This window comes from Symbiobacterium turbinis (assembly GCF_055383075.1).
On record NZ_AP042433.1, the window covers coordinates 3486619 to 3717304 of the forward strand.

The following is a 230686-nucleotide window of genomic DNA, read 5'->3' on the forward strand; positions in this document are numbered from 1 at the left end:
GCTGCCGAGGCGATCAGCGAACTGGAGCTGGAGGAGCAGGCCGATCTGGTCACCGCGCTGCCGCCGGCGCAGGCCAAGGCCATCCTGGACGAGATGTCCGCGGACGACGTTGCGGACCTGTTCGCCGAGCTGAAGCCCGAGCAGGCGGGGGCCCTGCTCGACCTCATGGCCCATGAGGAAGCCACCGACGTCCGGGAGCTGATGGGCTTCGAGGAGGACTCGGCGGGCGGCATCATGACGACCGAGTTCGTGGCCATTCACGCGCACCGCACCGCGGCCGAGGCCATCGAGCAGCTGCGCCGGGAGGCACCCTCGGCGGAGACGGCGTACTACGTATACGTGGTGGATGCGCGGGAGCGGCTGGTCGGCGTGCTCTCGCTCCGCGAGCTCATCGTCGCGCCGCCGGAGACCGAGGTCCGGTCGATTATGCGCACCAATCCCGTCGCGGTGCACGTGAGCGAGGACCAGGAAGAGGTCGCCCGCGTGGTGCAGAAGTACAACCTGCTGGCCGTGCCCGTCGTCGATGACCAGCAGATCCTGCGGGGAATCGTGACGGTCGACGACGTCATCGACGTCATCGAAGAGGAGGCCACCGAGGACCTGTACCGGGCCGGCGGCGTTTCCGAGGCGGAACAGGAGATCGACATTGAAGGGGCGATCTGGCCGTCGATCAAGGCCCGTCTGCCGTGGCTCCTGGGCCTGCTTTTCCTGAGCCTGCTCTCGGGCAAGGTGATCGAGACGTTCACCCCGCTCATGGATCGCGTCTCCGCGCTGGCGGTCTTCATCACCACGATGGCCGGCGGGGCCGGAAATGCGGCCACGCAGGCCCTGACCGTGATGGTGCGCGGGCTGGCCACGGGCGAGGTGGAGCGTGACCGGCTGGTCAGGGTGGTCTGGCGGGAGGCCCGGATCGGCCTGGCGATCGGGCTGTTCTGCGGCGTGGTGCTGGGCATCGCCGCCACGCTCTGGCACGGCTCGCCGTGGATCGGCGTGATCATCGGTCTCTCCATCACCGTCAACCTGATGCTCGCCAAGGCGGCCGGCTCGCTGGTGCCCGTGCTCATCCAGCGGATCGGGCTGGATCCGGCGGTGGCGTCCGGCCCCTTCATCGCCACGATTACGGATACGACCTCGATGCTGGTGTACTTCTCCATCGCCGCGCTGGTGCTCCGTGCGGTGCTCTGAGCCATTCGGTCAGAATACGCTGCGAGGAGGTTCGCACAGATGGCCCACCTGTTTGAGCCCATCACGCAGAAGTCGGTTACCCTGCGCAACCGCATCGTCATGTCCCCGATGTGCATGTACGTCGCCGGCACCGACGGCATTGCCACCGACTGGCACCTCGTCCACTACGGCACCCGGGCGACGGGCGGCATCGGCCTCATCATCGCCGAGGCCACGGCCGTGGAGCCCAGGGGCCGCATCTCCGAGCACGACCTCGGCCTTTGGAACGACGCGCAGGCGGAGGCCCTGGCGCGCGTCGCCCGCTTCGTGCGGGAGCAGGGCGCAGCCTTCGGCATCCAGCTGGCCCATGCCGGCCGCAAGGCCTGGTCCCCGCGCAAGGGCCAGGGGCCGGAGCCGGCCGTGGCCCCCAGCGCGCTCCCCTGGGGCGACGACTGGGTGACGCCTCAGGAGCTGGACGGTGAGGGGATCGATCGCATCGTGGCAGCCTTCGGGGCGGCGGCCCGGCGGGCGGGCGAGCTGGGCTGCGACATGGTCGAGATCCACGCCGCCCACGGCTACCTGCTGCATGAGTTCCTCTCGCCGCTTTCCAACAAGCGCACCGACGAGTACGGCGGCCCGCTGGAGAACCGGGCGCGCCTCCTGAAGCGGGTGTACGAGGAGGTGCGGGCGGCCTTCCCGGCCGACCGGCCGGTGTGGGTGCGCATCTCCGCGACTGACTGGGTGGAGGGCGCATGGGACGTCGACGAGGCGGTGGAGCTGGCCCGCTGGATGAAGGCGTGGGGCGTGGACCTGGTGGACGTCTCCAGCGGCGGCAACTCGCCCCTGCAGCAGATCACGAACCTTGGCCCGGGCTACCAGGTGGCCTTCGCCGAGCGGATCCGGCGTGAGGCCGGCGTCCCCACCGGCGCTGTGGGGCTGATCACCAGTCCCGACCAGGCGGACTCCATCGTGCGCAGCGGACAGGCGGATGTGGTGCTGCTGGGCCGGGAGCTGCTGCGCAACCCGTACTTCCCGCTGGCGGCGGCCCATCGGCTGGGGCACGAGGTGGACTGGCCCGCACCCTACGTGCGGGGCAAGTTCCGGCGGTGAGACGGGAGGTTCGAAGGTGAGCTGGGTACTGATTGGTGTGGCGGGCGCCGCAGGTGCGGTGGCCCGCCTCCTCGTCGGCGCGTGGATCGATGGCCGGCCGGGTGGCCGGGCGTTTCCCTGGGGCACCTTCGCCGTCAACATCGCCGGTTCGCTGCTGCTGGGGCTTCTCACAGGCCTCGTCGTGGGACGCGGCTGGCTCGCGCCTGAGGTGAAGGTCGTGCTCGGAGCGGGATTTCTCGGTGCGTTTACCACGTTCTCGACCTGGCTGCTTGACCTGCACGAGGCCTTGAGGCGGGGTGACCACCGGGCCGCATTCGTGAACGCTGCGCTGAGCACCGGGTTGGGCCTCCTGGCTGCGTGGTTGGGCCTGGCCCTGGGGTGGGGGCGATGAACCGCCTTGCCGTGGCCGGTGTTGCTGCAGGGGGCGCCCTGGGGGCCTGGGCCCGCCACGGGCTGGGTAGCTGGCTGACGGCGCTTTTGCCCTCGACTTTCCCCTTGCCAACGCTCATGATCAACGTACTCGGCGCCCTGTTGCTGGGCTTCGTGGCCGGATACGGCATCGAGCGGGGGCGTCTGCCAGAGGCGTGGCGCCTGCCCGTGACTGTCGGCTTCATCGGCTCGTTCACCACGTTCTCCACCTGGTCTGTCGACACGGTGCTCCTTCTTGATGCCGGCCGCTGGCCGCTGGCCTTGGCCAATGTGGGCATTAGCCTGGCCGTGGGGCTGGCGGCGGTCTGGGTCGGGCGCAGGCTGGCTTTCCGATGGCGCGTATGAGGTTGGGACCTGCGGGTCCCAACCTTTTTCACGCCTGGTGCGTCTTACATAGAGAGCCCGGGTGCAGAGCCCGGGCAGCGCCATGGAGGAGGGGTGCCATGCGCACGACCTATACTGAGCGGCTGATTCGCTTCGGACTTGGCCTGGCCGCCGCCGCCCTGCTGCTCTGGCTCCTGCGTGAGAGCTTGCCCGGGGGGATGCCAGGCGATGGCCTGTCTCTTCGAACTGGTCAGCCCGTGGGCGAGTTGATCGCGCCCGCCCTGGGAACCACCCTGGGGAATGCAGCCGCGGCACTGCTGTTCGCACTGCCCGCAGCGCTGCTTCTGGGCGTCCCGGCCGGCTTCAGGCCACATAGTGTGATCGACCGGGTGCTTCAGGCGCCGGCGGTGGCCGTCATGGGCGTGCCGGCCTTCACGGCGGCCATCCTGGGGGTCTGGCTGATCATGTCGGGCCCTCTCGATCACCTTCGGCTCGCGGGCGCGGCTCACGGGGCCCTGACCGTGCTGCTGGCCGGTTGGCTGGCCAGGGCCATCCGCGACGGGCTGGCCGGCACCCGCGGGGAGGGCGTTCCCCTGGCTCCCGGCCGTGCTGTGGCGGCCGTGCTGGGCCGCATCCTGCAGCAGACGGGCAACATCCTGCTGTTCACGATGGTGGTGGAAGTCGTGGCACGGGGCTCCGGGGCGGGTGTCTGGGGCCAGGTGACAACGGCCGTCCTCAACCGGGATTTCCCGGTGTTCCACGCGGGGCTGTGGGTGTTGATTGCCCTCGTCCTGGTGGGGCATCTGCTGGGCGACCTGCTGGTGACGGCAGCCGGCGGGACGCGGCCGGCGGGCCGGCTTTCCAGGGGCTGGCTGGTCATCGGCTGTCTGCTGTTCGTGCTGCTCCTGGCGGCACCACTGCTGGGCGATGCGTCGGCTGCTCTTTCCGCAGATCTGAGCCTCCGGTTACTTCCGCCGGGCAGTGAAGGTCACGCCCTGGGGACGGACCATATGGGCCGTGACGTGCTCTCTCGCATCGGGGCGGGTGCACGCACCTCGCTCGCCATCGCCGGTGGTGCCATGCTGGTCGCGGCCCTCGGCGGCGCCGTGCTGGCCGGAATCGGCCTGGCGACGGGCCGCGTGGGCTCCGCAGTGCTCACGCCGCGGGTGGCCGTTCCCGGGCTCGTGGGGCCCGTGGTCGCGGGCCTCGCAGGCGCGCTAATCTGGCGGCCCGGCATCATCACCCTCATCGTCACCCTGGGGGTGGCCTCGATCCCGGCGATGGGCTGGGCATTCCGCCGGTTCGGGATGTCGAAGGGGCAACAGGGGGCAGCCCTGCTGGGCCTCGTGCTCCTCGCCTTCGCCCAGATCCTGCTGGCCGAGTTCATCCTGGGCTTGTTCGGGTTTGGGGTTATGCCGCCCTCAGCGTCGCTGGGCAGCCTGGTCAGAGATGCCATGCCTCACCTGCGGCAAGCACCGCATCTGCTCTGGAGCGCGTTGCCCGGGGCTGCCGGGGTGATGGGCCTCTTCCTCGCGGGCCACGCCCTGTTGGATGCAGCGCCGGGGGAGGAGTAGATCTTTGGTAGCGTTCCCTGCCATCTGGCAGGAGGGTGGTCGGCTCACGTGGAAATGGTAGGGCGACCTGGGGAATCAACCCGGTCAGACCAAGGAGGCGATCACCGTGAACAAGGCAATGGAGGCAGCCCTGAACGAGCAGATCAAGCTCGAACTCCACTCGGCGTATACCTACCTCGGCATGGCGGCCTACTGCGAGTCCACCAACCTTCCGGGCATGGCGCACTGGCTGGAACTCCAGGCGAAGGAAGAGCTGGAGCACGCGATGAAGATCTACGGCCACGTCAACGACCGCGGGGGCCGGGTGGCCCTGAAGGCAATCCCCGAGCCTGTTCTGGACTACGCCTCGCCGCTGGCCGTGTTTGAGGCGGTGCTGGCCCATGAGCAGAAGGTCACGGCCTCCATCCACAAGCTGTATGCCCTGGCGGTGGAGGAGAAGGACTACGCCTCACTGCCCCTGCTCCAGTGGTTCATCGAGGAGCAGGTGGAAGAGGAGTCGAGCGCAGACGAGGTGCTGCAGAAGATCCGCCTCGCCGGCGACAGCAAGAGCGCCTTGCTCTTCCTCGACAGCCAGCTGGGTTCCCGGGAGTAGCGATTTACCTCATCAACGACAGCCGGGCTGTTCCGCAGTCACCGTGAGTGACTACGGGACAGCCCGACGCATTTCCGCAGAAACGGGGCTGCCCCAGCAGAGATGCTTTGGGGAGAGCCCCGTTCCGTATTTGCGGCGGCGGCAGCGTCAGAGCCAGGGGCCGGCCACCGCCAGCAGGTGCTCCACGTAGTGGCGGATGTCAAACCAGCGGCGCTCCACCGCGACCGGCACGCGCTTCTCCACCATCTCGATGGCCTGGCGGGGGTTCAGGGCGTCGTAGCGGGGGTGGTAGACCTCCGTCCAGGGCGGCAGGTCGGGGCGGCCCGCCGGGGCGATGGGGGTGGCTCCCAGCAGGTGCGCCTCGTAGAGGGCCAGCGTGAGGCTGCCGCCGGTGGTGGTGGAGATGGCGGCCTGGGCCCGGGCCAGGAGCCGGTAGTACTCCTCGTGGGGCAGGCGGCCCACCTCGATGCCCATCTGCCGCCACAGCTGGACGGGGTAGTACGAGAGCGGGTCGATGGGCGAGGCGATGAAGACCCGGTAGCCCCGGTCCATCAGCTCGAATGCCATCCGCACCGACAGGTAGGGCTGGTAGAACTCGTTGAGCCGGCCGGGGAAGACCACCAGCCGTTCCCGGTCGGGGCCGGGCTTCACCTCGGCGATGACCCGGTTGATCAGCGTGTGGTCGTAGGGGAAGCCGGCGGCCACGACCTGCGCACGGGAGCCCGCGGGCAGGTAGCGCTCGCCCCAGGGCACCATGGAGGGGTTGGTGACGAGGATTGCCGCCAGCGAGGGGTGGCTGTAGATCCAGAGGTCAGCCGGATCGTAAGCGTTGGTGAAGGGGTTCCAGATGTCGTGTTCGTGGATGATGACGTGCTCCGGCGGCTCCGCCGCCTCCAGGAGCTGCTTCTGCACGGTGTAGCGGGTGAAGAATACCGGGCCCCGGGGCCGCTCGGGCATGCGGGTCAGGTACTCGTAGGGCACCCCCGCTTCATCCAGCCCCCGGCGGAGCCCGGCGAGGAAGTTGGGGTACCAGGCCGTGGGGTCGTGGGGATCGTAGACGACGTGCAGCACAGGTCATCATCCTTTCTAAGAAGCATCCTCACCCGCTGGTGGCCTGCTGCCGCAGAATCCGCGCGCCGACCGCCAGCAGCAGCGCCGTGTAGGCCAGCATGACCGCGGTGTACTGCGCCAGAGGCACCGGCGCGCCCGTCCACCCACCCCAGATCAGCTCCTGCACCGGCCGGGTGGGGAGCCAGCGCATGACCTCGGCGATGGCCCAGCCGGACTCCTGCCAGGGGATGACGGTTCCGCCGACCAGCAGGGCCAGGACCGGCGTGCGGTAGAGCGAGGAGGTCCTCAGGTCGCGGGCCACGATCCCGATCAGGGCGCCGGACGCCGTGGCGAAGCCGATCGCGAGCCCCACCCCGAGCAGGAGCACCAGCGGCGCCTCTGGTGGCTGCCGGAAGACGAGCAGAAGCAACGCACACAGGAGGACGGCGAACGCGATGCCCGTGAAGGCCTTCGCACCGATGATCTCCAGCGGCCGGGCCGGGGTGACCAGCAGGGCCTCCAGCGTCCGGCGCTCCTTCTCCTCTACCAGGGAATTGACCGTCATCTGCCAGACACCGGCGTAGATGGAGACGATCAGGACCACGGGCAGGAAGGTGGCCGAGTCCTGGGCGTCCAGGGCGTAAATGGCCGCCATGCCCAGCATCATGACCACGAACATCAGGATCCGCCGGTTGCGCTTCAGCGCCCACAGCTCCCCGCGCACCAGGCTGAAAAACCGCATCACTGAGCCCTCCCCGTCAGCTGGATAAAGGCGTCGGTTAGAGAAGGACCGTGCTCCGCCTTCAGGGCGGCCGGCGCTCCGCAGGCGACCATGCGGCCCCGCTGCAGGATGCAGACCCGGTCGCAGAGGGCCTCGACCTCGGCCATGTCGTGGCTGCTCAGAAGAATGGTGACCCCCTGGCTGCGCAGGTTGCGGATCAGCCGGTGCAGCTCGTCGGTCGCCAGCGGGTCAAGGCCCGAGGTGGGCTCGTCCAGGTAGAGGAGCCGGGGACCGTGCAGGATGGCCCGGGCCAGGGCCACCCGCTGCCGCTGGCCCTTGGAGAGCTTGCCGGCCAGGCGGTTTTTCAGATCGGAAGCGCCCATCTGCACCAGGGCGTCGTGGGCAGCCCGCTCGGAGACGCCGAAGAGCCCGGCGAAGAGCAGCAGATTCTCCCACACCGTGAGGTCGTTGTAGAGGAGGCCGCCGTCCAGGACGACGCCCATCTGCCGGCGGACCGCATCGCCGCGCTCCCATGGGTCGAGCCCGGCCACACGCACCTGCCCCTCAGTGGGCCGGGCCAGCCCGGCCACCAGCCGGAGGGTCGTCGTCTTTCCGGCGCCGTTGGGGCCGAGCAGCCCGAAGGTCTCGCCTTCGTGAATCTTCAGATTCAGATCGGTCAGGGCCGTCACCGTGCCGTAACGTTTCGTCACGTTGATCAACTGAATCACGCATCTCACCTCTGGCCCCATTCTCGCAGGGAGCCGGAGGCGCAGCAGCATTTGGGCGACGACGGGTGCAGACTCAGGACGACTGGTGCTGTGGAGGCGACGAGTGGTGCCCATGCGCGGATGACGGGTGCCGTCACCAGCCCAGCAGCTCTTTCAGTTCCGCCACGCGATGCTTGCTGAGCGGGACCTCGCTGCCGTCCTTCATGCGCAGGGAGAAACTGCTGCGGGTCCACGGGACGATCTCCTTCACGTGGGCCAGGTTCACGAGGTAGCCGCGGTGCGCGCGGAAGAACCCGTGGCCACTGAGGCGCGCCTCCAGCTGGGCCAGGGTGAAGGAGGCGGTCCAGTCCCCCTCGCTGGTGTGCAGGTAGACGCTCTTGTCCTGGGCAAAGGCGTACAGAATCTCCGCCGGCGAAAACAGCATCACGCGCTCATCGCGGCGGGCGGCGATCTGATCCACCCGGGGCCGGACCGGCCCGGCGACCGGGGTATTGCCGCCCAGGCCGACGGAGCGCGTGCCTGTGTGCGCCTCACTGCCGCCGGCCGAACCCGCGGGGACCGCACCTGGTGGGGCCGCGCCGCCGCTTGTGTGACCGTCGTCCGCCTCCACCAGTCGCCCGCGCTCCAGATAGCAGGTGCGCGTCGCCAGGCGCAGGGCGCGGGGGTAGCCGAACGTGGTGAGGAGGATGCCCTTGCCCGCATCCGCCAGGGCGCTGAGGGCCGCCTCGATGATGTCGGCGCTTTCCAGGTCGCTGTCGGCCAGGGGTTCGTCGAGGACCAGAAGAAGGGGATCGTGCAGGAGGGCGCGGGCGATGCGCAGGCGCGCCTTCTCGCCCGGCGAAAGGTCCGCGGCCAGCCGGTCGGAGAGCGCCGTCAGTTCCAGCAGCGCGGCCGCCTCGGCTGCGCGCCCGCGGGGCAGCGACCAGAGGCCGGCGAAGAGCGACAATGTCTCGCCCACCGTGTGTGCCGGAGCGATGCCCCAGGCTGGCCCCGCAAAGCCGACGTGCGCCCGGGCCTCTGGGGTGCCGGGCCGGCCTCCGCAGATGCGGATCTGCCCGCGCGATGGCGAGCCCCACCCTGCGAGGAGCTTCAGCAGCGGGTCCTTGCCGTTGCCGTGACTGCCCACCAGGGCCAGCACCTCTCCGGCAGATACGGTCAGGCTGAGGCCGTGCAGGCCCTCCGGGTGGTGCAGATCGGATATCTCCAGCAGCGTCGTCAACATCATCACCAGTCCATTTCCTTCGCCTCACCCCATCCGTTTCCTGCACTGGCCTGGCCATACCGGAACGGGGTATGCGGGCGTCTTTAGAGCAGGAGACTAGTCCACCAGCCGGCCGCACGGCCGGCGGGGGGAGGAGGAGGGCATGCATATGCGGCGACTGACCGCGGAATCGTTTGACGCGGCCGTGCGCGAGCACCCGCACCTGATCGTGAACTTCACCGCCGACTGGTGTCCCGACTGCCGGCGGATCAAGGATGCCTACGCCGCCTTCCCGGAGCGGTTCCCGGAGATGGCGTTTGCGGTGGTCGACACCGAGGAGAGCCCGGATCTGGCCGAGCGGTTCGACGTGCGGGGCATCCCGTCGCTGCTGGTCTTCCGGGGCGGCGAGCTGACCGACCGGCTGTACAGCCGCGACGCCAAGACCGTGCAGCAGGTGGAGGATTTCGTGACGAAGCACCTGCCGGTTTCTTCCTGAGACCGGAGCGCGACGGCAGCCGGGGTGTTCAGGGCAGCGGGCACATACGCTGAAGCGCAGAGAAGCAGACAGGGGATGAGGGCTTGGAACTGGGAATTTACACGTTTGTAGAGGCCACACCGGATCCGGCAACCGGCGCCCGCATCAGCCCGGAAGAGCGGATGCGCAACCTGCTGGAGGAGATCGAGCTGGCCGACCAGGTCGGGCTGGACGTCTTCGGCATCGGCGAGCACCACCGGCCCGAGTACGTCGCCTCGGCCCCCGCGGTGATCCTGGCGGCCGCGGCGGCCCGCACGAAGCGCATCCGGCTGACCAGCGCGGTCACCGTGCTCAGCTCCGACGACCCAGTGCGGGTCTTTCAGCAGTATGCGACGCTGGACCTGATTTCGGGCGGGCGGGCCGAGATGATGGTGGGGCGGGGCTCGTTCATCGAGTCGTTCCCGCTTTTCGGCTGCGACCTCAGCGACTACGACGCGCTCTTCGCCGAGAAGCTGGACCTGCTGCTCAGGCTGCAGGAGTCGGAGCACATCACCTGGGAGGGGCGGTTCCGGCCGGCGCTCACCGGCCAGGGAGTCTACCCCCGTCCGGTGCAGGAGAGGATCCCCATCTGGGTGGCCGTGGGGGGCACCCAGTATTCCGCCGCCCGGGCCGGGGCGCTGGGCCTGCCCATGGCCCTGGCGATCATCGGCGGGCTGCCGGAGCGCTTCAAGCCCCTGGCGGAGCTGCACCGCAAGTCGGCGGTGATGAACGGCCACGAGCCGCCCGCGCTCAGCATCAACTCGCACGGCTTCATCGCCGACCGGTCGCAGGACGCGGCCGACCTTGCCTTCCCCGCCTTCAAGGCCGTAATGGACCAACTGGGGCGGGAGCGGGGCTGGCCGCCGATGACGCGGTCGCAGTTCGAGGCGGCGCGCAGCCTCCGGGGGGCCGATTTCGTCGGCAGCCCGCAGGAGGTGGCGGAGAAGATCCTGTACCAGTACGAGATTTTCGGCCATCAGCGTTTCTTGCTCCAGCTCACCGTCGGCAGCCTGCCGCACGACAGGGTCATGCGGGCGATCGAGCTGTTCGGCACGAAGGTGGCGCCCGTGGTGCGGAAGGAAATCGCACGGAAACAGACAGGAGCGTAGGTTCTCAAGACAGATGTGAGCCCTGCGGCGCGTCCCGCAGGGCTGCTTCTCATTCCGGGCCGATTCGGTACCAGATGTTCTTCAGGAAGCCCCGTGCATCGGGTTCGGCGACCTGCCGCCGCACCGTCGGCATCGTGCCGCTGCAGTACCACTCGTAGACCGTCTCCCGGCCGGTCACGTACGCCGGAATGATCACCGCGTCGGGGTTCTGTGCGCAGAAGTCCCACATGGCCGGCGTCGGGATCCGGCGGGTGTCGGCCTTCGACTGGCAGGGCAGGTTGGCGCCGACGAAGCACGCGTAGACCTTCCCGTCCATGCAGCGCCAGAAGGTGGAGCGGCGGAGCTGCCTGCGGGACGCATTTTCCGGCAGACCCGCGGCCCGGATGAGCCCTTCGATCACCGCGGCGGGCACAGGCGGCCCCGCCCAGCGCCCGTCGGGTGCGTCGACCGTGCCCACGGCCGCGCAGTAGGCGAAGGGGTCGGTGTGGTGTGCACCGGCGGAGCGGCTGAACGGGAGGATCAGTAAAGGTACAAGGAACGAGAGCAGGATGACGGCGCGCCGCCGTTCAGGTTGATCCATAGGCAGCCTCCTCGGCGTTCAGTCTTCCCTGTCCGCCGCAGTGGCACACGCGGCCCCGACCCCTGCGCACGGCTTCCGCATACGGCGGCGCCGCCAATTCCTGCGCACGGCATCTGCACACGACGCCGCCCCGTCAGTCCCGGGACTGGCGGGGCGGCGCTCTTCGTGCAGGCGACTCAGTTCTCCATCAGAAGGGGGAGGAAACTGGCGCCGAACTCCGGCGCGGGCGCCCCCAGGTGTTCGCACACGGTGGCGGCCACGTCGGCCATGGTCGCCCTGACCCCCAGGGGGACGGGGCGCACGCCGGGGCCCGCGGCCAGCAGAGGCACCTGCTCCCGGGTGTGGAGGGAGTGGCCGATCAGCGGGTCGTTGCCGTGGTCGGCGAGGATGATCAGCAGGTCGCCGGGACGCAGCTGGTCCAGCAGGCGGGCGATGCCGCGGTCGGCCCGGGCCAGCACGTCGGCGTACCGGGCGGGATCCTGCTCGTGACCCATGAGGTCGGTCTCCTGCACCGTCGCGGCGATGAAGCCGCCGTCGGGCATCTCCGCCAGCTGGGCAAGCACCTGCTCCATCACGGCGTCGGTGTCGACCACCGGGTCCCGCCAGCGGGCGCCGGGGCACTCGACCACGTCGGCCATCTTGCCGATCATCGCCACCGGCAGCCCGGTGGACGCCACTAGGGAGGGGGCCTGGACGGCGGGGTCGATGCCGTAGCCCAGGTGCCTCACCCGGTAGTGCTCGTTGTAGATGTGCAGGGCCGGCGTGACGACGCCGGTCTGGCCTGCCGGGGTGGTGCGCGTGTGGGCCAGGATGTCCTCCACGCCAATCCCGACCCCGCCCAGCGCGATGACCCGGCTCACCTGAACCACCTGGCGGACCAGGCGGCCCACCTGCAGGATCTGCTCGAAGGGGATGGCGTCCAGGGCGCCGGTCACGTTGTAGATGCGGCCCGGATCGGTCTCCAGGTTGTCCCCGACCAGGATCTGCCCGTCGACCAGGAGGGCCGAGCCGCCCGGAATGGCTTCCTCCACCCGGTGGCCGGCGCCCTCCAAGTGGGAGCGGACCTGCCCGGCCACCTCCGAGAACAGGGAGATCACCGGCCGGCGGGGTCGGTTGCCCTGAATCTCGTTGTGGCCGGCGAATGTGTCGGCGCCCCAGTGGGCCAGGTTGCAGCGGCCCCACGCGGCCAGGGGCGGGCCCGCCGGCTCCAGTCCCGCCTCCGGCGCGATGTGGCCCAACCCCAGCCGCATCAGGCTGGGGATCTCCAGGGCGCCCTGAGACCGGACAAGACTGGCCAGGGTATGCGCACCCGCGTCGCGGGGCTGCACGTCTGCGACGTCGTCCATGGCCCCCACCCCGAAGCCGTCCAGCACCAGTACAATGGCTCGCTTTGTCATACTCATACCCCGTTTCGGCTAGATAGAGAGGTCCAGCGGCCGGTTCGCCCGGTCGTAAAGTCCGGCGAGCCGCGGGGCCCCGTCCTGAACGCCTTCCACCAGCGCAAGGTTGGCCCGGGCGGTGAAGCCCTGTGTGCGAAAGGCGGCGATGACCGGCTCTCCCTCCCGGGCCCGGGAATCGTCGAGAGCCAGGTAGTAATCAATGTTTTCAGCGGCGGGACGGCGCAGGGGAGCGCGGCGCAGGGCGGTGCCCACCAGCGCGTTCCGCATGTGCCCCCGCGGATAGCTGCCCCCGCCGTAGGTGTAGGCGCGCCCCCCGTAGGTGTGCGAGACCTCGGTGAGGTAGAGCATGGCCGGCAGCTCCGGCTGATCCGAGACGGCGTGGAGCGGCGTGGTGCCGGTGATCGCGTGGCCCGGCTCGCCGTGGGTCGCGCCCGCCTGGCGCAGGATGGGCAGCGTGGCGGCGCAGGTGAGGGAGGGGGCGTTCACCTGTGCGACCTCCAGCCCCAGCTCTTCCCGGAGAAGCCGGGCGGCCTGCGTCACCGCCGCGAGGTTCGGGGTGGGCGCGGGCTTCCCGTTTTCGGCCGCCAGGCAGGGGAACGCGGTGACCCCTGCCACCCAGACCCCCGGCAGCGCGCAGATCGCCCGCGCCACAGCGGGCAGCTCCTCCAGGCCGATGCCTCCCTCCTGGCCAGGGTGGAAGGAGCCGGCGGCCACGCGCAGGAGCAGCCCCTGCCTGACCCCGAGCTTCAGGGCGGCTTCGCTGACCGCTCTGGCCTGGCCGAGGCTGAAGACGGTCATCACCTCAGGCTGCCAGGAGAGCACCTGCGGCAGGTAAGCCCGGGGAATCTGGACAAGGTGGCCCACGTGGCCCAGCGCCACGCCGGCCTCGCGGAAAGCCCGGGCATCGTCGACGTCCACCGCCACACCGCGTGGAATCCCGGCCTCGGCGACGGCCGCGATCACCTGCGGGTTCCGGTTGAGCTGCTTTGACATGAAGTAGAGCTGTATTCCCTCCCGCCGGGCCGAATCGGCCAGCGTGCGGGCGTTCTTCCGAATGGCATCCATATCCAGTACGTAGGTGTTGGGCGGCAGGCGCCCCTCGGCATGAAGACGCAGGGCTGCGTCGATCAGTCGGGGGTTCCGGCGCAGCGTCACCTCAAGGAACATCCACTTCTCTCCTCTCGGGCTGAACCTCAGGCGATGGTCAGAATGCGCCTTGGGTTCAGCACCAGCATCTGCTCCAGCTCGGCCTCGCTCACCCCGGCTGCACGCAGCTGGGGCACCAGCCGGTCGAAGAGGTAGCTGTACCCGTACCCCCCGTTGGCTTTCAGGTGTGAGCGCCGGGTCACATCCATGGAGAGGACCACCCGGTCGCCCAGGCCGCGCTCCAGCATGCCCGTGATCAGCCTGACGCGGACGGCGTCGGGCATGTAGGCCTCCTTGCCGGCCGTGTCGTAGGCCACGGTGGCCCCGCGCCGCGCCAGGGCGGCGTGGGTCTCCAGGTCGTCGATCAGGTCCTGGTGGCCGATTACCACCCGGGCCGGGTCGACCCCGAGGGACTCCAGCAGGTCCAGCTGCTCCCGCCCCATGGTCCCCAGGGTGCAGTGGGTGGAGATGGGCAGGCCGGTCCACTTGTGGACCAGGGCCACGGCTTGGAAGACCTTTGCCTCGTCCGGCCGGATCTCACCCTTCGAGGTGCCGATTTCGGCCAGGATGCCCGGCTTCACGGAGGTGCCGTCCATGCCCTCCTCGACGTCCCGCATCAGCTGTTCGGCCAGCTCCTCCGCGGAGCGTTCGGCCACGTAGGGCGGGTGGTAGGCCTGCTGGTAGAAGCCGGTGGCGGCGATGATCTGCAGCCCGGTCCGGCGGGCGACCTCCTGAAGCAGATCGACGCGACGGCCCATGCCGTGGCAGGTGACCTCGACGAGCGCACGCCCGCCGGCCCGCTGCAGGTGTTCGACTTCCTGGCAGGCGAGATCCAGGTCGTCCAGCACGGTGTCGGGATCCTTCTTTCGTCCGGAAAGATCGATGAAGAGGTGCTCGTGCATCAGCGTGGGGCCGAGTTCACTGGGGTCCAGGGGGCCCAGAACGGTCATGATGTGGGCCATGACACAGTCCTCCCGGGTTGCGGTTTCGGGGTCAGGGAAGCTGAAAAAAGTAACGCTCAAAGAGCGGTGGCATTCGCAGGGATGGTGCCAGCAGATCCGCCGCGGCCAGGGCGCGGGCGGCGCCCTGAGGGCCGGGCGGGCCGGCCAGAATCAGGCCCGTGGAGAGGCGGGGGATCGGAAGGGCGATGCCCGTGCAGCCCACCAGGTTGAGCGCCCGGAGCAGGTACTTGCCTCCCCGTGCCTGAAGCTCGGCGCCGGGCGGGCCCAGTGAGCCCACCACCGAGTCGCCGAGTCCGTAGAAATCGACGGGCCCCTCCAGGGTGATGGCCAGTTCGGCCGAGGCCCAGAGCTCCTGAAGCAGCTGCATGGACCGTTCGCGGCCGGCGATGCCCGTCATGTCCACGGCAACCGGCTGCGCCCCGGCCGCCCAGAGGGGTTTGAGGTAGGGCTCCATTGCAGCCGCCATGTCGGCCCCGTCGGGCAGCGTCACGGTGCCCGGCCGGGGCAGCGCGACGCGCAGCCCCGCCAGAGGCGCGGCAGGCGGCAATGCGGCGCCTGCGGCCCGCAGCAGGGCCTCGAAACCCTTGCGGGCGGTGGACCAGTCCCGGCCGATGATCCCCAGGCCGGGCCGGAACGTGAAGCCGTCGGTGGAGACGCGCTCCACCGGGCAGGTGAGACCAAGGCCTGAGCCGATCACGCCGGCCAGGCCGGTGGCGGCGGCAGGGCCCAGTACCGAACCGCCGCCGTCGGTGCCCACGCAGAGATCGGTGATGCCGAGCAGGATGTTCACCGGGCCGCCGCTGGTGGAACCGGTCATGGGTCTCCCGGTGAGCGGGTTGAGCAGGCCGGTGTCAACGGCCCTCCCGCCGGGCGCTGCCCGGTCCACGGTCAGCCACGCCAGGCCGGGCTCGGCAGCCAGCTTCCGGCGGAGCGCTTCCGTGATGGCGGCGGTGTCCTTGACGCCGAGGCGGAGGACGTCATCGCCCGGCTCTGCGGCGTCGGCCCCGGGCGCCAGGGCGACGACCGAGCGGCCCAGCTGCGCCCGGGCGGCCTCCAGAGACCGCCGCCAGCGGGTGGTCACAGGCTGTCCGGGCGGACCAGGGTGATCAGGTGCGCGGTGAGGTAGCCAATCTCGCCCTCCGGCACCTCGACGCCCAGCCGCCGCCCGGCCTCACCGGCCACGACCTCGGTGACGAACTGCCACTCCTCCGGGTAGGCCTTCACCTCTTCCAGCCCCTCCGCCACCATGGCGTCAATGGCCTCGCCCGAGCGCAGCCGCTCCAGGGCCACCGCCAGGTGGGTGGTGAACATGGCGCCGTTCTCCTCGGTCAGCGTGATGCCGTAGCGCTCCTCCACCCGCTTCAGAATGAACCGGGTCAGCTCGGACACCTCCGGGCCGATCTGTCCGCTCTCCTCCAGCAGCCGAAGCCGTAGTTCCAGAGACACAGGTTTCACTCCCCTGAATGATCTCTCCTAGTACGAGGGGATCCGCCGCCCCTCGAGCACCTCGTTCTGAATGCGGCGCACGACGGCGGGATCGATGATCTCGGGCAGCAGCCGCTCCAGATCGGGGCGGTGGGCGTCGATGACGAGAACGGCCTCCGAGGACCTTTCCGCGACCTGGATGGCCGCCGGACTTTGCAGCGGCGCGGAGTGAACCTCCATCATGCCTGCGGAGAACTCGTCCAGGTTCCAGATGGCCGCGTCGATCTCGTGTTCACGGAGCCGCTCCAGCAGGTGCGAGTACGGAACCTCCACCAGCTCCACCTGCTTCCCCCGGCACTCTTCTTCCGTCAGCCAGGCCTGGTCGAGAGTCTGCGGGTCGACGCCCACCCGCATCCCGTCTGTGATGCCGGCAAACTGTGGACCGGCCAGTAGGATGCCGTGCCGCGAGACAAAGGTGTACGGGCCCAGCCCCATGACGGCGACGACGCCGCCTTCTGCCACCGCCAGGTCGGCCGCGAGGCGGGAGAGCACGGCGAAGTCGGCCTGCCCGCGGCGCAGGGCCGCGATGCGGCTGCGCGCGCCCCGCATGTAGCCGATGCTGAAGGGGATGTCGCCCTGCCGCACCGCCTCGTAGAGACCCGAGGCGAGCCCCTCGTACCGCCGGGTATAGGGGAGGGGCATCAGCCCCAACAGCGACGAGAGCCCCGCGATCTCCCTGAGCTTGCGGTAGTCGGCCTCTACCAGGAAAGTGCCCATGTGGCCCCGTGCCTCCACCTTCACGGCCCCCGCGTCAATGAGCGACCGCAGGGCGTTCTGCACCGTTCCGTGGCCGGTTTCGCAGCGCTGGGCGTAGTCCTGCACGCGCGGCATGCGTTCGCCGGGCCTGAGCGCGAGCAGGTCCCTGGCGATCTCCACGGCGACGCGCCCGTACTTGCGGTAGAGGTCCGACTGCCACTGGTTCATCCACCGTTCCTCCTTAATAGGGGGGCGGGGGAAGTGCCCCGCCCCGTCGCTCTCTTCTACTATGCATCAGGGGGTGTGAAGAGGGTAAGTACCTTCAGCACATTGATCAGTACACCGGTAAGGATGGCGGCTACGGGCCCGATGGCCAGGCGGTTCACCGGAAGCCCGGCGGCCTCGTTCAGCACGATAATGGCGGCGACGACGAAGTAGCCCAGTCCCGGAGCCATGGCGTTGCCTGCGATCATGCCGCCCACGAGCAGGGCGATCTCCAGCACCTTGGTCATGGCGGTGCGGATGTGCTCACCGGCCTGCCGCACGCCCGGGAACCGGTCGAGGAAGCGGGCGATCCAGTCGAGCAGCATCACTTCGATGAAGATCATGACGGCGCCGAGGAGCGCGGCCACGATCCAGTGCGGGGAGAAGAAGCCCACCGCGAAGACGAAGGTCATGCCGACCGGGCCGTAAACGCCCGTTGCAATGGCGGTCGTGGCAACCAGCGGCACGAAGCCGATGCCGCGCGCCAGGGCGGCGATGGCGGCGTCGGTGATATTCCCCTGTGCCGCCAGGTTGAGGCTGATCGGGTCGCCGGCGACGGCGCCCAGGTTGGCGGCGGCGGCGACCAGCGCGCCCATGATGGAGAGGACGATGACGTTCTGCTTGATGCGCTTGACGCGGTCGGAGAAGACGGCGGCCAGGCCGGTGTCCGCGCTGACCTCGGCCTTCTCACGGGCCGCATAGATGAGCAGCAGGATCATGCCGACGACCAGGGCCGAACCCTCGGGGTTCAGGTTGATGCTGGCGGAACCGACCGCGATGGGGCTGATGCGCACCACCAGCTGGCGGACCAGCATCTGCAGGACGAAGGTGATGGCGCCCGGCTTCCAGCCGTGGTGGAGGGCGATGGCCAGGGCCGGGAAGACGGCAAAGGCCGTGACGATGGGGGCGCTGACCTGGCCGAGGGCGTCCAGGAAGTTGACGGGCAGCAGGGCGAAGGCATCGACCAGCGCCTGCAGGCCGACGATCAGCAGGGCGCCCCAGGCGGCGCCGAGCCCGGCGGCCAGCCACTTGTTGGGCGAGGATGTACCGATGATGTCGGTGGCCAGGAAGACACTGTGGATGAGGATCAGCTGGCTGGTGAGGGAGAAGGGGATGCCGAATCCGATGACGAGGCCGAAGCTGAGGGCGAAGGAGGTGAGCGCCAGTTCCCGGCGCTTCATGCGCCCTTCCAGGAACTCAGGCATCAGGGGGCGGAGACCGTCGTTGAAGACGGCAATGCCCTGCTGGGACAGGTAGGCGGCCAGGCCGCCCATCAGGGCCGCGACCACTAGCTGAAGCAGATCCACGCGTCATCTCTCCTTTACTGCTTCCTTGCGGCTTCCACCGAAAGCCGGAGCACGCGGAGGACCGTCTCGGCGCCGGCCCGCATGGGGTTGACCCTCAGCAGGAACGGAGCCAGATCCGGTCGGTCGGCGAGAAATGTGCCTGATGCGCGGTAGAACATGGCAGAGACCTCATAACGGGATTCGGCGCCCACCGGGTAGGGGGCGGCCCCGTACTGTGGGGCTGCGGCCAGGACCTTGTCGGCGATCGGCTCGGCCAGCTGAATCAGGGCCACACGGGACTGGGCGCTGGCCACCGCTGCCGCAGCCACTCCCGGAACTTCGCCTGCGTTCAGTCGATCAACCACCTCCTGCACCACCTGCGCCTGCAGGGCCAGGGCCACGGGGGCATAGACCAGCGCCCGCAGGGCATCCATGGCCTCGGGCCCCTGAACCTGGAGTCCGCCGGAATAGGCCGCGCGGTGGATGCGCTCCACCACGTCGGCCGCGCCGACGACGCATCCCACGCCCTCAGGCCCCAGGAGTTTGAAGAGGGAGAAGGTCGAGGCCGTGGCCCCCAGCTGAACGCCGATCCGCGGCACCTTGCAGACGGCGTAGTTGTCGTCGGTGATGATGGGCAACCCGGGCGCCGCCTTCCGCAGGGTGCGAATGACCTCGCCGAGGTCATAACGGTCATCCATGCGCTGCCGGGTGTGCTGAACGAGCGCCAGGTCGGCCTCAGGGGCCTTCCGGGCCAGCTCGTCCGGATCGTGGAAGTCGGCCTGGAGCACCTCCAGCTGCATGGCTTCGAGCGTGCCGCGGGTGGTCGAGTAGACCGGCGCCCGGTGAACGAGGATCCGCCTTCCGCCGGGCACGGCCTGCAGGGCTGCCCGCAGCGCCCCCGTGCCTGCCCCCCGCACCAGGGCGGCGTCCTCCGCGCCGAAAAAGTCGGCGAGGACCCGCTCCACACGAGCCGTCGTCCGGGGGCGTCCCAGGCCGGGTACCACGCCCAGGTCGCCGGCCTGCAGGACCGCGTGGCCGTCGAAGTGGGTGTGGATCAGGTCGACCAGCCGCCACTGCAGGGCGGTGGCCTCGGCCAGGGAGAGGGCGGGAAGGGGGTGTGTCACCAAGGGCATCAGGCCTGGCTCCTTTCGATGATCGCGCGCACGATCAGCGGCACCGCCTGCTCGGCGTGGTCGGCCGTGAAGGCGAACGCCTTCACGCCGTTGGCCACGGCGTTGCGGATCTCATCTTCCTTCGGGGGACGGCCCGGCATCGAGACCGTTAGACACTGTGCCTTGCCGAGCATGGCGATGGCCATGGCCAGCCCGCCGCCGCCGGTATGGCAGGCGCCCAGGTAGTAGTCCGCCTTGCCGGTCTTCACCTGCATCGCGGCCTCAAGGTCGCTGTGCTCCGTGACCTGGACGGCGTCGCCGCCGACCTTGCGGACCAGCTCGGCCACCTTCTTCTTGTCGACCTGGCCGCCTATGGCGAAGCGAATCAACTCAATCCACCCCTTCCATTCTACAGTTTACTGTATATTATACGGAGGACAAGTGGGTATGGTCAATGGATTTTGATGAAACGACTCCTGCACTTTAGTGCTCAGGCCACTCTGTGAGCCCTGGCTGTCGGCCGATGAACAGGCCGCCCTTGAGCACAAGAATGTGTAAGGATAAGCTGTAATATGCGTGACAGAAGTGAGAGGAGCCTGGCGAGGATGATCTATCTGGAGACGGGCAGCACAGATCCCTACTTCAACCTGGCCTTTGAGGAATACGTCTTCGAGAAACTGGACCCGACCCGGTCGTACTTCATCCTGTGGCAGAACGAGAACACCATCGTCGTCGGCAAACACCAGAACACGTACGAGGAGATCAACCAGCGGTACGTGGAGGAGCACGGCATCCGGGTGGTCCGGCGGCTTTCCGGAGGCGGGGCGGTCTACCACGACTCCGGCAACCTGAACTACACCTTCATCGTGGATGACGACGCCGCGCCCGACTTCAATTTCGCCGTCTTCACCGTGCCGGTGATCAAGGCGCTGGAGCGGCTCGGGGTGAAGGCGGAGTTCACGGGCCGCAACGACCTCACGATCGACGGGAAGAAGTTCTGCGGGACGGCGCAGTACGTCAAGCGGGGGCGCATCATGCACCACGGCTGCATCATGCTGGACTCCAACCTGGAGGTGGTGTCCAACGCCCTGAAGGTGCGGCAGGCCAAGTTCCAGTCCAAAGGCGTGAAGTCGGTGCGCAGCCGGGTGACCACCATCAACGCCCATGCGCCCCGGCCCATCACCATGGAGGAGTTCAAGGGGCTGCTGACGAGCTACATCCTGGAGGCCGAGGGCCTGCAGCCCATGGAGCTCACCCCCGGGCAGCTCGCCGATGTCCGGCGGCTGCGGGACGAGAAGTACGCCACCTGGGAGTGGAACTACGGCGCATCGCCCGCGTACGACGTGCGGCTGGAGCAGCGCTTTGACGCCGGGCTGGTGACCGTATACCTGCAGGCGGAGAAGGGGCGCATCCAGGCAGTGAAGATCTACGGCGACTTCTTCAGCGCCGGGGAGCTTTCCGAGCTGGAGGACGCGCTGGTTGGGCTGCCTCTGGACCAGAACCTGGCGGCGGCGCTGGAGCCGCTGGACGTAGGAAGGTACATCCAGGGAATCACCGCGCAGGACCTGGCCCGGCTGCTCATGGGATGACCGCGCAGGGCGAAAAAAGCCCGACGGGCGACTTGCCCGTCGGGCTTCCCTGTGGAAGGCGGCAGCCCAGTCGGCGCTGCTACCCGATCTTGTAGGCGACCCCGAAGCCGCCCAGCGGATACCGCCACTCGATGTTCCGGTGGACGCAGGCGATGCGGCAGGTGCCGCACTCGACGCAGTTCTCGTAGGCCACGTGGACCTCGCCGTCGCGGAGGGTGTAGACCTCGGCGGGGCAGAACGTCAGGCACGGCTTGCTGCAGTCCCTGCACACGGCCTGGTCCGTGATGACCAGGTGCGATTCAGTGTCGCAGCGGTAGCGGATGGTAAACAGCAGATCCTCAATCGACGTGCTCATTCGTTGATCGCCCTCCATCCCCGGCTGGCCAGGCGCAGCAGGCCCCAGGCGCCGCCCGCCATGCCCTTGATGTTTTGCGCGATCTGGCGCTGGTGCTCGGTCTTCGGCCGCTCATCGACGTTGAACCACTCGTAGAGGCAGTCGTTCAGGGCCTCGGGCATCCTGCCCATGAGCAGTTCCTTGTGTTCGTGCAGGAAGGCCGGCAGCCGCTGGTACTTGGCCAGGTCCCGCTGGATGAACGAGGCCTGCACGGCCCGGGCGTATGCCTGGAAGCCCTCGGGCGTGAAGTCGCCTGACCGGGCCATGGTTACCACCGCCTCGCCGGCCATCCGGCCGGACGCGGCGGCCAGGTTGGTGCCCTCGCGGTGCACCGCGTTGACCATGCCGGCCGCGTCGCCGCAGATCATCCAGCCCGGACCGGCCAGCTTCGGCATCGCGCGCAGCCCCCCTTCGGGAATCAGGTGGGCGGCGTACTCCTTCAGCTCTGCGCCCTGCAGCAGCTTCCGCAGCGCGGGATGCTGTTTCATCGCCTCCAGCAGCTCGTACGGCCGGGCGCCGGTCGCCATCAGGTCATCGACCATGATGCCGAGGCCCAGCGACAGGGAGTCCTTGTTGGTGTACAGGAAGCCGAGCCCCACCATCCCCTGGCTGGGGGCGCCCAGGATCTCGATGGTGGCGCCTTCGTCCTTCTCGAGCCCGAATCGGTCTTCGATCTTCTCCCTGGGCAGGGCGAGGGTCTGCTTGACCACGAGGGAAAGTTCGCCGGGGGAGAGCTCCGGGCGGGCGCGAAGCTGCTGGGTCAGCAGCGAGTTCGCGCCGTCGGCGATGATGACGGCCTCGGCGTACACGTCGCCCTCGTCGCGGTCGGTGCGCACCCCGATGACGCGGTCGCCCTCCATCAGGAGCTCGGTGGCGGTGGTCTCGCAGATGATCAGGGCGCCGGCCTCCTCGGCCTGCTGCGCAAACCAGCGGTCGAACTTCGCCCGCATGGCCGTGAAGTTGTTGGGCTTGCCGTCGAGGTACCGCCGGCTGCGGTGGCCGATCTTGACGGCGCCGTCTCCGTTCAGCAGCCAGTAGTTCTGCTCGACGATGGGCCGCTCCAGCGGCGCCCGGGTCCACCACTCGGGTATGAGCTCCTCAAAGTGGTGGCGGTACAGCACGCCGCCGAAGACGTTCTTGGCCCCGGGAAACTCGCCCCGCTCGATCACGATGACATTCAGGCCCCCGCGCGCCATGGTCAGCGCCGCGGCGGTGCCGGCAGGCCCCGCGCCGACGACGATGGCGTCAAACCGTTCGCTCACCTGGATGCACCTCCCGTCGCGGCCGCGGCCGGCTTGCCGGCCGACACCGCCTTAATCAGTTCCGGCACGACCTCCTGCCAGTCGCCGACGATGCCGTAGTGGGCCACGTCGAAGATGGGCGCGTTGGGATCCTTGTTGATCGCCACGATCACGTCGGAGCCCGTCATGCCGATGGTGTGCTGCACCGCACCGGAGATGCCGACGGCGATGTAGAGCTTCGGCCGCACGGTCTTGCCGGTCTGCCCCACCTGGTGGGCGTGGGAGATCCACTCCTCGTCGACACACGGCCGGCTGGCCCCCACCACGCCCCCGAGCAGGTCGGCCAGCTGCTTCAGCGCGGCAAAGCCCTCCGGTCCGCCCATTCCCCGGCCGCCGGCCACAATGACCTCGGCGTCCTCCAGGTTCACCCGGTCTTCGTCCTGGTAGAACTTCAGGACCTTGGTGGCGATGTCGTCTTCCTTCATATCGAAGGGCACGCGGATGATCTGGCCGGTGCGGCTGTCATCGCGGGGCAGGGCCTCGAAGATGCCGGGCCGGGCAGTGGCCATCTGGGGCTTGTACTTCTTGCACAGGATCGTGGCCATCAGCTTCTCGCTGAAGGCGGGACGGGAGGCCAGGAGCAGGCGGGACGGGTTCGGCTCCACGTCGAGCATGGTCGTGTCTGCGGTGAGGCCCGTGGGCAGGTGCGTGGCGATGGCGCCGGCCAGGTCGCGCCCCTGGTACGTGGCGCCGATGAGCACGATCTCGGGCTTCACCTGGCGGATGACGTCCAGCGTCGACACGCTGTAGGGTTCGGTCCGGTACTCCCTGAGCACGGGGTGCTCGATCAGGTAGGCGCGGTCGGCCCCGTAACAGATGGCCTCCCGGGCCAGGTGCTCGACCTGTTCGCCCTGAACCAGGGCGTACACCTCGGCGCCGATCTTCTCGGCCATGCGCCGGGCCTGCCCGATCAACTGCCAGCTGACCGGCTTGGCGACGCCGTCGCGCTGCTCCACCCAAACCATGATGCCCTGGTACTCAAGCTCCATCTGTCATGCCCCCTCCTCTGCCGACCATCCGAGGCGCTCCGGCAGGTCCGTGGCCCACAGCGCCTCCCAGAGTTCCGCGGCCCCGTCCACGTAGGTGGTGTCGACCTTCCTGACCTCGGGCACCCACGACCGGGAAACGACGGTGGGCGAGCCCTTGAGGCCGATCTTCGTGACGTCGATGTCGGGGAAGTCGGCCACGGTCCAGACGATGGGCTTGTACCGGGCGGCGGCGATCATGCCCGGGAGCGACGCCCGGCGCACCGTGTTGATCTCCTTCAGAACGGTGAGCAGCGCGGGCAGGCTGGTCTCCACGACCTCCAGCCCGTCTTCCAGGCGGCGCTCCACCCGGATCCGGCGGCCTTCGACGGCCACGATCTTCTCCACGTAGGTGAGCTGCTGCAGGCCCAGCCGGCAGGCGATGCCCGGTCCCACCTGGCCGGTGTCGCCGTCGAGGGTCTGCTTTCCGGCAATCACCAGGTCCACCGGTCCCCAGGTGTCGGCGGCCTTCCGGATGGCCTCGGCCAGCACGTACGACGTCGCCAGGGTGTCTGCCCCGCCGAACTTCCGGTCCGTGACCAGCACGGCGTCGTCAGCTCCCAGGCTGATCGTCTCCTTCAGGGCCTTCTCCGCCATCGGCGGCCCCATGGTGATCACGGTTACGCGTCCGCCGTGCTGCTCCCTGAGCTGGAGGGCGGCTTCGAGACCGTGCAGATCGTAGGGGTTCACGATGGAGGGAACGCCTTCGCGGATCAGCGTGCCGGTCTTGGTGTCGATGCGGATCTCCCGGCTGTCCGGCACCTGCTTGACGCATACAACGATGTGCACCCGGATCCCCCTTTCGACAGAAATGAGCGTTCTTGTACTACCGTAACGCTTGTGGAACAGAAGCGGCAGTCTCCTTTCGGATAGTATGTGAGCCATTTCACAAGCATGGCGGTACTAGTGCGTGGGGTCTGAAGCGGTCCTGACGAGAGCAAAATGAAAGACCCCTGCCGCGCCGGCGCAGCAGGGGTGGAAGGTTGGCGGTAAGTGACCAAACCCCGCCAGTCATGTGACTGACGGGGCCTTGGGCGTCTTCGCGGTTTACCGTCCCACGAACATCTGGGTGAACATCATCCCGTACGGGCCACCCTCGACGATGCCGATACCGACGTGGGTGTAGTTGGCGTTCAGGATGTTCGCCCGGTGGCCGGACGAGTTCATCAGAGCGGTGTGGGCCCGCTCGACCGTCTGGTTGCCGGCGATGTTCTCGCCCGCGGTGCGGTACGAGACGCCGTGGGCCTTCATCATGTCGAACGGCGAGCCGTAGGTGGGCGAGTTGTGGTCGAAGTAGCCCCGGTTGATCATGTCCTGGCCCTTCATCCGCGCCAGCTTCGTCAGCTCCAGGTCAGCCTGCAGGGGCTGGAGACCGGCCTTGGCCCGCTCCTGGTTGACCAGGTTCAGCATCTGCTGTTCGGCGGCGGTCAGGCCGTCGGCCTGGAGCTGGGCCTGGGGCTCCGCCGGCTGCACGGGCTGCTGGACCTCGGGCTGCCGGGGCTGCTGCGCCTCAGGCTGCTGCATCTTCGGCTGCGGCTGCTGGGCGGTGGTCTGCGGAGCAGACCACCGCAGGTTGAGCCACGTGAAGTAGCGGTTCAGCCGGTTCGAGGCGTTGTGGCGCACAGGCGCCTGGCAGGTGGTGATGTATGTGGTGGCGGCTGAGGCCGGAGCAGACATGGTGAGTGCAGCGGCGGTCACGGCGAGGGCCATGGCGAGCCCCGTAAGCCTGGTGAACTTCATGTTTCGCTCCTCCTTTTTCTGTCGTGACTTGGCGATGCCACAGAAGGGAGGAGGTGGCCTCCTCCTGCAACGCTTACGGGGTTAGCTGTCGGACGCGGGCGGCAGGAGTGTCGCCCGGGCAGCGGTTGCACTGCGCTTTGCCCCTGATGAACCTGGGTCCCCCGCTTCCGAATGAGGAATTCAGCGTGTGTGGGCGTCCGAAGTCGTTTTCTAGCGTAACGCATGTCAGCAAAATACGTCCATGTATAATGTATGGCTAAAATGCTACATACCTTCCAGAACCGCGTGGCCGTTTCCAGCGATGGCACACTCTTGCAGGTGATCATTGCGCCGCCGGCGAATCTCCCCATCGATCAGCAAAAACTACGGACCAGAGGTTGCCGCCCGGCAATAGAGGAGGTTGTCGCCCATGGACGCCAGGCGCATGACGCGCAGAGAATTGGCTCGGATGATCGACCACACGCTGCTGAAGCCCGATGCGACCGAAGCGCAGATTCGCCGGCTCTGCGACGAGGGGCGGGAGCACCAGTTCATGGCGGTCTGCGTCAACCCGTACTGGGTGCCGCTGTGCGCGGAACTGCTCGCAGGGACCGATGTGCGGGTCGGCACGACCATCGGCTTCCCGCTGGGAGCCAGCCGCACCGAGATCAAGGCCGTCGAGGCGGAGGATGCCGTGGCCCGCGGGGCCCGGGAAGTCGACATGGTGATCAACGTGGGCGCGCTGAAGTCCGGCCGGCGGGATGTGGTGCTGAACGATATCCGGGCGGTGGTTTCGGCCGTTTCCGGTGAGGCCCTGGTCAAGGTGATCATCGAGACAGGGCTGCTGACCGACGAGGAGAAGGTGATCGCCTGCCAGCTCGCCCAGGAGGCCGGCGCCGACTTCGTCAAGACCTCCACCGGGTTCGGCACCGGCGGCGCCACCGTGGAGGATGTCGCGCTCATGCGCCGCACCGTGGGTCCCGACATGGGGGTGAAGGCCTCCGGCGGCGTGCGGGACCTCGCCACCGCACTGGCGATGATCGAGGCCGGGGCCACCCGCATCGGCGCGAGCGCCGGCGTTGCCATCCTGGCCGGGCTCTCCGAGGAGCCCGGGTCCTGACGCGTGGACAGCGTCCGCGAAATGATGAAGCCCCCGTGACAGGCGTCACGGGGGCCGCGCATGTCAGGAGGCTCGCGTTAAGAGCCCACCACCACCCGGTTGCGGCCGGACTCCTTGGCCCGGTAAAGCGCAGCGTCCGCCCGGTTGACCCACGCTTCCACCGTATCTCCGGGATGGTACGGCGCAACACCGAGACTGATGGTCACCCGCAGAAAGCGTTCGCCGAGCTTCTGGTGAACGGCCTCAGCGATTCGCTGGGCGAGCTGGTAAGCCTGCGCGGTCTCGTTCACACGGGCGAGGATGATGAACTCGTCGCCGCCCCACCGCCCCACCGTGTCGGTGGCGCGCAGGGCCTGGCGCACCTCGGTGGTGACCGCGCGCAGCGCCGCATCGCCCGTCTCGTGGCCGTAGGTGTCGTTCACCTGCTTGAAGCGGTCCACGTCGAACATGATCATCGTGGCGGGCTGTCCGCCCTCTTCCGCACAGCGGATCTCCTGTTCGATGAGCGCGTACATCTGCCGCCGGTTGGGAATGCCCAGCAGGGGATCCGTGTGGGCCAGGTTGGCCAGGGACTGGGCGATCTTGCGGGTCTGGTGGTACTGCTGCTGGATCTCCGACCAGGCGAACAGGAGCCAGAGCAGCACGGCGTTGGCCAGGTAGAACTGCGCCAGCGGCCCGAACAGGATCGGATGCGCGCCTTCCAGGCCGCTCCTGTACAGGTGGACGAGGCCCAGGGCGAGCAGGCCGAGGTAGATGGCCGTTCCGATCCAGGCCGCCCGCCGGGTCCCGACGATCAGCATCAGGCCGACCAGCGAGACGGAGACCCACGGGCTCAGGCTGGCAAAGCGCCGGAGGGCCACGGAGTCGGCGGAGAACAGGCCCAGGTAGAGCAGCGTGAACAGCCCGACGGCGATGCCCGCCGTCAGGACGGCCTCCACGAAGCGCAGGCTCCGCCTGCGGCGCCACAGCAGCAGGGCCAGCAGGAGGGTGAGGGCGGCCCCGGCGAGGAGCAGGCCCGACGCTTCCTGGCCGCTGCTTCTGAGGAGCAGCCATTCAATCAGCGCCGCTGCTGAGGCAACAGGAAGCGCGAGGAGCAGAAGCGATCGCTTCTTCTGCTCGAGTGGGCTGTTCCGTGCCACCCTCTCACTCCCTTCACCTCAGGGCGTGAATATGTGGACAGAGGTGGGAAGCACCCCCACCTCCGCGATACTTCTTCATCTTTCGTTATAGCATGACAGTCACGCATATGCAACAGAGTATATCTAGCTATGTAGCCGACTGGGGATGGCCCGGCTTCCGGCGCACAGAGCGCACGGTGTTGGCCAGGAACAGGAGCAGGGCGACAACGTTCAGGACGACCGCCCACTGGCGTCCGGGCAGCCACTCCAGCAGCCCCGCGCCGACCCGCAGCAGCAGGGAGAGGTGCAGCAGGATCAGGTGGCTGTAGAACCAGGGGGTGAACACCATGCGCACCCCCAGCACCGCCGGGAAGATCACCGGCGCGTGGCCGAAGATCATGCTGAAGACAAAGCCGAGGAAGAGCGCGTGCAGCGCCGCGTCGTAGACGCCGCCGTAGATGAAGCCGTGCCAGAGCGCGATGAGGCCGCCCGCCAGCAGCCAGAAGTAGCCCAGCAGCATGCAGTGCGCGATGAAGCGGGTCAGCCCCTGCGCGCGCACGGTGCGCCGGGCGATGTCGTACTGCAGGAGCCAGAGAGAGACGGCGGCCAGGCCGAGACCGGTGACCCGCCAGCCCAGGCTGTAGTTCCCCGGTGCGATAAACGCGCCCGCGACGACCACAGCCAGGACGATCAGGAGCGCAGCGGTACCGGCCCGGCTGATGCGGAGCAGCCGCGTGAGCTCCAGCCGCTCGCCGGCGATGGTCAGGACGAGGAAGCCCGCCCATGCCGGGACGACGTGGGTGATGGGCGTGCCGAAGAGCCAGAACAGGTTGCCGCCCAGCCACACCGCCGCCGCGAGGGTCAGCACGTAGTTGAACAGGGCAGGCTGCAGCCGGACAATTTGGATGAAGAGAAGGATAAGCACCACGCTGCTCAGTGTGATGCTGAGGGCGCCGGCCACAGGGGGCGCGCCGAAGATGATCAGGAGTCCGCCCAGGGCCGCCAGGGCGGGCGCGGCGAACATCCAGGCCCGGCCCATCGCCATGGCCCGTTCGAGGCCGATGACGGTGCCCAGGAAGCCGGCGATCATCAGCGGGCCGTGGCCTCCCGAGAGCGTGGGGGTGAGGGGGGGCAGGGTCAGCCCGATGCGGAGCATGCCCGCCCACAGCGCCGCGAGCAGGGTGAAGATGCCGAGAAGCAGCAGGGGGAAGCGGACCGGATTCGGCCGCGGCGGTGAAGACATGGTGAGCCCCTCCAATTGCTTTGAGACTTATTCTCAGTATCCCCGCTGAGCCCCGGGCGTAAAGTGACCGCTATCACATCGACGTGTTATGATGAGTGCATGACGGCGGAGGTGGCCACGTGGCACTGTATAACGTAGATGGCATCGTCATTCGGGTGCGCAACTTTCAGGAAGCCGATAAGATCGTGGTGCTCCTGACCCGGGAGGAGGGCAAGGTGGAGGCGGTGGCCCGGGGCGCCAGGCGCCCCCGCAATCGCTTCGCTGCCGCCACGCAGCTCTTTTCGCACGTGCGGGCCCAGCTGTTCTCCGGCCGCAGCCTCGACACCCTGAGTCAGGTGGAGATCGTCGAATCGTTCCGGCAGCTCAGGGAGGATCTGGTGCGCATGGCCTACGCCACGTACGCGTGCGAGCTCATCGACGCCCTGCTGCCCGAGCGGCAGCGGCAGGAAGCGCCGTATCTTCTGCTCCTGACCAGCCTGCACCTGTTCAACGAGCCCGACCGGGCCCCCGAGCCGCTGCTGCGGGCCTTCGAACTGAAGCTCCTCTCGATGCTCGGTTTCCGCCCGAGCCTGACCGAGTGCGTCGGCTGCGGCGCCGAGGAGGTGCAGCAGGGCGGCGCCGTGCGCTTTGCGCCGGTGCTCGGCGGGGTGCTCTGCCCGCAGTGCTCGGCGGAGGGTGAGGGGGCGATGCGGCTCTCGCTGGGGGCCCTCGAAAGCATGAAGCGGCTCCTGGACGGCGACATCCGCCGCGCACATGTGATCCGCCTCTCGGGCGAGGTCGCGGCCGAAATCGACCGCGCGCTCACCGCCTACATCCTCGCCCGCACCGAGCGGCGGCTCAAATCGAAGGAATTCCTGGACACGCTGCGGTCTAACCCGTGAAGCGGCTGAACCGCGGCGGAGGGCGGGTCCCGGCTGTGGGTGCAGCCGGGGCCCGCCCTTTCTGTCCGGGTACTATGACAAGGCATGGGAATTCGATGTATCGAACGGTTCGAAACTGATGTCCGTCCTATGAGGAAATCGACGATCCGAGGCTGAGAGGTGATCCACATGCAGAATCTCATTCGCCTCTGGTTCAGCCGCCTCGGCATGATGCTGGCCGCCGGGATGCTGGTGATCGCCCTGGCCTGGCTCCCCGCCGGCGTCGTCTGGGTGGAAGGCGACGGCCTGCCGCTGGGTGTGGTCTGGAGCGAGCGGACTGAGCCCATGCAGCACTTCATCATCCAGCCTGCACCCGGTGAGGCCGCACGGGCGCGCGCCCACTGGTCGTTTTCCCAGTACGGGAGCGCGGTGATGACGTATCTGCGCGAGCTGATCACGGGCCAGGTGATCGATCACGCCTATCAGTGGCGGGACACGGGTCCGGTGTACATCCCGCAGCCCGTGCTGCCCCAGGTGCGGGAGCGCGCGCTGGTCTCGCTGCGCCTGCTCTCCCGGGCCCTGGGGCTGGGAATGGGCGCGGGGGTGCTTCTCGGCCTCCTGAGCCTGCGCCGGGGGGCCTTGCGGGGGGCATCCCTGGGCCTTTCCGTGGCAGGCATGGCGGTGCCCGACTTCCTGGCGGTCCTTCTGCTTCAGATGCTGACCATCTTCACGCACCGGGAGTTCGGGGTGCGGCTGTACTCCGTGCTGGGCCCCGACGGAGGCGAACGGGGGTGGCTCCTGCCCTTGCTGGCTCTGAGCCTGGGGCCCATGGCCTATACGGCGCGGCTGGTGGCCAGCGGCCTCGACGAGGTGATGCGGGCGGAGTACATCCGCACCGCCCGGGCCAAGGGCCTGCCGGAGATCACGGTGGTGGTGAAGCACGGCCTGCGCAACGTGCTGGTGCGGGTGCTGGGAGGCCTGCCGGCCATGATCAGCATCGCGCTCTCCAGCCTGGTCGTGATCGAGGTGCTCACCAACGTCAGCGGCCTCGGGGCCGCCCTGATGTCGGGCTGGTCCTCGCGGCTGGTGGCCACCACGGGGCTCGTCTTCTGCATCTGGTTCGGCCTCGTCGACGGCCTGGCCAACACCCTGCGCATCCTGGCCAATCCGCGCCTGAGGGAGGGGTCGTGATGCGGCGCATTCCCCCTTCCCTCGTCATCGGACTCGTCATGCTCGCCGGCCTCGGGTTGCTCCTGGTGCTGCCCGTCTTCTATGATCTACCCCATCCCCAGCAGGGCGTGCTGCTGCAGTTCGAGGGGACGCGGCTGGCGGCTCCGCCGTACCGGCCGGGACAGCTCGGCTACCCGCTGGGCTCCGACCTGGTGGGCCGCGACTACCTGTCCCGCCTCGTCCACGGCGCCCGCACGACGCTGGGTCTCGCCCTGGCCATCAGCCTCATCCGCTTTGCCGCAGCGCTGCCGGCGGGCCTGTGGGCCGGATGGCGGCGGGGCTGGCTCGCCGGGGCGGTGCAGGCCGCTGCCACCGGGTTCGGCTCCCTTCCGACGCTGGTCCTGGTGTTCATCGCGATGCGGGGCGTGTGGCCGCTCCTCGCCGGCAGCGGCGGATGGATGATGGCCTACGTGGCGATGCTGGGTCTGGCCGGCGCACCCCGCATCGCCGAGCAGGTGCGGCGGCGGACCGAGGAGATCATCCTGATGCCGCACGTGGAGGCTGCGCAGGCGATCGGCGCCCGCCCGGCGCGGATCGTCTGGCGCCACGTGCTGCCCGTCATGCGGGGCGACCTGCTGGTCATGGCGCCGTCCGAGATGGCCTGGGTCCTCATGATCATGGCGCAGCTCGCCCTGTTCGGCATCCACCCGGGCGGTGAGGTGCAGATCGAGACCATTACTGGCAATGTGTATACTGTTGAGTACATGGCAGAATGGGGACAGATGCTGGGGACGAACCGCGCCTTCCTGCTGCAGTACCCCTGGCTGCCGATCTACCCGGGGCTGGCCCTGGGCCTCTCCGCGGCCACCTTCCACCTTCTCGCGGAGGGGCTGCGGGAACGGGATTTGCAGCTCAGATAGGTTGACCGCGGGCGCCTGACAGGCCGTTTTCTACGGAACACGAAGCGCAGGTGAAGTCGAACTCATGGGGCTGTGGTCTTCGGTGGTGAAAGACTGGGGCGTGCGCATCGGGCTTCTGGGCCTTTCCGCCGTGATCGTGGTGCTGGTGGCCATGCTGCCGGAGGGCGTGGTGGTCACCGGCGAGTACACCCCGCCCGGGAGCCTGGGAGAGGTCCGGACCGACGCGACACAGAAATTCCGGATCGAGCCGGTGCCCGACGCGGGCGCCCAGTTCACTTACAGCTGGTCGCCGGCGCAGTACCGGGAGGGGATTGTGACCTACCTGCAAGGGCTGCTGGCCGGCGACCTGACGGTGCAGCGCTGGTACGGCACGGCGCAGAGCGTCCTGCCGCTGCTGCCCCTGCTCCGGGAGACCTGGTGGCTCTCCTTCCAGCTCTTCGCCGCGGCCCTGCTGACGGGCATCGTCCTGGGCCTGCTCCTGGGCGGGCTGGTGCTGGGCAGCCGCGGCGCCCGCGCCTTCTCGCTGGGGCTCTCGGTCCTGGGCGTTTCGGTGCCGGACTTCCTGCTGATTCTGCTGGGGCAGATGCTGACCATCTGGTCCTACCGGAACTTTGGCGTCCGCCTCTGGTCGGTGCTGGGGGTGCAGGGCGGCGAGCGGGGGTGGATCCTGCCGCTGGTGGCTCTGTCGATCATCCCCATGGCCTACACGGCCCGGCTGATTTCGACCGCGCTGGATGAGGCGATGCGCGAGGACTACATCCGCACCGCCCGGGCCAAGGGGGTGCCCGAGGTGCTGGTGGTGCTCAAGCACGCGATGCGGGGCGCGCTGCCCCGGGCCCTGAACGGCATGCCGGCGATGCTCAACGTCACCCTCTCCAGCCAGCTGGTGGTGGAGGTGCTGACCAACCACTACGGCATCGGGTCGGGGCTGATGCGCGGGCTCAGCTACGGCCAGCCCCATGTGGTCGCGACCATCGGGCTGATCTTCTGCGCGTGGTTCGTGGTGATGGACGGGCTGGCCGTCACGCTGCGCGCCATGGCCAACCCCCTGCTGAAGGGAGGGGGCGCCGGATGAGGCGGCTGAACTTGCCGCTGCTGCTGGGGCTGCTGCTGGCCATGGGTCTTGCCGTGCTGCTGGTGCTCCCGGAGGTCGTCTCGCTGCCGGATCCGCACCTGGGGGCCTACATGCAGATGGAAGGGAAGCGGCTTCGTCTGGCGCCCTTCGCCCCGGGGGAGTTCGGCTACGTGCTGGGCTCGGACATGGTGGGAAGGGATCTGCTCTCCCGCGTGGTTTACGGGGCCCGGTACACCCTGGGGCTGGCGGCGGCGGTGATCTTCCTGCGGGCCGCGGTGGCCCTGCCGGCGGGCCTGCGGGCCGGATGGCTCGGGGGGCGCGCAGGCCGGCTCGTCCAGACCCTGGCGGTGGGCTTCGGCTCCATCCCTGCCCTGGCCCTGGTCGCCATGACCCTGGGGGGACTGCGCTGGCTCCTTCCGGGCGAGACGGGCTGGCTGGCGGTCTACGTGGCCATGCTGGTCCTCTCCGGCGCCCCGCGCATGGCCGAGCAGGTGCGCCGGCGGACCGAGGAGATCCTGGTCATGCCGCACGTGGAAGCCGCCCGGGCCCTGGGGGCCACCCCGCGGCGCATTCTGCTGCGCCACGTGCTGCCGCTGATGCGCGCCGACGTCGCGGTGATGCTCTCCTCGGAGATGGCGTGGGTGCTGCTGCTGATGGGGCAGCTGGCGGTGTTCGGCATCTACGTGGGAGGCACCGTGGCGGTGCGCGGCGACGGGTGGGTGCGCCACATCGAGTACCTGCCCGAGTGGGGGCAGATGCTGGGGGCGAACCGCCACGCCATCCTGGGCTCGCCCTGGATTCCCTTCTACCCGGGCCTGGCCCTGGGGCTCTCGGCGGCCGCCTTCCACCTGCTGGCCGAGGGCTTCCGCCTGCGGGGGCTGCGGAGAGGATGAGGCCGGGGAGACGGAGGCGGCCGGACCCCTGGATGGGGGCTCCGGCCGCTTTGGCGTCGGATGTCTAGTGGGCGTCCTGCGCGTCCGCAGCGCCGGATTGCCCGGCGGGCCGGTCCCCGTCGGAGGGCCCGTGTTCATCGGCAGGCTCGATCGAGTCGATGAGCACGGTCCGGGTCTGGCCGTCCCAGCCGACCTTCATGCCGAAGGCCTCGGCGATGGCACGGGCAGGAACCATGGTGTGGCCGTCCACGTTGCGGGCCGGCGCCTGCAGGGGATCCAGCCGCTTGCCGTTGAGGACGGGCACGGGGTCGTCGATCGTGAGCCGCAGCTCCGTGCCGTCCTTCCGGGCAATGGCCGTGCGGGTCTTCGCATCCCAGTCCACCTGGGCGCCCAGTGCCTCGGTGATGGCCCGGAAGGGGACCAGGACCGTGTCGTGTTCATTCACCGGCTGCTTGACGAAGTCCAGGACCCGGCCGTCCAGCTTCACCTTGACGGTGGAGGCGTCGAACCGGAACTCCCGCTCGGCGGCCAGGTTACCGGCCTTGTCGAACGCCTTCACCGTGAGCGTGTGCTCCCCGGTGAGGCCGGTCAGGTCGATGTCGGCGGTGTAGGGAACCTGGTAGCTGGTCGCCACCCGGTCGCCGTCCAGCCAGTACTCCACCCGGCCGAGGCCGCGGTCGCCCAGCCACACGTAGCTGGCCACGCGGGTCTTGCCGTGCAGGGTGGCTTCTTCGATGGGGTGCCAGTAGGTCTCCGGGACCTGGTCGAGGCCGGAGAGGTACCAGTCGTCGGCGATGGCCTCGCGGACGGCGTTCAGGAGGGGCTCGCTCTGCGACATGGTGTAGGCCGCCTTGTCGCCGGTCCGCGGATTGTTGAAGTGGCCCACCATCTTGATGCGCGGATAGACCATGGGGAGGTACGCATAGACGTAGCGGGCCGTCTGGGCCGCCCACTCGGAGGAGTCGTAGATGGGGAGACCTTCCTCCCTGGCGGCGGGAGTGTTGTTGGAGTGGTTGTAGCCCGTCTCCGCGATCATGATGGGCTTCCGGTCCGCAAAGCGCTCGTAGATCTCCTTGAACTTATCCAGCGGATTCGCCTTCTGGCCCTGGTAGTACAGGCCGTTCATCATGTCGCTCTGGTTCATATCGGCCAGGAAATAGGCGTCGTGGTACGCGCTGACGCCGACCCAGTCGACCCACTCGTCGCCCGGGTAGTAGGGCATGTAATCGGCGCCCACGTAGTTGGGGGCCCAGACCATCGCCACGTTGGGCGCTTCCTCCCGCATGATGCGGGCCACCAGCCGGAACTTCTGCTTGTACAGCTCGGGGTCGCCGTACCACTTGACCCAGCTGCCGTTCATCTCATTGCCGAAACGGAGGTAGACCGGCTGGCCGTACTCGGCTAGCTCCCTGGCGTAGGCGCGCACCACGGACTCGGTTACGGAGTTCAGCCCGTATTCGGGCTGCCAGGCGATCTGCAGCGGGACGCCGGTCTCGAGGACCTTGGTGGACACGTTGAGGTAGTCGTACGCGGCCACCGTGTTGTAGACCATGACCATGCCGTACGGCTTGCCGTACGTGGCCGCAGCTCTGTCCAGGTCGTCGTAGACGGCGGGATCCCGGTCAACGGTCCCTCCGATCAGCGCGCCGAACGGGGGCTCGTGCTTGGCCAGGTTCGTGGGCTCCAGGCCGGCCGTGGGACGGGCCACGAACACCTCCAGCCGCGGGATGATCTGCTCCATACGCATCCGGTCCCAGCGCATCCAGTCTTCCCGTTCGTTGGTGCCTGCCAGTTCGTCGGCCTTCTCCCAGCAGTAAATCTCTTTCTGGTAGTAGGCGATGGCCCCGTCGTACTCGCCCCACTGATCGAGGGCCCGGGCGATCTTCTGGGCATAGACCCCGCACATGTTGAATTCGCCGCTGTCCTCGATGAGCGGAAGCGCCTGTTTCCACTCGGCGACGGCGGTTTGCAGGTCGCCGGCCTGTTCGGCGGCGTTTCCGCGATCCACGTATGGCCAGTAGCTGCTGGCTTCCGCGCGCGGCACGCCGGCCAGGGCGATAAATGCAGCAAGTATGATGGCGATGAAGCGACGCAACGATAACCCTCCGATCTTCCATTTGTTTTCGAACAGCATAATAGGTTCATCACCGGGCGGAGAGTTCCCTCCATCGACGGCCGGCACGCCGGCGGCAGAGAAAGGCCAGGAGCCTGCCCTGGCTCCTGGCCTGCGGTGCGCACTGCTGCATCAATAGGACCCGGCATCGGCGGGCGGCCGGGCGCAGACGACCGCCCGGTCTTCGCCGGTCACCATCGCCTGAAAGGCGCACATGGAAGTCCACGGGAAGACGGTCAGGCGCGGCAGGGTGTACCGGTCGCTGCCCCGCTCAACCATCCCCTCTGCTACGGTGAAGCCAAGGTCAAAGCCGTCGCCCGCCACCGCCGCCACGACCTCCTCATCGTAGGCGCCGTAGGGATAGGCATAGGCACGGGCGGGTGCGATTCCGTGATCCTGGAACGCACGTGCAAGCCTTGACGAGTCCGCCTGAATCTGCTCCCGATCCCACACGGTGAGGACGGCCTGACCGTCTGCCAGGTAGTGCGCATCGTAGGTGTGGGACTGCAGATCCAGGCGGCCGGCCTCCTGCATCTCGCGGATGTCGTCCCAGGTAATGTAGTCGTAGATGCCGGGGCGCGTCCCGACCTTGCCGGCCGTCAGGAAGAGCGTCATCTTCAGGCCGTACTCCCGCAGGATCGGGTAGGCATGCTCATAGACGGAGCGGTAGCCGTCATCAAACGAGATCAGAACCGGCTTGGGCGGCAGGGCGCCATCCGCCAGCAGCCAGGCCGCCAGCTGACCTGTGTCGATGGCGGTGTAGCCGTTTTCCGCCAGCCAGGCCATCTGGGCCGCGAAGGCCGCGGGGCTGATCACGGCCCCGTTGATCCCGTCTGCCTCAGGGTCCAGGTGGTGATAGAGGAGAACGGGGACCCGTTCCGGGGCTGCGTCCTCAGGGGGAGGCTCGGGGAGTTCCGGCGCCTGAGAGGGTGACGACACTGCAGGGACCGTACTGGGCTGAACCGGTGCGTCCGCTGGGGCTGGCTGCATACCGAGGAGCGCGATCATCAAAATACTCGTCTTAAGCACAAAAAGACCTCCAGCAGGTGGGAATGGCTCGCTGTCGGGAGCAGGGCGGGCGCCGTGCAACAGTCCACAGCGAGAGGAGCCACCCCCGCGACCGCTGAGGGCCTGTGCAGGTGTTCGCTGCTGAACCGTGCCTGTGAGTTTCGTTTACCGTTGAGTTTCTTTACATGAGTTTCTTTACCGTAGGCGAACATCCTGCATGTGTTCTGATCATGTTTTGATGTTCCAGGGCAGGTGGCATTCGCCGGCCGCCGTGGTTCAGATCCCCTTGACACGCCAGGCCTGAGTTGCTAGCATCTATTGCTAGCGAGGAACGGGAGGAGTACCCGCCAGCCGGCTCCGGCAGAGAGCCCTGTACTTGGTGCGAGCAGGGCGGGCAGGCACGGGGAAGGGCGCCCGGGAGCGAAAACCGCATCACGGCAGAGGTGGGCGCCCGCCCGGGCGCCAATCAGGGTGGAACCGCGGGAGCACGCAGAGGCTCTCGTCCCTGGCCACATGCATGGGGTGGCCCGGGGCGAGAGCCTTTTCGCATCGGCCCCCCGGTTGCGAAGGAGGACCGCACATGTACTTTCAGGATCTCGTCCTGACCCTGGACAAGTTCTGGGCCGAGCAGGGGTGCATCATCCAGCACCCGTACGACATCGAGAAGGGCGCCGGCACTTTCAACCCCAGCACCTTCTTCCGGGCCCTGGGGCCCGAGCCGTGGAACGTGGCCTACATCGAGCCCTGCCGCCGCCCGGCCGATGGCCGCTACGCCCAGAACCCGAACCGCATGCAGCACTACTTCCAGTACCAGGTGATCATGAAGCCGTCTCCGGAGAACATCCAGGAAATCTATCTGGAGATGCTGGAGCGCATCGGCATCGACCCCCGGAAGCACGACATCCGCTTCGTGGAGGACAACTGGGAGGCGCCGAGCCAAGGCGCGTGGGGCCTGGGCTGGGAGGTCTGGTGTGACGGCATGGAGATCACCCAGTTCACCTACTTCCAGCAGGTGGGCGGCTTTGAGTGCAAGCCCGTCTCCGTTGAGATCACGCTGGGACTGGAGCGGCTGGCCTCGTACATTCAGGGCGTGGACAACGTCTGGGACATCATGTACAACGAGCACCTGCGCTACGGCGACGTGTTCGAGCGCTCCGAGTGGGAGCACTCGGTCTACAACTTCGAGCAGGCCGACACCCAGATGCTGTTCCAGCTCTACGGCATGTACGAGGCTGAGGCCAAGCGGCTGCTGGCCCTGGACCCGCCGCTGGTCCACCCGGCTTACGACTACATCCTCAAGTGCTCGCACACCTTCAACCTGTTGGACGCCCGCGGCGCCATCGCCGTCAGCGAGCGGCAGGGGTACATCCTCCGTGTGCGCAACCTGGCCCGGGCGGCGGCGAAGGCCTACATCGAGATGCGGGAGTCCCTGGGCTTCCCGCTCCTGAAGCCGCTGGCGGAGCGGCCCACCTGGGCGTCGCGCTTCGGCGCCGGCGGGCGGGGCCCCGGCCCCGATCCGAAGGGCCAGCCCCAGACTGCGGAGGGAGGGAAGTAGCCATGGCTGAGACCCGCAACCTCATTCTCGAGATCGGCACCGAGGAGATTCCCGCCCGGTTCTGCGCGCCGGCCCTGGAGCAGCTGAAGGCGAACGCGGCCCGGGTCCTGGAGGAGGCCCGGCTCGATTACGAGCTGGTCGACGTCTTCGGCACCCCGCGCCGCCTGGTGCTGTACGTGCGCAACCTCGCCGTGCAGCAGCGCGACGTGGTGATGGAGGTGAAGGGGCCGCCGAAAAAGATCGCCTTCGACGCCGAAGGCAACCCCACCGTGCCCGCCCGGAAGTTCGCCGAGGGGCAGGGGGTGGCGGTGGAGGACCTGGAGGTCCGCCCCGATGAGAAGGGCGGCGAGTACCTGTACGCCCGCAAGCTGATCACGGGAGAGCCGGTGGAGACCGTGCTGCCGCCGCTGCTGAGCGGCCTGGTCACGTCGATCCACTGGCCGAAGGCCATGCGCTGGGCAGACCGTGAGATCCGCTACGCCCGGCCGATCAAGTGGATTCTGGCCATGCTGGGCGACTGGAGGGTGCCGTTTGACGTGGACGGCATCGAAACGGTGAACACCACCCGGGGCCACCGCGTGCTGGGCCCGGCTGAGCCGATCCAGGTGAAGGACGCCGACGAATACTTTGTGAAGGTCAATGGCGCCTACGTCATGGTGGATCAGGGCGCGCGCAAGCAGGACATCTGGCACCAGGTGACCGCCGCGGCGGCCCGGCTGGGCGGTCACGTGCGGCGCGACGAGGACCTGCTGGAGGAGCTGACCTGGCTGGTGGAGCAGCCCACCGCCTTCGCGGGCTCCTTCGACCCGGCGTACCTGGAGGTTCCCGCCGAGGTGCTGGTGACCACCATGAAGGAGCACCAGCGCTACTTCCCCGTATACAAGGCGGAGGACTCCGACGAGCTGCTGCCCTACTTCATCGGGGTGCGCAACGGCGGCGAGGAGCACCTGGACATCGTGCGGGCAGGCAACGAGAAGGTGCTGGCCGCCCGGCTGGCCGACGCGCGCTTCTTCTGGGACGAGGACCGCAAACAGCCCCTGGAGGCGTTCAACGCCCGGCTGAAGGAGGCCGTGTTCCAGGAGAAGCTGGGCACGCAGTTCGAGCGGGTCGAGCGGCTGGTCGCCCTGGCGCGGCCGATCAGCCAGGCGCTGGGCCTGCCGCCCGCCGAGCAGGAGCAGGCCGCGCAGGCCGCCTGGCTCTGCAAGGCCGACCTCATGACGCGGATGGTCTTCGAGTTCCCGGAGGTCCAGGGCTACATGGGCAAGCAGTACCTGCTGCAGCAGGGTGGCGATCCCGCCGTGGCCGAGGCGATCTACGAGCACTACCTGCCCCGCGGCGCGGGCGACGACCTGCCGCGCACCGGCCCGGGCATCGCCGTCGCCCTGGCGGACAAGCTCGACACCCTGGCGGGCTACTTCTCCATCGGCATGATTCCCACCGGCTCACAGGACCCCTTCGCCCTGCGCCGCGCCGCCCAGGGCGTGGTGCAGACCCTGGTGGAGAACGGGCTGCGGGTTGACCTGACCAAGCTGGCCTCGCTGGCGATCGAGCAGTACAAGCTGCCTGGCGAGGACGCCGTCAAGACCCAGAACGAGCTGATGGAGTTCTTCCGGGCGCGGCTGAAGGTGCTGCTGGAGCAGCGGGAGATCCGGTACGACGTCATCGACGCCGTGCTGGCCGCGGGCTACCGCGACGTCACCGACGTCGTCCACCGGGCGGAGGCCCTTTCCGCCGTGATGGAGGAGCCGGAGTTCGCCGCTGTGACGGGCGCGTTCAAGCGCGTCGCCAACCTCGCAGGCAAGGCGAACGAGGCGGGGGCGGTGAGCGCGGACATCGACCCCGAGCTGTTCACCGAGCCGGCCGAGCGGGAGCTCTACGGCGCCTTCGTGGACCTGCGGCCCGAGATGAAGCGGGCCTACGACGCCGGCGACTACCGGGGCTTCTACCGGATGGCCACCCGCCTGAAGGCGCCCGTGGACGCCTTCCTGGACACGGTGCGGGTGAACGTGGACGACGACAAGGTGCGGGCGAACCGCTACGCCCTGCTCCAGGCCCTGGGCGGCCTGCTGTCGGCTCCGGCCGACCTGGGCAAGTTGGCGGGGTAGCCACGAAATGACCAGGCCCGAGGCCCGTTGGTTTATGCCAACGGGCCTCGGGCTGTCTTGATCGGTGATGGTTGGCGAGCTCGCGGGCAGGGTTGGCCCGGTGGCTTTCGGGCTGGCGAGCGGGCAGAATGTGCACTTTTCTTCGTGTGGCGAAGGTATTTTCTGCCCGGAACGAGCCGGGAAAGCGGTTGGCCCCGGGGTGGTGAGCCGGCTGGTGAGCCTTTGGGCGTGGCGCCGGGCTGGCGAGCGGGCGGAATGTGCACTTTTCTTCGGATGGCGAAGGTATATTCTGCCCGCAACGAGCCGGGAAAGCGGTTGGTCCCGGGGTGGTGAGCCGGCTGGTGAGCCTTTGGGCGTGGCTTTCGGGCCGGCGAGCGGGCAAAATGTGCATTTTTCTTCGGATGGCGAAGGTATATTCTGCCCGGAACGAGCCAGGAGACCGGCTGGGTTAGGTTACAATCAGAGGTGAGGACCTGCCCAGCCGCCGACCGGCTCGAGCAGTATGCCGATCTGGTGCTTCAGCTCAGAATACGCCTGAACGCTGTGCTCCCTCAGCGCGCGGTCGATGGCACCGTACAGACCGGGGTTGGTCCGGGAGAGGAGTTCCATCGCTTCTTTGTGGCGAGGCTGCCACTGACCCTGGAAGGAGGAGGCGCTGGGCACGGTGAGAATGACCAGGAGGGAGCAGATGTAGGGCTGGCTTTCCAGCGGCGACTGAAGCAGGTCAACCACCAGTTCTGTGATGTGCCGGCGGCGAGTTTCCATCCATGCTGTGTTCAACTGCGGCCCTTGGTCATGGAGAGTGCGCACTTCGGACATGAGCCGCAAGCTGATACCGTCCGGGTCGGCCAGGGGCATGCTGCCCGCGAGCAGCGATATGTTGGCGCCCAGCGGCGTGGAGACCTCCCTCTCCAGGACGGCCCGCCATGCCGACTCTGACCCGGTCGTCCAGTGGACCTCCACGCCCCGGCGCGTCTCCCTGCGAATCGTCCAGGGACCGTCGTCGATCACCAGCACATCCAGATCGGTCGTCGGGGGCTTCAGCTTTCCGCTGACCGCGGATCCGCCCAGCAAGACCGCCTTCACGGGCCTCTACCAAAGCTCGTCCAGGATGTCTCTGAGGACCAGGTCATAGGGGGCGGGCAATTTCGGCCACACGATTGTCCCTCCATGAATATGTTTTGCGAACGTATATTCGCCTCTCGCTTCGCCGGCTCCTCCTGCCCCGCGACACCAACCTGCGAGAGATGGCAACCCGCCACTGGATGCCCGGCCCGGTGCCCCCTGCAGTACATCCCGAAGGAGGCCTCCGCCATGACCCAGCCCGTCACGTTCCCGCCAGTGCTTTTCAAGGCCCAGAAGCAGCCCGAGATCGTCGAAGTGCCCGACACCTGGTGCCTCACCCTGAGCGGCGTCGGCGCGCCCGAGAGCCCGGAGTTCAAGCAGGCCATCGAGGCGCTCTACGGCCTGGCCTACACCCTGAAGTTCCAGCAGAAGGCCGCCGGCCAGGACTTCAAGGTGCCGCCCCTGGAGGGGCTGTGGTGGACAGATCCGCCCGAGGCGTTTGCCCGGACCCCGCGCGACCAGTGGCAGTGGCAGCTGCTGATCCGCATGCCTGAGGGGCTTACCGCAGCGCAGGTGGCCGCCGCCCGTACCCAGGCGGCGGCCAAGAAGCAGAATCCCCGGATTCTCGACGTGCGGTTCGAGCGCTTTGCGGAAGGCACGGCTGCGCAGGTGCTCCACGTGGGCCCCTTCTCCGAGGAGGGACCGGTGATCGAGCGGCTGCACGCCTTCATTGCCGAGCAGGGGTACAGGCCCCGGGGGCACCACCACGAAGTCTACCTCTCCGACTTCCGGCGCACTGCGCCGGAGCGGCTGAAGACCATCCTGCGGCAGCCGGTGGAGCCCGCCACCTAGATCGTCGCCCGGCCGCCGTACGCCATGGATGCGGCCGCCCAGTTCATCACCCGGCTGCCGTGCGCCATGGATGCGGCCGCCCAGTTCATCACCCGGCTGCCGTGCGCCATGGATTCGGCCGCCCAGTTCATCACCCGGCCGCCGTGCGCCACGGATGCGGCTGCTCAGTTCATCACCCGTCCGCCGTCCACCACCAGCGTCTGGCCCGTGATGAAGGCTGCGGCCGGAGAGAGCAGCCACAGCACCGCGTCGGCCACCTCGGCGAAGGTGCCCATGCGGCGGAGCGGGGTCTGGGCCTTCATCGCCTCCAGGGCCGGCGCAGGCAGGGCCCGGGCCAGCGGCGACTCGATGGGCCCCGGCGCCATGCAGTTCACCCGGATGCCCAGCGGCCCCCACTCCCGGGCGGCAGACCGGGTGAGCCCCACCAGCCCCGCCTTCGCGGCCGCGTAGGCGGGGCCGAACGCGCCGCCGTTGAAGCTGACCACCGAGCCGACGTTGACGACCGCCGGATCCCGGCCCTGCCGCAGCAGCGGCAGGGCCGCCCGCATTACGTAAAAGGGGCCGCTCAGGTTCGCCGCCAGCACCGCGGCCCACTGGTCCGGGCCGATCTGCTCCCACGGGAGCACCGGGGCAACGCCGGCGTTGTTGACCAGCAGGTCCAGCCCGCCCCAGGCGTCGCGCACGTGTGCGACCAGGGACTCGGCCTCTTCGGGCTGCGCGAGGTCGGCGGAGAGCACCAGCGACTGCCGCCCCGAGGCCTGCACGGCGGCTGCGGTCTGCACGGCGCCGGCCCGGTCCCTGTGGTAGTGAATCGCCACGTCCGCCCCCGCCTCCGCCAGCCGGCGGGCCACCTCCGCGCCCAGCCCCTTCGAGGCGCCGGTCACCAGGGCTCTCTTCCCGTCCAGCCCAACGGAACCGCCGGTCACGGATGGCTTGCCGCTCAGGTCCACGGGATCACCGCCTCCCGAAAGGCCTTGGCCGTGAAGAGGAAGTCCGCCAGGCGGCCCTTGTGGGGGGCCCCGGGCTCGGTGTGCCACGGCGGGATCGGGCCGACAAACAGCTTCTGAATCGCCGTCTCCCTGAGGCAGCGCCGGACAAGCGCTGCGTCTTTCGTGAGCAGCGTTACCGCCAGGGAGCCCCGGAGCAGCGGCAGGGGGTCGGCGTCCTCCGGGAGACGCGCCGCGGTCGCCCACGGAGCCGGAAGCTCCATGCCGAAGCGGGGGTCCGCGGGATCGACGTCCAGGACCAGCCCGGGGCGCACGAAGGTGAGGCCGTCCGCCTCCACGGCGCCGGCGGGGGTCTGCCGGGCCGCCGCGAAGTCCTTCCATGCGGGCACCCGCGCCTCCGGATCCAGCGGGTCCAGCAGGGGAAGCCGGTTCAGCCGTTCTGCCACCGCCTCCAGCAGGCCAGGGGCCTCGCCGCGCAGCAGCAGGGCGCTGGCACAGGTGCACTTGCGCCCGCCGTCGTGGAGGATGCACTCCACCAGGAACCCGACCGGGTCCTCCGGCCCCGCCGCTCCGCCCGCCGAAGTCGCCCCGGCCTCCTGGGACCGGGCCGGGGGGCCGGCGGAGTTGACGGCGTTGGCATCAACCAGCACCTTCGACCGGCCCGGCCCGTTGAAGAGCACCCGGGGATCGCGCCCCAGAAGGGACGCCAGGGCAGGCCCCCCGTAGGCAACCGTCCGGTCGCAGTGCTCCACCAGGGCGGGCACCAGGTCGTGGCCGCCGGGCAGGAGGGCGATGCGTTCTACGGGGAAGCCTGCCTCCCTGAGGGCCAGCAGCACCCGCCAGGGGGTGAAGGGGTCGTCGGCGCCGGGCCGGATGGCCACCGCCCAGCCCATCGCCAGGGCCAGCACCCAGGTCAGGTGGACCGCCGGGTGGTTGGACGGCGCGACAAACCCCAGCACCCTTCCCACCGGCACCCAGCCGCAGCACTTGCCTGGTGCGGGCTCGATCCGGTTGGTCATGAAAGGCTCCAGGGAGCCGCCGGGCGCCTGCCACCGGAGCGCGCCCCGCACCTCCGCCATCCCGGCAGCCAGCTCGGCCAGCGCCTGGCGGCTGTCAGCGATGGGTGCGCCCGTGGCCAGGGTGACCAGGCGGGCGTGCTCATCCGGCGAGCAACCCCCGAGCTCGGCCGTGTCCAGCAGCCGGCCGGCCGCGGCGATCGCGTCCCACAGGGCGGGGAGGTCGCTATGCTCTTCCGCCGCCTCCCGCAGCTCCCGGACCGCACGGTGGACGAGCAGCGACGGGGCCGCAGCCACCCTGGCCAGGGGCGCCCCCCGGTAGTCGCGCAGCACGCGCACATCCAGGCTGGTGCGCTCGCGCCCGCCCCGCCAGATGGGAATCTCCCGCACCTCAGTACACCCCCTCGACCCGTGCGCCGCCGCCGTCCAGCGGCGCGACCTCCGCCAGCTCATCCCACGCGGCCGACCCCGGCCACGCCACCCGCACGGCCCGGTCCCGCTCCAGGTGCCAGGGCAGGAAGAGCTCCCGGTTCAGCAGGCTGATGCGCACCTGGCCCGCCTCGCCCGGCGCGACCCGGCGGGCGGGATTCTGCGGATCGACCACGCGCACCACCGCCGCCGGCCCTGGCGGGGAGAAGACGCAGTTGTGGGCGTCGCCCTCCCGGCGCGGGCGCTGGCAGGCGATGCCCATCAGGGTGTTGCCGTACCAGCCCACGAAGCGCGCCTCCGGCAGCAGCTCTTCCTCCAGCAGGCGCAGCCCCTCGGGCGAGAGCGAGGTGCCGAACCAGATGATGCCCTTCACCCGCGCCGCCAGTAAATCATACGCCTCCGGGTGTTCGCACAGAGCCTGAAGCAGGGGCGGGGTGGCCGAGAGCGCCTCTACCTGCTGGGTCCTGAGCACCGCCAGGGCCTGCTCCACCAGGTGGGCGGTGTAGCGCCGGGCCTCGTCGGCGCGGCCCTCCCGGTAGAGCCGCTTCACCCAGCGGGGGTCCAGGTCGACCGTGTGGTAGAGCATCCCCCGCAGCCGGGCGAGCCGGGCCACGTTGGTGCCGACCAGGTGGGGGCCGGTGGGCCCCAGGTGAAGCCACGCGGGCCGGGATGTGCCGGCCCGGTGGATCGGGCCGGGCCCCAAAGCGGGATCTCGCGGGCCAGGGGAGTCGACCGGCAGGGTGGCGGCGTCGGAGCGCGGGAAGCCGTGTTCGTCCAGCATCCGGTCGACCCGCAGGATTCCCCGGGTGCGCTCTTCGGCGTCGACGATGCGTGTGGGCGGCCCGGTCGTCCCGCCGGTCTCCCACACGTCGAACGCCGCGTTGCAGCCCCGCGGGATGAGGTCGCCGGCGGGAATGTAGCGCCACTCCTCGGCCACGGCGGGGAAGCGGGCCAGGTCGTCGAACCCCCGCACTTCCGAGAGGGGGTCGAAGGACAGGTCCGCCGCCTTGCGCAGCCAGTACGGGGAGCCGGTGTCCGGGCTGAAGTGCCAGCGCACGATCTCCCGCACGTGCGCGTCAAGCTCCGCCGGCGTCATCACCGGCCATCACCTCCTCGGGGGGCGGGAGCGCGGCGCCGGCCGCGGCCAGGGCCCGCTGCGCCTTGGACATGCACTCGCGCCATTCTGCCGCGGGGTCGCTGCCCGGCACCAGCCCGGCGCCCGCGCGCACCAGCGCGGTGCCGCGCGCCAGGGCCAGGCTGCGGATGGTGAGCCAGAGCTGCAGGTCGCCGCCGGGCAGCACGGCGCCGACGGCGCCGGCGTACCAGCCCCGCGGGAACGGCTCGAGCCTGTCGATCAGCGCCCGCGCCTCCTCCCGGGGGATGCCGCCCACCGTCCCGGCAGGGAAGCAGGCGGCCACGAGCTGGGCCGGCGTCGCATCGGGCCTGAGGGTGCCCGAGAGTCGGGAGGCCAGATGGACCAGGCCCGGGTGCCGCTCCAGCCCCATGAACGCTTCAACGGCGACGGTCTCGGGCACGCAGACCGCCGCCAGGTCGCGGCGCGCCTGCTCCACGGCCACGGCGTGCTCCTCCCGGTCCTTGGCGCTGCCGGTGAGCTCCGCCGCGCGGTCCGTCGGACGGGTGCCGGCCAGCAGGTGCATGCGGGCCTGGCGCCCTTCCAGGAACACCAGCGGCTCGGGCGAGAGGCCGATCAGGGTTTCCCCGCCCGGACCGCCGTGCAGCAGAAAGCCCAGCCCCGGGGGATTGCCGGCCGTCAGCCGCCGGTAGACCGTGAGCGGCGGCAGGGAGCAGGGGGCGGCCCAGGGTACCGAGAGGATCACCTTGGTCACCTGGCCGCTCTCCATTGCAGCGAGGGCCTGGCGCACCGCGGCGGCGTAGGCCGGGTACGGCCACAGGGGGGTGGCGGCGGTGAGGTCGTCAGCGCCAGGGGCTGTGGGCGGGCGGCCGCGCACGATGACCGCGGGCAGATCCCCGCGCACCCAGAGATCGCCGGCCTCCGGGTCGAAGAGCGCCGCGGCGCCGGGGGTCCAGAAGCGGCCGCGGCCGTCCCAGTCCAGCCGGCCCACCGCCGCGCCCAGAAGCGGCGGGGCCTCCGGGGGCAGGGGGATCCGGCCGGCCGCCCTGCACGCCTCGGCGATGCTCTCGGCGTGCGCCGCCGGTGCCCACGCCACCAGGGTCACTCTGCGGCCCGACCATGTCAGCCCGTCCAGCAGGGCCACGGGGCCGGGGCCCAGGGCGGCGGCCAGGTCGGCGGCGCCCCAGGCGGGCAGGGGCAGGCGGCGGACGGGTTCAGGCTTCGCCATTCGGGCCACCTCCCGCGAATGCCGGCCGGCCCTCCACCGCCAGGGCCCGGACCGGCGCCGCCTCGGCGCCCTCGACCAGCATCGGCGCCGCCATGAGCCAGACGTAGGGGCCGGCGAGGGCTTTCAGATTGCAGAGGTACTCCAATATGGGTATGTCGGCTTCCAGGAGCCGGCGGTGCACCGGGAACGCCCTATCGCCGGGCTCCTCGGTGAGGAAGTCCAGCCCCACCAGCGCCGCGCCCTGCTCCACGCACCAGTCGGCGGCGCTGGGGGCCAGGTAGGGGGGCTTCTGCCAGAAGTCCGGGTCGCCCCAGTGGCGGTCGACGTAGTCGGTGCGCAGCAGCAGCCTGAGGCCGGGGCGCATCCGGCCCTGGGCGGCGGCCTCCAGGTGGTCGGCGGTGACGGGCTCGTAAAGGCCGCGGTGCGTCAGGTCGAGCACCAGCGCAGGCCCGATGAAGCGCTCGGGCTCCAGTTCGTCCACGTTCCTGCCGCCGGGCACGAAGTGGCTGGGGGCGTCCACGTGAGTGGCGTTGTGGGGGTTGAGCACGAACTGGCTGAAACGCCGCCCGTGGCCGGTGGGGTCGGTCTCGGGCGTCATGAGCGGGCGGATCTCCACCGTCTTGTACCAGGAGGTTCCGTACGCCGGCATGCCGTGGCTGTAGCCCAGTGTCAGGTCGATGACGCGCAAGGGGGCACCTCCTCCGCGGATGGCTGTGGTCCGGGACGGCCCGGGCGGGCCGCTCGCCATACTATGCAGGTGCGACGGCGCCGGTCCCGCGCATATCCATGTCGGAGGAGAGGGGGATAAGGTGGCGGTGCAGGTGGGGTTCATGACGCCCGCAGAGTGGCCCTGGGTGGCATCCCGCGCGGCGGCCACGGCCTGGGCCCACGTGGATCCTGCGCTGAAGGCGTGGGTCAGCCCGCAGGCGGTGGCCGCGCGGGCTCAGCAGAGCCTGCGCGCTCTGCTCTCCCGGCCCGGCAGCGCTGCGCTGGTGGCGCGCGAAGGCGGCGCCGCCGCCGGCTACCTGGTGGTGGCGCTGGTGCCCGACGAGCTGACGGGCCTCCCGACCGGGCTTTTCTACGACATCTTCGTGGAACCGGCCCACCGGGGCTCCGGCGTCAGCCATCTGCTGACCGCCGCCGGCGAGGCCCACTGCCGGGCGCACGGGGCGCGGCTCGTCCGGCGGTACGTCGACCCCGGGAACGTGCCGTCCCTCCGGCATGCCTTGCGGGACGGCTGCCGGGTCGACCGGCTCTCGCTGGTGAAGCCGCTGTGACCCGGGGAAGGAGTTGTGGAAAGAAGGGCGTGATGACGTGCTGAACCATCGCGCGGCGGGGCTTACGGACGCGCAGGCGGTGGCGCTCTACCGCTGGATGCTCCTCACCCGGCGGCTGGATGAGCGGCTGTCGGTCCTGCAGCGCGCCGGCGCCATTCCGCTGGCGGTCTCCAGCCGGGGGCACGAGGCGGCCCAGGTGGGCGCCGCCCTGGCCTTCGAGCGGGGGGTGGACTGGTGGTTCCCCTACTACCGGGATCTGGGGGCCGTGCTGGTGGCCGGCACCACGCCGCTGGACGTGATGCTGTCCGCGTTCGGACGCGCGGCCGATCCGGCCTCGGGCGGCCGCCAGACGCCGTACAACTGGGGCGACCGGCGGCTGAACATCGTCGCGCGCTCGGCGCCGGTGGGGGTGCAGATCCCGCAGGCGGTGGGTGCGGCGCAGGCGGCGGTCCGCCGGGGCGACCGGACGGTGGTCTACTGCAGTTTCGGCGAGGGCGCCGCCTCCCAGGGCGACTTCCACGAGGGGCTGAACTGGGCGGCGCTCTACCGCCTGCCGGTGATCTTCCTCTGCCAGAACAACGGCTGGGCGATCTCGGTGCCGGCCGAGCGCCAGGTGGCGGGCGGCAGCATCGCCGCGCGGGCGGTGGGTTACGGCATGGAAGGGATCCGTGTCGACGGGACGGATCCGTTTGCGGTCTACGCCGCGGTGCGCCGGGCCGTCCTGCGGGCGCGGGCCGGCGGCGGGCCTGCGCTGATCGAGGCCCGCGTCCACCGGCTCGATCCCCACACCTGCGACGACAACCACGCCACCTACCGGACTGCGTCGGAGCTGGCCGCGGCGCGGCAGCAAGATCCGCTGCCGGCGGTGGCAGACTACCTGCGCAGGGCCGGCCTCCTGCCCGAGGAACGCGCGGCGGACCTGGAGCGGGCCGTCGCCGCCGAGATCGACGCGGCGGAGGCGCAGTCCAGGGCGGCGCCCCTGCCCCGGGGCGAAGACACCCTGGGCGGGGTCACAGCGCCACCCGCTCCAGGGCATCCTTGACCTTGCCGAGAAAGCCGATCATCTCTGCCCCGTCCACCGCCCGGTGGTCGGCCGTGAGCGCGAGATACATCATCGGCCGGATCGCCAGCTGGTCGTCCTCGGTGACGACGGGCCGCTTCTTGATGGCCTCGAAAGCGAGAATCCCCACGTTGGGCGGCTGGATGATGGGCGTGCCGAAGAGGGTCGCCCCCCAGCGGCCCGTGTTGGTGATGACGAACGTGTGGCCGGACAGATCCTGCGGCGTCACCAGCCCGGCCCTGGCTTTCTGCGTCTGGAGGTGGATGGCCCGGGCCAGCTCCCAGAAGCTCATCCGCTCGGCCGAAGGGACCGAGGGCAGCAGCACGCCCCCGGGAACGCTGGTGGCGATGCCGAGGTTGATGTACCGCGGGATGACGAACCCCTGCGGGGTGAGCGTCGCGTTCATGATCGGGTAGGCCTTCAGGGCCCGCACGGTGGCGGCGGCGAAGAAGGGAAGGTATGTCAGGGGCATGCCCAGGTGGCGCTCAGCCAGGGGCTTCAGCGACTCCCGCACCGCAACGAGCCCCGTCGCGTCGACCTCCGCCACCACGGTGACGGGGGCGGTGGTCCGCTGGGCGTGCTCCAGGTTGAGCATGGAGACCCGGCGGATCTGGCTCAGGGGCAGGGTGACGACGGGGGGGAACGGCGGTCCCCCCATGGCCAGGGGGTTGTCAGGCGTGCCGCCGGGCACCGTGAGGCCGGCCGGCGCCCCGGGTGTGGGGCTGGCAAACAGCTGCACCGAAACTCCTCCCCTCGCACGCGGACTCTCGCATCAGCATATGACGCTTCCGCCGGGGCGTCTCCGGAGCCCGCGCTGCATGGGAGCGCGATAGACGCTTTCTTGAACTGCGATTGAAAACATCATGAGCCTTCTGGCCCTACAGCCACAGGGGCTGGGGGAGGATTGGCTGAGTTCGCAGGCGAAATTTATAAACGAATGTACAGTGACGAAGTTGGATGTGCATTCGGGAACAAGCAGGGAGGGCTCAGATGGGCGCTAAGCCGGTCATCTTCATCGTTTCGGACTCCGTCGGCGAGACGGCCGACCTGGTGACGCGCGCCGCACTGGCCCAGTACGGCCGGCAGGGCGTGGAAATTCGCAGGTTCCCCATGATCGACGATGCCCGTTCGCTCCGGGAGGTGATAGACGCAGCTCGCCAGCAGCCCACCCTGATTGTTTATACCATCGTGGTTCCTGAGATCCGCAGCGAGCTCCAGCGGCTGGTTGACATGTGGGATATACCCGCTGTGGACATTATGGGGCCCATGCTGGACGGGATGACCCGGTTGCTCGGGGCGCCCGAACGGCTGGAGCCCGGACGCATGCACCGCTTGGATGATGAGTATTTCCGCCGCATTGAGGCGGTGGAGTTCGCGGTGAAGTACGACGACGGCAAGGATCCCCGCGGTTTCCTGCGGGCCGATGCCGTGCTGATCGGCGTTTCCCGTTCTTCCAAGACCCCGGTGTCGATGTACCTCGCCCACCGGCGGTACAAGGTGGCGAACCTTCCGCTGGTGCCAGAGGTCAGCCTGCCCAAGGAGCTCTTCCTCGTCCCGCCCCACAAGGTGGTTGGCCTGCGGGTCAGCCCCGAGAAGCTCCATCAGATCCGCGAGGAGCGCATCAAGACCATCGGCCTTAGATCAGACGCAAACTACTCGAACATGGAGAGAATCCTCCAGGAGTTGGACTACGCCGAGTCGGTCTTCAAGAAGGTTGGTTGCGCGGTGATTGATGTGACGAACAAGGCGGTTGAAGAGACGGCGGTCCGGGTCCTGGAAATCATCAACCGAGGGGTGAATTTCGGTGACTAAGAAGTGGGTGTATCTGTTCGAAGAGGGTCGGGCAGACATGCGGATGCTGCTGGGCGGCAAGGGCGCCAACCTGGCTGAGATGACGGTCATCGGGCTGCCGGTGCCCCCGGGCTTCACCATCACCACGGAGGTCTGCCTGGAGTACCAGAAGACCAAGCGCCTGGCCCCCGAAGTCGTGGAGCAAGTCGACGCTGCCCTGGCCGCACTGGAGCAGAAGACGGGCAAGAAGTTCGGCGATACCCGCAACCCCCTGCTGCTCTCGGTTCGCTCCGGCGCCCCCGTGTCCATGCCGGGCATGATGGATACCGTTCTCAACCTGGGGCTGAACGACGAGACCGTGCAGGCCATGGCGGAGCTCACCAACAACGAGCGGTTCGCCTGGGACTCCTATCGCCGGTTCATTCAGATGTTCGGCAACGTCGTGCTGGGCATCGAACTGCACAACTTCGAGTCGATCCTGGAGGCCCACAAGCGGCGCCACGGGTTCACCCAGGACATCGAACTGCAGGCCGAGCACTTCAAGGCGATTGTGCCGGAGTACAAGGCCGTGGTGGAGAAGCACACCGGCAAGCCCTTCCCCACCGATCCCCGCGCGCAACTCATGGCGGCCATCAACGCCGTCTTCGAGTCGTGGGACAACCCGCGGGCGCAGGTCTACCGGCGCATCAACAAGATTCCCGACACCCTGGGCACGGCCGTCAACGTGCAGGTGATGGCCTTCGGCAACATGGGCGATGACTGCGCCACGGGCGTCTGCTTCACCCGCAACCCCAACTCGGGCGTCGACGAGTTCTACGGCGAGTACCTGCCCAACGCCCAGGGCGAGGACGTGGTCGCGGGCATCCGCACCCCGTACCCGATCTCGCACCTGAAGGAGACCATGCCCGAGGTCTACCAGCAGCTCTATGATCTCTGTGAACTGCTAGAGTCGCACTACAAGGATATGCAGGATATTGAGTTCACCGTGGAGCGGGGCAAGCTGTGGATGCTGCAGACCCGCGCCGGCAAGCGGACGCCGGTCGCCGCCATCAAGATCGCCGTCGACCTGGTCAAGGAAGGCAAGATCTCGAAGGAGCAGGCGATTCTGCGGGTCGATCCCGAGCAGGTCGACAAGATCCTGCACCCGGCCATCGACCCCTCGGCCAAGCTGGACATCCTGGCCAAGGGCCTGGCCGCCTCGCCCGGCGCCGCCTCCGGCGTCTGCGTCTTCGACCCGGACCGGGCCGTCAAGATGGCCGGCGAGGGCAAGAAGGTCATCCTGGTGCGCCCGGAGACCTCGCCGGATGACATCCACGGCATGGTCGTCGCCCAGGGCATCCTCACCTCCCGCGGCGGCATGACGTCGCACGCCGCCATCGTCTCCCGCGGCATGGGCAAGCCCTGCGTCGTCGGCTGCGAGGCCATCAAGGTCGACCTGGAGGCCCGGGAGTTCACCGTGAACGGCCGCGTGATCAGGGAAGGCGACGTCATCTCCATCGACGGGGCCTCCGGCAACGTGATCGCGGGCGAGGTGCCCGTGGTGGATCCCGAGCTCTCGCCGGAGTTCCGCACCCTGCTGAGCTGGGCGGACGAGATCCGCACCATGGGCGTGCGGGCGAACGCCGACACGCCGGCAGACGCCGCCAGGGCCCGCGAGTTCGGCGCCGAGGGCATCGGCCTCTGCCGCACGGAGCACATGTTTGGCCAGGGCGGGCACAAGCCCGAGCGGATGGCGATGGCCCGCGAGATGATTCTCGCCGAGACCACCGAAGAGCGGCTCGCGGCCCTGGAGAAGCTCGAGAAGGAGCAGCGCGAGGACTTCTACGAGATCTTCAAGGCGATGAACCCGTTCCCGGTGACCATCCGCCTGCTGGATCCGCCGCTGCATGAGTTCCTGCCCGACGAGGAGGAGCTGGCCATCGAGGTGGCCCTGCTGCGGGAGCGCGGCAACGGCGGCGCCGAGCTGCGCGAGAAGGAGGCCCTGCTGAAGAAGGTCCGGGCCCTCTCCGAAATCAACCCGATGCTCGGCTTCCGGGGCTGCCGCCTGGGCATGATCTACCCCGAGATCTACGAGATGCAGGTCCGGGCCATCTTCGAGGCCGCCGCGCAGTGCAATAAGGAAGGCATGCAGGTCGAGCCCGAGATCATGCACCCGCTGGTCAGCATCGTCACCGAGCTCTCCTTCCTGCGCGAGATGACCGACCGGGTCGCCCGCGAGGTCATGGAGAAGCACGGCGTCACCTTCAAGTACATGGTGGGCACGATGATCGAGGTGCCGCGGGCGGCCGTGACGGCCGACGAGATCGCGGAGCACGCGCAGTTCTTCTCCTTCGGCACCAACGACCTGACCCAGACGACCTTCGGCTTCTCCCGCGACGACGCCGAGGGCAAGTTCCTGGCGCAGTACGTGGAGAAGAAGGTCCTGCCCGAGAACCCCTTCGTCACCCTCGACCGCAAGGGCGTGGGCAAGATGGTGGAGATCGCGTGCGAGCTCGGGCGCAAGGCCCGGCCCGACATCAAGCTGGGCATCTGCGGCGAGCACGGCGGCGATCCGGCCTCCATCGAGTTCTTCCAGAGCGTCGGCCTGACCTACGTCTCCTGCTCTCCGTACCGGGTCCCGGTGGCCCGGCTGGCGGCTGCGCAGGCGGCGGCCAAGGCCAGGGGCGAGCGCGCCACCTCCAGCACGGTGTAGCGAAGGCGAATGCCGGCAGGGTCCGCTTCCCGGTCGGGGGGCGGACCCTGACTGTGTGCCGGCGCTTCTTACCGAACACACGGAAGGAATCATGCCCCTGATTGTCGAAAACTAGAAGGCACGCCAGACACCCTCGCCGCCGTCCACACCCGTTCAACCGGTGGTACCGAGGGGTTTTCTATTGGGGAACGATCGTTCCGGTACGATGAGGTGGTGATCGGTGGCCCGGTTCGACCAGGCATTCAAGGACGAGGTACGCGCCAAGAACGACATCGTGGAAGTGATCTCGGCGTATGTGAAGCTTGAGCGCAGGGGCAACCGGTACGTGGGGCTTTGTCCCTTCCACAGCGAGAAGACGCCTTCGTTCCACGTCGTTCCCGACGGGCAGTTTTACCACTGCTTCGGCTGCAAGGCCAGCGGTGACGTGTTTTCCTTCCTGATGGAGCGGGAGCATCTCACCTTCTACGAGGCGGTCGTGCAGCTCGCCAAGAGGGCGGGCATCCCCCTTCCCCGGGAGGAGCGGACGCCGGAACAGGAGCGGGCCTATCGCGAGCGCCGGGACATGTACGCCGCGCTCGACCTGGCGGCCCGCTTTTATCAGCACCAGCTCTTCTCGCCGGCCGGCAAGGCGGGGTTGGACTACCTCGTCGGGCGCGGGCTGACGGAGGAGACGATTCGCCGCTTCCGGCTCGGCTGGGCCCCGGGCCGCGGCCTGCTCTACCGCGCCTTGCGCGACCGCTTCCCGCCGCAGATCCTCCAGCGCGCGGGACTGATCATGCCCCGGCGGGACGGCCAGGGCTTCATGGACGCCTTCTACGAGCGGGTTATGTTCCCCATCACCGACCTGGCCGGCCGGGTGATTGGGTTCGGCGGGCGCATTCTCAGCGGAGAGGGCGCGAAGTACAAGAACACGGCGGAGACCCCGCTCTTCGTGAAGCGGCACGTCCTCTTCGGATTGGATCAGGCCAAAGAGGCGATGCGCGCGAGGAATCAGGCGATCCTCGTAGAAGGTTACATGGACGTCATCATGCCCCATCAGGCGGGGATCAAGAACGTCGTCGCCCCGCTGGGCACCGCCCTGACGGACGAGCAGAGCCGGGTCATCCGGCAGCAGGCGCAGCAGGTCATTGTCGCCTTCGACATGGACACCGCCGGTCAGATGGCCACCCTGCGCGGTCTGCAGAAGCTGTACGACAGCGGCTGTGACGTGAGGGTCCTGCAGCTTCCGGAGGGGAAGGATCCCGACGAGTTCATCCGCACCCACGGAGGGGCGGCATTCGTCGAACGAATCGAGCAGGCTGTGCCGCTGATCGAGTTCCGGCTGGGCCTCGCGCTGCCCCGCGCGGGCCGGCCGACCCCGGAGGAGATGGCCCGGGCGGTGGAGTCGGTGGCCCAGGTCCTGGCGGACGTGCGCAACGAGGTGCTGCGGGAGGCGTACGTGGACCAGGTGGCCGACCGGCTTGCGGGCGACAATCCGCTGGCGAAGCCCGATCTGAAGCTCGCGATCGATCGCCAGATGAACCGCCTGCTGCGGCGGGGGTTCCAGCATAATCTGCCAGATTCCAGGAATAATAGAAGAGGTCCGGGAGAACCTGCCTCGCCCGGACCGCCGCGTCATCGCACAGCTCAGGCCCCGGTTACGCTGGCGGAGGGGGCGCGCAGGGCTGAGCGCGCGCTGCTGTACTTATTGTTGGAACACCCCGGGCTGCTCCGCCTCGTGGAGCCGGAGTTGGGGGAAGAGCCCTTCTCGGACCCCCATCATCAGCAGGTTTACGCTGCGTGGCGGCTGGTTCTGGCTGAGGGAGACCCCCTGGCGGGCGGCGATGTGATCGCCCGCCTGTTAGATCGCCTGCCTGATCCGGAGGTCAGACGGGTGCTGACCGAAATGGCAGCCAAACCGAGGCTGACCGCCGATCCGGAAAAGGAAGCGGCAGACTGCATCGAGAAGATAAGGAAGCATAGAGATTCGAGGAGAATAGAGGACTTGACGAATCAGATCAAAGCTGCGGAATCAGCGGGGCAGAAAGTGGACCCGGCCATCGTGCGAGAGTTGACGGAGCTGATTCGCAAGCACAAACCGTCCCGGTCCTGAGGCGGCTGCGGAAGGGGGGGTAGTCATCATGGAGTCCAAGGAAACGAAAGTGCAGAACGCCCGCGAACTGGTCAAGCAGCTGATTGCGAAGGGCAAGCGCAAGGGGAGCCTGAGCCACGACGAGGTGGCGGATTCCCTCCAGGGGCTCGAGCTGGACGCGGAACAGATGGAGGCCATCTTCGACAGGCTGACGGAGGCGGGCATCAAGCTGCAGGGCGACCGCCCCGACGACGATTCGGAGGAGCCGGGCGAGGGCGAGGCAGACGTGGAGGCCCTTGAGGTGGCTGTACCTCCGGTGGAAGACGGGGAGCCGGATGACGACGCCGCAGCCGACGAGGACCTCTCCGTTCCCGAAGGGATTGCCATCGATGACCCGGTCCGCATGTACCTGAAGGAGATCGGGCGCGTGCCGCTGCTCACGGCGGAAGAGGAGATCATGTATGCCGAGCGCATCGAGCAGGGCGACGAGGAGGCCAAGCGCAAGCTGGCCGAGGCGAACCTGCGCCTGGTGGTCTCCATTGCGAAGCGCTATGTGGGCCGGGGCATGCAGTTCCTCGACCTGATTCAGGAGGGCAATCTCGGCCTGATCAAGGCCGTTGAGAAGTTCGATCACCGGAAGGGCTTCAAGTTCTCCACCTACGCGACGTGGTGGATTCGCCAGGCGATCACCCGCGCGATCGCCGATCAGGCGCGGACCATCCGCATTCCGGTGCATATGGTCGAGACGATCAACAAGCTGATCCGGGTCACCCGCCAGCTCGTGCAGGAGCTGGGGCGCGAGCCGACCCCCGAGGAGATCGCCGCGCACATGGATATCCCGGTGGAGCGGGTCAGGGAGATCCAGAAGATCGCGCAGGAGCCGGTGTCGCTGGAGACGCCGATCGGCGAGGAGGAGGACTCGCACCTGGGCGACTTCATCGAGGACCAGGATGCGCCAGCTCCGGCTGAAGCGGCCTCATTTACTCTCTTGAAGGAGCAGCTCGAGGAGGTCCTCGAATCGCTGACCCCCCGGGAGGAGAAGGTGCTCCGCCTGCGTTTCGGCCTGGACGACGGGCGCGCCCGCACCCTGGAGGAGGTCGGCCAGGTGTTCGGGGTGACGCGCGAGCGGATCCGGCAGATTGAGGCCAAGGCCCTCAGGAAGCTGCGCCACCCGAGCCGCTCGAAGAAGCTGAAGGATTACTTGGAGTAAGTGACCGGGCGCGGTGTCAGCGAGGCCCGGGGCGAATAGTAGTAGATGGGATGTAAAGGAGCCGGGGGTTGTCCCCCGGCTCTCGCATATTCTGCGCCGTCACCGTTCCGCCGCCCGGGAAGCCCGGGCGGCGAGCGGCCCGGCGGAAGGCAGCCGGCAGAGGGCACGGCCACGCCCCGCCCCCGCGTGCACCATGCGGGGAGGTGGGGCGACTTTCTTTCCGCTTCCTGGTCGCTGACAATTGACAACCGACAACTTATGGGTGTAACATCAAGTTGTCGGTTTGTGTTTTCGCAAAGGGGTGAGACGATGGCGTTGATAGAGATTCGGGACTTGACCAAGATCTTCGGCCCCCGGCCTCAGGAAGCTCTGGCCCTGGTACGCCAGGGGCTTTCCAAAGAGGAGGTAATGGCGCAGACGGGCCACGCGGTCGGTCTGCTGAACGTGTCGCTCTCCATCGAGGCGGGCGAGGTCTTCGTGATCATGGGCCTCTCCGGCAGCGGGAAGTCGACGCTGGTCCGCTGCCTGAACCGGCTGATCGAGCCGACGGCCGGGCAGGTGCTGCTGGAAGGGCGGGACATCCTGGCCCTGGACGAGCGGGGCCTGCGGGAGCTCCGGCAGAAGCGGATGGCGATGGTCTTCCAGCGGTTCGGGCTCCTGCCGCACCGGACGGTGCTGGAGAACGTGGCCTACGGCCTGGAGGTTCAGGGCGTGCCGAAGGCGGTGCGGGAGGAGAAGGCCCGCAAGTGGCTGGAGACGGTGGGGCTCACGGGCTGGGAGCGCAGCTATCCCAGCCAGCTGAGCGGCGGGATGCAGCAGCGGGTCGGCATCGCCCGCGCCCTGTGCAACGACCCCGACATCCTGCTGATGGATGAGCCGTTCAGCGCCCTGGATCCCCTGATCCGGCGGGAGATGCAGTCGGAGCTGCTTGAGCTGCAGACCCGGCTGAACAAGACCATCATCTTCATCACCCACGACCTCGATGAGGCGCTGCGCCTCGGCGACCGTATCGCCATCCTGAAGGATGGCCAGGTGGTGCAGGTGGGCACGTCCGAGGAGATCCTCACCCACCCGGCGGACGACTACGTGGCCGACTTCACGCGCGACGTGAACCGGAGCCGGGTGCTGACCGCCCGCTCGGTCATGCAGAAGCCCAGGGTGGCTGTGGTGGGCCGGGACGGGCCGCGCGGCGCCCTGAAGCTGATGCAGGAGCAGGGCCTGTCCAGCGTCTTTGTCGTGGACCGGGAGCACCGGCTGGTGGGGCTCTTGCTGGCGGAGGTCGCCATCGGCGCGGCGCAGCAGGGCGAGACCAGCCTGAACGACCTGATCACCCGCGACGTGCCGACGACGAAGCCCGACACGCTCCTGGAAGCCCTCATCCCCATCGCGGCGAGCCACCGCTGGCCCATCGCCGTGCTGGACGAGGAGCGGCGGCTCCTGGGCATCATCCCCCGGGTGGCGGTGCTGGCGGGTCTGGCCGGGCGAACCGAGGCGGAAGCCCCCCGCCAGGCGGGCTGATGTGAGGAAGAGTCATTTTCTGGGAGGTCTGAGCATGGCAAAGCAGCGCGTTTGGCGCGTTCTGACGGCGGTTGCCCTGGCGGGGGTGCTGCTGACCGCGGCCGGCTGCGGCGGCACCAGCAGCAGCCCCGGCGGCGGCGACGGCCCATCCGGCGGGCAGAAGCAGGTGATCCGGCTCGGCGACATGCAGTGGGAGTCGCTCTGGATCAACAACGCCATTGCCGGCTTCATCATCGAGAAGGGTTACGGCTATCCGGTGGAGACCGTGGAGGTCACCACCCCGATCATGCAGCTCTCGCTGGTACGGGGCGATCTGGATGTGGCCATGGAGGTCTGGACCGGCAACATGGTCGACTGGTACCACGAGGTGGTCGAGAAGGGGCAGATGCTCGACCTCGGCAAGGTCATGGACCGCACCACCCAGGGCTGGTACGTGCCCGCCTACGTGGTGCACGGCGACCCCGAGCGGGGCATCGAGCCCATGGCGCCCGATCTCAGGTCCGTGGAGGACCTGAAGCGGTACGCCCACCTCTTCGCAGACCCTGAGGAGCCCAGCAAGGGCCGGTTCCTCAACTGCATCACGGGATGGGACTGCGCGAACGTCAACCGGGTGAAGCTGCACGCTTACGGCCTGGCGGACCTGTACAACGTGCAGGAGCCCGGCACCTCCGGCGCCCTGGATGCCGCGATCGCCGGCGCCTACCAGCGGGGCGAACCCCTGCTCACCTACTACTGGGAGCCCACGTGGCTGATGGGCGCTCTCGACATGGTCCTGCTGGAGGAGCCGCCCTACACCGAGGAGTGCTGGGCGCTGGTGCGCAGGGGCATGGCCGGGGAGATCCCGCTGGAGCAGACGTCTCCTGAGGCCGGCTGCGCCTGGGAGGACGCGCCGGTCATCAAGGGCGTGCACCCCTCGCTGAAGGAGCGGGCCCCCGAGGTGGTCGCGTTCCTGGAGCGCATGATGATTCCCACCGATGAGCTGAACAAGATCTCGCACTACATGGAGGCAAACGACGTGGAGGCCGACGCGGCGGCCCTGTGGTTCTTCGCCAACTACCAGGATCTGTGGCGCAGCTGGGTGCCCGACGATGTGGCCGGGCGGTTGGAGCAGGCGCTGTCAGCCGCCGGCGTGAGCCTGTAGTCGGCCCTCTCGCGCAAAGGCAGGTGATACGACGTGTTCCCTCAGAGCTTCAAACTGCCCCTGGCGGACTGGGTGGATAAGGGCGTGGCCTGGCTGGTGGAGGTGGGCGGTCCCTTCTTCGACTGGCTGGGGCGCATGCTGCTGAAGCCGCTGGTGGGGCTGGAGAACTTCTTGCTGTGGCTGCCCTGGTGGGCGCTGCTGCTGGCCGTCGCGGCGGTGGCCTGGCGGACCGCCGGGTGGAAGCTGGCCCTGGGTTCTGCGATCGGTCTCGCCTTCATCGGGACGCTTGGGCTGTGGACCCACGCGATGCGGACGCTCACGCTGGTGATCGCGGGCACCGCCCTGGCGGTGATCGTGGCCATCCCCACCGGCATCGCCATGTCCCGCAGCGACCGGCTGGAGCGGGCCATCCGCCCGCTGCTGGACCTGATGCAGACCCTGCCCAGCTTCGTCTACCTTGTACCGATCCTGATGCTCTTCGGCATGGGCAAGGTGCCCGCCGTGCTGGCGACCTTCATCTACGCCGTTCCGCCGGCGATCCGCCTGACCAACCTGGGCATCCGCCAGGTGCCGGCAGACGTGATCGAGGCGGCGAAGGCGTTCGGCACCACCTCCGGGCAGATGCTGCTGAAGGTGCAGTTGCCTCTGGCCATGCCCACCATCATGGCGGGCATCAACCAGACGGTGATGATGGCCCTGTCGATGGTGGTCATCGCCTCGATGATCGGCGCGGCCGGGCTGGGCACGGAGGTGCTGAACGGCATCGCCCGCATCGAGACGGGACGGAGCTTCGCCGGAGGAATCTCCATCGTCATCCTGGCCATCATCATCGACCGGGTGACGCAGGGGCTGTCGAAGTCGCAGCCGCAGACATCCGGATAGTGCTCGCTTGGAAAGGCGCCGGCCTGGACGAGGCCGGCGCTTCACATTGCCCGCAACGGCCACCCTGCCGATCGCGCACGCGCCCCCGCCCCGGAGGCGCCGCCGGCGGCCCCTGATATGCAGGGGGAGGCCCCACCTGCGATGCCCTGCGGCGACGGCGGTGGAGGAGGACGTTCTGGTGACCGGACTGGACCAGCCCTGGGCGGGTGCGTGGTCGCCCTCAGGGCGCCGGGTGCTCCTCAGGTCGGGCCGGCTCATCTATCTGCTGGACCTTGCGGAGCCGTCGCTGGAGCGCATACCGGGTGTTGGACCGTGGGAACCCGTCTTATGGTCCGAGATGGAGTTGCTCTGGATGGACGAGGATGGCCGGGTCCTGCTCCGGAACCTGGAAACCGGTGAGGACTGGCCCATACACGACTTCGGAGGCCCCGTGTCTCACTACATCCGGCCCGGCGACACCCACTACGTCGTCAACCGGGAAAGGGGCGCGGTGACGCCGGGCTACCACTTCGGCACTATCGTCGCGGGCGAGTTGGGGGGCGATGATGAGCAGGTGCTCATCGAGACCGGCCACCTGATCGGCCGCATGGCCAGCGGCCAGGTGCTGGCGGTGGAGGGGTTGCGGGGCCGGGCGCTCAGCCCCTGCCCCACCCGCCTCACCATCGGTCCCGGTCCCGTCCTGGCCTGGCCTCGATCCCGACAAGCGCCCGTTTGGTTCGGCGGAACGGTCGGGTTTGTGCGGCGGAGCGTCGCCTTCGGCGTACAAACGGTTGTGGAGGTGGGGCAGTGACGGGGCCGCGCATCTGGCCGCGGAATTGGGCCCTCTGGCCGCCGCTCAGCGGACGGGGATAAGTCAACTTATTATACTAACAACATGAAAAACTGGCTGAAAGGGCGGTGGTATTGCCGATGCTCACCTTGGAAGGCGTTTCGATTCGGGGCGTCCTGGGCGACCGGTATGCCGAGGTGCTCACCCCCGAAGCGCAGACGTTCCTCGTCCAGCTGCACCGCCGGTTCGCAGCCAGGCGCAAGGAGCTGCTCGAGCTGCGACAGGAGCGGCAGGAGCGGCTGGACCGGGGAGAGTGGCCCGACTTCCTCCCCGAGACCCGGCACATCCGCGAGGCTGACTGGCAGGTCGCGCCTTACCCCCCTGACCTTGCCGACCGGCGGGTGGAGATTACGGGTCCCGTGGACCGCAAGATGATGATCAACGCCCTCAACTCGGGGGCCCGGGTGTTCATGGCTGACTTCGAGGATGCCAATACCCCCACCTGGGCCAACGTGATCGAGGGGCAGATCAACCTGATCGACGCCGTGAACGGCACGATCACCTACACCAACCCCGACGGCCGGGAGTACCGGTTGAAGGAGAAGGTGGCGACGCTCTTTGTGCGGCCCCGGGGCTGGCATCTGCCCGAGCGGCACATCGTCATCGACGGGGAGCCGGCCTCGGGCAGTCTGGTGGACTTCGGCCTCTACTTCTTCCACAACGCCCGGCGGCTGCTGGAGAAGGGGAGCGGTCCCTACTTCTATCTGCCAAAGCTGGAAAGCCACCTGGAGGCCCGGCTCTGGAACGACGTCTTCTGCTTCGCGCAGGACTACCTGGACATCCCCCGCGGCACCATCAAGGCGACGGTGCTGATCGAGACCATTCTCGGCGCCTTCGAGATGGATGAGATCCTCTGGGAGCTGCGGGAGCACTCGGTTGGCCTGAATGCGGGGCGCTGGGACTATATCTTCAGTTGCATCAAGAAGTTCCGGAACCGGCCCGAGGTCCGCTTCCCCGACCGCAGCGCGGTGACGATGACGGTTCCTTTCATGCGGGCCTACACCGAGCTGCTGGTTAAGACCTGCCACCGGCGCGGCACGTTTGCCATGGGCGGCATGGCGGCGTTCATCCCCAGCCGCCGGGACCCGCGGGTGAACGCAGTCGCCCTGGAGAAGGTGCGGCAGGACAAGGTGCGGGAGGCCGGCGACGGCTTCGACGGCACGTGGGTGGCGCACCCGGATCTGGTGCCCGTGGCCACCGCCGTCTTCGACGAGGTGCTGGGCGAGAGGCCGAACCAGATCGACCGGCAGCGGCCCGACGTCCAGGTTACCGCCCGGGATCTGCTGAACTTCGCAGCCACGCCGGGTGCGATCACCGAGGAAGGTCTGCGGCTCAACCTGAACGTGGGGATTCAGTATATCGAGTCGTGGCTGCGGGGCATGGGGGCCGCGGCGATTCACAACCTGATGGAGGACGCCGCCACGGCCGAGATCTCCCGGTCGCAGGTGTGGCAGTGGCTGCGCCAGGGAGCGACGTTGCAGGACGGGCGCAAGGTGACGCCGGAGTTGGTCCGGGATGTGATCGACGAGGAGATGGAGCGGATTCACCGCGCGGTGGGATCCCGCGCGTTTACGTGCGGGCGCTTCCATACCGCCCGGCAACTGTTCGAGCAGGTGGCGCTGGCGGAGGAGTTTCCGGAGTTCCTGACGCTGCCGGCCTACGACCTGATCTAGACGCAAGATCTTATGGGGAGGTAAAGGGGATGCGTGAGAAGATTCGCCAGCAGGTGGCGGCGCTGGAGCGGGAGTGGGCGACGAACCCGCGCTGGGCGGGTGTGGAGCGGCCGTACTCGGCCGCCGATGTGGTGCGGCTGCGCGGGTCGTTTCAGGTGGAGTACACCCTGGCCCGGCGGGCGGCGGAGAAGCTCTGGCATCTCCTGCACACCGAGGACTACGTCGCCGCCCTGGGAGCCCTCACGGGCAACCAGGCTGTACAGATGGTGAAGGCGGGCCTGAAGGCCATCTACCTCTCCGGCTGGCAGGTGGCGGCCGACGCCAACCTGGCGGGGCAGATGTACCCCGACCAGTCGCTCTACCCCGTGAACTCGGTGCCGGCGGTGGTGCAGCGCATCAACAACGCCCTGCGCCGGGCCGATCAGATCGCCTGGTCGGAGGGGAACGACGAGATCGACTGGATGGTCCCCATCGTCGCCGACGCCGAGGCCGGCTTCGGCGGGCCGCTCAACGCCTTTGAGCTGATGAAGGCGATGATCGAGGCCGGGGCCGCCGGCGTGCACTGGGAGGACCAGCTGGCCTCGGAGAAGAAGTGCGGCCACATGGGCGGCAAGGTGCTGGTGCCTATGAGCCAGCACATCCGGACCCTGGTGGCGGCCCGGCTGGCGGCGGACGTCCTGGGCGTGCCCACCATCGTCGTGGCCCGGACGGATTCCCTGGGCGCGACGCTGCTCACCAGCGACATCGACCCCCGGGACCGGGAGTTCATCACCGGCGAGCGCACGCCCGAGGGGTTCTACAAGGTGCGCAACGGCATCGATGCAGCCATCGCCCGTGGGCTGGCCTACGCACCCTACGCCGACCTCATCTGGTGCGAGACGGCGACCCCCGACCTGGACGAGGCCCGGCAGTTTGCGGAGGGGATCCTCTCCCGGTACCCCAACAAGATGCTGGCCTACAACTGCTCGCCGTCGTTCAACTGGAAGCGGCACCTGGACGACGCCACGATCGCCAAGTTCCAGCGGGAGTTGGGGGCGATGGGATACAAGTTCCAGTTCATCACCCTGGCCGGGTTCCACTCGCTGAACGCGTCGATGTTCGAGCTGGCGAAGGGATACGCCCAGGAGGGCATGACGGCCTACGTGCGGCTGCAGGAGAAGGAGTTCGCCCTGGAGCGGGAGGGCTACACGGCCACCCGGCACCAGCGTGAGGTGGGCACCGGTTACTTCGACGAGGTCGCGCAGGTGATCACGGGCGGCAACTCCTCCACCCTGGCGATGCGGGGGTCGACGGAGGAGGAGCAGTTTACGGTGGCGGATTAGCGCCGCGTCTTCTTGGGGCTCCGGCAGCCGGGTTGGCGCTTCTGCTGCGCGCCTTCGCCCTCGCTGCCGGGGCCCTTTTTGCGCGGGCGTCACGCTGCCGGGTCAGGTAGGCGTTGGTAATAATGTGCACTTTCGTAGAGTGCAGGCGGCACGCGGGGTGCAGCGGTCGCGACGTCGGGAAGGCTTGTGGGACGAGGACTTGAGGAAAGTGCACATTCGTTCCACTGGCAGCTGCGCCGAACGTGGGGTGGGTTGACAGGTAGGTGACGGCGTGGCCAGGTGTCGATATAGCCGGGTATCGGTGGTTCTGGGAAGGCTTCGGCAGACTGGCGTGCCTGGGCGCTGGTAACAATGTGCACTTTCGTAGAGTACAGGCGGCATGCGGGATACAGCGGTCGCGACGGCGGGAAGGCTTGTGGGACGAGGACTGGGGGAAAGTGCACATTCGCTCCAGTGGCGGTTATCCCAGGGGTGAAGCGGGGTTGGTGGCCGGTTTCGGTGCAACCGAGCGCGAGTCTGTGGGGGAAGGCCGCGGCGGACTGACTTGACTTGGCGCTGGCAACAAAGTGCACTTTCGTAGAGTACAGGCGGCATGAGGGATGCGGATGTCGCGACGTCGGGAAGGCTTGTGGGACGAGGACTTGAGGAAAGCGCACATTCGTTCTGGAGGAGATTACCCCGGGATGTGCGGTCGGGGTTGGTGGCAGGTGTCGGCGCAACTCAGCGCGAGTGTGTGGGGGAAAGCCGCGGTGGACTGATTTGACTTGGCGCTGGTAACAATGTGCACTTTCGTAGAGTACAGGCGGCATGAGGGATGTGGATGTCGCGGCGTCGGGAAGGCCCGTGGGACAAGGACTTGAGGAAAGTGCACGTTAGTTCCAGTGATCGTTGCCCCGTGCGGTGAGGCGGGGATTGGGGTAGGTATCAGCATTACTGGCAAACCTGTTTCCGGGGAACGGCCTGGTGAGGCGCCCGCACTCGGCTCTGCCGACCTCGCCTGGATTGTGCTGGAGTCTGCGGAAGGTGTAAACTTCTAGTTGACTTTATCCCGCTATCAGGGTAAAATACGAACGTCGTTGATTCCGGCGTAGCTCAGCGGTAGAGCGTCCGGCTGTTAACCGGAGGGTCGTAGGTTCGAATCCTACCGCCGGAGCCAGTTGCGTACAGGCGGGATTCCCGCCTGTTTTTGTCTGCCTGCCGGGCTGCTCTTGTGAAACGCCGCCGTGTCGCGTAAAATGCTGTATGCGGGCCCTTAGCTCAGCGGTCAGAGCTGCCGGCTCATAACCGGTTGGTCGTAGGTTCGAATCCTACAGGGCCCACCAAATTTATTATCGACAGGCCCTCCATCCGCCGGATGGAGGGCCGCTCTGCATGTGCGCCCGGCCGGGCGAAACGGTGTGGGACGGGAACCCCGGGTTGGACGGTGGCCCGAGCCGGCACCAGTGGAGCAGGACCGGGAGCGAGAACGAGTGTAGCCGGGGCGCTGCAGAGCCGAGAACGAGTGGAGCGAGAGGAGCCTCAGTGAGAGCGACTGGAGCGGGATGCGGGCGGAGGGTCAACAGGTGGAGAGAGTGTGGGTGGAGGGCGTGGGTGGAGAGTGAGTGGAGAGTGAGTGGAGAGTGAGTGGAGAGTGGGTGGAGTGTGGGTGGAGAGAATAGGTGGAGAGAGTGGGTAGGGAGAGTGGGTAGGGAGGGTGGAGGGCGAGAGGGGGACGAGAGAATGGGTGGTGCGAGATCGGGTGGAGCGAGGGCGACTCGAGCGAGAGCAAGTGACAAGGATGAGGCGTGCTCCGCAAGGCTGGATTAGAGACTACAAATATCATATACTTAATGACATAAGGCATTCTGAGTCCGACGCTCTGTCAGGCTTCCATCGAGCCGGGCAGGGCTCGTCCGTTCTTGGGCCGATTATCGCAGATCATTTGGAGGAATAAAGTACAAATGCAACAAGCGCAAGAGGTCAACCTCGGTTCCGGCAGCGTGGGCAGACTGCTGCTCTCGCTGTCGGTACCGGCCATCACCGCACAGGTCATCAACGCACTCTACAACATCGTCGACCGCATCTACATCGGCCACCTGCCAGAAGTGGGTCCGCAGGCCCTGACGGGCGTTGGCGTCACGATGCCCGTCATCATGACCGTGGCCGCGTTTGCTGCCCTGGTCGGCATGGGCGGAGCCCCCGGGCTTCCATCGCGCTGGGCCAGCGGGACAAGGCGCGGGCGGAGGAGATCCTGGGCAACTGCGCCGCCGCGCTGGGGGCGATCGCCCTCATCGTCACCGCCGTCCTGCTCCTGTACGGGCGGCCCATCCTCATGCTGTTCGGCGCCAGCCAGAACACCATCGGTTTCGCCCTGGATTACCTGAACATCTACGCGCTGGGCACCCTGTTCGTCCAGCTGGCCCTGGGGCTTAACGCCTTTATCACCGCGCAGGGTTACGCCAAGGTCAGCATGTACACCGTGCTGATTGGGGCGGTGCTGAACATCGTTTTGGACCCCATCTTCATGTTCGTGCTGGGCATGGGGGTGAAGGGGGCAGCGATCGCCACCGTGATCTCCCAGGGCGTCTCCGCCCTCTGGGTGGTGCGCTTCCTCACTTCGAAGAGAAGCTTCCTCCGGATTCGACGCCGCTGGCTGAGGCTCCGGCCGCAGGTCATCCTTCCCTGTCTCGCGCTAGGCTTCTCCCCCTTCGTGATCCAGTTTACCGAGGGCGTCATCACGGTCACCTTCAACACCGCCCTCCTGAGGTACGGCGGCGACCTTGCCGTGGGCGGCATGACCATCCTCGCCAGCGTCATGCAGTTCGCACTGCTGCCACTGATCGGCCTGACCCAGGGCGCCCAGCCGATCGTCAGCTACAACCTGGGGGCCGTGAAGCCCGATCGGGTGCGTGAGGCGGTGCGCCTCCTGCTCACCGTGTCCTTCATCTACACGGCGGTCCTGTGGACGATCTGCATGTTCGCGCCGCGGCTGCTGATCACGCTCTTTACCAAGGACCCTGCGCTGACGGCGTTCACCGAGCGCGCGCTCAGGGTCTACATGTTCGGCACTCTACCCTTCGGGTTGCAGATCGCGTGCCAGCAGGTGTTCATCGCGCTGGGCAACGCCCGCATCTCGTCGTTTCTCGCGCTCCTGCGCAAGGTGTTCCTGCTGATTCCGCTGATCTTCATCCTCCCGCAGTTCATGGCCGACCGCGTCTTCGCCGTCTTCCTGGCCGAGCCAGTGGCCGACCTGATCGCTGTGGTCCTGACGACGGCGACCTTCGCCGTTGACTTCCGCCGGGCGCTCCACGGGATGGAGGAGCAGGTGCAGCCAGGCAGAGCGCGGGCGGCGTGAGGAGGGAACCCGCCGCCGGCAGTAGAACGATTCAGAGCAGAGGCTGAAGGCGCGGCACAGCGACCTTCAGATCGGCTGCATCGGGCCGGACGGGCGGCTTCCGGATTGGCTGTAGCGGGCCGAGCGGCGGCTTCCGGATCAGCCGCAGCGGGCCGGACGGCGGCTTCTGGATGGGCCGTAGCGGAGGAGGGTGCGCGGGAGATCGGCGTGTAGGAGGTGCCCTATGAACACCGAACGCGAACTGCTGGAGCCTGTTCTGCTCTGTGACCCCGGCGGCCGGCTCAACCCCGACGCGGTGGGCTGGTCCCGCAGGCCCCTGCACCAGTGCAACCTCAGGGGACACTGGCTGCGCAAGAAGCGCTGGAATTACTGGGCCATCACCACCGAGACGCACCTGTTCTCCATGACTGTGACCGATCTGGACTACGCCGGGCTCGGCTTTGCCTACTTCCTGGACTTCGAGACCCGGGAGTTCACCGAGCAGACCGTGCTTCATCCTCTTGGCCGGGGGCTGACCCTCCCCGAGGGCGTGGAGGGGGAGGTGCGTTTCACCGATCGCAGGATGAACATGCTCATGGCCGACGACGGGTCGACCATCCGGCTCACCGCGGAGAGCCCGGACTTCGGCGGGGTGGCGATGCAGGCCGATTTCACCGTTACTCGCCCGGCGGGGCAGGAGTCGGTGAACGTGGTCATTCCCTGGAGCGCCACCCGGTTCCAGTTCACCTCCAAGCAGGAGGCCTTGCCGGCCCAGGGCGAGGTGCGGCTGGGGGAGCGGCGCATCGCCTTCGACGGCTTCGCCTGCCTGGACTTCGGGCGCGGCGTCTGGCCCTACCGGGGCTTCTGGAACTGGGCCGCCGCCTCAGGGGTGCAGGGCGGCCGCACGGTGGGGCTCAACCTGGGCGGTGGCTGGACCGACGGGACCGGCATGAACGAGAACGGTTTCGTGGTGGACGGCCGGGTCACGAAGGTGCACGACGACCTGCGGTTCGAGTACGACCCCGCCAATTTCATGCGTCCCTGGCGCATCCGCACCCGGGAGACCGACCAGGTTGACCTGACGTTTGAGCCGTTCTTCGAGCGGGTGGCGCGCACCGAGGCGGTGATTGTGCGGTCCGAGGTGCACCAGATGATCGGCCGCTTCAGCGGCACGGTGGTGACCGAGGACGGCGAGCGCATCGCCATCGAGCGGATGGTGGGCTGGGCCGAGGAGCACCGCGCGCGCTGGTAGACCGGCGGTGCTGGTCCGCACCCGCCAGCGGACCTCCAGGCGGGTCTGCTTCTTCACCCGGGGCACGGCGACAATGTGATACGGCTGGGTCACCGCCTGCGTGACGGTTTCCCCCGGGCCTGGCCGGAGCTCCAGGGCCGTGACCCTCAGGCTCTCCCCCTGAAGCGCCGCATCGGTGATGTAGAGGCTGTAGCCGCCGGTGGGCCGCTCGCCGGCGAACAGCGCCACCACGGAGGCGCGGCCGAAGTCCACCGGGGGCAGGGCCGGGGGCGGGTCGAAGCGGCTGGCGTGGCGGCGCCAGAGGGCCTCCCACTCGGCCAGGCTCGTGATCAGCGCGGCCTCCTGTGCGGTGATGCCGCTGTGGCTGCCCCGGGCCAGGGTCGTGAACTCGCCGGTGGCGGTGGGCGTCCCGCAGGCCGTCAGCAGGGTGAGCGCGGTCAGCAGGGCCAGCCGGGCGAGCCTGGCCAGCGGGGCCGAGAGCCGGGCCGACGGTCGAACTGCGGGCTGGGCCGAGAACCGGGCCGACGCCCTAACTGCCGACTGGGCCGGCCGCCGTCTGAGGGGCTTCGCCGATCTGTGCACAGCTTGGCCTCCCTCGGTTTTTTGCTCAGCTTTCCCGAAGTTCAGGGCGTCGAACCGGGGGGCTGGGCGAATCCTAACCCAGCGATCGGAGGGCTGCCATCAATATGTTCCAGCTATCCCCCCGCCTGGCCGCCGTGGCCCGTTACGTGCCGGCCGGCCGGACCTTTGCCGACATCGGCACGGATCACGCCTACCTGCCGGTCCATCTCGTGCAGACCGGTCGGGTGCCGCGCGCCGTCGCCGGGGATGTGCTGCCCGGCCCCCTGAAGGCCGCACAGGCCACCGTCGCCGCAGCCGGCCTGGCCGACCGCATCGACGTGCGGCTGGGATCGGGCCTGACGGTGCTGGAGCCGGGCGAGGCGCCGTGCGTCGCAATCTGCGGCATGGGCGGGCCCCTGATCGCGCGCATTCTGGCGGAGGGGCCGCTGACGGGCGTGGAGCGGTTGGTCCTGCAGCCCATGGGCGGGGAGGCTCAGCTGCGCCGCTGGTTGGCAGAGAACGGATGGCGCCTGGTGGCCGAGGAGGTCGTCGAGGACGGCGGCCGGCTTTACCTGGTGCTGGTGGCCGAGCCGGGCGAGATGCGCCTCAGCCGGGTGGAGGAGGAGGTAGGGCCGCTCCTGCTGCGGCAGGGCGGCCCGCTGGTCGTGCGGTACGTGGACGAGAAGCTGGAGCTGGCCCGCCGGGCTCTGGCGGGCGCGGCCCGCTCCGGCCGGCCGGAAGCCCGGGCACGTGCGGCGGAGTTGACCGAGCTGGTTGATAAGCTGTCCGAGGCCCGGCGCACCTGCGCGGGCGACGGCGGAGGGAAGTAGTTGACGGTCGCCGTTGCGCGACGCAGGCGAGGGCGCCGGGGTGGGGGACCAGGCGAGGGCACCGGGGTGGGGGACCAGGCGAGGGCACCGGGGCGAGGGACCAGGTGAGGGTAACGGTTGAGGGAAACAAGTGAGAGAAACAGGTGAGAGAAACAGGTGTGAGAAACAGGTGAGGGAAACAGGTGAGGGAAACAGGTGAGGGACCCGGGTAAGGGTGACAACGGAGGGCCTCAGGTGACGGAAACTGGGAGGTGCTGTCGGATGACAACCGTGGGAACGATTGCGGCTTACATCGAGGAGCTGGCGCCGCTTCACTGGGCGGAGTCGTGGGACAACGTCGGCCTGCAGGTCGGGGACCCGGCCGCGGCCGTGCAGCGCGTGCTCGTCGCGCTGGAGCTGACCGATCCGGTGCTGGAGGAGGCCGAGCAGAGGGCCTGCGAGCTGGTGGTGGTGCACCATCCGCTCATCTTCCGGCCGCTGAAGGCCCTGCGCTCCGACAACCGGGCGGCCCGGCGGCTGTTCCGGCTGATCCGCGGGGGCATCGCCCTCTGCGCCGCGCACACCAACCTCGACCAGGCCCCGGGGATGACCAACGATACCCTGGCCGCGGCGGCGGGGCTCACCGAGCACGAGGTGATCAAGCAGGTCGGCGAGGAGCGCTACGTGAAGCTGGTTGTCTTCGTACCGCAGGGGCATGAGGACACCGTGCGCGACGCCCTTGCCCGCGCGGGCGCCGGCCACATCGGCAATTACAGCCACTGCACCTTCCAGAGCCCCGGCACCGGCACCTTCCTGCCGCTGGAGGGAACCAACCCCTTCCTCGGACAGCAGGGGAAGCTGGAGAAGGCGGATGAGCTGCGGCTGGAGACCATCGTGCCGGAGTCCGCCGCGCAGCGCGCGGTGCGGGCGATGATCGCCGCCCATCCTTACGAGGAAGTCGCTTACGACCTGTACCCGCTGGCCAACCCGGGGAAGGTGCGGGGGCACGGCCGCATCGGGCGGCTGGCCCAGCCGGTCAGCCTCACCGACCTGGCCGGGCGGCTCAAGGGCGCCCTGAAGACGGAGGCGGTGCGCATCGTGGGCGACCCCGCCCGAATGATCACCACCGTGGCGGTGGGGGCCGGCGCAGGCGCGGACCTGATCCGCCCCGCGGCCGCCCGCGGCGCGGACGTCCTGGTCACCGGGGACGTGAAGTACCACGACGCGCAGGACGCGCTCGACCTCGGGCTGGCCGTCATCGATGTCGGCCACTACCACTCGGAGGCCGGGGCCATGGGATCCCTGGCCGCCTACCTGCGGGAGCGGCTGGCGGCCGACGGCCACGCGGTTGAGGTAATGGAAGCCGAGGCCGGCCGCGACCCATTCCAGTTCGTGTAGGAGGAAGGCATGGCCGAAACCATCCTGAAGCTCGATGACGTGGTTGTGCTGCGCCGCACCGACCCCACCGGACCCTTCGGCCTGTGGGGCGCGAGGCCGGTGCGCGCGGTGGACGGCGTCAGCCTCTCCATCGCCCGGGGGGAGACCCTGGGGCTGATGGGCGGCTCGGGCGCGGGGAAGACGACGCTCGCGGAGGCGGCCACCCTTCGCCGGCCCGTGGACCGGGGGTCCGTCTCCGTCCAGGGGCGAGACGTCCGCCGTCTGGACCGCCGGCAGGCGCGCCGCCGGCTGCAGATGGTGCGGCAGGACCCGCGGGAGTCGCTGGTGATGGAGCAGACCGTGCGGGCGCAGCTTGGCCACCTCATCCGCATCCACAACCTGCCCGACGGCGAGGCCCGCATCCGGCGGGCGCTGGAGCAGGTGGGGCTGCCCCCGGCGGAGTTCCTGGAGCGGACCCCGCGCGAGATGTCCGGCGGCCAGCAGCAGCGGCTGGCCATCGCGCGCGCCCTCGTCCTCAACCCGCTGCTGGTGGCCTTGGACGAACCCGTTGCCGGCGTCGACCCCCAGCTGCAGCAGGAGCTCCTCCGGCTGCTGGCCAGGGTCCAGCAGGAGCGGGGCACCGCCTACCTGCTGATCTCCCAGGACGTGCGGGTGATCAGCCGCCTGGCCCACCGGATCGGCGTGATGCACCTGGGCCGGCTCTGCGAGATCGGCCCCGCCGAGCAGGTGCTGCTCGAACCCCGGCATCCCTTCAGCCGCCGCTTCCTCAGCCGGGAGGAGGGGCCCCTGCCGCCGGACGAGGACACCGCCGGGCGGGTTTTCTCCGGCTGCCCCTGGGCCGATCACTGCCCTGCGGCGGTCGAGAAATGTACGAAAGAAAGGCCGGTGGCGCGGGAGATTGCTCCCGGCCACCTGGCCGCCTGCCATGTCCTTTAGCGCCCTCATTCAGCAGGGCTCACGGTTCGAAGCGAATCCGGATCTGCACGATCTCCGAACGGGACCCGACGCGGATCGGCGGCCCCCAGGTGCCCCACCCCTGGGAGACGACGAACTGGGTGCCGCCCTTTTCCAGGTACCCCCAGTCCACCTCGAAGATGCGCGCGGTGAGCAGCCGGCCCGGCCACACCTGCCCCCGGTGGGTGTGGCCGGAGACCTGCAGGTCGACGCCCGCCGCCACCGCCTCGTGCAGCCGGTCGGGTTGGTGGTCCAGCAGCAGGATCGGCCGCGAGCGGTCGATGCCCTGCAGGACGGCATGCAGCGGGGCCGGCCGGCGCGAGCGGTCGTTGCGCCCCACCACGTAGAAGGCGTCGTCCACCGCCACCCACTCGTCCACCAGGAGGTGTATGCCCGCCTCCGCCATGGCCGCCCTGAACTTCGGGAGGTCCTCGGCGCCGGCGTCGTGGTTTCCCAGGACGCTGTACACCCCCAGCGGCGCGTGCAGCCCGCGCAGCGCCGCGGCCATGTCCCGCGCCAGGAAGGGGCGGAAGTCGTCGTCGATGATGTCGCCGGCCAGCAGCACCATGTCCGGTTCGAGCCGGTTGACGTCTGCGACCAGCCTCTCCAGCCGGTCCCTGCCGATGATCAGGCCCAGGTGGGTGTCGGAGACCAGCACGACGTTCAGCTCCCGGTAAGGGACGGCGGGCTTCGGGATGGTCACCTCGTGGCGGGTGATCACGGGCGAGCGCGCGGCCCAGGCGCCGTAGAGCAGCACGGCGGCGAACGCGACGAGGACGGCTGCCCCCGTGCCCTTCACCAGATTGACCTCAGGGAGCACACCCGGAGCCACCAGACGTACGCCGCGGGCCACCAGCCGCACCAGATCAATCAGGAGCAGCGTCGGAAACAGGTACACGTAGGTGGCCATCCACCAGGCTCCGATCCGGGCCAGCCACTCAGAGGCCCAGAGCGGCAGCCACGCCGCGGCCGCGCGTGCAAGCGGGAAGGCCGCGGCCAGGAGCGTGATGGCGACCCAGTACGGCGCCGCCGGAAGCGGCCGGGGCAGTACGGCCGCCAGCCACTGCGCGCCGCGCAGTCCGATGTAGAAGCCGATTCCTCCGTACACTGCGAAAAACAGAGCGACGAACAGGTATAGATACATCGTTCCACTCCCGACTCATCCGCTTGCCGTTTCCCGGTTGTCCTCGGCCAGCGCGGCCTGCAGCGCCGCCAGGTCGCGCGCGCAGCCTTCCATGCGCTGCTGCACCTCGGCCAGCACGGCGGGGTCGCGGGTAAAGCGCGCCGTCTGCGCGGGCACCCCTTCCACGTAGGCGATCAGCCGCTCCAGATCCGACCGCAGCCGCGCGCGGTCGCAGGGGCGACCGTTCCGCACGCGGGCGAGGAGCGCTTCCGACTCGTGCTGCCAGGTCTGAATCGCCTTGCCGGTCCTGGCACGGAAGCCCGACCGGGCCAGCGGGCGCACGAAGGGCGGCAGCCGCTGGAAGTCTGCGGCGATCTCGTCCAGGATGGCCTTCAGCCGCTCCAGGCCCTCGCCGACCTCGGCGGCCAGCGACTGCGTGAGGCCGACCAGCCCCTGCTTGGAGGCCCTGTAGGCGCTGAGGCCCGGCATGGCGTCGGTGGAGACCATGTTCACCAGGGTGCCCTTTTCCGCCGCCCGCAGCTGCGCCAGGAACGCCCGGGTGACGAGGAACGCCCCCCGGAGGTTGACGGCGACGACCCGGTCCCAGAGCGCCGTGCTCATCTGCTCCACGGGCGCGACCGGGCAGAGGATCGCGTTGTTGACGACGATGGAGGCAGCGTCCAACTCCGCGCGCACCGCACGGCTGAGGTGCGCCACCGCGGCCTCGTCGGCGACGTCGGCCCGGAAGAACCGGGCAACCCCGCCTGCCGCCCGGATCTGTTCGGCCGCCTGCTCACCCGCATCCGCCGTGTCGACCACGGCCACCTGCGCGCCCAGGGCCGCCAGCGCGACGGCGGCCGCGCGGCCGATCCCGCGCGATGCGCCGGTCACCACCGCGACGCGGCCGGCCAGCTCCCCGGGCACCGCCCCCACGGCGTCCAGGAGTTGCTGCATCCGAATTCCCTCCCATGGCGGAAAGGATTCGCCCGTCTGCTCCGCAATCCCTTTGTTGCAGGGAGATCGTTCCGGCGGCCGCGGATGCGGACATGCTATGGAAGTGGAGGACGTTTTCACGGTCTGCCCGGTAAGGGGGAGGTGAACGCCATGGTCTACCTGGGCATCGACGTCGGGGGCACGGGCATCAAGGGGGCCATCGTGGATGGGGAAGGCCGCATCCTGCACCGGGCCGAGACGCCCACCCGCGCCGCGGAAGGGAGAGAGGCGGTGCTCGGGCGGATTCGGCAACTGGGCCGGTCGCTGCTGGAGCGGGCGGAGACCCCGGTGGCGGCCTGTGGGGTCGGGTCGCCGGGGCGCATCGACCACCGCCGGGGGCACGTGATCTTCGCGAGCGGAAACCTGCCGGGCTGGAGCGGCACGGACCTGGGGGCGGAGCTGCACCGCGCCTTTGGCGTGCCCGTCGTCGTGGACAACGACGTGAACGCCGCCTCGATGGGCGAGGCCTGGATCGGCGCCGCCCGGGGCGCATCGGATTTTCTCATGCTGACGCTCGGGACCGGCGTGGGCGGCGCCCTCACCGTGCACGGCCGGCTCTTCCGCGGCGCGCGCTGGGGCGCGGGTGAGGTGGGGCACATGGCGCTCTACCCCGGCGGCGAGCCCTGCCCGTGCGGCGGCAGGGGCTGCGCGGAGCGGTATGTGTCGTCCAAGGCGCTCACCCGCCGGGCCAACGAGGGGCTCACCGGGTGGCGGCCGTTTCGCGGCATCCGCGACGTGATCCGCGCCGCGGAGCAGGGCTCCGGCGACCGGCAGCGCGCCGCCCGCCTGGGGGTGGAGCGGTGGACGGATGACCTGGCGCTCTTCCTCATGAACTTGCAGATGGCCTTCGATCCGCAGATGATCGTGGTCGGGGGCGGCATCACGCGGCTGGGCTACTGGTGGGACCGGCTGGTGCAGACCGCCGCGCGGGAGTGCCGGGAGCGGTCGATGTCCATCCGCATCAAGCAGGCGAAGCTGGGGCCGACGGCCGGCGTGGTGGGCGCCGCCCGCCTGGCCATGCTCAGTCGGAGGGGGTAGCCCCCAGCCGGCGGAGGCGGCCCGCAGCCAGGGGAGCTATCCCCCAGCCGCCGGCGGCTTCGGCTGCCCGGACTGCCCCTGCGTGGCCGCGCCGCGGCTGTCGCGCCCGCCCTTCAGCCGCTCCCAGAGCGTACGGTAGACCTGCTCCGTCTCGGCGATGGGCCGCAGGGCGACCCCGCGCTCCCGCTTGGCCGAGCGGATGACGTGCTGCACCTCGGCCTGCGCCTGCTGCAGGGCCGACCGGGCGAGGTCCAGCTCTTCGAGGGTCCGGGCCTCCCGCATCATCTGCCGCGCGGTCTCCACGCGACTCAGGGCCGCCTTCATCAGGGCGTGGTGGTCGGGCGTGCGGAAAGTGGGCTCCGGAGACCGGAAGCCAAGCAGTCCAAGTGCCCTTTGCAGCACGGGAACCCCCCCAATTCACGGTTCACCTGGGGCGTGCACCCCTGTTAGTTATTACGCAGGAAACCAGTAATTGGTTTTCTTTGCGCAGCCCCATTTTGCGCGAAAGTCCGCAACCACTTTTTCAAGCCTGTGATCTGCGGTTCGGTCGGCTGGTATCCTTCATCTGTGGGGACGGCCGGAAGAAGTGGTACGTGGCTGCAGGCATCGGGCGGGGAACCGGGGAAGACGGTATAGATGGGTTGCTCTTAGCTCACCGAAAAGGAAGGGAACAGTCGTGGAGATCAACCGGCTTGTGACAGAGGGAAGGCTGCAGGAGTCGCTGGAGATCGATCAGCTGTCCACCCTGGAGATGGTGCGGATCATCAACGAGCAGGACAAGCAGGTGGCCCTGGCCGTGGAGAAGGAGCTGCCCAACATCGCGCGCGCCGTCGACCTCATCGCCGAGCGCCTGCAGGCCGGCGGCCGTCTCTTCTATGTAGGCGCAGGCACCAGCGGCAGGCTCGGCATTCTCGACGCCTCCGAGATCCCGCCGACCTACGGCGCTCCCCCTGACCTGGTGCAGGGCGTGATCGCCGGCGGCAGGGAGGCGGTCTTCGTGCCGGTGGAGGGCGCCGAGGACTCCCGGGAGCGGGGCGCAGGGGACATTGCCGAACGGGTGCGGGCCGGCGACGTCGTGGTGGGCATCGCCGCGAGCGGGCGCACCCCGTACACGGTGGCGGCGGTGGAAGAGGCCCGGCGCCTGGGGTGCGCGACCGTGGCCGTAACCAACAACCCGGGCTCCGCCCTGGCCGCCGCGGCAGACGTTGCCATCGCGCCCGTGGTGGGGCCCGAGGTGATCATGGGCTCGACCCGCATGAAGGCGGGCACCGCGCAGAAAATGGTGTTGAACATGCTCTCCACCGGCGCGATGATCAGGCTGGGAAAGGTTTACTCCAATCTGATGGTTGACATGCAGGCTTCCAACGAGAAGCTCCGGCAGCGGGCCGTCCGCATGGTGGTCCTGGCCACGGGACGGGACGAGCAGGAGGCCGCCCGGGCGCTGGCGGCGGCCGGCGGCTCGGTGAAGCAGGCCATCGTGGCCCTTCTGGCCGGGGTGGACACGGCGGCTGCGCAGGAGGCCCTGGAGCGCACAGGCGGTTTTGTGCGGCAGGCCATCGCGCTGGCGCAGCGCAAGTAAGCGGGAAGCCGCAACGAAGGAGAGGTGTCTGCATGAAGCGGTGGTTCAAGGCCCCGCTCATCCTTCCGGACCGGGTGGTGGAAGAGGGTCTGCTGGCGTACGAGGACGGCAGGATCACCGACGTGTGGGATCTGGCCGACCCGGCCGCGCCGCCCGTTCCCGCCGGGGCCGAGGTGGTGGAGCGGGGCTACCTGGCCCCGGGCTACCTGGACATCCACGTGCACGGCGGCGGGGGCGCCGATTTCATGGATGCCGACCCCGAAGCCGTGGTGGCCATCACGACCACCCACGTGAGGCACGGGACCGTCGGGCTGCTGGCGACCACCCTCACGGCGCCGGAGGAGGAGATCATCCGGGCCATTCGCGCGGCCCGGAAGGCCCCCCGGCGGGGCGCGCGGGTGCTGGGCTTTCACGTTGAGGGGCCGTTCATCAACGTGAAGCACAAGGGAGCGCAGAACCCGGAGTACGTGCGGCCGGCCTCAATCGAGGAGATCGACCGCTGGATGGCCGAGGGCGGGCCCGGGGACCGGTGGCACGTGACGCTGGCCCCGGAGACGGAAGGCGCCCTGGAGGCCATCCGGCATCTGGTCAGCCGCGGCGCCACGGTCAGCGCGGGGCACACCGACGCGACGTACGAACAACTCAGGGCGGCCGCGGAGGCCGGTCTGTCGCACGCCACCCACCTGTACAACGGTATGCGGGGGCTGCACCACCGTGAGCCGGGCACAGTGGGCGGCGCCATCACCCTCCCCGGCATGACGGTGGAGCTGATCGCCGACGGCGTGCACGTGCACCCGGCCTCGATGCAGGTGGCCATCCGGACCCGGGGGCCCGCGCACGTGCTGCTGGTGACCGACGCCATGATGGCGGCGGGCATGGGCGACGGCGAGTTCAAGCTGGGCGAGTTCCCGGTAATCGTGAAGGGCGGGGAGGCACGCCTGCACGGCGGCTCCCTGGCGGGGTCGGTGCTGACGATGGACCGTGCCGTGCAGAACATCGTCCGCCTGGTGGGGCTCGACCTGCCGACCGCGGTGGCCATGGCGTCGCTCAACCCGGCCCGCCTCATGGGGCTGGCCGAACGCAAGGGCTCCCTGGCCGTGGGCAAGGATGCCGATCTCCTGATTCTCGACGAGGATCTGAACGTGAAAACCACAATCATAGGCGGTGAGGTCGTTTATGAAGGCAGGTAGCAGGTATCCGCTGCAGGTCGAGGTCTTGCCGGACTACGCCGCGCTTTCCGAGCGGGCGGCGGCGATCGTGATCGAACTCCTGGAGGAGAAGCCCGACGCCGTGTTGGGGCTCCCGACGGGTGGAACCCCGGTGGGCTTTTACGACGCGCTGGTGGCCAGCGGGGTGTCGCTCGCCCGGGCCCGGACGTTCAACCTCGATGAGTACCTGGGGCTTCCCCGCACGCATCCCGAGAGCTACTATTCCTTCATGAAGCGGATGCTGTACGACCGGACCGACCTCCGCCCGGAGAACTGCCACATCCCCGACGGCAACGCGCCCGACCCCGAGGCCGAGTGCCGCCGTTACGAGGAGGCGATCCGCGCCGCCGGCGGGCTGGACATCGTGCTCCTGGGCGTGGGCCACAACGGCCACATCGGCTTCAACGAGCCCGGGTCGCCCTGGGACGGGCGCACCCGCGTGGTGGAGCTGGCCGAGCGGACCCGCGAGGCCAACGCGCGCTTCTTCAGCAGCATCGATGAGGTGCCCCGCCGCGCGATCACGATGGGCATCGGCACCATTTTGGAGGCCCGGCGTCTGCTGCTGCTCGCCAGCGGCTCCGGGAAGGCGCTGATCGTGCAGCGGCTGGTGGAGGGCGAGCCCACGGAGGAGGTGCCGGCGACCGCCCTGCACTTCCACCCGGACGCGACGGTGTTGCTGGATACTGAGGCCGCCTCGCTGCTGAAGCGGTAGGGGCCGACTGAGGGGTTCAGATGGCAAATGGAGAAGGGGCCGTTCCGGCAGTGCGCGCGACTGCCGGGACGGCCCCTTTGAAACTGGCGCAAACTGGGCATCCTATAGGGGAGTACTGCCGGGGGAGGCAAGGACTTCCATGGAGATTCTGCGCAACCTGTACCGGCGGCGGCTGCGCACCGGCCTGACCGTGCTGGGCATCGCGGTGGGCATTCTGGCCTTCACGGTCATGGGCGCCATGGCCGAGAAGTTCAACCGGCTGATCGCCGGGGGAGAGGCCTACTTCGCCAACCGCATCGCCGTGCACTCCACCGGCGGCGCCCTGCGCCTGAACCTGCTGGGCCCTGAGGAGATCGAGGTGATGAAGCGCACCCCGGGGGTGCGCCACGTGGAGACGCACATCATGATGGCCCTGGATGAGACTGCGGGGTTCGAGCTGGCGCCGCGCTTCCTGGTGGGTATCGACCTGCCCAACTTTGCCCGGGCCCAGCTCATCGGCGACGAGGCGGCCCAGCTCCGCCTCGCCCGGGGCGGCTGGTGGCGGCCGGGGGAGCGGCAGGTGGCGGTGCTGGGCAGCGCAGTCGCCCACAAGATGAAGCTGGACGTGGGCGACACCCTGCACGCGCGCGGCCGCGGCTTCCGGGTGGTGGGCGTGCTGCAGGAGACGCTCTCCCTGCCCGATGGGTGGGCCCTGATCCCGGAGGAGGATGCGCGGGAGATCCTGTTCGACGGCTCGGCTCTACTCCGGGAGATGGGGCTGGATGGCGCCTGGACCAACGCCTACGCCCTGATCGAGCCCGGGCTGGGCGAGGCGCTCACCGACCAGCTCGCGCACAGCCTGCGCAGGGGCTACCTGCTGCACTCGCCGGAGCAGCTGGCCAAGGCCGCGGGGACCGCGTCGAGCCTGCTCAACACGGCCATTCTGGGGTCGGGCGCCATCGCGGTGATCGTCGGGTCGCTGGCGGTCATCAACACGATGTTCTTCGCCGTGGGTGAGCGCACCCGCGAGATCGGCATCAAGAAGGCCATCGGCGCCGGGCGGTGGGCCATCCTCCGGGAGTTCCTGGCCGAGTCGGTCCTGATCGGCCTCATGGGCGGGCTGCTGGGCCTCGGCGCCGCCGCGGGGCTGATCGCGGCGCTGAACGGGTACGCGGCGCAGGAGGGCACGCCGGTCTTCCTGTTGACGCCGCGCCTGGCCGCGGGGGCCCTGGGGTTTGCGACGCTGCTTGGGGGCCTGGCCGGCGCATGGCCCGCCTGGCGGGCGGCCAACCTGGACCCGGTGGAGGCCCTGCGGGCGATCTGAGGCGAGCGGATGGCACGAGAACGAGCGGGAGGCATGGAGGGAGAGCCGTGAGCGCACAGCCGCTGTTGGAGGCCGAGGGCCTGGTGAAGGAGTACCCCATGGGCGTGCGGGCCCTGGACGGCGCGAGCCTGACCGTGGGGCGGGGCGAGATCGTGGGGATCATGGGGCGGTCAGGCAGCGGCAAGTCCACGCTGCTGCACATCCTGGGCTGCCTGGACCGGCCCGACGCCGGCCGGGTCTGCATTGACGGCATCGAGGTGACCCGCCTGCCGGATTCGGCCCTGCCTGCGATCCGGCTCCGCCGGCTCGGCTTTGTGTTTCAGGCCCACAATCTGGTACCCAGCCTGACCGCCCTGGAGAACGTGGCCCTGCCCCTCCGGTACCTGCGCCCGCGCCCCGCCAACCCCTATGCGCAGGCGAAGGCAATGCTGGAGGCGGTGGGCCTGGGCGACCGGCTGCACCACCTGCCGGGCCAGCTTTCCGGGGGGCAGCAGCAGCGGGTGGCCATCGCCCGGGCCCTGGTGAACAGCCCGGCCCTGGTGCTGGCCGACGAGCCCACGGGCGCGCTGGATTCGCAGAGCGCCCGGGCGCTCCTGCGCCTGATGCGCCGCCTCTGCCAGGAGCGGGGGCAGACCTTCGTGGTGGTGACCCACGACCCGGTGGTGGGGCAGGTGTGCGACCGCATCTACCACATGGAGGACGGCAGGGTGCTGAGCACGGCGGCGGGTTGAGCGGAAGCAATGCCGACAGCGAAAATAACAGAATATTATGTACAGAGGGAAGCGGTACGAAGTATGCTCATGGGGAAAGGAGGGGATCCCCATGCGCAGGATCGTACCGCTGCTCCTCATCTGCTCTCTTCTGTTCCTGTCGGCCATGGCGCCGCCCGCACAGGCGGCTGCTGCCGGCGCTCAGCCGGCTGCGCCCGCGGAAAGCCCGCCTGAACCCGTGCCCGCCGGTTCCGCGGAACTCGCGGGGCCGGGTGGTCGGATGCTCTCCGCGGGCGACTGGTACATCGGCGCGACGCCGCCCAACGTGGACCCGGCGAAACCGGTGCTGGTGTTCGTGCACGGCAAGGGCGGCTCCGCCGCAACCTGGTGGCAGCCGACCGTCTACCACGGCACCAACGACATGTACGACTACGCCTACAACCATGGTTACCGCACGGCCTTCGTGGATCTGCACCCGGAGGGCACAATGTGGGACAACGGGCAGCTCCTGAGCGGCCTGCTGGATCAGATTACGGCCTACTTCGGCGTGAACAAGGTCGTCGTCGTCGCGCACTCCAAGGGCGGCGTGGATGCCAACGCCGCATCGGTCCACTACGGCGCGGCCCCGAAGATCAGCCGGGTGATCACCCTGGGCACGCCACACCGGGGAACGCCGCTGGCCGACCTGGCCTACTCCTCCTGGGCCTCGTGGCTGGCCGAGCTGCTGGGCCAGCGGACCGAGGCCACCTACGTCATGCAGACCGCATACATGGAGTATTTCCGCTCGATCACCGACGGGCAGGACCCCGGGGTCTCGTACGCCACCGTGTCCGGGTACAAGTGCGGCCCCCTCTTCACCGCCCTGTGGCTGGGCTGCGTCTACATCGCCGGCGAGGATGACGGCGTGGTGCCCGTGTGGTCTGCCGAGAAGCCGGGGGCGCCCCACCTGCGCACCGGGTACTGGGACCACGACGAAATCCGGATGGGCAGCAGGGTGTGGAGCACCATCGCCCCGCAGCTCACCCTTTCCGGGCAGGCCGTCGCGCCCGAGGGGCACGGGGTCTCCCCTGACGGGCGCCGCGTTTCCGTCCGGCAGCAGCCTGCGGGCAACCTGATCCTCCGCGGCGGAGAGGCCGCCGCCGAACCGGGCGCGGACGCCTTCCCGGTGGAGCGGGGCGTGAAGGCGGCGACGTTCTACGTGCTCGCCTCCCACCCCGACCTGGAGGTCAGCCTGGTCTCGCCTGACGGTGACGTCTACCCGGTGAAGTTCACCACCCGGGTGGCGGAGGGCGAGGTGTTTGCCGGCGCGTGGCTGGCCGGCGTGGAGGTGACGGCGCCGGCTGCCGGCGAGTGGCAGCTGGTGACGGGCGGACAGGACGGCGCCGCCTACCTGATGATCGCCGCCCTGGAAGGCGGGGTAGCCGTCGCCCTGGACCGGGGCAGCCGGCCTTCCTCGCCCGGGGCCGCCCGCACCCTGGGCGTGTCCGTGCAGGGCGCGGCGGTGGCGGAGAGCCGGGCCACGGCCCGGCTGAGCGGGCGGGGCGGGGTCCTGGCCGGTGAGATCGGCTTCAGCGCCGGAGCGGGCGCCCATGAGGCCGCCGTGCCCGTGCCTCAGGAACCGGGCGTATACACGGTGACGGTCACGGTGACCGGAAAGCTCCGCGACGGCTCGGCCTTCGAGCGGACGGTGGTGAGCAGCTTCGCTGCGTTCGCGGAGGCGGACTGAGGGCGAACGGAGCGGCGTCGGGTCCGCGGTGGCAGACGGCGCGGCGCTCAGGTGCGCCGCGCCGTCTGCACCAGGTGCCGCACCGCCGCAGGCACCTCGTCCAGGTGGTGCACGATGGCATCGGGGATGCAGTCCCGGAGCTCGCACGGCGGGTAGTCGTGCCACTTGCGGTCGATCTCGAATCGCTCCGCGAGCCACCGGCCGCCCGCGGCGGGCCGCTCCCAGGGGGGCAGTGCGGCCAGCTCCGGCGGCATGGGGGTGTAGCCCGGCGCGCGGGGCTGCACCACGTAGATGGACAGCCAGCCGGCGGCCCGGGCCCCGGCGATGTCGTGGGGCAGCACGTCGCCCACGTGGATGAAGGGCGGGCTGCCGTACGCCTCGGCCGCGTGGTAGATGGCCGGCTGGGGCTTGGCGGCGCCGGCGGCGTCCGGGGTGACCAGGGCCGTGAAGCGGGGCAGGAGGCCAAGCGCCCGCTGGACCGGCTCCTGGTAGCAGCGGAACCCGTTGGTGATCGAGATCAGCGTGTGGCCTTCGGCCTTCAGCTGGTCGAGGCACCGCTCGGAGCCGGGGTAGGCCCAGATCAGGCCTTCGATGCGGCAGAACTCCTCCACAAGCCCGGCCACGGGAATCCGCTGCGGGTAGCCGACCTCCCGGGCCACGGTGTTCACGATATCGTCCCAGTCGTGGCAGCCCACCATGTCCCCGGCAGCAGCCCGGGCGCGGTGCAGGGCGATGAGGCGTCCCAGAAGGGCCTTGTCCGGCTCGGGCTCGCTGACGTACGGTGCAAGGGTTCGGCAGATGTGGCCGAACACCCCGTGGGGCTTTCCGATGTAGAAGGGATTGCGCTGCAGCACACCATCCAGGTCGAAGGAAACGAGGGCCATTGCACCACCTCATGCCTGTGTTCGCCGGAAAACGGCTCCGGCCTGAGCCAGATAGCGGAAGATTTGCGGGGAGGGATGGCCTGCCGGCCTGCCGAACCCAGTGGGTGATCACATCCCGCCTTGGGCGCAGAGGACGGTGACCGCTGTTGCAGAACCCATCCCAACCCGCCGCCCGGCTCCTGCTGGAGGGGCTGACCCCCGAGCAGGCCCGGGCGGTGACACATGCCAACGGCCCGCTCATGGTCGTCGCCGGACCCGGCAGCGGGAAGACGACCGTGATCGCGCGGCGAATCGGCTATCTTATCACCGCGGGCGGGGTCGAGCCGCGGTCGCTCCTGGTGCTCACCTTCACCAAGGCGGCGGCCGACGCGCTGAAGGCCCGTGCGGCCGAGGCCGCCGGGCCGGAGGCGGCCAGGGGGGCCTTCTTCGGCACGTTCCACGGTCTGGCCTACCGCATGCTGCGCCACGCCCTGGGCGGCGGCCCACTGCGCATGCTCGCGGAGGACCAGCAGTTTCGCCTCATCCGCCAGCTCATGCGGACCACGGGGCTGAACACCGACGACGAGGCGGTGCAGGAGGTTCTGACCGACCTGAGCCGGCTGCGGGCCGTTCCCGACGCGCCGGCGTCGTTTCAGCCGCGGGCCCTGGCGGCCCCGGATTTCGACAGGCTGCTCCGGCTCTACGCCGAGGCGAAGGCCGAGCAGGGCCTCCGGGACTTCGACGATCTGCTGCACGAGGCCCTGGCCCTCCTGCGCGACCGCCCGGAGGTGCTGGCCGCCTACCGGAGACGTTTCACCCACATCCTCGTCGACGAGTTTCAGGACACCAACCCGATTCAGTTCGAACTGGTGCGCCTCCTGGCCGAGCCAGCGCGCAACCTCTGCGTGGTCGGCGACGAGGATCAGGCGATCTACAGCTGGCGCGGGGCCTCGCCGGAATTCTTGCTTGACTTTCCCAGGCACTACCCCGAGGCGGTGCAGGTGACCCTGGCGGTGAATCACCGCTGCCCGCCGCCCATCGTCGAGGCGGCCAACCGGCTGGTGGCGCACAACGTCAAACGACTGGGCAAGGTGATCCGCCCGGCCCGGCGGTCGGGCCGGCCGGTGAAGCTGCTGGCCCCGGCCGACACCCTGGCCGAGGCCGAGGAGATTGCCCGGCTGGTGCGCAGGTCGGAAGCGCCGTTCTCCGACTGGGCGGTGATCTACCGCACCAATCAGCAGGCGCACGTCCTGGCCGAGGTGCTGAGCCGGGAGGGCATTCCCTACCGGGCCCTCGGGGGCCTGCCGAACCTCTACCGGCGATGGCCCGTGCAGGATGTGCTGGCCTACCTGCGGGCCGCCGCGGGCGACCGGATGGCGATCGCGCCGGTCCTCAACCGACCCAACCGCTACCTGGCCCGCGCCGTCATCGAGGAAGCGGAGCGCATCGCCGCCAGGACCGGCGGCGACCTGCTGGACGCCATCGGGCACACGGGGCTCCTGCGCACCTGGCAGCTGCGCCCGGTGGAGGAGCTTCAGGATCACCTGCGCGCGCTCAGCCGCATGGCGGCGCCCGACGCCATCGGCTACGTCCGCACGGTCATCGGGTACGACGACTACCTGCGGGAGTACGCCGGCCGGGCGGGAGGCAGCCCCGATGAGCTGCTGGGCCTCCTGGCGGAGGTGGAGCGCACCGCGCCGCGGCTCATGCTGACCGCCTACCTGGGCCACGTCGAGACCTTCTCGGCCGAGGCGGACCGGAAGGTCCCCGAGGGGGCCCCGGCCGTCACCCTGGTGACCTGCCACCGCGCGAAGGGGCTGGAGTTTCCCCGGGTGGTGGTGGCGGGCGTCATCGACCGCCTCCTGCCGCACCGGTCCAATGCCGATGCGGAGGAGGAGCGCCGGCTGATGTACGTGGCCGTCACCCGTGCCAGCGAGCAGCTCTGGGTCAGCGTGCCCCGCTCCTACGAGGGGCGTGAGTGCAGACCGTCCCCGTTTGTGGCAGAGTTGCTGGGAGCCGCCGCCGCGAAGGCCGCGGACGCCGGCTCCTGAGATGAATTCTATCGCTTCCAGTCCACGTGCCTGTCGCCCTCGCCGGACGCCTGGTTGGCGGCGCGGGCGGCCACGAACAGCAGATCCGAGAGCCGGTTCAGGTACTGGAGCTGCGCAGGATCCACCGGCTCCTGCTGCATCAGGGAAACCATCAGCCGCTCCGCACGGCGCACCACGGTGCGGGCCATGTGCAGCGCCGCTGCCGGGCGACAACCCCCGGGAAGCACGAAGCCCTTCAGCGGGGTGAGCCTGGCCTCCAGCCGGTCGATATCGGCCTCCAGCCGGGCCACCGACTCCTCGGTGATGCGGGGCTGTTCACCCCGGTCCTGGTTGGGCGGCGTCGCCAGGTCCGCACCCAGGTGGAAAAGCTCGTTCTGCACCCGCATGAGAATCGCGCGGATCGCTGCGTAGGGGATTCCGTCCATCATCGCCACGGCCATGCCCAGATGGGCATTCGCCTCGTCCACGGTGCCGTAGACCTCAACCCGCAGGGCGTTCTTCGGTATCCGCTCGCCCCAGCGCAGGCTCGTGTCGCCCTTGTCGCCGGTGCGCGTGTAGATCTTCATGGTCTCACCTCCGTCACCAGTCTACCACGTTGATGGAGGATTTCGCAGTGATTTGGTTAACATGAAGTTATCCATCTTCGAAGGAGGTGTCGCACCGTGACCCGCGAAGAGGCCTGGAAGCTGGTGAACGAATACGTGAAGAGCCCACGGCTCCTGAACCACCTGCTGGCCGTGGAGGCCTGCATGCGCTACTTCGCCGAACTCTACGGTGAGGACCCCGAAACCTGGGGCGTGATCGGCCTCCTGCACGACTTCGACTACGAGCGCTACCCCAACTCTCCCGACCACCCGCTTCAGGGGGAGCGGATCCTGGCCGAACTCGGGGTGCCGGAGGACATCCGCCACACGATCTGCTCGCACGCCGACGCCGTCGCGGACCGCTACCCGCGCCGGTCGCTGCGGGACAAGGTGCTCTACGCGGTGGACGAGCTCTCGGGCCTCGTGGTGGCCACGGCCCTGGTGCGGCCGTCAAAGTCCATCCATGACGTGGACGTGCGGGCGGTCCGCAAGAAGATGAAGGACAAGCGGTTTGCGGCGGGGGTGGACCGGGAGTGCGTCCTGCGCGGCGTCCAGGAGCTGGGCGTGGACCTGGACGAGCACATCGGGCACGTCATCGCCGCCCTGCAGCGCGCGGCAGAGCCGCTGGGGCTGGCCGGAACCGCGCCGGAGGGCCGCTGAACGGCGTCATGCCAGCCAGGGGGCGGGGCGTATCCTTCTTCGTGAAGGCCGATCGCGAAGGAGGAGAGGACCGTGCGTCACGTGAACGCGCTCTGCCTGAAGCTGGCTGCGTACATCCTGATTTTCACGCTCGCCCTGCCCGTGCAGGGGCACAAGGCCTTTTCCCAGTCGCTGATGATGGCGGCCGTTCACACCCTCGTGCTCTGGCTGGGCGACCTGACGGTGCTCCCGCGGTTTGGCCGCACGTCGGCGCTGGCTACCGACGCCGCCGCGCTGCTCCTGGGTTCGCTGCTCATGCTGCGGGCGATGGGCGCCGCCCTGCGGTTTGGGGGGCTGCTGGGAGCGGTGGGCCTGGCCGTGCTCTTTGAAGCTTGGTTTCACTACCACTTGACGGAAAACCGCCTGCTGGAAGGGTGAATGTCGGCGGATTCGACAGGTATTCGACAAGTGATGCGGAAAATACAAGACTATGACTTGCCAGCATCCGTCTGAATAGAAAGGATGTATGATACTTGCGGCTGGAGGAGTTCACATACCTGCCCCTCGATGTGAGGGAGAAGGCGCTGCGCTACCTGGCCAACATGATGGGTGAGCCCCACCGGCCCCTCGACCAGCTCGCGTCGGACCTCGAGGGGGCGCTCGACCGTGCCGCCAGCGAGGGGCTGTTCTCCTACCTGCGGGGGGAGCAGCCGGTGGAAGACCGCGCCCAGGCCGACGCCGTCCTCTTCCCGACCGGCCACACCACGCCGACGGGCGAGGAGATCTCGGCCAAGTGCATCCTCAACAAGAATCCGAACCGGCAGCCTTGGTTCGGCCTGTTCTTCCAGGCGGCCCGCCGGGATGGGTTCGTCATCGGCGACCTCTATTTCCGCACGTGGAACGACGGCGCGCGCTTCCTGGAGGAGCTCGCGTCCCTGGCCATTCCCGAGCGGTGGAGCTACAGCCAGTACCAGTCAAAGCAGCAGCACCCGATCCTGAAATCGTACGTGGAGAAGACGTACGAGCGGCTGAAACAGCTGGGGCGCATCTTGCGGGAGGAGAACAAACTGCTTTTCAACACGGGGCTCATCAACGTATATTTCAAAGAAATCTACGTGCTGGGCGAGGCGGATCCGGAGTATCCGCAGCGGGTGATCAACGCCCGCCCCGTGCTGGAGAACGACCGTGCGGTGCTGGAAATCTTCAAGAATCAGAAACCCCAGATGGCCACGTTCTTTGACAAGATCACCGATGTGATCTTCGACCCCGATCTGGAGATCAACACCGACGATATCCACATCATTGATGACAACTTTGACCGCATTCCGGCCCAGTACCGGGATCGGAAAAAGAGCGAGATCTTCGCCCTGTTCCAGGCGGCGATCGAGTTCGCACGCATCATGGCCAGGCGGAATTACAAGTTGGTGGTGCCGCAGTATTACATGGGACAGATTCAGTTCCTGATGCCCATCTATCTCTCGGGCGAGTTCAGCGGGGCGCCCGACTTCGCCCTGGTGCTGCAGAAGATGGGCGATGTGTACCGGGGCAACACGATCCTCACGCTCGACATGGCGTACCAGAACGCACGGCTCATCGCCAAGCCCGACACCACCTGGCTCAGCCCCGAAAAGTTCTAGCGCGGTGCATAAAGGGCCCCTCCGGGAGCGGAGGGGCCTTTCGCATGCCGGGGCAGGCCGGGCAAGCAGGAACCAGTGGGGGCGGAAGCTAATATACATTCTTGCATAGAATAACCGCCGGATGCGTGTGAAAGGAGGCACACCAATGACCCAGACGACGCGCCACATACGGCTGGTGACCGAGATTCCCGGCCCGCGCTCCCGTGAGCTCATGGCCCGAAAGGAGCGGGTGGTTGCGAATGCCCTCTCCATCCACGTGCCCGTGGCGATTCAGGAAGGCCGCGGGGCGTTGGTGACCGACGTGGACGGCAACGTGTTCATCGACCTGGCCGGCGGGCTGGGCTGCATGAACGTGGGTCACTCCCATCCCAAGGTGGTCGGGGCGATTCGGGAGAGCGCGGCGCGGTTTACCCATACCGACTTCTCGGTGATCATGTACGAGTCGTACATCCGGCTGGCCGAACGGCTGGCCGCGCTGGCGCCTGGCGATTTCCCCAAGAAGGCCTGCTTTTTCAACTCCGGCGCCGAGGCGGTGGAGAACGCCGTGAAGATCGCCCGCAAGTACACGGGCCGCCGGGCGATCCTCACCCTGGAGGGCGCCTTCCACGGGCGGACGAACCTGGCCATGGCCCTCACGTCCAAGGTCAAGCCCTACAAGGAGGGGTTCGGCCCCTTCGCCCCCGAGATCTACCGGGTGCCTGCGCCATATACCTACCGGCGGCCGGCCGGGATGAGCGAGGCGGAGTACGTGCGCTTCTGCGCCGACGCCCTGGAGCGGGCGCTCACCACGCAGGTGGCGCCGGAGGAGGTCGCGGCCATCATCCTGGAGCCGGTGCAGGGCGAGGGCGGCTTCGTCCCGCTGCACCCCGACTTCCTGGCGCGGGTGAGCCAGCTGGCGAAGCGGCACGGCTTCCTGGTCATCGCTGACGAGATTCAGTCCGGCTTCGGACGCACCGGCACCTTCTTCGCCTGTGAGCAGCTGGGCCTGGTGCCCGACCTGATCTGCGTGGGCAAGTCGCTGGCCGCGGGCATGCCGCTCTCCGGCGTGATCGGCCGGGCCGAGGTCATCGACGCCCCGGGCGACTCCACCATCGGGGGCACCTACGTGGGCAATCCCGTGGCCTGCGCCGCGGCCAACGCGGTGCTCGACGTGATCGAGGAGGAGGGGCTCGTCAGCCGGGCCCGGGAGATCGGCGACCTGATGCGGCGCCGCTTCCAGGACCTGGCCGTGCAGCTCGAGAGCATCCCCGGCTCCCGGCTGCAGATCGGGGAGATCCGCGGTCTGGGCGCGATGGTCGGCGTGGAGCTGGTGACCGACCGGGCCACCCGGGAGCCGGCCACCGCCGAGGCGGGCGAAGTGGTGACACGTGCGGGCCGGCGGGGGGTCGTCGCCGTGAAGTGCGGCATCTACGGCAACACCCTGCGCATGCTGGTTCCGCTGGTGATCACCGATGAGCAGCTGAACGAGGCGCTCGACGTGCTCGCGCAGATCTGCGCGGAGATTGCCAGGGGCGAGTGAAGGAGCAAGCGAGAAGCCATCGAGACCCGAGGCGTACCTGCCCTCCGTCTCGATGGCTTCTTTCCATTGCGCCGTGCTCATTCCTCTGCCCGGGCGACCAGTGAACAGAGCTCGCCGACGGTCTCCACATCGATCAGGAGTTCCTCAGAAAGCTCCACCCCGAACTCGCTCTCCAGCGCCTCGACCAGGGCCTCCATGCTGGTTTCGTACTCCTCGGCGAGGGCGGTGAGGGTGGTGGAGTGGCCGATGGTACGATCGCCCACCTGCTCCCGGATGAGCTTCAGCGCTTCGTGTCTCAGATCCATGGCTTACAGTGGCACCTCCGGGGCGTATTCTCCCCGCCCTGCATGCGGATATTCGACAGGGACCCGAAAGAAATACCGAAAAAATGCGGCATATTCTACCTGGAGGCCAAATCGGAATCATGCTACAATGGTTCAAATCCGCCTCGGTCTCTGGGTAATGGCGGGCAAAGGGGGGCATTTCGCGTGGAGCGTCCGTATCTCAAGGCCTATCCACAGGGGGTTCGCTGGGACCTGGAGTTCCCGGAGGTTCCCGCATACCACGCTTTGTTCGAGCGGGCGGCCCAGCACCCGAATCGGACGGCACTCATCTTCATGGGCAAGCGAGTCAGTTACGGCGAGCTGGTGGACCTGGCGGACCGGTTTGCGGCGGCGCTGCAACGGCGGTACGGCATCCAAAAAGGGGACCGGGTGGGTATCATTCTCCCCAACTGCCCACAGAACGTCATCGCCACGGTGGCCTGCCAGCGCATCGGCGCGATTCCGGTTCAGTTCAACCCGCTGTATGTGGCCCGGGAGATCGCCTACCAGGTGAAGGACTCGGGCTGCCGCATCATGATCACAATGGACCTGTTCTGGCAGAAGGTCCGCGAGGCCGGCGGGGTGGAGGCCTACATCTGGACCGGCGTGCAGGACTACCTCAACTTCCCCCTCAACTTCCTCTACCGCCTGAAGGCCAAGCCGCCGCGCATTCCGGCCTCTGAGGCGGCCCACTTCATGGAACTGCTGCAGGAGAGCAAGGAGGGGCTGAAGATCGCGCCGGTGAGCCCGAAGGAGGACGTGGCGGTGCTGCTCTACACGGGCGGCACGACCGGTGTCTCCAAAGGCGTCATGCTCTCGCACTACAACCTGACCAGCAACGTCGCGCAGATCCGGGAGTGGCTGCAGATGGGCGACCAGCACCACACCGTGCTGGCGGTGCTGCCGATGTTCCACTCCTACGGCTTCACGGCGGCGGTGGGCATGGGGCTCTCCTCGGGCTCCACCCTGGTGCTGGTGCCGCGCTTTGACGCCGGCGACCTGCTGAAGACCATCGCCAAGTACCGGCCGACCATGTTCCCCGGCGTGCCCACGATGTACATCGGCCTCCTGAACCATCCCGACCTGAACAAGTACGACCTGAGCTCGCTGCGGCTCTGCGTCACCGGTGCCGCGGCCATGCCGGTAGACCTGCTCCGGCGCTTCGAGCAGGTGACCGGCGCGACCATTATGGAGGGATACGGTCTTACCGAGACCTCGCCGGTGACGCACGCCAACCCGCGCATCGGCAAGCGGATTCCGGGCAGCGTCGGGCTGCCCTACCCCGGCACCGACGTGCGCATTGTGGACCTGGAGACCGGTGAGGACCTGCCGCCCGGCGGCGAGGGCGAGATCCTGATCCGGGGCCCGCAGGTCATGCTGGGCTACTGGAACCGGCCGGAGGAGACGGCCGAGACCATCAGGGACGGCTGGCTGTACACGGGCGACATCGGCCGGATGGACGACGACGGGTACCTGTACATCGTGGACCGCAAGAAGGACATGATCATTGCGGGCGGGTTCAACATCTACCCGCGCGAGATCGACGAGGTGCTCTACCAGCACCCGGCGGTGCTGGAGGCCTGCGCGGTGGGCGTGCCCGACGCCTACCGGGGCGAGACGGTGAAGGCCTTCGTGGTGCTGAAGCCCGGCGCGCAGGCGACCGAGCAGGAGATCCTGGACTTCTGCCGGGAGCGGCTGGCCGCCTACAAGCGGCCGAAGGCGGTGGAGTTCCTGCCTGAGCTGCCCAAGTCGACGGTGGGCAAGGTGCTGCGACGGGTGCTGGCCGAGCAGGAGCGCAAGGCGCTTTCGGACCGTGAGCGGAAGGCGGCCGTGGCGGATTAGCAGGAGATTTGCACGACGATTGGCGAAGTGAAGGACTCAGGCACATGCGACACATGATGAAGGAAGGGGGAGTCCAGCGCGATGACGATCGCAGAACTGCTGGAGAAACTGAAGGCCCACATCGCTGCGAACCCGGAGAAGATCGCCAACCTGAAGGCCACCTACCAGTTCGAGCTGACCGGTGAGGGCGGGGGCACGTACCACGCCGTGTTCGACAACGGCAAGTACGAGATCGGCGAGGGTCCGGCGGAGAACCCCGGCTGCACGATCACCATCGCCACCGCAGACTTCTTTGCCCTGCTGGAGCGCAAGCTGAATCCGATGGCGGCCTTCATGGCGGGCAAGCTGAAGATCCGCGGCGACATGGGCCAGGCCATGAAGCTCCAGCAGCTTCTCACCTGAGTGGCCCGCCCTTCCGCAGAGAGCCTACTGAGCGCCCCCGGCCGCGTGGCCGGGGGCGCTTCCATGCGCCGCCTGCGCCGGCGGGGGCAGGGATCTGCCTGACGGTTAACGTATACAGAAGAGACAGCCCCGGAAGGGGGTGGCCCGTCCTGATTCACCTGTTCGCCCTGCTGATCGCCCTGGCCCCGGCGGTGGCCATGCTCTGGTACATCCGCCATCTCGACAAGTACGAGCCGGAACCCTGGACGTACATCGGCGCCGCCTTCGTGGCCGGCGTGCTGGTGACGGTTCCGGTCTACTTTGTTGAGGTCGTCCTCGACCAGGTGAGCCCGTTCACCGGCTTCATGTCCACCGTCTATACCTCGTTCGTCGTGGCGGCGCTCACGGAGGAGACCGGCAAGGGGATCGCCGCGTGGGCCGTGAGCTGGCGCCGGTCGGAGTTCGACGAGGTGATGGACGGCATCGTCTACTTCGGCGTGACCCACATGGGGTTTGCCGTCGCCGAGAACCTCCTCTACGTGTTCGTGGGCGGCGACATCTACTCCGGCCTCCTGACCGCGATGGTGCGCACGACCACCGCGGTGCCCATGCACGTGATCGTCGGGATGATCATGGGCTATCACCTGGGCGTCGCCCGGTTTGCCCGCACCCGGCGGGAGAAGGCGCTGCACGTGCTGGAAGGATGGCTCCTGCCCATCCTGCTCCACGGCTTCTACAACCTGGGCAGCATGAACCAGGACATGGCCCTGGAGAGCCTGACCGACCTGATCCGCTACGGCTTCGGCACGGCCCTGATGTACGCCGCGGTGGTCGCCCTGTGGGTGACGCTGCTGCCCCGGGTGCGCCGCGCCCAGCAGGCCTCGCCGTTCCGGCCGATCTCCGCCTACCAGCTGGTCGCGGCGGACACCCCCTGCCCGCACTGCGGCGCGGTGTATCCCCAGGACGCGCGCTACTGCCCCAACTGCGGGGTCAGGCTTGCGGTACGCGGCGCTCCTGTTCCCAGATGACGCCGCCGGCCAGCAGCAGGGCGGCCGGCACGACCAGGTACCACGCCCGCTCGGGCAGCACGACCCGGTAGAGCGCAACCCAGGCGAAGACGTGGCAGACGAGCCGCCAGGGAACCGCCCAGTCAACGGTGGCCAGGTTGAGCAGCCAGGTAAGCGCGATCAGGCCGGCGAGCGCCAGCCCGTCCACCCCCGTGGCGACGGCCGTCAGCGCCGTGCCCAGCGTGACCGCGAAGAGGAAGCCCGTCCAGCCGGCCGGGGTCGCCGGATAGCCGGCCCGGTACAGCCGGTCCCGCATGAGATCACCCCCGAGACAGGCTATGTCGCAGGGGGGGCGGCCATGTTGAGCAACCATGTGAGCAGAACGCGACGCCGGAGGGGAGAGCCTCAGGGTTCTCCTCTCTCTTCGCGAACTTCGACCGTTTTGGCTACCTGGGTCAGCACATCTAGTGACGTGGTGCTGTGGATGATGAAAGTGAACCCCGCTGTTCCCACAGCAACGCGCGCACCAAATCGTCCCCTAGCGCGTATTCCCAGGTCCACCCGAGCTGGCTGCCTACCTGCACGTGCACAGCAGAGTCGGCAGGTCCATATGGCTCGTGGTAGAGATCCGTCCGCCACTGTTGAAGGGTGAGGGAATCCTCTCCAAACTGATACTGGAGAACCACGCGTGGACCGTCAAAATCCGTAATGAGTTGTAGAGTTGCTCGAAGGCCTCAACATCACCGGCCCGACTCCTTTCGACAAGGTGCTTCAGTTCCAAACGATTCCCCCCCTTCCCGCACGCCGTTTACTGGTTTCTCGCCCAGTCAATCTACCTCAATGGAGACCACTGGGTACGAGAGGGTTCAAAAGGCGGGCCGGAAAAGGATACGGATCCGCTCCTTGCAGGGGCGGATCTTTGCGCTTGAGGCGCCATCGCAGGAGAGGTTATTGCAGCTTGTGAAAGAAAGAGAATAGGTTGAGCTGAGAGGAGATTTTGCCGAGAGGGACGAATACATCGAGAACGACTGAATGGCTATTCATTCACGAGTTTGTGGGGGAGCAGCAGGAGACCCGATTCGGGGGGAGGCAGCAGAATGTTGTTGGCTACCAGGTCCGTGTACTGGAACATCGAGTACGGGTTCATCCTCTACCTGTTCTTCATCGCCGCGGTGGCGGTCTTCGCCTACGGCATGTGGCAGCGCGTCCGGCTCTGGTTCATCGGCACGCCGCAGGTCCGGTGGGACCGGATCCGCGAGCGGCTGCGCCGCGTATGGCAGCACGCGGCCCTGCAGCGGCGGCTCTCGCAGAACCGGGTGGCCGGCCTGTTCCACATCCTGTTCTCGTGGGGATTTGTCATCCTCTTCATCGGCACACTGGTCGTCATGGTCCACGAGGACCTGCGCATCCGCATCATGCAGGGGGCCTTCTACCTGTGGTTCCAGTCGCTGATTCTGGACATCGCCGGCCTCCTGGCCCTGGTGGGCGTGGTGATCGCGTGGGTGCGGCGCTCCCTGACCAGACCGCGGGCGCTCTCCCGTGTGTCCCAGCCCACGTCGATGTTCGACGACTGGGTCTTCCTCCTGCACATGGTGCTCATTCTGTGGACCGGCTTCCTGGTGGAGGGCATCCGCATCGTGGCCACAGACGATCCCTGGGCGGCCTGGTCGCCGGTCGGGCTGGTCCACGGGCGGCTGCTGGCGGCCTTCCTCTCCATGGAGGCCCTGCTGGTCCTGCACCGGGTGCTCTGGTGGTTCCACATGATCATCTCGTTCACGCTGATCGCGTACCTGCCCTACTCGAAGATGATCCACCTGATCACCGGGCCGGTGAACATCTTCCTCTCTGACCTGCGGCCGGCCGGCGTCATGGCCACCACCGACCTGGAGGCGGAGAACCCTGTTCTGGGGGCGGCCTCGCTCTGGGACTTCACGTGGAAGGACCTGGCGGACCTTGACGCCTGCACCGAGTGCGGCCGCTGCCAGGAGAACTGCCCGGCGTTCCTCACGGGCAAGCCGCTCAACCCCAAGAAGCTCATCCTCGACCTGCAGCACCACCTGCACGAGCGGGGGCCGCTGCTGACCCTGGCGGCCATGAAGGGGGAGCGCCCCGCGGAGCAGCCCTTCGAGTCTGAGGTGGTGGGGCCCGTCGTCGACCCTGAGGCCCTGTGGGCGTGCACCACCTGCCGCGCCTGCATGGAGGTCTGCCCGGTCTTCATCGAGCACGTGCCCAAGATCGTCGAGATGCGCCGCCACCAGGTGATGCTGCAGGGCGAGTTCCCTGCGGAACTGAACCAGACGTTCAAGAACCTGGAGCGCCAGGGGAACCCGTGGGGCATGGGCGCGCACACCCGCACGCAGTGGACCGAGGGGCTGAACGTGCCGCTCCTGGCCGACAAGCCCGACGCCGAGTACCTCTTCTGGCCCGGGTGTGCCGGCGCGTTTGACCAGCGGGGGCAGAAGATCGTCCGGTCGATCGTGCAGCTGCTGGAGCAGGCCGGGGTCTCCTACGCCATCCTCGGGCCCGAGGAGCGGTGCACCGGCGATGCCGCCCGGCGGGCCGGCAACGAGCTGCTCTTCCAGCAGCTGGCCATGGAGAACATCGCCACGCTGCAGGGCTACGGCGTGAAGAAGATCATCACCCACTGCCCGCACTGCTTCCACACCTTCGACAAGGACTACCGGGAGATGGGGCTGGAGGTGGAGGTCATCCACCACGTGCAGCTCCTGAACCAGCTAGTGAAGGAGGGGCGGCTGAAGCCGGTGAGGGAGCTGGCCCAGACCGTCACGTACCACGACTCGTGCTACCTGGGCCGGTACGGCGGTGAGTACGAGGCCCCGCGGGAGCTGCTTGCCGCCCTGCCCGGGGTGGAGCTGCGGGAGATGGAGCGCCACGGCTGCACCGCGATGTGCTGCGGCGCCGGCGGCGCGCAGATGTGGATGGAGGAGCGCCACGGCACCCGCGTCAACGTGGAGCGGAGCCGGCAGGCCCTGGCCACCGGCGCGGCCACCGTGGCCACCAACTGCCCCTTCTGCATGACCATGCTCTCCGACGGCGTCGCCGCCGAGGAGAGCGGCGAGCAGGTGCGGGTGCTCGACCTGGCCGAGATGCTGCTGCAGGCCGTGGAGACCGGCGGGGGGCCGGAGGCCGCGGCGACCGTTGCGCAGCCTGGCGAAAAGGAGTAAAGTCACAGTGTGGAGGCGCCGTGGGGGGCACGGCGCCTCACCATTGGGGGAGGGTCTTTGCCCGGATGCTGCCGATTCATCAGATAGCGCTTCCAACACCCTGGGAGGACCCGGGGCCGGTTTACGTGTACGTGGTTCCCCGTGACCCGGTTACGCTGATCGATGCGGGGCTGAACACTCCGGAGTGCCGCTCGGCCCTGGCAGACGGCCTGAAGAGACTGGGGCTGGAGCTCAGGGACATCCGGCGGGTGCTGCTCACCCACGCGCACGTCGACCACTGCGGCCTGGCGGGCTGGGTGCAGGAGCAGTCGGGCGCGGAGGTCTACCTCCACCCCGACGAGGCCGGCAAGGCCGAAATCGCGCCGTGGTGGCAGGAGACCCGCGACCGGATCCTGGCGGAGGCGGGGGTCGATGAGGGCGGGTTCGCCCTGATCGAGCGCTTCTGGCACCTCAACCGCCGGCTGGTCGTACCCCTGCAGGGCTGGCAGCCGATCGCCGACGGCCAGCTCTTCGAGTTCGACGGCGGCAGCCTGGAGGCCGTCCACCTGCCCGGCCATGCGCTGGGGCACACGGGCTTCCTCGACCGGGCTTCCCGCCGGCTGATCGGCGGCGACCACCTCCTTGACGGGATCACGCCCAACCCGATTCTGGAGCCGGTCCTGCCCGGGCACCCGGACGCCGTGCCGCACGATCCCATCCGGGCCCTGACGCTGGGTCAGTTCCTGCGCTCCCTGGACCGGGCGGCCGCGCTGGATGTGGCGGAGGTGCTGCCTGGTCACGGGAACGTGATCAGGGATCACCGCACCGTTGTGGAGCGCTACCGGGTTACACACAGCCGGCGGCTGGACGGCCTGCTGCAGCGCCTGGGCGGCGGGCGCAGCCCCTGGGAGCTGACCAGGGAACTCTATCCGCAGGTGAAGGGTTTCGATCACTTCCTCGCGCTGTCCGAGGTCCTGGCCCACCTGGATCTGCTGGTGGTGCAGGGCCGGGCCCACTACTCGCGGACAGCGGGCTACAGCCGGTACAGGGCCGTCATCTGAGGCGGCCCGGCAGGCGGGGCGTGGCCGGCGCACGCGACAGGCGGGGGTGCGGCCTGCGCGCGTGCGGCAAGCGGGGTGCGGCAGGCGGGGGTGCAGCGGGATCCGATGGCTTTGAGGTGAGTGACCGTGGGTTCTCGATCCAGCACTGCCGTTCTCCAGGTAGCCGCAGCCGCCGGGGTTGTGCTGCTGCAGTCCGGGGCCGACGTGGCCCGGGTGGAGGATACGGTCTCCCGTATCGTCCGGGCGTACGGGGTCGGCGACCCCGAGATCTACGCGACGCCGACGGGCATCTTCATCAGCCTGGCCGACCAGGAGGCGACGGTGGTCAGGCGGGTGCGCAACCGCACCATCGCGCTCGACCGCATCAGCGCCGTAAACGCGCTCTCCCGCTCGCTGGCCGCCGATCCGAAGGATCCCGCCGAGGCGCTCCGGCTTATCCGGGAGATCAGCGAGCAACCGATGCCGTTTCCCCGCTGGCTGGACGTTCCCGCCAGCGGCCTTGCCGCGGCCGCGTGCACCATGCTGGTGGGCGGCACCCTGCCCGCGGTGGTGCCCTCGTTCTTCGCCAACCTGGTGGTGCAGGGCGGCGAGCGCATCTGCCGGTGGCTGGGGCTGCCCGACGCCGTGGCCGACCTCATCGCCGGTGCCAACGCCGTCTTCTGCGCCACGCTGCTGCACCGCTGGCTGGGCGTGCCGGTGGGTCCGGTGGTGGCCGGCGGCATCATGATCCTGGTGCCGGGCCTGGCCTTTACCAACGCCCTGCGCGACGCCATCGCCGGGGACCTGGTCAGCGCCACGGCCCGGGGGCTCGAGGCCTTCGTAAAGGTCACGGCCCTGGCCGCCGGCGTGGGCGCCGCGCTCTACCTGGTCGGGGGAGGTGTGACGTGGTGATCACCTACCCCTTCGCCTTCGTGACCGCTGCGGCCATTGCGATCTCGTTCCGCTCGCCCCGGCGTGCCATCCTCTGGACCGGCCTCTGCGGCCTGGCGGGCTGGGCGGGCTTCGACCTCGCGCTGCGGGCCGGCGCGCCAGATCCGGCCGCGGTGTTCGCAGGCGCCCTCGCCCTGGGCGTGGTGTCCGAACTGCTGGCCCGCCGGCTGCACCTGCCGGCCATCCTGTTCGTCATCCCGGGCCTCCTGCCGCTGGTCCCCGGCATCATCGCCTACCGGGGCATGCTCCTCCTGTCGCAGAGCCAGCTGGCGGAGGGCGCCTGGCAGCTGGCGCGCGCCCTCTTGATCGCGGGTATCCTCGCCGCAGGCCTGGCCATCCCGCCGGTCATGTTCCGCCACTGGAGGAGCTGAGCGACCGGCCTGGCGGCAGCGTCGGACCTCCTTTCGGCCCAGTTCGCTGGGCCTTTTTGCTTACTGTGGCACGGGGGCGCTATTCTGGAAGGTTCACTCTCGTGGATTTTCCGCGTTGCGGAAGTGGTTTCTGTTGACTGGAATTCCTTTCGCCCCTAGAATGGGGGTGCGCTCATCAATTCGAAGGATGGCGCATCGACCGTCCAGAGGAGTACGCGAAAGGGGGGGTGGCCGTGCAGAAGAAGAGGCGGGACGCGTGGGTGCAGTCCGTTGAGCGTGCGTTTCGGATTCTGCAGCTGTTCGACCTGAAGCGGGATGAGTTGTCGATCACGGAGATCAGCGAGCGCACTGGTCTGCCGATCAGCACTGCACACCGCTTCCTCGCCACGCTCGAGGGGCTCGGCTACATCTGGCAGAACCCGGACACGGGCCGGTACCGGCTGGGCATCCAGACGTTCATTCTGGGAACCCGGGTCAAGACCCTCGAGACCCTGCGCTCGGTCGCACGCCCGCACCTGCGGCAGCTCTTCGCGAAGTACAACGAGACCGTCAACCTGGTCGTCGAGCGGAACATGGAAGTGCTCTGCATCGAGAAGGTGGATGCGGATCGCAGGCTCGTCTACACGCCGAGCATCGGCGAGACACACAAGCTGTACGCCACTTCCGCGGGCAAGTGCCTCCTGGCGTTCTACTACGACGCCGCACAGTTCCGGCGGGTTCTGGACCAGCTGGAGCTGGTGCCGCTGACCAAGTACACCATTACCGAGAAGGTGCGGCTGGTCGATGAGATCGAGCGGGTACGCAGGCAGGGCTGGGCCATGGAGAGCGAGGAGTCGGAGATCGGGCTCCGTTGCTTCGGCGCCCCGGTGTTCGACAGTGCCAACCGGTGCGTCGGCGCCGTCAGCATCTCGATTCCGATCGCCCGGTTCGTCTACGACGAGGAGCGCTTGGTCTCTGACATCCTGGATACCGCAGCGGCGATCAGCCGGGACCTGGGCTCTTCCCGTGAGGTGGTGTAAGCCAGGTCGTGTGAACGGGTTGCCCCACTGAAGGGCGTTTTTCTTGTACCGATTGTCGGAAAGCATTTCCGGTATGCGGAAAGGAGGTATCGCCTTGGAGAAGCTGCCTCCGGTCAGCGAACTGGCCGCACAGCTGCTGCAGGCGCAGGCCACGGCCACGCCGATCCGGCCCTTCTCGGAGCGCTTCGAGGGGTACGACACTGCGGTCGCTTACCAGATCCAGCAGGCCCTCGTAGAGCAGAAGCTCGCCCAGGGGCACGCGATCATCGGCAAGAAGATCGGCTTCACCAGCGAGAAGCTGCGCCGGCAGTTCAACGTGGACGAACCCGACTACGGGGTGCTCTTCGAGGACTGCGTGCTCATGGAGCATGAGCCGCTGGAGATCGACAAGCTGTACAGCCCCATGGTTGAGGCCGAGATCGCCTTCGTCCTGAAGGGCGATCTGGACAAGCCCGGCGTTACGGCCGCCGACGTGGTGCGCGCCACCGAGGGCATCATGCCGGCGATCGAGATCGTGGACACCCGGTTCGAGGACTGGCGGGTGACGGTTCCCGACACCATCGCCGACCAGGCGGGGAACGCGAGGATCATCCTCGGCGGGGTCATGAAGCCCCTGGCCGACTTCGATCTGCGTTACATCGGCCTCTCGATTTTCAAGAACGGGAAGCTGATGGAGTCGGCGACCGGCGCCACGGTCTTCGGAAACCCCGTTCACGCCGTCGTCTGGCTGGCCAACAAGATGTACGAGCTCGGCTCCCCGCTCAGGAAGGGCGAGGTCATCATGTCCGGCTCGTTCACCCCCGTGTTCCCGATCGGCAAGGGTGATTACGTCGAGGCCGTCTTCGACCGCCTGGGCAGGGTGAGCGTCTTCGGCCAGTAGCACGCAGCTTGTTTTTTCGGCACACGTCACAGCAAGGAGGACCAAGGATGGGCAAGCGGATCAAGGTAGGCATCATCGGTCCGGGCAACATCGGCACGGACCTGATGTACAAGGTCATGCGCAGTCCCCTTCTCGAGATGTCGGTCATGATCGGCATCGACCCCAACTCCGCCGGTCTGAAGCGGGCCGCCGGGCTGGGCATTACGACTTCGAGCGATGGCATCGAGTTCCTGGTGCAGAATCCGGACCTGGCCGAGATCGTCTTCGATGCGACGACGGCCAAGGCCCACGCGCAGGTGAACGCCCCGACGCTGGAGCGGCTGGGCAAGATCGCCATCGACCTGACGCCGGCTGCGGTCGGCAAGATCGCCACGCCGATGGTCAACATGAAGGACTGCCTGAACGAGAAGAACGTCAACCTCATCACCTGCGGCGGTCAGGCGACCACGCCGATCGTCTACGCCATCAACCGTGTGGTGCCGCTGGAGTACGCCGAAGTGGTCACCACCGTGGCCAGCGACAGCGCCGGCCCCGGCACCCGGGCGAACATCGACGAGTACACCCAGACCACGGCCAAGGCCCTCAGGCTGCTGGGCGGCGCGGAGCGGGCGAAGGTCATGACGATCTTCAACCCGGCCAAGCCCCAGATGGCCATGCGGAACACGATCTTCGGCATTCCCAAGCACCGGGACTTCAAGATCGAGGACGTACGGGCGTCGGTGGAGGAGATGGCCGCGCAGATCCGCACCTACGTGCCCGGTTACGAGTTGACGGTTGCCCCCGTCATCGACCGGGACGTGATCACCACCACGGTGACCGTGGAGGGTCAGGGCGACTTCCTGCCCAAGTACGCCGGCAACCTGGACATCGAGACGGCCTCCGCGGTCAAGATGGCCGAGATGTTTGCCGAGAAGCTTTTGCGGGAGCGGGGTGAGCTGGCATGAGAACGGTGAAGCTGATCGACACGACGCTGCGCGACGGCAGCCACGCCATGAACTACCAGTACACGCCTGAGCACGTGTACAACATCTGCAAGGCGCTCGACGAGGCCGGCGTCTACGCGGTGGACGTCGGGCACGGCGCCGGCGTGGGCGGCTCGGTGCTGCAGTACGGCCTCTCCAAGCACAGCGACGAGGAGCTGCTGTCGGCCGCGGCGGAGGCCCTGAAGAATGCGAAGCTGTGCGTGCTGCTGGTGCCGGGCCTCGGCACGATGGAGGACCTGAAGGTGGCCTACAAGCACGGCGCGCGGATGGTGCGGGTCGCCGTCCACTGCACCGAGGTGGACGTGGGCGCGCAGCACATCCGCCTGGGCAAGGAGCTCGGCATGGAGGTTGCCGCCTTCCACATGATGACGCACATGACCACGCCGGAAGCCCTGGCGGAGCAGGCCGAGATGGCCGCCAGCTACGGGGCCGACATCATCTACATCGCCGACTCCTCGGGCGCCATGCTGCCCTATGACATCGAGGCCCGGGTGCGGGCCGTGCAGCGGGCGGTGCCGCACCTGCCCATCGGGGTGCACTGCCACAACAACCTCGGTCTCGGCACTGCCAACCCGCTCGCGGCGGTCGACGCCGGCGCAGAGTTCGTCGACGGCGCGCTGGAGGGCTGGGGGGCCGGCTGCGGCAACACCTCGACCCAGAACATCGCCGCGGTGCTGGAGAAGGCGGGCATCACCACCGGCGCGGACTGGTACAAGCTGGCGGAGGCCGGCCAGAAGTACGTGCGGCCCCTCATCAACCGCCCGCTGGAGGTCACCAACGAGGCGCTGGTCCTGGGCATGACGGGCATCTACTCCAGCTTCTACCAGAGGGTGCTCGCCGCCTCCGAGAAGAGCGGCGTGCCTGCCCGGGCGATCTTCGAGGAGCTGGGCAAGCGGAAGGTCGTCGGCGGTCAGGAGGACGTCATTCTGGACGTCGTGCTGGAGCTCCAGGAGAAGGCCAAGCAGCAGTAATCACTTGCCGCAGAGGCTTTGCACCAATCATCGAGGGAGGAGTCAGTCAATGCGCAGTGATGTAGTCAAGAAGGGTTACGAGCGCTCCACCCAGCGGTCCCTGCTCAAGGCCACCGGTCTCTCCAACGAGGATCTGAAGAAGCCGCTCATCGGTATCGTCAACTCCTTCAACGAAGTCAACCCCGGCCACGTGCATCTGCGGGACCTGGCGTTCCACATCAAGCTGGGCGTCGCCGCCGCCGGCGGCACCCCCGTGGAGTTCCCGGTCATCGCCCTGTGCGACGGCATCGCCATGGGCCACGCCGGCATGCGGTACCCGCTCGCCTCCCGTGAGCTCATCGCCGACTCCATCGAGGCCATGACCGAGGGCCACCAGCTCGACGCCCTCGTGCTGCTGACCAACTGCGACAAGATCACCCCCGGCTGCCTGATGGCCGCTGCCCGGCTGGACATCCCGGCCATCGTCATCGCCGGCGGCGTGCAGGACACCGGCAACTTCCGCGGGCAGATTGTCGACGGCGGCAAGATCTACGAGGCGGTGGGCGCCGTCGCCGCCGGCCACTGGACCATGGACGACCTGTACGAGCTGGAGGAGTCGGCCTGCCCCGGCTGCGGCGCCTGCTCGCTCATGGGCACCGCCAATTCCATGAACATCCTCACCGAGGCCCTGGGCATGGGGCTGCCGTTCAACTCGACGATTCCGGCCACCTCCGCCAAGCGCAAGACCCTGGCCCGGAAGGCCGGCGAGCAGATCATGTACCTGTACAACAACGACATCCGGCCGTCGCAGATCCTGACCATGGAGGCGTTCAAGAACGCCATCGCGGTGGACATGGCGGTGGGCGGCTCGACCAACACCGTCATGCACCTGATCGCCATCGCCTACGAGCTGGGGCTTGAGATCCCGCTGGACATGTTCGACGAGATCAGCCGCAAGGTGCCCCGCCTGTGCAACTTCGCCCCCGGCGGCCCGTACCATCTGCAGGACCTGCTGGCCGCGGGCGGCCTCCAGGTGGTCATCGCCGAGCTGGCGGAGGCCGGCCTCTTCAACCTGGACGTGCTGACGGTCACCGGCCAGACCATGCGCGAGAACATCGCCGGTGTGAAGAACCGGAACCCCGAAGTCGTCCGGCCCATTTCGAACCCGTACTACGCCGAGGGCGGCATCGCCGTGCTGCGGGGCAACCTCTGCCCGGGCGGCGCGGTCGTGAAGCAGTCCGCGTGCGACCCCTCCATGCTGAAGCACACCGGCAAGGCCCGGGTGTTCGACCGGGAGGAGGACGCGGTCGAGGCCATCCTGGCCGGGGAGATCAAGCCGCATGACGTGGTGGTCATCCGCTACGAGGGCCCCAGGGGCGGCCCCGGCATGCGGGAGATGCTGACGGCGACCGCTGCGCTGATGGGCGCCGGCCTGGGCACCAGCGTGTCGCTGATCACCGACGGCCGCTTCTCGGGTGCGACCCGTGGGGCCTGCATCGGCCACGTCACCCCCGAGGCGTGCGACGGCGGCCTGATCGGCCTGGTGGAGGACGGCGACATCATCGACGTCGACATCCCCAACCGCCAGCTGAACGTCCGGCTGACGGAGGAGGAGATCGCCGAGCGGCGTGCCCGGTGGGTGCCCAAGGAGCCCAACGTGAAGAAGGGCTACCTGGCCCGCTACGCCAAGCTGGTCAGCTCGCCCAGCGAGGGCGCGGTCGTCAAGTAGTTCCGGACCCAGCGGGGGAGAGGGGGAACGGCCGGTGCGCCGCGGGTTCCGCTCGCGGCGCCCCGGCCGGCAGGGTTAGCGTGCTTCTCGTCGGTGCCGGTAGCTTTTGCATGATCCAGCCATCGACCTAGTATAGGAGGTACCCGCATGTCGAGTACGCTGATCATGGTCAATCTGCTGATTACGATTGCACTGGTCATCTTCCTGATCCTGAAGCTGAAGCTGAACCCGGTGATCTCGCTGGTCCTCGGTTCCGTGTACATGGGTCTGGCGTCCCAGCTGGGGCCGGTGGAGACCATCGGCAAGATCACCAGCGGTTTCGGCAGCCTCATGAGCGGCATCGGCCTCTCGGTGGGCTTCGGCGTGATGCTCGGCCAGCTGGTGGCCGACAGCGGCGGCGTGCAGGCCATCGCCAACGCCATCCTGCGCAAGTTCAGCAAGGACAAGGCCGACTACGCCATGGGCGCTACAGGCTTCATCGTCTCGATTCCGGTCTTCTACGATGTCGGCTACGTCATCCTGACGCCGCTGGCCCGGGCCATGGCCAAGACCGCCAAGACCCTGCCTCACTTCATCGGCGCACTGGTCGCCGGTCTGGGCATCGCCCACACCTTCATCCCCCCGACCCCCGGCCCGCTTACCGGCGCGCAGCTCCTGAACATCGACCTGGGCACCACCATCATGTGGGGCATCATCGTCGGCCTGCCGACCTTCCTGCTGGCCATGTGGGTCTACGGCAAGTTCTTCCTGGGCAACCCGAAGTTCTGGAACCCCGAAACTGACGAGGATGCCAACTACAACGAGAAGGAGACCGAGGCGAAGGCCAAGGATGCCACCGTGGTCTCCGAGGGCAAACTGCCCAGCTTCGGCGCCGCCATGCTCCCCATCCTGCTGCCGATCGTCCTGATCCTGATGGGTACCGTGACCAGCGCGGTCCTGGGCAGCACCCCGGACTGGATCGCCTTCTTCTCCGACAAGACCGTCGCCATGCTGCTGGGCGTGTTCGCCGCCATCCTGGTGGCCCGCGGCAACATGACCTCGGAGCAGATTCAGAAGTCCATCGGCAAGTCGCTGAACGATGCGGGTGTCGTGCTGCTGATCACCGGCGCCGGCGGCGCCCTGGGCAGCGTGCTGACCGCCTCGGGCGTGGGCGGCGCGATCACCGACGTCATGTCGCACGTCTCCATCCACCCGGTCCTGCTGGCCTGGCTGATCGCCTCGCTGATGAAGATCGCCCAGGGCTCCGGCACCGTCGCCATGATCACGGCCGTCTCCATTCTGGCGCCTACGGTGCCCACCATGGACATCAGCCCGATCTGGGTCGCCATGGCGGCCTTCTCCGGCACCCTGTTCGGCGGCCACCTGAACGACTCCGGCTTCTGGGTGACGGCCAAGATTGCCGGCCTGACCACCTCGGGCGGCCTGAAGACCTATACCGTCGTCTGCGCCCTGGAGGCGGTCATCAGCCTGGTCTTCATCTTCCTGCTGAGCTTGTTCCTGTAGAAACAAGCCGGCACTTAAGGTTAATCTGGTAGTGACGCAAGAACCCGCACAGGTGACGGCGCCCCCCGCGGATACCGGGTTGGGCGCCTTCCCCGCTGGAGCGGGCCGGAAAGGGGTTGTGACGAGTGAACGTCGTCATCGTGGGTGGTGTGGCGGCAGGGATGAGCGCCGCCTCCAAGCTGCGGCGTACGTGCAGGGATGCCCGGATCACCGTGTTCGAAAAGGGGCTGGACGTCTCGTACGGCGCGTGCGGCCTGCCCTACTTCATCTCGGGCGAGAACGAGGACGCCGACCTGATGCGCATCCGCACTGCCGAGCAGTTCCGCATGCAGGGCATCGACGTGCGACTGCGCCACGAGGTTTACGGCGTCGATCCGACGGCGCGCACCGTGGCGGTCCGGAACCTGGAGACCGGGGAGACCTTCTCGGCCCCGTACGACAAGCTGGTCATCGCCACCGGCGCGTCGCCGATCCGGCCGGCGCTGCCCGGCGTGGACCTGCCCGGGGTTGTCACGCTGAAGACCATTCCCGATGCCGAGCACATCAAGGAGCAGCTGGCTCAGCCTGACGTCGAGGACGTGCTGATCGTCGGCAGCGGCTTCATCGGGCTGGAGGTGGCCGAGGCGTGCGTCCGGCTGGGCAAGCGCGTGCGGATCCTGGAGATGCAGGACCGCGCCCTGCCGGTCTACGAGCCCGAGATCAGCGAGTGGATCGCCGAGGCCCTGAGGCGCAACGGCGTCGCCCTGCACACCGACGAGGCGCTGGTGGCCCTGGAAGGGCAGGGGCGCGTGCAGCGGGCCCGTACCCAGCGGGGCGAGTACAAGGCGGACCTGGTGCTGCTGGCGGTGGGCGTGCGGCCCAACACCGCCTTCCTGCGTGACGTGCCCGGCTTCCGGTTCCTGAAGAACGGCGCCATCGTCGTCAACCGGCGCATGGAAACCGGGGTGCCCGACGTGTGGGCTGGCGGCGACTGCGCCACCGTGGAGCACATGATCCTGAAGCGCCCGGTCTACATTCCCCTGGGCACGAACGCCAACAAGCAGGGCCGGCTCATCGGCGAGAATCTGACCGGCGCACAGCGGGAGTTCGGCGGTGCCCTGGGCACGTCGGTCGTGCGGGTCTGCGACCTGGAGGCGGGCAAGACCGGCGTCACCGAGCAGGAGGCGCGGGAGGCCGGCATACCTGTGAAGACGGCGGTGGTGGAGGTGGGCAGCCATGCCCGCTACTACCCCGATTCGCAGCCGATTCGCATCAAGGTGGTCATGGACCGCCGGACCGACCGGCTGATCGGCGCCTGCCTGGCAGGAAAGCGGGGCGCGGCGCTGCGGACCAACGTGTTCGCCACCATCATCTCCTCCGGGATGACGGTGCACGAGGCGGCCCTGCTGGATCTGGGCTACGCACCGCCGTTTGCCCAGGTGTGGGACGCCGTCCATATCGCGATGAGCGCCCTGACCCGGTGAGCTTCGCAATCAGGCGGGCGACCCGGGCTGACGGGCGGGCGACCTGCGAAGCACGCGCCGGGCGGTGCGCAAACATGTTGAGGGAGTGAAACAATGAGCAAGCTGACGACCCTGCAGGAGGCCATGGGCCGGGTGAACGACGGCGACACCGTCGCGCTCGGCGGCAACGTCCTGCACCGGGCGCCCATGGCCGCCGCCGCGGAGCTGGCGCGGCAGGGGCGCAGGGGTCTTCACCTGGTGAAAACCGCCGGGGCCATGGACGTGGACCTGCTCTGCGCGGCGGGCGCCGTGGCCTCGGTGACGTTTGGCTACATCGCCTACGAGCCGCCCTACGGGCTCTGCCAGTTCTTCAGGCGGGCGGTGCAGGAGGGCCGGGTGGAGGCGCGCGAGAACGCCTGTTACACCGTGATCATGGGCCTTCGGGCCGCGGTGTACGGACTGCCGTTTCTGCCGGTGCGCGGCCTTGACGGCAGCGACCTGATCGCCGCCCGCGGGTTCAAGAAGGTGGCCAACCCCTACGGCGAAGGGGAGTTTGTGGCGATTCCGGCCATCCGCCCAGACGTGGCGATTCTGCACGTGCAGGAGGCGGACGAGCTGGGCAACGGGCGCATCGGCGGCCCCAAGTACGAGGACGCGCTGATGGCGAAAGCGGCCAGGCGCGTGATCCTCACCGCTGAGCGCATCGTGGAGACCGCGCGGTTCGAGGCCGAGCCGGACCGGACCGACATCCCCGGCTTCCTGGTGGAGGCCGTGGTCCACGCGCCGGGCGGCGCGGCGCCCGGCAGCTGCGCGGGCCACTACGGCATCGATGACGCGCAGGTCAGGGCGTTTCAGGCCGTGACTGGCCCCGAGGAGTTGGGCCGGTACCTGGAGCAGATGGCCGCCCGCACCGCGCACGAGGGGGTGAGCCGCTGATGCAGTATACGATTGCCGACCAGATGGTCGTCTGCCTGGCCCGGGAGCTGCGGGACGGCGACACCGCCTTTCACGGCGTGGCCTCCCCGATTCCGGCCGCAGCGATTCTTCTGGCCCAGAAGGCCCACGGCCGCGCGGTCACTTACGTGAACATCGCCGGCGGCGTGAACGCGAGCCCGCGCCTCGCGCCGTCGACGGACGGACCCAACATGCTCGACGGCACCGCCTCGCTGTTCGGCCTCACCGACATCTTCGATCTTTCCATGCGGGGCGGGCTGAGCGTCGCCTTCCTGAGCGGCGTGCAGATCGATCGGCGGGGGCGGATCAACTCCAGCGTCATCGGCGAATTCGACAGGCCGAAGGTCCGTCTGCCCGGGGGCGCCGGCAGCGCCGTCATCGCCCCGACCTGCGGCCGGGTGCTGGTCTGGCGGGGCAAGCACAACACCAAGGCGCTGGTGGAGGAGGTCGACTTCGTGTCGGCCACCGGCAACATCGACGTGGTCGTCACGCCGCTCTGCGTCTTCCGCCGGGTGGATGGTGAGCTGCAGCTGGAGTCCATCCACGCGACCAGTTCGCTGGCGGAGGTGCAGGAGAACACGGGCTTCCCCATCCCCACCCGGGAGTACCCGGTGACGCCGCCGCCGACGGCCGAGGAGATGGCGTGGCTGGAGCGGATCGATCCGGACCGCGCCCGGGATCAGGAGCTGTAGCCCCGGCAAGCGGAGGTGGAGCAGGAGCCGATACGGCTCGGGTGGAAAGAATACACCTCGGGGGTGATTGCCATGTCCGCAACGAAACCCGAGGTGACTTTCTTTACCTATCCCACGTGAACGTCGTGCAAGAAGGCCAAGCAGTTGCTTGAGACGAAGCCGGTGTCGGTAAACGAGCGTCGGTTCTTCAAGGAGAAGCCCTCGCCCGAGGAGGTGCGGTGGCTGGCGGACCGCCTCCCCGGGGGCGTGCGGGACCTGCTTTCCACCCGCAGCCGTCGGTATAGGGAGCTGGGGCTGGCGGAGCGCGAGCTGAGCGACGAGGAGCTGGTCGACCTGCTGGCGGCCGAGCCGGGCCTCTGGCGCCGGCCGGTGGTGGTGCGGGGAGACCAGGTGGTGGTGGGGTACGACGCCGCCGGTCTGGAGGAGCTCCTGGGCGGAGCCGAATGACGACGAAAGCGAGTTGATGGCCGTGGCGGAGCGGCGGCGCAGCAGGGGCGCATCTCTGCTGGCCGAGGCGCTGAAGGCGCATCCGGTGATCGCAGCGGTGCGGGACGAGCGGCGGCTGGACGAGGCCCTGAGGTCGCGCTGCCGCACCGTGTTCCTGCTCTCGACCAGCCTCGGGCGGCTGGGCGAGGTGGGCGAGGCGGCGGCAGCGGCGGGCAAGCTGCTGTTCATCCACCTCGATTTCGTCGGAGGACTCGGCCGCGACGAGGAGGCCGTGGAATACCTGGCCCGGGTCGCCCGGCCCGCCGGCCTGATCACGACCCGCACCGGCCTGATCCAGACGGCCCGGCGGCTGGGGCTGACGCCGCTGCAGCGGCTCTTCCTGCTCGACTCGCAGTCGCTGACCACGGGCATCGATGCGGCCCGGTCCAGCCGCGCCGAGGTGGTGGAGGTGCTGCCGGGCATCATCCCCCGGGCGGTGCAGGCCATTCGCAGCCAGCTTCCGCACACCGTGATCATCGCCGGGGGCCTGGTGCGCAGCCCCAGGGAGGTGGGGCGGGCGCTGCAGGCCGGCGCGAGCGGCGTGTCCACCAGCAGCGCCGACCTGTGGAGCGCCGATCCGCAGGAGTTCTTCGCGGCCCTGCAGCAGGAGCCGTGAACGCCCGGGGATTGAAGTCGCATCGGCGAACATATGCGTAAGGCGGGCCCCTGCGGGTCCGCCGACTCATGTGGCAATGGGGGAATGTGTACGTGGGGGAGTGGGGACTGCTCTCAGACCCCTGGGAGCCGCGGCGCGGCCTTCGGGAGGGGCGCTTCCGGCTCACCAGCGTCGAGCTGACCGTGACCAACTGGTGCAACCTGCGCTGCCGCCACTGCGCCGTGGGGGAGTCGCTGGTGGCCAGGGACCCCGAGCGGCTGCCGCTGGACCTGATTCTGCGGCGGCTGGACGAGGTGGAGACGCTCACGACCCTGAGCCTCACCGGCGGCGAGCTGAGCGGCTCCGCCGAGGTGCTCCGCTCGTGGGTCACGCCCCTGCTTCAGTACGCGAAGCGGAGGGGGCTGCAGACGCAGGTGAACACCAACCTGACCTTCGACCTGGGGCGCTACGAGGAGATCGCCCCGTGGGTCGATGTGTTCCATATCACCTGGAACTACCGGGACGAAGGGCACTTCCACCGCACCGTGTGGGGGCACGGGCGGGAGGGCGCGTCGCCGGCCGCCTCCCGGAAGCTGTTCCGGCGCATCATCGAGAATGCCCGGGCCCTGGCGGCGCAGGGGCGGTTCGTCTCTGCGGAGACGATGGTCAACCTGGAGACCGCCGAACACCTGGGGGCGATGAACCGGTTCCTGGCGGAGATCGGCTGCCGGCGGCACGAGGTGCATCCCATGTACCCGGTGGACTGGGCGGCCGACCTGCCCGTCCTGCCGCTTGCGGCCTTCCGGCAGGCGGTGGTGCGCTTCCTGCAGGAGCGGGATCCGGACCTGTGGGTGCTCTTCGGCACCTTCCCCTTCCTGCCGTGCAGTCCGCTGCCGGAAGACCAGGCCCTGCTCCGGGCGATCGCGGCGGCGCCGAACGTATCGGTGCGCAACTGCCCGGACGGCAAGAATCGGGTCAACGTGGATCTGTTCACCGGGGCCATCCGGGTGACGGATTTCGGCGGGATGCCTCCGCTGGGTGACGTCCGCACCGACCGGCTGGAGGATGCGTTCCGCCGCTGGCAGCAGCATCCGCGCTTCCAGCCGCTGAACTGCCACTGCCCCGAGGTGGGCTGCACCGGCCCCAACCTGCTGGTGGCCGAGATGTACCATGCGGACGTGGATTTCCGCCGCCGGCGGGCGGTCCTGCAGGCGGGAACCTGAGAAGGGCGAGCGCGCACGAGGCCGGGGGTTCATGGAGAACCCCCGGCCTCTCTTTCGCGGTGCGCCCCGGCGGGCGCCTGCCATCCCTCCCGCACCGTCAGCGGATGCGGTTCCGGGAGGGATCGGGAAAGGAATGATACCGGATCGTGCCGCCGTCCAGCCAGTGGCGCAGCGGCTCCAGCCACGGGCGCCAGCGGATGTACTGCTCCACCTCGGAGGTTGGCACCCACTTCACCCCGGAAATCTCCCCCGGGGCGGGGGCGAGGGAGCCGCCGATCAGTCTGGCTGCGAAGAAGAACTGGACGAGGTGCTCCCTGGCCTCGGCGTTCCGGAACTCGGTGATGAACGCGAGGTCGCCGATCTCCACGTGGAGTCCCGTCTCCTCCAGCACCTCCCGTGCGGCGGTCTCTGTCAGCAGCTCGCCGGGCTCCCAGTGGCCTTTCGGCAGCCCCCAGTGCCCGCGCCGGTTCCGGACCAGGAGGATGGAACCCCTGTTCAGGACGAGGCCGCCGGCGGAGAGGTGCCTTCGCAAGTGCTGCATGGCCTACCGCTCCCATCACTCGGGCCCTATGGGCCCATGATACTACCCCGTGGGGGCGCGGGCAAGCGGGCGCGGCGAGCAGCCGCCGGTCGTCACTCCGGCGTTCGGAACCGGCCGACCTGCTCCCGCATCTGCTGCGCGACCCTCTGCACCCGCCGGGCGGCCGCGGAGACTTCCGTGCTGGCGAAGGCCATGCTGGAGGCGGCCTGTGAGGCAGCGGCCGCCGCGTTCGCGTTCTCCCGTGCGACGTCCGCCACCTGGTCAAGCGAGGCGCACACCTGGCCGGCCTGGGCGGCCATCTCCTCGGATGCGGCCGAGTTTTCCTCGGCGACGGTCACGATGTTGGTGAAGAGCTGATCCATCGACTCGAGCCGCTCCCGGGTGCGCTCGGCCACCTGGGCGATCCGCTCCACGCTCTGCATGGTGTGCTCGGCCGTCTGATGCAGCCGCTGCAGGGCCTGGCCGGCCTCCGCAGCCTGCTGCACGCCGGTGTCGACCTCCGCCAGGCCGGCCTCCATGGCTGTGGCGACCTCGGCGGTGAGCGACTGGATCTTCTCGATCAGCCCGGCGATTTCCCCGGCTGACCGGGACGCGCCCTCCGCCAGGCGCCGCACCTCGCCCGCCACCACTGCGAAGCCCCGTCCGTGCTCGCCGGCCCGAGCAGCCTCAATGGCCGCGTTCAGGGCCAGCAGGTTGGTCTGCCCGGCGATGTCGGAAATGGCGGTGGTGATGTTCCCTATCTCCACCGAGAGCGACGCCAGGCGGCGTACCTTCTGCGCCGTGAGATCGGCGGCGTCCTTCACCCGGCTCATGCCGGCGGTCGCAGCCTCCACGGCACGCGCCCCCTCGGCGGCGCTGCGGGTCCCCTCCAGCACCGCCGCGGCTTCGGCGGAGGCCGCCCGCGCCATGTCGGCGGTTTCGCGGGTCACGGCGCCCAGCACCGCCACCGCCTGCTGAATCTCGCCGGTGGTCTGCTCCGCCCCGGCCGAGACCTGGCGGATCGCCTCTTGCAGCTGCTGCATGGTCTGCTGGACCTCGGCCGCCGCCGCGGCCTGGCTGCTGCCTCCCGCGGCCACCTGCTCCATGCTGCCGGCCACCTGGTCGGCCGCCTGGGTGGCCTGGGCGGCAACGGCCCCCAGCGCCTCGGAGGCGTCGCCGAGAGTGGCGGCCGATGCCGCGAGTTCCCGGATGAGGGTGCGGAGCGAGGCCAGCATCGTGTTCACCGCCCGGGTGAGGTCGGCCACCTCGTCCCCGCCGCGGACGGGCAGCTCCGCGACGGTCAGGTCGCCCGCAGCCACCTGCAGGGCCACCTGGGAGAGCTGCCGGACGGGGTTCGCCAGCGAGCGGGCCACCGGGATGCCGATCGCCAGGGCCAGCGCCACGCCCAGCGACGTGACGGCGGCGCCGATCAGCCGGGCTGAGGCGGCCTGGCGCTGCGCCTCAAGCGTCGCCTCCTCAGCCAGCAACTGGAGACGCGCGGCGGCCTGGCCGGTGGCTGCGATGATCTTCTCGTTGACGGGGATGACCTCGTTCTTCAGAACCGTCGTGGCCTGCGAGACCAGGCCGTCGTCCCGCAGGTCCATCATCTTCTGCATGGCCTCGGCGTACGTTCCGGCCAGATCCTGTGCTTCTGCCACGTGCTGCAGCACCACGGGGTCGTCTGTGTGCGCGCGGATCTCCGCGATGTGGGCGGCCACGTCGCCGTACGCGTCTGCGAAATGCGCGCGGACGTCGGCCGACGGGTCGATCACGTAGCCGCGCGCGGCTGCGCTCATGCGGTAGAGGGCGGCATTGAGCGCGGTGGCCGCCTGGTGGGCGGGCTGGATCTGCAGTGCGACCTCACCGTACACCGCTTCTACGCGGTTCAGGGCGAGGAAGATGGAGCCGGCTGCAACGCCGACGGTAACGGTGCCGATCAGGGAAAGGCCGATCAGTTTGGTGACAAGCCGAATGCGCATCCGCGTCGCCCCGACTTTCCTATCATACTTTGACAATTCAATCGTAGGTTGGGGCCGCCGCGCTGTCAACAAATTAGTGGTAAATGCCGTTGACAATTTACATAGTGAAGGAGTAACCGAATGAGGGGGCGAACGTTATAGGGATAGACGTGCTAGTGCAATAAGGGAGTTGGTTCCGTCCATGCAGGTGTTCGTTCGCCTCAGGCGGTTCTATACGCCGTACATCGGGTGGGGTCTGGGCTCGGTGCTGGCGATGGCGCTCCTGACCGCCGTGGGCCTGGTGCGGCCGTGGCTGCTGGAGCAGCTGATCGACAGGGTCATCCGGGAGCAGCGGTTCGGGGAGTTGCCTTACTGGGCCGCGGCGGTGGTGGGGGTGGCCCTGGTGCGCGCGGTGTTCAACTTCCTGCGGCAGTATCTGGGCCACGTGTTCGGGCAGAACGCGACCTTTGACCTGCGCAACGCCCTCTACGACAAGCTCCAGTACCTGCACTTCAAGTACTACGACAACGCCCACACGGGCGACCTGATGTCGCGCGTCACATCCGATGTGGAGGCCTTCCGGATGTTCCTCTCCTTCGGCTTCGTGCACCTGATGGACATCTTCTTCATGACGCTCTTCTCGCTGGTCGTCATGCTCTCCATGTCCGTCCGGCTGACCCTGGTCACCCTGTTGGCGATGCCCTTCCTGCTGGTGGTGGTGATGCGGTTCGAGCGGCAGGTGCACCCGGCCTTCCGCAGGGTCCGCGAGGCGCTGGCCAGCCTCTCCACCGCCACCCAGGAGAACCTGAGCGGCATGCGGACGGTCAAGTCCTTCGCCAGGGAGCCGTTCGAGGTGGAGAAGTTCTCGGCCCACAGCCAGGAGTACCTGAAGGCCAACCTGAACACGGCGGGGCTCTGGGCCCGGTACTTCCCGGTGATCGAGCTGCTCTCCAACCTGACCCTCACCTTGATGCTCGCCTACGGCGGCTGGCTGGTGCTCCGGAACGACCTCACCCTGGGCGAGCTGGTCGCCTTCAACAGCCTGATCTGGTACTGGATCTGGCCGATGCGGGAGATCGGCTACCGCATCAACGAGATGACCCAGGCCGCGGCCTCGGGCCAGCGGCTGCTGGAGGTGCTGGAGCACCCGGTGGCCGTGCGCAGCCGGCAGGATGCGGTGCGTCTGCCGGAGATGGCGGGCCACGTGCGCTTCGAGGGGGTGACGTTCCAGTACGACTCGCCCAGGCCGGGCACCGGCGAGATCACCGCGCGGCCGGCGCTGGCGGACATCGACCTGGACGCCCCGCCCGGCAGCGTCATCGGACTGATCGGCGCCACCGGCTCGGGCAAGACGACCCTGGTCTCGCTGATCCCCCGGTTCTACGACGCGACCCGGGGCCGGGTGACGATCGACGGCATCGATGTGCGCGCCCTGGACCTGACCGACCTGCGGCGGCAGATCGGCATCGTGCAGCAGGAGACCTTCCTCTGGTCGGCGACGATCCGGGAGAACATCGCCTACGGCCGCCGGTCGGCTTCGATGGAAGAGATCGTGACGGCGGCGAAGCTGGCCCGGGCGCACGACTTCATCATGGAGACGCCGGATGGCTACGACACCATCATCGGCGAGCGGGGGATGGGCCTCTCCGGCGGCCAGCGGCAGCGCATCGCCATCGCCCGGGCGATCGTGAACAACCCCCGCATCCTGATCTTCGACGACGCCACGGCCTCGGTGGACATGGAGACAGAGCACGAGATTCAGCTGGCGCTGCGGAGCGCCATGCGCGGGCGGACGACGTTCATCATCGCCCACCGGCTCTCCTCGGTAAAGCACGCAGACGAGATCCTTGTGCTGGACGAGGGCCGCATCGTGGAGCGGGGCACCCACGAGGAGTTGCTGGCCCGGGGCGGCGTCTACCGGGCTATCTACGACATACAGTTCCGCGATTACGAGGAGCAGCGGGCGGCGCAGGCCGCCGCGAAGGGGGGGAGCCGCTGAATGGGCATGGGTCAATACCGCACGGCCCGGGAACTCCGCCACCGCGGGCCGATCCAGCAGAGCGAGCACGCGGACCGCTTCTACTACCGGGAGGAGAAGGTCTTCGAGAAGCCCTTCGACTGGAACCAGATGAAGCGGCTGGGGCGCTTTGTGCTGCCCTATACCCGACAGGTCATCCTCGCCTTTGTGGCCATGCTGGCAGCGACGTTTACGCAGCTGGCCGGACCGTGGCTGATCGCCCAGGCCATCGACGCGGTCCTGGAGCCGCAGACCCGCTTCACCCGCTGGACGCAGTGGCTGGAGCCCTATGAGCGCACGGAGCGGCTCGCCATCCTGGTCGGCATCATGCTGGCGGTGCACCTCGTCAACTGGGTCGCCAACCACGGTCGAATTCGGCTGACCAGCTGGGTGGGGCAGCGGGCCCTGGACGACCTGCGGATGAAGATCTTCTCGCACGTGCAGTCGCTCTCGCTCCGCTTCTTCGACACCCGGCCGGCCGGCTCGATCCTGGTGCGCATCACCAACGACGTCAACTCGCTGCAGGATCTGTTTACCAACGGCATCATCAACCTGTTCCAGGACGTGCTGACGCTGATCGGCATCGTCGTCATCATGATGTCGATGCACCTGAAGCTGTCTGTGGTGATCTTCGCCTTCCTGCCGCTGATGCTGATCACCACCGTGCGGCTGCGCACCCGGGTGCGCCACGGCTGGCAGCGGGTGCGGCTGCAGCGCTCCCGGCTCACCGCGCACCTGGCCGAGGCGATTCAGGGCGCGCGGGTGACGCAGGCCTTCAGCCAACAGGAGCCCAACAAGGACTTCTTCGCCGATATGAACGTCCAGGTGCGCCACACCTGGCTGAACACCATCCGGCTCAACGCCTGGTTCATGCCGATCGTGGAGATCATGGGCGCCCTGGGCACCGCGGTCGTCTTCTTCTACGGCACCCGCATCCTGCAGAGCGGCGCGATCACCGTCGGCGTGCTGGTCGCGTTCGTGACCTACGTCGGCGAGTTCTGGGAGCCGATCCTGCGGATCTCGCGGCTCTACGGCCAGATGCTGGTGGCCATGGCCTCCAGCGAGCGGATCTTCGAGTACCTGGACACGAAGCCCACGGTGCCCGAGAATCCCGACGCCCGGCCGCTGCCCCCGATTCGGGGCGAGGTGGAGCTGGACAATGTGACCTTCGCATACGAAAAAGGGCGCACCGCCCTGCGCGGGGTCTCCCTGAAGGTGGCCCCGGGCGAGACGGTGGCCCTGGTGGGCCACACCGGCGCGGGCAAGACGTCGATCATCAACCTGCTCTCCCGCTTCTACGACGTGGACGAGGGCGCGGTGCGGATCGACGGCGTGGATGTGCGGGACGTGACGCTGGAGTCGCTGCGCCGGCAGATCAGCGTGGTGCTGCAGGACACGTTCATCTTCAGCGGCACGATCATGGACAACATCCGCTACGGCCGGCTGGACGCCACCGACGAAGAGGTGATCGCCGCGGCCAAGGCCGTGCGGGCGCACGACTTCATCATGCGGCTCCCCCACGGCTACCAGACGGAGGTGCGCGAACGGGGCTCGCGGCTCTCGATGGGCGAGCGGCAGCTGCTCTCGTTTGCCCGCGCGCTGCTCGCGGACCCGCGCATCCTGGTGCTGGACGAGGCGACGGCCTCCATCGACACGCAGACGGAGTTGCTGATCCAGGAGGCCCTGGCGCAGCTCCTGAAGGGGCGCACCTCATTCGTCATCGCCCACCGGCTGTCGACGATCCGCAACGCGGACAAGATCGTGGTGCTGGACCACGGGCGGATCGTCGAGATGGGCACCCACGAACAGTTGATGGCCAGGCGTGGCACGTACTACGGGCTCATTCAGGCGCAGTTCAAGTTCTTCGAGGCGGGGTGAGGATCGGCTCAGGCCGGCCTGGGCGAACTGAGGGCGGCCAGCCGCTCCTGCAGCCTCGCGGCGAAGTCGGGCGGGTAGTCGTGGCCGAGGCCAGGGTGCACCTCCAGCTCGCAGGTGAGGCCGGCCTCGGTCATGGCGGACGCGAACTCGCGGGCTGCCTTGAACGCCCAGTCGCCTTCGCCGATGACGATGTAGCCCCGGACGTCCCCGCGCGCCCCGGCCAGCAGCGGCAGGAAGGTCTCCGGCCGGATCGCCGGTGCGACGGCGAGGAAGCGGGTTGCGGTCAGCGCCCCGCTCAGCACGCCGAACATCGCCACCGCGGCGCCCGCCGAGAAGCCGGCCAGCACGGTGGGGTCGTGGGGCCCCAGGCTGTCGAGGTGCGCACTGACCTCCGCCAGGGCCCGGTCGCGGTCGCCCCAGAAGTACCTGCCCGGGGTCCAGACCTGCGACGACTGGGCCAGGGCCACCCGCCAGCCGGCCGCCCGGGCGGAAATCCAGTGGGGCCTTTCCAGGTGCCCTTCGAAGCCGCTTCCCGCGCCGTGCAGCGCCAGCAGCAGGCCGCGGGGGGCGCCCTCCGGCTCATACGTGTGCAGCACCGGCCGGGATTGGGCCTGCGCGGCCTCCCTGCGCCCGCGGAACAGCGTCAGGAGCGGTTCCAGGCGGGGGTCCCCCCGCAGCGGCGCGAGGTCCGGGTCGTTCAGGATCCGGTCGTGGTACCAGAGCCCCGCGTCCGCGGCCGCCTGCAGCCACCGGAGCCCGGCGTCCGCGCCGTCCGCCCGGCAGGCGAGGCACGCCCGCCAGTAGTACAGGTCGGCGGCGTGATCGGCGAACCGGCCGGCCTCCTGGTCGATCAGCGCCAGCGCCTCACGGTACGCCTCCTCGGCGTGCAGGCGGAACACCTCCTTCTGCAGGTCGGCAAAATCCCGGACGGTCATGCGCACCACTCCCCGCGAGACCTTTCTGACAATGACGTTATCGGCCCGACGGGTGTTCCCGTCGGCGGCGCACCGCCCTTTGGGCCTGGCGGCGAAGCGAAAAACCTGCGGTTCCGGGCGTGGGGGTGCCTGGCGACCCTGCAGACTACCCCAGGATCCGACCGGGTACGCTGCCGGCGGGGTGGAGTGGCAGGCAGCGGGAGGGAAGGTAGATCATCAAGAAGAGGGCGGTTCCGCCATCCCTGGCGGAACCGCCCTCATCCATCTCGCCGAGCGTACTACGCGCCTTCCCCTAACAACTCCAGGGCCATCAGCACGGCCCCGGAGGCCGGGCTCCCGGCGCTCTCCACCACCCGGGCGGCGGGCATCAGCTCTGCGAGCCGCTGCGCCAGCGCCTCCCGCACGGTCGCGACCCCCTCCAGAACGCCGCCGGTGGTCGCCACCCGGGGCTCCCGAAGGGTCATCCGGCGGATGAGCGCCGCGGCCAGGTGCGCGAGGTCGCGTCCCGCCTGCCGCAGGATCTCCTCGGCGACGGCGTCGCCCTCCGCCGCCGCTTGCGCCACATGCGGCACCAGCGCCGCGATCTCCGTGCGGGCGGCGGAAGGATCAGCGTAGATGCGGGGAATCGCGTCGGTCAGCCTCGCCAGATCCCACGCCGCGCAGATGCGGTCGCCGAGGACCGTGGCCGGGCCGGCGCCGTCCAGCGCACAGAGCGCGGCCGCCAGCGCCTGCCGGCCGATGGCGAAGCCGCTCCCCTCGTCGCCGAGCATCCAGCCCCAGCCGCCGGCCCGCGCGAGCTGGCCGGCGTCGTCCAGCCCGTAGGCGATCGAGCCCGTGCCGGCGATCAGGATGACGCCGGGGCCGCCCTGCAGGGCGCCGGCGAGCGCCACGCGGCCGTCGTTCACCACCTGCACCCGGGCCGAGGCGGGCAGCCCGAGCGCTGCGGCGATGGCCCCGGAAAGCTCCTCCTGGATCCGGGGCTGCCCGGCGCCGGCGAGCCCGGCGCACACGGCGCCAACCTCCTCAGGCGTGCGGCCCGCGGCCGCGAGCGCCTGCCGGGCGGCCTCAGCGATGCTCTGCACCGCCCGGTCGCGCCCCACCACCAGGGCGTTGGCCGGGCCGCCGCGCCCCTCGCCCAGGACCCGGCCCGAAAGGTCCGCTGCCAAACACCGGGTCCGGGTTCCACCGCCGTCGATGCCGAGAACAATGCGGGAAGGAATCATCGTACCAGCCTCCCGAGGGCCCCGAGCGGAAAAGTGCGGAAGGGGGGCGCGGCCCCCCTTCCGCAAGACCGGCGGGGCTTACTTCACGAAGTAGAGCTCACCGGCCCGGAGTTGCTTGGTCAGCATGCTGTTCAGGTTGCCGTACCAGAAGAAGTCGCTCTGCGGCACGCCGATCTCGCCCTCGGCCGCGCTCAGCTTGGGGTCGTAAATGCGCAGCGGCGCGGTCTTCTCGATGAGCGGGATGAAGGGCACCAGGTCGTTGGTCAGCGTCATGAGGTCCTGGGTGAGCGTCTGAATCTCAGACTGGTCGGTGGCCTCGTAGAGCCGGGCCAGGATCTCGGTGACGTTGTACTCCTTGCCGGTGCTCGGGGCCTTCATGATGCGGTCCTCGCCGGGGTCGAGCTGCGGCAGGTTCATGCGGCCGGCGTAGGCGCCCAGGTAGGTCTGGTTGTAGACCTCCCACGGGTGGGCGTAGGTCGACATGCTGGGCACGAAGTACGAGGCAATCTGGTGATCGCCCTTGTTCATGTAGTCGATCATCGCGGCGAACTCCATCGGCTTGAACTCGATGTCGAAGCCGGCCTCCTTCAGCATGGTGGAGTACGCCTCGGCGGGGAACATCAGAGACGGCCAGGAGCCGATGGTGACCATCTCGATCTTGACGACCTCGCCGTTCTCGTTCGCCCACCTGCCGTTCACCTTCTGCCAGCCGATGGAGGTCAGCAGCTCCTCGGCCTTGGCCGGGTCGTAGCTGTAGTCGGTGAGGGTGTCGATGAAGCCTTCCCCGGTGTAGGCCGGCATCAGCGAGGGCAGCATGCCGGTGGCGTGCGTGTCGCTGATGAAGCTGCCGGGCTCGGCCAGCTTGATCAGGGTCTCACGGTCCATCATGTAGGCGAAGGCCTTGCGGACCTCGGGGATGTTGAAGGGGTACTTCTGGTAGTTGAACAGGTACCCGATCTGGGAGAACTCGGGGATGTAGATGGTGCGCAGGGTGTTCTTGAACTTGTTCTCCACCTGCGCCGTCATTTCCGGGCTCAGGCCGCCGTTCTCCACCGTGAAGGCCTCCTCGAGCACGGCGGTGGCGAAGGACTCGCCCCCGGCGGAGCGCAGGGCGCGGATCTTCGGGATCTTCACTTCCATGTAGTAGTGGGGGTTGGCCTCAAACACGGCCTCGGCGCTCGTGACCCCGGTGAGCACGTAGGGGCCGGAGTAGAGCACTTCCGTCAGCGGATCGGGCTTGTAGTTGCCCAGGCGGGTGTTGATGTCGTTGATCATATCCTGGCCGGCCGCGTCGAACTTGTACCGGGCGGTGGCCTCGTCCCACACGCGGTACTGCTCCACGTAGTCCTTCAGCTCCTCGGCGAACTCGCCGTAGGTGACGGCCGGCGTCATGATGTAGGTGGGAAGGATCAGGTTCAGGTTGAGCGGGCTCTCGTTGACGAACTCCACGACGATGGTCCGCTCGTCCACCTTCTCGATGGACTCGGCCACCTGCCAGAGCGTGCCCTTGGCCGCCTGCAGGTAGAGCGAGGTCATCACGTCATCGACCGTAAGGGCGCTGCCGTCGCTCCACTTCAGGTCGTCACGCAGCACCATGGTCAGGGTCCTGCCCTCCATCTCGAAGCTCTCGAGGGCGGCCGGGCGGTACTCCTTCTCCGGCAGGGCGGAGTAGTCCGTCAGCGGCTCGAAGAGGAAGGGCTGAACCGACCAGTTCAGGCCCGCAACGTCATCGTAGGGGTTCCCGTGGAACGCAGGGGGCGGCTGGATGTTCACGAAGGTGGTCAGGGTCTTGCTGGTATCCACGTCACCGGTGAGCTTGAGGCTGGCCGGGGCCTGGGCGGACGGGTCCTGAGGCCCGCCACCGCCGCCGTTCTGGGGCGGATTGCCGTTGTTGGTGCTGCACGCGGTCGCCAGGAGCATTGCGGTGGCGAGTAGTGCTGCTGCCAGCTTCTTCAATTCGGATGCCTCCCTGATGGGGTTATTTGAATGAGGGCGGCGCGGGCCGCTCTCTCATTGCCGCAGTTGGGGGTCCGGGAGCTCAGGCGCCCAGGTCCTTGCGCATGCACGCCCATTCGTGCACGACCTCAAACCCGGCGGACTCGTAGATGGTGCGGGCCACGTTGGCCTTGCCCGTGAAGAGCGACATGAAGGTGGCGCCCATCTCCTGCAGGCCCTTGCAGAGCGCCGAGAAGAGCACGGAGCCGGCGCCGCCCCCCCGGAACTCGCTGTGAACGCCGATGCCGGCGAAGTAACCCCGGCCGCTCTCCTGCACGAACAGGGGGCCGGCGAAGCCCCCCACACGCCCGTCGCGCTGCACGATGAGCAGCGGGTGGGGGTTGGGGCTGCAGGCATTCGCCATGACCTTCTCCCGCCAGTCCTCGTTGCCCAGGTCGTCGAAGAGCTCGTTCAGGCCGTGGTGCAGGGCCGGGTCGTAGTAGGTGATGGTGACGCCCTGCTCGGCCAGCTTCCGCCGGCGCTCGGCGATCTTGGGGAGGAACTCGAACCCCTCCAGGAGCCGGTAGTAGGAGTACTGCCGGGCCGTCTCCGCGTAGCCGTTCTTCAGGAAAAAGGGCAGGGCGGGCGACCGGGCGTCGACCCCCGGGGCGTTGGGGTGGTCGTGCCCCGGCGTGCCGGGAATGAGCCACTCCAGGTTGACGGGATTGAAGAAGTTCAGGTTGATTCTGGTCACCGTGGGGAACTCCCGGAGCCGGGCTTCGAGGGCCGAGAGGAGCTGGCTCCCGATGCCCTTCCGCCGGTGGGAGGGGTCAACGAGCACGAAGGTGACGTACCCGTGGTCGGCCCCCAGCCTGTGGTAGGCGCTGCCGAATGCGGCCACACGGCCGTCCGCCTCGGCGACCAGGTTGTGCTTCACCTCGGTGGAGTCGGCTGCCACGAACTTCTGCCGGAACTGCTCCGGGGTGAGCGGCTTGTGCAGAATGTCGCGGCTTTCCGCCGCCTGGTTCCAGAGCGCCGCCACAGCCGGCAAGTCATGCGAACCCATCGGTCTGATCATAGGTTTACGGGCTCCTTCCCTCATCGCTTTACGCGCTGTAAGTACCGTACGATCGGCCAGTAAGCCAGGGCGATCAGCAGGTTCAGTCCGATCACCAGGCCGTAGAGGGTGAGCGTACCTGGGTCTTTGGGGCCGAAGGCGAGCCCCAGCACGGCGATCACCAGGATGGTGACCGCCGCCGCGGTGATCGCCCGCAGGAACTGCAGGGGTCCGCCTAATCCCGGGGCGGGGCGTTTGCCCTGATCTTCTCCACCAGGTGGCACGCCACCAGTCCTCCCTCAAACTCCCGCAGCCTCGGCTCCTCGCGCTCGCAGACCGCTTCGGCGTACGGGCAGCGGGGGTGAAACTTGCAGCCCGGTGGTGCGTTGGTGACGCTGGGCATGTCGAACGACTTCAGGGGAAGCGACGCCATGCGCCCGTTGCGCAGGGTCGGGTCCGCCTCGGGCACGGCCGAGATCAGCGCGTGGAAGTAGGGGTGCGCCGGCCGGTCGAGCGCCGCCTGGATCTGGTTGAGCTCGACCATGCGCCCCAGGTACATCACCGCGATGCGGCCGTGGTGGGCGATGTAGCGCGCGGTGCCGAGGTCGTGGGTGATGTAGACGAAGGAGATGCCGTACTTCTTGTTGGCACGGGCCATCAGGTCGAGGAGCGAAATGCGGAGCGAGACATCGACCATGGAGACCGGCTCGTCGGCCACGATGAGGCTCGGCTTCACCGAGAGCGCCCGCGCCAGCAGGATGCGCTGGCGCTGGCCGCCGGAGAGCTGGTGCGGGTACTTTTCCAGGAACTGCTCGGGCGGCGTGAGGCCGATCTCGGTGAAGAGCTCCACCAGCCGGTCCCACGCCTGCTGCCGGTTCTTCACCATCTTGTGCTGCAGCAGCGGCAGCGAGAGCGACTGGAAGATCGTGCGGTTGGGGTTCAGCGCCGCGTAGGAGTCCTGGTGAATCATCTGCACGCCGAGGCGGTACTCCCGGTACTCCCGCTTGTCGAGTTCCCGGACATCCTTGCCCTTGTAGAGCAACCTGCCCTCGGTGGGCTGATAGATGTCGGTGATGACCTTTCCGAGCGTAGTCTTCCCGCAACCGCTCTCGCCAACCACGGCGATGATCTCGCCCGGCTCGATCTCCAGGTTCATCCCCACCAGGGCGCCGACCCGCTCCCGCGGGTTCTTCTCATTCTGGAAGTAGACACTTACGTTTTCCAGCTTGATCAGGCTCACGACTTAAACACCTTCTCCCAGCTGTAGCAGCGAGTGTACTGGCCCGGATGGCTGGGGTACAGTTGCCCGGTCCGCGCCCGGTCGCCTTCGCACAGGCCCTGAGCGTGGGCGAAGCAGCGCGGGGCGAACCTGCACGAGTCGGGCAGGTTGGCCAGGTCCGGCGGGTTGCCGGGAATGGCCTTCCGCTTGGTCACGTCGTCCCGCAAGGACGGGATCGCCGTCATCAGGCCGGCGGTGTACGGGTGCGTCGGCTTCTTGAACATGTTCAGCACCGGGCCGTACTCGACCAGCTCGCCCGCGTACATCACGCCCAGCCGGTCGACGACGGAGCCGATGATGGAGACGTCGTGGGTGCAGAAGACCATCGTCAGGCCGTGGTCCTTCTGAATGCGCTTCAGGATCTCCAGGATGTACCACTGCGTGATGACGTCCAGGGCCGTGGTGGGCTCATCCAGGAAGATGATGTCGGGGTTCAGGATCAGGCTCAGCGCGATGATCGTGCGCTGCTTCATGCCGCCCGAGAGCTGGTGCGGATAGCAGTCGAGCACACGCTCCTCCAGCCGGACCTGGCTCAGGAGGTCGCGGGCCTTGGCGAGGACATCCTCCTCCCGGGCGTTCGGGTCATGCGCCCAGACGGTCTCCAGGAAGTGCTCCTTCACCCGCAGGGTGGGGTTCAGCACGTTCTGCGCCGCCTGAAAGACGCTGGTCAGGTTGGTCCAGCGGTAGCGGGCGAACTCCTCGGGGCTCAGGGTGCGCAGATCGACGGGCTTTCCGCCCTTCGGGTGGTAAATCACCTGGCCCGCGGTCACCTTGCCCGGCGCCTGCACCAGGTTGAGGATGCCGGAGACGAGGGTGGTCTTGCCGCTGCCGCTTTCGCCGATGATGCCCACGATCTCCCCCCGGTTCACGGTGAGGCTGACGTTGTCGCAGGCGCGGATCGTGCGGTCATGCAGCTTGAATTCCACGGTGAGGTTCTTGACCTCCAGGATAGGTTCGGTCATGTATACCCTCCTCTACGACCGCAGCCGCGGGTTCAGCGCCTCATCCAGCCCACTGGCGAAGAAGTAGGAACCGAGCTGGAACAGCATGAGGCACAGCACGGGGGCCAGGAAGTAGACCATGGAGGCCGATCCCATGAGGGCGCCGGTCTGGGAGATGGCCACCTGAATCATCACGCCCCAGTGGTTGCCCTGGAAGGGCACCAGGCCCAGGATCATCAGGCCGACGCTGGAGGTGATCGCGCCCTTCATGATGGAGATGAAGTTCACAGCGATGTAAGAGACCAGATTGGGCAGTACGTCGTACAGGATGATGTTCAGCTTGCTGAGGCCCATGATGCGGCTGGCTTCGATGAACTCCCGGTGTTTGAGGGTCAGCACCTGCGAGCGGATGGCCTTGGCCAGGCCGGCCCACGACCAGAGGCCGAGCACCAGGCCGAACACCAGGGGGTCCGTGATCTGGATGACCATGGAGAGGATCATGGTCACCGGGAAGCTGGGCATGGTCAGCACCACGTCGGTAAAGAGCATGAGCACCCGGTCGACGAGGCCGCCCTGCAGGCCGGCCACGATGCCGATTGCCGCTGCGATCAGCACGGCGAAGAGGCCGGCGTAGGCCGCCACCAGCAGCACGTCGCGGGAGCCGAGGATGAGCTGCAGCAGGGTGTCCTTGCCGGCCAGATCAGTGCCCAGCCAGTGCTCCCGGGAAGGCGGCTGCAGCCGGTTGGCGTAGTCCGACTTCAGGTCGGGGATCAGCATGGGCCCGAAGATGGCCATCAGCAGGAAGACCAGCAGGATGAGGAAGCCCGCGCGGGACATGGGGTTCCGCCAGATGACGCTGAAAAACGCCCTGAAACCGGCAAACTTGCCGCTGCGTCCGTCTTTCATGGTTGACTACCTCTCCCTCAGACGTGGGTTGAGCACGGTGTAGAGCCTCTCGGCCAGCAGTCCGGAGAGCACGACCACGACGATCATGATGAAGTACATCCCCTGCATGAGCGGGTAATCGCGCCGGGCGATGGCCTGGTTCAGGTAGTAGCCCACGCCGGGGTACAGGAAGAGGTTCTCGATCAGCGGTGAGCCGCCGAACATGAAGCCGAAGGAGATGGCCAGCGAGGTGATCATCGGCAGGATCGAGTTCCGGCCCACGTAGTGGATGAGGATGCGCCGCTGCGAGAGCCCCCGGGCCCTGGCGTAGGCCACGTAGTCCTCGCCCAGCGATCCCAGCGCGTTGGCCCGCATGCCGATGGTCCAGTTGGCCACCGTGGTCAGGAAGTAGGCCAGGACCGGCAGGATGGCGTGGCGCAGCACGCTGGCGATGAAGGGCATGTTGAAGCCCGGCGTTACCTGGGCGCTGTACGGGCCGCGGGCCGGCAGCCATCCCAGGGTGACGGCGAAGAGGAAGATCAGCAGATAGGCGATGATGTAGTCAGGGACGGAGCCGAAGATCGACTGCCACAGGTTCAGCAGCGCGTTCATCCAGCGCTTCCGCTTCCAGGCGATGAAGAGGCCGGCCACCACACCCACCGTGAAGGAGAGGGCGAGGGAGACCGTCAGCACCAGGAGCGTCCAGGGCAGGGCCCCGAGCACCAGGTCGAGCACCGGCTTTCGGTAAGCCAGCGAATCGCCCAGGTTGCCGCGCAGGATTCCCCCCAGGTAGCCGACCAGCCGCTGGAACACGGGGATATCGGGGTCGTAGTTCAGCACGCTCTTGGCCTTGGCGTAAGCCAGTTCCATCTCGAGATTCTCAGTGCGGGAGATCTCGGCTGCGAGCGTCTCTACGGGATCGCCCGGCATGTTCTGAATCACGAGAAACATGGCGATGATGGCAAACAGGATTGTGATGAGAGGCATAATGAGTTTGCGCAAGTTAAGTCACACCTCATTCAATAGTGTTTGCAACTAACTAGCCTCTGAAGTATTATTTCGTTGGCACGATCTGATCCTCCTCCTACAGGGGGAGGCCTGTCTGAGACTTCCAGCGCTCGTGATTCCATCGAGCGAACCACGGCCCGAGCAGCACCACCATGAATGCTGAGGAGTGACCGCGATGTCGCTGGCCGAGCACGCCGGGGAGCTGTTCATGATCGGCTTCTCCGGCACCGAACCTGCTGACGTGCCTGAATCCCTGATCCGCGGGCAGGGTGTGGGCGGTGTAATCCTCTTCGCCCGCAATCTGCGATCGCCCGGTCAGGTCCGCCGCCTGACCGCACACATCCAGTCGCTCAGTCCTAACCTGCCCCTGCTCATCGCCACCGACCAGGAGGGGGGCATCGTCCTGCGCTTCGAGGCCACCTCATGGCCCGGCGCGATGGCGCTGGGAGCGGCCGCGGACCCGGACCTGACCCGTCGCGTGGCAGCGGGCATCGCGCGGGAGCTGGGCGCCATGGGCATCAACATGAACCTGGCGCCGGTGCTGGATGTGAACGTGAACCCGGCCAATCCGGTGATCGGCGTGCGCTCGTTCGGCGCCGACCCGAACCTGGTGGCCGAGCACGGTGCGTCGTACATTCGCGGGCACCATGAAGCGGGCGTCTTGACAACTGCGAAACATTTTCCGGGGCACGGTGACACGGCGGTGGACTCACACCACGCGCTGGCCGTGATTCCCCACGGCCTGGAGCGGCTGGAGGCGGTGGAGCTGGTCCCGTTCCGCCGCGCCATTGCCGCCGGCGTGGATGCCATCATGACCGCCCACGTCTTCTTCCCGGCGGTGGAGACCGAGCCCGACACGCCGGCCACGATCTCGCCGACGGCGCTGACCGGCCTGCTCCGGGAGCGGCTGGGCTACGACGGGCTGGTCATCACCGACTGCATGGAGATGAAGGCGATTGCCGACGGTGTGGGAACGGTGGAGGGGGTGGTGCGGGCCATCGCCGCCGGCGCCGACATGGTGCTCATCTCCCACACCGCTGAGCTGCAGCGGGAGGCCATTCGGGCCGTGCGGGCCGCGATCGGCGACGGGCGGATTCCGGCCCGGCGTGTCGAGGAGGCCCTGCGGCGGGTGCGGGCGGCGCGAGCGCGCGTCGGCCGTATGGCGGCGGAGCAACCTCTCGGGGTGGATGGCTCAGCTGGGGACCGGGTGCGGTCGCAGTCAGGCTCTGCCGGGCATCCGCGGCTTTCGGTGGTTGGCTGCGCCGAGCACCGGGAGCTCGCGGCGGAGGCGGCCCGCGCGGCCGTCACCGCCACAGGCGATCTGGAGGGTGTCGTGCCCCTGGACCCGGCGCGCACGCTGCTCCTGGCCGTGGAGGCAGCGCCGGTGGTGGTGGTGGAGGACCGACGGGAGCCCGGCTCGCCTGTGCTGGCAGCGGCAGCTGACCTGGCTCCGGACCTCCGGGCGATCGGGGTGTCGCGGGATCCTTCCGCCGCCGAGGTGGACCGGCTGGTGCGCGAGGCGGCCGGCGCGGAGGTGGTGCTGGTGGCCACCTACCTCGCCGACCGCTTCCCTGGCCAGGTCGCCCTGGTGCAGGCCCTGCAGGCGGCGGGCCGCACCGTCATCCTCATCCCGCAGCGGGGTCCCTATGACCTGCTTGCCGCGCCGCGGGTCAGGGGCGCCGTCGTCATGTACGAGGACCGGCGCCCGGCGGCCGAGGCGGCCCTGCGCTGCCTGCTGGGTGAGGCGCTGGCCCGGGGCCGCCTGCCGGTGGACCTTCCCGCCCGGTGAGGGGGCGGGACGGCATGCGCACGGGAATGGGGAAGGGGGCGTGACGGCGTGCGCACCGGAATGGGGGAGGGGGTGTGCTGATGTGGGCGCTGGATGAGGGCCGCCTGGAACGCGCCTTTTCAGTTGTCGAACGCGGGGTGGAAGGCGGCGCCTTCGCCGGAGCGGTGGCCGCAGTGGGCTGTGGCGACGCGCTGGTCGTGCGCGCCTTCGGCCACGCCGCCCTGCAGCCTGCACGCGTGCCCATGCGCCCGGATACGCTGTTCGACCTGGCGTCGCTGACCAAGGTGGTCGGCACCACCCCGGCGGTGCTGCGGCTGGTGGAGGACGGCGCCTTCTCCCTGGACGCGCCGGTGGCCGACCTGCTCCCCGAGTTCGCCGACCGCCGCGTGACCGTGCGCCACCTGCTGACCCACACCTCGGGCCTTCCCGCCTGGGCGCCGCTCTACCTGGACCACCGGGGACTGCCCGCGTACCTGCGGGCCATCGGCGGGATGCCCCTGGAGCGCCCGCCCGGCGAGCGGGTAGTGTACAGCGACCTGGGCTTCATCCTGCTCGGGGCCATCGTGGAGCGGGTGGCAGGCGAATCCCTGCCGGACTACTGCCGCAAGGCGGTGTTCGCACCGCTGGGCATGGACGCGACCGGCTGGCTGCCCGCCGCCCCGCGGGAGCGCATCGCCGCCACAGAGGCCGGCAACCGCACGGAGATGGACATGGCCGGGGCGCGGGCGGCGGAGTTCGGCCACTGGCGGCAGGAGATACTATGGGGCGAAGTCAACGACGGCAACGCCCACTACGGGCTGGGCGGTGTCGCCGGCCACGCGGGCCTGTTCGGGACCGTCGCCGATCTCGCGGCGTATGCCCGGGCCTGGCTGCGCCGGGGGTTTCCAATTCTGTCGCCCCCCACGGTGCAGTTGGCCACCCGTAACCTGACGGCAGGCCTGGGCGGGGCGCGGGGGCTGGGGTGGCAGAAGCCGCCCGAGGAGCCGCTGCCGGCCCGGCCTCATTCCTGCGGCGAGTTGCTTTCGGCGGCGGCCTACGGCCACACCGGTTTCACGGGCACGTCGCTCTGGATCGATCCGGAGAAGGAGCTGTTCATCATCCTTCTGACCAACCGGCTCCACCCGGTGCCGGAACGGAAGGGGCCAGACCTGCTCGCGCTGCGGCCGGCCTTTCACAACGCCGTGGTCGCCGCGTGCATCGTCAGGCGGGCGGAGCGGGCCACATGGGGTGGAGCCTGAGCCGGAGCGGCTGGTGGTCGGCCCGCTGTCCGGCACGTCGGTGGACGGCGGGGGCGCACTGCAACTCGGAGCTTGATCTGCAATTCAAACTGCAACGGGCGGCCCCATGGCGGGGCCGCACCACTGAGGAGGGGCCTGTGTTGACCGAGAAGAAGGAGATGCGGATTCTGACGATTGGCGCCCACGCGGCGGACCAGGAGCTGGCGGCCGGGATGATCATCGCGAAGTACACAGCCGCGGGCCACAAGGCGTTCGTGCTGAGCCTGACCCCGGGCGAGAAGGGGCATGCCACCCTCTCGGCCGAGGAGTACGCCGAGCAGAAGAAGCGGGAGGCGACCGAGTGCTGCCGGAAGCTCGGCGCAGAGGCGATCTTCCTGAACTATAAGGATGCTGAACTGCCTTACAACGATGAGGTGAGCCTTGAGGTCTGCGACATCATCCGCGACATCAAGCCCGATGTGATCATCACCCACTGGCAGAACTCGATGCACCGGGACCACCGGCACGCTCACAAGATCGCGATGGACGCCCATTTCTTCGCCGCCCTGAAGCGCATTGAACGGGCGAAGCCTGCGCACTGGACCCGCCGGGTCTACTTCTCGGAGAACTGGGAGGACATGGAGGGGTACGAGCCCGACATCTACGTGGAGATCCCGGAGCCCATCTTTGAGCAGTACTGCGACGCGCTCTCCAGCTTCGCCCTGTGGGAGGGCGGAACCGGCTGGCCGTACGCGGACTACTACAAGTCGCTGGCCCGGCTGCGGGGCTGCCTGGGCGGGGGGCTGAACTGGAAGTACGCCGCGACGCTGATGGTGCCCAGGGGAGGCATGGTGCAGCGCTTCGCCGGCGAGCGGCTTCCGCTGGAGTTGTAGGCCTTCTTCCGACGCAGGCTCGCGGCAGCGGGGCCCGGCGCCCGGGGGCGACCTGGATGCGCCTGCGCTCTCGCTACCCGGGCCTTTTCCCGTCAGAGCTGCGGTTGGAAAGAAAGTGCACTTTCGTGAGCGCCAAGTGCGACCTGGGTTTCGGGGATCGTGACTGCGGAAATGCCTGTGGCACAAGGGTTTGCGGAAAGTGCACATTCGTTCCGGCGAAAGCGAACATAAGGCGGTGGCTTCCAGGCTATTGCGAGCGGTGGTGGGACGAGGGGCTCAGGAGCCGAGGTTGGCGTCCAGGGCTCTGGTCGGCGTCCTCCTCGACAGACGGGCGTGGTCCAGAGCCTATCCTGGCCAACACAACAAGAAGGGAGGCAACAGGTGCGTTTTCGGGATCTGCCCGTGGAAACGACACTCTGTTGTCTCCCGGTCCATCGTAACCCTCATGCCTGAGGATTCAGTAGTGATACCACCCACGCAAGTGCCGCTGCTATTACCGCTACGGCGAGGCATGCAATCGTAACCGTCAACCGAAAACGAACGGTCGGCAGGATGCTCTGTGTGGTAGTTTGCCCGAACACGATCGCCACTCGTAAGCACCCCGCTGAATGCGACCGCCAAGAGGAAGGAGATACCAGCTATCCATAACAACAGTGACTCCACAGGCCACACCTCCAATACTGCGCCGCTCCCAACAAACTGTTTTCAATTAGCCGAATACCTTCAGGTACAGCAACCTCCCCTGCCAACCTCTCACGATGGCGGCGTGACGGCGCAGGCCTGCGGGGATCCAGTCCAAGGTGGGTTACGGTGCCCACTGCATCCAGCTGCTACGCTGGCGGTTTCCGAGGGGCAGAATGAACGGGACCAGCAGGAAGAAGCCGGCAACGGCCCACAGCGCGCGTGACAGGTAGACGTGGGCCCACGCAGTGCGAAGCGTCCGCGACCATTCCTCAGCACCAAGTCGCTGCACGACACCCGCAGCGTAAACCGCGGCCACTCCCCCGCAGATCGCCACCACATGCCCGAGCCAGCGATGCATCGATCCTTCCTCCTTCACGGACATGAATCGGTAGTCTGACTAGTTCTACACCCCTATGTAAAGTCACCTCCCTGCTCCATTCGGCAATAAGAGGAGCCATCGAGGGCCTGAGGAGTCTGCCCCTCAGTCCCGATGGCTTCCGAATGGGATTACCTCACGTGTTCCGATAACCCGAGCCGTTCCGCTTTGGGCACGGGGAGGCGCTACCTCAACGCCGCCGCCACGGCGTTGTGAAACCGGGGCCGCAGTCGGATGATGTGGTCGGTGCGGCCGAAGTGCACCCGGTTGGTGAGCAGGGCCACCACCAGGCCGCGGTGGGGGTCCACCCAGAGGCTGGTGCCGGTGAAGCCCGTGTGGCCGAAGGAGCCGATGCTGAAGAGGTCGCCGCAGCTGAGGAAGGCGGCGCCGTCATGGGCGACGATCCAGCCCAGCCCCCGGTGCTCCGGCCCCTGGATGTGCGGGGTCTGGTCGCGGGTTGCGGCGGCGACCGCGGCCGGGGAGAGGACGCCGCTGCCGCCGTCCAGCCACATCTGGCCGTACGCCGCCACTTCGGGGGCGGTGCCGAACAGGCCGGCGTGGCCGGCGATGCCGCCCAGGGCGGCGGCGGTCTGGTCGTGCACGTCGCCGCACTGGTAGCGGCCCAGGTGCTCCCGGTACTCCGTGGCCGCTGCGCTCTGTGCGCGCTCGCCCTCAGGCAGGTAGCCCGTCTCGGCGAGGCCCAGGGGCCCGTGGACCTGCTCCCGCACGAACTGTTCCAGCGGCTGGCCGCTCACTCTGGCGACCAGCTCGCCCAGCAGGATGAACCCCAGGTCGCTGTAGATGATCCGGCTGCCGGGGGCCGCCTCCGGCGGGATCGTGGCGATGCGGGCGATGCGCTCGGCCCGGTCCGCCGCGGGCTCCCGCAGGACCGGGCTGCCGGGCGGCAGTCCGGCGGTGTGCGTGAGCAGGTGGCGGATGCGGATCTCCTCCCGCCCCTCCCCCCGGTACTCGGGGAAGAATAGGTGGAGCGGGTCATCCAGCCGGATCTCCCCCATCTCCACCAGGCGCAGGACGGCCGGCAGGGTGGCCATCACCTTGGTGAGCGAGGCCAGGTCGAAGAGGGTCCCGGGCGTCATCGGCCGGCGCCGGGGGTAGATCGCCGCCCATCCCAGGGCCCGGTGCGCCGCCACCGCCCCGTTCCGGGCGATGACCACCACCGCCCCCGGCAGCCGCTCTGCCGCGATCTCGGCCTCCAGGAGGCGGATGGCCGCTTCCAGCCGGTCGCCGTCGAACCCGGCAGCGGCAGGGCCGGCCGGGTGGAGCCCACGGGGCCAGCGGGTCTCGTACAGGCCGTCGGTCATGGGTACTGCGATCATACGTGCATCAGACTCCTCAACGATACACAAAGGTGAGTGATGAAGTTGGCGAAGGTCAGGCTGGGCAACGAGGTGCTGCTGGAGTCCCGCCGGGCGCTGCTGCAGGGGGTCCGGGTCGGTATTGTCACCAACCATACCGGGGTCAACAGCCGGCTCGAGTCGATCATCGACCTGCTGGCGGCTGACCCGGAGGTGCGGGTGACGGCGCTCTTCTCGCCGGAGCACGGCATCCGGGGAGACGTGGCGGCGGGCGAGAAGGTGGGCAGCACGGTGGACCCGGCCACGGGCCTCACCATCCATAGTCTGTACGGCGAGACCCGGAAGCCGACCCCTGAGATGCTGGCGGACGTGGACGTGCTGCTGTTCGACCTGCAGGATGCCGGGGTCCGCTTCTACACCTACACGTGGACGATGGCCCGTTGCATGGAGGCCGCCGCCGAGCAGGGCAAGCGGCTGATCGTGCTGGACCGCCCCAACCCCATCGGCGGCGTGCAGGTGGAGGGGGGCGTCGTCCAGCCGGGCCTGGAGTCTTTCGTCGGCCTCTATCCGGTGGCGACCCGCCACGGGCTGACCCACGGCGAGATCGCCCGCTGGCTGAACGACCGGTTCCAGCTGGGCTGCGACCTGGTCGTCGTGCCGATGGAGGGGTGGCGGCGTTCCATGTGGTGGGACGAGACGGGCCTGCCTTTCGTTCCGCCCAGCCCGGCCGCCAACGGCCTCGACATGCTCACCCTCTACCCGGGGCTCTGCTTCCTGGAGGGGACGAACCTCTCCGAGGGGCGGGGCACCGCCCTGCCCTTCCAGGTATTCGGCGCGCCCTGGCTCGACGAAACGCGCACGGTGGCGGAGCTGTCCGGCCTCGGGCTGCCGGGCGTCCTCTTCCGGCCGACCTACTTCACCCCGTGTTCGTCCAAGCACCAGGGCCAGTTCTGCCGGGGGGTGCAGGTGCACGTCGTCGACCGGCAGGCGGTGCGGCCCGTGGCCCTGGGCGCCCACGTGATCGCGGCGGTGCGGCGGCTTCACCCCGGGCGCTTCGAGTGGATCCACTGGGGCCGGATCCGCTCACTGGACCGGCTGAGCGGCTCCGACCGGCTCTACCGCGCCGCCGAGGGGGAGCTTCCGCTCGCGGAGGTGCTCGCCGGATGGGAGGAGGAGGCCCGGGCCTTTGCCGCAGAGGCGGCGGCCTACCATCTGTACGACTGAAGCCGGCGCAGCTCCGCCTGCCAGGCCCGGAAGGGCTTCATGCTCATCTCTTCCAGCCCGCCGGGGCGGTTGCGCTGGAGCCACAGCTCCCGGTGCGCGCACGCCACGGCCTCCAGCTCCTGGATGAGCCTGTCCGCAGCCCCCGGTGCCGGCGGGCTGCCCTTCCGCACGCCCTGCAGCGTGCGCCCCAACTCGCAGAGCAGAAGCAGCAGTCTCACTGCGTTGCGGAGCTCGCGCAGGATCAGGGGGCCCTGTGCGCAGCGCAGATCCACCCGGTCGAGGCCGGCGGCGGCGCGCCGCACGGCCTCTTCCTGCGCGTCGAAATCGCACTCGGGCAGGACCTGCCACTCCCGCCAGGTGGCCGCGCTGTGGAAGAGGCGGCCCAGCACGCTGGCGTTGTGCAGCCGGGGCCCGGCCGCCAGGTAGGTGTTGCCCAGATCGTAGAGCACGCCGGCGATCGCTTCTGCACGATCCTGAAACACCATGCGGCTGAGGAAGGGACGCACGTCGGCCACCCGGTTGGCCTCCACGGCCCAGCTCACGGCCGCCCCGTAGGCGAGGGGCAGGTAGGCGACCGGTTCGTAGTCCTGGTGACCGTAGTCGCCCCAGACGGTGTTCAGGAAGCCCACCGCGCCGTGCCGGAGGCCGTGTTCGGCCGCGCTGCGCATGTTGCCCAGGGCGTTGTCGGTGCGGCCGACCAGCGACATCCAGGTGGAGGTGCCGGGGCAGACGTAGAAGGAGATGCCCGCCCGGGCGTACTCGGCGCAGCGCTCTGCGAAGGGGTGGTCGGCCTCGTAGCCCCACTCCAGCGCGATCACGTCTTTCGGCAGCTGCGCCACGGCCTCCGGGTGCTTGATGATGATGTCGCCCCAGAACTGCATGGTGCGGCCCCGCTCGGTGACCAGCCGGTGGATCTTCAGGAGCTGTTCCAGGTAGACGGCGTGTTCGCCCCGCTCGGCCACCGCCTGCCGCGACCGGCCCTGCCCCAGGTCAAAGGTCTCGTCGCAGCCTACGTTAAAATACTGGCTGGTGAAGTGCGGCAGGAGCTCATCGTACAGCCCCGCCAGGAAGGGGATGACCGACGGCTCTTCCGGCGAGAGGGAGTAGGGCTCATTGCGGCGGCCGCCCCAGGGCAGGTCGAAGCCTTCAGGGGCCTCGGCCATGTGCCGGTAGCGGGGATGGATGAGCCACTGGGTCATGTGGCCGAAGGAGTTCTGATTGGGCACCAGGTCGATGAACCGCTCGCGGCAGTACTGGTCCAGGGCCATGATCTCCTCGCCCGTCATCGGCGAGTAGGCCTGCCAGACCTCCGGGTGCTCCCGGTAGGCAAAGGTGTGCTCGGTATAAAGCTGAAACTCGTTGATCTTCAGGTCTGCCAGCAAGTCGACGAAGCGGCAGAGGGTGGCCATGGTGGGCACCTTGCCGCGGCTGATGTCCAGCATCACGCCGCGGCGGGGAAAATCGGGCCAGTCGCGGATGAGGCCGCAGCGCACCTCCCGGCCGCCGGCCAGGAGCTGCGCGAGCGTGGTGAGCCCGTAGGCGGCCCCGGCCGGGTCGGCGGCGGCGATGGTGATGCGCTCCGGGTCCACCGCCAGCTCGTACCCCTGGGCCCGGTCGACCGCGTCGCTCTGCGGGTCGACGACCACGTGGGGCATACCGGCCAGCCCCGCGCCGCTGGCCGTCAGCCGGACCTCGATGCCGGCCCGCAGCGCGGCGGACTGAAACCGGCGGAGCGCGGGCAGCAGCAGGTCGTGGCGGCGCAGCGCCACCACCCAGAGTCGCGCCGGCAGCTGAACCGTTCGGCCCTGCCACGAGACCTCCCGCGGCAGGGGCAGCAAGGTATGGGCGTTCACGATGACACCTCCGCAGAAAGGTCAGCCGGGGAGGGGCCCCCGGCGCCTGTCGGGTATTCTGCCCAATTCGACAGCGGACGGGCGGGCGCCTCCGGGCCGCCGGGGGCCCGGCAGGGTTTATGCCCGGCGATGCGGAATTGAGAAGCAATATGGCCGGAGGAGGTAGACCTGCCCGATGTTCTTCATCCGTCGGTTCTCGTACCTGCTGCTGAGCCTGCTCTTGCTGGTGTTCTTCGGTCTGCTGGGCTGGCGGATGCGGTGGCCGCTCGCGGGGTACATCATCATCCTGGTGTTGACCGCGGCCTTTGCCACCTACTGGGTTGTGGTACGCCGGGGAGCGCTTACCCCCGCCGACCCCCGCAAGAAGCTGAAACGGTCGCGCAGCGGCACCCGGCCGACGGTGCTGCACTTCTACAGCGACTTCTCCCTGAGCTGTCTGCTGAGCCGCCCGCTGGTGGCCCCCGTGGAACGCCAGTACCGGGGGCGCTGCGAGTTCATCTACGTGGATGTCGGCCACCCCGACGCCGCGGGAATGATGGAAGAGCTGAAGGCGCAGATGGGCGACTGGTTCCTGTTCGACCGCACGGGCAAGCTGGTGGGGCACCGCCGCCGCCTGGCCGCCGCCGACATCGAGCGCGTCCTGGACGGCGCATCCTGAACCGAACGGGCACGCCGTGGCATGCACGGCGTGTATTTATGGAAGGGAGTCGTGGAAGATGGAGTACCAGGAGCTGTTCGATCTTGTCCGCACCCGCCGGTCGATCCGCCGCTACAAGCCCGACGACGTGCCCGATGAGATGCTGCAGAGGGCCATTGAACTGGCCACCTGGGCCCCGAGCGGGGGCAACCATCAGTCGTGGCGGTTTACCGTGGTGAAGAACCGGGAGCTGATTCAGAAGATGGCCGATGCCGTGGAGGCGCGCAGCCGGCTCATGGCGTCGTGGCCCGAGGCGGAGCGCTACCGGGAGCAGGCCGACCGCTGGATCAGGAACAGCGCCTTCTTCCGGCACGCGCCGGCCTGCATCGCCGTGCAGGTCGGCGGCTACCAGTCGGTGGCCGACAAGCTGCTGGCCGCCAGGGGCACGGAGGACCCGGCGGCCGCGGAGATGGCGGAGTGGCGCAGGTTTGGGTCGTCCCGCATCCAGACCATCGGCGGGGCGATCATGCTGCTCCTTCTGGCCCTGCACCAGCAGGGGCTGGGTGCCTGCTGGATGGCCGGTCCCCTGCAGGCGAAACGGGAGATCGAGGAGCTGCTGAACATTCCCGAGGGCTGGGAGTTCGTGGCGCTGGTCCCCGTGGGCTTCCCCGCCGAGGAGCGGGTAGGCGCGCCCCGGCGGCCGCTGGATGAGGTCATGGAGGTGATCCGGTAGCCCTGACCCGTCTCCCCTGTATCGTGCGGAGCCTGTGCGGGAACACTGTTAGCGCAGGCAGCACGGGGGGAGTGAGGGCGACGTGCGAACGCGCGGCTGGGGCAGGGGCCGGGAGCGACGCCCGGGGACCGGTGCGGGGCGGCTGCGCCGCGAGGGTCCGTGGCTCTACAGCCGCGGGCGGCGGCGCAGCGGCTGGCTTGCCGTTCTGCTGAGCCGGCTCCGCCGGCGGTGGCGTTCTTTCTGGCACTGGGAGGTGTTGCACGCGATCCGGGAGCGGTACCCGGGCCTTGCCCGGACGCGGGCTCCCGCCTCCGGTGAGCTGCGCCGGTTCCCGCAGCGCACCTGGCACTGAGTACGGGGCGGATCGCCCGCCCGTCTCCCTGAACAATAGCCCCCTGGCAGCCGGTCTGCCAGGGGGCTTTGCCGTTTACAGGTTTCCGTGCAGGGCGTAGGTGCGGACCTTTTCGAGCTCCCGGTAGATCAGCCGCTGGCCCTCATCCGTGTGCCACCAGTTGTCCCGGGTGATGTCCGTGCGCCGGTCGGGGCAGCAGGTGATCACGGTCTCGCGGGGGATATAGTTGGCGATGGTTCGCTTCACCCGGCGCATGTGGTGCGGCGCGCTGACCAGGAGGACGTTCTTGATGTTCTTCCAGCCGATCGCTTCATCTATACGCTTAACCGAGTACTGCACCTGCTCGATGGTGTTGAGGGATTCGCACTCCACGTCGATGGCTTCGGCCGGCACGCCCAGCGCGACCATGTGGTCCCGCAGCCGTTCCGATTCGCAGACGCCGATGCCGCGCTTGTCGCCGCCGGTGATGAAGACCCGGGGGGCCAGCCCGGCCTTGTAGAGCTCTGCCGCGCGTTCGGCCCGCTCGAGCCGCTTGCCGCCGAAGACCAGGATCAGGTCTGCGGGTGTGGGCTCATCCTCGACGAACAGGTACTCGGAGATCTCGCGGAGCGACATGCCTTCATACAGTCTCAGACTCATTGGGCATTCCTCCCTGGCGCTTCAGTATTGGCGCCTGCACTCCCCACTGGGCATCATCCCTGCCGGCACGTTTCCGCCGGGCGCCGGACGGCGGTGTGCCGCGCAGGGAGGGCGTCACCGGGACGGGGGACAAAAATCGCCTTCGCTTCGCAATCAGTTCGCTCACGTCGGACAGCCTGGCCACAGGCCCGGCTCCGCACAGGCTCCTGATTCCGAAACAAAGGCGATTCCGTACGCACACTCTCTGATTCCGGGCAGGCCGCTGCGCAGCCCGCCCAACCAGTCGCGCGGCCCGGCGGTCGCGCGCGGGGTGAGGAGGGGGATGGACTCGGGCGCAATCCAGTACCTGGTCGGAGTGCGGTGCAACGGCCCTCACCTCCTTACCTCGTAAACAGGTTATTCGCCACCCGCAGGGAAATCCCCTGTCGCGGCAGGGGGCTTCAGGCAACTCTTTTTCGATTAGAGCCGAAGGGCCGGCGCGGTCTAGGGGCGGCTACTGCCCGCGCAGTAGCCGCCCCTAGACCTCTGCCCGGATGCGGGGTCTATGGCCCGGCGGGCCCGAGCCGCCGGGCTGCCGTGATCAGGGCGGCGGCGGCGGCGTCGACCTCCTCCTGAGTGGTGTAGCGGCCGACGCTCAGCCGGATGGAGCCCAGCGCCTCACCGGGCGTGAGGCCCATGGCGAGGAGCACAGCGCTGGGCTCGCTCACTCCGGCGTGGCAGGCGGAGCCGGTGGAGGCGGCGACCTCCGGCGCGGCCGCCAGCAGGTCGTTGCCGACCATGCCCTCGACCAGCAGGTGCAGCGTGTTGGGGAGCCTCGGGGCCCCCAGCCCGGTGATGCGCACCGGCAGCGCGGCGGCAAGCTGCTCCTGCAGCCTGTCCCGCAGCGCCGCGAGCCGCCGGGGCTCGCCCGTGGCCAGCTTCAGTTCGGCGATCTCCGCGGCCCGTCCCAGGGCGACGAGGTAGGGCACGTTCTCGGTGCCCGCACGTCGCCCTCCTTCGTAGTCGGCGCCGTGGATCAGCGGGTGCAGGGTCACGCCGCTGCGCACGTAGAGCGCGCCGACGCCCTTCGGGGCGTACAGCTTGTGGCCGGCGACGGTGAGCAGGTCGCAGCCGATGGCCGAGACGTCGACGGGGATCTTGCCGCAGCTCTGCGCGGCGTCCACGTGGAACAGCACCCCGGCCTCCCGGGCGATGCGGCCGACCTCCTCCACCGGCTGGATGACCCCGGTCTCGTTCTGCGCGTGCAGGAGGGTGATGAGGATGGTGTCGGGGCGCAGGGCTTGGCGCACCGCGTCGGGATCCACGCGCCCCTGGCCGTCGGCAGGAAGGAAGGTGACGGCGAAGCCGAAGTGGCGCTCCAGATAGCGGCAGGCCTCCAGGGTGGCCGGGTGTTCGACGCCCGAGGTGATGATGTGGCCCCGCCCCCGGGCGAAGGCGACGCCCTTGACGGCGAGATTGATCGACTCGCTGGCGCACGACGTGAAGACGATCTCGCCGGCCGCGGCCCCGACTAGGCTGGCCACCTGCTCCCGGGCCGTCTGGACGGCTGCCGCGGCCACGGCGCCCAGCTGGTGGTCGGAGTGCGGGTTGCCCCAGTGTTCGGTCAGGTAGGGAAGCATTGCCTCCACCACCGCCGGATCCACGGGGGTGGTGGCATTGTAATCGAGGTAGATCGGCCGCTCCACAATTCGTACCTCCTTATCCATTGGAACCACCGCTTGGCCTGCGACCCCCGCTGTAGGGGAAACTACGGTTAACAATGCAGAATTGGGCATGAGTAAGATTGTTCCTTTGACTCATACCAAGTGCCTAGTGCCGTTGCTAGACTCAAGGTGAAAAAGAGTTGTGACGTGCGTCACAGACAGGAACGAACCAAGTCAAGCGGCAGGATGCCGGGAAAGGATGAGAAGAGTTGGGCGTCACAATGCTAAGCCGGATCCAGTTTGCCTTGACGGTCGGTTTTCACTTCATCTTCGTGCCACTGTCCATCGGCCTGATCATCTTCACCGTGATCATGGAGACCCTGTACGTCCGCACCGGGGATCCCAAGTACAAGACCCTGACCAAGTTCTGGGGCAGACTTTTCACCATCAACTTCCTCCTGGGCGTGGTCACCGGGGTCGCCATGGAGTTCCAGTTCGGCACCAACTGGTCGCGCTACTCGGAGTTCATGGGTGACATCTTCGGTTCGCCGCTGGCCGTGGAGGCCCTCATGGCCTTCTTCCTGGAGTCGACCATGCTGGGCATCTGGATCTTCGGGTGGGAGAAGCTCTCGAAGAAGATGCACCTGCTGGCCGGCTGGCTGATCGCGCTGGGCACCCACCTCTCCGCGGTCTGGATCATCGTCGCCAACGGCTTCATGCAGCATCCCGTGGGCTATGTGCTGCGCAACAACCGCGCGGAGCTGGTGAACTTCTGGGAGGTCCTCTTCAACCCCTACGCCTGGCACACCTACGTCCACACCATCTTCGCCTGCTACAGCGTCGGCGCCTTCTTCGTGCTGGCTGTTGCAGCGTACCACCTGCTCCGTAAGCGCAACGTGGAGATGATGCAGGAAGTCGTCAAGTACGCCACGGTCTTCGCCATCATCGCCACCCTGGGCAACGCCATCACCGGTCACTTCAACGGCAAGAACGTCGCCCTGCGGCAGCCCGTCAAGCTGGCCGCCATGGAGGCGAAGTGGGAGACTCAGACAAACTCCGGGTTCTCCCTGATCGTGGTCCCGGATGAGAAGAACGAGCGCAACTCGATTGAGGCGCTGACCATTCCCGGCCTGACCAGCTGGATGTCCTACGGCAGCATGGACGCCGAGGTCCTGGGTCTGAAGGACGTTCCCGTGAACGAGCGGCCGCCTGTGGCGCTGACCTTCTGGTCGTTCCGCATCATGGTGCTTCTCGGCTTCGTCATGCTGGGCCTGGCCATCGCGGCCTGGTGGCATCGCCGCAAGGGCACCCTCATGGACCGCACGCGCCTCCTGAAGTACCTCATGTGGAGCATTCCGCTGCCGTACATCGCGACCAACCTGGGCTGGATGACCGCCGAGGTGGGGCGGCAGCCGTGGACCGTCTACGGGCTCATCACCACCGCCGATTCGGTCTCGCCGGTTGCGCTCTCTGACGTGATCATCAGCCTCGGCCTCGTGGTGGTCTTCTATGCCATTCTCGTGGGCCTCGACGTATACCTCCTGGTCCGCTACGCCAAGGCCGGCCCCGAGGCTTACGACGAGCGGCAGGTTGCCGTGGCAGACTAACCCACCTGTGTGCAAAGGAGGTATGTACGGATGTCCTACGAGTTGCTGCAGGTGATCTGGTTCGCCCTGTGGGGGCTGCTGTGGGCGATCTACTTCGGCCTCGACGGCTTTGACCTGGGGTCCGGAATGCTGGCCGGCGTCTTCCGGGAGGACGAGGAGCAGCGCCACCTGATCGGGTCGCTGGCCCCGATCTGGGACGGCAACGAGGTGTGGGTGATCACCGCCGGCGGCGTCACCTTCGCTGCCTTCCCCAAGCTCTATGCGACCATGTTCAGCTCGCTCTACCTGCCCCTGTTCATCATCCTGTTCGGCCTGATGTTCCGTGCGGCGGCCATCGAGTTCTACCACCACATGGACTTCGACAAGGGCTGGCAGAGGATCTGGGGCTGGGTCCTGGCCGTCGGCAGCTTCCTGGTGGCCTTCCTGTTCGGCGTGGCCTTCGGGAACATCTTCCAGGGCATGCTGCTGGATGCCCAGGGCTACCACGGCACCATCGTCAGCCTGCTGAACCCGTATGGGCTGCTCACCGGCGTCCTGTTCGTGGTCGCCTTCCTGATGAACGGCGCCTCCTGGCTGGCGCACAAGGCCCCCAACGACGAGCTGCGGGCCAAGGCCGACACGTTTGCCAAGCGCATCTGGCCCGTGGTCCTCGTGGTGGCCGCCGGCTGGCTGGTCTACACCCCGTTCGCCACGAACCTGATGCAGAACTACCTCAAGGCGCCTGTGCTGTTCCTGGTGCCGGCGCTGGCGGTGGTCCTGCTGGTGCTGACCCGGGTGTACATGCAGAAGGGCCAGCACGTGTTCTCGCTGCTGATGGGCTCGCTCACGGTGGGCATCACCGTGATCGCCGGGGTGATCGGCCTCTTCCCGAACATGTTCCCGTCCAAGATCGACCCGGCGTACAGCCTCACGGCGTTCAACTCCTCCAGCAGCCACTACACCTTGCAGTTCATGTTTATTGTGGTGCTCATCTTCCTTCCCTTTGTCCTGCTGTACCAGGTCTGGGCCTACAAGCTGTTCGGCCGGGCCGGTACCGGCAGCGAGGCGGAGCACTACTGATAACCGCCGACCAACCACCAACCAAGGCGCAGGGCTCCCGGTCCGGGAGCCCTGCGCCGTCTTCTTTTTCTCAGGAGATGCCGAGCTGTTTCATCTGATAGTACAGCGCGCTGCGCGAGATGCCGAGCCGCTTGGCCGCCAGTGAGCGGTTCTGGCCCGCCGCCTGCAGCGCCGCCAGGATCGCGGCCCGCCGGGCCTCCCGCGCCGCGGAGGAGAGGTCGGAAACCGGCGGGGCGGGCGGAGCGCCTACACCGGCGGGCAGGGAGGGCGGAGCGGCCGCGCCGGCGGGCAGGGCGCCCGCAGCGGCGTGGGGTGCGCCTGCGCCGACGTGGGGGTTGCCGGACCCGGCAGGCGGAAGGGCCCCGGCGAGCGGGACGGCGGGGTCTGCGGCGCCCGGCGGGAGCGGCGCGGATGCGGGCGGGTCAGGCGCCCGCGCGGCTGACGGGCCGGAGGCGACCGCGCGGGCGGCGGACGTTGCCGCAGCGGATGCGTCGGGGGCGGACGACGCGGGGGACGCCCCGGCCCCCGACCCCTCGGCGCGGCGGATGGCGGGCGGCAGGAACTCCGCCTTGATCATGCCGTCGTCGCTGAGCACCACCAGGCGCTCAATCACGTTGCGCAGCTCCCGGATGTTGCCCGGCCAGGCGTACTCCATGAAGGCTACCATGACGCCGGGCTCGATGCCCTTGATGGACCGCCGGTGGCGGATGGCGAACTCCCGGGCGAACTGGTGGACCATGTCGGCCAGGTCGTCCAGCCGCTCCCGCAGGGGCGGAACCTCCAGGGTGACCACGTCCAGCCGGAAGTAGAGGTCCTCCCGGAAGCGGCCCTGGCGCAGCATCTCCTCAAGGTTGCGGTTGGTGGCGGCGATGATGCGCACGTCGGCCAGGCGGGGCTTTTCGCTGCCGAGCCGGTAGAAGCGCCGGTCCTGAAGCACCCGGAGGAGCTTCACCTGGGTCTCCAGGGGCAGCTCGCCGACCTCGTCCAGGAAGAGCGTGCCGCCCTGGGCGAGCTCCAGCTTCCCGGCCTTGCCCTTCTGGTCTGCGCCGGTGAAGGCGCCGCGCTCGTAACCGAAAAGCTCGCTCTCGAAGAGCGCGGGCGGAATCGCGCCGCAGTTGATCGCCACGAAGGGCTTGTCCCGGCGCTCGCTGGCGTCGTGAATCGCCCGGGCGAAGACCTCCTTGCCCACGCCGCTCTCGCCGCGGATCAGCACGGTCGCGTCGGAAGCGGCCACCCGGCGCGCCATGGCTACGGTGCGCTGGATCGCCTGCCCCCTTCCGCTGATGCGCTGGAAGGGGTCGCCGTTCTCGCGGATGCGCGAGATCTCACCCGCCAGGGCCCGGTACTCCGACGTGGTCCGGTCGAGCTGCTCGTGCAGCTTTACCATGTTGGTGACGTCCTGCTCCACGGCCAGGGCCCCGATGATGCGGTCGCCCAGCCGAATCGGGTGCGCGTTGATGATCACCCACGTGTCGGGGCGGGGCTCGTGCAGCTTCTGATGCACCGAGGCGCCGGTGGCCAGGGCCCGCAGGCTGTACTGCTCCCGGCCGGGGAACAGGTCGGCCAGCGGCCGGCCGGTGGCCTCCTCAGACTTGAAGCCGTAAAGCCGCTCAGCCGCCGGGTTCCAGCCGCTTACCCGCCCCTCCTCGTCCACCATGCAGACGCTCTCCTCCAGGGTGTTCATGAGCGCGGTGAACTGCGCCTGCAGCCGGCGGTGGGCCTCGTGGAGGGACCGGCTGACGTCGGCCCAGCAGAGAATGCCCACCGGCGCTCCGTCCGCACCCGTCACCACCGTGATCCCGCGGCCCGGCTGCAGCATCGCGGCCGCCACCGGCAGGGTGGCGGGCACCACCTGCACCGGCAGCCAGGGGAAGCGCTCCAGCTCCGCCGCAGGGTGGTGGCTCAGATAGTCGGCCAGCTGCTCGCTGGTCGCCGCGCCGGACGGGCGGCCCCGGTGGGTGCGGATTACGATCAGCCCGGGCTCCCGGGGCAGCTCGCCGCTGAAACCCTCCACCTCCAGCAGGGAGAACCTCCGCGACATCAGGTCTGCAACCGTCAGCAGGGAAAGGCCCATGAGTCAGTACCCCCTGTCCGAGTGTCCGAACACCTGGAGCTGTGTCGGAATTCTAACACAGGGTCTGTGCGAGTTTCAATACACTCTAGCTTGTTATTCAAAATACTATCAGATTTTGCGACGCTTTATCGCGTTGGCATGATGATTGCATACAGCATGGGGATCAAACACCGGGGATCCTGCGGAAGTGCGTCAGCTGTGCCCGAGGCCCGGGGGGCGCCCCCCTGGCCGAAGGCTTTTCACCTCGCAGATAAAGAAAGGTGCGAAAAAGGAGAGGAGAGCGATGGTACCCTTCCGGAATCTGCGTCGACTGTCCAGTCTCTTGCTGGCCCTCGCGCTGGTGGTGCTCGCCGGGTGCGGCTCCGCGCCGTCCCAGCAGTCCCCCAGCCCGGCGGGCGGCGGCACCCAGACCCAGCCCAGCGACCAGGCGCCCGCCCCGGCTGAGGGCGACATCGTGATCGGCGCCGTCCTCCCCATCACCGGCGGCAGCGCCAAGATGGGCCAGGACATGCAGAACTCCATCGAGATGGCCTTCGAGGAGATCAACGCGCAGGGCGGCGTCCTCGGCCGGAAGCTGAAGCTGGAGGTGCAGGACGACGCCTGCGACCCGCAGTCCGCAGTGGCGGCGGCCAATAAGATCGTCAGCATGAACGTGGTGGCGGTCATCAGCGGCTACTGCAGCGGCGCCTTCCTGCCCACCGAGGCCATCTACCACAACGCCGGGATGGGCGTCGTCGTGCCCGCGGCCAACGCGGTCAGCCTGACCGAGCAGGGCTACGAGGAGATCAACCTCATCAACGCCACCAACCGGGACCAGGCCCGCACGGCGGCCGATTACATGGTGAACCAGTGGGGCGCCAAGAAGGTCGCCCTCATCCACGACAACTCCGCCTTCGCCCGGGAGCTGGCGGAGCTGACGCGGGAGAACCTCGAGGGCCTGGCCGAGGTGGTCGCCTTTGAGGCCATCACCCCCGGCGAGAAGGACTTCAGCGCCATCCTGACCAGCATCAAGAGCAAGGAGCCCGACGCCATCTACTTCACCGCCTACTACGCCGAGGGCGGCCTGATCATCAAGCAGGCCCGCGGCCTGGGCATCGATGCCAAGATCATGGTGGGCGACGGCGCCAATGACCCGACCCTGGTCGAGATCGCCGGCGCCGAGAACGCTGAGGGCGTGGCCATCACCACCAGCCCGGGCGCCTTCGACTTCACCGGCTCCAGCGACTGGATCCCGCGGTACCGGGAGAAGTACGGCGAGCCCGGCCCCTACAGCGTGCACGCCTATGACGCCGCGTACGTGGTGGCGGAGGCCATCAAGCAGGCCGGCACCACGGACCGGGCGGCCGTGGCCAAGGCGATCCGGAATATCAATATCGAAGGCATCAGCGGCCCGATCTCCTTCACCGAGACCGGCAACCGCAAGGACGGCTACTTCATCGTGCTGGAAGTGAAGGACGGCGAGTTCACGGTGGTGCAGGGCGCCCCCCGGTAAGCGGGACGGCGCGGCGACGGGGCCCACGACGCAAGGCCGTGGGCCCCTGCCAACCCCATGAAAGGGTGCGACTATGTCACAGTTTCTGGAACAGCTTCTCAACGCACTGGTGATCGGCTCTTTCTACGCGCTGGTGGCCCTGGGCTACAGCATGGTCTACGGCATCATCCGCCTGATCAACTTCGCCCACGGCGACCTGTACATGCTCGGCGCCTTCTTCGGCTACAGCGCGCTCCTGCTTCTCGGGCGCATCTCCCTGGGGAGCGGCGTGACGGGGGTCCTCCTCGCGATGCTGATCGCCATGGGCATGACCGGCGGCCTCGGCGTCCTGGTGGAGCGGGTCGCCTACCGGCCGCTGCGGGGAGCCCCGCGCATCATCCCGCTCATCACGGCCCTGGGGATGTCGCTCTTCCTTGAGAACGCGGTCATGGTGTTCAAGCCGTGGGGCGCCAGCTTCCGGGTCTACCCGGTGACGCTGGGCCGCGCCGGCTTTGACCTCTTCGGCGTGCACATCGGCTATGCCCACCTGGCCATCTTCGCCATGGCGCTCTTCCTGATGGTGGGGCTGCACCTCTTCGTGGAGCGGTCCACCTACGGCAAGGCGATGCGGGCGGTGGCCTTTGACCTGGAGGCGGCCCAGCTGATGGGCATCAACGCCAACCGGATGATCTCCCTGGGCTTCTTCCTGGGCTCCATCATGGCGGCGGCCGCCGGTGTGATGGCCGGCCTCTACTACGGCCAGATCAACTTCCTGATGGGCTTCATCGTCGGCCTGAAGGCGTTCACCGCCTCGGTCCTGGGCGGCATCGGCAATCTGCCCGGGGCGATGGTGGGCGGCATGCTGCTGGGGGTGCTGGAGGTCTTCGGCACGAGTTCCGTGGGCGGCCAGTGGAAGGACGTCTTCGCCTTCGGGGCCCTGATACTGATCCTGGTCTTCAAGCCCACCGGCCTGCTGGGCGAGAGGACCGCGGGGAGGATGTAGCCATGAACACGGTAAACGCCCGCAGCGCGGGACCGGACCGGGGCCGCCTGGCGCGGACCGGGGGCGTCGTCCTCCTGCTCGCGGCCGCGGTCGCGCTGCCCTTCGTCTCGTCCAGCCCGTACGTTCTGGACATCGCCATTCAGATGCTGTTTTACATGGCCCTGGCCCTGGGGCTGAACGTGGTGGTGGGCTACGCGGGCCTGCTGGACCTGGGCTACGCGGCCTACTTCGCCGTGGGCGCCTACACCCTGGGCATCCTGACCAAGACCTTCCAGGTCAACTTCTGGCTGGCCCTGCTGGCCGCGGGCGTGTTCGCCATGCTCCTGGGGTCGTTCATCGGCATGACCGTGCTGCGCCTGCGCAGCGACTACCTCACCATGGTCACCCTGGGCTTCGGCGAGATCATTCGCATCACCGCCAACAACCTGAAGATCACCGGCGGCCCCACCGGCATCTTCGGGATCATGGCCCCCAAGGTGTTCGGCCTTTCGCTGGGGCAGCCGCGCAACATCTACTTCGTCATGCTGATCGTGGTGGTGCTGAGCACCATCGCCATGGCGCGGCTGGGCAACTCACGCGTGGGGCGGGCCTGGGCCTGCCTCCGGGAGGATCAGGACGCCGCGGAGGCCATGGGAATCAACACCCTGGGCTACAAGCTGCTGGCGTATCTCACCGGCACCTTCTGGGGCGGGCTCACGGGGGCGTTCTTCGCGGTGAAGATGACGGCCGTTTCGCCCGGCAGCTTCAGCTTCATGCAGTCGGTGACGGTGCTGCTGGCGGTCGTGATGGGCGGCATGGGCAGCGTTCCCGGCGTCGTCCTGGGCGGCGCGCTGGTCATCCTGCTTCCCGAGATGCTCCGGGCGGTCTCCGACTGGCGCTACCTGGTCTTCGGCGCCGCCCTGGTGCTCCTGATGCTCTTCCGGCCGGCGGGGCTCTGGCCCGCCCGGCACGCCGGAAAGGAGGAGGTGTAGCGGATGCCGCTGCTCAGCGTGGAGAACGTTACGCTCACCTTCGGCGGCCTGACGGCCATCCGTGACCTCTCCTTCCAGGTGCACGCCGGCGAGATCGTGGGCCTGATCGGGCCCAACGGCGCGGGCAAGACCTCGATCTTCAACTGCATCACCGGCTTCTACCAGCCGGCGTCCGGCCAGATCGTGTTCGACGGCCGGTCGGTGCTGGGGCTGCGCCCCCACCGCCGGACGGAGCTCGGCATGGCGCGGACCTTCCAGAACCTGCGCCTCTTCCCCAACCTGACGGCGGCCGAGAACGTGATGGCGGGCGCGCACTGCCGGACCCGCGCGGGCCTGTTCACGAGCATGCTCCGCACCCCGGCGCAGCGGCTCGAGGAGCGGCAGGTGCGGGAGATGGCCCTCCACTGGCTGGAGTTCGTGGGGCTGGCGGACCAGGCCAACCGGTTCTCCAAGAACCTGCCCTACGGCGCCCAGCGCCGGCTGGAAATCGCCAGGGCCATGGCCTCGCAGCCGAAGCTCCTTCTGCTGGATGAGCCGGCGGCCGGCCTCAACCCCGCCGAAAAGGAGTCGCTCATGGAGCTGATCTACAAGATCCGCGAGGGCGGGGTCACCCCCCTGCTCATCGAGCACGACATGAGCCTGGTGATGCGCATCTGCTCCAGGCTGGTGGTGCTGGACCATGGCGAGAAGATCGCCGAGGGCGATCCGGAGAGCGTGCGGAACAACCCCCGGGTGATCGAGGCCTACCTCGGCAAAGAGGAGGAGGGGGCGTAGCCATGGCCATGCTGGAACTGAGCGGGATCCACACGTTCTACGGGGCCATCGAGGCCCTGAAGGGGATCAGCCTGAAGGTGGAGGAGGGCGAGGTGGTGGCCCTGCTGGGCAGCAACGGGGCCGGCAAGTCCACCACCCTGCGGACCGTCTCGGGGCTTCTGCGTCCCAGGCAGGGGGAGGTCCGGTTCCAGGGGCAGCCCATCGCCGGCCTGCCGCCGGATGAGATCGTGAGGCTGGGCATTGTGCAGGTGCCCGAGGGCCGCCGCATCTTCGGCCCCCTCACCGTGGAGGAGAACCTGGAGATGGGCGCCTTCCTGGCCCGGGGCCAGAAGGCCCGGATTCAGGAGGACATGGCGCGGGTCTACGACATGTTCCCCCGCCTGAAGGAGCGGCGGCGGCAGCTCGCGGGCACCCTCTCGGGCGGCGAGCAGCAGATGCTGGCGGTGGGCCGCGCCCTTATGGCCCGCCCCAGGCTCCTGATGCTGGACGAGCCCTCCATGGGGCTGGCCCCCAACCTGGTCCAGTTCATCATGCAGACCGTCCGGGAGATCAACCAGCAGGGCGTGACGGTGCTGGTGGTGGAGCAGAACGCCCGGTCGGCCCTGCGGCTCGCCACCCGGGCTTACGTGATGGAGACCGGCCGCATCACCCTGGAGGGGCCGGCGGCGGAGCTCGCCCGGAACGAGCAGGTGGTGGCAGCTTACTTGGGAGGAGGACGCTGAGACCAATTGCCGAGCGTGCGCATTCTCGGGGCACGTGACCAGATCGGGATTCTGACCATGGAGGAGGCCATCGATGCGGTGGCTGCCGCACTGATGGAGTTTTCGGCCGGGCGTGCCGACTCGCCCATGCGCACGGCCGTGCCGGTCACCGAGCGGAACGGCACCAGCCTGTTCATGCCCGCCCTGGTGGCGCGGGCCGGGGGGCTGGGGGTGAAGTTCGTCTCGGTCTTTCCCCAGAACAAGACGCTGGGCAAGCCCACCATCTCCGGGGTGCTGGTGCTGGCGGATGTGAAGACCGCCGAGCCCATCGCCCTGCTGGAGGCCTCCTACCTGACCGCCCTGCGCACCGGCGCGGCGACCGGGCTCGCCACCCGGCTGCTGGCGCGGGAGGACGCTCACACGGTCGCGATCATCGGCACCGGCGCGCAGGCCCCGTGGCAGCTCCGGGGGATCATGGCGGTCAGGGAGATCCGGGAGGTGCGGCTCTACAACCGCCACCCCGACAAGGCCTACCGCTGCAGCCAGGAGATTGCGGCGCAGCTCCCGCCGGGGCGGCAGCCCCGCATCGTCGTCTGCCTCACCCCCGAGGACGTGGTGCGCGGGGCGGACATCGTGGTGACCGCCACCAACTCGTTCACGCCGGTCTTCCCGGCGGGCCTGGTGGAGCCCGGCATGCATGTGAACGCGATCGGCTCCTTCCGGCCCACCATGCAGGAGCTGCCGCCCGGCGTGATCAGCCCGGCGGCGAAGGTGGTGGTGGAGTCGCGGGAGGTCGCTTTGGAGGAGAGCGGCGATCTGGTGATTCCCGTGCGGGACGGCCTCTTCCGGCCGGAGGACATCTACGCCGAGCTGGGGGAGATCGCCGCCGGCAAGAAGCCGGGCCGTGCCGCCGACGACGAGGTGACGGTCTTCAAGTCTGTGGGCCTGGCCGTGATGGACGTGGTGGTCGGGCGGGCCATCTACGACCGGGCGGTGGCGATGGGGATCGGGCAGGAAGTGGACCTGGGGCTCTAGCGGGTCTGGCCGTCGGCGTCCCCTCCCCTCTTCGCCGGTACCGCGCTGTTCGCTGTCACATACACACCTGTTCGTCCAATATAAAACTAATAGTTACGTTTCCGGGCCTTTCCCAGGCTGGCACGGTCGTTGCTAGTCCCAGTCAGTGTTGGCTGTTGTTGTTTGTTGCCTCTTTGCTGCGGTGTTTGACGTGAGCAAGATCATGAGGGAGGGGGCAGACCGACTTGTCAACGCTTGCGCGCAAGGCCATTCTCTCCGTGGCGGGCAACCGCTTCATGACCCGCGCCATGACCCGGCACGGGCTCAAGATCGGCGCTGGCCGGTTCGTCGCCGGCGTGACCCTCCACGATGCGGTGGAGGTGACCAGGCGGCTGAACGAGCAGGGCCTCGCGGTCACCCTGGACCTGCTGGGCGAGGGGATTACCAGCCGCGAGGACGCCCGCAAGATGGCCGAGGGCTGCGGTGAGATCCTGCACGCCATCGAGCGGGAGGGGCTCGACGCGAACCTCTCGGTGAAGCCGACCCAGCTCGGTCTCTCCATCGACCCCGAGGTGGCGATGGAGAACATGGTGTACCTGCAGGACATCGCCCGCAGCTCGGGGACCTTCATCCGGCTGGACATGGAGTCCAGCGACCTGGTGGACCCGACTCTCGACGTGGTGAAGCGTCTCTACGCCCGGGCGTCCAACGTGGGCACCGTGATCCAGGCCTACCTGTACCGCAGTCCCAAGGACCTGGAGGAGCTGGCTGAACTGGGGATGAACGTGCGCCTCGTGAAGGGGGCCTACCTGGAACCCCCGAGCGTGGCGTACCCGGCGAAGGCCGACGTGGATGCCGCCTTCAAGCGGCTCATCGCGCAGCATCTCTCCGCCGGCTGCTATACGGCGGTGGCCACTCACGACGACGCCATCATCGCCTTCACCGAGTCCTTCGTGGCGGAGAAGGGCATCCCCCGCAGCCAGTTCGAGTTCCAGATGCTCTACGGCATCCGCCAGGAGCGCCAGCGGGAGCTGGCCCGCGCGGGCTACCGCACCCGGGTCTACGTGCCCTTCGGCGTGGACTGGTACCCCTACTTCGTGCGGCGGCTGGCCGAGCGGCCCGCGAACGTCTGGTTCGTCCTGGCTAACCTGATGAAACCCTAGGAGGTGCTGAGATTGCATAATAAACCGTTCCGCCCCGAGCCCTTCAGCGACTTCAGCAAGCCGGAGGTGGCGGCGGCCTTCGAGCAGGGGCTGGCCACCGTGAAGGAGCAGTTGGGGCAGCGCTACCCGATGATCATCGGCGGAAAGCGCGTGGACACCGGGGAGAGCATCGCGTCCGTCAACCCCTCGCAGCCCGACCAGGTGGTGGGCTACGCGGCCAGGGGCGGGCTCGTCGAGGCGGAGGCGGCGGTGCAGGCCGCCGTGGAGGCCTTCCCGGCCTGGGCTGACACCCCGGCCGAGGTCCGGGCCCGGGTGCTGTTCAAGGCCGCGGCCATCATGCGGCGCCGGCGGCACGAGCTGTCGGCCTGGATGTGCCACGAGGTGGGCAAGAACTGGGCCGAGGCCGACGCCGACACCGCGGAGGCCATCGACTTCCTGGAGTACTACGGCCGGCAGATGCTGCGGCTGGCCGCTCCCCAGCCGCTCACCCCTTATCCCGGCGAGGAGAACCACCTTTACTACCGGCCGCTGGGAGTGGGGGTGGTCCACAGCCCTTTCAACTTTCCGCTGGCCATTCTGACGGGGATGACGGCGGCGGCCATCGTGGCCGGGAACACCGTGGTGGTGAAGCCCTCCACCGAGGCGCCGGTGATCGCCGCGAAAGTCTTTGAGATCCTGGAGGAGGCCGGGCTGCCGCCGGGCGTGGCCAACCTGCTCTTTGCCGACCCGGTCGAGGTGGGCGACTACCTCACCACCCACAAGGAGGTCCGCTTCATCAACTTCACCGGCTCGAAGCAGGTGGGCTGCCACATCTACGAACTGGCGGCGAAGGTGCAGCCGGGGCAGAAGTTCCTGCGGCGGGTCATCGCCGAGATGGGCGGCAAGGACGCCATCATCGTAGACGGCAGCGCAGACCTGGACGAGGCGGCGGCCGGCATCGTGGCATCCGCCTTCGGCTTCAGCGGCCAGAAGTGCTCGGCCTGCTCCCGGGCGGTGGTGACGGCGGACGTGTACGACCAGGTGCTGGAGAAGGTGGTGGCGCGCACCCGCGCCCTGAAGATCGGCCCGGCCACCGAGAAGGAGACCGACGTCGGCCCCGTGGCGGCGGAGCGGTACCAGAAGAAGATCCTGGAGTATATCGAGATCGGCAAGTCCGAGGGCCGGCTGGTGCTGGGCGGCAGCGCCCGGCCGGGGGGCTTCTACGTGGAGCCCACCATCTTCGCGGACGTGGCCCCGAACGCCCGCATCGCGCAGGAGGAGATCTTCGGGCCGGTGCTGGCCTTCATCAAGGCCGAGGACTTCGAGGACGCCCTGCGCATCGCCAACGATACCGAGTACGGCCTGACGGGCTCCGTCTATTCCCGGAACCGGGCGAACCTGGAGCGCGCCCGCAAGGCGTTCATGGTCGGGAACCTGTATTTCAACCGGAAGTCCACCGGCGCCATCGTCGGTGTGCACCCCTTCGGCGGCTTCAACATGAGCGGCACCGACTCGAAGGCCGGCGGCCCGGACTACCTGCTGCTCTTCACCCAGGCGCAGGCGGTGTCGGAGAAGCTGTAGGGATCTGTGGACGCGGAAAGGGGCTCCCACATGCGGGAGCCCTTCATGCTTCGACGACTTGGCCCGGGGCCGCGCAGCCGGGTAAGTGCAGGGGCAGCCCCTCCGTGATTTCACCGCCTTCCCGGGGAGTTCGGGGCAGAAAATGCACTTGGCATCCAGGGCAGCATGCACATTGTGCCCGCAACTGGTCCGTCATCGCGTCGACTGAGGGTGCGGCAGGGGCACTCCTCCCGTGATTCCACCGCCTTCCCGGGGAGTTCGGGGCAGAAAATGCACTTGGCATCCAGGGCAGCATGCACGTTGTGCCCGCAACTGGTCCGTCATCGCATCGACTGCGGGTGTGGCAGGGGCGCCCCTCCGTCATTCCACCAGTCTCCCTTGAAGTTCGGGGCAGAAAGTGCACCCTGACTCCCGGGCGGTGTGCACATTCTGCCCGCAACTGGGCCGTCATCGCATCGACTGCGGGTGTGGCAGGGGCGCCCCTCCGTCATTCCACCAGTTTCCCTTGAAGTTCGGGGCAGAAAGTGCACCCTGACTCCCGGGCGGTGTGCACATTCCGCCCGCAACTGGGCCGTCATCGCATCGACTGCGGGTGTGGCAGGGGCGCCCCTCCGTCATTCCACCAGTTTCCCTTGAAGTTCGGGGCAGAAAGTGCACCCTGACTCCCGGTCAGCGTGCACATTCTGCCCGGAACCAACTGAACACGCGCGAACCGGCTCCCGCGCAGGGGAGCCGGTTCTTGCTCGTACGGGCGGACCGTCAGGCCGCCGTCACCACGGTTCGGCGCAGCCGCCAGGCCGCCAACCCGAGGCCGATCGTAGCCGTGAGGGCCAGCACCCCCAGGTCAGGGAGCACGGCGGCAAGCGGCTGGCCCTTCATCGTTACCTGCTGGAGCGCGTGGGTCATGTAGTAGCTGGGCATGAAGCGCATCACGGTCTGGACGATCTCCGGCGCGTGGTCCAGGGGCATCATCGCGTTGCCCAGGAAGGTGAGCCCCATGGAGGCGATGATCGCGATGGGCATGGCTGTCTCGCCGCTTCGGGCGAAGGCTGCGATGGCCAGGCCGATGCCGATGCCGGCCGTGCTGCTGAGCAGCAGAATGGCCACGGTGCCGGGCAGGTTGTTGGGCAACTGGATCTTGAAGAAGGCGATTCCGACGCACCAGATCACGGAGAGCTGCAGGATGGCGAGGAGGTGGTTGCCCAGCACGGTGCCCACCAGCCAGGCGCCCATGGTCAGCGGCGTGCTGAACATATGGCGCAGGGTTCCCGCCCGCTGCTGGTAGGAGACGGCGGTGCCGATGGCCAGCACCCCGGCGTTCAGGGTCATGTAGACCAGGAGGCCCGGCATCATAAAGTCGAAGAGTCCCAGCTGCTCGGTGGAATCCAGCCGCTGGTCGCGCACGGCTATGGATGGCTCCTTCTGGAAGGTCTCCAGGCCCTGGATCAGGTACTGCAACCCGCCCTGCGCGGCGGCGGATGCGGTGGAGGTCGGGTCCCAGTGGACGATGACCTCCGCGGGGCCGGAGCCGACGGCCACCTGCTCGCTCAGCCCCGCCGGCAGGACCAGCACGGCCCGGACCTTCCCGGCGTCCAGCCGCCTGATCAGCTCCGCCTCCTCGCCGGCTTCCACCTCGAAGTAGCCCGACTCTTGCAGGCCTGTCCGGATGAGCTGGGCCACGGGGCCGCCGTCCCGGTCCACCAGGCCCACCGTCACGGCGGTGACGGTGTCGGAACCGGCGTTGGTGGCCCCGAAGAAGAGCAGCATCAGGACGGGCATGATGAGGTTGAAGAAGAACGCGCTCTTGTTGCGCATCTGCTGCCGGACGTTCAGCATCAGCACCTGCCAGAGCTGGTTGGCCATCCGCATCAGTCACGCAGCCTCCTTCCCGTGAGGGCCATGAACACGTCATCCATCGTCGCGGAGCGGGTTCGCAGGTCGGAGAGCGGCAGGCTGCGCTCCTGGGCGTAGCGGGCCAGGGCCATCAGGGTGGCCGGAGGGTTGGCGGTGTGCAGCAGCACCCGCCCGTCCTCCGAGCGCACGCCGGTCACCGCGGACAGCCGGGCCAGTTCGGCCAGGTCCACCCGGGCGCCGCCCGGGTCCAGCTCCACGGCGGCCTCGGGCCCGTATGCCCTGGTCAGCTCCCGGGGCGTCCCCTCGGCCAGGATGCGCCCGTGGTCCATCACCGCCACCCGGTCGCAGAGCCGCTCGGCCTCCTCCATGTAGTGGGTGGTCAGGAGGATGGCGCGCCCTTCCTCTTTCAGGTCGAGGATCACGTCCCAGAGGGCGTGGCGCGCCTGCGGGTCCAGGCCCGTGGTCGGCTCGTCCAGGAAGAGCACCGTCGGCCGTCCGATGAGGGCCACGGCCAGGGCCAGCCGCTGCCGCTGGCCCCCGGAGAGGTGCGAGAACCGGGTGCGGGCCTTCTCCTCCAGGCTGAACTGCCGCAGCAGGTCCCCCACGGGCATCGGGTCCTCATAGAAGCTGGCGTAGAGCGTGAGGATTTCCAGCACGGTGGCGTACTCCGGCAAACGGGCCGCCTGCAGCGCAATCCCGATGCGGGGCCTGAGCGCGCGGCCCTGCCGGTGCACGTCGAGGCCGCAGATGAAGCTCTGTCCGGCGTCGGGGCGGCGCAGCCCCTCCATCATCTCGACGGCGGTGGTCTTGCCGGCGCCGTTGGGCCCCAGCAGGCCGACGATCTCGCCGGAGCGGACCTGCAGGCTGAACCCGTCGACGGCCAGCTTGTCGCCGTAGCGCTTCACCAGCCCCCTGGCCTCGATCAGCACGGCGGGTGCGGCTGCTCTGGCACTCCGCACCTCCGCTTCGGTCAACGATGCTGCCATGCGCTCCTCCCCCTTCCGTACCGAAATCATACCGAAGCCGTGGACTTCTTCACCATCGCCGGGGTGGGCGTTTTGCATGGCTCCAGTCAGGCGAAGGGCCGCATCACCCGTTTGGGCGATGCGGCCTTCCCTAAAGTCGGAGCCAGCCCCGCGCCAGCGCCTTCGTGACCGCCTCCGTGCGGTCGCGGGCTCCGAGTTTCTGAAACAGGTTGGAGATGTGCGTCTTCACCGTGTTCTCGCTGATGAAGAGCGCCGCGGCGATCTCCTTGTTGGCGGCGCCCGAGGCGATAAGCCGCAGGATTTCGGTCTCCCGTTCGGTCAGCCCCTCCGCGCCTTCCTGCCGGGCGGGCCCCCCCTGGCTGATCACCTGCACCAGCTTGGCGGCGATCTCCGGCGACAGCAGGGACTGACCTCGTGCCACGGTCTCGATCCCCTCCAGGAGCTGCTGCGGCGGGGCGTCCTTCAGCAGATAGCCCTTCGCCCCGGCCTGGATGCCGCCCCAGATGAGCTCGTCGTCGTCGTAGGTGGTGAGCACCAGCACCTCGACGTCCGGGAACCTGGCCCGGATCTGCCGGGTGGCTTCCACGCCGTTCATCACCGGCATCTGCATGTCCATCAGCACCACGTCGGGCTTCGTGGCCTCCACCACGTCCAGGGCCTCCTGACCGTTGCCGGCCTCGCCCACCACCTCGAGGCCCGGCGCCTGGCGGAGCAGGGCGACCAAACCGGCCCGCACGACGCGGTGGTCGTCGACCACCACCACTCTGACGGCCATCTCACCTCTCCTTTCGCAAGGGAACTCGGGCCACGATGCGGCAGCCGCCGCCCGGGCGGGCGTCTACCTCCAGGCCGCCGCCCACCTGGCGCGCCCGGTCGGCCATCATCCCCAGGCCGTAGCCCCCGCCGGCCGCGGGCTTCGGCGGGCTGGCCGGGTCGAAGCCGACGCCGTCGTCGGCCACGGTCAGCACGGCCATGCCATCGCGGATGGTCAGGCCGACGTCGAGCCGGGTGGCGCGGGCGTACTTCACGGCGTTGTGAATCGCCTCCTGCGCGATGCGCAGCAGGGCGACCTCCACCGGCGGCTCCAGCGCCGCGGCGTCGCGGTCCATGTGGAACCGCCCGATCAGGCCGAACTGCCCTTCCAGCGCCGCCACCTCAGCGGCCAAGGCCGCGGCCAGCCCCCGGTCCTCCAGCGGGCGGGGCCGCAGGTTCCAGACGGAGCGCCGCGCCTCCTGCAGCGACTCCTGGGCCAGGGCCAGGGCGGCCTCCCGGTGGAAGCGGGCGGTCTCGGGGTCGGCCGCGGCCTCCATCGCCCGCAGCTGCATGATGATCCCCATGAACCCCTGTGCCAGGGTGTCGTGAATCTCGCGGGCCATGCGGTTGCGCTCCTCGGCCACCGCCAGGCCCCGCAGCCGCCGCTCCGCCTCCAGCAGGCGGGCGTTCTCCAGGGCGACGGCCACCTGCCCGGCGATGGTCTGCACGGTGAAGCGGTCCTCCTCGTCGAAGGGCGCCGGGTCGAAGCTCTGAACCACCATCAGGCCCAGGGTGCGGTCGGCCACGCGGATGGGGATGGCCATTTCGGCCAGGGGTGCCGTTCCGGGGAGGAGCGGGGTGGGCGCTGCGCCCCCGGGCTGTGCGCTCCCGTGTCCTTCGTCGGCCAGGGCGCGCGCCAGCGGTGAGGGGCTTGGACCGGCCAGCGGGAAGGCGCGCCCCAGCGGGACCTCCTCCCGGCCGCGCGCCGCGCACGCCGCGAGCACCAGGTAATCGCCGTGCTGCAGCAGCACGGCGACCACGTCGTAGCCGAAGGTGCCCCGCATGACGCGCGTGACGAAGTGGAGCAGCACATCGGACTCCAGCACGGCCGCCACCTGCTGTCCCACCTGGCCCACGGCCCGCAGCTGGTCGGCCTTGCGGGCCAGGGCGGCGGTGCGCGCTGCCACCTGCTCCTCCAGGTTCCGGGTGACCGTGTCCAGCTGCTCCGCCAGGTCGGTCATGGTGCGGGCCAGCAGGAACCAGTCCGTCCCCGGTTCCACCACCGCCCGGGCCCTGAGGTCGCCGCTGCGCAGCCGGCGGGCCAGGGCCAGTACCTCGCCCAGCGGCCGCGTGACCCAGTGCGCCACAAGGTAGAGGAGAAGGGCGAGGGCGGGCGCCGCCCAGAGCAGCGTGCGGGGGGCCAGGCCAAGGAAGGGGAGGAGGACCACAGGCCCGAGGCCAACGGCCAGCAGTAGCAGGAAGAGTCTGTGCTGCGGCGCCAGGCGGTGCATTCGCTCAATCACCCCGATTTGGATGGTTCTAAACGGACTCGGGTGATCCCTGCTGCGCTTGACTTAACCTGACACATCTGATTATCTGGGCATTGGAACACGTTATGTTCGTGTGTACATAACGGAGATTGGGGGAGACACGCCATGTCATTGCGCTTCCGCAAGGTCCGCATTCTCGTTCCGATCCTGGTTCTGCTGATGCTGGCCCTGCCGCTGCTTGCCGCATGCGGTGGCTCGCAGCCCGCCGGCAACACCGACGCGCAGCCCCAGTCTGGCAGCCCGGCTGCCCAGGCGCCTGTGCAGCAGGAGGAGCCGGCGCCCGCGGCTGAGCCCGAGCCGGAACCCGAACCCGAACCTGCACAGCCCGCGACCCGCACCATCATGGACCAGGCGGGGCGCACGGTCACGCTTTCGGCCGAGGTGGACCGGGTCGTCACCACGTGGCGTCCGGGCACCTTGCTGGTGATCTCGGCCGGCGGCCGGGACAAGATCGTCGGCGTGGACAGCTCCTCGCAGCGGTCCGAGTTCCTGACCGCCGTCTTCCCCGGGATCCTCGACCTGCCCGGCGTGGGCAACAAGAAGGGGCTCAACGTCGAGCAGATCGTCGCCGTGAAGCCTGACGTGGTCTTCATCTGGCACGGGGCCGACACCGAGCCGGTCATCCAGCAGCTGGAGTCCCAGGGCATCCCGGCCTTCGTCCTGATCCCCGAGAGCCTCGACCAGATGAAGGAGGCCGTGAGCCTGATCGGCGAGATCCTGGGGACCGAGGAGCAGGCCCAGAAGATGATCCAGTACTACGACGACACCCTGGCCATGCTGGCGGAGAAGGTGGGGTCGATCCCCGAGGCGGAGAAGCTGCGGGTCTACATGGTCGGCTCCAGCGGCGTCTTCTCCACGGTGCCGGGCACCATGTACCAGCACTTCATCATTGAGTCGGCCGGCGGCATCAACGTCGGCGCGGAACTGCAGGGCGGCTTCTCGGACGTCTCCGCCGAGCAGGTGGTCGCATGGAACCCGGACGTCATCGTCGCGGTGCAGTACTGCGACTGCACGGTGGACGAAATCCTGAGCAACCCGCAGCTGCAGACCGTGAAGGCGGTGCAGGACGGCCGGGTCTACATGTTCCCCCACAGCATGGATCCGTGGGATTACCCCGAGCCCCGCTCGATTCTGGGCATGCTCTGGCTGGCCCACACGCTCTACCCCGAGCAGATGGCGGATGTGGACCTGCTGGCGGAGGTGGACGAGTTCCATGCGACCTTCTTCGGCAAGAGCTTCACGGAGCTTGGCGGCACGTTGGATGACTAGGTCAGATGCACGGCCCGCCCGCAGGTGGCGGGCCCTCCTCCTATCTGGGCTGTTCACCGCCCTGGTGGTTCTGCTCTCCTTCGGCATGGGCCGCTACCCGATCGCCCCGGGCGAGGTGATGCGGATTCTGTGGCAGATCGTCTCTGGCCAGTTTGACGTCGCCACGGCCAGCGAGGCGGCGCGGGTGCTCTACTACATCCGCCTGCCGCGCATCATCCTGGCCGCCTTGACGGGGGTGGCCCTCGCCGGGGCGGGCACGCTCTTTCAGGGCATGTTCCGCAACCCGCTGGTCTCGCCCGACGTGCTGGGGGTCTCGTCCGGCGCGGCCTTGGGGGCGGCCATCGGCATCCTGATGCCGATGGGCGGCACGATTCAGCTCTGGGCCTTCGCCTCCGGCGTGGCGGCGGTGGCCCTGACCTACGGCATCGCCCGGGCCACCCGGGGCCAGTCGGTGGTGATGCTGGTGCTGGCCGGCATGGTGGTCTCGGCCTTCTTCAGCGCGGCGCTCTCGTTCCTGAAGTACGTGGCCGACCCCTACGAGCAGCTGCCCACCATCGTCTTCTGGCTGATGGGCGGCTTCCACAGGGCATCGTGGCAGGCGGTGGGCAGCCTGCTCCTCACGGTGATCCCCGGCGCCGTTCTGCTCCTGCTCACCTCCTGGAAGCTGAACATCCTCTCGCTGGGCGACGAGGAGGCGCTCTCGCTGGGGGTGAACGTGCGGGTGCTGCGCCCCCTGCTGATCGCCGCCGCCACCCTCATGGTGGCCGGAGCGGTCAGCGTGACGGGCACCATTTCCTGGGTGGGCCTGGTGGTGCCCCACATCGCCCGCATGCTGGCGGGCGCGGACCACGACCGGTCGATGCCGGTGGCGATGCTCTTCGGCGCCGGCTTCATGCTGCTGATGGACGACCTGGCCCGCTCGCTGACCACCGCGGAGATCCCCGTGGGCATTCTCACCTCGGCCATCGGGGCGCCGTTCTTCGGCTACCTCCTGATCACCGGCAGAAGGGAGGCGTGGCGGTAGGCGATGGCGATTACAGCAGAATCGGTCCGCTTCGGCTACAGAGGGACCGAGGTGATCCGCGGCGCCAGCTTCGCCGTGCCCGAGGGGGCCATCACCTGCCTGCTGGGCCGCAACGGCTCGGGCAAGACCACCCTGATCCGGCTGGTGAACGGCATCCTGCGGCCGCAGTCGGGGTCCATCCGGATCGGCGACCTGGACGTGCTGCAGAGCCCCCGGCCGGCCGTGGCCCGGCAGGTCGCCTTCGTGCCGCAGGAGCACCAAGGGGTCTTTCCTTACGGTGTCGAAGAGTTGGTGGTGATGGGGCGCAACCCCCACCTGGGGCTGATCGCGCGGCCGGGCGCGGCGGACCGCGAGGCGGCCCGCGCGGCCATGGAGACCGTGGGCATCGCCCACCTGGCCGAACGGGACTACATGGAGATCAGCGGCGGTGAGCGGCAGCTGGTGCTCATCGCGCGGGCCCTCACGCAGGAGACCCCCTACCTGCTGATGGACGAGCCCACGTCGCACCTGGACTTCACCAACCAGCACGCGATCATGTCGATCGTGCGGCGCATTACACGGGAGCGGGGCGTGGGGGTGCTGGTGGCCATGCACGATCCGAACCTGGCCCTCGCGTTCGCCGACCGGGTGATCATGCTGCGGGAGGGCCGGGTGTTCCGGGCGGGCCCCGCAGCCGAGGTCATGACGCCGGAAAACCTGCAGACGCTGTATGAGATGCCGATCGATGTGGTGGGCCTGCCTGACGGGCGCCGCCTCATCCTGACGGAAGAGAGGTAGGACGCAATGCTCTTGGAGCGGGTGCTGGAAGCGGCTGCGCCGGGCCTGAGCCGCCGGCGGGTACAGGCCGCACGCATGGGCGCGAGGATCGTGGGTGTTGTGCTGGATGACGGGCGGTTCGGCGCCGGCTACCACCTGCCGGGTGAGCGGCCGCCGGGGAGCGTGTCTGAAGCCGACCTGGCGGGCGAGCTGCGGATGCTGACGGGTCAGCCGGCGCTGGAGGTCGCCCGGCGCTGCATGCAGGGGGAGACCACTTTCCACCGGGCCCTGGGCGTGGCCCTGTGCAACGCGGTGGCCGAGCCCGACCCGGCCCGGCTCCTGGTGGACCCCGACGCCGCCGCGGCGGTGCCTGCCCGCCCGACCGACACGGTGGGGTTCGTGGGCTACGTGGGCACGGTGGTCCGGCGCGTGCAGGCCGAGGCGGCGCGGACGATCATCTTCGACCGGTCGCAGGAGGACGAGGAGGACGTCTACCCTGAGGAGCGGCAGCCGGAACTGCTGCCCGTGTGCGACCTGGTCTTCATCACCGGCTCGGCCCTGATCAACCTCACGCTGGAGCGGCTGCTCACGTACTGCACCCGGGCCCGGGAGGTCGTGCTGCTCGGGCCGAGCACGCCGCTTTACCCCGAGGCCTTCGTGGGCTCGGGCGTGACGGTGCTGGCCGGCTTCCGCTGGCAGATCGCGGATCCGGAGGAGGCCCTGGAGCAGATTGCCGCGGGGGCGCACTTCAGGCACCTGAAGGGGCGCACGAGCGTGACGCTGCGGGTGGAGTAGTAGGAGGTTTTGCCCATGACGCTGCTGGAACGGCTGTACGAGGCCGCGGCCCCGCGCATCGCGGGCAAGCGGGTGCAGGAGGTTCGGATCGGTCATTACCTGGTCGGTGTGCTGCTGGACAGCGGTGAGCTCGGCGTCGCTTACGCCCTGCCGGGGGAGCGGCGGGCGCCGGAGCCGGTCTTTCCGGATCCCGCGCAGTTCGCCGGGATGGACGCCGTGGAGATGCTGGCCGGGCTGACGCAGGAGGACCTGGTGGCGCGCTCGCTGGGCATGGCCGTCTGCAACGCGGTGGCGCAGCCCGACCCGGCGCACAGCCTGGAGGACCCCGATGCGCTGACGACGGTGCAGGTTCGCCCCACCGACACCGTGGGGCTCATCGGCTTCATCCGCTCGATCCACCGCCGGATCGTGGACCGGGTGGAGCGCATCATCATCTTCGACCGGTCGCTGGACGGCGAGCCCGGCATCAGCCCGGAGGAACAGCAGCCCGAACTGCTGCCCCTGTGCGACGTGGTCTTCGTGACGGGATCGGCGGTGACCAACGGCACCCTGGACACGCTGCTCTCCTGGTGCACGAAGGCCCGGGACATCGTGATCATCGGCCCCAGCACGCCGCTCTACCCCGAGGCCTTTGCCGGAACGGGGGTCACGGTGCTCGCCGGCGCCACCTGGCCGCCGGAGCATCATCAGGAGGCGCTCGCGGGCATCGGCGAGGGGAAGCGGTTTCACGAGTTGAACGAGCTGACCCACCAGTGGGCCCTGCGGGTGGGGTGAGGAGAGAATGAGACGGTCCCGCCGTGGTGGCGGGACCGCCTTGCTTATTGGGGTGCCGTTGTCGGTGGTACTTAGGCCATCGCTCGGGTGGGAACCGCAGGTTTTTCAATTTGGCCTCGAACCCGAAGCGAAAAAGTGCCGGTTCCCAGCCCCGGCCGCGCTACTTCACCGCCGTGATCGGCGGATCCAGCTCCGCGGGGGCTTCCAGGGCGACGGCGACCATCACCAACGGCCGGAGGAACGCATCGACACCGGCCAGGTCTGCCGGGCGGCTGTCGGGGGGAACGGCCTCGAAGGCGCGCCGGGCTGCCCGCCCTCCGGAATGGGTGGGGACGGCGTCCGCAAAGCCCACCTCGCGCATCCATCTAAGCCAGGTTCGGCAGCCGGGGTGCGTCAGCGACCAGCAGACGGCCTCGGTGAGAGCCGCCCGGGCCCGCTGCAGCCCTCGGGTCGTGAGGGCATCGAAACCGATTTCGCCGCCTCCGGTGAGGAGTTGGGCGAGCTGGTCTCGCGAGAGCCGAAACTGCAGGCGACAGTAGTTGGCCTGCTCCTTCTCGGTCAACCGCTGGATGATGAGGATCTGCGTGACACCGGGTTCGCTCTCCCACGCATCCAGTTCGTACTCGTTTCCCCCGCGGTAGCGGGCGAGCCCTTCGTAATGAAGGCGCAGCCTTCCGCCCGGCTTCAACACCCGGTGCAGCTCCCGCAGGGTCTGTCTGGGTTCGGGCGTCTGTTCCACCGCGCTGGCGGCCAGAATGCCGTCGAAGCTGTTGTCCGGAAACGGCAGCGGCCGGCCCGCCGGCACGTGGATGCAACGGAAATTGCTGACCCCCAGCCTGTGGGCGTTCGCCTCGCAGACGGCCACTCGCCTGGGCGAGGCGTCAACTCCCGTCACGTGCCGGGCGAAAGGCGCGACGAGCAGCGAGGGCCAGCCATCGCCCGGGCCGAAGTCGAGCAGGTCGCCGCCACCAGCAGTGCAGAGGAAGTCGAGGATGTACCCCCGGTCCTGCCAGTGGGCGGGATTCGCCGCGTCAAAGGGAAGGTGAACGACGGGGAGGCTGAACATCGCCTGAGACTCCTGGTGCTGGAACAGGCCTTCGTCTGAAGTGACGGCCCGGGGTCTCAGCTCTTCAAGGATGTACCGCAGTACGTCGAATGATGTTCACCCCTTCGTGGTTTCCTGAGCGGTGCTTCCGCGAGTGGGTGAAGATCGCCTGCCAGATGTTCTGGGACTCTTTGTTTCAACAGAAACTTGGTCTGTCCTGACCTTGGAGACGCTCAGGGCGATGTGGAGCCGGCACGCTCCAGATCAAGCCTGGCGAGCAGCCCTTGTGTGCCCCGGCCGTGGTGAAGAAGTGAGCCACCTGTCTTTCCCGCCTGGCTCATCCGGTCACCATTCACGCTTCAACTAACCGGCAGGACTGCGCGCGGGCCCCCTCGCGCGCCCTTATTGGGGGCCGTGGGGGCCTTTTTCCCACAGATTTCGGGCGTCCTTGCCGCGCAGTGGGGTTCCTGGGTGACCCGAATGGTGAGCAAGTGAGCCACCCGACTCTTCATCCTGGCTCATCCGCTCACCCCGAACACATTAACTGCGGGAAGGCGGCTCCACGCCTTGTGTAAGCCGGTCTCCGGAAACGACCGGACCAGGGTGCGCTCGCACCCTGGTCCGGTGTTCTAAGAAAGACTCAACTCCGGGCCCAGCCAGCGGAAGCCTTCCATCTCCCACACCTGAAACTCCGGCGTGTGCAGCGGCGGCAGGGTCTCCAGCCGGTGCCGGAAGGGCTCGACGGCCCCGCAGGCCTCCAGGAACGGGCGATACACCCGGGCCATCGCCGGCTCGGCGTCCACCAGGCAGCGGATGCCCAGGCCCAGCGCCCGGAGGGCAGCTTCCGCCGAGAGGTTCAGCTGCTGGGCGATCACCGGCGCCCAGTTGAGCAGGAAGTGGAGGAACGCGCTAAGAGGAGGCGGTTGATCGGGATTCAGCAGGCTGCCGTGCCAGCGCTCCGCCCACGTCTCGACCAGCGTCAGGGCTGCGCGGCGCTCAGGGAGCGGCAGCGCGGCGAGGCAGTTCCCGAAGCCGGGGGTGAAGCGCGTTCCCTGGCGCCAGTGGAGCGGATGGGTGCCCGGGGTCAGCGAAGACCGCCCCCAGTACGAGGAGACGATCCTCCGGCCCGAGCCCCATCGGATCGGTTCGCCCACGGCGGGCATGGGCAGCAGCCAGACCGGGTCGGGCATGCGGCCGGGCCGGTAGAAGCCCTCGGCCAGCAGGAGCTGAATCACGTCGGCCTCCGCGATGCCCTGGTACGGGTCGGTCGCAATCGCAGTCGCCACGATCCGGGCGGCAGCCTGGTCGGCCGGCAGCGGCTCCAGCAGGCTGCGGGCGGCCCGGCGGCGCAGCTGCACGTGCAGCCGGAGGGGCTCGGCCTCCGCCACGGTGATGATCAGCTCGTCGCCGACCTCGGGCTCCAGCAGGGCGAAGACGGGGTCGGCGGATTCGTGGACGCCGGGGGCAGGGACGGCCATTCCCCCGACCTCCGCCTCAAACGGCGGGCGGCAGCCGATGAGGGCCAGCGCCAGGAACCAGTCGCCGGAGGGGCTGAGCCGCCGCGACTGCCACTCGGGCCAGGTGATGACGTGGCGGAAGGCGGCGCCGCTCAGGAGGTCGTCCCGGCGGGCGACGCAGCGGCCGGCCAGCACGAGGTAGCCCGCGGGCAGGCGCGCGGCCGCCTCCCGCACCGCCTGGGCGGCGGTCTCCCAGGGCAGGGCCGCGGCGGTGGGGCAGGCGGCCACGAGCTCGTCCAGTGCGACGCTCTCCGCGCGCTCCGCCACCAGGGCGGCGATCTCGTCGGCGATCCGGTCCCGCGGGGGAATGCGCTTTCCGGGCAGGGGCTCCTCCCGGTAGACCGGCGCGCGCTCGCCCCTGGCCAGCTCCGCAGCCCCGACGCTGACGGCGCGGTAGTAGCGGGACAACACCTGCTCGGCCGTCTCCTCCACCAGCTGGTGCACGTTGAAGGTGCGGCCCCAGCGCGCCACCGGGGCGATCTCGTAGCGGCGGGTGCGGTTCAGCTCCGGCGCCAGCGGCAGCGGCCCGAGCACCCGGAGAAGGGCGTCGGGCACCTCCGCTTCCTCAGGCCGGACCGGGATGTCGGCCGGGTCGGTCTCCGTGAACAGGAACCGGCGGGGGTCAAGCAGGGGCTCCAGCGTCGCCGCCGACAGCAGGCCAGCTGCCCCCGTCGGCAGATGCCCCGCGGACCCCGCCCGGTCAGCCAGATGGGCCCGCACGCCCGCCAGCAGCTCGTCCCGCTCCCGCCCCAGCACCTGAAACCACAGGAAGGGGTTGGCGGCAAAGGCGCGCGCCGCCCGCACGGCCAGGACCCGCTGGTGCCGGCAGCCCGCGCCCTGGTTGCAGGTGCAGCGGTGGCTCAGCCCGCGGCCCGCGGGCAGAAGGCTGGCGCCGGCCTTGTTGAACAGCGACTCCAGGTCGGGGCCCACCGTGCCGCTCAGCAGCCGGCGGGCCGCCTCGGGATCACGGGCGATGGCCGCCTCGATGCGGCGCCACTCCCGCTGCCCGAAGGGCCGGATCTTCAACGTCGCGGTGGCGATGGCCCCCGTTGTGCCCACGCTCACCTCGGCCTCGATCCTGCCCCGCGCGAAGGTGAGCCGGGCGTCGCCCCGCTCGGCGCTCTTCCGCTGGCCAGGGGTCATCGGCACAAGCAGCAGTTCCTCCTGCAGGTAGGCGAGCCAGCGCTCGCTCAGCCATTCCGCCACGGCCTACGCCTCCCGTTCCAGCGTGATCAGGGCCCGCAGCTCCTCGGTGGAGAGCTGGCCCAGCCAGGATTCGCCGCTGCCGATCACCTGGCCCGCCAGGGCCCGCTTCTCGGCCAGCAGCCGGTCGATGCGCTCCTCCAGCGTGCCGGCGGTGACCAGCCGGTGCACCAGCACCCGCCGGGTCTGGCCGATGCGGTAGGCCCGGTCGGTGGCCTGGTCCTCGACCGCGGGGTTCCACCAGCGGTCCACGTGAAAGACGTGGGTGGCGGCGGTGAGGTTGAGCCCGAGGCCGCCGGCCTTCAGGGACAGGATGAAGAGCGGCGCCTCGCCGCCCTGGAACTGGGCGATGAGCCGCTCCCGCTCGGGCTGCGGCGTTCCGCCGTGCAGGAAGAGCGCCGCGCAGCCCAGCGTCTCGGCCAGGTAGGCCTGCAGCCGGGCGCCGAAGCGGGCGAACTGGGTGAAGAGCAGGGCCTGCTCGCCGGCCGCCAGCACCTCCCGGAGGAGTTCCACCAGCCGGTCGATCTTGCCGCTCCGGCCCGCCAGGGGGCCGTCGCCGGTGACGGCCGCGGGGTGGTTGCAGACCTGCTTCAGCCGGGTGAGGCCCGCGAGGATGGCGCCGCGCCGCTGGATGCCCTCGGACCGGGCGACCCGCTCCAGGGTCTCCTGCACGATGGCCTCGTAGAGCGCCGCCTGCTCCACCGACAGGGTGACCAGTTCGGTGTTCTCCAGCTTCTCGGGCAGGTCCAGCGCGATGGCGGGATCGTTCTTGTGCCGGCGCAGGATGAAGGGCCCCACCTGCCGGCGCAGCTGCGCGGCCGCCTCGTCATCGTCGAACCGCTGGATGGGTATCGCGTAGCGCCGCTGGAACTCCTCCCGGCTGCCCAGGAGGCCGGGGTTGAGGAACTGGAAGAGGGACCAGAGGTCGCCCAGGTGGTTCTCGATGGGCGTGCCGGTGAGGGCGATGCGGTATCCGCCGGTGAGCCGGCGCAGGGCCCGGGCGTGCAGGGTGTCCGGGTTCTTCAGGTTCTGTGCCTCGTCGGCGACGATGCCGTTCCACGTCACCTTACCCAGCAGTTCCGCATCGCGGGCGATCAGCGAGTAGGTGGTGAGCACCACATCGTGCGCCGCCGCCTCCCGGGCGAAATCCGACTCGCCCAGCCGGTTCGCCCCGTGGTGAACCAGCACCCGCAGGCCCGGGGCGAAGCGGGCCAGCTCCCGCCGCCAGTTGCCCAGCACCGAGACGGGGCAGATGAGAAGCGTGGGCCCGGCCGCCAGCCCGTTCTCCCGCTCGTGCAGGAGCAGCGCGATGAGCTGAACCGTCTTACCCAGCCCCATGTCGTCGGCCAGGCAGGCGCCCAGGCCGTAGCGGCGCAGGAACGCGAGCCACGCCAGCCCCCGCTCCTGGTAGGGCCGCAGCGTGCCGGTGAAGCCCCGGGGGGTTGGCACCGGCTCCACCCGGGCTGGCTCCTCCAGCCGCTCCAGCAGCTCCGCGATCCAGCCGGTGGCCGTCGTCTCATCCACCTCCGGGGCCAGGCGCAGGGCGGTGCCCAGCTCCATCTGCTTCTCGTGCTGCTCGATGCGCTTCAGGACCGCAGCCAGCGTGCGCGCATCCACCCGCACCCACTGCCCGTGCATCTGCACCAGCGGCCGCTTCTGCTGGGCCAGGTGGCGCAGTTCGTCCAGGGTGAGCCCGGTGTCGCCCAGAGCCACGTCCCACCGCACGTCAACGATCTGGTGCAGGCCGAACAGCGAGGGGCCATCGCCGGCGGGGCTGAGGCGCATGCCGACCCGCAAGGAGGCCGGCTTCACCAGGGCGGCCGGCAGCAGCACGGGGTGGCCGGCCTGCTGCAGCAGCAGCGCGCCCTCCTGGATGAGCGCCATCACATCGTCCGCGGTGATGGCGACGCGGGAGGGGGCAGGATCCTCCAGCAGCGGCGCGAGCGGCGGGAAGAGGCGCGCCATCGCCGGCAGGTCGGCCAGCAGCCGCTGCTCGGCGTTGCGGTAGCGCTGTCCGCCGATCTCCACCTCGCCCCCCAGGCTGGCCCAGACCCCATCGGCCGTGATGGGCAGCGCCCCTTCTTCGGGCGCGTGCAGCGTGAGCTCCAGCTCCCAGTCGCCGCCGGTCTCGGGGCCGGGCAGATTCAGGCGCAGCCCCGTGCGCAGGCTGGCGTGGCCCAGCACGCCGGTGGCGGGCGCGGTCCAGCGGTCCAGGGCGGCAAGGAGCGCCTGCTCGCCCGGGAGGCCCGGGGGCAGGTCGCGGGGCGCGTCGCCGGCCAGGGCCGCCAGCCAGTGGCGCAGGGCGGTGTCCTGCAGCGACTCGGCCTCCGGCAGGGGCACGTCTTCCAGGAGGAGCCGGATCACGCCGGCCGCGGCGGTGCGCATGAACTGGTGCACCAGCGCATCGGCAGCCGGCAGCGGGTAGGCCCTCGGGCTGCGGTCCGGCGGCACCAGGGCGCGGCAGGCCTCCGGCAGGCCGGCTGCCAGCCGGGTCAGGCGGCGGGCGTCCTCGGCGTCGGTCAGGTGCAGCGTCCAGCCGGCGGCCGGCACCCCGGCCTCTGCCCGCAGGACCGGCAGCATACGGCCCCGCCCCAGGAACTCCAGCAGCAGTTTGGCGGCCACGCTCCAGAGCCGCAGGCTGTGCCCGGGGCGGAGGGGGGCGCCGTCGAAGTGATCGGGCAGATCCAGCAGCCACTGCACGGCGTTGGGCAGCGACAGGGCGACCCCCGGGAGCCTCGCGGGGCTGGCGCCGTCGTACGCGGGCTGCCACTGTACCAGGGTGAGGGTGCTGAGGTAGGGCAGCCCCCGCAGGATGGGGTAGAGCGCCTCCGGCGCGGCCGCATGCGGATGTGCAGGGATCCCGCGGTTGCGACGCCTCTGGGGCGCGGCGGGCTGGGCGGCGCCGTCATCGAGGCCCCAGAGGAAAAAGAAGCCGGCGGCGCCGGAGGGGACGAAACTGCCGTGAACCGTGATCATCCGGATGCCTCGCAATCGTGTCGTGGTAAACATAAATACTTCTTCCGGCGGGCGCAGTCTCCTGCTGAGCCTGGCTGTGGTAAGATTGGGCTTGAGAGTCCTGCGGTGAGGAGGTGCCCCATGACGCAGCACGAGCCTGTCCATCCCGTTCCGACGCTGCGCCTTCCTTCCGGCGAGCGCGTGCCGATCCTGGGCCAGGGCACGTGGTACATGGGCGAGGACCGCCGCTCCCGCCGGGAGGAGGCGGCCGCCCTGCGCCTGGGGATTGACCTGGGCATGACGCTCATCGACACGGCAGAGATGTACGCATCCGGTGGGGCCGAGGAGGTGGTGGCCGAGGCCATCGAGGGCCGGCGGGACGAGGTCTTCCTGGTGAGCAAGGTGCTGCCCGGCAACGCGTCGCGGCGGCGCACCATCGAGGCCTGCGAGCGGTCGCTCCGCCGCCTCCGCACCGATCGGATCGACCTCTACCTGCTGCACTGGCGCGGGCGGTATCCCCTCTCGGAGACGCTGGAGGCCTTCGCGGAACTGCAGAAGGCCGGGAAGATCCGGTACTGGGGCGTGAGCAACTTCGACACCGACGACATGGAGGAACTGGTGGGGATTCGGGGCGGCGCCAAAGTGGCCACCAATCAGGTGCTCTACAACCTGAGCCGGCGGGGCATTGAGTTCGACCTCCTGCCCTGGCACCGGGAGCGGCGCATTCCCATCATGGCCTACTCACCGATCGAGCAGGGGCGCATTCTGCGGAACCCGACGCTGCAGCGGGTCGCCGCGCGCCACGGCGCCACGGCGGCGCAGGTCGCGCTGGCGTGGATCCTCCGGCAGGGGGACATCATGGTGATTCCGAAGGCGAGCCGGCCGGAGCACGTGCGGGAGAACCGGGCGGCGCTGGATCTGACGCTGACGGCGGAGGACCTGGCGGAGCTGGACCGGGCGTTCCCGCCGCCGACCCGGAAGGTGCCGCTGGAAGTGTTGTAGACGTATGAGGGTGAGGCCCCAGGCCGCTCACGCGGTGGGGCCTCACCTCTTTGTGCCATTTTGGGGTAAGCCGGGTGGTGGGGCGGGGCGCCTCGCTGAAAGGAGGTGGCGCCATGATTCGGGTGACCCTCGAGATCTCTGGCTGGGCCTGCTGGCCAGACTACAGACGAATGCAGGTTCGGTCGGGGCGTGCGGCGAATCATTGCCGCAACGAGCGAGGTGACGGAGAGATGGGCCGCCCGGAGTTCGTGCACCTGCACCTGCACACCGAGTACTCGCTGCTGGACGGGGCCAACCGCATCGAGCCCCTGGCACGGCGCGCCGCCGAGCTGGGCATGCGGGCGATGGCCATGACCGACCACGGCGTGCTCTTCGGCGTGCTTCCTTTTTATAATGCGATGCGCAAGCACGGGGTGAAGCCGATCATCGGCTGCGAGCTTTACGTGGCCCCCGGCTCGCGCCATGTGAAGACCGGCGGCGAGAAGCCCTACCACCTCACGGTGCTGGCCGAGAACTACACCGGCTACAAGAACCTGGTGAAGCTGGTCTCGGCGGGCTACACCGAGGGCTTCTACTACAAGCCCCGGGTCGACCTGGAGTTGCTGAACACCTACCGGGAGGGGCTGATCGTCCTTTCGGGCTGCCTGGCCGGCGAGGTGTCGCAGAAAGTGCTGGCCGGCCAGACGGAGGAGGCCAGGAAGACCATCGGCCGCTACCGGGAGATCTTCGGGCCCGACCACTACTTCTTGGAGCTGCAGGACCTGGGCCTGCCCGAGCAGCAGGGGCTCAACCGCTTTCTGCTGGAGCAGGGGCTGCCGGTGGTGGCCACCAATGACGCCCACTACCTGGGCCCCCAGGATGCCCGCACCCAGGATGTGCTCATCTGCATCGGCACCAACAAGACGGTCGACGACCCGAACCGCATGCGGATGAACACCAACGAGATGTACGTGAAGTCGGCCGAGGAGATGTACTGGCGCTTCGGCCACATCCCCGGCGCGCTGGAAAACAGCCTGGCCATCGCCGAGCGGTGCAACGTGGAGCTGCCCCTGGGCCAGATCCACCTGCCCCACTACGCTCTGCCCCCCGGCTACGACGCACCGGGATACCTGCGCAAGCTCTGCTATGAGCGCATCGGGCCGCGCTATGGCGGGAAGCCGCCCGAGGGGGCGATGGAGCGGCTGGAGCACGAGCTGAACGTGATCATCAGCATGGGCTTTGCCGGCTACTTCCTGATCGTGTGGGACTTCGTGGAGTACGCCCGCTCCCGGTCCATTCCCGTGGGGCCGGGGCGGGGCTCGGGAGCGTCGTCGCTGGTGGCCTACGTGCTGGGCATCACCGACGTCGACCCCCTGCGGTTCGGCCTCTTGTTCGAGCGGTTCCTGAACCCGGAGCGGGTGGACATGCCCGACTTCGACATCGACTTCTGCTACGAGCGGCGCGGCGAGGTCATCGAGTACGTCCATAACAAGTACGGGGCGGAGTGCGTCGCCCAGGTGATCACCTTCAACACCATGGCGGCCCGGGCGGCAGTACGGGACGTGGGCCGGGCTCTCGGCATGAGCTACGGTGAGGTGGACCGGGTGGCCAAGCTGCTGCCGTGGGGCCAGTCTCTGGACAGCGCCCTGGAGAAGACCGAGGAGCTGCGCGCCCTGTACCAGGAGCGGGAGGAGATTCGCCTCCTGATCGACACCGCCCGGGCGGTGGAGGGCATGCCCCGCAACCCGTCGGTCCACGCCGCCGGGGTGGTCATCACCGCCGATCCGCTGGTGGAGCACGTGCCGCTGTACAAGATGGGCGACGACGCCATCGTCACCCAGTTCGACATGGACCAACTGAAGGAGATCGGCCTCCTGAAGATGGACTTCCTGGGCCTGCGCACCCTCACGGTGATCGACCACGCCGTGAAGTACGTGCGGGAGTACGAGCCCGGGTTTGACATCGAAAAGATCCCCATGGACGACCCGGAGACCTACGCCATGATTGCCCGGGGCGAGACCCTGGGGCTCTTCCAGATCGAGGCGGGCTGGGTGGCCGACGTGCTGCGGCAGATGAAGCCGACCCGGTTCGAGGACATCATCGCCACCATCTCGCTTTGCCGGCCGGGGCCGATGGAGCACATCCCCGACTACATCGCCGGCAAGCAGAACCCGGACGCGGTGCAGTACCTGCACCCGGATCTGGAGCCGATCCTCAGCGAGACCTACGGGGTGATGGTCTACCAGGAGCAGATCATCCAGATCGCCCACCGGCTGGCCGGGCTTTCCCTCGGGCAGGCCGACCTGCTGCGCCGGGCCATCGCCAAGAAGAAGCGGGAGGACATGGAGAAGTACGGCCGCCTCTTCATGGAGGCCCTGGAGGAGCGGGGCTACAGCCATGAGGTGGCCACGGCGCTCTATGACCAGATGATCCGCTTCGCCAACTACGGCTTCAACAAGTGCCACGCGACCCCGTACGCCAAGGTGGCCTACCAGACCGCCTACCTGAAGCGGCACCATCCGGTGGCCTTCATGGCCGCGCTGATGAACTCGGTGATGGGGCAGGAGGCGAAGCTGGCGCTCTACATGGAGGAGTGCCGCCGGCTGGGCATTCAGGTGCTGCCGCCGGACGTGAACACCTCGTTCGCCCGGTTCGTACCCGACGGTAGGAAGATCCGTTTCGGCCTGGCGGCGGTGAAGAACATCGGCACGAACGCCGTGGAGGCCATTGTGGCCGCGCGGGAGGAGGGGGGACCCTTCACCAGCCTCCGGGACCTCTGCGAGCGGGTGGACCTGCGCCCTCTGAACCGGCGGGCGCTGGAGTCGCTGATCATGGCCGGGGCCTTCGACCGGGTGGCCCCGCCCGGCGGCAGGCCGGCCTACCGGTCGCAGCTGCTGGAGGCGCTGGATCAGATTCTGGAGGACGCGCAGAAGCTGCAGCGTCACCGGCAGGCCGGGCAGATCTCGCTCTTCGACCTGGGGGTTGCGGCCCCGGGCAGCGGCGGCGCGGAGCCCCTGCCGGATATTCCGGAGTTCCCGCCGCAGCGGCTGCTGGCGATGGAGAAGGAGGTCCTGGGCTTCTACGTGTCGGGCCACCCGCTCAGGCAGTACCAGGCGGCCCTGGCGGTGCACGGCTGCCTGCCGGTCGCGGCGCTGCCCGAGCAGCGGGACGGCGCAAAGGTGGCGGTGGGGGGCATGCTGGCCGGGCTGAAGCAGGTGACGACCCGCTCCGGCGCCAACATGGCCTTCCTGACGCTGGAGGACCAGACCGGCCAGGTGGAGGTGGTGGTCTTCCCGCGGGTGCTGCAGTCCTGCGCCCGCCTGCTGCGGGAGGAGCACCCGCTGCTGGTGCGGGGCCGGCTGCAGGTGCAGGAGGACGAGGTGAAGCTGTTGGCGGACGAGGTGAGCCTGCTCCGGGACGACGAACGGCCCCGGCGGCCGCGGCCGCCGGAGCCGGTGGAGGCTGCCGGGCGGGAGACCCAGCGTGCGGCTGCCGGCCAGGCCCGGCGGCAAGACGTGAGGTTAGCCGCTCAGGAACCGGGCTCGCAAGCCGCCCGGGAGCCCGTGCGGGAGACGCCCGGTGCGCCAGAGCCCAAGTTCGTCTATCTGCGCGTACCGGCGCGGGATCAGGACTCGCCGATGATGCGCCGGGTGGAGCGGGTGCTGCGGGCCCACCCGGGGCCGACGCGGGTGCGGATCAAGATGGAGCCGGAGGGCAAGTGGATCGAGGTGCACGAGCACCTGCGGGTGACGGTGACGCCGTCGCTGGTGAATGCGCTGGCGCGGATTGTGGGGGAGCAGTCGGTGGTGGTGAGGTAGAGGGGGAGGGGAAGGAGGAGTTGGCGGAGTATTAAGTTGATGGGGGAATGGTTTGGCGCTTGCTGAACTGATACTAGAACCCTTCTTTTCGGAAGCGGGCCTTGTCCCATGCGGGTTTCGTTAGTGTCGTCCCCACGCGTGTGGGGGTGAACCGTCGGGAACGATGGTAATCACTTCACCTCCGCCGTCGTCCCCACGCGTGTGGGGGTGAACCGCCGCCTGCTGTGGGCATGGAGTAAAGCCGGGCGTCGTCCCCACGCGTGTGGGGGTGAACCGCCGATCAGCAGCCCTGCCAGCAGATAAGGCCCGTCGTCCCCACGCGTGTGGGGGTGAACCGCCGCTGGATGACGTAGAGCCGTTGAACAACGCGTCGTCCCCACGCGTGTGGGGGTGAACCGGTTTCGGAGGCCCTGAAGGTGTTCACTGACTCGTCGTCCCCACGCGTGTGGGGGTGAACCGAACGGCAAGTCTACCATGCTCTCCGGCCTGGCGTCGTCCCCACGCGTGTGGGGGTGAACCGGGTAAGCAGATTGCGGATAGCCCGCCTCATGCGTCGTCCCCACGCGTGTGGGGGTGAACCGACCACGGCCCTGTTGGAGTGGCTGGAGGACAAGTCGTCCCCACGCGTGTGGGGGTGAACCGCTGAAGTAAAGACATGTTGGCCGGGCGCTGTGGGTCGTCCCCACGCGTGTGGGGGTGAACCGATGAAGGATCATCGCTTCCCGTTGTTTGGACGTGTCGTCCCCACGCGTGTGGGGGTGAACCGGCGGCGAGCTATACTCAGTCGGTGAGCACGGAGTCGTCCCCACGCGTGTGGGGGTGAACCGCCGAATAGGACGAAGAAGGCCCCACCTCCGCGGTCGTCCCCACGCGTGTGGGGGTGAACCGTGAGACTTTCGCCCCCTGTGCCCGTGGCAAAAGTCGTCCCCACGCGTGTGGGGGTGAACCGCAATTCGTGGGCCAAGACGACCCCCTGGCCGCGGTCGTCCCCACGCGTGTGGGGGTGAACCGCGGGGCGGAAGCCGACGCTCGAGCCGGAGTTCGTCGTCCCCACGCGTGTGGGGGTGAACCGCGGCCGGTGTACATCAGGCGGGCGGGGCAGCTGTCGTCCCCACGCGTGTGGGGGTGAACCGGATGATCCGGGCGGTCTGTCCGGAGTGGACATGTCGTCCCCACGCGTGTGGGGGTGAACCGACGTGGACCTGAAACAGGGCACGATCCAGATGTCGTCCCCACGCGTGTGGGGGTGAACCGGACATGCGGGCCACGAGCGTCATGGACGACGAGTCGTCCCCACGCGTGTGGGGGTGAACCGGAGGATTACTGGCCGACGTTTTGGGACGGTGCGTCGTCCCCACGCGTGTGGGGGTGAACCGCCCTTCGGGGTGTGAGCTTGACCCGTTTCGGTGGACACTCCAACATGTGGGGTAGAAACCGAAAGGGGATGAAATGTTATGAACGGCGGGTATCCTCCGGAGTTCAGAGCAGAGGCCGTTCGTCTAGCTAACCTCGCCAAGGAGAGTGGGAAGACCCTGGCCCAGGTCGCGAAGGAACTCGGAATCTCGTCCGAGACGCTTCGGAGATGGCGGCGTCAGGCCGAGGCGGGTGCCAGCCAGGCTGCAGCTTTGAGCGAATCGGAACGGGAGGAGCTAATCCGCCTGCGTCGTGAGGTTCGCATCCTGCAAGAGGAGCGCGAGATTCTAAAAAAAGCCGCAGCCTACTTTGCACAGGAGGCAAGCCGAAGTCGGTAGATGTCTTCGCTTTTATTGAACGAGAAAGGGCCAACCATGCGGTAAGGACCCTGTGCCGGGTGCTGGGTGTTTCCACGAGTGGGTACTATGCATGGCGAGCGCGGAAGCCCTCTGCCCGGGCACAGGAGGATGCGGTGCTGCGGCAGTTGATCATCCAGATCCACCAAGACAGCCGCGGGACCTATGGTGCGCCGCGGATCCACGCCGAGCTGGCGCTGCAATACGGAGTTCGATGCTCCCGGAAGCGTGTTGCTCGCCTGATGCGTGAGGTCAACATTGCGGGCATCTATCGCCGCCGGCCTCACGGTTGCACAAGGCGCGATCCCGAACGGGAACCGTATCCGGATCTGGTTCAGCGGAACTTCACTGCCGATGCTCCCAACCAAGTCTGGGTTGCAGATTTGACACAGCACCGAACCGCAGAGGGGTGGCTCTACCTGGCTGTTATACTCGATCTCTTTTCACGGATGGTAGTCGGTTGGGCTATGGGAGACCGTGCAACAGCCGAACTTGTGGTCGAGGCCGTAAACATGGCAGTCTGGCGGCGTAAGCCGAAGGCACCGCTGATTCACCATTCGGATCACGGGAGCCAGTACACGTCCCTACTCTTTACAAGTCGCCTGCAAGAAGCAGGAATCCAGGGATCGATGGGTTCCGTCGGCGATGCCCTTGACAACGCCGTTGCCGAGAGCTTCTACGCCACGCTGCAGACCGAACTGCTTGATCGGCAGAGTTGGCCGACCCGGGAAAGCCTGCGGTTGGCGATCTTCGAGTACATCGAAGTCTTCTACAACCGGCGCAGACGTCACTCGGCGCTTGGCTACCTGTCACCGATGGAGTTTGAAGCGCGGGCCCAAGAAGATGCGAAAGCAAGCGAAACCGCGTGACATCGCAACCATAATCGTGTCCACGAAAGCGGGGCAACTCCAATGCACGTGAGCGCGCGGGATCTGTCGTCCCCACGCGTGTGGGGGTGAACCGGCCGTCCAAGGGGACCGTTCCCCGCGGTTCAAAGTCGTCCCCACGCGTGTGGGGGTGAACCGGAGGGATGCTGTCATGTCTGGTGCACCTGTGAGTCGTCCCCACGCGTGTGGGGGTGAACCGTGAGCCCGGAAACGGGCGACGTACTCGGCAGGGTCGTCCCCACGCGTGTGGGGGTGAACCGCGGCATGAGCGAAAACGCTGCAGTGAAACTGGGTCGTCCCCACGCGTGTGGGGGTGAACCGATAGGGCACTTGGGCCAGCATCGGCATCCCGTTGTCGTCCCCACGCGTGTGGGGGTGAACCGTCCGGAAGTCTCGCCTGCCACCTGGCTCATTCAGTCGTCCCCACGCGTGTGAGGGTGAACCAGACTTCAACATCCGTGAGACCCGGGCGGACACGTCGTTCGCAGGCGCGTGGGGGTGATGGATGTAACTCGCCTTAGTGGATACTTGGGCACCAGATGGGCTACTAGATTCACTCCACCCGTTACGCCGGTGGTGTTCCCTTCGGTGATGTACTCGACGACGAATGACACATGTGACTGGTACCGAAAAGACCGGAGACGACCGGAAAATTGAGGTAGTAAGTTGCGGTAATAGAGAGCACAAGCCCAATCTTCCCGAGAAATTCCGTCACTCAAGTGACAGCCCCTTGTCACTTGAGCCCTCTATACTGTTCACCACGGAGCAGCATGCCGGGGGGGTGGCCATGCGAAACCTTCGCATCCTGCCGAAAGTACGGGACAGCTGGAGCTACTTGTACGTTGAGCATGCCCGCATTGACCAGGAGGACAAAGGAATCTGCCTGCACGACCAGAGGGGACGGGTACATGTCCCGTGTGCTTCCCTCAATCTCTTTATGCTCGGACCCGGCACGACCGTCACCCACGCCGCGATCCGCACCATGGCAGAGAGCGGTTGTCTCGTCGCATGGTGCGGTGAGCGAGGTGTGCGCTTCTATGCACAGGGCATGGGTGAGACCCGCAGTTCTGCCCGTCTCTTACGCCAGGCACGCCTATGGGCCAACGAGGAGTCGAGGCTGAAGATTGTCCGACGCATGTACGAGATGCGGTTTGCTGAACCCTTGCCGCCGGACTTGACACTTCGGCAGATTCGAGGCAAGGAGGGGGCGAGAGTTCGGGCTGCTTACGCGCAGAATGCAGCGCGCTTCGGCGTCGAATGGACCGGGCGCTCGTACTCCCGTATGGATTGGGACGCGTCGGATCCCCTGAACCGGGCGCTGTCTGCCGCCAACAGTTGCCTGTACGGAGTCTGCCACGCGGCGATCGTCGCGAGCGGCTACTCGCCTGCCATTGGATTTATTCATACAGGAAAAATGCTGTCGTTCGTCTACGATGTCGCGGACCTGTATAAGACCGAACTGACCATACCCGCAGCCTTTATCGAGGTGGCTAAAGGTGGTCACCGCCTGGAGTCGCGCGTGCGCCACCGCTGCCGAGATCTTTTTGCCCAGCAGGATCTGCTGGGTCGCATTGTTTCCGACCTGGATGCCCTGTTTGACGAACCGGTTGATCAGGCTGTCGCCGATCAGTTCGACGAGGATGCGGCCAGGCCCGGCGATCTGTGGGATCCCGCCGGCGACGTGCGCGGTGGCCACAACTACCAGGGGGAGTGAATAGCCCATGGTCGTGTTGATCGTGGAGTCTGCGCCCCCGAGCCTGCGGGGTGAGCTCTCCAAATGGATGCTCGAGCCCAAGGCGGGCGTTTTCGTCGGGAACGTTTCCGCCGCCGTGCGCGATCTGTTGTATGAGAAGGCCTGCCAGGAGGTGGAGTCGGGCGGCGTTACGATGATTTATAACACCAACAACGAGCAGGGCTACGCCATTCGGTCCTACGGCGATACCACTCGCCAGATTGAGGAGTGGGAAGGCCTGTTTCTGGTCCGCCGTCCAAATCCGCCTCCTGAGCCGGTTGCCACCGAAACTGACGAACGCCATCCGGCGGATTGGAAAGACATGCTGTACCCTGCCATCTGGGCCAAGACGGCCACGAAGGGCAGGTGGGGCGTCACGCTGCAGGAGGGTGAGCCTTCCTGGCACCCGCTCATCTGCCACATGATCGACGTGGCCATGGTGGCCTTGCGGCTTTGGCAGTACATACTTCCCCCGGTGGTCAAGGAGCAGATGCAGGCCAGCCTCGGCCTGGACAACCCCGAGCATGCCGGGCGATGGGTCGCCTATTTCGCCGGTCTTCACGATCTCGGCAAGGCCAGCCCGCATTTCGCCTTCAAGTGGCGCGAAGGCGCCGAGCGGCTAATGGCCGAGGGCTTCAAGCCTCCCGGAGTCAGGCGAGCCGTGCCGCATGGGTTCATTACCGCTTACCGTATGCGGGACGTCCTGCACCGACTGGGCATCAAGAAAGCGAACGGTGTGGCCATCGGTCGGGCCGTTGGCGCGCACCACGGGCTTTTCCCTGATCCCATCACGATGGATGACGTGCGCGAGAGTGTCGGTGGCGACCGCTGGCGCAAGGCCCAGGATGAGCTGGCAGCCCTGCTGGCACACATCCTTCAGGTCGACACTTTGCCGGTGCCCACAGGCGACCTCCTGTCGGACAACGCCTTCCTGATCCGCCTGGCCGGGTTGACCAGTGTCGCTGACTGGATTGGCTCCAACCATGACTATTTCCCTTTCGTGGGCGATGATGTGCGCCTGCCGGCCTATCCCCGTCGGGCGCGCTGGCAGGCCATGAAGGCACTCATCGACCTGGGCTGGTTCCAGCGGCCCGAGCGGGTCGAGGCGCTGCCTTTCCACGAACTCTTCGACTTCCTGCCCAACCTGCTCCAGTCGCACGTCGAGGCCATCGCGCAGCAGTTGGAAGGACCGTCTCTGGTTCTGCTGGAGTATCCCATGGGCGGCGGCAAGACCGAGGCCGCACTCTACCTGGCCAACACGCTGCAGGCTTCCGCAGGGCAGCAGGGGTTCTACGTGGCCCTGCCCACCATGGCGACCAGCAACCAGATGTTTGAGCGGGTAGCGCAGTATCTCTCCAACCGGTTCCCGGAGCGGCGCATCAACCTCCAACTCCTCCACGGACGGGCGGATCTCAACCCGAGTTTTGCACGGCTGCTCCGGCGCGGGCAGGCGCTTCCCGACGCGCTGCTGATCGGTGACGGGGCTGATCCGGAGGCGAATCTGCTGGCGGCCGAATGGTTCACCCACAAGAAGCAGGCTCTGCTGGCCCCTTTCGGCATCGGCACGGTCGACCAGGCACTGCTTGCAGCCCTCGACATCAAGCATTACTTTGTCCGCCTGTTCGGTCTGGCCGGCAAGGTCGTTGTGCTCGATGAGATCCACGCCTACGACACCTACATGCAGTCCCTGCTGGGACACCTGCTCACCTGGCTGGCGGCCTGCGGCTCATCCGTGATCCTGCTCTCCGCCACCCTGCCCGCCAGCACACGCAGTGAGCTCCTGGCCGCGTTCAGCAGGGGCCTGGGGCGAGCCTATCAAGAGGATGGCTCATCCACGCCGTACCCTCGGATCACCTGGATTTCAGGAAACGGTGCCGGCGGTGTACACATCGAAGGAACACCCAGACGCACCGTACTGCTGAGGCAGTTCAACCCGGCCGATGGCGACTGGATGGCCGCGCTGCGGGAACGACTTGCCCCCGGCGGTTGTGCTGCCGTGCTCTGCAACACCGTGGGCCGTGCACAGGAGACTTTCACCGCTCTGCAGGCGTATTTCGCACCTGAAGAACTGATGCTCTTCCACGCCCGGTATCCGTTCGATGACCGGATGCTTCGTGAACAGATGGTCCTGGAGCGTTTTGGCAAGCACGGGGAGCGCCCGCAGCGGATGGTCTGCGTGGCCACGCAGGTCATCGAACAGAGCCTGGACATCGATTTCGATCTGATGGTCACGGAACTGGCTCCGGTTGACCTCATCCTCCAGCGCAGTGGACGGGTGTGGCGCCACCCTCGGTCCGATCGGCCCGGCCACTTTGACGCCCCGGAGCTTTGGCTCTTGCTCCCACCTGTCTCGCCGGAGGGCGTGCCTGAGTTCGACCGGGCCAGCACACGTGTCTATGATGAACACCTGCTGCTGCGCTCCTACCTGGCGCTCAGCAACGTGCCTGCACTGGTGATTCCTGACGAGGTGGAGGCGCTGATTGAAGCGGTGTACCAGCCGACCCCGCCTCCGGAAGGGTTACCGCCGGCACTGGCGGAGCGCTGGCGGCAGACGGGTGGGCGGATGTTCCAGGGGGACCTGCGGAAGCGGCGCCAGGCAGCTATTCGCGAGATTCCTGCTCTGGACGTGCAGATCATCGATTACGACCCTGTCGGATTGGCGGATGACGATGAGGAGGTGCATGCTGCCCACCAGGCCCTGACCCGCCTGGGTGGGCCGTCGGTGGATGTGGTCTGTCTCTACCAGCGGGATGGACAGGCCTACCTGACTCCGGACGCCTCTGAACCGTTCGACCTGGGCCGCAAGCCTGACGCCCGTGGGGTGAAGCTGCTCCTGGGCCGCTCGCTCCGGCTGAGTTTCAATCCTTCGCTGGTGAAGCAGATTCTCGACCTGCCCGTGCCGCCCGAATGGGAGGTCACGGCTCACCTGCGTCGACACCGGCTGCTGTACTTTGCACCAGATGGCTCCTGTCTTACAGCCGACCTGCCGCTGGAGCTGCACCCTGAACTGGGCCTGCGCCAGCGGACCGCGGAAACGGAGGTGGAAACGTGACGGGATTCTCGCTCTGGACGGAACCTTGGATTCCCGTCCAGACGCTGGAGGGGGTGGTGCGGAAGGTGTCCCTTGCCGATGCACTGACCGAGGCCCATTCCCTGCGGGGAATCATGGATCCTTCACCGCTGATCACCGTTGCCCTCCACCGGCTGCTCCTGGCCCTGGTCTACCGGACCCACCGCCTGCGGAACACGTCCGACTGGGAGGCGTTGTGGCGGGCCGGCCGCTTCGACGAGGATGCGCTCACGGCCTATGGAAAGGGAAGGGAGGGGCAGTTTGACCTGCTGCATCCCACCCGGCCCTTCTACCAGGTGCCCTTCATGGAGGGGGAGAAGGTGCACCCGGTGGCCGCACTGGCCCTGGAGGCCGCCTCGGGCAACAACCCGGCGTTGTTTGACCACGGGCGGGTCGAAGGGGCCACCGAACTGCCGCTGGACCGGGCCGCCTGTTACTTGCTGGCTCACCAGGCGTTTGCCGTCGGCGGCGGGGTAAGCAAGCCCTTTAACCGTATGGACGCGCCGCTGACCAAGGGGTTTGTAGTGGAGATTGTTGGCCAGAGTTTGTTCGAGACGCTGGCCCTGAACGTGATGACCCAGCAGTACTGGGACCGCATCACCCCCGTGATCGGCGAGGATCGCCCCTTCTGGGAGGAGGAGAATCCGCCGGAGCCGGTCAAGGAGGGGACAACCGTGCGGGGGCCGCTTCACTACCTGACGTGGCAAAGCCGTCGGATACACCTGGTGGTGGACGCCGAGCGCCGGGTGGTGACCGGCTGCCAGATCGCACAGCGGTACTGCCTTCCGAAGGATGGCAGTCCGGTGGATCCGGGCAAGTGCTACTTCTTCCCGGATGACAAGAAGAACGCCGGCTGGCTGCCCCGCCGGCTGCAGAGGGACCGCGCGGCATGGCACCTCACGCATGTCCTGCTCCAGTCAGCCACGGGCACCAAAGACCGTCTGACAGTGCTTTCATGGCTGGCGGCCCTCCGGCGGCGTGAGATCGAGCTGGAGACGATTGAGTTGCCGAGGGCCGTTTCTTTGGCCGTGAGCGGGCTCACCACCGACCCCAAGCTGGCGGCGAAGATCGAGCTGTGGCGGCGCGAGGAGATCGGCTTGCCGCTGGCTATCCTCGACGATCCGGCCCTGGTGAAGCGGGTCGGGATTCTGATGGAAGACGCCCGGTGGGTGGAGAGCCTGCTGAGGCGGGCCACGGAGGCGCTGGTGTGGGCGTTGACAGACCGTAAGTGTCTGCGCGATGCAGTTACCTACCTGCACACCGGCCAGACGGGCAAGGTGAAAATGCCCCCCACCGTGGCGCCGGTCGCACGCGGCGAGGGCACCGTCCTGCGGTACTGGGCAGCGATGGAAGGGCCGTTTCGCTCGGCGCTCTTCCAACTCCCGGACTGCGATTTCGCGGTGGTACGGAAAGAGTGGCACGACCGGCTGAAGGATAACGCCAGCGCTGCGTTTCACGCCACACTCACTGCCCAGCAGGGGAGCGGCGCTCCCTGGGAGGTCCTGAGTGTCGTCCAGGATGCCTTTGGCCGCCGCATCGCCCGCATTCCGATGACCAGGGAGGGAGACAGCGATGACGACGACAGCGACAGCGAGTAGTGCCTTCGTGGCGTGGCTCCAGGGTCTGGCTGAACGAAAGGACCGCGCCCGGCTGGCCGCGCTGCGGCGGGGACTCCTGTTGGAGCCTGCCCAATTCTATGAACTTTACCGCGTGGTGCCGCCCCAGTTTCTGGACGGGGTGAGCAGGGCGGAGGTACAGCGGCGCCTGATGGTGGCCATCCTCTTCGCCACACACCAGGGTTCCTTCACTCCGGAAGCACTGGAAAAGCGCCGCCGCAACCTCGGAGAGTCTCTGCGGATGCTGGCTGTCAAGCGCGCCGGCGGCACTCTGGATTCCGACGAAGGACTTCCGGAGCCTCTCAAGCGGCGGCTTGATGTCCTCCTGGCCGCCCCGGCTGAGGACCTGTTTTTTCACCTGCGGCAGGTGATTCGGCTGCTGAAGTCCGAGGAGATTCCGGTGGACTGGGAGCAGCTTCTGTGGGACCTGCGGAACTGGGACAGGGACGATCGACGGGTGCAGTGGCAGTGGAGCCGTTCATTCTACGTCGGCGAGCGCGAAGGTTAGGAGGTAAGTGCGATGTTTGTGGAGGTCCATGTGATTCAGAACTACGCCCTCTCTAATCTGAATCGCGATGATACCGGAGCCCCGAAGACCTGTGAGTTTGGCGGCGCCAGGCGGGCGCGCATTTCGAGTCAGTGCCTGAAGCGGGCGGTGCGGACGTACTTCCGTGAGGAGGCGGTTGTGCCGTCGCGTCAGCTCAGCCACCGTACGCGGCTGTTGAAGGAGGCCCTGGCCGGGCGGCTGGTGGCACAGAACGTGGAGGCCGAAGAGGCGTCGCAGCTGGCCGGAGCTGCGATCGAACAGCTCGGTCTGAAGCTGGACAAGGAAAAGACCCAGTACCTGCTGTTCCTGGGCGAGCAGGAAATCGACCGCCTGGCTGCGCTCGCGCTGGATCATCGGGATGCCCTGCTCAGCGGCAAGAAGGGCGACAAGGCGCTGCAGGCGCAGCTCCTCGCCGCTCTGGATGGGGGTGAAGCCGTCGATCTGGCGCTTTTTGGCCGCATGATCGCCGATAAGCCGGAGAAGAACGTCGATGCGGCCGTTCAGATGGCGCACGCTTTCTCGACCCATGCCGTCGCGACGGAGTTCGACTTCTACAGCGCGGTCGATGATCTGCAGCGCCAGGATACCGACGAAGGCGCGGGCGCGGGCATGCTGGGCACCACGCTGTACAACAGCGCCTGTTACTACCGGTATGCCAACGTGGACGTCAACCAGTTGGTCACTAACCTGGGCGGCAACCGGGAGCAGGCGCGGGATGCCGTGCGGGCTTTCCTGAAGGGGATGATTCATGCGGTTCCCACGGGTAAGCAGACGGCGAGTGCGGCGCAGAATCCTCCCGCCCTGATCATGATTGTCGTGCGTGAAAAGGGTCTGTGGTCGCTGGCCAATGCGTTTGTCAAGCCCATCAGGGCAACGGGGGACAGTGATCTGATTGTCCTTTCCGCGGAAGCGATGATCGCCCACTTCGACCAGCTGACCAGGATGTATGGCACGGAGGCCATCTCCTACGCAGGAGTGTCCACCTATCTGACGATCGACAACCTTCCCTCCCCGTTGGTCGCTGAAGGGTCGGTGGCAGCTCTGGTCGACTCCGTGATGGAGGCGCTGGCGGACGACCGCCAGTAGGGGGGATGTTGATGTATACCTTGCTGCTCCGGCTGGAGGGGCCCATGCAGTCATGGGGCACATCCAGTCGCTTTACTCAGCGCGATACAGGAATGGAACCCTCGAAATCAGGCGTCATTGGCCTGCTGTGTGCCGCCCTGGGCAAGCCGCGGAATGAAGCGACCAGCGCTCACGGGTCGTGGCCCGCGCTAGCTGAGCTGGCTGCTATGGAAATGGGAGTGCGGACGGATCGGGCCGGTACGGTGGGCGTGGACTTTCAGACAGCCGGTGGCGGCCGGATGGCGGGGGAGAGGTATGGCGTCTCCCACGTACACGGGGGGCTGTTCGGATCCGTCATGAGCCACCGATTCTTCCTGCAGGATGCCTCATTTCTGGTCGGGTTTTCGAGCCCAGACCATGCCTTGTTGAAACGGCTGCATGAGGCGCTGGCAAACCCTGTGTGGCAGCTCTATCTCGGCAGGAAGGGCTATGTGCCCAGTGTGTCCCCATACCTTCCGGATGGCCTGGTAGCGCAGGATCTGCGCAGTGCCCTGTCGACGTATCCACTTGCAGAGCGGGCTGACCCTGAGGTGCGGCTGATCTTGGAAACGCGGGATCCACGTGGCGCTGAACCCCGGATGGATCAGCCTCTGGACTTCGCGAGACGCCTGTTCGGCAGGCGGTACGTCCGGGTGGAACGGTATATGCCTGGCCGGGTGGAAGAGTAGGAGGTGGCGCATGTGTTCCTCACGCTGATGCGGCTGAATCCGGCATCGGCACAGGTTCAGCGGGATCTGCGCGATCCGCAGGCGCTGCACCGCACCATCATGCGTGGGTTCCCATCCGTCATCGACCCGGAAAAGGGCGCTCGCGCATACTGGGGCGTTCTGCACCGGCTGGAGTACGAGCGCCGCTCGGGGCGGATACTGCTATATGTCCAGAGTCGCGTCGAACCGGACTGGACATTCCTTCCCGAGGGCTATCTCATGGACGACGGCATGGAGAACCCGGCGGTGAAGGCTATTGACCGGGCCTACGCCAGTCTGTCGGCCGGACGCGTGCTACGGTTCAGACTGCGGGCGAACCCGACGCGCAAGATCGATACGAAGTCGGGCCCGCAGGGAGAAAAGCGCAACGGCCGGCGCGTGCCGCTGGTCACACCCGACGCTCAGCTAGACTGGCTGGCGAGGAAGGCTGAAGCCCATGGATTCCAGCTGCTCCAAGCCACGGTGGCCGCTGCCGGGGCGAGCGAACTCGTTCACAGCCACAGCACTGGAATGACCTTCCAGGGCGTCCTGTTCGAAGGTCGGCTGGTTGTGCGGGATGCGGACCGGTTTTGGGAAGCGCTGGAAAACGGCATCGGCCCGGGAAAGGCGTACGGATACGGCCTGCTGTCTGTGGGTCCTGGTTAGTGGTTGCTGAAGTGATACTAGAACCGGCTCGCGCCTGGGGCGACCCAGGCGCGGTGCGGGTTTCGTTAGTGTCGTCCCCACGCGTGTGGGGGTGAACCGGGAGGAATCTGGATGCCGACTTATGACTTCTCGTCGTCCCCACGCGTGTGGGGGTGAACCGTGCAGCTGGCCTGGTTGCCGCCTTCGGGAGCGGTCGTCCCCACGCGTGTGGGGGTGAACCGTAATCCACGCCCAGAGCATCCGCCCAGCGTCGGTCGTCCCCACGCGTGTGGGGGTGAACCGCCAATCAGGATCCCCGCGAGCAGAAACGGCCCGTCGTCCCCACGCGTGTGGGGGTGAACCGCGCACGAGGCAGCGGATCAGCTGAGCCGGGCCGTCGTCCCCACGCGTGTGGGGGTGAACCGTTAGCGAACCAGTCGGCCAGTCTGGCGATGGCGTCGTCCCCACGCGTGTGGGGGTGAACCGGCAACCGGCCACTGGGAGTCGCCGCCAGGACAGTCGTCCCCACGCGTGTGGGGGTGAACCGGCGATCTTGCCACGAGTCGTGCGGGCGCTGACGTCGTCCCCACGCGTGTGGGGGTGAACCGGCGCCCTGGACGAGCAGCCGCTTTACAAGGCCGTCGTCCCCACGCGTGTGGGGGTGAACCGCGGCCGGTGTACATCCGGCGGGCCGGTCACCTGTCGTCCCCACGCGTGTGGGGGTGAACCGACCGAGCTCGCGCTCCCAGTCGTCCAGCGACCGTCGTCCCCACGCGTGTGGGGGTGAACCGGACCCGCTGCTGGTACGCTCCGAGGCGGCCCGGGTCGTCCCCACGCGTGTGGGGGTGAACCGACCACAACGGCAACATCATGCTGGACAAGGCCGTCGTCCCCACGCGTGTGGGGGTGAACCGGCGACGCAACTGCGATTCGGGTTCGCCCGGCCGTCGTCCCCACGCGTGTGGGGGTGAACCGTTTTTCTGGGCAGTGGCCGAGTCGATGGGATAGTCGTCTCCACGCGTGTGGGGTCAGCCGGAGTTCTAGTTTTCGCCGCCGGGCCTTGACCGGCTATCGCCACAGTCATGGGGGAGCACGCAGACTACACTGGCACAGCCATCACAGAGTCCGCCCCGGCGGGGATGCATTCCCCTGCCGGGCTATGTTTCTGCCCCGCGCCGATTCCCCCAAGTGCTAAGTTCGGACAAATATTGCGGTATTTGCAATTATGATCGGTTTGACAGCGCGGCCGGCATCCAATAATATAGATGCATTACCGACAATCCACGCAGGGGAAGCGATTATGGCGGCACCAAGAAAGTTCCGGGTCATCAACGACGGGTTCACTTGCGTGCACTGCGGGACCACCGTTAGCCCCCTGTCCAACGGAAGCTGCCGCAACCACTGTCCGAAGTGCCTCACCTCCCTCCATGTCGATATCAACCCCGGCGACCGGGCGGCGACGTGCCACGGAGTCATGCATGCCGTCGGCGCCGAGAGCCACCCCCGCAAGGGCATCATGATCATCCACCGCTGCAGCCGCTGCGGCGTGGTGAAGCGCAACAAGGCCGCCCACGACGATCCGGTGCAGCCCGATGACTTCGATGCCATCCTCCAGCTGTTCACGTTGGATGCAACTGGACTCTAACCAGGCGCAAAACCAGAACCCCGGCGGGAAAGCGCTCCGCTTTCCCGCCGGGGTTTTGTGCGCCCGGCATGGGCGCTGACTTGGCGGTGAGAGTCCGCTGCGGGCGAGGCAGCACGAGCCCGCTAGCCAAAGGCAAGGGTGTCCGTCGCGAGGCGGAATCTGGAGGAAGCCGGAGGCAAAGCCACGACCCGAGGAACACGAACCTCATACGAGGCTGTGCCGCCTGGGTGAGCTGGCGAACCACAGCAAAACCCGAGGCTGCCAAAGGGCGGTGCAGTAGATGGGGCGGGTGCGGGGCGAAGGTCAGCGTCCTTACCCGGGGAGGTCTGCCGGGAACGCCAGCAACGCTGGTAACCCGGGCCGAGAGGCCCGGCTGAACCGGCAGAAGTCAGCAAAGCAGTCCTGTAATGATGTAGGACGGCGTTGAGAAAAGTAAAGGCCTCCTGATACGGTAGGGTGTGAAAGGTAATCACCACTCGTAACAGGAGGTCACGGAACGCAATGCAATTGAAGCAGCGAGCCAGGAAATTGGCCCTGGTCCGAGGTGAACCCACGGTGGTGGTCGGTATCGACATCGCCAAGCGGAAGCACTGGGCCTGGGTGGTCGACGGAGTGACCGAGGTGCCCGTGGGCAGCCCCTTCCATTTCCAGAATAGCAGGGAAGGGTTCGACCGTCTACTGGGAAAGATCGCACGAGCGAAGGAGAAGGCTGGTGCTACCCGCGTGGTGGTGGGGATGGAACCGACCGGGCACTACTGGAAGCCGCTGGCGTGGTATCTCCAGCAGGTGGGCTTCACGGTGGTCATCGTCAACCCGGCCCATGTCAAGGCGAGCAAGGAACTGGACGATAACTCGCCCACGAAGAACGACCGTAAAGACGCCTGGCTCAACGCCCAGTTGGTCCTGCAAGGCCGGTTCTCCGTGCCGTATCTGCCAGACGGGGTCTATGCAGAACTGCGGATCCTAACCCAGGCCCGGCAGCAACACCGGCGGAAGCTGAACGCCGCCCTGAACCAGCTGCAGGCGCTCCTGGACGAGTACTTCCCGGAGTACACGGAGGTGTTTGCCGACCCGCTCGGTCAGGCGTCGCTGTATGTGCTGCAGTACCGGCCGTTTCCACAGGACGTGCTGGCGGTGCCGGTGACTCAGCTGGCGGCGGAACTCCGGGCTGCCAGCAACCGGCGGGTCGGGCTCCGGCGGGCCCAGGACCTGCAGGAAGCGGCTCGGCGGTCTATAGGGGTGCCGTACGGGCTGGACGCCGCCCGGCTTCAGCTGCGGCAGATCCTCCAAGAAGTGATCTTTTGGAAGGAACGGTTGGCGGAGACGGAGGCGGCAATGGCCGAGGCGTTGGAGAAGACGGGCCTCGCCCAGTACCTGCTGAGCGTGCCTGGGGTCGGTGTGGTGACCGCTGCTGCCTTCCTAGGCGAGGTAGGCGACCTGCGCCGGTATGCGGACTGGCGGCAACTTCGCAAGCTGGCGGGCTACAACCTGACAGAGAACACGTCGGGGCAGCGGGACCGCAGCCGGACGCCCATCAGCAAGCGCGGCCGGCCTGGACTGCGCCACGTGCTGTACCAGATGGCGATGACGGCGGCCGCCAAGAACCGGGAGTTTCGAGCGCTGTACAAGCACTTCAGGACTCGCCAGCAGAACCCGCTCAAGGGCAAGCAGGCCCTGGTGGCGCTGGCGTGCAAGCTGTTGCGGGTGCTGTTCACCCTGGTCAGGAAGCAGTGTAGCTATGATCCGGCCAGGGCCTTGGGGGCCTGGCGGGCGGAGCAGTTAGGTCTCGCCGCCTGAGAGGGCGGTGTGCCGATAGATGTGCCGCTTTGGGTGGGGGAAGCCGACTATGGCTGGAAGGGCATGACCCTGCAGCAAAGTACTAGCGCCCCACCCGCCCCCATTTAGGCAGGACGAAGGACTTTGAGGGCAAGGACCCCGGGAGACATGATAGGGTGGCCGGGGGCGGAGTACGTGGGACCCGTCCAGGCGGCAGCATACAGGGCATGTCTGAAGAGTCGCACGGGGCTCTTCTCTGCCACCCCGCGTTTGTCTCGCACCAGAAGTCAGAGTCTTTCGTCCAATGGGTGTGTCTGAGCCAAGTGGCAGGACGCGAAATGGTGCGAACCAGCGAAATTGAGAGAGTTTGAGTGCATAACATCGAGATAGGCCATAGTACCGGCAGGGGGACGCCCCGACCGGGAAGGGCCGAACGTCAGGAGAGGGGTGAACCCGTTGCGTTCGAGCAGCCCGCGACAAACGCAGAAAACCCCGCACGGGGCCTGCTCGCCGGAGGTAGCGGTGAAGCCGCAAGGGACGGCGAGAGGGCGGAGTGGGCAGCCGGCACAAGGCGGAGCGTCACCCTGCGGGGAGCAAGGCAAGCTGATGGAGCAGGTGGTGGCCAGGGAGAACATGCTGGCCGCCCTGAAACGGGTGGAGCGGAACGGAGGCGCCCCAGGCGTGGACGGTGTCCCCACCGAACGGCTGCGGGACCAGATCCGCGCAGAGTGGAGCCGCATCCGTGAGGAACTGCTCCGGGGGACCTACAGACCGCAGCCAGTCCGCCGGGTCGAAATCCCGAAACCGGGCGGCGGCAAGCGGATGTTGGGTATTCCCACCGTGATGGACCGCCTGATCCAGCAGGCACTCCTGCAAGTACTGACGCCAATCTTTGACCCGACATTCTCCGAATCCAGCTACGGCTTTCGGCCGGGGCGGCGGGGTCATGACGCGGTCAGGAAGGCACGTCAGTACGTGGAGGAAGGGTACGACTGGGTGGTGGACATGGACCTGGAGAAGTTCTTCGACCGGGTCAACCACGACGTGCTGATGGCCCGCGTGGCCCGGCGGGTAACGGACAAGCGAGTGCTGCGGCTGATCCGGCGGTACTTACAGGCCGGGGTCATGCTGAACGGGGTAGTCGCGGTGTGTTTGATAACCTAAAAGGGAGCCATTTGGGGGCCATTTGATCACGTAAAAGTGAGCCACCTCAATCTTCCAAACCTGTAAACTGGGATGTACCGCATTTCCAGTTTGCAGGGGTGAAAGGATTGAAGATCGAGATGGCTCATGTTGAGCGTATCAGATGGCTCCTTCATGTGGAAGGGAAATCGCAGCGACAGGTGGCGAAGGCGCTCGGAATCTCTCGGAAAACAGTCGCCAAGTACGCACAGCTGACTGAAATCCCGCGATACCAGCGGCAGAAACCGGCTCAGCCCGTGGTGCTGACCCCGGAGTTTCAGGCAGAGATCGAGCGGCGACTCGCGGAAGACGAGATTTTGCCCCGTAAACAACGGTGGACCGGAAGGACTATCTACGAGGACCTGGTTGCCCTGGGCTACCAGGGCAGCGAACCTACCGTCCGGCGTTACATCGCCAAGATCCGGAAGCTGAAGCGAGTGCAGCCGGCCTTCATCCCCCTCGCCCACGACCCCGGTGAGAGCATCGAGGTGGATTGGGGTGAGGCGGTAGTGGTCCTCGACGGTGCAGAAGTCACAGTCCAGATCCTGTGTGTCCGCTTACGTTGGAGCGGCATGCCGGTTGTGATTGCGTATCCGACTCAGCGGCAGGAAGCCATGTTCGACGGCCTCCGGCGGGCGCTGGAGCGCTTGAGCGGAGTTCCCCGCCGTATGACCCTGGACAACCTGAAGCAGGCGGTGAAACGAATCCTGGAAGGCCGCAACCGGGAAGAGCAGGATGCCTTCCTGAGCTTCCGCACCCACTACCTCATCGACAGCAACTTCTGCAACCCGGCTTCCGGTAACGAGAAAGGCTCGGTAGAGAATCTGGTCGGTCTCGCCCAGCGTTACATCGTCGGGCCACACCGGGAAGCCAGAACCTGGGACGAACTCAACGCCATTCTGTGGCAGCGGTGCCTGGAGTATGCCAGGCGTATCCCCCAGGGCTCGACGCAGTCCATCCTGGAGCGCTGGGAGGAGGAGAAGAAGTACCTGCGCCCTCTCCCTGCCCGGCCATTCGATTGCTGCAAGGTGGCGCTGGTTTCCAGCAACAAGGTGTCCTGCGTGACGTTCGAGACCTGCCGCTACTCCGTACCGGTTCAGTATGCGAACCGGCCACTGCAAGTGCGGGCCTACTGGGACCGGATCGACATTTACGCCGGGCAGGAGAAGATTGCCAGTCATCTCCGTTGCTACGAGCGCAACCGGGAGATCCTCGCTCTGGACCACTACCTGGAACTCCTTCACGTAAAGCCAGGGGCGCTGGAGCAGGCGAAGCCCTACCGGATGGCGCAGCTTCCGCCCGTTTACCACCAGTTCCGGGCCGAGATGCAGGCGCAGGGCCGCAGTGACCGGGAGTTCATCGAGATCCTCATGCTGCACCGCGCCTATTCGGTTTCAGAGGTAAGTACCGCTCTGGAGCTGGCCCTGGCCCAGCGAACGGCTTGCTACACGGCTGTCAAGCAACTCCTTGCTGTTCAGCCGGATCTTGGAGCCGAGGCATCGACCTCCACCGCCGGGGAACTGGCCGGCATTCGGGTCCAGCAACCCTCACTGGCCGAGTACAACCGGCTCCTGAAAGGGGGTGTGGTGCATTGAGCCAGGAACTCCTGCTGGACTACTACCTGAAGCGCCTGAAACTCCCCACAGTCCGGCGGCTGTACAAGGAGCTGGCGCGGGATGCAGCAGAGCACAACAAGACATTTGAGGAGTACCTACAAGCGCTCATGGAACAGGAGGTGATCCATCGGGAAGACAACCAACTCCAGCGCCGTCTCAAGGCTGCCGGCTTCCCTGTTCCCAAAACACTGGAGTCCTTCGACTTCACGGTCATGCCGTCCGTGAACAAGGCCAAGATCCTGGCGCTGAGCAAGAGTGAGTACATCCGGGATCGGGAAAACATCCTCCTTGTTGGAAACAGCGGGACAGGTAAGACTCACCTAGCTACAGCACTCGGCATCGCAGCGTGCCGGCAGGGCTACCGGGTTCGCTTCTGGCGCGTGGGCCAGTTCGTTGCCGAACTGCAGGAGGCGCAGAACGAGCACCGCCTCAGCCGCCTCGAAAAGCAGTGGCTACGGTTCGACCTCGTCGTGCTGGACGAGCTTGGCTATGTGTCCCTCAGCCGCCCGGCCAGTGAACTGCTCTTCCACTTTGTCGCCGCACGGTACGAGCGGGGCAGCCTGATCATCACGACGAACCTGGAATTCTCGGAATGGCCGCAGGTGTTCGGGGACCAGAAGATGACAGCAGCGTTGGCAGACCGTGTGACTCACAAGGCCCACATCATCGAGATGAATGGGGAGTCGTACCGGTTCCGTGAGACCCTTCGACGGCAGGAAGCTTTGAAGCACCACCCGGAAACACCGTAAGCCCCGCAGGTATAAACTGGCAACCCGCCAACTGGAAACCGCAATGGAAGCAAAAACAGCCCTGTAGGGCTGTCAGGTGGCTCACTTTTGGATGATCAAAGTGGCTCCCAATCTCTTGATCAAACACATCGCGGCGACGGAGGAAGGGACGGCACAGGGCGGTCCGCTGAGCCCGCTGCTGGCGAACATCCTGCTGGATGACCTCGACAAGGAGCTGGAGCGCCGCGGGCACCACTTCGTCCGGTACGCCGACGACTGCAACATCTACGTCCGCAGCAAGCGGGCGGGAGAACGGGTCTACAGGAGCGTGCGCCACTTCCTGCAGGAGCGGTTACGGCTGAAGGTCAACGAGGAGAAGAGCGCAGTGGACCGGCCGTGGAAGCGGCAGTTCCTCGGGTTTAGCTTCTACAAGCGCCGGGGAGTGCGCATCCGGCTGGCCCCGAAGAGCCTGAAGCGCGTGAAGGACAAGCTTCGCACGCTGACGGACCGCAACCGCAGCCAGAGCATGGAGGACCGAATCCGGCGCCTGAATGCTTACTTGCGGGGCTGGGTTGGGTACTATGCGCTCTCCGATGCCAGGTCAGCCTTTGAAAGACTCGAAGGATGGCTGAAGCGTCGGCTGCGAGCATGCGTATGGAAGCAGTGGAAGCGTGTACGCACGCGCTTTCGGGAGTTGCGCGCCCTCGGTTTGCCCGAATGGGTAGTCTGCCAACTCGCCAACAGCCGCAAAGGCCCGTGGCGGATGGCAGGTGGCCCACTAAACAGCGCCCTGGGCAACGCCTACTGGCGTGCCCAGGGGCTGATAAGCCTGACCGAATGCTATGAAGCGACTCGTCAATCCTGGCGAACCGCCGGATGCGGACCCGCATGTCCGGTGGTGTGAGAGGACGGGGGCTAGCCGCCCCCTCCTACTCGATCTGCTACACCGATCCCTTCCCCGCCGCCATCCGGATGATCTCGTCGACCCGCCCCACGATGCTGACGATGCGCTTCAGGTCCTCGGGCGGCAGGTCGTAGACCCCCTCGGGCCCGGCGTGAACCCCCGCGGTCACCGCCACGACCCGGTTCAGCCCGGCGGCCAGCGACTCGGCCAGCCGGCGGGCCAGCTCGTCGTCCTTGTGGCCCGTCACGTTCAGCACCGAGGCGGTGGCGCTCCTCCGGCCCGGGTCCTTCAGGCTCGGCCGGGGAATGGCCAGGGCCGTGGTGCCGACGTGCGGAATCCCGCCGAAGAGGGAGACCGCGACGCCCTGCTCCGTGATCGCCCACAGGACCTGGCACTCCAGCGGCCCCACCGACAGGTCGACGACGATGCGGGCCTGGCCGGTCTGCAGGCCGGGAATGTTGGACTCCGCCTGCCAGCCGGCGCCGCTGCCCTCCGGCGCGATCCATTTCTCCGCCGGCGCCGCGTCCTCCACGGTGATGGTGATCTCGTCGCCGTCCTGCAGCTGCAACGCCTCCCGCAGGCTCTCCGGCGCCAGGAACTCCAGCTGCGCCGGATTGTACCCGTGCACCATCGGCCGGAACATGACCACCTGCGCCGAGCGCCCCGCCCTGCCGAGGCGGGCGGGTAGCAGCAGCGCGCAGCACAGGTCCGGCGTCGGGGGCACCAGCACCGTGCTGGCAGTGAGCAGGAGCCGGTCCACCGCCTGCCGGTCGCCCTCCACAATGACGTTCAGCGTTCCCGGCGCGGGCTCGAAGCCCCACAGCCGCTTGACGGACGCCCGGAACCAGTCCAGCGATGTGGCGGGACCGGCTACGCCCAGTCCGGTGACCACGCGGCCGGTCCACTGCACCTGATTGCCCATGCGGTCAAGCACTCCTTCTTCTGGCCCACGCGTTCACAGCCGCGTCCACGATGAGGGCCGCCACGCCGTTGAGCGTGCCCTTCAGCAGGTTGAACGGCACCACCACCGGCAGGATGAAGCCCAGGGCCACACGCACGTCGCCGAAGAAGAGCGGACCGAGGATGATGGTCATCCCGATCTCGGCGAGCGTGTAGACCAGTATGCCCAACACCACGCTGACCAGCTTGCCCCGGCGGCGGCCGGCGAGCCGCTGGTACACGAGCGACGCCGTGAGCGCCAGCGCGGCGCTGCCGACGAAGCGGCTGACCGTGCCGATGATGCCGCCGGTGCCGGTCAGCCCCATGACCACGGCCACCACGGTCGACATGCCGGTGACCCACAGGGGCGAGAGCCGGAAGGCGCCGAGGAGCAGCGGAACGTCGGTGGGCTCATACATGAGGAACGGAGCCGAGGGAAGCAGGGGGAACCTGATGGTAAGGGCGAGAACCACCGCCAGGGCCGCCAGGACCCCGGAGGTGGTGATCTGTCGCACAACCTTCACCGAGTGAGTTGTTGCCGACATGGGCACCGCCTCCTTTCGGTCTGCCTGTCAGCAGACTAACATGCCACTCATCGGAAAAATACTGGCCGATGGGGCGAAAGGCCGTGCCGCATGTGCGGGCTTCATCCCAAGGGACTAGTCCGGCTGGTCGCCAGGATGTTCTGCACCACCAGCACCAGTTCCGTGGTGTCGATGGGCTTGCCGAGGACGACGTTGACGCCGGAGCGGTAGGCCCGCAGCCGGTTCTGGCGGTCGGTGTAGGCGCTGACCACCACGATGGGGGTGTGCGCCGTCGCCGGGTTGCGCCGGATGGTCTCGGCCACCACGAACCCGGTCTGCTCGGGCAGGCGCAGGTCCAGGATGACCAGGTCGAACGGCCGCTCCTCGATGAGCGCCGTCGCGGCCTTTCCGCTTTCCGCCGTGACGACCTTGTGGCCGTGCGCCGTGAGCAGGTCCATGATCAGCATGGCGCTGTTCTTGTCGTCCTCTACAACCAGAATAGTTGACTTGTTCTCCTCCATGGCTGTGTCTCCTCTACTCCAACGGACCCGAATCTCCTGGCTGAAGCGGCAGGTAGATGATCACGGTCGTGCCCTCCCCGACGCGGCTTTCGAGTTCAATTTGGCCGCCGTGGGCTTCCACGAGCTTTTTCGACAGCGGCAGTCCGAGGCCGAAGCCGTCCCGCCCCGTGGATGAGCGGTTCTCTGCCTGGTAGAACTCGTCGAACACGTGATACAGCTCTGCCTCAGGAATGCCGATCCCGGTGTCCTGTATGGTGATCTTGGCCTCTTCAGGGCCAGACGAAGTCGTGACGGTGATCGTTCCACCCTCAGAGGTAAACCGTACACTATTTGAGAGCAGGTTGTACAGTACCTGTTTGATGCGGGTGGGATCCGCGGTGATGGGGAGGGGGCCCTCGGCGAGCGCCAGCGACAGCCGGATGCCGCTCTGTTCGCACTGCTGGCGGACGATGGCCGCCACGGCGGGCAGGACCTCGTGAAGATCCATCTCCTGGAGGTCCAGCTGGAGCTTGCCCTGGGTGAGCACCGCCATTTCCAAGAGGTCGTTGATCAGCCTGAGCAGGTAGCTGGCGCTGTCGTGGATGATCTGCACCCGGGTCCGCTGGGCCTCGGTCAGCTCGCCATAGAGGCCGCTGAGCAGCGTGTCGGAAAAGCCGATGATGGAGTTGAGCGGCGTGCGCAGCTCGTGGCTGGTGTTGGCCAGGAACTTGTCCTTCAGCTTGTTGGATTCCAGCAGGTCGAGCATCGCTACCCGCAGCTCGAGGGTCTTCTCCTCGACCTGGGCCTCCAGCGTCGCGTTCAGGTGCTGCAGGCGCTCGGTGAGCTGCTGCAACCGGTTGCGGTCGCTTTCGATCCGGTTCAGGTAGCCGATGATCTCCCGGTTCTTCTGGTAGAGGGCGATGGTCGCATCGGTGAAGTAGGTCTGCAGCGCCCGGATCTCACCGGTCCGCGGCGCGGGCAGCTCCGTCAGCATGTAGATGTGCTCCGGCTGGATCTCCTCGGTCTCGGAGAGCCGCCGAACCACGTTGCCCAGCTGCACGATGGGCGCCGAGAGCCGCTGCGAGACATAGGAGCTGGCGAGGGCCGCAGCCGACAGCGAGAGGATGGCGGAGGCCAGGATGTACACCGTGGAGTCGCGCTTCAGCGTCGCGAGCCCCTGGGATGGGTGGCCGGTGGTCAGCGCCCCGATCACCTCGCCCCGGCTGTTCAGGATCGGGTCGGAGACCACCAGGTGCACCAGGTTGTCGGTGAGCACGACGCGCCCGCTGTACCGCTCGCCGGCCATTACAGTGGCAATCAGCGCTTCCGCCTGCCGCCGGCCGATGCCGGAGTAGGTCGTGCCTTCGGTGATCTCCAGGTTGCCGGCGACCCGGATGCCCCTGGCGCTGATGGTGGAAAAGGAGTCCGGGATCTCGCCCACCACCTGACGGGCGACGGTGCAGTCGTTGTTGAGCAGGTGCGCGGCCACGATCGCGCCGTCTGCCTGACCGTCAGCATGGCGGTAGGGCACGGCCAGCACCTGAAACAGGGCGCCGTATTCCGCGCCGGGGTCCGCGCTCTCCACCACCGCACGGCCCGCCAGCGCAGGGCTGTACGCCGCCAGCGCCGTCAGGTCCATGAGTTCGTAGCCCCTGGCGGCCTCGCCGGTCTCGGCGGCGCGCGCCGCTGCAATCACGAACTGCTGCGGGACGGATCCTCCGGCCAGGTTTGACCGGAGGACCCGTCCCGTTTCATCCGTCACAAACCAGATGTCCACCTCGGGCCGGCGGTCCAGGGCGTCTGCAAGGCCGGCCAGATCGTGCGTGGCGCGGGTGAGCGCGTCGAGCGCGGCCTCGCCCGCGACGAAGTAGCCGTTCATCGCCTGCCACGAGATCGTCTGGGTCCGCTCCAGCAGCGACTCGATGTTCCGGTCCAGTCGGGTGAAGATGATGCTGATGTTAAAGACGATGAACAGGCCGAAGAAGAGGATGGTGAGCAAAATGTGCGTCCGCAGCCACAAGTGATGGAACGACTCCTCCCGAGCGAGCCAGCGCCTAAGCATCTTCCCCCTCCAGGCTGATGCCGTTCTTCAGCGCGTAGACGCTGGCCTCGGTGCGGTTGCTCAGCCCCAGCTTCTTGAACACGCTGCTGATGTGCGACTTGACGGTGCTCAGGCTGATGCAGAGCCGGCGGGCGATCTCCTTGTTGGTCATGCCGGCGGCCATACAGGCCAGCACCTTCCGCTCCTGCGCGGTGAGGATGGGGTCGGCGTCGGTCTGGGCCCGCGCCGGCTCCCTGCGCGCCACGACCGGCACGGCCAGGGGCAGCGTGTAGAGCTGCTGCAGAAGGGGCAGGTGCGCTTCAACCTCCTCGGGTGTGGCGGTGCGGCCCAGGTGCAGGTAGAGGTCGCCCTCGTCGGACTGCAGGGCCGTGGGGAACGCGGTCCAGTGGAGGTTGAACGGGCACCGGGCGACTTCCGGCTCCGCCGCGTCGGGCAGGGACTTCAGACAGGCGGGGTGCCTGGTCGTGCACTCGCGGCGGTTACAGGCGAGCGGCATGCCCGACGGCAGTGTGACCTCCCGGCCGCGGGGGTTGACGAGAACCAGGCAGATGTCGAGGCGTGCAGCGAGTTCATCCTGTATCGTCTGCAGCTGGGCGAAGAGGTCAGCGTACTGCGCCTTGCCGAGACTACTCATGTGGCATCATTCCTTATTCAGCAAATACAACCGATCGTGCGGCGAAGTCTGCCGGTCTGCAGCCGGGAGGCAGGCACACTGCCGCAGGGTTCTTCTCTATGGTAATCCAAGACTAGTCCCCCTGACCATTCGCCGCATGACCTAGTCCCTTTTTCCGAGTCTGAAGCCGGGCTTTGTACATTTCGCCCATTTGCCCAATAGGTCCGATGCGTTTGGAATGTTACGCTGAGACCGGTCAGCGCAGCCGCGGCGCACGCTCCCATCCGTTTTAACTCACACAAAGGAGGAGAGACCATGGGCTCGGCAACGGCATCAGCCAAGTCGGTTGAGGCCAAACGCTTCAGCCTGGGCGCGCACAAGCGCGAGATTGGCGCGGTGCTCGGCCTGGTCGTTCTGCTGGCGATCATGTTCAGTCCCATCCCCGGGCTGAGCGTGGAAGGCCGGCGGGCGCTGGCGATCAGCCTGTTCGGCGTGGTCTGGTGGGCCATGGGCGTTCTGCAGCCCGGCTACACGTCGGTCCTCATGCTGGTCCTCTGGGTGGTCCTCGATGTGGCCCCGCCCAGCACCGTCTTCTCGCTCTGGACCACGCCCCTGGTCTACCTGGTGGTCGGCGGTTACCTGATTGCGACTGCTGTTCAGGAGTCTGGCCTCGGCAGGCGCATCTCCTATATGTTCATCCTGAAGTTCGTGAATTCGTTCACCAGCATCGTCGTATCGGCCTACGTGCTGGGGGCCCTGCTCAGCTTCCTGATTCCGCACCCCTGGCCGCGGTCGTTCCTGATCATGTCGGTCATGGCGGTGCTGATCAAGAGCACGGACATGCCCAAGAAGGACGCCGCCATCATCGGCCTGGCGGTCTTCGCCGGCTCGGCGCCCACGTCGATGATCCTGCTGACCGGCGACAGCGTGCTGAACATGGTCGGCGGCACCGCCGGCGACGTCACCCTCACCTGGCTGGACTGGGCCAAGCACATGGCGGTGCCGGGCATCGTCGCATCGGTCCTGACCTGCCTTCTGCAGCTCTGGCTCTTCAAGCCCAGCCAGAAGTTTGATGTGAACAAGGACGAAATCCGCAAGGAGCTCGACAGCCTCGGCAGCATGACCGGCGTGGAGAAGCGGACGCTCTTCTGGGTGGCCCTGGCGGTCCTGCTGTGGGCGACCGACTCGATGCACGGCGTCCACCCCGGCTGGGTCGCCGCCCTGATGGCCATCGGCCTCGCGCTGCCGAAGGTCGGCGATGTCCTGAAGCCCTCCTCCTGGAGCGCCGTTCCCGTGGGCACCCTGTTCTTCCTGACGGCCGCGCAGGCCATCGGCAAGGTGGGCGACGTGACCGGCATGAACGAGTGGGTGGCCTCGGTGGTCCTGCCCTCCACCATTCCCAGCAACGTCTTCATGTTCGCCTTCATCGCCACCGCCGTGACCATGGTCATCCATATGGTCCTGGGCAGCGCCCTGGCCGTCATCGGCATCGCCGCCCCGGCGCTGGTCCTCTTCGCCCAGGCGGCCGGCATCGATCCCATGGTGGCCTCGCTGCTGGTCTACACCACCGTTTCGATGCACTTCATCCTGCCCTTCCACCACATGAACGTGCTGGTCGGTCAGGGCGACTCGGCGGGCTTTTACGGCGACGGCGAGACCATCAAGCTCGGCATCCCGCTTACCGTTGCGACCTTCGTGGTGACCCTGCTGGTCCAGATTCCCTGGTGGAAGCTGACCGGCTTGCTGTAATAGCCAACCATTAGGTTTGGAGGTGTCTTGATTGGCGTACAAGGATCTCCGTGAGTTTCTCCAGAAGCTGGAAGAAGAAGGCCAGCTCGTACGCGTGAAGGATGAGGTCATGCCGGAGCCGCACATCGGCGCTGCCGGCCGGGCCGCCGCCAATCTGAAGAACGGGCCTGCCGTTCTGTTCGAGAAGGTGGCCGGCTACAAGAACCAGGTCGTCACCAACGTGCACGGCTCCTGGGCCAACCACGCCCTGATGATGGGCATGCCCAAGGACACGCCCGTCGTGGAGCAGTTCCACGAGCTGAACCGCCGCTGGGATATGTACCCCGTGCCGGCGAAGCACGTCTCCACCGGCCCCTGTAAGGAAGTCAAGATCACCGAGAACATCAACCTGTTCGAGGTTCTGCCCCTGTACCGGATCAACACGTGGGACGGCGGCTTCTTCATCTCGAAGGCCAGCGTCGTCTCCCGGGACCCCGAGTTCCCCGACGACTACAACAAGCAGAACGTCGGCACCTACCGCATCCAGGTGAAGGGCAAGGACCGCATCGGCATTCAGGCCCTGGCGTTCCACGACATCGCCATCCACCTGCGCAAGGCGGAGGAGATGAACAAGCCCCTGCGGGTGGCCATCGCCCTGGGCGTCGACCCCATCATCACCTTCATGGCCAGCACCCCGATCATGTACGACCAGTCCGAGTACGACTTCGCCGGTGCGCTGCGCGGCGGCGAGCCCGTGGAGCTGGTCAAGGCTGAGACCGCCAACCTCGACGTGCCGGCCGGCGCTGAGGTGGTTCTGGAAGGCGAGATCATCCCGCGGCTGCGCACCTGCGAGGGCCCCTTCGGCGAGTTCCCCGGCTCCTACTCGGGCGTCCGGGCGCAGTGCGAGATCAAGATCGACACGATCACGCACCGCGAGAACCCCATCTTCGAGAACCTCTACCTAGGCATGCCCTGGTCGGAGATCGACTACCTGATGGCCCTGAACACCTCCGTGCCGCTGTACAAGCAGCTGAAGGAGTCGTTCCCCGAGGTGCAGGCGGTCAACGCCATGTACACCCACGGCATCGGCGCCATCATCAGCACCAAGTGCCGCTTCGGTGGCTTCGGCAAGGCCGTCGCCATGCGGCTGCTCTCCACGCCGCACGGCATGCCTTACACCAAGGCGATCATCGTCGTGGACGAGTACGTCGACCCGTTCAACCTGGAGCAGGTCATGTGGGCCATCACCACCCGGTGCAAGCCCGACAAGGACGTCACCCTCATCGAGAACTGCCCGGGCATGCCGCTTGACCCGTCCTCCTACCCGCCCGGAATGCACACCAAGATGATCATCGACGCCACGACGCCTGTGGATCCCGAGCCGCAGCTGCGCACCGTCGAGCTGGTTGAGGATCCGCCCAAGACGGCTGAGTGGGAGAAGCTTCTCCGCGAGCTCTGGACCGCCAAGTAAGATCGGAGGTGCAAAGCATGATCTGCCCGCGCTGCGACAGCAAGGAAGTTGAGGTTATGGTCGAGTCCCCTGTGGGGAACGTTTGGACCGTCTACATCTGCAACGACTGCTACTTCTCCTGGCGCAACACCGAGGGTGAGGAAATCACCAACCCTGAGAAGTACTCGAAGAAGTGGAAGCTGAACCGGGAGATCCTCGACAACCTGCAGGTGATCCCGCCGATCCCGCCGCTGAAGGAGCAGGCGTAAAGTTAACGGGGAGGGCAATGGCGCCCTCCCCGTTTCGCTGTATTCAGCCTTGCTAGAAGCCGTCGAAGACGTCGCCGCTCATGTCGAGCCCGTCCACGGTCAGCACCTTCCAGCCGCCCGCTTCCTTGACCAGCCTGACGACGCCCTCGTAGGTGCTCAGGGCCAGACCGGGGTCGTTCAGGATCTCCACGAACTTCTCCTCGACCATGAGTTGCAGCTGCTCTTCCGAAACGTCCTCGCTGAACGCGGCCTCAACCGCCAGCGGCAGAACCTCGTCCATGAAGGCAACGGCGAGCCGGTCCATGTCCGGCATGGTCACATCGACGGCGATGGTCGCCTCGTCGCCCTGCACCTCCGCCTCACCGAGATCAAACGCCATCCTGCCCGTCAGCGCCTTCACGATGCGCTCCTCGTCGGCGGTTGGCGGCTCAAACGCGCCGCCCCTGCTGGACTGGAGTTTGGCGACGGTCGCCCAGTCGCCGGTGGTGAGGGCGCCAAAATAGTCAGTGGCTACCTGCTCCGGACTGGAAGTGGAGCTGCCGCAACCGGCCAGTAGCGCGCTGAGAACCAGGGCCAGGACCACGAGGAAGCTGACTCGCCTGTGCATTCAATTGTCCCCCTAAGAATGTCAAGTCATGGAGCCAACTCGACCTATTCGGGAAGGGGGAGCGACAACCCTGTCTCCGCCGCAAAACCGGTCCGAAGGTCTACGAAGCGCCCAGTACTTCGCGGGCCACCTCTTCATAGACGCGGGTGTCGCCGGGGCTGAAGCAGCAGAAGGTGACCCTCAGCGGCGAGTTCCTCGCGAGCAGGTAGTCCCGTACCGTGGTCTGCGCGACCCGGGCCGCCTGCTCGATGGGGTACCCGTAGGCGCCGGTGGAGATGGAGGGGAAGGCGATGGTGCGGTACCCGGCCTCCTCCGCCAGCTCCAGGGCGCGCCGGTAACAGGAGGCCAGGGTCTCCGGTTCGCCCTGATTGCCGCCGCGCCAGATGGGCCCGACGGCGTGGGCGACGGCCTTGGCCGGCAGCCGGTAGCCCCGGGTCATCTTCACCTCGCCGGGCCGGGCGCCGCCCAGGGTGCGGCACTCCTCCAGCAGCTCCGGGCCCGCGGCCCGGTGAATCGCGCCGTCCACCCCGCCGCCGCCCAGCAGGCTCGGGTTGGCGGCGTTGACAATGACGTCCACCTGCAGGGTGGTGATGTCGGCCGTGACGATCTCGATCCGTCCGTCCAGCCAGGTGCTCATTCCGCATCCCTCCAGCCAGGGTTTTGCCTCAGGTTTCAGGGAGAACGCCGGGGAATCCTGCCCCGGTGGAGAGCGGCTCGGACTCGGCCCTGGTCACGGCCGGCACGGTGATCGTCATCCTGCCGCTCCTGGCGCTGTTCCTGATCTTCCAGCGGCAGTTCATCAGCAGCTTCATGCACAGCGGCATCAAGTAGCCAGCGGCGGGCGCCACGCCACCACGGCGTGGCGCTCTCGCATGGCCGCGCACGGCCTGCGCCGGCGCGCTACGGCGCCGTCACCGCCTCCCGCAGCAAGGCCTCCAGGCTGACGCCCTCCATCGCCGCCTGCCGCCAGCCGGGGCTGAGGCGGTCCAGGGCCAGGGCCTGGCCGGCCCCCAGGGTGTAGACCCGCAGGCGGGGCGACCCGCCCTCGCCGACGGGCGCCGCCAGCTCGTCCAGCAGCGCGTCCATGCCATCTGCCTCCGCGTGGGCCTGAACGTACCGGGCGAGCCCTTCCAGCCACTCGTAAAGCCGCTCCACCTCCAGCAGCGGCTCGGCGACTTCGCCGCCGAGCCGGTCCCGCCAGTACGCGGCCCGGGCGTCCCGCACCGCCAGGAACGCCGCGGCGGCCGCACGGGCGCCGGCCTCATCCGCGGCCTGGACCGCCGTCAGCAGGTGCTCTGCCTCCCGCTGCTGCAGGCGGTTGTTCTCCGCGTCCATGTAGACCTGGTACCAGAGCCGCTCCTGCTGGTGGGCGTCGCCCCAGCCGGCCACCCAGTCCTCCGCGGCGGGCATCTGGTAGACGTGGAACAGCTCATGCACCACGGCCGCCAGGTACTGCTCCTCGGTGAGCCGGGCCTCCGCTCCGGTGCGCAGGAGACCCTTCAGCAGCGCGGCCTCGCCGCCGCCAAGCAGTCCCGCGCCGGCCTCCATGCCGCCCATGACCTGGTCCAGCTGCCGCCATCCGGCCACCACGGCGACAGGCGTTTCGCCCACCTTCCAGACGCCGTTGGTGACGACCGGGAGCTCCGGCCGATCCAGCCTGATCACCCGCAGCGAACCGGCGGACACCGGCCTGCCGGGGGGCGGCTCGGCGTCCTGCGCGAAGTTGACCAGGTAGTTCACCGGCCCCTTCGTGAGCAGGATCGGGGTCTCCCCGGGGGTCCAGCCGTCGAAGAGCCCGGCGATCTCCTGCCCCCGGCGCAGGGCCGCCCCCAGCAGGGCCGCGTCCTCATCCGTCCAGTCCAGCGGGCTCGGCGCTACCAGCGGCGCGGCGGCCAACAGCAGCCCCGCGGCCAGGTAGGCGAGGGCGCCCCAGCGCGCGATCTCCCGCCACCCGAAGGCCGCCGCCGTCAGCCCGCCGGCTGCCCACAGGTAGAGCAGGCCGCCCAGCAGCGGCCGGGGATCCACCGCGCCGCCGGGGGCGAAGAGCTGCAGCACCGACCCGGTGACCGCGCCCGCCGGGGGCAGCAGCGTGAGGCCCAGGCGCGCGAAGGGGACCCACCAGGCGTCGGACAGCGCGACCAGGGCGGACAGTTCCGGCCCGAAGACGCCCAGACCGTAGGCCAGGAGCCCCAGGAAACCGGCCGCCGGACCGGGCAGCCACACCGAGCACAGCGTCGTCACCGCCGCAACCGCGGCGATGTTCAGCAGGAGCCCGGGCAGGGCCAGCAGCAGCGCAGGCACCAGGTCCTGGCCGCCGCGCACCGTTAGCGCCGGGAAGAGCGGCACTGCCAGTACCAGGAGAAAGAGCCATCCGCTGAGAATATTCCCCAGGAGGAAGCCCGCGCCGACCTGCCACCGGGGCACGGGGCGGACCAGAAGCAGTTCGGCGGTGCCCCGCTCGAACTCCCGGGGAACGGTGCTCATGCTGAGCACCACCGTCACCACGGCCCCGAGGAAGCCGGCCATGGCGAAGCCCACGCGCATGGCGCCGGCGGCATGGGCCGTCAGCTCGTTCCCCGCGGCGTCCCGCACCGAGCCGCCGCTGCTGACCAGCAGCAGGAACATCAGCAGGAGGCCGACCGCCGTCAGGACGTAGGTTCCCCGGCTGCGCAGGTTCTCCCGGACCACGTTGAGCGCCACCGTCACCGGGCGCGCCCCTTGCATCGCATCAAGCGCCGAGGCCATCCGCTTCGCCTCCTTCCATGAGGGCCAGGAACCGGGCTTCCAGGTCGCCCGCCGGCGGCTCCACCGCGACGAGCCGCCCGGCCTTCATGAAGGCCACGCGGTCGGCCACCTGTGCCACGTCGCTGACGATGTGGGTGTTGAGAAAGATGGTCTTGCCCGCCTCCTTCAGGCGGCGGATGAGGTTCCGCATGGCCACCCGGCCGGCGGGATCCAGGCCCGAGCTGGGCTCGTCCAGGAAGAGCACCTCCGGATCGCCCACCAGCGCCTGTGCGACCGCCAGCCGCTGGATCATGCCCTTGCTGAAGCCGCCCACCCGCTGCCGGGCGGCCCCGCCGAGGCCCACCAGGTCCAGGATGCCGTCCAGATCGGCCTCTTCGGGCCCGAGGCCGCTCAGCTTGCGGAAGAAGTCCAGGGTCTCCCGGGCGGTGAGGAAGGGGTAGAAATGGGGGGTCTCGGGCGAGTAGCCCACCCGGGCGCGCACCGCCGGGTGCCCGGCCGGCTGCCCGAGGACCAGGGCCCGGCCGGCGGTGGGCCGGATGAGCCCCAGCAGCAGCCGGACGGTGGTGCTCTTGCCGGCGCCGTTGTGGCCCAGCAGGCCCAGGCACTCGCCCCGGCGGACGGCGAGGTCGATGCCCTTCACCGCCTCGACCCGGCCGAAGCGGCGCACAAGCCCTTCTGCACGAATCGCTTCCATAAATAAGGCTCACCTCCCGAGACCCAGTCTGCCAGACGAAGATCACAGGCCTGGCCGGCGAAGGTCAACGGGAGATAAAGAATACGTAAACAAAGGTGGTGTGCCCGCTCATGCAGCCGCAGATCCTCGTGGCCGACGACGAACCCGAGCTGATTGAGATCCTCACCGACTACCTGGAGGCCGAGGGGTACGCTGTGACCGGCGTGGAGACCGGAGAGGAGGCCGTGGCCCGGGTGCGGGACGGCGCCTACGACTGCGTCGTGCTGGACGTGATGCTGCCGGGCATGAGCGGCTTCGAGGTCTGCCGGGCGATTCGGGCCGTCAGCGACGTGCCGATCCTCTTTCTCAGCGCCCGGGGCGAGGACGCCGACAAGATCCGCGGCCTGGGCCTCGGCGGCGACGATTACGTGACCAAGCCCTTCAGCCCGCCGGAGGTGGTCGCGCGGGTGAAGGCCCTCCTGCGCCGCTACCGCCCGACCTCCGGCCGGTGGCAGTTCGGGCCGCTGACCATCGACCCGAAGGCGTACCGGGTCTGGCGGGACGGCCGGGAGGTAGAGATGACCGCGAAGGAGCTGGAGGTCTTGATCTTCCTGGCCGCTCACCCGGGCCAGGTCTTCAGCCGGGAGCAGATCTACGACCGGGTGTGGGGCGACTACGGCGACCCCCGTACGGTCACGGTGCACATCGGCAGGATTAGGGAGAAGATCGAGCCGGACCCCGCCCGGCCGCAGTTCATCCAGACCGTGCGGGGCCTGGGCTACCGGTTCGCGGGGGTGGCGCGATGACCCGCCGCTACAGCCTGCGTGCCCTGGCCCTGACCGCGGTGCTGGCCGCCCTGCTGCTGCCCCTGCTGGCCCTGGGGGGCGGGCTGGTCGGCACGGTGGCCCTGAACCTCAGCACCATCAGTCTCGCGGCGGGGGAGGTGGAGGAGGCCGAGCAGGCGGTCGCCCGGCTGGTGACGGACCGATGGGAGGAACTGGAAGACCCCGGGTTCGCCGCGGCGCTGGCGGCCCTGGACGCCAGGTGGTCCTTCGCCCTGGAGGTGCGTGACCTCGACGACCGGGTGCGCTACGCCAGCCCGTCGGTGGAGGACGGCGTCCTGGTGGGCAGCGGCCTGCGCGTGGAGCCGAGCCAGCGGGTGAGGCTCCTCTACCGGGAGGGGGAGCCGGTGGGCCTGATGGTGCTCTGGGTCTGGCCCGAGGCAGCGCTCTCGGGGATGAGCGCGGCGGCCAGGGTGGGCTTCGGCCTGGCCATGGCCACGCTGCTCGGCCTGCTGGTGGGGGTGCTGGCCTGGACCGGCCGGGCCGTGCTGCGCCCGCTGAAGGCGCTGGAGGCGGCCACAGCGGCGGTGGCGGAGGGCGACCTGGACTTTGCGCTGCCCCGCTCGCGGGTGCGGGAGCTGGATGCCCTGGGACAGGCCTTCGCCGCGATGCGAGACCGGCTGCAGGCCGCCCTGGAGCGGCAGGCGGCCCTGCAGGAGGAGCGCCGGCAGCTCATCGCGGCCATCGGCCACGACCTGCGCACGCCGCTCTCCTCGGTGCGCGCCTTTGCCGAGGGGCTGCGTGACGGCCTCGCCCGGGAGCCCGAGAAGGCGGCGCACTACGCCGAGGTGATCCTCCGGAAGACCGCGGAGGTGGAGCGGTTGGTGGAGGATCTGTTCCAGTTCTCCCGGCTGGAGCTGCCCGAGGCCAGGGCGGCCCTGCGGCCGGTGGACCTGGCCGAGTTCCTGCGGGCCACCCTGGCGGCGTTCGCCCCCCAGGCGGAGCAGAAGGGGGTGGCCCTGTCGGCGGAGGGGCCCGACCTCACGGCCCACGTTGACCCGGACCTGCTGGGCCGCGCCATCGACAACCTCGTCGCCAACGCCCTGCGCCACACGCCCCCCGGCGGGCAGATTCGCCTGACCTGGAGCCGGGCAGGCGAAGCCGTTGCCATCGCCGTGGCCGACACCGGCGAGGGCATTCCGCAGGAGCAGCTGCCGCACCTCTTCACCCCGCTGCACCGGGCCGACCGGTCCCGCTCGCGCCGGAACGGCGGCGCCGGGCTGGGGCTGGCCATCGCGGCCCGCGTTGCGGCGCTTCACGGCGGGCGCATCACCTGCGAGAGCCGGGTGGGGGAGGGGAGCACGTTCACGATTTGGCTGCCTGCGGATCCCGCTGTGTGATCGAACGCTGGTGTTCAGGTAGAAGGCAAGCGAAAAGGGGGTGCCCATGCCGGTATCCCCTTATGACTGTGCATGGCAACGGATGTTGCAGATGGTTATCCAATGTGTGCAATATTCCCGCAGCGGGGTAGTCTGTTTGGACCACCAGTACCCAAGATGCATAGACGCGCGGGAAGCACTGGCCTACCCTCGTAAGCGGGAGCGTAGGTGGAGTGGCTGCGCTCCAGGCCCTGCCCGGTTCAGAGACGCAGAAAGGGGTTGATGGCATGAGCGCACAGAAGGGGTCCCGCCAGGGTACGACAAGACGCGAGTTTCTGAGGGACGCAGGTTTGTTCGGTGCAGCGATTGCCGGAGCTACACTCCTGCCGGGCTGCGGCAGCCCGGAGGTCGTGTCGGAGACGCCGCCCGCCCCTTCGCCCGAACAGGCTCCTCCGCCCGCGGTCAACGGCGCGCCCGACGTGATGACGGCTGAACTCGCGCAGAAGAAGTGGTCTTTCGAGATTCCCCCCGATCCGATTCCGGAAAGCGAGATCGCCAATACGGTGACCGCGGATGTGGTGGTCATCGGCGCCGGCGTGTCGGGCCTGGTGACGGCGCTCTCGGCGGCTGAGCACGGTGCAGAGGTGGTTCTGGTAGCCGCCAGCTCGCGGCCGGTGTTCCGCGGCGGCTCGTTCCATGCTCCCAGGAGCCGGGCTTTCGCCGAGAACGGGGTCGAGCCCTACGACGTCGAATTCCTCCGCGAGGACCTGACGAAGGCTTCCTACAACGTCGACCAGCGCAAGTGGTACAGGTTCTACAACAACGCCGAAACGGCGATGAACTGGCTGATCGACAAGATGGAAAAGCACGGCTACTGGACGGTCTTCGAGCGGACCAACGATCACCCGGGCGATCCGATGCACCAGCCCATCTCCGCGCACAACTGGATCAAGGACGAGGCCGAGACGCAGGCCGGCATGAGCGCCGAGGCCGTCACCAACGTACTGGAGGCTGAGGCCAGGGAGGCGGGCGTCCAGTTCTTCTACAAGACCGTGGCCAAGCAGCTCGTGCGCGAGAACAACAACACCGGCCGGGTCACCGCGGCGATCGCGCAGGGGCCGGACGGGAAGTACACCAAGTTCGTCGGCACCCGGGGCATCGTCCTGGCCACCGGCGACTTCTCCACCGACAGGGAGATGATGGCGAAGTACTGCCCGATGGTCATCCCGCTGCTGGATGACACCGGCGACATGGGCTACGACAACACCCTGAAGATCGGCGGCCTGATGCCGGGCGACGGCCACAAGATGGGTCTCTGGGTGGGCGCGGCCTGGCAGCGGACGTACCCCTGCACGCCGATGCTCACGGCCCACTGGCGCGGTGCGAACCGCCCGTATGGCAGCCACCGCGGGCTGATCGTCAACAAGCGGGGCGAGCGCTTCGGCAACGAGGACGTCAACGACTCGTACGCGAGCTTTGCGGCCATGCACCAGCCCGACATGACGGTGTACGGCATCTGGAGCGTGCGGTACGCTGAGGAGGCCGCGCCCTGGTACCTGCACGGCACGTTCTACCACAAGCCGCCCACCCCGCCGGAGGAGATGATCAGGATCTGGGATGACTTCGTGGAGAGCGGCGAAATGGTGAAGGGTGACACCATCGACGAGGTCATCCAGAAGCTGGGTCTGCCGCTGGCCGAGACGAAGGCGACCATCGACCGGTACAACGAGCTGTGCCGCAAGGGCTACGACGACGACTTCCACAAGCGGCCGGAGCTGCTGATTCCGATCGACGAGCCTCCCTTCTACGGCGCGCCGTGGAAGCCGTGGTTCCTCACCGTGCTGGGCGGCCTCAGGACCAACGAGTACATGCAGGTGTGCGACGAGAACGACCAGCCCATTCCGGGTCTGTTCAACGTCGGGTCCATGGTGGGCGACTACTACGCCAACATGTACACCTTCCAGCTGGCCGGCAACAACCTGGGCGCCAACTGCCTCACGTTCGGCTACCTGACGGGCAAGGCCCTGGCCGAGGGAACGATCTAGGCCCATCAGACCGGAAGCTGATTGCGCCACCCCCTTTCGCGGGGGTCGCGCTTTTCTCGGGCGCCGTGGCGCCGCATCCCCTGCGCCGCAGCCCGAAGCAGGATCCCGTCCTCCCCACATGGAACCGTTCCCTGCGGTTGGACTGCCTTCGGGCAGCATAGGCTACGCACGGGAAGGGGGTAACCGGCATCGCAGCACTGGACATTCAGGAGCGGGTTTCCCTGCGCGGCTACTCGACGATGCGCCTGGGGGGTCCGGCTGCCTACCTGGCGCACGTGCACAGCCCCGCCGATGTCGTGGAGGGGGTGGCATGGGCCGAGGCCCGGAACCTGCCGGTGATCATGGTGGGCGGGGGCAGCAACATCATCTGGCGGGATGAGGGCTTCGCGGGCCTGGTGCTGGTCAACCGGATCCCGGGATTTGAGCTGGCGGAGGAGGGCGGCCAGGTGCGCCTCACTGTGGGGGCCGGCGAGAACTGGGATTCGGTGGTGGCGCGCTCGGTGGCGGCGGGGGCGGCGGGCATCGAGCGGCTCAGCCTGATCCCCGGCACCGCCGGGGCCACGCCGGTCCAGAACGTGGGGGCCTACGGGCAGGAGGTCGCCGACGCGCTGGTCTCGGTGGAGGCCTACGACCGGAAGGCCAGGCGCTTCGTGCGCATTCCCGCGGCGGAGTGCGGGTTCGGCTACCGCCGGTCCCGCTTCAACCAGGCGGACCGGGGGCGTTTCTTCATCACCGCGCTGACGCTCCGGCTGGTGCGGGAGCAGCCCCGGGGGCCATTCTACCCCTCGCTGGCCCGATACCTGGCGGAGCGCGGGCTCAGCCGGCCCACCCTGCAGCAGGTGCGGGATGCGGTCATCGCCATCCGGCGTGCCAGGCTGCCCGACCCGGCGCAGGTCGCGAACAGCGGGTCGTTCTTCCGCAACCCGATCGTCTCGGACCGGCACGCCGCGGAACTGCTGGGCCGGTACCCCGACATGCCGCACTGGCCCGTTCCCGGGGGCGGGGTGAAGCTGGCGGCCGGCTGGCTGATCGACCAGGCGGGCTTTCGGGGCGTTACGGACGCCGAGACCGGCATGGGAACCTGGCCGGCCCAGGCGCTGGTGCTGGTGAACCGGGCAGCGGGCAGCACCGCCGACCTGCTGCGGTTCCGGCAGAAGGTGCAGGACGAGGTGCTGCGGCGCTTCGGCGTGCTGCTGGAGCAGGAGCCGGAGCTGCTGCCGTGAAGGGTCTTGGCAGGGTGAACAAGTGCGGGTTGTGTGACGCATTAGTCTATCTGTCTCTCCCAAATGGAGAGGGCAGCATGAGGCTTTGTTTCACCTGCAGAGTTGCCGGGGTCCACAAACTAACGAGTAGGTACTATGGTGAAACGGCGAACAAACCACTGCCTTGGAATTAAGCAACTTTCTTCATGGACTTCATGGGATTTGCCCTGTACAGTTGAGACTAAGTACTTCGACGCTTCCGCTACGTAAAGCCAACTGCCTTGCTTGCCAGACAGAGTGTGCGGTGGGAGCGTCGCGAAAGGAGCGCTTCACATGAAGTCCCGGGAGAAGCAGACCAGCGGTACCTCCAGGCGGGAGTTCTTGAGAGACGCCGGTCTGCTCGGCGTGACCCTGGCCGGCGGCGGCATCCTGGCAGCGTGCGGAAGCCCCGAAGTTGTAAGTGAGACCCCACCCGCGTCCCAGACCCCTGAGCCCTCCGCCGGGGCAACTGGGCCGGACGTGATGACGGCTGACCTCGCGTCGAAGAAGTGGAGCTTCGAGATTCCCCCCGATCCGATCCCGGACAGCGAGATCGCGAACACGGTGGAGGCCGACGTCATCGTGGTCGGCGGCGGCATCTCGGGTCTGGTGACGGCCAACTCCGCGGCGGAGCACGGCGCCAAGGTTGTGCTGATCGCCGCCAGCTCTGGTCCCATCTTCCGCGGCGGTTCGTTCCACGCGCCGTGGAGCAAGGCGATGGAGGCCGCCGGGCTCGAACGGTACGATGTGGACCGGTTCTTCCGGCGGGAGTTCTCCAACGCCTCCTACAACGTCGACCAGGACAAGTGGTACAAGTTCTACAACAACGCCGAGACGGCCATCAACTGGCTCATCGACAAGATGGAGGCCGTCGGCTACCGGGTGGGGTTCGAGAAGGGCAACTGGGATCCCGATTTCGGCCCGATGCACACGCCGGCGGGTTCGCATGGCTTTTACAGCTCCGATGAAACCCCCGTGTGGAGCATTCCCGGCCTGAGCGCCGAGGCCGTGGCGAAGCGGCTGGCGGTCACCGCGGAGGAGAGCGGCGTCCAGATTTTCTGGAAGACCGTGGCCAAGCAGCTGGTGCGCGAGAACAACAATACCGGCCGGGTGACCGCCGTGATCGCCCAGGGCGAGGACGGCAAGTACACCAAGTACGTGGGCCACAAGGCCATCGTCCTGGCCACCGGCGACTTCTCCGCCAACAGGGAAATGATGGCCAAGTACTGCCCGTGGGCCATGCCGCTGCTGGACGACACCGGCTCACAGGGTTATGACACCACCTTCAAGTTCGGCGGCCTGTACCCGGGCGACGGGCACAAGATGGGCCTGTGGGTGGGCGCCGCGTGGCAGAAGACCTACCCGAACGCGCCGATGATCCAGGGCTCCTGGGTGGCGGCCAACCAGCCGTATGGCTCGCACCGCGGCCTGGTGGTCAACAAGCTGGGCCACCGGTACGCGAACGAGGACATGAACGGCCCGCTGGCGGCCATTCAGCAGATCCGCCAGCCCGACATGGCCGCGTACTGCATCTGGAGCCACATCTACGCCGAGAAGGGCGGGCCCTGGTTCCGCTTCGGGATGGACGAGCGGGACGAGCCCATTCCGCCGGAGGCCATCAAGGAGGAGTGGGAGCAGGCCGTGGCCGACGGCGAGATGGTCAAGGGGAACACCGTCGAGGAGGTCATCCAGAAGCTGGGCCTGCCGCTGGAGACGACGCTCGCCACGGTGCGCCGGTACAACGAGCTGTGCCACAAGGGCTACGACGAGGACTACCACAAGCGGCCGGAGCTGCTGGTGCCCATCGAGGAGGGGCCCATCTACGGCGCCTTCATGTCGGGTCTCACCTTCCTCACCGTCTGTGGCGGTCTGCGCACCAACATCAACATGCAGGTGTGCGACGAGAACGACCAGCCGATTCCGGGCCTGTTCAACGTCGGCATCATGGTGGGCGACACCTACGCGAACATCTACAACTTCCTGGTGGCCGGCCACAACTACGGCATGAACTGCCTGACCATGGGCTACCTGACCGGCAAGGCGATCGCTGAGGGTACCGTGTAGCAGGGTCTCTTGGGCGCTGCCACCGGCACGCATTACGACGAGGGAAGGGTGACAGCCAGGCATGACCTCAGGAAACTCAGCACCGCGGCGTCGCAGTCGGTGGAAGATCGCGATCGGCATTCTGGTCGTCGTCCTGGCGCTGTTCGGCGGTGTCGGCGGCGCAGCCCTCCACCAGTCCAACACCAACCCCGACTTCTGTGTCACCTGCCACATCATGGAGCCGAACGTCGAGTCGTACTACACGAGCAACCACCTGGACAACGTGCACTATCAGGCGGGGGTTCACTGTAAGGACTGCCACAACGTCACGCTCCAGGAGGAGATTCAGTTCGGGATCGACGCCATTACCGGCAACTACCAGATCCTTCCAGACGGAACCCTGCCCAAGCGGGAGTACGGCGACGAGATGTGCACCCAGTGCCACATCAGCAGGGAGTGGGTCGCCCTCGGCACGGACTGGCTGGGGGAGTGGAATCCGCACGGAACCAACATGGGCGTGTTCGAGTGCCAGACGTGCCACATTTCGCACGGCGAGCAGATCAACCACTGCGCGACGTGCCATACCAACCGGTCTGCGCAGCGGATGATCGAGGATCGGAACACACCGCATAAGATCAGGTCCCGGTAGTGCTGGCCCGGGATGCGTGAGCGCCACCTTCGGAACGGGGGGTGGCGCTCTTCTTGGTGTGCCGGCATGAGCGCTGACTTGGCGGGGTGGAGGGAAGGGGAAATCGAATGTTGTTTGACGCACTGGTCTATTCGGCGTTCTCAGGTGGAGGGGACGGCATGCGGCTTTCGGCCTCTCAGCCGGTACGGGGTAGACCATCTGCCGAGTGGCTACTCTGGTAAGTCGCTGATCCGTCAGTTACCCGAAATTGAGCAACACGTTTCATGGACTGCGGGGCGTACTGGGGGTACGTTTTAGACCGAGAACTTCGACGCTTCTTGGATCCGGCTGCCTTGCCGGACAGAGGTGCGGCGGGAGCGTCGCGAAAGGAGTGCCTCGCATGAAGTCCCCGGAGAAGCAGATCAAGGGTACCTCGCGGCGTGAGTTCCTGAGAGATGCTGGCCTCCTCGGCGTGACTCTCGCCAGTGGCGGCATCCTGGCGGCGTGCGGGAGTCCTGAGGTCGTGAGCGAGACGCCGCCTGCGCAGCCGGCCCCCGAGCCGTCCGCCAGGGCAGCTGCACCGGACGTGATGACGGCTGACCTCGCGTCGAAGAAGTGGAGCTTCGAGATTCCCCCCGATCCGATCCCAGACAGCGAGATCGCGAACACGGTGGAGGCCGACATCATCGTGGTCGGCGCGGGCGTCTCTGGCCTGGTGACGGCCAACTCCGCGGCGGAGCACGGCGCCAAGGTTGTGCTGATCGCGGCCAGTTCGGGCCCCGTCTTCCGCGGTGGTTCGTTCCACGCGCCGTGGAGCAAGGCGATGGAGGCCGCCGGGCTCGAACGCTACGACGTGGACCGGTTCTTCCGGCGGGAGTTCTCCAACGCCTCGTACAACATCGACACCGATAAGTGGTACAAGTGGTACAACAATGCCCCGCCCGTGATGGACTGGCTCATCGACAAGATGGCGCAGTACGGGTACACGCCCGCCTTCGAGATGGACAATTGGGAGCCGGATTTCGGGCCGATGCACACGCCCGTTGGCGCGCACGGCTTCTTCAGCTCGGAGAGCAGCCCGGTCTGGAGCGTCCCCGGCATGAGCGCCCAGGCCGTGGTCACGGTCCTGGAGGATACGGCGAAGAAGGCCGGTGTGGCGTTCTACTACAAGACGGTCGCCAAGCAGCTCGTGCGGGAGAACAACAACACCGGCCGGGTGACCGCCGTGATCGCCCAGGGCGAGGACGGCAAGTACACGAAGTTCGTGGGCAAGAAGGCCATCGTCCTGGCCACCGGCGACTTCTCCGCCGACCGGGAGATGATGACCAAGTACTGCCCGATGGCCCTGCCGCTGCTGGACGACACCGGCTCCCAGGGTTATGACACCACCTTCAAGATCGGCGGCCTGTACCCGGGCGACGGCCACAAGATGGCCCTGTGGGTCGGCGCCGCGTGGCAGAAGACCGAGCCGTGTGCGCCCATGATCCAGGGCTGCTGGTACGCATCCAACCAGCCGCTCGGCTCGCACCGGGGCCTCGTGGTCAACAAGAATGGTTACCGCTACGGCAACGAGGACGTGAACGGACCGCTGGCGGCCATCCAGCAGATGCGCCAGCCCGACATGGAGGCGTACTGCATCTGGGCCCAGAACTACGCCGAGGCGATGCAGCCCTGGTACTCGTTCCTTATGTCCCTCAACACCGATCCGATCCCGCCCGACGAGGTTATCGCGACCTGGGAGCAGAACGTCGAGGACGGCACCTTCGTGAAGGGCGATACTGTCGAGGAGGTCATCCAGAAGCTGGGCCTGCCGTTGGAGGCGACGCTGGCGACCATCAGGCGCTACAACGAGTTCTGCCACAAGGGCGTCGACGAGGATTACCACAAGCGGCCTGAACTGCTGGTTCCCATCGAGCAGCCGCCCTTCTACGGGGCGAAGTGGCACAAGCCCCAGTTCCTGACGGTCTGCGGCGGGCTGAGGACCAACATCCACAACCAGGTGTGCGACGAGAACGACAACCCGATCCCGGGCCTGTACTGCGTCGGCATCATGATGGGCGACACCTACGCCAACGTCTACAACTTCCTGGTGGCCGGCCACAACTACGGCATGAACTGCCTGACCTTCGGCTACCTCACCGGCAAGGCGATTGCTGAGGGTACCGTGTAACAGGGTCTCTGCACCGCATAAGATCAGGGCCCGGCACTGCTGGCCCGGGATGCGTGAGCGCCACCCTCGGAACGGGGGGTGGCGCTCATGCGTGGAGGATGGGGCGTCGTCTTGCAGACTTGCTGGTGGGGTTCGGTCGCTTTCATCCGCCCCGGCCTCAGCCGAGGCTGGGGCTGTTCATGCGCTCAACGGCAAGACGGCGCTGCGGCGGCGGCATCCCGCTCAGGGTGTGCAGGGCGCTGATAGTCTTGACGTGCGATCGTGCACCTGGCACTCAAGATCTCGTTATTTAAGTACCTCAGGGTCTGACGAAGCGCTATAATATAAAGGTAATATAATGGTAGCACATGAAAACGTGGCGGAAGGAGATGAGCCCCGGGGTGCGATGGGGTCTGCGTGAGAAACTGGTTGTCGGCTTTGTGGTACTCGCAGCAGTGCTGATATCGAGCATCGTCATGGTAGTGAAGACCCTTGACGCTCAGCGGGAGCAGTATGACGACCTGGCGAACGATCTCCGTATGGCCCAGATCAAGTCTGCCCAGCTGCACGTCCACATCGAAGGTCAGGCGCGAAACCTGTGGGCCTACGCGTCAACGGGAAACCTGGACTACTTCAGGGAGTTCGAGCGGCACCGGGAGAGCGCCGCTGACATGATGGACTGGTTGACCGTGAGCGCCGACAGCGACGAGGGGCGGCGGCTTTCGAGCGCGCTCCGGGAAGCGTACGGCGCGGTGGAGGAAGCCACCCGCTCGCTGGACGGTCTGAGCCAGACGCAGTTGCAGGCACGCCTTCCCAAGCTCATGGTCCTCATGGACGATTACATCGAGGCGGCCGGCGCCATCGGCAGCTTCGTGGACGAGGCGGCCATCCACCAGGAGATGGATACCGTTGAGGCGACGAACCGGCAGCGGGTCGTTGTGTTGGGCCTCATGACCGGCTACGGCATCGCCGTACTCCTCCTTGCCTTCGTCATCGTGAGGACCATCGGCAACATTCTCGGTCAGGTGGAGGTGGCGATCGTCAAGGCTGCCGGCGGCGACCTGACGGAGTCGGATCTGCCGTACGACGCCAGTGACTCGGTGGGCCAGATTTGCCGTTCCATGCGGCAGATGGTGCCCGCGCTGCGCGGGTTGATTGCCGCCGTCGCCGACACCTCCGGCGCCGTGACCGAAACGGCGGGCGAACTGCATCGCACGACGGAGGCCATGTCCGATTCGGCTGCCATGGTGGCTGAGGCCATCTCCCAGATCGCACAGGGGAGCGGCGAGCAGGCCAGCGCGGCAGAGAACATCCAGACGCAGATGCGGCAACTGCGGGCCGCCATCGCCCAGGTGGCCGGCGGGGCCGAGGAGCAGGCCAGGCAGGCGGAGCAGGCCGCTTCCGAGGTGGCGAGCATGCTGAAACAGTTGTCGCTGGCCTCGGAACACCTGAGGGAGGTGAACGGCCTGGCAGCGGACGCCCTCTCCACGGCGAAGGAGGGCCAGACCACCGTGCTGCAGTCCGTCCGCAGCATGGAGACGATTCAGGCCAGCGTATCTGCCACCGCGGAACAGGTCGCGGGCCTGGGCGAGCTGTCACAGCAGATCGGCGCGATCACCGAGGCGATCACCAGCATCGCGGACCAGACCAATCTCCTGGCCCTGAATGCGGCCATTGAGGCCGCACGGGCCGGCGAGCACGGGCGGGGCTTCTCCGTGGTCGCGGACGAGGTGCGCGTGCTTGCCGAACGGTCCGCTGCCTCTGCCAGCGAAATCGCCTCCCTGATCCACCAGATTCAGACGAGCACCGCCCGGGCGGTCGAGAGCATGACCGCGGTCAGCTCGCAGGTTGCCGCCGGCGTCGAGATGGCCCGGTCAGGCGAGCAGGGGCTGGGGTGCATCGTCGAGGTGGTCGGCAACACCCAGGAACACGTCGCAGGGCTGGTCCAGGCGACCGAGCGGCTGGTCGAGGACAGCCGGGGCATCCAGACCATCGTGTCCGAGATGGCCGCGGTCGCCGAGGAGAACTCCGCCGCCGCGGAGGAAATGGCCGCCAGCTCGGATTCGGTGATGGAAGCCGTGGCGGTAATTGCCGCATCGACGCAGCAGACGGCCGCCGCGGCCGAGGAAGTCTCGGCTTCCACAGAGGAGCTGACCGCGGGCGCGGCCGCCATCGCGGAGTCCAGCGAACGGCTGGCCGGCCTTTCCCGGGAACTCCTGACTCAGGTCCATCGCTTCCGGTACTAAGTGGACAACAGCACAGGACGGCGACCGCCGCTGGCGGTCGCCGTTTTTCGGTGGGGGCAGGAATCGCGGCGGCGTGCTGGAATCGAATACGGGGAAGTGGGGGAATTTCCATGATTCGCGTAATCAGCCTGACCGTCGCGGGCAAGCTGACCGACATCCATCTGCACGTGAAGCCGGGCGAACTGGTGGCCGTGGTCGGCAGCAGGGGCAGCGGAAAGACCACGCTGATGCGCGCCCTGCTGGGCCAGCAGCCGGTGGAGGGCGGCACCGTCACCCTGGGCGGCCATCCGGCCGGGACGGCGGAAAGCCTCGCCCGGGTCGGCGCTGCGGGCGAGGCCTGGGGCCTGATGGAGCGGCTGACGGTCCGGGAAAACCTGAGCACGTTCGCCCGATTCTGGGGCGTGCCTGGGCAGCGGGCGGTGGAGCTGTTGCAACGGCTCGACCTGGGCGGCCGGCTTGATGTGCGGGTCGACCGGCTCACCCCGGGCGAGGCGGCGCGCCTCAGGCTGGCGCGGGCGCTGATTCACGATCCCGCCGTGCTGCTGCTGGACGAGTCCGCCGGCGATATCGACAGCGAGAGCGCCAGCCTCATCGCGTTCACGGTCGCCGAGGAGGCCGAGGCGGGGAAGGCGGTGCTGGCGGCCACCTTCGGCGACCTCCGCATCCTGCAGGCGGCTTCGCGCGTCTGCTACCTGGAGGGGGGCCGTCTGGTGGAGCCCGCCTCGAACGCCCCGCTCTCCTGCCGCCGGCGGCCCTCAGGGCCGCCTACCACCTCGAACGTGAGGTCCCGGCTGGCCTGGAGCTGCGCGGCCACGGCGCGGACGCTCTGGGCGGCGTCCGCCGGGAGGACGAGGGTGATGCGGGCCTCCTCCCTCGTCATGGTGGCAATCAGGGGGAAGACCAGCAGGGTGAGCAGCGGGGGGACGAACAGGTAGATGATCACCTTGTAGTCGCGGGTGAGTTCGCGCCAGTTGGCCAGCGCGAGTTGATGGAAGGCTCGAGCGTTGATCATATGGCCTCCTTCTTCTCCTGCGGCTGCCCGACCAGCAGGAGAAACAGGTCTTCCAGCGTCGCCTGTTCCATGCGGAATCCCCTGGCTGCGGGAAAGGCCCCGGGATCCATGAGCCGGCGGAGTGTCTCATCCGGCTGTGCGGTGCGCACGCGGACGACGTACCTGCCGGCCGACGGCGTGACCACGACCTGGAGCACACCCCGAAGGACCTTCAGGCGCACTTCGTCGGGGGGCGACGCCATTTCGAAGGTGATGACCTGCTCGGGCAGATACCGCGCCATCAGCTCCTGCTGGGTGCCCATGGCCAGGATGCGGCCTCTGTGCATGATCGCGATGCGGTCGCAGAGGGCCTGCGCCTCCTCCATGGAGTGGGTGGTCAGGATGATGGTCCTGCCCCGCTGTTTCCGCTCCACGATGATCTCCCAGAGCTGGCGGCGGGCCTGGGGATCCAGGCTGCCGGTGGGCTCGTCGAGGAACAGCAGTTCACTTCTTGAGATCAGCGCGCACCCCAGCAGCAGTCGCTGTCGCTGGCCCCCGGAGAGGCGCTTTACGGGCAGTTTCCGCTGTTCGACGAGGCCAATGGACGCGAGGACCGATGCCACCGGCTCGGGGTTCTCATGGAAACTGGCAAACAACTGCAGGGTCTCCTGCACGGTCAGGTGTTCGAAGAGGCCGGCCTTCTGCGGCTGGACGCTCAGGCGGCTGGTCGCCTCGCGTTGCTGGGTCCGGGGATCCAGCCCGAATACCCGGACCGTGCCGGACGTGGGTACCCGGAGACCGCACATCATTTCAATTAACGTCGTCTTGCCGGCGCCGTTCGGGCCGAGGATGCCGAACACCTCACCGCGCCGGACCTCGAGGGAGACATCGCTGACAGCCAGGTGGTGGCCGTAGCCCTTGTACAGGTTGCGGACCGCGACCACAGCGTCTGTCGTCACCTTCGCACCTCCTGCCGCTCTTGATCGGGTCGTCGGTGAGCTCGCGGTGCAGCCGGAACTTGATCCGGCCATATTTGATAATAATGATAGATACTATAATATAAACAATTCTACCCATACGATCAGCCAGTTGTCGCCGCTTATACGCCAGTTATCCGGCAGAGGCGGAATCGCCCGCCCCGGTCGCGCGATGATCGGGGCGGAGGTGACGGGCGTGATTACCCTGACTCAGGTGACCAAGCGGTTCAACCAGGTCATCGCGCTCGACGGGGTGGACCTGCACGTGGCTCCGGGGGAGACCCTCGGGCTGCTGGGTCCCAATGGCTCCGGCAAGACCACCGCCCTCCGGCTGCTGGCCGGCATGGCACCGCCGACTGGCGGTCAGGTGCGCGTGATGGGCGTCGACCCGTGGACCCAGCCCGACCGCGTGCGGGCCCGGATGGGGGTGCTGCCTGAGGGCGCGGGCCTGTTCGAGCGGCTGACGGTGGGGGAGAACCTGCGGCTCTTCGCGAGCCTGAACGGATTGGCCGCAGACCGTGTGGAACGGGCCCTGGCGACCACGGGGGTGGCCGGCCTCGCCCGCCGGCGCGCCGGCAGCCTGTCGAAGGGGGAGCGGCAGCGGGTGGCCCTGGCCCGGGCCCTGCTGCACGATCCCGAGTTGATCATCCTGGATGAGCCCACGTCGGGGTTCGACCCCGCCGCCACCGCCGCGTTCCACCAGTTGATCCGGGAGCTGCGGGCCCGGGGCCGGACCCTGGTGATCGCCAGCCACGACATGGCCGAGGTGGAGGCGCTGTGCGACCGGGTGGCCATCCTGGACCGGGGAAGGCTGGTCGCCTGCGATTCACCGGCCGCCCTGAAGGCGCGGCACGGGCGCCGCGCCGTTCGGGTGACGGTCGCCCGGGGCGCGGGGACCGAGACCGAGACCCTGCAGTGGCCCTTGGAGGAGGCGGCCTGGATCGAGGCGGTGGCGCGGTATCGGGCGGAGGGGACGCTGCTGGCCTTGCACACCGAGGAGGCCACGCTCGCCGAGGTTTTTCTGCGGACGACGGGGAGGGAACTGGCATGAGACTGATCGCGCTGGCGCAGGCGCAGCTGCTGGATATGGTGCGGAATCCCCTGGTCACGATCTTTGTGGCCATCATCCCGGTCCTGGGCATCACGATGAAGCTGGCCATGCCGGCCGGCACCCACGAGATCCTGGCCTCGCTCCTGTTCATCATGGCCCCTTACTTCGTCAGCTGGAGCCTCACCGCGCAGACGCTCGCGGAGGAGAAGGAGAAGCGGCAGCTGGAGGCGCTGTTCCTGACGCCCGTCCGCCCCTGGCAGGTGGTGCTGGTGAAGAGCGGCCTGAGGACTGCGGTGAGCCTGGTCTTCGGGCTGCTCATCCCGCTGATCATGAGCCGGGCCCCCGCCCGTCCGCTCCTCTGGTTCGGCGCTTACCTGGCGCTTACGCTGTTCGCGGTGGCCTTCGGCACCTTGATGGGCCTCCTGTTCAAGGACATGCGCGCGCTGGCGGTGGGGGGAACGCCGATCCTCCTCCTGATCATGTTCTCCTCCACCATGTCGTGGGTTCTGGCGAAGCCGGGGATCTGGAACGTACAGGTCTGGCTTCCCACCCGGCCGTCGGTGGAGCTGCTGCACGCAGGCTACTTCGGCGACGGCGCGCCGGTGCTCCGGCACTTCCTGGTCATGGCGGGCTACATCGCGCTGTTGTGGCTGGCCAACGCCCTGCTGGTCCGCCGCCTCTCATTCGCCGGCCGCTGACGGGGAGGAGGGTGTTGTCATGCGTGGCGTCATGAGCGCACTCCTGGCGCTTCTTCTGTGGGCCGGCTCCATACCGGCGGGCGCACCGGTGGACGCACCGGCGGGCGCACCGGCCGGCGCATCGGTGGACGCACCGGTGGACGCACCGGCGGGCACACCGGTGGACGCACCGGTGGACGCACCGGCGGGCACACCGGTGGACGCACCGGTGAACGCACCGGCCGGCGCATCGGCGGGTGCAACGGCGGGCGGCAGCGGGGGCCGGGTCGCGACCGGCGAGACGGGCGCAGGGCAGGGCCAGATCCGCCGACGGGCCCTGACGATTGCCCTGGATGAGACCTGGGCCTCGGTAGCGGAGCTCACTTATCCGGCCGGGGGCGAGGGGCCGTGGCCGGCGCTGATCCTCTTCCGCGGATCAGGCCCGGTGGACATGGACGCGACGAACGTGGATGCACGCGGCCAGGTGGTTTCGGCCAACTTCCGGCTGCTGGCTGAGCGGCTGAGCCGGTCGGGCTACGCTGTGCTCCGCTTTCACAAGCGGAGGGTGCGGGGGCTCGGAGATTACGACCTGGAGCAGGCGTACCGCGCGACCACCAACCAGCTGATTGCCGACGCCGCGCAGGTGATCGCGGCGGCCCGGGAGCAGCCCGAGGTGGACGCGGACCGCATCTACCTGTACGGCTGGAGCCAGGGCGCGCAGGTGGCGGCCCACGCCGCCCTGGCGGATGCGCAGGTGGCCGGGGTCATCCTGCAGGGGCCGCCCGCCAGCGGCTGGGCCGAGACCCTGCGGTACCAGCACCTGACCCTGGGGCTGCGCGTGCTGGCGGAGGTGGACGCTGACAGCGACGGCAAACTCTCGGTGAGGGAGTGGCTGACCGTGCCCGAGGGTCCGGCGGCGCTGATGGGCAGCTTCTACGTGTGGGCGCCGGACTCGACCCCGTGGTCCCCGAAGATGCGGCCCGACACCGACCGGGACGACGACGGGCTGATCGACCTGGAGGCGGAGCTGCGGCCGGCCATCGAGGCGTTCATCGCGAACCCCGCCGTCAACCCCATGATGGACCCGGCCAACGAACCGTCCCGGTCGCTCGTTGAGATCGCGCCGGAGCTGGTTAGAGTCCAAAGTAGTGGTGTAAATTCCCCGGACCTTCCGGTGGGAGGGGCTGCTTGACATAAGTGGCCACCTTTGGGTTCCATGCGAAGTAGGAGCAATACATCGCAAAGGGGGAACCCGCAGGTGACCAACTTTAGGATCGCATTGGAGGAGCTTCTGCGCAAGTCCGGTGTGGACGACGTGGATTTCCTCCGGGAAGGAGTTCAGGTGCTGGCTCAGGGTCTCATGGAACTGGAAGTATCGCAGGAGATTGGCGCTGAGCGGTACGAACGGTCGTCTGAGCGCAGCAACTACCGCAACGGCTATCGGGAACGTCAGTGGGATACGCGGGTCGGGACGATCGATCTGCAGATCCCCAAACTCCGGAAGGGGTCCTACACGCCAAGCTGGCTCGAACCTCGCCGACGGGCCGAGAAGGCCTTGGTGGCTGTGGTTCAGGAGGCTTACATTCAGGGGGTCAGCACCCGGAAGGTAGATGAGTTGGTGCAGGCCCTGGGGATGACCGGCGTGAGCAAGAGCCAGGTCTCCCGGCTTTGCGCCGAGTTGGACGAGGTGGTTGAGGCCTTTCGCAACCGACCGTTGGAAGGGCGCTACCCTTACGTTTGGCTGGATGCCAAGTACGAGAAGGTTCGGGAGAACGGCAGGGTCTCCAGCATGGCCCTGGTGATCGCCATGGGTGTACGAGAGGATGGCGAACGGGAGATTCTGGGGCTGGACGTGGGTCCCAGCGAAGATGGGGCCTTCTGGACCGCGTTTTTGCGGCAGCTGGTCGCTCGGGGCCTCAAGGGCGTGCTTCTGGTGATCAGTGATAACCACGTCGGTCTGCGTGAAGCGATCCGAACCGTGTTCAGTGGCGCCAGCTGGCAGCGCTGCCGGGTTCACTTCATACGGAATCTGCTCGGCTATGTGCCCAAGAACCTGCAGTCCATGGTGTCGGCTGCTGTGAGGACCATCTTCGCACAGCCGGACCAGCAGGCAGCGAGGTCTCAGCTAGCCGTTGTGGTCGAGAACCTGCGGAAACAGTTCCCCCGGGCGGCCCAACTGCTGGAAGATGCCGAGGAGGACATTCTGGCTTACATGGCCTTCCCGACTGAGCACTGGCGGCGACTGCACTCCACGAACCCCCTGGAACGGCTCAACAGAGAGATCGGCCGGCGGACGGAGATCGTGGGCATCTTCCCCAACAGAGAAGCTCTGATCCGCCTGGCCGGAGCCGTCATGATCGAGCAGCAGGAAGAGTGGATGACCGCCCCACGAAGATACTTCAGCCAGGCGTCCATGGCGAAGCTGTACGCCCATGACCCGAGCCTCGGCCGTCCTGAACTTTTGCCGCTGAGTGCCGACTAGAGCAACTACAATGCTGGAACCCGATTTACACCACTTGACGGGACTTGATCCCGGAGCTGCGCAGGCCGGTGCTCATCCTGCATGGCGAGCAGGACGGGTTCGTGCGGGTGGAGGATGGCGAGGGCATCGCCGCCGCGGCGCCGGATCACGTGACCCTGCGCCGCTTCCCCGGCCTGGGTCACGCCCTCAGCCCGACCGAGGACCCGGCCCGGGACGGATTTGGTCCGATGGACGAGGCCGCCATCGCCGCCCTTCTGGAGTGGCTGGAGGTGCACGCCGGGGTACGGTGAAGTTGTTAGGGCTGGTTTCGCTCGTGTAGCGAAACCAGCCCTTTGGCTGTGAAGGTAGCTGGCCTGGGTGCGCTATCCGTTGTAGTTGGCGCCCTTCGCCCTGCTCGTTGATACGTGCACCCCCGACGAAGGACGGCATTGCCGGGGAAGTACGGCGAATTTCCACTTTGGTCGCCCGCCAAGTGGAAATCGGTCGTAGTTGGCACTCGTCGCCGTGGCCGTCTATACGTGAACCCCCGACGAAGGACGGCATTGCCGGGGAAGTACGGCGGATTCCCACTTTGGTCGCCCGCCAAGTGGAAATCGGTCGCAGTTCGCGCCTGTCGTCCTGGTCATACACACGTGAACCACCTGGTGGAGGACGGCGTCGCCGGGGAAGTACGGCGGATTTCCACTTTGGTCTCCCGCCAAGTGGAAATCGGTCGCAGTTCGCGCCTGTCGTCCTGGTCATACACACGTGAACCACCTGGTGGAGGACGGCGTCGCCGGGGAAGTACGGCGGATTTCCACTTTGGTCTCCCGCCAAGTGGAAATCGGTCGCAGTTCGCGCCTGTCGTCCTGGTCATACACACGTGAACCACCTGGTGGAGGACGGCATCGCCGGTGAAGTACGGCGGATTTCCACTTTGGTCGCCCGCCAAGCGGAAATCGGTCGCAGTTCGCGCCTGTCGTCCTGGCCATTCATACGTGAACCGCCCGGCGCAGGACGGCGTCGCCGGGGAAGTACGGCGGATTTCGACTTTGGTCGCCCGCCAAGTGGAAATCCGTCGCAGTTGGGGCTCGTTGCCCTGGTCGTATCCGTGATCCACCCGGCAGAGGCCGCATGCGCGCTGCGCCGCAAGTGCGATCTCTGAGGATGTGGGGGAGAGTTCCGGATCAGCCGACAACGGCGACTCCACTGGCGATGAGGCGGAGCCGATCGGGAATGCGGCTCAACACACAATCCACAGGAAAGATTTATGCTACATTCAGGTTTCTCTCAGCCTTTTTGTCCAGAATAAGACCCAGCAAGCGATTCTGGAGGGGTTCTTCTGAAGCGACCAATGACAATCCTCACCCTGGCTCTGGTGGCCTTGTTGGCGGCTGGGTGCGCACGGGGCGGGGCGGAGCCCCAGGCCGAGGCCGGATCCCAGCCCGCGGGCACGGCAGAGGCGGCTCCCCCGCCCGCAGCGGAGGAGGACGTGATTCCGGTAAGCGCGGAGGGCGTCGCCTACTATGTGGACACCGCGCAGTCTGAGGCGTCCTACGCGGTGGACGAGACGTTTCTCGGACAGCGGCTGGATGTGACCGCCGTGGGCAAGACTTCGGCCCTGGCCGGCGCCATCGTCCTCGAAGACGGCGTCATCCGGCCCTCCACCGTCGAGGTGGATCTGACCACCCTGCGCAGCGACCAGTCCCGCCGGGATAACCGGGTGCAGCAGGCCCTGGACACCCGCAACCACCCCCGGGCCATCTTCCAGATCACCGGGGCGGAGGGCGACCCGGTTCTGACAGAGGGGCAGGAGGTGCCCATCAAGCTGAACGGGACGATGACCATCAAGGGCGTGGACAGGCCCGTGACATTCAGCGGCACGGCGAAGCTGGCCGATGGCGTTCTGACGCTCACGGCCGAGACGACCTTCGCCATGACCGACTTCGGCGTGAACCCGCCCAACATCGCCAACTTCGTGGCGGTGGAGGATGAGGTCACCGTCGCGGTCACCTTCGTCGGGCAGCAGCAGAGCTAGCGGGCGAGCGGCTCCCTCCCCCGTGCAGGGGGAGGGAGCCGCTCGCCTGTGTGTGCCCAACCGGTGCGCCGGGGAGGGTCCCCCGGGCCCGGCGGCGGGTTCCCCCGGCAGGACAGCGGGTTTCCCCGGCCCGACAGCGGGGCCGGTCTAGCGGTTGAGCACCGTCGCCACGCCGACGCCGTGCTTCTGAATCATGTCCGTGATCGCCTGCTCCTGCAGGACCGACTCGTCGTACTCTACGGTCAGCGACCCGGAGCCGAAGGAGATCTTCGCTTCCTTCATGCCGGGGAGCTTCTGCGCGGCCTTCTCGATCTTCGCGGCGCAGGTGGGGCAGTTCAGGTTATCGAGCATGATCATCTGGCGCTTCATTACGTGATTCCTCCTTGTAGACTACGTTCTGCGATTGCACTGTATCATCTGACCCGGGTCGGCCGCATTGACGGACGTCAAGATTGGACGCTTTCCGCGAGGCCCCCGCCGGTGCGGACCTTCGGCCGGCCCAGCAGGCGCATGCCGTTCAGGATCACCAGCAGCACGCTGGCCTCGTGCACCAGCATGCCGCCCGCCAGGAAGACGTTGCGGGTCACGACCCCGACCAACAGGGCCAGCACCACGGCGACGGCGAAGACCACGTTTTGCCGCACCACGCCCATGATCCGCCTGCTCAGCCCGATCGCCTGAGGCACCCGCTCGATGCGGTCGGACATGAGGGTGATGTCCGCCACCTCCACGGCCACCTGGGTGCCGGAGCCGCCCATGGCGATGGCGACGTCGGCCGTGGCCAGGGCCGGCGCATCGTTGATGCCGTCGCCCACCATGGCCACCACGCGCCCCTCGGCCTGCAGCGCCTGGATGGCGGCCACCTTCTCCTCGGGTTTCAGCCCTGCCCGCACCTCATCGACGCCCAGCTTCTCCGCCACCCGGCGGGCGGCCGCCAGGTTGTCGCCGGTCAGCATGACGGTGTGGCGCACGCCGGCCCGCTTCAGGTCCGCAACGACCTCCAGGGCATCCGGCCGGATGGGATCGGTGATGCCGATGACGCCGACGGGCTTACCGCCCACGGCCACCAGGGCGATGGTCTCGCCCTCCGCCTCCCGGGCGGCCACGGCTGCCTCCTGCTCCGGAGTGAGCGTGACGCCGTGGGCGGCCAGCAGGGCCCGGTTGCCGACCAGGACCTCGCCCCTGTCGGTGAGGGCCGTTGCGCCCAGGCCCGGCTCCAGCCGCCAGTCGCGGGCGGGGGCGGCGGGCACGCCGGCCTCCTCGGCATAGGTCAGGATAGCGGTGGCCAGGTGATGCTCAGACCGCTGCTCGGCCGCGGCGGCAAGGGAGAGCACGTCGGCCTCGGTGCCGGTGAAGGGAACGATCGCCGTCACCCGTGGGCGCCCCTGCGTCAGGGTGCCGGTCTTGTCAAAAGCGACGGTGTCGATCTTGCCGATGCGCTCCAGCCGCTCGCCGCCCTTGATCAGGATGCCCCGGCGGGCGGCATTGCCCAGGCCGGCGACCACGGCCACCGGGGCGGCGACGACGAGGGCGCCGGGGCAGCCGATGACCAGGAAGGTGAGGGCCAGCTCGACATCACGGGTGAACAGGGCGATGAGCGCCGCGGTCACGATGACGGCCGGCGTGTACCAGCGGGCGAACCGGTCGACGAACTTCTGCACCCGGGGCTTCTGCTCCTGGGCATCGGCCACCAGGTAGACCATGCGGTTGAAAGTGGTGTCGGGGCCCACCTGCTCTGCGGTGATCTCCAGGTAGCCCCCCATGCTCACGCTGCCGCTCATCACGCGGTCGCCGGGGCCCACCTCGGCGGGCAGCGGCTCGCCGGTGAGGGCGGCCGTGTCAAGCGCCGCCCGGCCGTCCGTGACCACGCCGTCCGCGGGGACGCGGTCGCCGGGCAGCACCACGATGGTCTGCCCCCGCTCCACGGCCTCGGCCGGCACCACGGTAAGCGTGTCGCCCTCCTTCACCCGGGCGGTGCGCGGCCGCAGGTCGATGAGGGAGCGCAGGGCGGCC

General features: G+C 68.0%; 197 protein-coding genes, 2 tRNA genes, 5 pseudogenes, 3 CRISPR repeat arrays and 1 riboswitch (2 of these 208 running past the window's edge). Of the genes and pseudogenes, 128 read left to right on the forward strand and 76 right to left on the reverse strand.

Going from position 1 to position 230686, the window contains the following annotated elements:
- The 6 genes from mgtE to ACZ45O_RS16880 form a co-directional block, all read left to right on the forward strand.
- Positions 1-1185, forward strand: partial view of a magnesium transporter gene (gene mgtE / locus ACZ45O_RS16855; protein WP_464854578.1) — the 3' portion only. Its footprint begins 177 nt before the window's first position; 1185 of the gene's 1362 nt are visible here — the last part of the coding sequence; the start codon falls outside the window, past its left edge; it ends in the stop codon at positions 1183-1185.
- 39 nt (positions 1186-1224) lie between these two features.
- Positions 1225-2274 (forward strand): NADH:flavin oxidoreductase/NADH oxidase, encoded by a 1050-nt coding sequence (locus ACZ45O_RS16860; RefSeq protein ID WP_464854579.1) that lies wholly within the window; start codon positions 1225-1227, stop codon positions 2272-2274.
- A gap of 16 nt (positions 2275-2290) precedes the next feature.
- A complete protein-coding gene (locus tag ACZ45O_RS16865) occupies positions 2291-2665 on the forward strand; it encodes a fluoride efflux transporter FluC (RefSeq protein WP_011194675.1) in 375 nt (124 codons plus the stop codon).
- On the forward strand, positions 2662-3048 hold the full coding sequence (gene crcB / locus ACZ45O_RS16870) for a fluoride efflux transporter CrcB (protein ID WP_043713161.1): 387 nt from the start codon (positions 2662-2664) through the stop codon (positions 3046-3048). Before ACZ45O_RS16865 ends, crcB begins: the two co-directional genes overlap by 4 nt.
- Positions 3049-3146: 98 nt before the next feature.
- Positions 3147-4601 (forward strand): hypothetical protein, encoded by a 1455-nt coding sequence (locus ACZ45O_RS16875; protein ID WP_464854581.1) that lies wholly within the window; start codon positions 3147-3149, stop codon positions 4599-4601.
- A gap of 106 nt (positions 4602-4707) precedes the next feature.
- Positions 4708-5193 (forward strand): ferritin, encoded by a 486-nt coding sequence (locus ACZ45O_RS16880; protein WP_011194678.1) that lies wholly within the window; start codon positions 4708-4710, stop codon positions 5191-5193.
- A gap of 147 nt (positions 5194-5340) precedes the next feature.
- On the opposite strand, the gene ACZ45O_RS16885 is transcribed toward ACZ45O_RS16880, so the two are convergent.
- From ACZ45O_RS16885 to ACZ45O_RS16900, 4 genes are all read right to left on the reverse strand, one after another.
- Complete coding sequence (locus tag ACZ45O_RS16885) at positions 5341-6264, reverse strand: hypothetical protein (RefSeq protein ID WP_464854582.1); 924 nt, start codon at positions 6262-6264, stop codon at positions 5341-5343.
- Between the two features lie 28 nt (positions 6265-6292).
- Complete coding sequence (locus ACZ45O_RS16890; RefSeq protein ID WP_464854583.1) at positions 6293-6985, reverse strand: ABC transporter permease; 693 nt, start codon at positions 6983-6985, stop codon at positions 6293-6295.
- Positions 6985-7692, reverse strand: coding sequence for an ABC transporter ATP-binding protein (locus ACZ45O_RS16895; protein ID WP_464854584.1), 708 nt, complete (start codon positions 7690-7692; stop codon positions 6985-6987). Before ACZ45O_RS16895 ends, ACZ45O_RS16890 begins: the two co-directional genes overlap by 1 nt.
- Positions 7693-7825: 133 nt before the next feature.
- Positions 7826-8917: a response regulator transcription factor gene (locus tag ACZ45O_RS16900; protein ID WP_464854585.1), complete on the reverse strand. Its 1092-nt coding sequence runs from the start codon at positions 8915-8917 to the stop codon at positions 7826-7828.
- Between the two features lie 145 nt (positions 8918-9062).
- On the opposite strand from ACZ45O_RS16900, the gene ACZ45O_RS16905 reads away from it, so the two are divergent.
- Both ACZ45O_RS16905 and ACZ45O_RS16910 read left to right on the forward strand, forming a co-directional pair.
- Positions 9063-9389, forward strand: a complete 327-nt coding sequence (locus ACZ45O_RS16905) for a thioredoxin family protein (RefSeq protein WP_464854586.1) — start codon at positions 9063-9065, stop codon at positions 9387-9389.
- Positions 9390-9472: 83 nt separating this feature from the next.
- A complete protein-coding gene (locus tag ACZ45O_RS16910) occupies positions 9473-10516 on the forward strand; it encodes an LLM class flavin-dependent oxidoreductase (RefSeq protein ID WP_464854587.1) in 1044 nt (347 codons plus the stop codon).
- 49 nt (positions 10517-10565) lie between these two features.
- Here ACZ45O_RS16910 and ACZ45O_RS16915 read toward each other — a convergent pair whose 3' ends face one another.
- The 10 genes from ACZ45O_RS16915 to ACZ45O_RS16960 form a co-directional block, all read right to left on the reverse strand.
- Positions 10566-11096 carry a hypothetical protein gene (locus ACZ45O_RS16915; RefSeq protein WP_464854588.1) on the reverse strand — a complete coding sequence of 177 codons (531 nt, stop codon included), beginning with the start codon at positions 11094-11096 and terminating at the stop codon, positions 10566-10568.
- 176 nt (positions 11097-11272) lie between these two features.
- The gene (locus ACZ45O_RS16920; protein WP_464854589.1) at positions 11273-12493 is read right to left on the reverse strand and encodes a phosphopentomutase; all 1221 of its coding nucleotides are present in this window, start codon (positions 12491-12493) and stop codon (positions 11273-11275) included.
- 18 nt (positions 12494-12511) lie between these two features.
- Positions 12512-13663: a YhfX family PLP-dependent enzyme gene (locus ACZ45O_RS16925; protein ID WP_464854590.1), complete on the reverse strand. Its 1152-nt coding sequence runs from the start codon at positions 13661-13663 to the stop codon at positions 12512-12514.
- A 26-nt stretch (positions 13664-13689) separates the two neighbouring features.
- Positions 13690-14604 carry a phosphotriesterase family protein gene (locus ACZ45O_RS16930; RefSeq protein ID WP_464854591.1) on the reverse strand — a complete coding sequence of 305 codons (915 nt, stop codon included), beginning with the start codon at positions 14602-14604 and terminating at the stop codon, positions 13690-13692.
- A gap of 31 nt (positions 14605-14635) precedes the next feature.
- A complete protein-coding gene (locus ACZ45O_RS16935) occupies positions 14636-15685 on the reverse strand; it encodes a hypothetical protein (RefSeq protein WP_464854592.1) in 1050 nt (349 codons plus the stop codon).
- Entirely contained in the window at positions 15682-16050 is a 369-nt protein-coding gene (locus tag ACZ45O_RS16940; RefSeq protein WP_464854593.1) for a PRD domain-containing protein, read from the reverse strand. Before ACZ45O_RS16940 ends, ACZ45O_RS16935 begins: the two co-directional genes overlap by 4 nt.
- Positions 16051-16077: 27 nt before the next feature.
- Positions 16078-17013, reverse strand: a complete 936-nt coding sequence (gene yhfZ / locus ACZ45O_RS16945) for a GntR family transcriptional regulator YhfZ (RefSeq protein WP_464854594.1) — start codon at positions 17011-17013, stop codon at positions 16078-16080.
- 59 nt (positions 17014-17072) lie between these two features.
- Positions 17073-18356 carry a YhfT family protein gene (locus tag ACZ45O_RS16950; protein WP_464854595.1) on the reverse strand — a complete coding sequence of 428 codons (1284 nt, stop codon included), beginning with the start codon at positions 18354-18356 and terminating at the stop codon, positions 17073-17075.
- A 14-nt stretch (positions 18357-18370) separates the two neighbouring features.
- On the reverse strand, positions 18371-19468 hold the full coding sequence (locus ACZ45O_RS16955) for an aminotransferase (protein WP_464854596.1): 1098 nt from the start codon (positions 19466-19468) through the stop codon (positions 18371-18373).
- On the reverse strand, positions 19468-19836 hold the full coding sequence (locus ACZ45O_RS16960) for a DUF2620 domain-containing protein (RefSeq protein WP_464854598.1): 369 nt from the start codon (positions 19834-19836) through the stop codon (positions 19468-19470). The genes ACZ45O_RS16955 and ACZ45O_RS16960 overlap by 1 nt, the downstream gene beginning before the upstream one ends.
- Before the next feature lie 216 nt (positions 19837-20052).
- Between ACZ45O_RS16960 and ACZ45O_RS16965 the strand changes: the two genes are divergently transcribed.
- On the forward strand, positions 20053-21036 hold the full coding sequence (locus ACZ45O_RS16965) for a lipoate--protein ligase (protein ID WP_464854599.1): 984 nt from the start codon (positions 20053-20055) through the stop codon (positions 21034-21036).
- 79 nt (positions 21037-21115) lie between these two features.
- Here the strand turns inward: ACZ45O_RS16965 and ACZ45O_RS16970 are convergent, their stop codons facing one another.
- The 5 genes from ACZ45O_RS16970 to ACZ45O_RS16990 all read right to left on the reverse strand — a co-directional run bounded on the left by ACZ45O_RS16970 (position 21116) and on the right by ACZ45O_RS16990 (position 25496).
- On the reverse strand, positions 21116-21391 hold the full coding sequence (locus tag ACZ45O_RS16970; RefSeq protein WP_464854600.1) for a ferredoxin family protein: 276 nt from the start codon (positions 21389-21391) through the stop codon (positions 21116-21118).
- A complete protein-coding gene (locus ACZ45O_RS16975) occupies positions 21388-22692 on the reverse strand; it encodes an FAD-dependent oxidoreductase (RefSeq protein ID WP_464854601.1) in 1305 nt (434 codons plus the stop codon). Before ACZ45O_RS16975 ends, ACZ45O_RS16970 begins: the two co-directional genes overlap by 4 nt.
- The gene (locus tag ACZ45O_RS16980; RefSeq protein WP_464854603.1) at positions 22689-23720 is read right to left on the reverse strand and encodes an electron transfer flavoprotein subunit alpha/FixB family protein; all 1032 of its coding nucleotides are present in this window, start codon (positions 23718-23720) and stop codon (positions 22689-22691) included. The genes ACZ45O_RS16975 and ACZ45O_RS16980 overlap by 4 nt, the downstream gene beginning before the upstream one ends.
- 3 nt (positions 23721-23723) lie before the next feature.
- Complete coding sequence (locus ACZ45O_RS16985; RefSeq protein ID WP_464854605.1) at positions 23724-24545, reverse strand: electron transfer flavoprotein subunit beta/FixA family protein; 822 nt, start codon at positions 24543-24545, stop codon at positions 23724-23726.
- A gap of 258 nt (positions 24546-24803) precedes the next feature.
- Positions 24804-25496: a CAP domain-containing protein gene (locus tag ACZ45O_RS16990; protein WP_464854607.1), complete on the reverse strand. Its 693-nt coding sequence runs from the start codon at positions 25494-25496 to the stop codon at positions 24804-24806.
- 55 nt (positions 25497-25551) lie between these two features.
- Positions 25552-25692, reverse strand: a riboswitch (cyclic di-AMP (ydaO/yuaA leader).
- Between the two features lie 228 nt (positions 25693-25920).
- Between ACZ45O_RS16990 and deoC the strand changes: the two genes are divergently transcribed.
- On the forward strand, positions 25921-26595 hold the full coding sequence (deoC, locus tag ACZ45O_RS16995; protein ID WP_464857822.1) for a deoxyribose-phosphate aldolase: 675 nt from the start codon (positions 25921-25923) through the stop codon (positions 26593-26595).
- Between the two features lie 77 nt (positions 26596-26672).
- On the opposite strand, the gene ACZ45O_RS17000 is transcribed toward deoC, so the two are convergent.
- Together ACZ45O_RS17000 and ACZ45O_RS17005 are read right to left on the reverse strand one after the other, a co-directional pair.
- Positions 26673-27734, reverse strand: coding sequence for a GGDEF domain-containing protein (locus ACZ45O_RS17000; protein WP_464854609.1), 1062 nt, complete (start codon positions 27732-27734; stop codon positions 26673-26675).
- A 127-nt stretch (positions 27735-27861) separates the two neighbouring features.
- A complete protein-coding gene (locus ACZ45O_RS17005) occupies positions 27862-28956 on the reverse strand; it encodes a hypothetical protein (protein WP_464854611.1) in 1095 nt (364 codons plus the stop codon).
- A gap of 119 nt (positions 28957-29075) precedes the next feature.
- On the opposite strand from ACZ45O_RS17005, the gene recO reads away from it, so the two are divergent.
- The 5 genes from recO to ACZ45O_RS17030 all read left to right on the forward strand — a co-directional run bounded on the left by recO (position 29076) and on the right by ACZ45O_RS17030 (position 33874).
- Entirely contained in the window at positions 29076-29837 is a 762-nt protein-coding gene (gene recO / locus ACZ45O_RS17010; protein WP_464854613.1) for a DNA repair protein RecO, read from the forward strand.
- Between the two features lie 168 nt (positions 29838-30005).
- Entirely contained in the window at positions 30006-31007 is a 1002-nt protein-coding gene (locus ACZ45O_RS17015; RefSeq protein WP_464854615.1) for an ABC transporter permease subunit, read from the forward strand.
- Complete coding sequence (locus tag ACZ45O_RS17020; RefSeq protein ID WP_464854617.1) at positions 31007-31906, forward strand: ABC transporter permease; 900 nt, start codon at positions 31007-31009, stop codon at positions 31904-31906. The genes ACZ45O_RS17015 and ACZ45O_RS17020 overlap by 1 nt, the downstream gene beginning before the upstream one ends.
- Before the next feature lie 64 nt (positions 31907-31970).
- Positions 31971-32981 (forward strand): ABC transporter permease subunit, encoded by a 1011-nt coding sequence (locus ACZ45O_RS17025; protein ID WP_464854618.1) that lies wholly within the window; start codon positions 31971-31973, stop codon positions 32979-32981.
- Positions 32978-33874, forward strand: coding sequence for an ABC transporter permease (locus ACZ45O_RS17030; protein WP_464854620.1), 897 nt, complete (start codon positions 32978-32980; stop codon positions 33872-33874). The genes ACZ45O_RS17025 and ACZ45O_RS17030 overlap by 4 nt, the downstream gene beginning before the upstream one ends.
- Positions 33875-33938: 64 nt before the next feature.
- Here ACZ45O_RS17030 and ACZ45O_RS17035 read toward each other — a convergent pair whose 3' ends face one another.
- Positions 33939-35969: a stalk domain-containing protein gene (locus tag ACZ45O_RS17035; RefSeq protein ID WP_464854622.1), complete on the reverse strand. Its 2031-nt coding sequence runs from the start codon at positions 35967-35969 to the stop codon at positions 33939-33941.
- Between the two features lie 150 nt (positions 35970-36119).
- Positions 36120-36926, reverse strand: coding sequence for a polysaccharide deacetylase family protein (locus ACZ45O_RS17040; RefSeq protein ID WP_464854624.1), 807 nt, complete (start codon positions 36924-36926; stop codon positions 36120-36122).
- Between the two features lie 649 nt (positions 36927-37575).
- On the opposite strand from ACZ45O_RS17040, the gene glyQ reads away from it, so the two are divergent.
- Both glyQ and glyS read left to right on the forward strand, forming a co-directional pair.
- Positions 37576-38550: a glycine--tRNA ligase subunit alpha gene (gene glyQ, locus ACZ45O_RS17045; protein ID WP_464854626.1), complete on the forward strand. Its 975-nt coding sequence runs from the start codon at positions 37576-37578 to the stop codon at positions 38548-38550.
- 2 nt (positions 38551-38552) lie between these two features.
- The gene (gene glyS, locus ACZ45O_RS17050; RefSeq protein ID WP_464854627.1) at positions 38553-40655 is read left to right on the forward strand and encodes a glycine--tRNA ligase subunit beta; all 2103 of its coding nucleotides are present in this window, start codon (positions 38553-38555) and stop codon (positions 40653-40655) included.
- Positions 40656-41114: 459 nt separating this feature from the next.
- On the opposite strand, the gene ACZ45O_RS17055 is transcribed toward glyS, so the two are convergent.
- A complete protein-coding gene (locus ACZ45O_RS17055) occupies positions 41115-41741 on the reverse strand; it encodes a hypothetical protein (protein WP_464854629.1) in 627 nt (208 codons plus the stop codon).
- A 228-nt stretch (positions 41742-41969) separates the two neighbouring features.
- On the opposite strand from ACZ45O_RS17055, the gene ACZ45O_RS17060 reads away from it, so the two are divergent.
- Positions 41970-42572, forward strand: a complete 603-nt coding sequence (locus ACZ45O_RS17060) for a GyrI-like domain-containing protein (RefSeq protein WP_464854630.1) — start codon at positions 41970-41972, stop codon at positions 42570-42572.
- On the opposite strand, the gene ACZ45O_RS17065 is transcribed toward ACZ45O_RS17060, so the two are convergent.
- Genes ACZ45O_RS17065 through ACZ45O_RS17090 form a run of 6 tightly spaced genes read right to left on the reverse strand, consistent with a single transcriptional unit; the run spans position 42569 to position 47973 of the window.
- Positions 42569-42724 (reverse strand): hypothetical protein, encoded by a 156-nt coding sequence (locus tag ACZ45O_RS17065; protein ID WP_464854631.1) that lies wholly within the window; start codon positions 42722-42724, stop codon positions 42569-42571. The two genes, ACZ45O_RS17060 and ACZ45O_RS17065, sit on opposite strands and share 4 nt — an antisense overlap.
- 12 nt (positions 42725-42736) lie before the next feature.
- Positions 42737-43522, reverse strand: coding sequence for an SDR family NAD(P)-dependent oxidoreductase (locus ACZ45O_RS17070; protein ID WP_464854632.1), 786 nt, complete (start codon positions 43520-43522; stop codon positions 42737-42739).
- Entirely contained in the window at positions 43513-44925 is a 1413-nt protein-coding gene (locus ACZ45O_RS17075) for an aldehyde dehydrogenase family protein (RefSeq protein ID WP_464854634.1), read from the reverse strand. Before ACZ45O_RS17075 ends, ACZ45O_RS17070 begins: the two co-directional genes overlap by 10 nt.
- Before the next feature lies 1 nt (position 44926).
- Entirely contained in the window at positions 44927-46063 is a 1137-nt protein-coding gene (locus ACZ45O_RS17080; RefSeq protein ID WP_464854636.1) for a hypothetical protein, read from the reverse strand.
- Positions 46041-47285 (reverse strand): chorismate-binding protein, encoded by a 1245-nt coding sequence (locus tag ACZ45O_RS17085; protein ID WP_464854637.1) that lies wholly within the window; start codon positions 47283-47285, stop codon positions 46041-46043. Before ACZ45O_RS17085 ends, ACZ45O_RS17080 begins: the two co-directional genes overlap by 23 nt.
- Positions 47272-47973 carry a cyclase family protein gene (locus tag ACZ45O_RS17090; RefSeq protein WP_464854639.1) on the reverse strand — a complete coding sequence of 234 codons (702 nt, stop codon included), beginning with the start codon at positions 47971-47973 and terminating at the stop codon, positions 47272-47274. The genes ACZ45O_RS17085 and ACZ45O_RS17090 overlap by 14 nt, the downstream gene beginning before the upstream one ends.
- Positions 47974-48094: 121 nt before the next feature.
- On the opposite strand from ACZ45O_RS17090, the gene ACZ45O_RS17095 reads away from it, so the two are divergent.
- The gene (locus ACZ45O_RS17095) at positions 48095-48562 is read left to right on the forward strand and encodes a GNAT family N-acetyltransferase (protein WP_464854641.1); all 468 of its coding nucleotides are present in this window, start codon (positions 48095-48097) and stop codon (positions 48560-48562) included.
- 37 nt (positions 48563-48599) lie between these two features.
- Positions 48600-49604, forward strand: a complete 1005-nt coding sequence (locus ACZ45O_RS17100; protein WP_464854642.1) for a thiamine pyrophosphate-dependent dehydrogenase E1 component subunit alpha — start codon at positions 48600-48602, stop codon at positions 49602-49604.
- Here ACZ45O_RS17100 and ACZ45O_RS17105 read toward each other — a convergent pair.
- Positions 49573-50361, reverse strand: coding sequence for a 2-oxo acid dehydrogenase subunit E2 (locus ACZ45O_RS17105; protein WP_464854644.1), 789 nt, complete (start codon positions 50359-50361; stop codon positions 49573-49575). The genes ACZ45O_RS17100 and ACZ45O_RS17105 overlap by 32 nt on opposite strands.
- Positions 50362-50612: 251 nt before the next feature.
- Between ACZ45O_RS17105 and ACZ45O_RS17110 the strand changes: the two genes are divergently transcribed.
- The 14 genes and pseudogenes from ACZ45O_RS17110 to ACZ45O_RS17175 all read left to right on the forward strand — a co-directional run bounded on the left by ACZ45O_RS17110 (position 50613) and on the right by ACZ45O_RS17175 (position 69316).
- Complete coding sequence (locus ACZ45O_RS17110; protein ID WP_464854646.1) at positions 50613-51434, forward strand: pyruvate, water dikinase regulatory protein; 822 nt, start codon at positions 50613-50615, stop codon at positions 51432-51434.
- Positions 51427-54105 (forward strand): pyruvate, phosphate dikinase, encoded by a 2679-nt coding sequence (ppdK, locus tag ACZ45O_RS17115; RefSeq protein WP_464854647.1) that lies wholly within the window; start codon positions 51427-51429, stop codon positions 54103-54105. Before ACZ45O_RS17110 ends, ppdK begins: the two co-directional genes overlap by 8 nt.
- Positions 54106-54325: 220 nt before the next feature.
- Complete coding sequence (gene dnaG / locus ACZ45O_RS17120; protein ID WP_464854649.1) at positions 54326-56197, forward strand: DNA primase; 1872 nt, start codon at positions 54326-54328, stop codon at positions 56195-56197.
- A gap of 28 nt (positions 56198-56225) precedes the next feature.
- On the forward strand, positions 56226-57386 hold the full coding sequence (gene rpoD, locus ACZ45O_RS17125) for an RNA polymerase sigma factor RpoD (protein ID WP_464854651.1): 1161 nt from the start codon (positions 56226-56228) through the stop codon (positions 57384-57386).
- A gap of 309 nt (positions 57387-57695) precedes the next feature.
- Positions 57696-58904 carry a quaternary amine ABC transporter ATP-binding protein gene (locus tag ACZ45O_RS17130; RefSeq protein WP_464854653.1) on the forward strand — a complete coding sequence of 403 codons (1209 nt, stop codon included), beginning with the start codon at positions 57696-57698 and terminating at the stop codon, positions 58902-58904.
- Between the two features lie 34 nt (positions 58905-58938).
- Positions 58939-60045, forward strand: a complete 1107-nt coding sequence (locus ACZ45O_RS17135) for an ABC transporter substrate-binding protein (protein WP_464854655.1) — start codon at positions 58939-58941, stop codon at positions 60043-60045.
- A gap of 72 nt (positions 60046-60117) precedes the next feature.
- Positions 60118-60927, forward strand: a complete 810-nt coding sequence (locus tag ACZ45O_RS17140; protein ID WP_464854657.1) for an ABC transporter permease — start codon at positions 60118-60120, stop codon at positions 60925-60927.
- Positions 60928-61105: 178 nt separating this feature from the next.
- Complete coding sequence (locus ACZ45O_RS17145) at positions 61106-61717, forward strand: hypothetical protein (RefSeq protein ID WP_464854658.1); 612 nt, start codon at positions 61106-61108, stop codon at positions 61715-61717.
- Between the two features lie 119 nt (positions 61718-61836).
- The gene (gene aceB / locus ACZ45O_RS17150; RefSeq protein ID WP_464854660.1) at positions 61837-63429 is read left to right on the forward strand and encodes a malate synthase A; all 1593 of its coding nucleotides are present in this window, start codon (positions 61837-61839) and stop codon (positions 63427-63429) included.
- Between the two features lie 29 nt (positions 63430-63458).
- Positions 63459-64751, forward strand: a complete 1293-nt coding sequence (aceA, locus tag ACZ45O_RS17155) for an isocitrate lyase (protein WP_464854661.1) — start codon at positions 63459-63461, stop codon at positions 64749-64751.
- A gap of 1081 nt (positions 64752-65832) precedes the next feature.
- Positions 65833-65907: transfer RNA gene (locus ACZ45O_RS17160), tRNA-Asn, on the forward strand.
- A gap of 90 nt (positions 65908-65997) precedes the next feature.
- Positions 65998-66073 (forward strand) — tRNA-Ile (locus ACZ45O_RS17165).
- A 618-nt stretch (positions 66074-66691) separates the two neighbouring features.
- Positions 66692-68085: pseudogene (locus ACZ45O_RS17170) on the forward strand (MATE family efflux transporter).
- A 223-nt stretch (positions 68086-68308) separates the two neighbouring features.
- Positions 68309-69316: a DUF2804 domain-containing protein gene (locus tag ACZ45O_RS17175; RefSeq protein ID WP_464854663.1), complete on the forward strand. Its 1008-nt coding sequence runs from the start codon at positions 68309-68311 to the stop codon at positions 69314-69316.
- Between the two features lie 72 nt (positions 69317-69388).
- Here the strand turns inward: ACZ45O_RS17175 and ACZ45O_RS17180 are convergent.
- Positions 69389-69898: pseudogene (locus ACZ45O_RS17180) on the reverse strand (protease complex subunit PrcB family protein); the annotation flags it as partial.
- A gap of 104 nt (positions 69899-70002) precedes the next feature.
- On the opposite strand from ACZ45O_RS17180, the gene ACZ45O_RS17185 reads away from it, so the two are divergent.
- The 3 genes from ACZ45O_RS17185 (at position 70003) to ACZ45O_RS17195 (ending at position 73020) form a co-directional block, all read left to right on the forward strand.
- Positions 70003-70707 carry a tRNA (adenine(22)-N(1))-methyltransferase gene (locus ACZ45O_RS17185; protein ID WP_464854665.1) on the forward strand — a complete coding sequence of 235 codons (705 nt, stop codon included), beginning with the start codon at positions 70003-70005 and terminating at the stop codon, positions 70705-70707.
- A 261-nt stretch (positions 70708-70968) separates the two neighbouring features.
- Positions 70969-72084, forward strand: a complete 1116-nt coding sequence (locus tag ACZ45O_RS17190) for a Nif3-like dinuclear metal center hexameric protein (protein ID WP_464854667.1) — start codon at positions 70969-70971, stop codon at positions 72082-72084.
- 9 nt (positions 72085-72093) lie between these two features.
- Complete coding sequence (locus ACZ45O_RS17195) at positions 72094-73020, forward strand: oligopeptide/dipeptide ABC transporter ATP-binding protein (RefSeq protein ID WP_464854669.1); 927 nt, start codon at positions 72094-72096, stop codon at positions 73018-73020.
- Between the two features lie 19 nt (positions 73021-73039).
- Here ACZ45O_RS17195 and ACZ45O_RS17200 read toward each other — a convergent pair whose 3' ends face one another.
- Both ACZ45O_RS17200 and ACZ45O_RS17205 read right to left on the reverse strand, forming a co-directional pair.
- Positions 73040-74182 (reverse strand): metallophosphoesterase, encoded by a 1143-nt coding sequence (locus ACZ45O_RS17200; RefSeq protein ID WP_464854671.1) that lies wholly within the window; start codon positions 74180-74182, stop codon positions 73040-73042.
- A 15-nt stretch (positions 74183-74197) separates the two neighbouring features.
- Positions 74198-75115: an SDR family NAD(P)-dependent oxidoreductase gene (locus ACZ45O_RS17205; protein ID WP_464854673.1), complete on the reverse strand. Its 918-nt coding sequence runs from the start codon at positions 75113-75115 to the stop codon at positions 74198-74200.
- A 150-nt stretch (positions 75116-75265) separates the two neighbouring features.
- On the opposite strand from ACZ45O_RS17205, the gene ACZ45O_RS17210 reads away from it, so the two are divergent.
- Positions 75266-76192, forward strand: coding sequence for an ROK family protein (locus ACZ45O_RS17210; RefSeq protein WP_464854674.1), 927 nt, complete (start codon positions 75266-75268; stop codon positions 76190-76192).
- A gap of 36 nt (positions 76193-76228) precedes the next feature.
- On the opposite strand, the gene ACZ45O_RS17215 is transcribed toward ACZ45O_RS17210, so the two are convergent.
- Positions 76229-76594: a hypothetical protein gene (locus tag ACZ45O_RS17215; RefSeq protein WP_464854676.1), complete on the reverse strand. Its 366-nt coding sequence runs from the start codon at positions 76592-76594 to the stop codon at positions 76229-76231.
- A gap of 274 nt (positions 76595-76868) precedes the next feature.
- Here ACZ45O_RS17215 and murQ point away from each other — a divergent pair, with 274 nt between their 5' ends.
- From murQ to ACZ45O_RS17245, 6 genes are all read left to right on the forward strand, one after another.
- Positions 76869-77771 carry an N-acetylmuramic acid 6-phosphate etherase gene (gene murQ / locus ACZ45O_RS17220; protein WP_464854677.1) on the forward strand — a complete coding sequence of 301 codons (903 nt, stop codon included), beginning with the start codon at positions 76869-76871 and terminating at the stop codon, positions 77769-77771.
- A gap of 32 nt (positions 77772-77803) precedes the next feature.
- Positions 77804-78961, forward strand: a complete 1158-nt coding sequence (nagA, locus tag ACZ45O_RS17225) for an N-acetylglucosamine-6-phosphate deacetylase (protein ID WP_464854678.1) — start codon at positions 77804-77806, stop codon at positions 78959-78961.
- The gene (nagB, locus tag ACZ45O_RS17230) at positions 78948-79691 is read left to right on the forward strand and encodes a glucosamine-6-phosphate deaminase (protein ID WP_464854680.1); all 744 of its coding nucleotides are present in this window, start codon (positions 78948-78950) and stop codon (positions 79689-79691) included. Before nagA ends, nagB begins: the two co-directional genes overlap by 14 nt.
- Positions 79692-79830: 139 nt before the next feature.
- A complete protein-coding gene (locus ACZ45O_RS17235; RefSeq protein WP_464854682.1) occupies positions 79831-80994 on the forward strand; it encodes an ABC transporter permease in 1164 nt (387 codons plus the stop codon).
- 47 nt (positions 80995-81041) lie between these two features.
- Positions 81042-81725 (forward strand): ABC transporter ATP-binding protein, encoded by a 684-nt coding sequence (locus tag ACZ45O_RS17240; RefSeq protein WP_464854683.1) that lies wholly within the window; start codon positions 81042-81044, stop codon positions 81723-81725.
- Between the two features lie 91 nt (positions 81726-81816).
- Positions 81817-83430: a PGAP1-like alpha/beta domain-containing protein gene (locus ACZ45O_RS17245; protein ID WP_464854685.1), complete on the forward strand. Its 1614-nt coding sequence runs from the start codon at positions 81817-81819 to the stop codon at positions 83428-83430.
- Positions 83431-83477: 47 nt separating this feature from the next.
- Here ACZ45O_RS17245 and ACZ45O_RS17250 read toward each other — a convergent pair whose 3' ends face one another.
- Positions 83478-84314, reverse strand: coding sequence for an HAD family hydrolase (locus tag ACZ45O_RS17250; protein WP_464854686.1), 837 nt, complete (start codon positions 84312-84314; stop codon positions 83478-83480).
- A 146-nt stretch (positions 84315-84460) separates the two neighbouring features.
- Here ACZ45O_RS17250 and ACZ45O_RS17255 point away from each other — a divergent pair, with 146 nt between their 5' ends.
- On the forward strand, positions 84461-86344 hold the full coding sequence (locus ACZ45O_RS17255) for an ATP-dependent helicase (RefSeq protein WP_464854687.1): 1884 nt from the start codon (positions 84461-84463) through the stop codon (positions 86342-86344).
- An 8-nt stretch (positions 86345-86352) separates the two neighbouring features.
- On the opposite strand, the gene ACZ45O_RS17260 is transcribed toward ACZ45O_RS17255, so the two are convergent.
- On the reverse strand, positions 86353-86910 hold the full coding sequence (locus tag ACZ45O_RS17260; protein ID WP_464854689.1) for a cob(I)yrinic acid a,c-diamide adenosyltransferase: 558 nt from the start codon (positions 86908-86910) through the stop codon (positions 86353-86355).
- A 96-nt stretch (positions 86911-87006) separates the two neighbouring features.
- Here ACZ45O_RS17260 and ACZ45O_RS17265 point away from each other — a divergent pair, with 96 nt between their 5' ends.
- From ACZ45O_RS17265 to gabT, 4 genes are all read left to right on the forward strand, one after another.
- Positions 87007-87588: an HD domain-containing protein gene (locus tag ACZ45O_RS17265; protein WP_464854691.1), complete on the forward strand. Its 582-nt coding sequence runs from the start codon at positions 87007-87009 to the stop codon at positions 87586-87588.
- Positions 87589-87660: 72 nt separating this feature from the next.
- The gene (locus ACZ45O_RS17270) at positions 87661-88005 is read left to right on the forward strand and encodes a DUF2512 family protein (protein ID WP_464854693.1); all 345 of its coding nucleotides are present in this window, start codon (positions 87661-87663) and stop codon (positions 88003-88005) included.
- 95 nt (positions 88006-88100) lie between these two features.
- On the forward strand, positions 88101-89204 hold the full coding sequence (locus tag ACZ45O_RS17275) for a DUF3825 domain-containing protein (protein WP_464854695.1): 1104 nt from the start codon (positions 88101-88103) through the stop codon (positions 89202-89204).
- A 145-nt stretch (positions 89205-89349) separates the two neighbouring features.
- Positions 89350-90723 carry a 4-aminobutyrate--2-oxoglutarate transaminase gene (gene gabT, locus ACZ45O_RS17280; RefSeq protein WP_464854697.1) on the forward strand — a complete coding sequence of 458 codons (1374 nt, stop codon included), beginning with the start codon at positions 89350-89352 and terminating at the stop codon, positions 90721-90723.
- Between the two features lie 77 nt (positions 90724-90800).
- On the opposite strand, the gene ACZ45O_RS17285 is transcribed toward gabT, so the two are convergent.
- Positions 90801-91028: a phosphopantetheine-binding protein gene (locus ACZ45O_RS17285; protein WP_464854698.1), complete on the reverse strand. Its 228-nt coding sequence runs from the start codon at positions 91026-91028 to the stop codon at positions 90801-90803.
- A gap of 183 nt (positions 91029-91211) precedes the next feature.
- Here ACZ45O_RS17285 and ACZ45O_RS17290 point away from each other — a divergent pair, with 183 nt between their 5' ends.
- The 3 genes from ACZ45O_RS17290 to ACZ45O_RS17300 all read left to right on the forward strand — a co-directional run bounded on the left by ACZ45O_RS17290 (position 91212) and on the right by ACZ45O_RS17300 (position 94297).
- Positions 91212-92888, forward strand: coding sequence for a long-chain-fatty-acid--CoA ligase (locus ACZ45O_RS17290; RefSeq protein WP_464854700.1), 1677 nt, complete (start codon positions 91212-91214; stop codon positions 92886-92888).
- A gap of 81 nt (positions 92889-92969) precedes the next feature.
- A complete protein-coding gene (locus tag ACZ45O_RS17295) occupies positions 92970-93290 on the forward strand; it encodes an SCP2 sterol-binding domain-containing protein (protein ID WP_464854701.1) in 321 nt (106 codons plus the stop codon).
- A gap of 197 nt (positions 93291-93487) precedes the next feature.
- Complete coding sequence (locus tag ACZ45O_RS17300) at positions 93488-94297, forward strand: PrsW family glutamic-type intramembrane protease (RefSeq protein WP_464857823.1); 810 nt, start codon at positions 93488-93490, stop codon at positions 94295-94297.
- Here the strand turns inward: ACZ45O_RS17300 and ACZ45O_RS17305 are convergent.
- The gene (locus ACZ45O_RS17305) at positions 94260-94592 is read right to left on the reverse strand and encodes a hypothetical protein (protein ID WP_464854703.1); all 333 of its coding nucleotides are present in this window, start codon (positions 94590-94592) and stop codon (positions 94260-94262) included. The genes ACZ45O_RS17300 and ACZ45O_RS17305 overlap by 38 nt on opposite strands.
- A 781-nt stretch (positions 94593-95373) precedes the next feature.
- On the opposite strand from ACZ45O_RS17305, the gene ACZ45O_RS17310 reads away from it, so the two are divergent.
- The 16 genes and pseudogenes from ACZ45O_RS17310 to yfkAB all read left to right on the forward strand — a co-directional run bounded on the left by ACZ45O_RS17310 (position 95374) and on the right by yfkAB (position 112258).
- Entirely contained in the window at positions 95374-97461 is a 2088-nt protein-coding gene (locus tag ACZ45O_RS17310; protein ID WP_464854705.1) for a heterodisulfide reductase-related iron-sulfur binding cluster, read from the forward strand.
- Between the two features lie 65 nt (positions 97462-97526).
- Positions 97527-98501 (forward strand): MBL fold metallo-hydrolase, encoded by a 975-nt coding sequence (locus ACZ45O_RS17315; protein ID WP_464854707.1) that lies wholly within the window; start codon positions 97527-97529, stop codon positions 98499-98501.
- A gap of 126 nt (positions 98502-98627) precedes the next feature.
- Positions 98628-99392 carry a threonine/serine exporter family protein gene (locus tag ACZ45O_RS17320; RefSeq protein ID WP_464854708.1) on the forward strand — a complete coding sequence of 255 codons (765 nt, stop codon included), beginning with the start codon at positions 98628-98630 and terminating at the stop codon, positions 99390-99392.
- On the forward strand, positions 99389-99802 hold the full coding sequence (locus ACZ45O_RS17325; protein ID WP_464854710.1) for a threonine/serine exporter family protein: 414 nt from the start codon (positions 99389-99391) through the stop codon (positions 99800-99802). The genes ACZ45O_RS17320 and ACZ45O_RS17325 overlap by 4 nt, the downstream gene beginning before the upstream one ends.
- A 233-nt stretch (positions 99803-100035) precedes the next feature.
- Positions 100036-100821, forward strand: coding sequence for an IclR family transcriptional regulator (locus tag ACZ45O_RS17330; protein WP_464854712.1), 786 nt, complete (start codon positions 100036-100038; stop codon positions 100819-100821).
- Positions 100822-100915: 94 nt separating this feature from the next.
- Positions 100916-101701: a 2-keto-4-pentenoate hydratase gene (locus ACZ45O_RS17335; RefSeq protein WP_464854714.1), complete on the forward strand. Its 786-nt coding sequence runs from the start codon at positions 100916-100918 to the stop codon at positions 101699-101701.
- Between the two features lie 47 nt (positions 101702-101748).
- Positions 101749-102645 carry an acetaldehyde dehydrogenase (acetylating) gene (locus ACZ45O_RS17340; protein ID WP_464854715.1) on the forward strand — a complete coding sequence of 299 codons (897 nt, stop codon included), beginning with the start codon at positions 101749-101751 and terminating at the stop codon, positions 102643-102645.
- Complete coding sequence (gene dmpG / locus ACZ45O_RS17345; RefSeq protein ID WP_464854716.1) at positions 102642-103655, forward strand: 4-hydroxy-2-oxovalerate aldolase; 1014 nt, start codon at positions 102642-102644, stop codon at positions 103653-103655. Before ACZ45O_RS17340 ends, dmpG begins: the two co-directional genes overlap by 4 nt.
- A gap of 49 nt (positions 103656-103704) precedes the next feature.
- Complete coding sequence (gene ilvD / locus ACZ45O_RS17350; protein ID WP_464854718.1) at positions 103705-105363, forward strand: dihydroxy-acid dehydratase; 1659 nt, start codon at positions 103705-103707, stop codon at positions 105361-105363.
- Between the two features lie 147 nt (positions 105364-105510).
- The gene (locus ACZ45O_RS17355; protein ID WP_464854719.1) at positions 105511-106866 is read left to right on the forward strand and encodes a GntP family permease; all 1356 of its coding nucleotides are present in this window, start codon (positions 105511-105513) and stop codon (positions 106864-106866) included.
- A 125-nt stretch (positions 106867-106991) separates the two neighbouring features.
- Positions 106992-108329 carry a CoA-disulfide reductase gene (locus ACZ45O_RS17360; RefSeq protein WP_464854720.1) on the forward strand — a complete coding sequence of 446 codons (1338 nt, stop codon included), beginning with the start codon at positions 106992-106994 and terminating at the stop codon, positions 108327-108329.
- Between the two features lie 93 nt (positions 108330-108422).
- Positions 108423-109244, forward strand: coding sequence for a CoA transferase subunit A (locus tag ACZ45O_RS17365; protein ID WP_464854721.1), 822 nt, complete (start codon positions 108423-108425; stop codon positions 109242-109244).
- A complete protein-coding gene (locus ACZ45O_RS17370) occupies positions 109244-109954 on the forward strand; it encodes a CoA-transferase subunit beta (RefSeq protein WP_464854723.1) in 711 nt (236 codons plus the stop codon). Before ACZ45O_RS17365 ends, ACZ45O_RS17370 begins: the two co-directional genes overlap by 1 nt.
- A gap of 132 nt (positions 109955-110086) precedes the next feature.
- A pseudogene (locus ACZ45O_RS17375) lies at positions 110087-110401 on the forward strand (arsenate reductase family protein); the annotation flags it as partial.
- Positions 110402-110423: 22 nt separating this feature from the next.
- Positions 110424-111056 carry a glycerol-3-phosphate responsive antiterminator gene (locus ACZ45O_RS17380; protein ID WP_464854725.1) on the forward strand — a complete coding sequence of 211 codons (633 nt, stop codon included), beginning with the start codon at positions 110424-110426 and terminating at the stop codon, positions 111054-111056.
- Positions 111057-111148: 92 nt separating this feature from the next.
- On the forward strand, positions 111149-112258 hold the full coding sequence (gene yfkAB, locus ACZ45O_RS17385) for a radical SAM/CxCxxxxC motif protein YfkAB (protein ID WP_464854726.1): 1110 nt from the start codon (positions 111149-111151) through the stop codon (positions 112256-112258).
- 97 nt (positions 112259-112355) lie between these two features.
- On the opposite strand, the gene ACZ45O_RS17390 is transcribed toward yfkAB, so the two are convergent.
- Together ACZ45O_RS17390 and ACZ45O_RS17395 are read right to left on the reverse strand one after the other, a co-directional pair.
- Positions 112356-112799 (reverse strand): NUDIX domain-containing protein, encoded by a 444-nt coding sequence (locus ACZ45O_RS17390; RefSeq protein WP_464854728.1) that lies wholly within the window; start codon positions 112797-112799, stop codon positions 112356-112358.
- A gap of 92 nt (positions 112800-112891) precedes the next feature.
- A complete protein-coding gene (locus tag ACZ45O_RS17395; protein ID WP_464854729.1) occupies positions 112892-114757 on the reverse strand; it encodes a methyl-accepting chemotaxis protein in 1866 nt (621 codons plus the stop codon).
- A gap of 181 nt (positions 114758-114938) precedes the next feature.
- Between ACZ45O_RS17395 and ACZ45O_RS17400 the strand changes: the two genes are divergently transcribed.
- Together ACZ45O_RS17400 and ACZ45O_RS17405 are read left to right on the forward strand one after the other, a co-directional pair.
- The gene (locus ACZ45O_RS17400; protein ID WP_464854731.1) at positions 114939-116735 is read left to right on the forward strand and encodes an ABC transporter ATP-binding protein; all 1797 of its coding nucleotides are present in this window, start codon (positions 114939-114941) and stop codon (positions 116733-116735) included.
- Positions 116736-118631 carry an ABC transporter ATP-binding protein gene (locus tag ACZ45O_RS17405; protein ID WP_464854733.1) on the forward strand — a complete coding sequence of 632 codons (1896 nt, stop codon included), beginning with the start codon at positions 116736-116738 and terminating at the stop codon, positions 118629-118631.
- An 8-nt stretch (positions 118632-118639) separates the two neighbouring features.
- On the opposite strand, the gene ACZ45O_RS17410 is transcribed toward ACZ45O_RS17405, so the two are convergent.
- The 9 genes from ACZ45O_RS17410 to ACZ45O_RS17450 form a co-directional block, all read right to left on the reverse strand.
- The gene (locus ACZ45O_RS17410) at positions 118640-119566 is read right to left on the reverse strand and encodes an alpha/beta hydrolase (RefSeq protein WP_464854735.1); all 927 of its coding nucleotides are present in this window, start codon (positions 119564-119566) and stop codon (positions 118640-118642) included.
- Between the two features lie 278 nt (positions 119567-119844).
- A complete protein-coding gene (locus tag ACZ45O_RS17415) occupies positions 119845-120789 on the reverse strand; it encodes an N-acetylglucosamine kinase (protein WP_464854737.1) in 945 nt (314 codons plus the stop codon).
- Positions 120790-120867: 78 nt separating this feature from the next.
- Positions 120868-122745 (reverse strand): ABC transporter substrate-binding protein, encoded by a 1878-nt coding sequence (locus ACZ45O_RS17420; RefSeq protein ID WP_464854739.1) that lies wholly within the window; start codon positions 122743-122745, stop codon positions 120868-120870.
- An 82-nt stretch (positions 122746-122827) separates the two neighbouring features.
- The gene (locus ACZ45O_RS17425) at positions 122828-123802 is read right to left on the reverse strand and encodes a GNAT family N-acetyltransferase (RefSeq protein ID WP_464854741.1); all 975 of its coding nucleotides are present in this window, start codon (positions 123800-123802) and stop codon (positions 122828-122830) included.
- Positions 123803-123822: 20 nt separating this feature from the next.
- Entirely contained in the window at positions 123823-124065 is a 243-nt protein-coding gene (locus tag ACZ45O_RS17430) for a hypothetical protein (RefSeq protein WP_464854743.1), read from the reverse strand.
- Positions 124017-125021 (reverse strand): ABC transporter ATP-binding protein, encoded by a 1005-nt coding sequence (locus ACZ45O_RS17435; RefSeq protein WP_464854745.1) that lies wholly within the window; start codon positions 125019-125021, stop codon positions 124017-124019. Before ACZ45O_RS17435 ends, ACZ45O_RS17430 begins: the two co-directional genes overlap by 49 nt.
- Positions 125018-126022: an ABC transporter ATP-binding protein gene (locus ACZ45O_RS17440; protein ID WP_464854747.1), complete on the reverse strand. Its 1005-nt coding sequence runs from the start codon at positions 126020-126022 to the stop codon at positions 125018-125020. Before ACZ45O_RS17440 ends, ACZ45O_RS17435 begins: the two co-directional genes overlap by 4 nt.
- A 12-nt stretch (positions 126023-126034) precedes the next feature.
- Positions 126035-126907, reverse strand: coding sequence for an ABC transporter permease (locus tag ACZ45O_RS17445; protein WP_464854749.1), 873 nt, complete (start codon positions 126905-126907; stop codon positions 126035-126037).
- A gap of 6 nt (positions 126908-126913) precedes the next feature.
- Positions 126914-127888, reverse strand: coding sequence for an ABC transporter permease (locus ACZ45O_RS17450; RefSeq protein ID WP_464854751.1), 975 nt, complete (start codon positions 127886-127888; stop codon positions 126914-126916).
- Positions 127889-128069: 181 nt separating this feature from the next.
- Between ACZ45O_RS17450 and nagZ the strand changes: the two genes are divergently transcribed.
- From nagZ to ACZ45O_RS17465, 3 genes are all read left to right on the forward strand, one after another.
- Complete coding sequence (gene nagZ, locus ACZ45O_RS17455) at positions 128070-129683, forward strand: beta-N-acetylhexosaminidase (RefSeq protein WP_464854753.1); 1614 nt, start codon at positions 128070-128072, stop codon at positions 129681-129683.
- A gap of 80 nt (positions 129684-129763) precedes the next feature.
- Positions 129764-130921, forward strand: coding sequence for a serine hydrolase domain-containing protein (locus ACZ45O_RS17460; RefSeq protein WP_464854754.1), 1158 nt, complete (start codon positions 129764-129766; stop codon positions 130919-130921).
- Between the two features lie 140 nt (positions 130922-131061).
- Positions 131062-131793, forward strand: a complete 732-nt coding sequence (locus ACZ45O_RS17465) for a PIG-L deacetylase family protein (protein ID WP_464854755.1) — start codon at positions 131062-131064, stop codon at positions 131791-131793.
- 345 nt (positions 131794-132138) lie between these two features.
- Here the strand turns inward: ACZ45O_RS17465 and ACZ45O_RS17470 are convergent, their stop codons facing one another.
- The 3 genes from ACZ45O_RS17470 to ACZ45O_RS17480 all read right to left on the reverse strand — a co-directional run bounded on the left by ACZ45O_RS17470 (position 132139) and on the right by ACZ45O_RS17480 (position 134190).
- Positions 132139-132465 carry a DUF5316 family protein gene (locus tag ACZ45O_RS17470; protein ID WP_464857825.1) on the reverse strand — a complete coding sequence of 109 codons (327 nt, stop codon included), beginning with the start codon at positions 132463-132465 and terminating at the stop codon, positions 132139-132141.
- Positions 132466-132598: 133 nt separating this feature from the next.
- Entirely contained in the window at positions 132599-132835 is a 237-nt protein-coding gene (locus tag ACZ45O_RS17475; RefSeq protein ID WP_464854757.1) for a hypothetical protein, read from the reverse strand.
- Between the two features lie 203 nt (positions 132836-133038).
- Positions 133039-134190, reverse strand: a complete 1152-nt coding sequence (locus ACZ45O_RS17480) for a serine hydrolase domain-containing protein (RefSeq protein WP_464854759.1) — start codon at positions 134188-134190, stop codon at positions 133039-133041.
- A 39-nt stretch (positions 134191-134229) separates the two neighbouring features.
- Here ACZ45O_RS17480 and ACZ45O_RS17485 point away from each other — a divergent pair, with 39 nt between their 5' ends.
- A complete protein-coding gene (locus ACZ45O_RS17485; RefSeq protein ID WP_464854761.1) occupies positions 134230-135393 on the forward strand; it encodes an exo-beta-N-acetylmuramidase NamZ family protein in 1164 nt (387 codons plus the stop codon).
- Here the strand turns inward: ACZ45O_RS17485 and ACZ45O_RS17490 are convergent.
- A complete protein-coding gene (locus ACZ45O_RS17490; RefSeq protein ID WP_464854763.1) occupies positions 135375-137246 on the reverse strand; it encodes a beta-N-acetylhexosaminidase in 1872 nt (623 codons plus the stop codon). The two genes, ACZ45O_RS17485 and ACZ45O_RS17490, sit on opposite strands and share 19 nt — an antisense overlap.
- 175 nt (positions 137247-137421) lie before the next feature.
- Here ACZ45O_RS17490 and ACZ45O_RS17495 point away from each other — a divergent pair, with 175 nt between their 5' ends.
- The 3 genes from ACZ45O_RS17495 to ACZ45O_RS17505 all read left to right on the forward strand — a co-directional run bounded on the left by ACZ45O_RS17495 (position 137422) and on the right by ACZ45O_RS17505 (position 138968).
- Positions 137422-137904 carry a thioredoxin domain-containing protein gene (locus ACZ45O_RS17495; RefSeq protein ID WP_464854765.1) on the forward strand — a complete coding sequence of 161 codons (483 nt, stop codon included), beginning with the start codon at positions 137422-137424 and terminating at the stop codon, positions 137902-137904.
- Between the two features lie 58 nt (positions 137905-137962).
- Positions 137963-138616 (forward strand): nitroreductase family protein, encoded by a 654-nt coding sequence (locus tag ACZ45O_RS17500; protein ID WP_464854766.1) that lies wholly within the window; start codon positions 137963-137965, stop codon positions 138614-138616.
- Between the two features lie 82 nt (positions 138617-138698).
- Positions 138699-138968 carry a hypothetical protein gene (locus ACZ45O_RS17505; protein WP_464854768.1) on the forward strand — a complete coding sequence of 90 codons (270 nt, stop codon included), beginning with the start codon at positions 138699-138701 and terminating at the stop codon, positions 138966-138968.
- Between the two features lie 75 nt (positions 138969-139043).
- Here the strand turns inward: ACZ45O_RS17505 and ACZ45O_RS17510 are convergent, their stop codons facing one another.
- Together ACZ45O_RS17510 and ACZ45O_RS17515 are read right to left on the reverse strand one after the other, a co-directional pair.
- On the reverse strand, positions 139044-139607 hold the full coding sequence (locus ACZ45O_RS17510; protein WP_464854769.1) for a YdcF family protein: 564 nt from the start codon (positions 139605-139607) through the stop codon (positions 139044-139046).
- A gap of 542 nt (positions 139608-140149) precedes the next feature.
- Positions 140150-141292 carry a cysteine desulfurase family protein gene (locus ACZ45O_RS17515; RefSeq protein ID WP_464854771.1) on the reverse strand — a complete coding sequence of 381 codons (1143 nt, stop codon included), beginning with the start codon at positions 141290-141292 and terminating at the stop codon, positions 140150-140152.
- A gap of 239 nt (positions 141293-141531) precedes the next feature.
- On the opposite strand from ACZ45O_RS17515, the gene ACZ45O_RS17520 reads away from it, so the two are divergent.
- Together ACZ45O_RS17520 and cydB are read left to right on the forward strand one after the other, a co-directional pair.
- Positions 141532-142857, forward strand: a complete 1326-nt coding sequence (locus tag ACZ45O_RS17520; RefSeq protein WP_464857827.1) for a cytochrome ubiquinol oxidase subunit I — start codon at positions 141532-141534, stop codon at positions 142855-142857.
- Positions 142858-142887: 30 nt separating this feature from the next.
- Positions 142888-143916 (forward strand): cytochrome d ubiquinol oxidase subunit II, encoded by a 1029-nt coding sequence (gene cydB / locus ACZ45O_RS17525; protein WP_464854773.1) that lies wholly within the window; start codon positions 142888-142890, stop codon positions 143914-143916.
- A gap of 70 nt (positions 143917-143986) precedes the next feature.
- On the opposite strand, the gene ACZ45O_RS17530 is transcribed toward cydB, so the two are convergent.
- On the reverse strand, positions 143987-145990 hold the full coding sequence (locus ACZ45O_RS17530) for a sigma 54-interacting transcriptional regulator (RefSeq protein ID WP_464854775.1): 2004 nt from the start codon (positions 145988-145990) through the stop codon (positions 143987-143989).
- Between the two features lie 283 nt (positions 145991-146273).
- Between ACZ45O_RS17530 and ACZ45O_RS17535 the strand changes: the two genes are divergently transcribed.
- The 8 genes from ACZ45O_RS17535 to pruA all read left to right on the forward strand — a co-directional run bounded on the left by ACZ45O_RS17535 (position 146274) and on the right by pruA (position 154647).
- Positions 146274-147482, forward strand: a complete 1209-nt coding sequence (locus ACZ45O_RS17535) for a branched-chain amino acid ABC transporter substrate-binding protein (RefSeq protein ID WP_464854776.1) — start codon at positions 146274-146276, stop codon at positions 147480-147482.
- 73 nt (positions 147483-147555) lie between these two features.
- The gene (locus tag ACZ45O_RS17540) at positions 147556-148464 is read left to right on the forward strand and encodes a branched-chain amino acid ABC transporter permease (protein WP_464854778.1); all 909 of its coding nucleotides are present in this window, start codon (positions 147556-147558) and stop codon (positions 148462-148464) included.
- Between the two features lie 2 nt (positions 148465-148466).
- Entirely contained in the window at positions 148467-149435 is a 969-nt protein-coding gene (locus ACZ45O_RS17545; protein ID WP_464854780.1) for a branched-chain amino acid ABC transporter permease, read from the forward strand.
- A 3-nt stretch (positions 149436-149438) separates the two neighbouring features.
- The gene (locus ACZ45O_RS17550) at positions 149439-150209 is read left to right on the forward strand and encodes an ABC transporter ATP-binding protein (protein WP_464854782.1); all 771 of its coding nucleotides are present in this window, start codon (positions 149439-149441) and stop codon (positions 150207-150209) included.
- An 8-nt stretch (positions 150210-150217) separates the two neighbouring features.
- Positions 150218-150931, forward strand: coding sequence for an ABC transporter ATP-binding protein (locus tag ACZ45O_RS17555; RefSeq protein ID WP_464857829.1), 714 nt, complete (start codon positions 150218-150220; stop codon positions 150929-150931).
- Positions 150932-150946: 15 nt separating this feature from the next.
- Positions 150947-151945 carry an ornithine cyclodeaminase family protein gene (locus tag ACZ45O_RS17560; RefSeq protein ID WP_464857831.1) on the forward strand — a complete coding sequence of 333 codons (999 nt, stop codon included), beginning with the start codon at positions 150947-150949 and terminating at the stop codon, positions 151943-151945.
- Between the two features lie 224 nt (positions 151946-152169).
- Positions 152170-153087, forward strand: coding sequence for a proline dehydrogenase family protein (locus ACZ45O_RS17565; protein WP_464854784.1), 918 nt, complete (start codon positions 152170-152172; stop codon positions 153085-153087).
- Positions 153088-153099: 12 nt separating this feature from the next.
- Positions 153100-154647, forward strand: coding sequence for an L-glutamate gamma-semialdehyde dehydrogenase (gene pruA, locus ACZ45O_RS17570; protein ID WP_464854786.1), 1548 nt, complete (start codon positions 153100-153102; stop codon positions 154645-154647).
- 759 nt (positions 154648-155406) lie between these two features.
- Here pruA and ACZ45O_RS17575 read toward each other — a convergent pair.
- From ACZ45O_RS17575 to ACZ45O_RS17590, 4 genes are all read right to left on the reverse strand, one after another.
- Positions 155407-156516, reverse strand: a complete 1110-nt coding sequence (locus tag ACZ45O_RS17575; protein WP_043713224.1) for an ABC transporter permease — start codon at positions 156514-156516, stop codon at positions 155407-155409.
- Entirely contained in the window at positions 156516-157487 is a 972-nt protein-coding gene (locus tag ACZ45O_RS17580; RefSeq protein WP_464854789.1) for an ABC transporter ATP-binding protein, read from the reverse strand. The genes ACZ45O_RS17575 and ACZ45O_RS17580 overlap by 1 nt, the downstream gene beginning before the upstream one ends.
- Positions 157488-157617: 130 nt before the next feature.
- On the reverse strand, positions 157618-158262 hold the full coding sequence (locus tag ACZ45O_RS17585; protein ID WP_011194782.1) for a response regulator: 645 nt from the start codon (positions 158260-158262) through the stop codon (positions 157618-157620).
- A gap of 1 nt (position 158263) precedes the next feature.
- Entirely contained in the window at positions 158264-159751 is a 1488-nt protein-coding gene (locus ACZ45O_RS17590; protein WP_464854791.1) for a GAF domain-containing sensor histidine kinase, read from the reverse strand.
- A 144-nt stretch (positions 159752-159895) separates the two neighbouring features.
- On the opposite strand from ACZ45O_RS17590, the gene ACZ45O_RS17595 reads away from it, so the two are divergent.
- Genes ACZ45O_RS17595 through ACZ45O_RS17615 form a run of 5 tightly spaced genes read left to right on the forward strand, consistent with a single transcriptional unit; the run spans position 159896 to position 164408 of the window.
- Positions 159896-161059, forward strand: a complete 1164-nt coding sequence (locus ACZ45O_RS17595; protein ID WP_464854794.1) for an ABC transporter substrate-binding protein — start codon at positions 159896-159898, stop codon at positions 161057-161059.
- Positions 161052-162083: a FecCD family ABC transporter permease gene (locus ACZ45O_RS17600; protein ID WP_464854796.1), complete on the forward strand. Its 1032-nt coding sequence runs from the start codon at positions 161052-161054 to the stop codon at positions 162081-162083. The genes ACZ45O_RS17595 and ACZ45O_RS17600 overlap by 8 nt, the downstream gene beginning before the upstream one ends.
- 3 nt (positions 162084-162086) lie before the next feature.
- On the forward strand, positions 162087-162860 hold the full coding sequence (locus ACZ45O_RS17605; RefSeq protein WP_464854798.1) for an ABC transporter ATP-binding protein: 774 nt from the start codon (positions 162087-162089) through the stop codon (positions 162858-162860).
- Positions 162861-162866: 6 nt separating this feature from the next.
- Positions 162867-163634 carry a Rossmann-like domain-containing protein gene (locus ACZ45O_RS17610; protein ID WP_464854800.1) on the forward strand — a complete coding sequence of 256 codons (768 nt, stop codon included), beginning with the start codon at positions 162867-162869 and terminating at the stop codon, positions 163632-163634.
- Between the two features lie 15 nt (positions 163635-163649).
- Positions 163650-164408 (forward strand): Rossmann-like domain-containing protein, encoded by a 759-nt coding sequence (locus ACZ45O_RS17615; RefSeq protein WP_464854802.1) that lies wholly within the window; start codon positions 163650-163652, stop codon positions 164406-164408.
- Positions 164409-164568: 160 nt separating this feature from the next.
- Here ACZ45O_RS17615 and ACZ45O_RS17620 read toward each other — a convergent pair whose 3' ends face one another.
- From ACZ45O_RS17620 to ACZ45O_RS17630, 3 genes are all read right to left on the reverse strand, one after another.
- Complete coding sequence (locus ACZ45O_RS17620) at positions 164569-165474, reverse strand: class I SAM-dependent methyltransferase (protein WP_464854804.1); 906 nt, start codon at positions 165472-165474, stop codon at positions 164569-164571.
- Positions 165475-166082: 608 nt separating this feature from the next.
- The gene (locus ACZ45O_RS17625) at positions 166083-168176 is read right to left on the reverse strand and encodes an SWIM zinc finger family protein (protein WP_464854806.1); all 2094 of its coding nucleotides are present in this window, start codon (positions 168174-168176) and stop codon (positions 166083-166085) included.
- 3 nt (positions 168177-168179) lie between these two features.
- Positions 168180-171149, reverse strand: coding sequence for a DEAD/DEAH box helicase (locus ACZ45O_RS17630; protein WP_464854808.1), 2970 nt, complete (start codon positions 171147-171149; stop codon positions 168180-168182).
- A gap of 120 nt (positions 171150-171269) precedes the next feature.
- Between ACZ45O_RS17630 and ACZ45O_RS17635 the strand changes: the two genes are divergently transcribed.
- From ACZ45O_RS17635 to ACZ45O_RS17710, 16 genes and pseudogenes are all read left to right on the forward strand, one after another.
- Positions 171270-172130 carry an aldo/keto reductase gene (locus ACZ45O_RS17635; protein WP_464854810.1) on the forward strand — a complete coding sequence of 287 codons (861 nt, stop codon included), beginning with the start codon at positions 171270-171272 and terminating at the stop codon, positions 172128-172130.
- A 230-nt stretch (positions 172131-172360) separates the two neighbouring features.
- A complete protein-coding gene (locus ACZ45O_RS17640; RefSeq protein WP_464854812.1) occupies positions 172361-175927 on the forward strand; it encodes a DNA polymerase III subunit alpha in 3567 nt (1188 codons plus the stop codon).
- Positions 175928-176052: 125 nt separating this feature from the next.
- Positions 176053-177304: direct repeats of the CRISPR family, unit length 29 nt; unit sequence GTCGTCCCCACGCGTGTGGGGGTGAACCG.
- Between the two features lie 77 nt (positions 177305-177381).
- Positions 177382-178565, forward strand: a protein-coding gene (locus tag ACZ45O_RS17645; RefSeq protein WP_464854813.1) for an IS3 family transposase whose coding sequence is annotated in 2 segments (ribosomal slippage) — positions 177382-177640 and positions 177640-178565 — 1185 coding nt in all. Because the reading frame shifts where the segments join, the coding sequence is not laid out codon by codon here.
- A 65-nt stretch (positions 178566-178630) separates the two neighbouring features.
- Positions 178631-179028: direct repeats of the CRISPR family, unit length 29 nt; unit sequence GTCGTCCCCACGCGTGTGGGGGTGAACCG.
- Between the two features lie 342 nt (positions 179029-179370).
- Positions 179371-180297: a type I-E CRISPR-associated endonuclease Cas1e gene (gene cas1e, locus ACZ45O_RS17650; RefSeq protein WP_464854814.1), complete on the forward strand. Its 927-nt coding sequence runs from the start codon at positions 179371-179373 to the stop codon at positions 180295-180297.
- 7 nt (positions 180298-180304) lie between these two features.
- Complete coding sequence (gene cas3, locus ACZ45O_RS17655; RefSeq protein ID WP_464854816.1) at positions 180305-183367, forward strand: CRISPR-associated helicase Cas3'; 3063 nt, start codon at positions 180305-180307, stop codon at positions 183365-183367.
- Positions 183364-184983, forward strand: a complete 1620-nt coding sequence (gene casA, locus ACZ45O_RS17660; RefSeq protein WP_464854818.1) for a type I-E CRISPR-associated protein Cse1/CasA — start codon at positions 183364-183366, stop codon at positions 184981-184983. Before cas3 ends, casA begins: the two co-directional genes overlap by 4 nt.
- Positions 184958-185509 (forward strand): type I-E CRISPR-associated protein Cse2/CasB, encoded by a 552-nt coding sequence (gene casB / locus ACZ45O_RS17665; protein WP_464854820.1) that lies wholly within the window; start codon positions 184958-184960, stop codon positions 185507-185509. Before casA ends, casB begins: the two co-directional genes overlap by 26 nt.
- Before the next feature lie 12 nt (positions 185510-185521).
- On the forward strand, positions 185522-186634 hold the full coding sequence (gene cas7e, locus ACZ45O_RS17670; protein WP_464854822.1) for a type I-E CRISPR-associated protein Cas7/Cse4/CasC: 1113 nt from the start codon (positions 185522-185524) through the stop codon (positions 186632-186634).
- 11 nt (positions 186635-186645) lie between these two features.
- Positions 186646-187341 carry a type I-E CRISPR-associated protein Cas5/CasD gene (gene cas5e / locus ACZ45O_RS17675; protein ID WP_464854824.1) on the forward strand — a complete coding sequence of 232 codons (696 nt, stop codon included), beginning with the start codon at positions 186646-186648 and terminating at the stop codon, positions 187339-187341.
- A 12-nt stretch (positions 187342-187353) separates the two neighbouring features.
- Positions 187354-188025, forward strand: a complete 672-nt coding sequence (cas6e, locus tag ACZ45O_RS17680; RefSeq protein WP_464854826.1) for a type I-E CRISPR-associated protein Cas6/Cse3/CasE — start codon at positions 187354-187356, stop codon at positions 188023-188025.
- Positions 188026-188095: 70 nt separating this feature from the next.
- A CRISPR array of direct repeats spans positions 188096-188979; the repeat unit is 29 nt; unit sequence GTCGTCCCCACGCGTGTGGGGGTGAACCG.
- Positions 188980-189304: 325 nt separating this feature from the next.
- Positions 189305-189649: an RNHCP domain-containing protein gene (locus tag ACZ45O_RS17685; protein ID WP_464854828.1), complete on the forward strand. Its 345-nt coding sequence runs from the start codon at positions 189305-189307 to the stop codon at positions 189647-189649.
- Between the two features lie 501 nt (positions 189650-190150).
- Entirely contained in the window at positions 190151-191446 is a 1296-nt protein-coding gene (locus ACZ45O_RS17690) for an IS110 family RNA-guided transposase (RefSeq protein WP_464846448.1), read from the forward strand.
- A 585-nt stretch (positions 191447-192031) separates the two neighbouring features.
- A pseudogene (locus ACZ45O_RS17695) lies at positions 192032-192568 on the forward strand (reverse transcriptase domain-containing protein); the annotation flags it as partial.
- 140 nt (positions 192569-192708) lie between these two features.
- The gene (istA, locus tag ACZ45O_RS17700; protein WP_464857611.1) at positions 192709-194202 is read left to right on the forward strand and encodes an IS21 family transposase; all 1494 of its coding nucleotides are present in this window, start codon (positions 192709-192711) and stop codon (positions 194200-194202) included.
- Positions 194199-194972, forward strand: coding sequence for an IS21-like element helper ATPase IstB (gene istB / locus ACZ45O_RS17705; RefSeq protein WP_011196820.1), 774 nt, complete (start codon positions 194199-194201; stop codon positions 194970-194972). The genes istA and istB overlap by 4 nt, the downstream gene beginning before the upstream one ends.
- A gap of 127 nt (positions 194973-195099) precedes the next feature.
- Positions 195100-195855: pseudogene (locus ACZ45O_RS17710) on the forward strand (group II intron maturase-specific domain-containing protein); the annotation flags it as partial.
- A gap of 37 nt (positions 195856-195892) precedes the next feature.
- Here ACZ45O_RS17710 and lpdD read toward each other — a convergent pair.
- The 5 genes from lpdD to ACZ45O_RS17735 form a co-directional block, all read right to left on the reverse strand.
- A complete protein-coding gene (gene lpdD, locus ACZ45O_RS17715) occupies positions 195893-196777 on the reverse strand; it encodes a prenylated flavin chaperone LpdD (protein WP_464854830.1) in 885 nt (294 codons plus the stop codon).
- A 4-nt stretch (positions 196778-196781) separates the two neighbouring features.
- On the reverse strand, positions 196782-197339 hold the full coding sequence (locus tag ACZ45O_RS17720) for an ECF transporter S component (RefSeq protein WP_464854832.1): 558 nt from the start codon (positions 197337-197339) through the stop codon (positions 196782-196784).
- A 101-nt stretch (positions 197340-197440) separates the two neighbouring features.
- A complete protein-coding gene (locus tag ACZ45O_RS17725) occupies positions 197441-197839 on the reverse strand; it encodes a response regulator (protein ID WP_464854834.1) in 399 nt (132 codons plus the stop codon).
- Between the two features lie 13 nt (positions 197840-197852).
- On the reverse strand, positions 197853-199880 hold the full coding sequence (locus ACZ45O_RS17730) for a sensor histidine kinase (RefSeq protein WP_464854836.1): 2028 nt from the start codon (positions 199878-199880) through the stop codon (positions 197853-197855).
- Positions 199873-200514 (reverse strand): response regulator transcription factor, encoded by a 642-nt coding sequence (locus ACZ45O_RS17735; protein WP_464854838.1) that lies wholly within the window; start codon positions 200512-200514, stop codon positions 199873-199875. Before ACZ45O_RS17735 ends, ACZ45O_RS17730 begins: the two co-directional genes overlap by 8 nt.
- A 294-nt stretch (positions 200515-200808) precedes the next feature.
- Here ACZ45O_RS17735 and ACZ45O_RS17740 point away from each other — a divergent pair, with 294 nt between their 5' ends.
- Genes ACZ45O_RS17740 through ACZ45O_RS17750 form a run of 3 tightly spaced genes read left to right on the forward strand, consistent with a single transcriptional unit; the run spans position 200809 to position 203940 of the window.
- The gene (locus tag ACZ45O_RS17740) at positions 200809-202242 is read left to right on the forward strand and encodes an SLC13 family permease (protein WP_464854840.1); all 1434 of its coding nucleotides are present in this window, start codon (positions 200809-200811) and stop codon (positions 202240-202242) included.
- A gap of 31 nt (positions 202243-202273) precedes the next feature.
- Entirely contained in the window at positions 202274-203692 is a 1419-nt protein-coding gene (locus ACZ45O_RS17745) for a non-oxidative hydroxyarylic acid decarboxylases subunit C (protein WP_464854842.1), read from the forward strand.
- Positions 203693-203709: 17 nt separating this feature from the next.
- Positions 203710-203940: a non-oxidative hydroxyarylic acid decarboxylases subunit D gene (locus ACZ45O_RS17750; protein ID WP_464854843.1), complete on the forward strand. Its 231-nt coding sequence runs from the start codon at positions 203710-203712 to the stop codon at positions 203938-203940.
- Between the two features lie 52 nt (positions 203941-203992).
- Here ACZ45O_RS17750 and ACZ45O_RS17755 read toward each other — a convergent pair whose 3' ends face one another.
- Both ACZ45O_RS17755 and ACZ45O_RS17760 read right to left on the reverse strand, forming a co-directional pair.
- Positions 203993-204547 (reverse strand): hypothetical protein, encoded by a 555-nt coding sequence (locus ACZ45O_RS17755; protein ID WP_464854844.1) that lies wholly within the window; start codon positions 204545-204547, stop codon positions 203993-203995.
- A 100-nt stretch (positions 204548-204647) separates the two neighbouring features.
- On the reverse strand, positions 204648-205184 hold the full coding sequence (locus tag ACZ45O_RS17760; protein ID WP_464854846.1) for an O-acetyl-ADP-ribose deacetylase: 537 nt from the start codon (positions 205182-205184) through the stop codon (positions 204648-204650).
- 65 nt (positions 205185-205249) lie between these two features.
- Here ACZ45O_RS17760 and ACZ45O_RS17765 point away from each other — a divergent pair, with 65 nt between their 5' ends.
- Positions 205250-205378, forward strand: a complete 129-nt coding sequence (locus ACZ45O_RS17765) for a hypothetical protein (protein WP_464854848.1) — start codon at positions 205250-205252, stop codon at positions 205376-205378.
- 69 nt (positions 205379-205447) lie between these two features.
- Here the strand turns inward: ACZ45O_RS17765 and ACZ45O_RS17770 are convergent, their stop codons facing one another.
- Together ACZ45O_RS17770 and ACZ45O_RS17775 are read right to left on the reverse strand one after the other, a co-directional pair.
- Positions 205448-207292 (reverse strand): ABC transporter permease, encoded by a 1845-nt coding sequence (locus ACZ45O_RS17770; protein ID WP_464854849.1) that lies wholly within the window; start codon positions 207290-207292, stop codon positions 205448-205450.
- The gene (locus ACZ45O_RS17775; RefSeq protein ID WP_464854850.1) at positions 207276-207986 is read right to left on the reverse strand and encodes an ABC transporter ATP-binding protein; all 711 of its coding nucleotides are present in this window, start codon (positions 207984-207986) and stop codon (positions 207276-207278) included. Before ACZ45O_RS17775 ends, ACZ45O_RS17770 begins: the two co-directional genes overlap by 17 nt.
- A 110-nt stretch (positions 207987-208096) precedes the next feature.
- Between ACZ45O_RS17775 and ACZ45O_RS17780 the strand changes: the two genes are divergently transcribed.
- The 9 genes from ACZ45O_RS17780 (at position 208097) to ACZ45O_RS17820 (ending at position 221413) form a co-directional block, all read left to right on the forward strand.
- A complete protein-coding gene (locus tag ACZ45O_RS17780) occupies positions 208097-208771 on the forward strand; it encodes a response regulator transcription factor (protein ID WP_464854851.1) in 675 nt (224 codons plus the stop codon).
- Positions 208768-210147: a sensor histidine kinase gene (locus tag ACZ45O_RS17785; protein WP_464854852.1), complete on the forward strand. Its 1380-nt coding sequence runs from the start codon at positions 208768-208770 to the stop codon at positions 210145-210147. Before ACZ45O_RS17780 ends, ACZ45O_RS17785 begins: the two co-directional genes overlap by 4 nt.
- Before the next feature lie 389 nt (positions 210148-210536).
- Positions 210537-212171 carry an FAD-dependent oxidoreductase gene (locus ACZ45O_RS17790; protein ID WP_464854853.1) on the forward strand — a complete coding sequence of 545 codons (1635 nt, stop codon included), beginning with the start codon at positions 210537-210539 and terminating at the stop codon, positions 212169-212171.
- A 203-nt stretch (positions 212172-212374) separates the two neighbouring features.
- Positions 212375-213394 carry a UDP-N-acetylmuramate dehydrogenase gene (murB, locus tag ACZ45O_RS17795; protein ID WP_464857833.1) on the forward strand — a complete coding sequence of 340 codons (1020 nt, stop codon included), beginning with the start codon at positions 212375-212377 and terminating at the stop codon, positions 213392-213394.
- Positions 213395-213706: 312 nt separating this feature from the next.
- On the forward strand, positions 213707-215476 hold the full coding sequence (locus ACZ45O_RS17800) for an FAD-dependent oxidoreductase (protein ID WP_464854854.1): 1770 nt from the start codon (positions 213707-213709) through the stop codon (positions 215474-215476).
- A 61-nt stretch (positions 215477-215537) separates the two neighbouring features.
- Positions 215538-216104 (forward strand): cytochrome c3 family protein, encoded by a 567-nt coding sequence (locus ACZ45O_RS17805; protein ID WP_464854855.1) that lies wholly within the window; start codon positions 215538-215540, stop codon positions 216102-216104.
- A 379-nt stretch (positions 216105-216483) separates the two neighbouring features.
- Entirely contained in the window at positions 216484-218253 is a 1770-nt protein-coding gene (locus ACZ45O_RS17810; RefSeq protein WP_464854857.1) for an FAD-dependent oxidoreductase, read from the forward strand.
- Between the two features lie 461 nt (positions 218254-218714).
- Complete coding sequence (locus tag ACZ45O_RS17815; RefSeq protein ID WP_464854858.1) at positions 218715-220478, forward strand: methyl-accepting chemotaxis protein; 1764 nt, start codon at positions 218715-218717, stop codon at positions 220476-220478.
- A gap of 110 nt (positions 220479-220588) precedes the next feature.
- Entirely contained in the window at positions 220589-221413 is an 825-nt protein-coding gene (locus tag ACZ45O_RS17820; RefSeq protein ID WP_464854859.1) for an ATP-binding cassette domain-containing protein, read from the forward strand.
- A 73-nt stretch (positions 221414-221486) separates the two neighbouring features.
- Here the strand turns inward: ACZ45O_RS17820 and ACZ45O_RS17825 are convergent, their stop codons facing one another.
- Entirely contained in the window at positions 221487-222428 is a 942-nt protein-coding gene (locus tag ACZ45O_RS17825) for an ABC transporter ATP-binding protein (RefSeq protein ID WP_464854860.1), read from the reverse strand.
- 214 nt (positions 222429-222642) lie between these two features.
- Here ACZ45O_RS17825 and ACZ45O_RS17830 point away from each other — a divergent pair, with 214 nt between their 5' ends.
- The 7 genes from ACZ45O_RS17830 (at position 222643) to ACZ45O_RS17860 (ending at position 228673) form a co-directional block, all read left to right on the forward strand.
- Complete coding sequence (locus ACZ45O_RS17830; RefSeq protein WP_464854861.1) at positions 222643-223497, forward strand: ABC transporter ATP-binding protein; 855 nt, start codon at positions 222643-222645, stop codon at positions 223495-223497.
- Complete coding sequence (locus tag ACZ45O_RS17835) at positions 223494-224195, forward strand: ABC transporter permease (protein WP_464854862.1); 702 nt, start codon at positions 223494-223496, stop codon at positions 224193-224195. The genes ACZ45O_RS17830 and ACZ45O_RS17835 overlap by 4 nt, the downstream gene beginning before the upstream one ends.
- 19 nt (positions 224196-224214) lie before the next feature.
- The gene (locus ACZ45O_RS17840) at positions 224215-225366 is read left to right on the forward strand and encodes a serine aminopeptidase domain-containing protein (protein ID WP_464854863.1); all 1152 of its coding nucleotides are present in this window, start codon (positions 224215-224217) and stop codon (positions 225364-225366) included.
- Between the two features lie 66 nt (positions 225367-225432).
- Entirely contained in the window at positions 225433-226656 is a 1224-nt protein-coding gene (locus tag ACZ45O_RS17845; protein WP_464854864.1) for an IS256 family transposase, read from the forward strand.
- 44 nt (positions 226657-226700) lie between these two features.
- Positions 226701-226946, forward strand: coding sequence for a hypothetical protein (locus ACZ45O_RS17850; RefSeq protein WP_464854865.1), 246 nt, complete (start codon positions 226701-226703; stop codon positions 226944-226946).
- Positions 226947-227518: 572 nt separating this feature from the next.
- Positions 227519-227800, forward strand: a complete 282-nt coding sequence (locus ACZ45O_RS17855) for a hypothetical protein (RefSeq protein WP_464854866.1) — start codon at positions 227519-227521, stop codon at positions 227798-227800.
- A 222-nt stretch (positions 227801-228022) separates the two neighbouring features.
- Positions 228023-228673 (forward strand): YceI family protein, encoded by a 651-nt coding sequence (locus ACZ45O_RS17860; protein WP_464854867.1) that lies wholly within the window; start codon positions 228023-228025, stop codon positions 228671-228673.
- Between the two features lie 147 nt (positions 228674-228820).
- Here the strand turns inward: ACZ45O_RS17860 and ACZ45O_RS17865 are convergent, their stop codons facing one another.
- Together ACZ45O_RS17865 and ACZ45O_RS17870 are read right to left on the reverse strand one after the other, a co-directional pair.
- Positions 228821-229042, reverse strand: a complete 222-nt coding sequence (locus tag ACZ45O_RS17865; RefSeq protein ID WP_464854868.1) for a heavy-metal-associated domain-containing protein — start codon at positions 229040-229042, stop codon at positions 228821-228823.
- A 77-nt stretch (positions 229043-229119) separates the two neighbouring features.
- Positions 229120-230686 carry the 3' portion of a heavy metal translocating P-type ATPase gene (locus tag ACZ45O_RS17870; RefSeq protein ID WP_464854869.1) on the reverse strand. Its footprint extends 329 nt past the window's final position, so 1567 of the gene's 1896 nt are visible here — the last part of the coding sequence; its start codon lies off the right edge, out of view; it ends in the stop codon at positions 229120-229122.

What these genes read in the sequence shown, in the direction of transcription:
- cydB (WP_464854773.1), top strand. Translation starts at nt 142,888, where the DNA reads ATGTCCTACGAGTTGCTGCAGGTGATCTGGTTCGCCCTGTGGGGGCTG.
- ACZ45O_RS17810 (WP_464854857.1), top strand. Translation starts at nt 216,484, where the DNA reads ATGAAGTCCCCGGAGAAGCAGATCAAGGGTACCTCGCGGCGTGAGTTC.
- ACZ45O_RS17005 (WP_464854611.1), bottom strand. Translation starts at nt 28,956, where the DNA reads ATGTCTTCACCGCCGCGGCCGAATCCGGTCCGCTTCCCCCTGCTGCTT.
- ACZ45O_RS17475 (WP_464854757.1), bottom strand. Translation starts at nt 132,835, where the DNA reads ATGCATCGCTGGCTCGGGCATGTGGTGGCGATCTGCGGGGGAGTGGCC.
- ACZ45O_RS17130 (WP_464854653.1), top strand. Translation starts at nt 57,696, where the DNA reads ATGGCGTTGATAGAGATTCGGGACTTGACCAAGATCTTCGGCCCCCGG.
- ACZ45O_RS17340 (WP_464854715.1), top strand. Translation starts at nt 101,749, where the DNA reads ATGGGCAAGCGGATCAAGGTAGGCATCATCGGTCCGGGCAACATCGGC.
- ACZ45O_RS17720 (WP_464854832.1), bottom strand. Translation starts at nt 197,339, where the DNA reads ATGTCGGCAACAACTCACTCGGTGAAGGTTGTGCGACAGATCACCACC.
- ACZ45O_RS17755 (WP_464854844.1), bottom strand. Translation starts at nt 204,547, where the DNA reads ATGCACAGGCGAGTCAGCTTCCTCGTGGTCCTGGCCCTGGTTCTCAGC.
- ACZ45O_RS17775 (WP_464854850.1), bottom strand. Translation starts at nt 207,986, where the DNA reads ATGGAAGCGATTCGTGCAGAAGGGCTTGTGCGCCGCTTCGGCCGGGTC.
- ACZ45O_RS17835 (WP_464854862.1), top strand. Translation starts at nt 223,494, where the DNA reads ATGAGACTGATCGCGCTGGCGCAGGCGCAGCTGCTGGATATGGTGCGG.
- ACZ45O_RS17025 (WP_464854618.1), top strand. Translation starts at nt 31,971, where the DNA reads ATGGGGCTGTGGTCTTCGGTGGTGAAAGACTGGGGCGTGCGCATCGGG.
- ACZ45O_RS17480 (WP_464854759.1), bottom strand. Translation starts at nt 134,190, where the DNA reads ATGATCGCAGTACCCATGACCGACGGCCTGTACGAGACCCGCTGGCCC.
- ACZ45O_RS17585 (WP_011194782.1), bottom strand. Translation starts at nt 158,262, where the DNA reads ATGGCCGTCAGAGTGGTGGTGGTCGACGACCACCGCGTCGTGCGGGCC.
- ACZ45O_RS17205 (WP_464854673.1), bottom strand. Translation starts at nt 75,115, where the DNA reads ATGCAGCAACTCCTGGACGCCGTGGGGGCGGTGCCCGGGGAGCTGGCC.
- ACZ45O_RS17365 (WP_464854721.1), top strand. Translation starts at nt 108,423, where the DNA reads ATGAGCAAGCTGACGACCCTGCAGGAGGCCATGGGCCGGGTGAACGAC.
- ACZ45O_RS17415 (WP_464854737.1), bottom strand. Translation starts at nt 120,789, where the DNA reads ATGATTCCTTCCCGCATTGTTCTCGGCATCGACGGCGGTGGAACCCGG.
- cas1e (WP_464854814.1), top strand. Translation starts at nt 179,371, where the DNA reads ATGCGAAACCTTCGCATCCTGCCGAAAGTACGGGACAGCTGGAGCTAC.
- ACZ45O_RS17400 (WP_464854731.1), top strand. Translation starts at nt 114,939, where the DNA reads ATGCAGGTGTTCGTTCGCCTCAGGCGGTTCTATACGCCGTACATCGGG.
- cas3 (WP_464854816.1), top strand. Translation starts at nt 180,305, where the DNA reads ATGGTCGTGTTGATCGTGGAGTCTGCGCCCCCGAGCCTGCGGGGTGAG.
- ACZ45O_RS17460 (WP_464854754.1), top strand. Translation starts at nt 129,764, where the DNA reads ATGTGGGCGCTGGATGAGGGCCGCCTGGAACGCGCCTTTTCAGTTGTC.
- ACZ45O_RS16970 (WP_464854600.1), bottom strand. Translation starts at nt 21,391, where the DNA reads ATGAGCACGTCGATTGAGGATCTGCTGTTTACCATCCGCTACCGCTGC.
- cas7e (WP_464854822.1), top strand. Translation starts at nt 185,522, where the DNA reads ATGTTTGTGGAGGTCCATGTGATTCAGAACTACGCCCTCTCTAATCTG.
- ACZ45O_RS17770 (WP_464854849.1), bottom strand. Translation starts at nt 207,292, where the DNA reads ATGGCCTCGGCGCTTGATGCGATGCAAGGGGCGCGCCCGGTGACGGTG.
- crcB (WP_043713161.1), top strand. Translation starts at nt 2,662, where the DNA reads ATGAACCGCCTTGCCGTGGCCGGTGTTGCTGCAGGGGGCGCCCTGGGG.
- ACZ45O_RS17195 (WP_464854669.1), top strand. Translation starts at nt 72,094, where the DNA reads ATGGCCGAAACCATCCTGAAGCTCGATGACGTGGTTGTGCTGCGCCGC.
- lpdD (WP_464854830.1), bottom strand. Translation starts at nt 196,777, where the DNA reads ATGGGCAATCAGGTGCAGTGGACCGGCCGCGTGGTCACCGGACTGGGC.
- ACZ45O_RS17685 (WP_464854828.1), top strand. Translation starts at nt 189,305, where the DNA reads ATGGCGGCACCAAGAAAGTTCCGGGTCATCAACGACGGGTTCACTTGC.
- ACZ45O_RS16925 (WP_464854590.1), bottom strand. Translation starts at nt 13,663, where the DNA reads ATGTTCCTTGAGGTGACGCTGCGCCGGAACCCCCGACTGATCGACGCA.
- ACZ45O_RS16900 (WP_464854585.1), bottom strand. Translation starts at nt 8,917, where the DNA reads ATGATGTTGACGACGCTGCTGGAGATATCCGATCTGCACCACCCGGAG.
- ACZ45O_RS17495 (WP_464854765.1), top strand. Translation starts at nt 137,422, where the DNA reads ATGTTCTTCATCCGTCGGTTCTCGTACCTGCTGCTGAGCCTGCTCTTG.
- ACZ45O_RS17530 (WP_464854775.1), bottom strand. Translation starts at nt 145,990, where the DNA reads ATGGGCCTTTCCCTGCTGACGGTTGCAGACCTGATGTCGCGGAGGTTC.
- ACZ45O_RS17785 (WP_464854852.1), top strand. Translation starts at nt 208,768, where the DNA reads ATGACCCGCCGCTACAGCCTGCGTGCCCTGGCCCTGACCGCGGTGCTG.
- ACZ45O_RS17555 (WP_464857829.1), top strand. Translation starts at nt 150,218, where the DNA reads ATGCTGGAACTGAGCGGGATCCACACGTTCTACGGGGCCATCGAGGCC.
- ACZ45O_RS16920 (WP_464854589.1), bottom strand. Translation starts at nt 12,493, where the DNA reads ATGACAAAGCGAGCCATTGTACTGGTGCTGGACGGCTTCGGGGTGGGG.
- ACZ45O_RS17185 (WP_464854665.1), top strand. Translation starts at nt 70,003, where the DNA reads ATGTTCCAGCTATCCCCCCGCCTGGCCGCCGTGGCCCGTTACGTGCCG.
- nagB (WP_464854680.1), top strand. Translation starts at nt 78,948, where the DNA reads ATGAAGGCAGGTAGCAGGTATCCGCTGCAGGTCGAGGTCTTGCCGGAC.
- ACZ45O_RS17550 (WP_464854782.1), top strand. Translation starts at nt 149,439, where the DNA reads ATGCCGCTGCTCAGCGTGGAGAACGTTACGCTCACCTTCGGCGGCCTG.
- ACZ45O_RS17200 (WP_464854671.1), bottom strand. Translation starts at nt 74,182, where the DNA reads ATGTATCTATACCTGTTCGTCGCTCTGTTTTTCGCAGTGTACGGAGGA.
- ACZ45O_RS16860 (WP_464854579.1), top strand. Translation starts at nt 1,225, where the DNA reads ATGGCCCACCTGTTTGAGCCCATCACGCAGAAGTCGGTTACCCTGCGC.
- ACZ45O_RS17190 (WP_464854667.1), top strand. Translation starts at nt 70,969, where the DNA reads ATGACAACCGTGGGAACGATTGCGGCTTACATCGAGGAGCTGGCGCCG.
- ACZ45O_RS16875 (WP_464854581.1), top strand. Translation starts at nt 3,147, where the DNA reads ATGCGCACGACCTATACTGAGCGGCTGATTCGCTTCGGACTTGGCCTG.
- ACZ45O_RS17605 (WP_464854798.1), top strand. Translation starts at nt 162,087, where the DNA reads ATGGCGATTACAGCAGAATCGGTCCGCTTCGGCTACAGAGGGACCGAG.
- ACZ45O_RS17610 (WP_464854800.1), top strand. Translation starts at nt 162,867, where the DNA reads ATGCTCTTGGAGCGGGTGCTGGAAGCGGCTGCGCCGGGCCTGAGCCGC.
- ACZ45O_RS17500 (WP_464854766.1), top strand. Translation starts at nt 137,963, where the DNA reads ATGGAGTACCAGGAGCTGTTCGATCTTGTCCGCACCCGCCGGTCGATC.
- yhfZ (WP_464854594.1), bottom strand. Translation starts at nt 17,013, where the DNA reads ATGAACCAGTGGCAGTCGGACCTCTACCGCAAGTACGGGCGCGTCGCC.
- ACZ45O_RS17690 (WP_464846448.1), top strand. Translation starts at nt 190,151, where the DNA reads ATGCAATTGAAGCAGCGAGCCAGGAAATTGGCCCTGGTCCGAGGTGAA.
- ACZ45O_RS17355 (WP_464854719.1), top strand. Translation starts at nt 105,511, where the DNA reads ATGTCGAGTACGCTGATCATGGTCAATCTGCTGATTACGATTGCACTG.
- ACZ45O_RS17245 (WP_464854685.1), top strand. Translation starts at nt 81,817, where the DNA reads ATGCGCAGGATCGTACCGCTGCTCCTCATCTGCTCTCTTCTGTTCCTG.
- ACZ45O_RS17440 (WP_464854747.1), bottom strand. Translation starts at nt 126,022, where the DNA reads ATGACCGAACCTATCCTGGAGGTCAAGAACCTCACCGTGGAATTCAAG.
- ACZ45O_RS17315 (WP_464854707.1), top strand. Translation starts at nt 97,527, where the DNA reads ATGCTGCCGATTCATCAGATAGCGCTTCCAACACCCTGGGAGGACCCG.
- ACZ45O_RS17780 (WP_464854851.1), top strand. Translation starts at nt 208,097, where the DNA reads ATGCAGCCGCAGATCCTCGTGGCCGACGACGAACCCGAGCTGATTGAG.
- ACZ45O_RS17540 (WP_464854778.1), top strand. Translation starts at nt 147,556, where the DNA reads ATGTCACAGTTTCTGGAACAGCTTCTCAACGCACTGGTGATCGGCTCT.
- ACZ45O_RS17410 (WP_464854735.1), bottom strand. Translation starts at nt 119,566, where the DNA reads ATGACCGTCCGGGATTTTGCCGACCTGCAGAAGGAGGTGTTCCGCCTG.
- deoC (WP_464857822.1), top strand. Translation starts at nt 25,921, where the DNA reads ATGACGCGCAGAGAATTGGCTCGGATGATCGACCACACGCTGCTGAAG.
- ACZ45O_RS17735 (WP_464854838.1), bottom strand. Translation starts at nt 200,514, where the DNA reads ATGAGTAGTCTCGGCAAGGCGCAGTACGCTGACCTCTTCGCCCAGCTG.
- nagA (WP_464854678.1), top strand. Translation starts at nt 77,804, where the DNA reads ATGAAGCGGTGGTTCAAGGCCCCGCTCATCCTTCCGGACCGGGTGGTG.
- dmpG (WP_464854716.1), top strand. Translation starts at nt 102,642, where the DNA reads ATGAGAACGGTGAAGCTGATCGACACGACGCTGCGCGACGGCAGCCAC.
- gabT (WP_464854697.1), top strand. Translation starts at nt 89,350, where the DNA reads ATGACCCAGACGACGCGCCACATACGGCTGGTGACCGAGATTCCCGGC.
- ACZ45O_RS17235 (WP_464854682.1), top strand. Translation starts at nt 79,831, where the DNA reads ATGGAGATTCTGCGCAACCTGTACCGGCGGCGGCTGCGCACCGGCCTG.
- ACZ45O_RS17085 (WP_464854637.1), bottom strand. Translation starts at nt 47,285, where the DNA reads ATGGCGAAGCCTGAACCCGTCCGCCGCCTGCCCCTGCCCGCCTGGGGC.
- ACZ45O_RS17175 (WP_464854663.1), top strand. Translation starts at nt 68,309, where the DNA reads ATGAACACCGAACGCGAACTGCTGGAGCCTGTTCTGCTCTGTGACCCC.
- aceB (WP_464854660.1), top strand. Translation starts at nt 61,837, where the DNA reads ATGCTCACCTTGGAAGGCGTTTCGATTCGGGGCGTCCTGGGCGACCGG.
- ACZ45O_RS16890 (WP_464854583.1), bottom strand. Translation starts at nt 6,985, where the DNA reads ATGCGGTTTTTCAGCCTGGTGCGCGGGGAGCTGTGGGCGCTGAAGCGC.
- ACZ45O_RS17520 (WP_464857827.1), top strand. Translation starts at nt 141,532, where the DNA reads ATGCTAAGCCGGATCCAGTTTGCCTTGACGGTCGGTTTTCACTTCATC.
- ACZ45O_RS17805 (WP_464854855.1), top strand. Translation starts at nt 215,538, where the DNA reads ATGACCTCAGGAAACTCAGCACCGCGGCGTCGCAGTCGGTGGAAGATC.
- glyQ (WP_464854626.1), top strand. Translation starts at nt 37,576, where the DNA reads ATGTACTTTCAGGATCTCGTCCTGACCCTGGACAAGTTCTGGGCCGAG.
- glyS (WP_464854627.1), top strand. Translation starts at nt 38,553, where the DNA reads ATGGCTGAGACCCGCAACCTCATTCTCGAGATCGGCACCGAGGAGATT.
- ACZ45O_RS17595 (WP_464854794.1), top strand. Translation starts at nt 159,896, where the DNA reads ATGTCATTGCGCTTCCGCAAGGTCCGCATTCTCGTTCCGATCCTGGTT.
- ACZ45O_RS17510 (WP_464854769.1), bottom strand. Translation starts at nt 139,607, where the DNA reads ATGAGTCTGAGACTGTATGAAGGCATGTCGCTCCGCGAGATCTCCGAG.
- ACZ45O_RS17575 (WP_043713224.1), bottom strand. Translation starts at nt 156,516, where the DNA reads ATGCGGATGGCCAACCAGCTCTGGCAGGTGCTGATGCTGAACGTCCGG.
- ACZ45O_RS16905 (WP_464854586.1), top strand. Translation starts at nt 9,063, where the DNA reads ATGCGGCGACTGACCGCGGAATCGTTTGACGCGGCCGTGCGCGAGCAC.
- ilvD (WP_464854718.1), top strand. Translation starts at nt 103,705, where the DNA reads ATGCGCAGTGATGTAGTCAAGAAGGGTTACGAGCGCTCCACCCAGCGG.
- ACZ45O_RS17800 (WP_464854854.1), top strand. Translation starts at nt 213,707, where the DNA reads ATGAAGTCCCGGGAGAAGCAGACCAGCGGTACCTCCAGGCGGGAGTTC.
- ACZ45O_RS17730 (WP_464854836.1), bottom strand. Translation starts at nt 199,880, where the DNA reads ATGCTTAGGCGCTGGCTCGCTCGGGAGGAGTCGTTCCATCACTTGTGG.
- ACZ45O_RS17840 (WP_464854863.1), top strand. Translation starts at nt 224,215, where the DNA reads ATGCGTGGCGTCATGAGCGCACTCCTGGCGCTTCTTCTGTGGGCCGGC.
- ACZ45O_RS17750 (WP_464854843.1), top strand. Translation starts at nt 203,710, where the DNA reads ATGATCTGCCCGCGCTGCGACAGCAAGGAAGTTGAGGTTATGGTCGAG.
- ACZ45O_RS17060 (WP_464854630.1), top strand. Translation starts at nt 41,970, where the DNA reads ATGACCCAGCCCGTCACGTTCCCGCCAGTGCTTTTCAAGGCCCAGAAG.
- ACZ45O_RS17485 (WP_464854761.1), top strand. Translation starts at nt 134,230, where the DNA reads ATGAAGTTGGCGAAGGTCAGGCTGGGCAACGAGGTGCTGCTGGAGTCC.
- ACZ45O_RS17260 (WP_464854689.1), bottom strand. Translation starts at nt 86,910, where the DNA reads ATGAAGATCTACACGCGCACCGGCGACAAGGGCGACACGAGCCTGCGC.
- ACZ45O_RS17110 (WP_464854646.1), top strand. Translation starts at nt 50,613, where the DNA reads ATGGGCGCTAAGCCGGTCATCTTCATCGTTTCGGACTCCGTCGGCGAG.
- nagZ (WP_464854753.1), top strand. Translation starts at nt 128,070, where the DNA reads ATGTCGCTGGCCGAGCACGCCGGGGAGCTGTTCATGATCGGCTTCTCC.
- ACZ45O_RS17820 (WP_464854859.1), top strand. Translation starts at nt 220,589, where the DNA reads ATGATTCGCGTAATCAGCCTGACCGTCGCGGGCAAGCTGACCGACATC.
- ACZ45O_RS17295 (WP_464854701.1), top strand. Translation starts at nt 92,970, where the DNA reads ATGACGATCGCAGAACTGCTGGAGAAACTGAAGGCCCACATCGCTGCG.
- ACZ45O_RS17370 (WP_464854723.1), top strand. Translation starts at nt 109,244, where the DNA reads ATGCAGTATACGATTGCCGACCAGATGGTCGTCTGCCTGGCCCGGGAG.
- ACZ45O_RS16915 (WP_464854588.1), bottom strand. Translation starts at nt 11,096, where the DNA reads ATGGATCAACCTGAACGGCGGCGCGCCGTCATCCTGCTCTCGTTCCTT.
- ACZ45O_RS17725 (WP_464854834.1), bottom strand. Translation starts at nt 197,839, where the DNA reads ATGGAGGAGAACAAGTCAACTATTCTGGTTGTAGAGGACGACAAGAAC.
- ACZ45O_RS16955 (WP_464854596.1), bottom strand. Translation starts at nt 19,468, where the DNA reads ATGCCCTTGGTGACACACCCCCTTCCCGCCCTCTCCCTGGCCGAGGCC.
- ACZ45O_RS17600 (WP_464854796.1), top strand. Translation starts at nt 161,052, where the DNA reads ATGACTAGGTCAGATGCACGGCCCGCCCGCAGGTGGCGGGCCCTCCTC.
- ACZ45O_RS17865 (WP_464854868.1), bottom strand. Translation starts at nt 229,042, where the DNA reads ATGAAGCGCCAGATGATCATGCTCGATAACCTGAACTGCCCCACCTGC.
- ACZ45O_RS17590 (WP_464854791.1), bottom strand. Translation starts at nt 159,751, where the DNA reads ATGCACCGCCTGGCGCCGCAGCACAGACTCTTCCTGCTACTGCTGGCC.
- ACZ45O_RS16965 (WP_464854599.1), top strand. Translation starts at nt 20,053, where the DNA reads ATGATCTATCTGGAGACGGGCAGCACAGATCCCTACTTCAACCTGGCC.
- ACZ45O_RS17640 (WP_464854812.1), top strand. Translation starts at nt 172,361, where the DNA reads ATGGGCCGCCCGGAGTTCGTGCACCTGCACCTGCACACCGAGTACTCG.
- ACZ45O_RS17250 (WP_464854686.1), bottom strand. Translation starts at nt 84,314, where the DNA reads ATGGCCCTCGTTTCCTTCGACCTGGATGGTGTGCTGCAGCGCAATCCC.
- ACZ45O_RS17020 (WP_464854617.1), top strand. Translation starts at nt 31,007, where the DNA reads ATGCGGCGCATTCCCCCTTCCCTCGTCATCGGACTCGTCATGCTCGCC.
- ACZ45O_RS17535 (WP_464854776.1), top strand. Translation starts at nt 146,274, where the DNA reads ATGGTACCCTTCCGGAATCTGCGTCGACTGTCCAGTCTCTTGCTGGCC.
- rpoD (WP_464854651.1), top strand. Translation starts at nt 56,226, where the DNA reads ATGGAGTCCAAGGAAACGAAAGTGCAGAACGCCCGCGAACTGGTCAAG.
- ACZ45O_RS17030 (WP_464854620.1), top strand. Translation starts at nt 32,978, where the DNA reads ATGAGGCGGCTGAACTTGCCGCTGCTGCTGGGGCTGCTGCTGGCCATG.
- ACZ45O_RS17545 (WP_464854780.1), top strand. Translation starts at nt 148,467, where the DNA reads ATGAACACGGTAAACGCCCGCAGCGCGGGACCGGACCGGGGCCGCCTG.
- ACZ45O_RS17015 (WP_464854615.1), top strand. Translation starts at nt 30,006, where the DNA reads ATGCAGAATCTCATTCGCCTCTGGTTCAGCCGCCTCGGCATGATGCTG.
- ACZ45O_RS17390 (WP_464854728.1), bottom strand. Translation starts at nt 112,799, where the DNA reads ATGCAGCACTTGCGAAGGCACCTCTCCGCCGGCGGCCTCGTCCTGAAC.
- ACZ45O_RS17210 (WP_464854674.1), top strand. Translation starts at nt 75,266, where the DNA reads ATGGTCTACCTGGGCATCGACGTCGGGGGCACGGGCATCAAGGGGGCC.
- ACZ45O_RS17445 (WP_464854749.1), bottom strand. Translation starts at nt 126,907, where the DNA reads ATGAAAGACGGACGCAGCGGCAAGTTTGCCGGTTTCAGGGCGTTTTTC.
- aceA (WP_464854661.1), top strand. Translation starts at nt 63,459, where the DNA reads ATGCGTGAGAAGATTCGCCAGCAGGTGGCGGCGCTGGAGCGGGAGTGG.
- ACZ45O_RS17425 (WP_464854741.1), bottom strand. Translation starts at nt 123,802, where the DNA reads ATGATCAGACCGATGGGTTCGCATGACTTGCCGGCTGTGGCGGCGCTC.
- ACZ45O_RS17740 (WP_464854840.1), top strand. Translation starts at nt 200,809, where the DNA reads ATGGGCTCGGCAACGGCATCAGCCAAGTCGGTTGAGGCCAAACGCTTC.
- ACZ45O_RS17395 (WP_464854729.1), bottom strand. Translation starts at nt 114,757, where the DNA reads ATGCGCATTCGGCTTGTCACCAAACTGATCGGCCTTTCCCTGATCGGC.
- ACZ45O_RS17285 (WP_464854698.1), bottom strand. Translation starts at nt 91,028, where the DNA reads ATGGATCTGAGACACGAAGCGCTGAAGCTCATCCGGGAGCAGGTGGGC.
- ACZ45O_RS17615 (WP_464854802.1), top strand. Translation starts at nt 163,650, where the DNA reads ATGACGCTGCTGGAACGGCTGTACGAGGCCGCGGCCCCGCGCATCGCG.
- casB (WP_464854820.1), top strand. Translation starts at nt 184,958, where the DNA reads ATGACGACGACAGCGACAGCGAGTAGTGCCTTCGTGGCGTGGCTCCAG.
- ACZ45O_RS17760 (WP_464854846.1), bottom strand. Translation starts at nt 205,184, where the DNA reads ATGAGCACCTGGCTGGACGGACGGATCGAGATCGTCACGGCCGACATC.
- ACZ45O_RS17630 (WP_464854808.1), bottom strand. Translation starts at nt 171,149, where the DNA reads ATGATCACGGTTCACGGCAGTTTCGTCCCCTCCGGCGCCGCCGGCTTC.
- ACZ45O_RS16990 (WP_464854607.1), bottom strand. Translation starts at nt 25,496, where the DNA reads ATGAAGTTCACCAGGCTTACGGGGCTCGCCATGGCCCTCGCCGTGACC.
- ACZ45O_RS17405 (WP_464854733.1), top strand. Translation starts at nt 116,736, where the DNA reads ATGGGCATGGGTCAATACCGCACGGCCCGGGAACTCCGCCACCGCGGG.
- ACZ45O_RS16930 (WP_464854591.1), bottom strand. Translation starts at nt 14,604, where the DNA reads ATGGCCCACATCATGACCGTTCTGGGCCCCCTGGACCCCAGTGAACTC.
- ACZ45O_RS17635 (WP_464854810.1), top strand. Translation starts at nt 171,270, where the DNA reads ATGACGCAGCACGAGCCTGTCCATCCCGTTCCGACGCTGCGCCTTCCT.
- ACZ45O_RS17620 (WP_464854804.1), bottom strand. Translation starts at nt 165,474, where the DNA reads ATGTTCAGCCTCCCCGTCGTTCACCTTCCCTTTGACGCGGCGAATCCC.
- istA (WP_464857611.1), top strand. Translation starts at nt 192,709, where the DNA reads ATGGCTCATGTTGAGCGTATCAGATGGCTCCTTCATGTGGAAGGGAAA.
- ACZ45O_RS17300 (WP_464857823.1), top strand. Translation starts at nt 93,488, where the DNA reads ATGCTCTGGTACATCCGCCATCTCGACAAGTACGAGCCGGAACCCTGG.
- ACZ45O_RS16980 (WP_464854603.1), bottom strand. Translation starts at nt 23,720, where the DNA reads ATGGAGCTTGAGTACCAGGGCATCATGGTTTGGGTGGAGCAGCGCGAC.
- ACZ45O_RS17310 (WP_464854705.1), top strand. Translation starts at nt 95,374, where the DNA reads ATGTTGTTGGCTACCAGGTCCGTGTACTGGAACATCGAGTACGGGTTC.
- ACZ45O_RS17305 (WP_464854703.1), bottom strand. Translation starts at nt 94,592, where the DNA reads ATGCGGGACCGGCTGTACCGGGCCGGCTATCCGGCGACCCCGGCCGGC.
- cas5e (WP_464854824.1), top strand. Translation starts at nt 186,646, where the DNA reads ATGTATACCTTGCTGCTCCGGCTGGAGGGGCCCATGCAGTCATGGGGC.
- ACZ45O_RS17135 (WP_464854655.1), top strand. Translation starts at nt 58,939, where the DNA reads ATGGCAAAGCAGCGCGTTTGGCGCGTTCTGACGGCGGTTGCCCTGGCG.
- ACZ45O_RS17580 (WP_464854789.1), bottom strand. Translation starts at nt 157,487, where the DNA reads ATGGCAGCATCGTTGACCGAAGCGGAGGTGCGGAGTGCCAGAGCAGCC.